Origin of the sequence: Maribacter spongiicola (assembly GCF_052119685.1) — a bacterium.
In the GTDB taxonomy this organism is placed as follows: Bacteria; Bacteroidota; Bacteroidia; order Flavobacteriales; family Flavobacteriaceae; genus Maribacter; species Maribacter spongiicola_A.
Map to the genome: position 1 here is coordinate 1 of NZ_JBGQOO010000001.1, position 230,686 is coordinate 230,686.

174 protein-coding genes and 3 pseudogenes (1 of these 177 cut by a window edge) are annotated in these 230,686 nt (G+C 33.9%); 88 read left to right on the forward strand and 89 right to left on the reverse strand.

From position 1 onward, the window contains the following. Positions 1-234: 234 nt before the first annotated feature. The 5 genes from ACEN2N_RS00005 to ACEN2N_RS00025 form a co-directional block, all read right to left on the reverse strand. Positions 235-1,521 carry a DUF3987 domain-containing protein gene (locus ACEN2N_RS00005; protein WP_441822403.1) on the reverse strand — a complete coding sequence of 429 codons (1,287 nt, stop codon included), beginning with the start codon at positions 1,519-1,521 and terminating at the stop codon, positions 235-237. Beyond that, positions 1,503-2,024 carry a hypothetical protein gene (locus tag ACEN2N_RS00010; protein ID WP_441822404.1) on the reverse strand — a complete coding sequence of 174 codons (522 nt, stop codon included), beginning with the start codon at positions 2,022-2,024 and terminating at the stop codon, positions 1,503-1,505. Before ACEN2N_RS00010 ends, ACEN2N_RS00005 begins: the two co-directional genes overlap by 19 nt. Before the next feature lie 20 nt (positions 2,025-2,044). Then, complete coding sequence (locus ACEN2N_RS00015) at positions 2,045-2,380, reverse strand: helix-turn-helix transcriptional regulator (protein ID WP_441822405.1); 336 nt, start codon at positions 2,378-2,380, stop codon at positions 2,045-2,047. Between the two features lie 112 nt (positions 2,381-2,492). Continuing rightward, the gene (locus ACEN2N_RS00020) at positions 2,493-3,527 is read right to left on the reverse strand and encodes a hypothetical protein (protein ID WP_441822406.1); all 1,035 of its coding nucleotides are present in this window, start codon (positions 3,525-3,527) and stop codon (positions 2,493-2,495) included. Beyond that, the gene (locus ACEN2N_RS00025) at positions 3,527-4,771 is read right to left on the reverse strand and encodes a tyrosine-type recombinase/integrase (protein ID WP_441822407.1); all 1,245 of its coding nucleotides are present in this window, start codon (positions 4,769-4,771) and stop codon (positions 3,527-3,529) included. Before ACEN2N_RS00025 ends, ACEN2N_RS00020 begins: the two co-directional genes overlap by 1 nt. A gap of 725 nt (positions 4,772-5,496) precedes the next feature. Here ACEN2N_RS00025 and ACEN2N_RS00030 point away from each other — a divergent pair. Then, complete coding sequence (locus ACEN2N_RS00030) at positions 5,497-6,561, forward strand: beta-agarase (protein WP_441822408.1); 1,065 nt, start codon at positions 5,497-5,499, stop codon at positions 6,559-6,561. A 245-nt stretch (positions 6,562-6,806) separates the two neighbouring features. On the opposite strand, the gene ACEN2N_RS00035 is transcribed toward ACEN2N_RS00030, so the two are convergent. The 5 genes from ACEN2N_RS00035 to ACEN2N_RS00055 all read right to left on the reverse strand — a co-directional run bounded on the left by ACEN2N_RS00035 (position 6,807) and on the right by ACEN2N_RS00055 (position 18,241). Continuing rightward, on the reverse strand, positions 6,807-10,142 hold the full coding sequence (locus tag ACEN2N_RS00035) for a VCBS repeat-containing protein (RefSeq protein WP_441822409.1): 3,336 nt from the start codon (positions 10,140-10,142) through the stop codon (positions 6,807-6,809). Between the two features lie 155 nt (positions 10,143-10,297). Then, complete coding sequence (locus tag ACEN2N_RS00040; RefSeq protein ID WP_441822410.1) at positions 10,298-11,815, reverse strand: RagB/SusD family nutrient uptake outer membrane protein; 1,518 nt, start codon at positions 11,813-11,815, stop codon at positions 10,298-10,300. 11 nt (positions 11,816-11,826) lie between these two features. Then, complete coding sequence (locus ACEN2N_RS00045) at positions 11,827-14,835, reverse strand: SusC/RagA family TonB-linked outer membrane protein (protein ID WP_441822411.1); 3,009 nt, start codon at positions 14,833-14,835, stop codon at positions 11,827-11,829. A 763-nt stretch (positions 14,836-15,598) separates the two neighbouring features. Next, the gene (locus ACEN2N_RS00050; RefSeq protein ID WP_441822412.1) at positions 15,599-17,233 is read right to left on the reverse strand and encodes a hypothetical protein; all 1,635 of its coding nucleotides are present in this window, start codon (positions 17,231-17,233) and stop codon (positions 15,599-15,601) included. Between the two features lie 150 nt (positions 17,234-17,383). Beyond that, positions 17,384-18,241 carry an AraC family transcriptional regulator gene (locus ACEN2N_RS00055; RefSeq protein WP_441822413.1) on the reverse strand — a complete coding sequence of 286 codons (858 nt, stop codon included), beginning with the start codon at positions 18,239-18,241 and terminating at the stop codon, positions 17,384-17,386. A gap of 157 nt (positions 18,242-18,398) precedes the next feature. Here ACEN2N_RS00055 and ACEN2N_RS00060 point away from each other — a divergent pair, with 157 nt between their 5' ends. From ACEN2N_RS00060 to ACEN2N_RS00130, 15 genes are all read left to right on the forward strand, one after another. Then, the gene (locus ACEN2N_RS00060; protein ID WP_441822414.1) at positions 18,399-19,553 is read left to right on the forward strand and encodes a cytochrome P450; all 1,155 of its coding nucleotides are present in this window, start codon (positions 18,399-18,401) and stop codon (positions 19,551-19,553) included. A gap of 22 nt (positions 19,554-19,575) precedes the next feature. Then, a complete protein-coding gene (locus ACEN2N_RS00065) occupies positions 19,576-19,884 on the forward strand; it encodes a 2Fe-2S iron-sulfur cluster-binding protein (RefSeq protein ID WP_441822415.1) in 309 nt (102 codons plus the stop codon). Then, positions 19,884-21,128: an NAD(P)/FAD-dependent oxidoreductase gene (locus tag ACEN2N_RS00070; RefSeq protein WP_441822416.1), complete on the forward strand. Its 1,245-nt coding sequence runs from the start codon at positions 19,884-19,886 to the stop codon at positions 21,126-21,128. Before ACEN2N_RS00065 ends, ACEN2N_RS00070 begins: the two co-directional genes overlap by 1 nt. A 22-nt stretch (positions 21,129-21,150) precedes the next feature. After that, positions 21,151-22,266, forward strand: a complete 1,116-nt coding sequence (locus ACEN2N_RS00075) for a Zn-dependent alcohol dehydrogenase (RefSeq protein WP_441822417.1) — start codon at positions 21,151-21,153, stop codon at positions 22,264-22,266. 6 nt (positions 22,267-22,272) lie between these two features. Next, positions 22,273-23,070: an alpha/beta hydrolase gene (locus ACEN2N_RS00080; RefSeq protein WP_441822418.1), complete on the forward strand. Its 798-nt coding sequence runs from the start codon at positions 22,273-22,275 to the stop codon at positions 23,068-23,070. 82 nt (positions 23,071-23,152) lie between these two features. Further along, positions 23,153-24,439, forward strand: coding sequence for a galactokinase (gene galK, locus ACEN2N_RS00085; RefSeq protein ID WP_441822419.1), 1,287 nt, complete (start codon positions 23,153-23,155; stop codon positions 24,437-24,439). Positions 24,440-24,538: 99 nt separating this feature from the next. Next, complete coding sequence (locus ACEN2N_RS00090) at positions 24,539-25,765, forward strand: glycoside hydrolase family 117 protein (protein ID WP_441822420.1); 1,227 nt, start codon at positions 24,539-24,541, stop codon at positions 25,763-25,765. Between the two features lie 107 nt (positions 25,766-25,872). Next, positions 25,873-26,664 carry an IclR family transcriptional regulator gene (locus ACEN2N_RS00095; protein ID WP_441822421.1) on the forward strand — a complete coding sequence of 264 codons (792 nt, stop codon included), beginning with the start codon at positions 25,873-25,875 and terminating at the stop codon, positions 26,662-26,664. A 196-nt stretch (positions 26,665-26,860) separates the two neighbouring features. Then, positions 26,861-27,877: a zinc-dependent alcohol dehydrogenase gene (locus tag ACEN2N_RS00100; RefSeq protein ID WP_441822422.1), complete on the forward strand. Its 1,017-nt coding sequence runs from the start codon at positions 26,861-26,863 to the stop codon at positions 27,875-27,877. An 18-nt stretch (positions 27,878-27,895) separates the two neighbouring features. Further along, positions 27,896-28,660, forward strand: a complete 765-nt coding sequence (locus tag ACEN2N_RS00105; protein ID WP_441823116.1) for an SDR family NAD(P)-dependent oxidoreductase — start codon at positions 27,896-27,898, stop codon at positions 28,658-28,660. A 39-nt stretch (positions 28,661-28,699) separates the two neighbouring features. Continuing rightward, positions 28,700-30,088, forward strand: coding sequence for a sulfatase (locus ACEN2N_RS00110; RefSeq protein WP_441822423.1), 1,389 nt, complete (start codon positions 28,700-28,702; stop codon positions 30,086-30,088). Positions 30,089-30,099: 11 nt separating this feature from the next. Next, positions 30,100-31,554, forward strand: coding sequence for an aldehyde dehydrogenase (aldA, locus tag ACEN2N_RS00115; protein ID WP_441822424.1), 1,455 nt, complete (start codon positions 30,100-30,102; stop codon positions 31,552-31,554). Between the two features lie 42 nt (positions 31,555-31,596). Further along, positions 31,597-32,688 (forward strand): mandelate racemase/muconate lactonizing enzyme family protein, encoded by a 1,092-nt coding sequence (locus ACEN2N_RS00120; protein ID WP_441822425.1) that lies wholly within the window; start codon positions 31,597-31,599, stop codon positions 32,686-32,688. A gap of 9 nt (positions 32,689-32,697) precedes the next feature. Beyond that, complete coding sequence (locus ACEN2N_RS00125; protein ID WP_441822426.1) at positions 32,698-33,741, forward strand: aldose epimerase family protein; 1,044 nt, start codon at positions 32,698-32,700, stop codon at positions 33,739-33,741. 32 nt (positions 33,742-33,773) lie between these two features. Then, a complete protein-coding gene (locus tag ACEN2N_RS00130) occupies positions 33,774-34,787 on the forward strand; it encodes an L-rhamnose/proton symporter RhaT (protein ID WP_441822427.1) in 1,014 nt (337 codons plus the stop codon). Positions 34,788-34,959: 172 nt separating this feature from the next. On the opposite strand, the gene ACEN2N_RS00135 is transcribed toward ACEN2N_RS00130, so the two are convergent. Continuing rightward, positions 34,960-35,217 (reverse strand): family 16 glycosylhydrolase, encoded by a 258-nt coding sequence (locus tag ACEN2N_RS00135; RefSeq protein ID WP_441823117.1) that lies wholly within the window; start codon positions 35,215-35,217, stop codon positions 34,960-34,962. Between ACEN2N_RS00135 and ACEN2N_RS00140 the strand changes: the two genes are divergently transcribed. Then, entirely contained in the window at positions 35,216-35,584 is a 369-nt protein-coding gene (locus ACEN2N_RS00140) for a hypothetical protein (RefSeq protein ID WP_441823118.1), read from the forward strand. The genes ACEN2N_RS00135 and ACEN2N_RS00140 overlap by 2 nt on opposite strands. Before the next feature lie 318 nt (positions 35,585-35,902). On the opposite strand, the gene ACEN2N_RS00145 is transcribed toward ACEN2N_RS00140, so the two are convergent. The 7 genes from ACEN2N_RS00145 to ACEN2N_RS00175 all read right to left on the reverse strand — a co-directional run bounded on the left by ACEN2N_RS00145 (position 35,903) and on the right by ACEN2N_RS00175 (position 43,479). Continuing rightward, on the reverse strand, positions 35,903-36,244 hold the full coding sequence (locus tag ACEN2N_RS00145) for an L-rhamnose mutarotase (protein WP_441822428.1): 342 nt from the start codon (positions 36,242-36,244) through the stop codon (positions 35,903-35,905). Between the two features lie 6 nt (positions 36,245-36,250). Then, the gene (gene fucP / locus ACEN2N_RS00150; RefSeq protein WP_441822429.1) at positions 36,251-37,585 is read right to left on the reverse strand and encodes an L-fucose:H+ symporter permease; all 1,335 of its coding nucleotides are present in this window, start codon (positions 37,583-37,585) and stop codon (positions 36,251-36,253) included. A gap of 86 nt (positions 37,586-37,671) precedes the next feature. Continuing rightward, a complete protein-coding gene (locus ACEN2N_RS00155; RefSeq protein WP_441822430.1) occupies positions 37,672-38,463 on the reverse strand; it encodes an SDR family oxidoreductase in 792 nt (263 codons plus the stop codon). Between the two features lie 10 nt (positions 38,464-38,473). Then, the gene (locus ACEN2N_RS00160; protein WP_441822431.1) at positions 38,474-39,301 is read right to left on the reverse strand and encodes an amidohydrolase family protein; all 828 of its coding nucleotides are present in this window, start codon (positions 39,299-39,301) and stop codon (positions 38,474-38,476) included. Between the two features lie 7 nt (positions 39,302-39,308). After that, positions 39,309-40,787 carry a tagaturonate reductase gene (locus tag ACEN2N_RS00165; protein ID WP_441822432.1) on the reverse strand — a complete coding sequence of 493 codons (1,479 nt, stop codon included), beginning with the start codon at positions 40,785-40,787 and terminating at the stop codon, positions 39,309-39,311. A gap of 30 nt (positions 40,788-40,817) precedes the next feature. Further along, complete coding sequence (locus ACEN2N_RS00170; RefSeq protein WP_441822433.1) at positions 40,818-42,464, reverse strand: UxaA family hydrolase; 1,647 nt, start codon at positions 42,462-42,464, stop codon at positions 40,818-40,820. A gap of 4 nt (positions 42,465-42,468) precedes the next feature. Further along, entirely contained in the window at positions 42,469-43,479 is a 1,011-nt protein-coding gene (locus ACEN2N_RS00175) for a zinc-binding alcohol dehydrogenase family protein (RefSeq protein WP_441822434.1), read from the reverse strand. 328 nt (positions 43,480-43,807) lie between these two features. Here ACEN2N_RS00175 and ACEN2N_RS00180 point away from each other — a divergent pair, with 328 nt between their 5' ends. From ACEN2N_RS00180 to ACEN2N_RS00260, 17 genes are all read left to right on the forward strand, one after another. After that, complete coding sequence (locus ACEN2N_RS00180; RefSeq protein WP_441822435.1) at positions 43,808-48,040, forward strand: hybrid sensor histidine kinase/response regulator transcription factor; 4,233 nt, start codon at positions 43,808-43,810, stop codon at positions 48,038-48,040. A 155-nt stretch (positions 48,041-48,195) separates the two neighbouring features. Beyond that, positions 48,196-49,716 (forward strand): sulfatase-like hydrolase/transferase, encoded by a 1,521-nt coding sequence (locus tag ACEN2N_RS00185; RefSeq protein ID WP_441822436.1) that lies wholly within the window; start codon positions 48,196-48,198, stop codon positions 49,714-49,716. A gap of 17 nt (positions 49,717-49,733) precedes the next feature. Then, a complete protein-coding gene (locus ACEN2N_RS00190; RefSeq protein WP_441822437.1) occupies positions 49,734-52,232 on the forward strand; it encodes a glycoside hydrolase family 2 TIM barrel-domain containing protein in 2,499 nt (832 codons plus the stop codon). Then, positions 52,232-53,620 (forward strand): sulfatase-like hydrolase/transferase, encoded by a 1,389-nt coding sequence (locus ACEN2N_RS00195; protein WP_441822438.1) that lies wholly within the window; start codon positions 52,232-52,234, stop codon positions 53,618-53,620. Before ACEN2N_RS00190 ends, ACEN2N_RS00195 begins: the two co-directional genes overlap by 1 nt. 12 nt (positions 53,621-53,632) lie before the next feature. After that, on the forward strand, positions 53,633-55,222 hold the full coding sequence (locus ACEN2N_RS00200; RefSeq protein WP_441822439.1) for a sulfatase family protein: 1,590 nt from the start codon (positions 53,633-53,635) through the stop codon (positions 55,220-55,222). A 228-nt stretch (positions 55,223-55,450) separates the two neighbouring features. Next, complete coding sequence (locus ACEN2N_RS00205) at positions 55,451-58,327, forward strand: glycoside hydrolase family 2 protein (protein ID WP_441822440.1); 2,877 nt, start codon at positions 55,451-55,453, stop codon at positions 58,325-58,327. Between the two features lie 18 nt (positions 58,328-58,345). Continuing rightward, entirely contained in the window at positions 58,346-60,178 is a 1,833-nt protein-coding gene (locus ACEN2N_RS00210; RefSeq protein ID WP_441822441.1) for an arylsulfatase, read from the forward strand. A 108-nt stretch (positions 60,179-60,286) separates the two neighbouring features. Continuing rightward, a complete protein-coding gene (locus tag ACEN2N_RS00215; protein WP_441822442.1) occupies positions 60,287-60,868 on the forward strand; it encodes a Crp/Fnr family transcriptional regulator in 582 nt (193 codons plus the stop codon). A gap of 79 nt (positions 60,869-60,947) precedes the next feature. Beyond that, entirely contained in the window at positions 60,948-61,436 is a 489-nt protein-coding gene (locus tag ACEN2N_RS00220; protein ID WP_441822443.1) for a GlcG/HbpS family heme-binding protein, read from the forward strand. 22 nt (positions 61,437-61,458) lie between these two features. After that, a complete protein-coding gene (locus ACEN2N_RS00225) occupies positions 61,459-62,985 on the forward strand; it encodes a Dabb family protein (RefSeq protein WP_441822444.1) in 1,527 nt (508 codons plus the stop codon). Positions 62,986-62,996: 11 nt separating this feature from the next. Next, complete coding sequence (locus tag ACEN2N_RS00230) at positions 62,997-63,716, forward strand: 3-ketoacyl-ACP reductase (RefSeq protein ID WP_441822445.1); 720 nt, start codon at positions 62,997-62,999, stop codon at positions 63,714-63,716. A 282-nt stretch (positions 63,717-63,998) separates the two neighbouring features. Then, positions 63,999-65,057, forward strand: a complete 1,059-nt coding sequence (locus ACEN2N_RS00235) for a family 16 glycosylhydrolase (protein ID WP_441822446.1) — start codon at positions 63,999-64,001, stop codon at positions 65,055-65,057. A 224-nt stretch (positions 65,058-65,281) separates the two neighbouring features. Continuing rightward, positions 65,282-66,586, forward strand: coding sequence for a sulfatase-like hydrolase/transferase (locus tag ACEN2N_RS00240; protein WP_441822447.1), 1,305 nt, complete (start codon positions 65,282-65,284; stop codon positions 66,584-66,586). A gap of 88 nt (positions 66,587-66,674) precedes the next feature. After that, positions 66,675-68,513 carry a sulfatase family protein gene (locus ACEN2N_RS00245; RefSeq protein ID WP_441822448.1) on the forward strand — a complete coding sequence of 613 codons (1,839 nt, stop codon included), beginning with the start codon at positions 66,675-66,677 and terminating at the stop codon, positions 68,511-68,513. A 32-nt stretch (positions 68,514-68,545) separates the two neighbouring features. After that, a complete protein-coding gene (locus ACEN2N_RS00250; RefSeq protein ID WP_441822449.1) occupies positions 68,546-69,436 on the forward strand; it encodes a family 16 glycosylhydrolase in 891 nt (296 codons plus the stop codon). 187 nt (positions 69,437-69,623) lie between these two features. After that, a complete protein-coding gene (locus ACEN2N_RS00255; protein ID WP_441822450.1) occupies positions 69,624-70,874 on the forward strand; it encodes a glycoside hydrolase family 117 protein in 1,251 nt (416 codons plus the stop codon). Continuing rightward, positions 70,874-71,263, forward strand: a complete 390-nt coding sequence (locus tag ACEN2N_RS00260; RefSeq protein ID WP_441822451.1) for a hypothetical protein — start codon at positions 70,874-70,876, stop codon at positions 71,261-71,263. The genes ACEN2N_RS00255 and ACEN2N_RS00260 overlap by 1 nt, the downstream gene beginning before the upstream one ends. A 70-nt stretch (positions 71,264-71,333) precedes the next feature. On the opposite strand, the gene ACEN2N_RS00265 is transcribed toward ACEN2N_RS00260, so the two are convergent. The 6 genes from ACEN2N_RS00265 to ACEN2N_RS00290 all read right to left on the reverse strand — a co-directional run bounded on the left by ACEN2N_RS00265 (position 71,334) and on the right by ACEN2N_RS00290 (position 80,598). Beyond that, positions 71,334-72,902 carry an alpha-L-fucosidase gene (locus ACEN2N_RS00265; protein ID WP_441822452.1) on the reverse strand — a complete coding sequence of 523 codons (1,569 nt, stop codon included), beginning with the start codon at positions 72,900-72,902 and terminating at the stop codon, positions 71,334-71,336. Between the two features lie 83 nt (positions 72,903-72,985). Continuing rightward, positions 72,986-74,494, reverse strand: a complete 1,509-nt coding sequence (locus tag ACEN2N_RS00270) for a sulfatase family protein (RefSeq protein ID WP_441822453.1) — start codon at positions 74,492-74,494, stop codon at positions 72,986-72,988. A gap of 112 nt (positions 74,495-74,606) precedes the next feature. Next, positions 74,607-75,530 carry a 3-keto-disaccharide hydrolase gene (locus ACEN2N_RS00275; protein ID WP_441822454.1) on the reverse strand — a complete coding sequence of 308 codons (924 nt, stop codon included), beginning with the start codon at positions 75,528-75,530 and terminating at the stop codon, positions 74,607-74,609. 78 nt (positions 75,531-75,608) lie between these two features. Beyond that, a complete protein-coding gene (locus tag ACEN2N_RS00280; RefSeq protein WP_441822455.1) occupies positions 75,609-77,156 on the reverse strand; it encodes an alpha-L-fucosidase in 1,548 nt (515 codons plus the stop codon). Positions 77,157-77,273: 117 nt separating this feature from the next. Further along, positions 77,274-78,896: an apiosidase-like domain-containing protein gene (locus ACEN2N_RS00285; protein WP_441822456.1), complete on the reverse strand. Its 1,623-nt coding sequence runs from the start codon at positions 78,894-78,896 to the stop codon at positions 77,274-77,276. Positions 78,897-78,936: 40 nt separating this feature from the next. Next, complete coding sequence (locus ACEN2N_RS00290; RefSeq protein ID WP_441822457.1) at positions 78,937-80,598, reverse strand: sulfatase family protein; 1,662 nt, start codon at positions 80,596-80,598, stop codon at positions 78,937-78,939. A 575-nt stretch (positions 80,599-81,173) separates the two neighbouring features. Here ACEN2N_RS00290 and ACEN2N_RS00295 point away from each other — a divergent pair. From ACEN2N_RS00295 to ACEN2N_RS00310, 4 genes are all read left to right on the forward strand, one after another. After that, a complete protein-coding gene (locus tag ACEN2N_RS00295; protein WP_441822458.1) occupies positions 81,174-84,467 on the forward strand; it encodes a SusC/RagA family TonB-linked outer membrane protein in 3,294 nt (1,097 codons plus the stop codon). 11 nt (positions 84,468-84,478) lie between these two features. Beyond that, positions 84,479-86,026: a RagB/SusD family nutrient uptake outer membrane protein gene (locus ACEN2N_RS00300; protein ID WP_441822459.1), complete on the forward strand. Its 1,548-nt coding sequence runs from the start codon at positions 84,479-84,481 to the stop codon at positions 86,024-86,026. A 17-nt stretch (positions 86,027-86,043) separates the two neighbouring features. Then, positions 86,044-87,528, forward strand: a complete 1,485-nt coding sequence (locus tag ACEN2N_RS00305) for a PKD domain-containing protein (protein ID WP_441822460.1) — start codon at positions 86,044-86,046, stop codon at positions 87,526-87,528. A 102-nt stretch (positions 87,529-87,630) separates the two neighbouring features. After that, positions 87,631-90,945: a VCBS repeat-containing protein gene (locus ACEN2N_RS00310; RefSeq protein ID WP_441822461.1), complete on the forward strand. Its 3,315-nt coding sequence runs from the start codon at positions 87,631-87,633 to the stop codon at positions 90,943-90,945. A gap of 123 nt (positions 90,946-91,068) precedes the next feature. Here the strand turns inward: ACEN2N_RS00310 and ACEN2N_RS00315 are convergent, their stop codons facing one another. The 6 genes from ACEN2N_RS00315 to ACEN2N_RS00340 form a co-directional block, all read right to left on the reverse strand. Next, entirely contained in the window at positions 91,069-92,259 is a 1,191-nt protein-coding gene (locus ACEN2N_RS00315; protein ID WP_441822462.1) for an HYR domain-containing protein, read from the reverse strand. 163 nt (positions 92,260-92,422) lie between these two features. Then, entirely contained in the window at positions 92,423-93,916 is a 1,494-nt protein-coding gene (locus ACEN2N_RS00320) for an alpha-L-fucosidase (RefSeq protein WP_441822463.1), read from the reverse strand. 25 nt (positions 93,917-93,941) lie between these two features. Continuing rightward, a complete protein-coding gene (locus ACEN2N_RS00325; RefSeq protein ID WP_441822464.1) occupies positions 93,942-95,333 on the reverse strand; it encodes a DUF2231 domain-containing protein in 1,392 nt (463 codons plus the stop codon). 21 nt (positions 95,334-95,354) lie between these two features. Then, entirely contained in the window at positions 95,355-96,461 is a 1,107-nt protein-coding gene (locus tag ACEN2N_RS00330; RefSeq protein ID WP_441822465.1) for a twin-arginine translocation signal domain-containing protein, read from the reverse strand. Positions 96,462-96,480: 19 nt separating this feature from the next. Then, positions 96,481-97,995 carry a DUF1501 domain-containing protein gene (locus tag ACEN2N_RS00335; RefSeq protein ID WP_441822466.1) on the reverse strand — a complete coding sequence of 505 codons (1,515 nt, stop codon included), beginning with the start codon at positions 97,993-97,995 and terminating at the stop codon, positions 96,481-96,483. A 26-nt stretch (positions 97,996-98,021) separates the two neighbouring features. Continuing rightward, the gene (locus ACEN2N_RS00340) at positions 98,022-101,276 is read right to left on the reverse strand and encodes a PSD1 and planctomycete cytochrome C domain-containing protein (RefSeq protein ID WP_441822467.1); all 3,255 of its coding nucleotides are present in this window, start codon (positions 101,274-101,276) and stop codon (positions 98,022-98,024) included. Positions 101,277-101,511: 235 nt separating this feature from the next. Between ACEN2N_RS00340 and ACEN2N_RS00345 the strand changes: the two genes are divergently transcribed. Then, positions 101,512-102,381: a helix-turn-helix domain-containing protein gene (locus ACEN2N_RS00345; RefSeq protein WP_441822468.1), complete on the forward strand. Its 870-nt coding sequence runs from the start codon at positions 101,512-101,514 to the stop codon at positions 102,379-102,381. Positions 102,382-102,391: 10 nt separating this feature from the next. Here the strand turns inward: ACEN2N_RS00345 and ACEN2N_RS00350 are convergent, their stop codons facing one another. Further along, positions 102,392-103,711 (reverse strand): Gfo/Idh/MocA family protein, encoded by a 1,320-nt coding sequence (locus ACEN2N_RS00350; protein ID WP_441822469.1) that lies wholly within the window; start codon positions 103,709-103,711, stop codon positions 102,392-102,394. Between the two features lie 606 nt (positions 103,712-104,317). Here ACEN2N_RS00350 and ACEN2N_RS00355 point away from each other — a divergent pair. The 6 genes and pseudogenes from ACEN2N_RS00355 to ACEN2N_RS00380 form a co-directional block, all read left to right on the forward strand. Continuing rightward, positions 104,318-104,473, forward strand: a pseudogene (locus ACEN2N_RS00355) (mannonate dehydratase); the annotation flags it as partial. Positions 104,474-105,030: 557 nt separating this feature from the next. After that, positions 105,031-105,834 (forward strand): MlaE family ABC transporter permease, encoded by an 804-nt coding sequence (locus tag ACEN2N_RS00360; RefSeq protein ID WP_441822470.1) that lies wholly within the window; start codon positions 105,031-105,033, stop codon positions 105,832-105,834. 1 nt (position 105,835) lies between these two features. After that, a complete protein-coding gene (locus ACEN2N_RS00365) occupies positions 105,836-106,633 on the forward strand; it encodes an ABC transporter ATP-binding protein (protein ID WP_441822471.1) in 798 nt (265 codons plus the stop codon). A gap of 4 nt (positions 106,634-106,637) precedes the next feature. Continuing rightward, entirely contained in the window at positions 106,638-107,618 is a 981-nt protein-coding gene (locus ACEN2N_RS00370; protein WP_441822472.1) for an MlaD family protein, read from the forward strand. Positions 107,619-107,917: 299 nt separating this feature from the next. Next, complete coding sequence (locus ACEN2N_RS00375) at positions 107,918-108,565, forward strand: dienelactone hydrolase family protein (RefSeq protein ID WP_441822473.1); 648 nt, start codon at positions 107,918-107,920, stop codon at positions 108,563-108,565. A gap of 11 nt (positions 108,566-108,576) precedes the next feature. Beyond that, positions 108,577-109,218 (forward strand): phosphoribosyltransferase, encoded by a 642-nt coding sequence (locus ACEN2N_RS00380; RefSeq protein WP_441822474.1) that lies wholly within the window; start codon positions 108,577-108,579, stop codon positions 109,216-109,218. 51 nt (positions 109,219-109,269) lie between these two features. On the opposite strand, the gene ACEN2N_RS00385 is transcribed toward ACEN2N_RS00380, so the two are convergent. The 4 genes from ACEN2N_RS00385 to ACEN2N_RS00400 form a co-directional block, all read right to left on the reverse strand. Next, positions 109,270-109,908, reverse strand: coding sequence for a class I SAM-dependent methyltransferase (locus ACEN2N_RS00385; protein ID WP_441822475.1), 639 nt, complete (start codon positions 109,906-109,908; stop codon positions 109,270-109,272). A 180-nt stretch (positions 109,909-110,088) separates the two neighbouring features. Continuing rightward, a complete protein-coding gene (locus tag ACEN2N_RS00390; RefSeq protein WP_441822476.1) occupies positions 110,089-110,781 on the reverse strand; it encodes a LytR/AlgR family response regulator transcription factor in 693 nt (230 codons plus the stop codon). A 119-nt stretch (positions 110,782-110,900) separates the two neighbouring features. Then, positions 110,901-112,073, reverse strand: a complete 1,173-nt coding sequence (locus ACEN2N_RS00395) for a baeRF7 domain-containing protein (RefSeq protein ID WP_441822477.1) — start codon at positions 112,071-112,073, stop codon at positions 110,901-110,903. 114 nt (positions 112,074-112,187) lie between these two features. Then, positions 112,188-112,574, reverse strand: a complete 387-nt coding sequence (locus ACEN2N_RS00400; protein ID WP_441822478.1) for a response regulator — start codon at positions 112,572-112,574, stop codon at positions 112,188-112,190. Positions 112,575-112,895: 321 nt separating this feature from the next. On the opposite strand from ACEN2N_RS00400, the gene ACEN2N_RS00405 reads away from it, so the two are divergent. Together ACEN2N_RS00405 and ACEN2N_RS00410 are read left to right on the forward strand one after the other, a co-directional pair. Further along, positions 112,896-113,942, forward strand: a complete 1,047-nt coding sequence (locus ACEN2N_RS00405) for a S1C family serine protease (RefSeq protein ID WP_441822479.1) — start codon at positions 112,896-112,898, stop codon at positions 113,940-113,942. Between the two features lie 867 nt (positions 113,943-114,809). Beyond that, positions 114,810-115,475 (forward strand): hypothetical protein, encoded by a 666-nt coding sequence (locus ACEN2N_RS00410; protein WP_441822480.1) that lies wholly within the window; start codon positions 114,810-114,812, stop codon positions 115,473-115,475. Between the two features lie 10 nt (positions 115,476-115,485). Here the strand turns inward: ACEN2N_RS00410 and ACEN2N_RS00415 are convergent. From ACEN2N_RS00415 to ACEN2N_RS00425, 3 genes and pseudogenes are all read right to left on the reverse strand, one after another. Next, positions 115,486-116,502 (reverse strand): annotated as a pseudogene (locus ACEN2N_RS00415) (AI-2E family transporter); the annotation flags it as partial. A 145-nt stretch (positions 116,503-116,647) separates the two neighbouring features. After that, positions 116,648-117,343 (reverse strand): hypothetical protein, encoded by a 696-nt coding sequence (locus ACEN2N_RS00420; protein WP_441822481.1) that lies wholly within the window; start codon positions 117,341-117,343, stop codon positions 116,648-116,650. Between the two features lie 173 nt (positions 117,344-117,516). Further along, complete coding sequence (locus tag ACEN2N_RS00425) at positions 117,517-117,882, reverse strand: VOC family protein (RefSeq protein ID WP_441822482.1); 366 nt, start codon at positions 117,880-117,882, stop codon at positions 117,517-117,519. Between the two features lie 189 nt (positions 117,883-118,071). Here ACEN2N_RS00425 and ACEN2N_RS00430 point away from each other — a divergent pair, with 189 nt between their 5' ends. Next, positions 118,072-118,878, forward strand: a complete 807-nt coding sequence (locus ACEN2N_RS00430; protein WP_441822483.1) for a universal stress protein — start codon at positions 118,072-118,074, stop codon at positions 118,876-118,878. A gap of 39 nt (positions 118,879-118,917) precedes the next feature. Here the strand turns inward: ACEN2N_RS00430 and ACEN2N_RS00435 are convergent, their stop codons facing one another. Together ACEN2N_RS00435 and ACEN2N_RS00440 are read right to left on the reverse strand one after the other, a co-directional pair. Next, on the reverse strand, positions 118,918-119,400 hold the full coding sequence (locus ACEN2N_RS00435) for a hypothetical protein (protein ID WP_441822484.1): 483 nt from the start codon (positions 119,398-119,400) through the stop codon (positions 118,918-118,920). Between the two features lie 18 nt (positions 119,401-119,418). After that, complete coding sequence (locus ACEN2N_RS00440) at positions 119,419-119,823, reverse strand: hypothetical protein (protein ID WP_441822485.1); 405 nt, start codon at positions 119,821-119,823, stop codon at positions 119,419-119,421. A gap of 130 nt (positions 119,824-119,953) precedes the next feature. On the opposite strand from ACEN2N_RS00440, the gene ftsH reads away from it, so the two are divergent. The 4 genes from ftsH to ACEN2N_RS00460 all read left to right on the forward strand — a co-directional run bounded on the left by ftsH (position 119,954) and on the right by ACEN2N_RS00460 (position 126,903). Beyond that, positions 119,954-121,912, forward strand: a complete 1,959-nt coding sequence (gene ftsH, locus ACEN2N_RS00445; RefSeq protein ID WP_441822486.1) for an ATP-dependent zinc metalloprotease FtsH — start codon at positions 119,954-119,956, stop codon at positions 121,910-121,912. A gap of 66 nt (positions 121,913-121,978) precedes the next feature. Continuing rightward, positions 121,979-122,371 (forward strand): hypothetical protein, encoded by a 393-nt coding sequence (locus ACEN2N_RS00450; protein ID WP_441822487.1) that lies wholly within the window; start codon positions 121,979-121,981, stop codon positions 122,369-122,371. A gap of 139 nt (positions 122,372-122,510) precedes the next feature. After that, complete coding sequence (locus ACEN2N_RS00455) at positions 122,511-125,555, forward strand: CheR family methyltransferase (RefSeq protein ID WP_441822488.1); 3,045 nt, start codon at positions 122,511-122,513, stop codon at positions 125,553-125,555. Between the two features lie 67 nt (positions 125,556-125,622). Further along, positions 125,623-126,903 (forward strand): PAS domain-containing sensor histidine kinase, encoded by a 1,281-nt coding sequence (locus ACEN2N_RS00460; RefSeq protein ID WP_441822489.1) that lies wholly within the window; start codon positions 125,623-125,625, stop codon positions 126,901-126,903. 76 nt (positions 126,904-126,979) lie between these two features. On the opposite strand, the gene ACEN2N_RS00465 is transcribed toward ACEN2N_RS00460, so the two are convergent. The 3 genes from ACEN2N_RS00465 to ACEN2N_RS00475 form a co-directional block, all read right to left on the reverse strand. Next, complete coding sequence (locus ACEN2N_RS00465) at positions 126,980-127,675, reverse strand: hypothetical protein (RefSeq protein WP_441822490.1); 696 nt, start codon at positions 127,673-127,675, stop codon at positions 126,980-126,982. Positions 127,676-127,945: 270 nt separating this feature from the next. Continuing rightward, a complete protein-coding gene (locus ACEN2N_RS00470) occupies positions 127,946-128,452 on the reverse strand; it encodes a hypothetical protein (protein WP_441822491.1) in 507 nt (168 codons plus the stop codon). A gap of 194 nt (positions 128,453-128,646) precedes the next feature. Next, a complete protein-coding gene (locus ACEN2N_RS00475; protein ID WP_441822492.1) occupies positions 128,647-129,096 on the reverse strand; it encodes a hypothetical protein in 450 nt (149 codons plus the stop codon). 156 nt (positions 129,097-129,252) lie between these two features. Between ACEN2N_RS00475 and ACEN2N_RS00480 the strand changes: the two genes are divergently transcribed. Beyond that, positions 129,253-130,098 (forward strand): universal stress protein, encoded by an 846-nt coding sequence (locus tag ACEN2N_RS00480; protein WP_441822493.1) that lies wholly within the window; start codon positions 129,253-129,255, stop codon positions 130,096-130,098. Here ACEN2N_RS00480 and ACEN2N_RS00485 read toward each other — a convergent pair. Beyond that, positions 130,069-131,007: an SDR family NAD(P)-dependent oxidoreductase gene (locus ACEN2N_RS00485; RefSeq protein ID WP_441822494.1), complete on the reverse strand. Its 939-nt coding sequence runs from the start codon at positions 131,005-131,007 to the stop codon at positions 130,069-130,071. The genes ACEN2N_RS00480 and ACEN2N_RS00485 overlap by 30 nt on opposite strands. Positions 131,008-131,011: 4 nt before the next feature. Beyond that, a complete protein-coding gene (locus ACEN2N_RS00490; RefSeq protein ID WP_441822495.1) occupies positions 131,012-132,031 on the reverse strand; it encodes a quinone oxidoreductase family protein in 1,020 nt (339 codons plus the stop codon). Between the two features lie 118 nt (positions 132,032-132,149). Between ACEN2N_RS00490 and ACEN2N_RS00495 the strand changes: the two genes are divergently transcribed. After that, entirely contained in the window at positions 132,150-132,959 is an 810-nt protein-coding gene (locus tag ACEN2N_RS00495; RefSeq protein WP_441822496.1) for a GIN domain-containing protein, read from the forward strand. 23 nt (positions 132,960-132,982) lie between these two features. Here the strand turns inward: ACEN2N_RS00495 and ACEN2N_RS00500 are convergent, their stop codons facing one another. The 3 genes from ACEN2N_RS00500 to ACEN2N_RS00510 all read right to left on the reverse strand — a co-directional run bounded on the left by ACEN2N_RS00500 (position 132,983) and on the right by ACEN2N_RS00510 (position 135,084). Beyond that, positions 132,983-133,738, reverse strand: coding sequence for a BRO-N domain-containing protein (locus ACEN2N_RS00500; RefSeq protein WP_441822497.1), 756 nt, complete (start codon positions 133,736-133,738; stop codon positions 132,983-132,985). A 165-nt stretch (positions 133,739-133,903) separates the two neighbouring features. After that, positions 133,904-134,197 (reverse strand): hypothetical protein, encoded by a 294-nt coding sequence (locus ACEN2N_RS00505; protein WP_441822498.1) that lies wholly within the window; start codon positions 134,195-134,197, stop codon positions 133,904-133,906. A gap of 23 nt (positions 134,198-134,220) precedes the next feature. Next, on the reverse strand, positions 134,221-135,084 hold the full coding sequence (locus ACEN2N_RS00510) for a universal stress protein (protein ID WP_441822499.1): 864 nt from the start codon (positions 135,082-135,084) through the stop codon (positions 134,221-134,223). Between the two features lie 124 nt (positions 135,085-135,208). Here ACEN2N_RS00510 and ACEN2N_RS00515 point away from each other — a divergent pair, with 124 nt between their 5' ends. The 4 genes and pseudogenes from ACEN2N_RS00515 to ACEN2N_RS00530 all read left to right on the forward strand — a co-directional run bounded on the left by ACEN2N_RS00515 (position 135,209) and on the right by ACEN2N_RS00530 (position 140,189). Next, on the forward strand, positions 135,209-135,424 hold the full coding sequence (locus ACEN2N_RS00515; protein WP_441822500.1) for a hypothetical protein: 216 nt from the start codon (positions 135,209-135,211) through the stop codon (positions 135,422-135,424). A 156-nt stretch (positions 135,425-135,580) separates the two neighbouring features. Then, positions 135,581-136,657 (forward strand): metal-dependent transcriptional regulator, encoded by a 1,077-nt coding sequence (locus ACEN2N_RS00520; RefSeq protein ID WP_441822501.1) that lies wholly within the window; start codon positions 135,581-135,583, stop codon positions 136,655-136,657. Continuing rightward, positions 136,614-138,851, forward strand: a pseudogene (feoB, locus tag ACEN2N_RS00525) (ferrous iron transport protein B). The gene ACEN2N_RS00520 and the pseudogene feoB overlap by 44 nt, the downstream one beginning before the upstream one ends. Before the next feature lie 156 nt (positions 138,852-139,007). Further along, positions 139,008-140,189, forward strand: a complete 1,182-nt coding sequence (locus ACEN2N_RS00530) for a bactofilin family protein (RefSeq protein ID WP_441822502.1) — start codon at positions 139,008-139,010, stop codon at positions 140,187-140,189. A 279-nt stretch (positions 140,190-140,468) separates the two neighbouring features. On the opposite strand, the gene ACEN2N_RS00535 is transcribed toward ACEN2N_RS00530, so the two are convergent. From ACEN2N_RS00535 to ACEN2N_RS00545, 3 genes are all read right to left on the reverse strand, one after another. Beyond that, positions 140,469-140,948 (reverse strand): archease, encoded by a 480-nt coding sequence (locus ACEN2N_RS00535; RefSeq protein ID WP_441822503.1) that lies wholly within the window; start codon positions 140,946-140,948, stop codon positions 140,469-140,471. A gap of 92 nt (positions 140,949-141,040) precedes the next feature. Next, entirely contained in the window at positions 141,041-141,256 is a 216-nt protein-coding gene (locus ACEN2N_RS00540; RefSeq protein ID WP_441822504.1) for a dodecin family protein, read from the reverse strand. 34 nt (positions 141,257-141,290) lie between these two features. Then, on the reverse strand, positions 141,291-141,800 hold the full coding sequence (locus tag ACEN2N_RS00545; protein ID WP_441822505.1) for a nicotinate-nucleotide adenylyltransferase: 510 nt from the start codon (positions 141,798-141,800) through the stop codon (positions 141,291-141,293). A 422-nt stretch (positions 141,801-142,222) separates the two neighbouring features. Between ACEN2N_RS00545 and ppsA the strand changes: the two genes are divergently transcribed. From ppsA to ACEN2N_RS00560, 3 genes are all read left to right on the forward strand, one after another. After that, the gene (ppsA, locus tag ACEN2N_RS00550) at positions 142,223-144,619 is read left to right on the forward strand and encodes a phosphoenolpyruvate synthase (protein ID WP_441822506.1); all 2,397 of its coding nucleotides are present in this window, start codon (positions 142,223-142,225) and stop codon (positions 144,617-144,619) included. Positions 144,620-144,641: 22 nt separating this feature from the next. Further along, positions 144,642-145,583, forward strand: a complete 942-nt coding sequence (locus tag ACEN2N_RS00555) for a 1-phosphofructokinase family hexose kinase (protein WP_441822507.1) — start codon at positions 144,642-144,644, stop codon at positions 145,581-145,583. A gap of 512 nt (positions 145,584-146,095) precedes the next feature. Further along, the gene (locus ACEN2N_RS00560) at positions 146,096-146,764 is read left to right on the forward strand and encodes a BON domain-containing protein (protein WP_441822508.1); all 669 of its coding nucleotides are present in this window, start codon (positions 146,096-146,098) and stop codon (positions 146,762-146,764) included. Positions 146,765-147,197: 433 nt separating this feature from the next. Here ACEN2N_RS00560 and ACEN2N_RS00565 read toward each other — a convergent pair whose 3' ends face one another. Both ACEN2N_RS00565 and ACEN2N_RS00570 read right to left on the reverse strand, forming a co-directional pair. Then, positions 147,198-147,554, reverse strand: a complete 357-nt coding sequence (locus tag ACEN2N_RS00565) for a hypothetical protein (RefSeq protein WP_441822509.1) — start codon at positions 147,552-147,554, stop codon at positions 147,198-147,200. Positions 147,555-147,572: 18 nt separating this feature from the next. Next, on the reverse strand, positions 147,573-147,974 hold the full coding sequence (locus ACEN2N_RS00570) for a hypothetical protein (RefSeq protein WP_133672339.1): 402 nt from the start codon (positions 147,972-147,974) through the stop codon (positions 147,573-147,575). 175 nt (positions 147,975-148,149) lie between these two features. Here ACEN2N_RS00570 and ACEN2N_RS00575 point away from each other — a divergent pair, with 175 nt between their 5' ends. Next, complete coding sequence (locus ACEN2N_RS00575) at positions 148,150-148,818, forward strand: BON domain-containing protein (RefSeq protein WP_073243128.1); 669 nt, start codon at positions 148,150-148,152, stop codon at positions 148,816-148,818. A 518-nt stretch (positions 148,819-149,336) separates the two neighbouring features. Here ACEN2N_RS00575 and ACEN2N_RS00580 read toward each other — a convergent pair. The 5 genes from ACEN2N_RS00580 to ACEN2N_RS00600 all read right to left on the reverse strand — a co-directional run bounded on the left by ACEN2N_RS00580 (position 149,337) and on the right by ACEN2N_RS00600 (position 157,938). Continuing rightward, the gene (locus ACEN2N_RS00580) at positions 149,337-149,825 is read right to left on the reverse strand and encodes a hypothetical protein (RefSeq protein ID WP_441822510.1); all 489 of its coding nucleotides are present in this window, start codon (positions 149,823-149,825) and stop codon (positions 149,337-149,339) included. Positions 149,826-149,947: 122 nt separating this feature from the next. Further along, positions 149,948-151,015 carry a response regulator gene (locus ACEN2N_RS00585; RefSeq protein WP_441822511.1) on the reverse strand — a complete coding sequence of 356 codons (1,068 nt, stop codon included), beginning with the start codon at positions 151,013-151,015 and terminating at the stop codon, positions 149,948-149,950. Then, positions 150,987-154,139 (reverse strand): PAS domain S-box protein, encoded by a 3,153-nt coding sequence (locus ACEN2N_RS00590; RefSeq protein WP_441822512.1) that lies wholly within the window; start codon positions 154,137-154,139, stop codon positions 150,987-150,989. The genes ACEN2N_RS00585 and ACEN2N_RS00590 overlap by 29 nt, the downstream gene beginning before the upstream one ends. Before the next feature lie 554 nt (positions 154,140-154,693). Beyond that, the gene (locus tag ACEN2N_RS00595) at positions 154,694-157,336 is read right to left on the reverse strand and encodes a cation-translocating P-type ATPase (RefSeq protein WP_441822513.1); all 2,643 of its coding nucleotides are present in this window, start codon (positions 157,334-157,336) and stop codon (positions 154,694-154,696) included. Between the two features lie 137 nt (positions 157,337-157,473). Further along, a complete protein-coding gene (locus ACEN2N_RS00600; protein ID WP_073243118.1) occupies positions 157,474-157,938 on the reverse strand; it encodes an Hsp20/alpha crystallin family protein in 465 nt (154 codons plus the stop codon). Positions 157,939-158,269: 331 nt separating this feature from the next. Here ACEN2N_RS00600 and ACEN2N_RS00605 point away from each other — a divergent pair, with 331 nt between their 5' ends. After that, on the forward strand, positions 158,270-158,869 hold the full coding sequence (locus tag ACEN2N_RS00605) for a CDP-alcohol phosphatidyltransferase family protein (RefSeq protein ID WP_441822514.1): 600 nt from the start codon (positions 158,270-158,272) through the stop codon (positions 158,867-158,869). Between the two features lies 1 nt (position 158,870). Next, complete coding sequence (locus tag ACEN2N_RS00610; RefSeq protein WP_441822515.1) at positions 158,871-160,088, forward strand: metallophosphoesterase; 1,218 nt, start codon at positions 158,871-158,873, stop codon at positions 160,086-160,088. Between the two features lie 160 nt (positions 160,089-160,248). Here the strand turns inward: ACEN2N_RS00610 and ACEN2N_RS00615 are convergent, their stop codons facing one another. From ACEN2N_RS00615 to ACEN2N_RS00635, 5 genes are all read right to left on the reverse strand, one after another. Next, positions 160,249-161,151: a hypothetical protein gene (locus tag ACEN2N_RS00615; RefSeq protein ID WP_441822516.1), complete on the reverse strand. Its 903-nt coding sequence runs from the start codon at positions 161,149-161,151 to the stop codon at positions 160,249-160,251. 31 nt (positions 161,152-161,182) lie between these two features. Next, positions 161,183-161,851, reverse strand: coding sequence for a DUF6799 domain-containing protein (locus tag ACEN2N_RS00620; RefSeq protein ID WP_441822517.1), 669 nt, complete (start codon positions 161,849-161,851; stop codon positions 161,183-161,185). Between the two features lie 181 nt (positions 161,852-162,032). Then, positions 162,033-163,280 (reverse strand): FAD-dependent oxidoreductase, encoded by a 1,248-nt coding sequence (locus ACEN2N_RS00625; RefSeq protein WP_441822518.1) that lies wholly within the window; start codon positions 163,278-163,280, stop codon positions 162,033-162,035. Positions 163,281-163,296: 16 nt separating this feature from the next. Next, complete coding sequence (locus ACEN2N_RS00630) at positions 163,297-164,718, reverse strand: MBL fold metallo-hydrolase (RefSeq protein WP_441822519.1); 1,422 nt, start codon at positions 164,716-164,718, stop codon at positions 163,297-163,299. A 313-nt stretch (positions 164,719-165,031) separates the two neighbouring features. Beyond that, on the reverse strand, positions 165,032-166,111 hold the full coding sequence (locus tag ACEN2N_RS00635; RefSeq protein WP_441822520.1) for a site-2 protease family protein: 1,080 nt from the start codon (positions 166,109-166,111) through the stop codon (positions 165,032-165,034). A gap of 118 nt (positions 166,112-166,229) precedes the next feature. On the opposite strand from ACEN2N_RS00635, the gene ACEN2N_RS00640 reads away from it, so the two are divergent. From ACEN2N_RS00640 to ACEN2N_RS00660, 5 genes are all read left to right on the forward strand, one after another. After that, the gene (locus ACEN2N_RS00640; RefSeq protein WP_441822521.1) at positions 166,230-167,195 is read left to right on the forward strand and encodes a 1-phosphofructokinase family hexose kinase; all 966 of its coding nucleotides are present in this window, start codon (positions 166,230-166,232) and stop codon (positions 167,193-167,195) included. 28 nt (positions 167,196-167,223) lie between these two features. Continuing rightward, positions 167,224-167,619 (forward strand): DUF302 domain-containing protein, encoded by a 396-nt coding sequence (locus ACEN2N_RS00645; protein ID WP_441822522.1) that lies wholly within the window; start codon positions 167,224-167,226, stop codon positions 167,617-167,619. Next, positions 167,616-169,328, forward strand: a complete 1,713-nt coding sequence (locus tag ACEN2N_RS00650; protein ID WP_441822523.1) for an adenosylcobalamin-dependent ribonucleoside-diphosphate reductase — start codon at positions 167,616-167,618, stop codon at positions 169,326-169,328. Before ACEN2N_RS00645 ends, ACEN2N_RS00650 begins: the two co-directional genes overlap by 4 nt. After that, on the forward strand, positions 169,319-169,963 hold the full coding sequence (locus ACEN2N_RS00655) for an acyloxyacyl hydrolase (protein WP_441822524.1): 645 nt from the start codon (positions 169,319-169,321) through the stop codon (positions 169,961-169,963). The genes ACEN2N_RS00650 and ACEN2N_RS00655 overlap by 10 nt, the downstream gene beginning before the upstream one ends. Positions 169,964-170,045: 82 nt before the next feature. Next, the gene (locus ACEN2N_RS00660) at positions 170,046-170,327 is read left to right on the forward strand and encodes a zinc ribbon domain-containing protein (protein WP_441822525.1); all 282 of its coding nucleotides are present in this window, start codon (positions 170,046-170,048) and stop codon (positions 170,325-170,327) included. A 107-nt stretch (positions 170,328-170,434) separates the two neighbouring features. Here the strand turns inward: ACEN2N_RS00660 and ACEN2N_RS00665 are convergent, their stop codons facing one another. Beyond that, positions 170,435-171,106: an FMN-binding protein gene (locus tag ACEN2N_RS00665; protein ID WP_441822526.1), complete on the reverse strand. Its 672-nt coding sequence runs from the start codon at positions 171,104-171,106 to the stop codon at positions 170,435-170,437. A gap of 109 nt (positions 171,107-171,215) precedes the next feature. Continuing rightward, positions 171,216-171,854 (reverse strand): WG repeat-containing protein, encoded by a 639-nt coding sequence (locus ACEN2N_RS00670; RefSeq protein ID WP_441822527.1) that lies wholly within the window; start codon positions 171,852-171,854, stop codon positions 171,216-171,218. 179 nt (positions 171,855-172,033) lie between these two features. Between ACEN2N_RS00670 and ACEN2N_RS00675 the strand changes: the two genes are divergently transcribed. Further along, entirely contained in the window at positions 172,034-172,663 is a 630-nt protein-coding gene (locus ACEN2N_RS00675) for a hypothetical protein (protein ID WP_441822528.1), read from the forward strand. A 182-nt stretch (positions 172,664-172,845) separates the two neighbouring features. On the opposite strand, the gene ACEN2N_RS00680 is transcribed toward ACEN2N_RS00675, so the two are convergent. Continuing rightward, positions 172,846-173,298: a DUF2267 domain-containing protein gene (locus ACEN2N_RS00680; RefSeq protein WP_441822529.1), complete on the reverse strand. Its 453-nt coding sequence runs from the start codon at positions 173,296-173,298 to the stop codon at positions 172,846-172,848. A gap of 122 nt (positions 173,299-173,420) precedes the next feature. On the opposite strand from ACEN2N_RS00680, the gene ACEN2N_RS00685 reads away from it, so the two are divergent. Beyond that, positions 173,421-173,732: an HPF/RaiA family ribosome-associated protein gene (locus ACEN2N_RS00685; RefSeq protein ID WP_441822530.1), complete on the forward strand. Its 312-nt coding sequence runs from the start codon at positions 173,421-173,423 to the stop codon at positions 173,730-173,732. Position 173,733: 1 nt separating this feature from the next. Continuing rightward, positions 173,734-174,567: a universal stress protein gene (locus ACEN2N_RS00690; RefSeq protein ID WP_441822531.1), complete on the forward strand. Its 834-nt coding sequence runs from the start codon at positions 173,734-173,736 to the stop codon at positions 174,565-174,567. A 42-nt stretch (positions 174,568-174,609) separates the two neighbouring features. Here ACEN2N_RS00690 and ACEN2N_RS00695 read toward each other — a convergent pair whose 3' ends face one another. Next, positions 174,610-175,011: a hypothetical protein gene (locus ACEN2N_RS00695; protein WP_282074326.1), complete on the reverse strand. Its 402-nt coding sequence runs from the start codon at positions 175,009-175,011 to the stop codon at positions 174,610-174,612. 127 nt (positions 175,012-175,138) lie between these two features. Here ACEN2N_RS00695 and ACEN2N_RS00700 point away from each other — a divergent pair, with 127 nt between their 5' ends. The 11 genes from ACEN2N_RS00700 to ACEN2N_RS00750 all read left to right on the forward strand — a co-directional run bounded on the left by ACEN2N_RS00700 (position 175,139) and on the right by ACEN2N_RS00750 (position 185,176). Next, the gene (locus ACEN2N_RS00700; protein WP_441822532.1) at positions 175,139-175,990 is read left to right on the forward strand and encodes a universal stress protein; all 852 of its coding nucleotides are present in this window, start codon (positions 175,139-175,141) and stop codon (positions 175,988-175,990) included. Between the two features lie 91 nt (positions 175,991-176,081). Then, positions 176,082-176,927: a universal stress protein gene (locus ACEN2N_RS00705; RefSeq protein WP_441822533.1), complete on the forward strand. Its 846-nt coding sequence runs from the start codon at positions 176,082-176,084 to the stop codon at positions 176,925-176,927. A 17-nt stretch (positions 176,928-176,944) separates the two neighbouring features. After that, positions 176,945-177,835, forward strand: coding sequence for a universal stress protein (locus ACEN2N_RS00710; protein ID WP_441822534.1), 891 nt, complete (start codon positions 176,945-176,947; stop codon positions 177,833-177,835). Between the two features lie 83 nt (positions 177,836-177,918). Then, a complete protein-coding gene (locus tag ACEN2N_RS00715) occupies positions 177,919-178,890 on the forward strand; it encodes an ROK family protein (RefSeq protein ID WP_441822535.1) in 972 nt (323 codons plus the stop codon). A gap of 57 nt (positions 178,891-178,947) precedes the next feature. After that, a complete protein-coding gene (locus ACEN2N_RS00720) occupies positions 178,948-179,787 on the forward strand; it encodes a universal stress protein (protein ID WP_441822536.1) in 840 nt (279 codons plus the stop codon). Positions 179,788-180,052: 265 nt separating this feature from the next. Beyond that, positions 180,053-180,889 carry a universal stress protein gene (locus tag ACEN2N_RS00725; RefSeq protein ID WP_441822537.1) on the forward strand — a complete coding sequence of 279 codons (837 nt, stop codon included), beginning with the start codon at positions 180,053-180,055 and terminating at the stop codon, positions 180,887-180,889. A 4-nt stretch (positions 180,890-180,893) separates the two neighbouring features. Beyond that, positions 180,894-181,742 carry a universal stress protein gene (locus tag ACEN2N_RS00730; RefSeq protein ID WP_441822538.1) on the forward strand — a complete coding sequence of 283 codons (849 nt, stop codon included), beginning with the start codon at positions 180,894-180,896 and terminating at the stop codon, positions 181,740-181,742. A 63-nt stretch (positions 181,743-181,805) separates the two neighbouring features. Beyond that, complete coding sequence (locus ACEN2N_RS00735) at positions 181,806-182,645, forward strand: universal stress protein (RefSeq protein WP_441822539.1); 840 nt, start codon at positions 181,806-181,808, stop codon at positions 182,643-182,645. 432 nt (positions 182,646-183,077) lie between these two features. Then, positions 183,078-183,488 carry a hypothetical protein gene (locus tag ACEN2N_RS00740; protein ID WP_441822540.1) on the forward strand — a complete coding sequence of 137 codons (411 nt, stop codon included), beginning with the start codon at positions 183,078-183,080 and terminating at the stop codon, positions 183,486-183,488. A gap of 98 nt (positions 183,489-183,586) precedes the next feature. Further along, entirely contained in the window at positions 183,587-184,030 is a 444-nt protein-coding gene (locus ACEN2N_RS00745) for a hypothetical protein (protein ID WP_441822541.1), read from the forward strand. Between the two features lie 138 nt (positions 184,031-184,168). Next, positions 184,169-185,176 (forward strand): 2-hydroxyacid dehydrogenase, encoded by a 1,008-nt coding sequence (locus ACEN2N_RS00750; protein ID WP_441822542.1) that lies wholly within the window; start codon positions 184,169-184,171, stop codon positions 185,174-185,176. 1,017 nt (positions 185,177-186,193) lie between these two features. Here ACEN2N_RS00750 and ACEN2N_RS00755 read toward each other — a convergent pair. From ACEN2N_RS00755 to ACEN2N_RS00805, 11 genes are all read right to left on the reverse strand, one after another. Beyond that, positions 186,194-187,771 carry a solute:sodium symporter family transporter gene (locus ACEN2N_RS00755; protein ID WP_441822543.1) on the reverse strand — a complete coding sequence of 526 codons (1,578 nt, stop codon included), beginning with the start codon at positions 187,769-187,771 and terminating at the stop codon, positions 186,194-186,196. An 89-nt stretch (positions 187,772-187,860) separates the two neighbouring features. After that, complete coding sequence (locus tag ACEN2N_RS00760) at positions 187,861-188,739, reverse strand: inositol oxygenase family protein (protein ID WP_441822544.1); 879 nt, start codon at positions 188,737-188,739, stop codon at positions 187,861-187,863. A 153-nt stretch (positions 188,740-188,892) separates the two neighbouring features. Beyond that, positions 188,893-192,927, reverse strand: coding sequence for a hybrid sensor histidine kinase/response regulator transcription factor (locus tag ACEN2N_RS00765; RefSeq protein WP_441822545.1), 4,035 nt, complete (start codon positions 192,925-192,927; stop codon positions 188,893-188,895). A gap of 76 nt (positions 192,928-193,003) precedes the next feature. Then, positions 193,004-194,944 (reverse strand): metallophosphoesterase, encoded by a 1,941-nt coding sequence (locus ACEN2N_RS00770; protein WP_441822546.1) that lies wholly within the window; start codon positions 194,942-194,944, stop codon positions 193,004-193,006. Further along, entirely contained in the window at positions 194,845-197,835 is a 2,991-nt protein-coding gene (locus tag ACEN2N_RS00775; RefSeq protein WP_441822547.1) for a glycosyl hydrolase 115 family protein, read from the reverse strand. The genes ACEN2N_RS00770 and ACEN2N_RS00775 overlap by 100 nt, the downstream gene beginning before the upstream one ends. Next, positions 197,813-198,175, reverse strand: a complete 363-nt coding sequence (locus ACEN2N_RS00780) for a Ca2+-dependent phosphoinositide-specific phospholipase C (protein WP_441822548.1) — start codon at positions 198,173-198,175, stop codon at positions 197,813-197,815. The genes ACEN2N_RS00775 and ACEN2N_RS00780 overlap by 23 nt, the downstream gene beginning before the upstream one ends. Before the next feature lie 61 nt (positions 198,176-198,236). After that, positions 198,237-198,599, reverse strand: a complete 363-nt coding sequence (locus ACEN2N_RS00785) for a hypothetical protein (protein WP_441822549.1) — start codon at positions 198,597-198,599, stop codon at positions 198,237-198,239. A gap of 56 nt (positions 198,600-198,655) precedes the next feature. Beyond that, positions 198,656-200,983 carry a GH92 family glycosyl hydrolase gene (locus ACEN2N_RS00790; RefSeq protein WP_441822550.1) on the reverse strand — a complete coding sequence of 776 codons (2,328 nt, stop codon included), beginning with the start codon at positions 200,981-200,983 and terminating at the stop codon, positions 198,656-198,658. 10 nt (positions 200,984-200,993) lie between these two features. After that, entirely contained in the window at positions 200,994-203,051 is a 2,058-nt protein-coding gene (locus ACEN2N_RS00795; RefSeq protein ID WP_441822551.1) for a glycosyl hydrolase 115 family protein, read from the reverse strand. 371 nt (positions 203,052-203,422) lie between these two features. Continuing rightward, positions 203,423-205,072, reverse strand: coding sequence for a RagB/SusD family nutrient uptake outer membrane protein (locus ACEN2N_RS00800; protein WP_441822552.1), 1,650 nt, complete (start codon positions 205,070-205,072; stop codon positions 203,423-203,425). An 18-nt stretch (positions 205,073-205,090) separates the two neighbouring features. Continuing rightward, positions 205,091-208,168, reverse strand: coding sequence for a SusC/RagA family TonB-linked outer membrane protein (locus tag ACEN2N_RS00805; protein WP_441822553.1), 3,078 nt, complete (start codon positions 208,166-208,168; stop codon positions 205,091-205,093). Between the two features lie 312 nt (positions 208,169-208,480). On the opposite strand from ACEN2N_RS00805, the gene ACEN2N_RS00810 reads away from it, so the two are divergent. From ACEN2N_RS00810 to uxuA (ACEN2N_RS00830), 5 genes are all read left to right on the forward strand, one after another. Beyond that, the gene (locus ACEN2N_RS00810) at positions 208,481-209,869 is read left to right on the forward strand and encodes a 3-keto-disaccharide hydrolase (protein ID WP_441822554.1); all 1,389 of its coding nucleotides are present in this window, start codon (positions 208,481-208,483) and stop codon (positions 209,867-209,869) included. Positions 209,870-209,874: 5 nt separating this feature from the next. Further along, positions 209,875-211,230, forward strand: coding sequence for a Gfo/Idh/MocA family protein (locus ACEN2N_RS00815; protein ID WP_441822555.1), 1,356 nt, complete (start codon positions 209,875-209,877; stop codon positions 211,228-211,230). Positions 211,231-211,405: 175 nt separating this feature from the next. After that, positions 211,406-213,241 (forward strand): alpha-L-rhamnosidase-related protein, encoded by a 1,836-nt coding sequence (locus ACEN2N_RS00820; RefSeq protein ID WP_441822556.1) that lies wholly within the window; start codon positions 211,406-211,408, stop codon positions 213,239-213,241. 10 nt (positions 213,242-213,251) lie between these two features. Further along, the gene (locus tag ACEN2N_RS00825) at positions 213,252-214,067 is read left to right on the forward strand and encodes an SDR family oxidoreductase (protein ID WP_441822557.1); all 816 of its coding nucleotides are present in this window, start codon (positions 213,252-213,254) and stop codon (positions 214,065-214,067) included. A gap of 19 nt (positions 214,068-214,086) precedes the next feature. After that, complete coding sequence (uxuA, locus tag ACEN2N_RS00830) at positions 214,087-215,265, forward strand: mannonate dehydratase (RefSeq protein ID WP_441822558.1); 1,179 nt, start codon at positions 214,087-214,089, stop codon at positions 215,263-215,265. Positions 215,266-215,273: 8 nt separating this feature from the next. Here uxuA (ACEN2N_RS00830) and ACEN2N_RS00835 read toward each other — a convergent pair whose 3' ends face one another. From ACEN2N_RS00835 to ACEN2N_RS00885, 11 genes are all read right to left on the reverse strand, one after another. Continuing rightward, a complete protein-coding gene (locus ACEN2N_RS00835) occupies positions 215,274-217,508 on the reverse strand; it encodes a DUF7133 domain-containing protein (protein ID WP_441822559.1) in 2,235 nt (744 codons plus the stop codon). Between the two features lie 41 nt (positions 217,509-217,549). Beyond that, positions 217,550-218,860 carry a TRAP transporter large permease gene (locus ACEN2N_RS00840; RefSeq protein ID WP_441822560.1) on the reverse strand — a complete coding sequence of 437 codons (1,311 nt, stop codon included), beginning with the start codon at positions 218,858-218,860 and terminating at the stop codon, positions 217,550-217,552. Next, entirely contained in the window at positions 218,861-219,334 is a 474-nt protein-coding gene (locus ACEN2N_RS00845) for a TRAP transporter small permease (protein ID WP_441822561.1), read from the reverse strand. After that, entirely contained in the window at positions 219,334-220,344 is a 1,011-nt protein-coding gene (locus ACEN2N_RS00850; protein ID WP_441822562.1) for a TRAP transporter substrate-binding protein, read from the reverse strand. The genes ACEN2N_RS00845 and ACEN2N_RS00850 overlap by 1 nt, the downstream gene beginning before the upstream one ends. Positions 220,345-220,353: 9 nt before the next feature. Next, positions 220,354-221,550 carry a mannonate dehydratase gene (gene uxuA, locus ACEN2N_RS00855; RefSeq protein WP_441822563.1) on the reverse strand — a complete coding sequence of 399 codons (1,197 nt, stop codon included), beginning with the start codon at positions 221,548-221,550 and terminating at the stop codon, positions 220,354-220,356. 88 nt (positions 221,551-221,638) lie between these two features. Continuing rightward, positions 221,639-222,457 carry an SDR family oxidoreductase gene (locus ACEN2N_RS00860; protein WP_441822564.1) on the reverse strand — a complete coding sequence of 273 codons (819 nt, stop codon included), beginning with the start codon at positions 222,455-222,457 and terminating at the stop codon, positions 221,639-221,641. Beyond that, positions 222,450-223,847: a putative oxidoreductase C-terminal domain-containing protein gene (locus tag ACEN2N_RS00865; protein WP_441822565.1), complete on the reverse strand. Its 1,398-nt coding sequence runs from the start codon at positions 223,845-223,847 to the stop codon at positions 222,450-222,452. Before ACEN2N_RS00865 ends, ACEN2N_RS00860 begins: the two co-directional genes overlap by 8 nt. 131 nt (positions 223,848-223,978) lie before the next feature. Next, positions 223,979-225,355 carry a Gfo/Idh/MocA family protein gene (locus ACEN2N_RS00870; protein ID WP_441822566.1) on the reverse strand — a complete coding sequence of 459 codons (1,377 nt, stop codon included), beginning with the start codon at positions 225,353-225,355 and terminating at the stop codon, positions 223,979-223,981. 13 nt (positions 225,356-225,368) lie between these two features. Beyond that, entirely contained in the window at positions 225,369-226,586 is a 1,218-nt protein-coding gene (locus ACEN2N_RS00875; RefSeq protein WP_441822567.1) for a PmoA family protein, read from the reverse strand. Positions 226,587-226,761: 175 nt separating this feature from the next. Further along, entirely contained in the window at positions 226,762-228,435 is a 1,674-nt protein-coding gene (locus ACEN2N_RS00880; RefSeq protein ID WP_441822568.1) for a RagB/SusD family nutrient uptake outer membrane protein, read from the reverse strand. Positions 228,436-228,446: 11 nt separating this feature from the next. After that, positions 228,447-230,686, reverse strand: partial view of a SusC/RagA family TonB-linked outer membrane protein gene (locus ACEN2N_RS00885; protein ID WP_441822569.1) — the 3' portion only. It continues 832 nt past the right edge of the window; 2,240 of the gene's 3,072 nt are visible here — the last part of the coding sequence; the start codon falls outside the window, past its right edge; it ends in the stop codon at positions 228,447-228,449.

The window sequence follows — 230,686 nt, forward strand, 5'->3', positions numbered from 1 at the left end:
AACCACATAGCACCTACCCTGTTATCATTAAAGCCTACCCGATTGCCTACCCTAGATAACCACATAGCACCTACCCTAAATTTCGGTAGAGCTAACCTAATGGTACACAATCAAGATCTTTATAAATCCTATAATTAATGGATAAGAAACATAACGAAGGAAACTGGAAACTAGAAACTTTAATGGAGTTTGGCATAGAGAGTAGTAAAATAAGGGCGTACGGAGTTTTTAAAATTAGTTTCCAGTTTCCAGTTTCATCTCCATTTCATTAAAGTATTTGTGCCAAAGCTTTGAAACATAACCTTTCGACTTTCCAGTTACACCTATAATATGTGATTGAGTTCCACCATTACGTATTGCTTTCTTAATTAAAACTTCATTAAAAATTTTATCATCAATACCATTTGCGCTAGATGATGTTATCATCTTAAAATTGGTAAAAAAGAATTCATTAACGCACATAGCTAAGTCAACTGTTTCAACCGTTATGGGATTTTGAAATTCGCTATCAGCAGAGTTCACCATTAGATGTATAACTATAATTAACTTATAAATATTTATCTGCATTTTAGAATTGTACTCCCTATGAATACTTGGTAAGTGCTGCTGTTTAATTATTAAATTCTGTACATAATCATGAAGCATTTCCTCTGCATCTAGACACAAATTTAGAGATAGTGATGTACCTTCTCCTTCTATAGCTTGACGATAGTATAAAAGATTTTTTAAGCTATCCTCATAATTATTTTTAGTCTCATCTGGCAATCTAGATTTAGACAGTTTATTATTAGTGGTCAATCTAGGGGTAAATAAAAATCTATCAATTAAACCACTCTCCAAATTACCATGCGCAAAAAGCTTGGGAAGTAACTGTGTTTGAATAGAACCGAGTATAGTTGGATAAGATGCTTTCATTCTATAACTGTCAGTAGTCTTTCTAGATATATCAATGTGCTGATTCGTATAACCCTGCAGTAGAAAAGTATTCCATTGCGAACCTTCGCTGTTATTTTTATTCGATATTTTATTAAACAAGGAGACTATCTCATCAACGAATACCCCTAAAGAATATGGGTTTTTAAAATGAGCATACATTGCAGCTTCAATAGTAGAATTTTGAACTAATAACTGTTTTCTATCAACAGTCTCTTCCTCTGTAGCTTCAGAAAACTGCATTTCTTTCTTTTTACTTTCAAATTCTTCATAAGCCTTATGGTCATTTGAATTTAACACCCCTGTAGCTAAACTCATTGCCGGTGATTTGCTATCGCCTCGACTGCCTATCAATGCTAAATATAAATTTCCATAGTTTGTGTATCCACCTGCCTTTAAGTTAAACGCAAGTCCAGCAGCGTTACTAAAGGCAAATAGCATAGAACTAAACAGATATTCTTTTGGTATCCTCTTATGTATGAATGCTTGCTCTATAAATTCTCTGTGCTCTTTGGGTAACTTATTTATAACCCTATTCAGTTGTTTAAGAGCAGTCTCCTTTTCTGTGTTTAATTTGCTCTGTTCCATCTCAATATTTTTATGATTGATGATCTTACTCCACGTTCCACCTCTTCATAACTCCATGATTTACCCATGAAAGCATCATGATTACAAGTAAGCTCTAAACTCTTTATTAAATTTGAGAATATTTCATCATTTTCTTGAATTGTTAATGTTCTAAAAAACTTACTCATAGGATAAATTGGATCAAGTAGCTTATTCTTCATCCTATCATTCATATTTGTAGTCAGTCGCTCCAAACCAATATGAAAAGGTTGATCTATAATCTGATGAAGCTCTCTTCGTAGTAATGGATCATCAATATTCACATCATACCTGTTTGCAAGTTGAATAGCGCTGTAAATGTATAAATTAGCGAAGGGTCTATTATTATCTAACAATAAATCCTCTGAAGGATATAATGAATCTCTTAATACTTTGTAAGCTATTCTATGATCTTCTGTTATAAGAACTGGTCTAGTATCAGAAACTAATGAGCATATAAAATGTAATGCACTTTCCACATTCATTGCTGTATCTTTATTCTCCATTATCTCTTAGATTTTCTCTTATTAGACAATAGTGAATCGGTATCAGCCTCGATTTCAAGATTGGTTTTTTGCCTACCCTGTTTAATCCATTCTCTAATTTCCGATTTAAAGAAAAATAAACGACCGTTTACCTTATGAAAGGGCATGGAATTTTTACGTACGTATCCGTATAAAGTAGGTTTAGCGAAACCCGTCATAATTTCTATCTCATCTATAGATTTTGGGTCATCATCTTCTTCTTTTTTTTCTACCTTTTTAAGGTATAAAGCTTTTAATTCTTTGAGGTCTTTTTTTACCTCCGCAACATCCTGTTGTGTTTGTTCAAATGGTATCATTTAATATTATTTAATAATTAATAATACTCAATGATAGCGGTATGTTTAGCTACAAATTAAAGTTCTGTAGTTATCGTAATAACAAATGTAGTTAGAGTAATGACTTTAGTAATTAAATCGTTTTTTTAGGACTTTTAGAAAAATTATTTCTAACATTCTTATAATCCCAATCGGTAAAATTTTCAGTTAAAAGTTTTATGAATTTATCCTGAACCTGCCCTGTTCCAAAATAATCCCAATTAGCATCATAGAATTCTCTAAATACATGTTGAATAATAGACTTTTCCCCTTTAGGAGCTTGATTAAATTTTTGTTTAGGTAAATCTTGTACACCACAAAATGCTTTCCTTATAAAAACATCCAATTGTTCTTTAGTTAAAAAAGGTCTTCCATTTTTACTGTTGTTCTCTGTAAGTTTTTTAAAATGAGATACCGCTACGTCAATAGGCATAGATTTTTGAAAAATGTTGGTATAATCTTTATAAGTATAACAATTATCGGGCTCCTCTGTAAAAGACCTTTTCTGCTTCTTATTTATAAAATGTGTATCCCTGTAAAACTCTTTTTTACTTTTAGAAAACTTTTTTAAATTTTCAAATGATTTTGAACTTGGGATATCCAAACTCATTTTAAGAGCACCAGTTCGATTAAGAAAATCTATTATTTCATTCGTTGCTTCCAGTTTTTTTAGATTATCAGGAATTTTATCAAAAATCTCGTTATAATAAAAAGCCCTGTAGTTAGAAAAAAGTTCTTGTACTTTATTATAATTACTTGATAGTTCTTCTCTACAATCATTGATATTTAAAATGTCAAGACATTTAATAACTAACTGTTTCTTTTCTAAGACACTTAATAAATCAAAGAAATAATAAAGTTCTAAAGACAATAGCATCAATACAATATCTAATTCGTCAAAATCTCCATAGATATCAAACTCTTTAAATTTAGGTTTTAAAAATTTTTCGATTCTATCTTGATATATTTTATCGTCATTTATATACAATGCGATAATTTGCAAATGAAGCTTTTCCTTTACAAAAATATGGTGTTGAGCAATTTCATTTATTTTATCGTAAAAATTGAATGGTGTAATTTCTGTGAGTAAATTAACCACCTCTGAAAATTTGGTAAAACTTGGCATCATTAAAAATCCATTATTGAGTTTGCAAATTCTTTTTTAGCTTCATCTTCAAAGCCTGCAAAGTAATTTTTAGTTACGCTAAGATCACTATGGTTTAGAGCTTCGCTTATAAATTCCATACTCGCTCCTTTACGTAAAGAATTGGTAGCGAAACTATGTCTAGCATAATAGAAACTTATATCCTTTGGCAAATCGTTTGCAATTGCTATTCTTTTTATGTAATCATTTACATAGCGTGTAAAGTTTTTTATTTTCTTGTGCTGCTCATTTATATCATCATATTTACTAATAATATTAAAGACATAACCTTCTTTATCTATACTTCCGTATTTTTTAATAATACCTTTCGTGAAATCTGTTAGGTATATAATAATTTTTCTTTTTTCAGCAGTTTTATCGAATGTCTTAGCTCTATAGTATGTAAACTTATCGTCTTTAATATCGGAGTATTTTAAAAGTGCTATATCTTTCGGATTAATACCATTACACGCAAAACTAAAGAACCAGAAGTCTTTACATTTTTCTTCATTATAGCTCATTGGTCTAGCTTCAAACAAAAGTTTCAATTGTGCAGCGGTTAATGCCTTTTTGACCTTTTTAGTTCTTGGTATTTGATATTTATTTTTACCAAAGGGATAATGCTCACTATTTAGGTCATTGACATCAATAGCGTTATTAAAAATAACTCGTAGTGTTCTCGTGTAAATTGATACAGTTGTATAACTTTTACCATTAGCAAGCATAAATTGTTCATACTCTTTTAACCAATCTATTGAGATATCTTGAAATCTTAATTTTTCAACCGGGCAATTCTTAATGGTTTCACTAAAATTGATAAGAGAATTTAAAGTGTACTTAAAACTTTCTGCCGTATTGATTTTCTTATTTCTAATACATTTTTCAATAGCAAGATCAAAATGATATTGAATATTATTTTTATCTGAAGTTTTTCGAAAAAGTTTAAATTCAAATTTCGAAAAGTCAAAAACTTCTATTGATTTAGCTATATCATTAGCTCTATTTTCAATGGATTGAAGTTTTAAACGTAATTCGTTATTAGAACCTCTAAGATTTTTATTCTTTGGATTAAGCCAAATCGATGTGTAATCTTTCTCCAGTAAGTCAATATCGAGACCGTACCATTTTTCTTTTCTACTTGCCTTACTATATACCCGAAGCTTTACTGGGTACATGCCCGTTTCTTTTTTTCTTCGTGTATCTAAACGTATAGAAATGTTATAACTCATAACTTACTAGTTTCTGCAAATATAGACCACTTGCAGAATATTTGCAGAAAAATATTGATATTAAACTAATAACAGCTATTAACTAACAACAGAATATACAAGCTAAATATCTATATTACAGAGTATTTATATAAAAGAGAGGCAGTAGAAACACCGAAGTATTATTGATTACGGCTCAAGAGGTTACTGGTTTGAATCCAGTCGAGGTCACAAGAATCCAAACCCTGCAAATTTAAAAATTTGCAGGGTTTTTTGGTTTTAGATGTTATATAAAATGAATTGTTGTAATCTGCATCAGCAACAAATCATAAGAATTTGGGGTCGACTCAATAAAACTGATGTAATGATAAAATATAATTAACTAGACTTTTTTCTCTAAAAATTGTTTAATTAAAAGAAGCCATCCATATGCACTTTTACACATTCTCAATCTTATTTTAGAATACTCTTTCAAGTGTAAAAAGCTTTATAACGATAGTTTAGAACATCACTATAGAAAATGAAAGCGCCGCTATACATTTAAATTTAAATCAGGTATTTCTGTTTGAGACCATGAACAGAAACAAGCAAAGAGCAATAGTGAAGCAATTACTATCCATATTAAAATGGATACATTTCGAAGATTTAATTGTTAATTCAATCGGTTGTTCAGTTTTAGTACAGTTGGATATTTTAAAAAAAACTACTTGTTTTTTATCTTTCATAAAAATGTAAAATTTCTTGAAATGAAAAAAATAGTTTTGTTACTAATGCTTACAAGTTCTGTTCTAATCAGTTGCTCAAAATCTACTTCAGATAAACCTACCGCAGAACAAAATGACGTAGATGAAGAAGTTATAGAAGAAGAAGAAGAAGAAGAAGAAGTTATCGAAGAAACATGGATTACAATACCCGTACCCGCAGATGCAGGATCTGGCATGACTTGGGAGTTTCAAGAAAGCGTTTCAGATGATTTTGAATATGAAGCACAGGCCTCGAACAAAGGTGTTATATTTTTAGATAAATGGGACGATTGGTATCATAATGCTTGGTCGGGACCAGGTTCTACAACTTGGTCAAGGGATCATTCATCTGTAGAAAATGGCAAGTTGAAATTAACTGCATCACGTTTTGAAACAGACAGGGTCAATGCAGGGATTATACATTCTAACCAAACTGTTCAATACCCAGTATATATAGAAGCTAATATTAAAATAATGAATTCGGTATTGGCAAATGGTGCTTGGCTATTAAGCCCAGACGATACTCAAGAAATAGATTTTATGGAAGGCTATGGTGCTGTTTTTTCAGAGAGTGCCAATGATGATCTTTCATGGTACGCAGAGAGAATGCATGTTAGTCATCATGTTTTTATTAGAGACCCTTTTCAAGATTGGCAACCAAGTGAGCTAGTTAATAGTAATGGTAATCCTTCACCGAACCCCACCTGGATAACGCGAAATGACGGTGCCGGTAATATACTTTGGAAAGACTCTTTTCATAGATATGGTGTTTACTGGAAAGACCCATTCAATTTATACTATTATATTGATGGCGTACTAGTAACTAAAAGAGAAGGGAAAGATGAAATCGACCCTTTATACCTGACTAATTCGACTAACCCAGGCGATACTAGTAATGACACCAGAACTGGGCTATCTAAAGAAATGGATATTATATTCAGCGTTGAAGAACAAGGGTGGCGAACTATAAATGGAAAGGCTGTAATACCTACCGATGCCGAATTATCAATTCCTGATAATGACTTTACTATTGATTGGATCAGAATTTTTAAACCCGTTCAAAACTAATTGATATTGATTTTGAAATGAGATTTCATCTAATGAATTCATCAGATGAAATCTCATTTTTTTTTAAAATTCTGACAAGACTATTTCTCAGTTAGCAAGCTAATATTTCTTCCGGCTTAATTGAACCTAGCTATCGCTTTTGAAAGTATAGAATTAGCCTGTATTATTGTTTAAATACAATCTCAGCATACAAAGATCTTCAGTTAGCGTTTAGTATCAAATAATTTGAATGGATATAAAAATCTCTAGTTACTTTTAGGTAGTAGCATAAAAAAATCATGCTCACCATTATTATTAGCTACTACTACGGTAGCTTTTTTCTTCGACTTCAAAAACCCCATATTTCTAACGTCTTTATCAGCGAAAAAGCCTGATTCTAAGTGTGACATCAGTCTAAACACACCTTTTTCACCACCTTTTAAAAAGGAACCAATACCAGCATCACCACGGGTAGTTTCAACTTCTGTTTGGTAATTGTTTCCTGCAAGAAGTATATCTTGTATACCATCACCATCAAAATCTTGATAGAGAATACTATTTACAGGAGCCTGTTGTACTTTATTTTCAAAAGGTTGAAATGTAAATTTATTATTTGCCTCATTAATAAATATTCCAGACCTAAATTCTGTTGCTGCATATAAAGGCTCACCTACTTCTCCTCCAAGAATAGCATCTAAATCTAATTTTGCAAATTGCTCATGTGTATCTATACGGTTTACCAAATAGGGCATTTGTTTGGCTAAATCCACTTTTCCTCTAACCGGCACATTTTTGCCTTCAATTTCTTTCGCAAGTACAATATCAACAGAACCATTGCGATCATAGTCATTAGCAAAAATCGATAATGGGTCTTCATAACTTGCCTTTAGTTTATGATTTAAACCTAAGTTACCAGCTATGATATCTAAATCTCCATCATTATCAATATCTTGAACTTCAATTTTGTTCCACCACCCTATAGATTTAGATAAGGTTTTATATGCATCGCTCTTTTTAAACGTACCCGATTCATTAATGAATATCTCAATACCCATCCACTCTCCGGTAACGACCAGATCCAACAACTGGTCATTATTTATATCTACCCAATGTGCATCGGTTACCATACCTACTTTTTCTAATTCAGGAGCTAATTTATTTTCTACACGAGAAAATTTGCCTTCATTGTTTTGTAAAATATAACTTGATGGAGTAAAGGGGTACTGCCCTGGTATTACCCTGCCACCTATGAATAAATCTAAATCTCCGTCTAAATCAATATCACAAGAAACAACCACAGAACCAGTCGACGTAATTTCTGGTAATGATGTAAGTGACCTTGTAAAATCACCTTTGCCATTATTTAAGTATAATCGATCTTGTGCGTACCTAGTGTTTCTATAATTTTCATAACTACCGCTAACTACGTATAAGTCTAAATCACCATCACCATCGGCATCAAAAAAGCAAGCACCTTGATCTTCATAATTCTTATCTGACTCAAAAGTTTTAATTGATAAGAGGCTTTCTTTAGATTCACCAATAGCAATTAACTGACCTGCTTGGTTTTTTCCTCCTCCAATATATACTTCTTCATTTCCATCTCCATTAATATCACCTACAGCCAAACCTGGCCCTGACTGTGATTTTTTATGTGGTAGTAAAAGCTGTAAATCAAAATCATTGAAATACTCTTCTTTATGCTCAAAAACATAAGGTTGCTTTTTAAATATGGTTTTTTTTAATTCTTTGCTTGTTTTAGCAGCGACGCCTTCTATATAATCTATTTTATTTGTTTGATCAACTTTAAATGTTGTGTACTCTTTAGTACTATTATCTGACCATTGAACTATTATTTTGTTCGGTTTTTTATTTTTTGGCAGTCCAAAATGTAGTGTATTCGAAACTGAAGATAAAAAACCTCTAGTATTTGTTAATTCTTTGGTTTGTATAGATTTATCATCAAAAATTAAAGTGACTTTCGCGCCCACACCATATTTATTTTTATCGACACCCTGTAAATCTATTTTTATGAAACTACCTTGATTTTGTTCCATCGTGTTATTTTTTAAAATTGTAGCTTCTTGATTGATATTATTTACAATAATTTCGAGATCACCGTCGTTGTCCAAATCGGCATAAGTCGCTCCATTAGAAAGTGATGGCGTCATAGTTGCCCATTTATCAGAAGTATTCAAAAATGTATTGTACCCATTATTTTGAAACAGATAGTTCTTTAATTTTTGTTGTGGTAACATTTTAGTGAATTCTAAAAAATCTTCGTCGGTAGGTTTTCTTCCTCTTGAACGAAGTATGTCCATGGTAGACTCTATTATATCACGATTCATTACATCTCTGTAAATACCATTAGTTATAAAAATATCATTAAGACCATCTAAATTAAAATCGGCTGCCAAAACTGCCCAAGACCAGTCGGTATCGGCAACACCTGCCATTTTAGATATTTCACTAAAAGAACCGTTACCATTATTCATTTGCAGCATATTATGAACATACTGATGATGGTACCCTTGATCTACCATCATTTCAAATTGACTAATTGGCATCATACCCATGTTTAATTTAGCCCTTTTATAATCTTCGGGGCTCATGTCAAGAGTCATTAAATCAAGTTGACCATCGTTATTCATATCAGCCAAATCACTGCCCATACTATTGAATGACATGTGTTTGAACATGCTTTTACTTAATTCTTGAAATGTACCATCTCCATTATTGACATATGCTAAATCAGGGTAATTAAAATCGTTACAAACATAGATATCTAACCAACCATCATTGTTTAGATCACCTACTTGTGGGTTTAGGCCAAAACCGATATCATAATATAATCCTGCTTTTAAAGAAATATCTGTAAAATGACCAGTACCATCATTTTCGTAAAGCCGATCACTACCTTTAAGCTCCATAGTTTTTGGATTGCTATGCACTTTGCCTAAATCTACTATTTTGCTTCTACTTGTTATATCTGGTGTATTCGAGACATATACATCTAGATCATTATCCCTATCAAAATCAAAGAATGTTGCCTGTATTGTTCTATTACCATCTGCCAGACCAATTTCTTTAGCTTTTTCTTCAAATGTTAAATCTCCTTTATTTAGGTATACCAAATTATCGAATTGACCATTTTGATCTAACCAGCCCCCACGAGATACATGAATATCTAATAAACCATCGCCATTAATATCTGCCATGGTTACACCTGTATTAAAACCTTGAATATTTAATATACCGGCTTCTTCTGTAATATCTTTAAATTTTAAATTTCCTAAATTAAGATACAGCTTGTCTGGTGCTGAATTTGCCGTAAAGTAAAGATCAACTAAACCGTCATTGTTTATATCACCGGCAGCTACCCCTGCCCCGATATAAGTATACATATATTGATAATAATTAGAATCTACAGTTTCTGTAAGTGTATTATTAAAATAAATACCAGAACTGGAAGAAGTAATTTCTGTAAATAATTTAGGTGAAGAAGTGGTAACTGTTCCCTTTTTATCTTCTGAAACCGAGTTACATGAAAAAGAAAAAAACGCTAACACATAAAAACAAGGTTTTATAAATGAATTATTCATCTTTAAGTATTTGACTTGCATAGCTTTTAATAAAGTCTTTAAAATACGTGTATATAATAACTATTCCTATTTTGGAAAAAATGCAATGGGTATTAAAAAATAACGGTGAACTTTAATTCGTTCACCGTTATTAAACAAAAACTAACTCAACAATCTTAATTACCCAAGTTTGGGTTTAAGTCTATTATTGCTTGGGGTACAGGTGAGAAATAATTATTTGTACCTAAGTCACCTTGAATTTCATTATGCTCTTGAATTGCACCTGGCGAATCTCTTGCAATTAATGCTTCTTCTACTTTTTCCATTCGAACAAGATCAAACCATCTAAGGTATTCACCAGCGAACTCCCATTTTCTTTCGGTAAAAGCCAATTCTGCTAAATCTCCACTAGTTACATCTATGGTTGCATCTGAAGTTGCATATGGTAAACCTTCAGCTCTTCTTCTAATCATATTCAATGCCTCCCAAGCATCTGCACTTGAAGCACCTGATCTACCAGAAGCCTCAGCATATATTAATAAAACCTCAGCATAACGCATATAAAAATCATTTCTATCTGTAATGAATGCAGCTGCAGGTAAATCATTTACAGGTCCGGCTATTTTTTTGAAAATTGGACTTTTTTGATCACTAAAAGTGGTGTAATCCAAATCAGTTCTATAGGTAGCTTCTTTACGTGCTCCTTCAGGGAAATCTTCGAAATATTTGATTTCAGCGAAAGTCTCTTGCCAACCTCCAAAGTCACTAGGTAAACCTAATATTCCATCTTTTAAATTTGCCGTATTAAAACCACATGAACCACAATATGAAATCGTAAATACACTTTCGTTATTAAATCGGTTAGCTACCTTCCATAAATCTTCTAAATTATCTGAAAGCTCAAATTGATAAAGTGCAGCATTATCAATAACCTCTTTAGCTTTTGTTGCCGCACTGGTATATTTACTAGCATCTTTTACAGGAAAACCTGCCCAATCTAAATACAGTCTTGCCAATAATGATTTTGCAGAACCCTTATTAGGTCTAGGAGCACCAGCTTCCTGCCCTGGGTAAATATCTGGAAGTCTCAATTCAGCTTCCATAAAATCAGATTCGATCTGAAGATAAACATCTGCCTGCTCAGATAAACCAATATTAGGATCTGGTATAGCTGTCAACGGAATAGGAATTTTACCATGTACACGTGTTGCATGTAAAAGAGCCATACCTCTTAAAAAGTAAACTTCACCGATTAAAATATTTAAACGATCTTGATCAACATCTAAATTCTCCATTCCCTGTGATCTTTCTAACAGAGAATTCGCAGTATTAACTATGTTATAAATCGCATTCCAATTATTTAATAAACGTCCGTTTGTAGACTGTACCACACGTTGATCGAACTGTCTAAAATCTGCTTTATTACTGGCAAAGTGGGTAGTAATATCATCACCTGCCCAAGAAGCAGCATAAAAAGTTGTCCATTGTGCTGCACTTAACAACGTACTGTAAATACCCGTAATACCTTTATCGAAATCGGTTAAACTTGCAAAAGATTCTGGTGGAAGATTAAACTCTACCGGGTCTGGATCTAAATTTGCACAACCTTGTAATACGGTTGCAGAAATAGCTATGATCAAACCAGCATAACCCAGCTTTTTCACTATATTTTTTTTGCTTTTATAATTTTTCATATTCTTTTTTTTTAAAACTGAAGTTTAAGACCTAATGTAAATGTTCTTGGATTTGGATAAGCACCTATGTCAATACCAGCCCCAGCATCTGTATTATTCAAATCTTGATTAACCGGTGTAGATGAAACCTCTGGGTCATAACCACTATAATCGGTAAGTAGCAGTAAGTTTTGCCCACTGACATAAACTTGAAGACTTTCAACATTTTTAATGATATCTTCAAATGTGTAACCTAATTTTAGATTACTTAATCGAATAAAACTACCATCTTCAACATATCGAGAAGAATTCAAAACATTTAGTGAACCTCTACGTGGTAAATCTGTTTCATTTTGCGGAGTCCATTTATTTACACTTAACGGAGAAAGGTCATCTCTAAAATCACCGGCACCACCATTAATAGCCGCTGCAACTTGATTATAAACATCAAAATTATGCGCAGCGTTTACGAAGACGTTCAGGCTCAAATTTTTATAGTTAAATGTGTTATTAAAACCCCATGTTAAGGTTGGCAACCCATTACCAATGGTAGAGAAAACAGAATTACCCTCGTCATCAGTCAAATATTTTGCATCACCTGCTTGTATACCTTCTGGTAAATCATCGGTTGATTTCCAAGTACCTAAAAATGTAAGACCGTAAAATTGACCTAGCGGTTGACCAAGCTCTATTACATTTATAGAATTTTCAGTACCATCTACCGGTCTAATATTTCCTAATATTTGATCAACATCGTTTACCAATTCAGTTACTTCGTTCGTTACGTGAGAAAGGTTAAAAGATGAATCCCAAGTGAAATTATCATTTTGAACAATTGTGCCGGACAATGTCAAATCTATACCTTGATTTTCAACTACCCCTGCATTTTCAAATTTTGCAAAAGATGTACCCGGAATTATTGTTCTTAATAATAGGTCTTCAGTTGTCTTACTAAAATAATCTACCGAAGCATTAAGTCTACCACTAAAGAACCCCATATCAACACCAATATTTGTTTGTGAAGTTGTTTCCCATGTTAAATTTGGATTCCCAACTTGTGTAAGTGTTGAACCAGATACCAAGGTAGAACCGTCAAAAGGATAATTACCGGCATCGTTAGTCAATGAAAAACGTGCTGTAGAGTTTATATTCTGATTACCTACCTGACCCCAGCCAGCTCTTAACTTTAAACTACTTAGTGTTTTACCATTTTCAATAAATGGCATGTTATTAAAACTATAAGCAATTGCCCCAGAAGGAAAATACCCAGTTCTATTACCTTTTGCAAACCTTGACGATTCATCGATACGCATAGATCCAGTTAAATAAAGTGAGTTGCTATAATTGTACTGAACACGACCTAAATAAGATTGTATCGCATTTTGGTTACCATCGTTAGTGAAATTCTCTCTTGATTGATCCTCATTATCCGCTAAATAAATACTACCGGTTGCTATAGCAAATGTGTCGTAACCATTGAACGTATTACGGTCTCCTTGAAATTCATATACCCCTGTAATATCAAGATTATGTTTATTAAAACTATTGTTATAATTAAGAATATTACTTACCTGGTGACTTGTGTTTCTAAAATTGGTATATGCAACACGTGTATGATTAGGATTAGCATCGGAAGGGTTATCGTCTCGTATAAAAGATTCAACATTTTGATTAATTGTTGACGCACCGACAACAAGACTATATTTAAAATGATCCGTGAATTTATAGCCAACATTAATATTCGTATTTAAACGATCTGCAGCACGATCTCTGTTACTTCTTAAAAGTGTACCAATGGGGTTAAAACCATTGTTTGCAAAATTTGAACTTGTAATAAAATTACCATCACTGTCTTGTACAGGTAATGTTGGATCCCATGTAAGCGTCTTTAATATGCTACTACCTTTAAAACGGTTAAAATCATCTGGGTTATTTACCTCTGATTCTCTACTACCATATAAATTTACACCTACCGATAATTTATCGGTTACGTTTAGATTAATATTAGAACGTAAAGAGAATCGCTCATATTCATTACTAATAACCGTACCAGTTTGGTTTACGTAGTTACCAGAAACAAAGTATCTCAAATTATCTTTGCCGCCGCTTACTGCCAACTGGGTATTTGTACCAATACCTGTTTGAAACAATTGATCTTCGTAATTGATCGGGTTAGCATCAAGAGCAGATATTTGTTGCTCTGTATATGCTGGATCTGCACCGTTTGCAATTAACCCTGCATTTTTTTGTCTAGCAAAATCACCAGAACCTAAAGTTTCAATACTTCGTGCTTGGGTACTTATAGATACGAAATGATCAAAGCTTATTTTAGCTTTTCCTGCTCCTTTCTTAGTGGTTACCAAAATTACCCCATTCGAAGCCCTAGAACCGTAAATTGCTAGTGAAGAAGCATCTTTTAGTACCTCTATAGAGGCAATATCATTTGGGTTGATCGTTCTTAAATCACCACCAAAAACACCATCTACTACTACAAGAGGGTCATTATTACCTGTTATAGAATTTACCCCTCTAACCCTTACTTTAATACCTGCGCCTGGTGCTCCAGATCCAGAAACCGACACCCCTGCCGCTCTACCTTGCAATGCATCTTCTACACGAGTTAATGGTTGGTTTTCAAATGATTTAGCTGTTACTTGAGAAACGGCACCGGTAAGATCGCTCTTTTTAGAAGTACCATAACCTATTACTACTACCTCGTCTAACAAACTTGCATCTTCAGCTAATACAACATTTATTGTTTTTTGATTTCCGACCTTAATAGACTGAGAGGCATACCCTATATATGATATTACCAAAACATCTTCAGGTGATGCTTGAATAGAAAAATTACCATCGAAATCGGTCTGTGAACCATTCGTAGATCCCTTTACCAAAACATTAGCCCCAACTACAGGTCCTAAATTATCGGTTACTGTTCCTAAAATGGTCTCTTGACCAATTGCGCTGTTCATGCTTAGTAGGGCAAAGAACAGTCCCGACAGAAAGCATTTCTTTAAAAATTCAAAAAATTGTTTTTTCATAATCATTGGTTTAAATAAAATTTGCTTGAGTTATTATACTTAGAGTTGAATTAAGATTATTGTTAATATTTTATTGTATCCGTAATTTTTAAGCTCGTGATTGAACAAAACTAACTATAACTCTTTTTTTTTTGCCATTTTAAAACTGCACAAGAACTTGACTCAACCACTAAAATGTCGGTTTTACAACGCTTTCAAATATTTTTTGTCTTGAAATTGAAATATTTATCAAAAAAAAGACTGTCTCTACAGACAATCTTTTTTCACTTATAAATCCAGATTATTATACTTAAATCTACTCTGCATTATTAATTATAATACCTTCATCTAAATCATAATCTAGAACTGAATTTGGGTATTTTCTAAAACAACTTTATCAACTGTACTTTTCTTCATTTATCAGCTGAAATTTATTCTTATGCTCAAAGAATTAAATTTTTCTAATTAATAATTATTCCGGTAAAGGGATAATTAGGTGCTACTAGGTTAAAATATTTATCAAAAGAAAAATTTTGTAGCGCACTCATTTATGATTGAACAATGAACCAACAATATGGTGCGGTAACTCAAAGCAGCTCTAAAAGTGCCGATAATTTTAAATGTGTATTTGATTTGTATTTGCAAAGTGTGAATGCAGTTACATTCCAATAATCTTAAAAAATCATTAAGAAAATAGCCTAATAATAAAGAATCATTAAGTTTATCGACTTGATATAAGTTTACCAGTCGACAAATTTGTATATAATTATAAGTTGCAAACGCCTTAAATGGAATTTATATAATCTTCTAAATTTACATTTCTAGGTAGGTCCATTTTTTTACGAATACGATGTCTTGAAGTATGTACAGACTCTACAGATATACCTAATAACCTCGCCATATCTTTACTAGACATGTTCAATTTTATCAATGCACAAATCTTTTGATCACTTTGACTTAAGTTTGGAAATTTCTCAAAAATTTTATTATAAAACTCCTTATTTACAGAAATAAATCGATGTTTAAACTCATCCCAATTATTATTATTATTCGACGAGATTGACCTTAGTACTTTATTTATTTCATGAATTTTAATCTTATCGGTACCTACGCGCACCTTAGATTTTATCTCTTTCAAAAATTCATCTTTTTCAATTAGCTGTAGTGCCGAAGATGCTAATTCTTTATTCTTTATATCAATAAGAACCTGTTGCTTTTGTATCTCTAGCTCCTTATTTCTTTTTATAAATGCTTTTTCATTTTTATGTTTTGTTCTTAGATAATTAAAATACCCGTAACCTATAATTAGCAAAAAGAAAATAGAGCCTAGTAGAATAATCATTTGAAGTTTACTTATCTCTTCTTCTTGCTCTAGTTGCTTTAAATATTGCTCTTGTATTTGTTTTTCTTGTCTATCCTTTTCTAATCGATAGTTATCTTTTATTTCTAATAACGATTGGTTTATAGAACTTCTACCATCAAAAAATTTAGCATCTAACTCTTTAGCCTTCTTTAAACTTTGAAAGGCATTCTTATAATCGTTTTTTCTAAGGTATAATTCAGTGAGATTTTCATAGACCAATGGTGTAAAGTCTAGATGACTTTTGTAATTTTCTGAAATATCTAAAGATTTTCTATATAGTTCTTCACTCTTTTTTAAATTAGAAATATTAAGATACATGTCGCCTAAATACTTATAAATTAATACGAGATAAGTTGGCTCATTTTTTTGAAAATAGGGTATTACACCTTCCATTATTGCTATTGCCTCTTGATTATTATCTTCTCTTTCCAACAAAACAGCCTTCTCAAAGTCAAGATATTCTTTACCCCTATACTCCAAATGAGCTAATGGCTGAAAATCAACCTCATCAGAAAAATATAAATAACAACTGTCCAAATAAATACGAGCAACTTTATTTTCTTGCAACTCTCTACTCGTCTTTGCCAAAGAGTAATAATAAGGTACTAATACAGACTTTTTAAGGTTTAATTTTTCAACTCTTCTTTTCTGTAGTTCTAAAGAAGATTTTAAATACTTATAAGACTCTTCAACCCTTTTATTATAACTGTATATTCTGCCAAGTCTAACGAAAATGATAGATTTCAATTTATCATCGTCTCTTTTATCATTTAAAATTAATGCTGTCCATAAAGCATCATATGAGTTTGCATATCGTGCAGTATTTTCGAACACATAGGCTTTCTCCAACAAACTATATGTTGCATTTACCGTATCATTTAATTGTAAATAATTTTCACTGCTATAATTTAATAAGGCAACAGCACTATCAGGATTTTGAAATCTCAGTTCTAATGCTCTTTCAAAGGCTTGTTTAGCACTAATATCTTTTAAGTTATTTTGAGCATAACCTATGGTAATGATAAGCAAGCATAATACAGACAGTATTCTTTTCATAAGTATATTCTCAAAGAAAAAATTTAATTAATAATTCAATTACACTTTAGCTAAAATATATTTTTCTCTATAAAAAAATTGAAGAAATATTCTGCCAATACTAATTTTAATCTTGAAACCTAATAGAATTAAAAGTACAAATCAAATAAATTATGAATTCATTTTCAAATAATGATTTTTGAAAACCTTCGGTGAACAATTCATATATTTTTGAAATTGTCTGTAAAAAAAAGGCAGACTTTCATACCCACAATCGTAAGCAATTTGGCTTACTTGTTTGTTGGTTTCGATGAGCATTTTACTGGCAAGATTAATACGATATTCATTTATGAAGGTAAAAAACGACTTGTTAAGTGACTTTTTAAAAAATCGACAAAACGCTTCGTTACTCATTGAAACTAAATCTGAAACATCATCTAGTTTTATTTTAGAATTATAGTTCTTCTCTACAAAATCGTATACAACATCAATTCTATTATTCGCCTTTATATTTAGATTAGGTGCAAAACCAGAAGTAGTTAATAATTCGAATGTTTTTACCGATGCCAATTCTTCCAATAATTGTAAAAAACTCATTAATCTATCTAGTGGTTTTTTTTCTATAATCGCCATTAATCTCTTTGCTGTCTTTTTTGATGAATATGAATGAAACAAAATTCCTTTAGAAGCCCTTTTTAATAATAAATGAATTTGGTAAAACTCTTCTTTTTGAAACCAGTTCTCTCCTAAAAACAAATCGTTCCATTGAAAAACAACCGACTTCACATTACCAATATGTAAATCTGTGTTTTTCCAGCAATGCGGTAAATTAGATCCTAAGAGAACAAAATCACCCTCTTCGAATTTTTGAATATTATTACCTACGTACCTCATCCCCTTACCTTTTACTATATAGGTTAACTCGTATTCGGGGTGAAAATGCCAAGGCGCATCAAATTCAATATCCTCATAAACAAACGCATATATCGCACGTTGCTTAGAATTTATTTTTTCAAATTGTGCTTTCATAACCTAGCAATTATAATCTATTATGATATAATAATATCAATATAACCATTAAAAAGTCAAAATAAGCACTATATATGCTAATAAAGATTAATTAACGCTCCAATAGTTTAATCATATTTGTGGAAATACATATTAAGAATAAATAATAGTCAACACCATGGATAAGAGTAAGTTTCTAGACCCTTTTGAAAAGGAAAGAATTGAAAAAGGATTTGGCAAAATGGATGATCAAGGCGAAGAAGTCACTATGGTCTTTGGTCATAAAGATGTTCGAAGATGTGCACATAATGCAAAAACCTATCAATCTGGAGCTGCACCTGGGCGAATTGTTATTCCATCCGAAGAAAATATTAGAGATATTCGTCAGATTCCGTTTGAGGTTGACCCGCCTTTACATGCTGATTATAGAGCCGTATTAGACCCTTGGTTCAAAAGACCTTTGGAGGAAGAATATACAGCAAAGCTTAAAAATCAAATTCAATCTTTGGTAAAAGAGGTTTTAAAAAAAGACTCTTTAGACATTGTCAGTGAATTTGCATTACCATTACAATCTCGTGCGTTAACCCTATTATTAAATACACCATTCTCGCAAGCTGAAACATGGATCTCATGGGGCACACATGTATTTAGAAGTGAAGGCTCTGCTTTAGATGCCGACAAGGCAAATATTTTATATGATTATATTGACAAAGAAATTGAAAGAGCAAGCGCAGCACCAACAGATGATTTATATTCTGTGTTATTGGCATCTGAGGCTAATGGTAAAAAATTGACCAAAGAAGAAGTTAAGGGTGTAATTATTCTAACTTTTGCCGGTGGTAGAGATACCGTTATAAATGCCGTTACAAATTCAATTTCTTATTTTTCTGAACATCCAGAATCACTAGAAAGGTTACGTAATGAACCTGAAATATTGAATAATACTATTGAAGAATTAATTCGATATTTCTCGCCGCTAACACAAATGGGTAGAATTACAACCGAGGCTACTTCTATTTGCGAACACGCGTTAAAAACAGATAGTAAAATATCGTTATGCTGGGCTTCTGCAAATCGAGATGCCAATGTATTCGAGAATGCAAATGAAATTGTTATCGACAGAAAAATAAATCCGCATGTAGCTTTTGGCTTTGGTACACATAACTGCTTAGGAGCAACACATGCTAGACAAATACTAAAGATTTTAATTTCAACTTTATTAGAAGAAGTAAAATCCATAGATATTCTAGATTACAAAGAAAATATTGAAGATTTAGGTCACTTTAAACGTAAAGTAGGCTTCGACAGTTTACACGTTAAATTCAACTCTTAATAAAAACATTAATATAGTTAATATGGCAAAAATAACATTTGTAACAAGCGATAACGAAACCATTATAACGGAGGCTACTACGGGTAGTGTAATGGAACTTGCGATACAGAATAAGGTTAAAGGAATTGATGGTGATTGTGGAGGTGTTTGCTCTTGTGCAACTTGCCATGTTCATGTTGAACCTGCGTTTTGGGACAAAGTTGGAGCACCTAGTCAATTAGAAAGTGACATGCTAGAATTTGATGATAATGTTAGCGAATACAGTCGCCTTTGTTGCCAAATAGATGTATCAGATGCTATTGATGGGGTGGTTTTAAATGTTGCCAAATAATGTCTACCGAAACATCAAATAAAATTTGTGCCGTAATCGGTGCAAGTCACGCTGGAGTAAATTTTGCTTTCGCCTTACGAAAAGAAGGTTGGGAAGGTGCTATTATTTTATTTGATCGCGACCCAGAATTTCCATACCACAGACCGCCTTTATCTAAAGCATACTTAACAAGTGAAGAAGGTACTCAGCAAGATTTATTGTTTCCGAAACAAAATTATGAGACGGATAAGATTACCCTTAAATTAGGTAAAACTATCAGCTCAATTAACCGTAAAGAAAAAAGCATCACTGTTTCTGATGGTTCGGTTCAGAAGTATGACAAATTAGTTCTCACTACAGGTGCACGCCCCTTTATTCCACCAATAAAAGGGCTAAATACCGCGAAAAATGTTTTTGCGATGCGAACTGCAGAAGATGCTATCAATATTAGAACATCTCTTAAAAAAGACCACAACAAAGTTGTTATTATAGGTGGTGGATACATTGGGCTAGAAACTGCTGCATCATTGAGTAAACTAGGTGCATCAGTAACTGTTTTAGAACGCGAAGAACGTGTACTATCTCGTGTTACCGCTCCTGAAATGTCAACGTATTTTGAAGAGCTACATAGTAAACATGGTGTTTCAGTTTTATCAAATAAAAATGTGACATCGATTAATTTTGATAATAATATCAATGAAGTACATTGCGCTGATAATTCTTGCTATAAGGCAGATATAATTATCGTTGGCGTAGGTATTAGAGTAAATACTGAATTAGCTGAAGAAGCTGGTTTAGAAATTGAAAACGGAATTAAAGTTGATGCCAACTGCAAAACCAATAACGATAATATATATGCTTTAGGCGATTGTACTTTTCATTTTAATCCGCATTACAAAAAATATATTCGATTAGAATCTGTACAAAATGCCGTAGATCAAGCAAAAGTCGCAGCGAAATCTATTTGTGGCGAAGCTGTAGCATATGACTCCATACCTTGGTTTTGGTCTGACCAATATGATGTAAAACTACAAATGGTGGGTTTATCGCAAGGTTATAATCAAACCATTAAGCGAATAGAAACAGATAGAGATAACTGCCAATCGGTATGGTATTTTAAAGATGATGAATTACTCGCAGTTGATGCCATCAACAATGCAAAAGCCTATATGCTAGGTACCCGTTTTATTCAAAAAAATCAAAAGATTGACAAGAACAAGCTTTCAGATATTTCAATTGCCATAACACCAACCAGTTTTATTTAAAATCAGTACTAAAAAGAAAAACATGTCAATACAGTCAAAATGCGCAATAGCAACAGGTGATGGTAAATTTATCATAGATACAGTTACTATAGCAGAACCTAAAGCAGATGAAATAATTGTTAAAATAAAAGCTGCCGGACTTTGCCATACCGATCACGACTCTCTAACATGGGGCAAACCAATTGTTATAGGTCATGAAGGCGCAGGTATTATAGAACAAATTGGCAGCGCTATTACAGATTTTAAGGTCGGCGATAAGGTGATTTTAAATTGGGCTACCCCTTGTATGAAATGTTTTCAGTGTCAAGAAGGCAATCAGCATATTTGTGAAAATAATTCGCCTGTAACCGCTGGCGGAAACGGCTTTACTCCTGGTCACGCTCATTTAGAAGGCACAAAATGGAATGATAAACCTATTGAGCGTTCTTTTAATATTGGTACTATTTCTGAGTATGCTTTAGTGAAAGAATCTGCATGCGTCAAATTTAATGGCAATCTACCTATGCCCTCTGCAAGTATTATTAGTTGTGGAGTTATGACGGGTTATGGTTCTGCTGTGAATACGGCAAAAATAACCGCCGGAAGTTCTGCCGTAATTATTGGTACTGGAGGAGTTGGCTTAAATGTTATACAAGGTGCTAGAATTTCTGGAGCATCAAAAATTATAGCTATTGACATTAATGAAGAGCGTCTTGAAATGGCAAAACAGTTTGGGGCAACCCATACTATTCTAGCAGATAAAAATGATGAAGGTTTATTACAGGCATCAGAAAAAGTAAAAACACTAACCGAAGGTAGAGGTGCTGATTATGCCTTTGAGTGTACAGCCGTTCCGGCATTAGGTGCAGCACCCTTAGCAATGATTAGAAATGCAGGTACAGCTGTACAAGTTAGTGGTATTGAAGAAACCATTTCTATAGATATGAACTTATTTGAATGGGATAAAATTTACATTAATCCCCTTTACGGTAAATGTCGCCCACAGATAGATTTTCCAAAATTAGTAAGCTTGTATGATAAAGGAGATTTGATGTTAGATGAAATGATTACCAGAACATACCCTATAGAAAATCTACAACAAGCTTTTGATGATATGCTGGCAGGTAAAAATGCTAAAGGTGTAATCGTTTTTGAATAAACAAATATGTCAAAATTTAGAACAACGGAAATATCAAATCCTGAATTTGAAAGTAATCATCTTAGATTTATTACTGTAAAGACTCCTAATCTTAAAGGTCGTGGAGACATTTGTGTATTTGTGCCCCCAGATGAAAATCTAAAAGACTTACCTATAGTTACGCTTTTGCACGGCGTGTACGGTAGTGCTTGGATTTGGGCACACAAGGCAGGCCTGCACTTTACCGTTTTACGTATGATGACTGAAGGGCTTATCAAGCCTATGGTTGTTGCAATGCCTTCTGACGGATTATGGGGAGATGGCTCTGCATATCTACCTCATAATAATCTTGATTTTGAAAAATGGATTGTTGAAGATGTAATCAATGCAGTCATTGAAAATATTAACGCTACAAGTTCATTATCAAATTTATTTATCTCTGGTCTATCAATGGGTGGTTATGGTGCTTTGCGTCTTGCTGCTAAATATCCTAAAAAATATAAAGGATTTTCAGGGCATTCTTCTATAACGAACATTAATCAGATGCATTTATTCGTAGAAGAAAAGGAAACTAATTATAGTCAAACCGAAGCGTTAAACGAAGATGTTTTCAAGTTGATGGAACAAAATAAAAAACAGCTACCTCCATTTCGTTTTGATTGTGGTAAAGATGATTTATTGATTGAATATAATAGAGCGCTGCACACAAAACTGGACAACTCAGATATTAATCATACCTACCAAGAATTTGAGGGCAAACACGAGTGGTCTTATTGGCAAAAACATATTGAGAAGACATTGATTTTCTTTAACCGTATAAAGTAAGCTCGTTTATTACCGATTTAGAATTTATTCTACCATAAATGTCTATTGTTCAGTTTTTGTCAAGTTAGATTTACTTGAGAACATGTACAGTATCTGTACATTGTTAGACCGTAAAATTAAACAGTCAATTATAGGTCATGTAATATTTGAAACGGCTAAAAGAAATAGTGCAATCAAATTTGAAAAAGAAAAACTACAGTTCCCGAATATGAAAGAAATAGAATTTAATTCGAAAAAATGGGATTTAATTATCGACTCTCCGGGTAGAATAAATATTATCGGTGAGCATACCGACTACAATAACGGCTTTGTACTTCCTACAGCCATTGATAAAAAAATTCAACTCAAATTCAACAAAAATAAAAGTGCCACGACCTGTAATATTCATAGTTGCAATTTTAACGCAAGTCTAACTTTTGAACTTGATAATATTAGTACGAGCGATAACCAGTGGGAAAACTATGTTTTGGGAGTTATATATGAATTACAGCAACTGACCGATAAGCTAAAAGGGTTCGATTGTATTTTAGATAGCGACATACCTGTAGGATCAGGTATTAGCTCTTCGGCCGCTTTAGAATGCGGAATTGCATACGGACTGAACGAACTCTTCGAATTAGGACTCTCGAAACAAGAAATCGTAGCATTATCTCAACGTGCAGAACATAATTATGTGGGTACAAAATGTGGTATCATGGATCAATTTAGCTCTGTAATGAGTAAAGCAGGGCATGTAATCTTGTTAGATTGTAAATCTCTTGATCATGAGTACGTTCCCATAGCAATTGCTCCATATAAAATTCTTTTATTGAATACCAATGTTTCGCATAATTTAGCTTCTGGCGAGTACAATGTTCGTCGAAGTCAATGCGAAGAAGGGGTTGCAATTATTCATGAAAAATATAATGAGGTAAGTTCTTTACGCGATGTTTCGATGACCATGTTGGCTGAATTTAAAAATGAACTTTCTGAAGATGTTTTTAATCGCTGTACTTATATCATTGAAGAAAAAGAACGTGTGTTGAAATCGGTAGAAGCCTTAAAAGAATCATCTCTACACCAATTAGGAAAATACATGTACGAGACACATGAAGGTTTACAACACCTTTATGACGTAAGCTGTACAGAGCTCGATTATTTAGTAGATTTCTCTAAATGTTTCGATACCGTAATCGGATCAAGAATGATGGGTGGTGGTTTTGGTGGCTGTACTATAAATCTAATACATGAAGATGCGGTAGAAAATTTCATCGAAAAAGCAACCAACGCATATTATAACAAATTCAATATTAAACTGACTGCTTTCGAAGCAATGCCTGGTGAAGGTACTAGTGTCAAAACCAACAATTTATATCATCATATGGTCTGATTATTCAATAAAAAGGAAATTTAGCTCAGTATGATATATTTTCCAGACACTAAACTTTAATTTGTAAACCAATAATATTAATACCAAACAACAAGAAAAATGAAAAAAAACAACATAAAATTATTTTCCCTAGCATGTTTATTCCTCTTTACGGCATGTACCGAAACTAAAAAAACCGAAAAAGAAACAGAGAAGGTGGAAGAAAAAATAGCTGTTACCGACGAGCTGATAGATGAATTAGGTATTACCAACCGAGACTCATTAAGTGCAGCTTCAAAAAGAGCGTTACAATGGCCACAAGATTTAGGAAATGAATGGTTTATTCAATTTTCTAATCTTAAACCTTTAAAGGGTGACTTGGCGTATGAAGAAGGTGTCGTGAGAAGAGACCCTAGTGCCGTCATTAAAGAAAATGGAAAATATTACGTTTGGTATAGTAAAAGTGTAGGACCGTCTCAAGGTTTTGGCGGCGACATTGAAAATGACAAAGTTTTCCCGTGGGATCGCTGCGATATTTGGTATGCAACATCTGAAGATGGTGAAACTTGGAAAGAAGAAGGTTTAGCAGTAGCAAGAGGCGAAAAAGGAACTTATGATGACCGCTCAGTGTTTACTGTAGAAATCATGAAATTTGAGGATAAGTATTATTTATGCTACCAAACGGTAAAATCACCTTATAATGTTCGAGTCAAAAATCAAGTAGGATTGGCATGGTCAGATTCTCCAAACGGACCATGGACAAAAAGCGAAGAGCCTATTCTAAGTCCTGCAGACAATGGTGTTTGGAAAGGAGAAGAACAAAACAGATTTTTAGTAGAGAAAAAAGGAGACTTTGACAGTCATAAAGTACATGACCCATGCATTATTCCTTACAAGGGGAAATTCTATTTGTATTATAAAGGAGAACAAATGGGAGAAAAAATCACTTTTGGAGGTAGACAAATTCGTCATGGAGTTGCCATTGCAGATAACCCATTGGGTCCATATGTAAAATCACCTTACAACCCAATCAGTAATAGCGGACACGAAATTTGCGTATGGCCTTATAATGATGGCATTGCTGCCTTAATTACTACAGATGGTCCTGAAAAAAACACAATTCAATGGGCTCCAGATGGTATTAATTTTGAGATAATGTCAGTAATTCCGGGGGTTTCTGCACACGCAATTGGTTTAGACAGATCAGCTGACAATGAAAAAGAACCCACTGAAATTTTACGTTGGGGTCTTTCACATATCTACAATAATAACGACTACCAAAGTATAATGAGCTTTACATCTGAAAGAAAAACTACCCATGCCGCAAAAGGAGAAAAAGCAAAATAAATAGACTACATATTAATAAAAAGAGGAGCATCAGAAAGTGCTCCTCTTTTTTTATTCGCATTGTGGTAAGTTAAATAATAGTAATTTTACGGTACAATGTTTTTTTAATGAACAAGACTAAGCCAAATTTAAAATCAGAGTATAATGTACCAAATCTTGAAAGAGGTCTACTGGTCATTGAGTTATTGGCTACTAAAAAAAGCGGACTCACTTTAGCTGAAATTACCGAAACGTTATCCTTAACTAAAACTTCCGCTTTCAGGGTAGTTAGCACGTTAATTTTCAAGAACTACTTACAAAAAAACGAAACTACCAAAAAGATAACATTGTCTAGAAAAATGCTTTCATTAGGCATATCTTCTATGACCGAACAAAGCATCGTAGAAATGTCTATTGATGTAATGCGCGCCTTAAGAGATGAGTTAAAAGAATCTGTGATGTTGGGTATTTTATTAGGAGAAAAAGGCACTATTTTAGAACAAGTATCTTCATCTTATCCGGTAAAATTATTTGTAGAACAGGGTACCCAATTCAGTTTACATAGCTCTGTAGGTGGTAAATCTATTTTATCATATTTACCAAAAGAAGAGTCTGATGAAATTTTAAAAAAAATTACACTTACCAAATTCACCAAAAACACCATTACTTCTAAAAAAGATTTTAGAGAAACACTTAAAGTAGTAAAGAAAAATGGATTTGCAATTGATAACGGCGAAGACATACAAGGTATTCATTGTATAGGGGCACCAATTTTCAATGAATCAGGATATCCGGTTGCCGCTCTTTGGATAACAGCACCCCATGGTAGACTACCTCATGAAGAATTTGAAACTAAAGGAAAAATTATAGCACGATATGCGCTTGATATTTCAATTAAGTTAGGCTATATCTCACAATAGATTTTTCAGTAATCACTTCGACTTCATAAATACTTTAAGCTCTTTTTTAAGGGCTTTTTTTATACCTAAATATGTCTTTGTCTATAATTTAACAATTAAACTTTAGGATATGATTATTTATTAGTTGTCAGTTTTATAAATAATTGTATATTTATTTCAAATATGAAACTAGTTTACTATTTGAAACTAATATAAAATGAAAGCAACCATATACGAAGGCAATAAAACCTTCACTGTCATAGACAAAGAAATTGATCAGCCAAAAACAGGTGAAGTCCGAATTAAAGTAGCGTATTCAGGTGTTTGTGGCACCGATGTTCACATCTATCATGGTATGATGGATAAACGTGTGGCTATGCCACAAACCATTGGACATGAAATGTCTGGTACCATTGATGCCGTTGGAGAAGGTGTTGAAGGGTATGTTGTTGGAGAAAAAGTAGTTGTTAGACCATTAGACGACAGAAAAGTGAAAGCTTCTGACAAAGGCTTTAACCACATTTGTGAGGAGTTGAAATTTATAGGAATTGACAGTCCGGGTTCTATGCAACAATATTGGAACGTACCAGCATTTGTACTTCACAAATTAAAACCAGAAACAGATTTAAAATTGGCTGCCTTAATAGAACCATTATCTGTTGCAACCCATGATGTACGTAGAAGTGGTTTGGTAAAAGGTGAAACCGCGGTTGTTTTAGGAGGCGGACCAATTGGCTTATTAGTTGCAATGGTAGCTAAAGAAGTAGGTGCTCGTGTAATTATCTCAGAAGTAAACCCAAAACGAATAACAAAGGCAAAGGAATTAGGTTTTGACGCAGTTAACCCTATCGAATTAGACTTAGTAGAATACGTAAAAAGCAAAACCGAGAATCGTCGTGCAGACGTTGTTTTTGAAGTAGCTGGCGTACAACCTGCACTAGATATAATGTGCGAAGTGGCAGGTATTAGAGGGAGAATATTAATGGTAGCAATTCACGGTGAGAAAAAACCGGTTGATTTGTTCAAATTTTTCTGGAAAGAGTTAAGCCTAATTGGCGCACGAGTATATGAAAAAGAAGATTACGAAAAAGCAATTGAACTGATCACTCGTAATGAATTACCTTTTTCACAAATGATTACAGATGTTCAACCTTTAACGAATATTCAACAAGTATTTGAAAACATAGATAATAACCCTGACGGACTAAAAGTCTTGATGGATTGTCAATTATAATATAAAACAAGCATGAGCATATTAGATAGTTTTAACCTTAACGGCAAAGTAGCACTTGTAACGGGTTGCAAAAGAGGAATTGGAAAAGGAATGGCTTTAGCATTAGCAGAAGCCGGTGCAGATATTATAGGAGTTTCGGCATCTTTAGAAGCAACAGGTAGTGCTGTAGAAAAAGAAGTCACTGCACTGGGAAAAAAATTCATTGCATACCAATGTGATTTTTCAGATAGAAAAGCGCTTTACAAATTTATTAAAGAGGTAAAAGCCAATCACCCAACTATAGATATTTTGGTAAACAATGCAGGTACAATTTTAAGAACACCGGCAGCAGAGCACCCAGATGAAATGTGGGATAAAGTAATAGAAGTAAACCAGAATGCCCAATTTATTCTAACCCGTGAAATTGGTAAAGATATGATTGCTCGTGGTTCTGGGAAAATAGTATTTACAGCATCATTATTAACCTACCAAGGCGGTATTACAGTACCGGGTTATGCAGCAAGTAAAGGTGCCATTGGTCAAATGATAATGGCTTTCGCTAACGAATGGGCAGGAAAAGGAGTAAATGTCAATGGTATTGCTCCAGGGTATATTGCTACCGATAATACTGAAGCATTACGTAATGATCCAGATAGAGCTACCTCTATTTTATCTCGAATACCGGCAGGTAGATGGGGAGAACCTAAAGATTTTGCTGGTCCAATTGTATTCTTATGCTCAAAAGCATCAGACTATATGCATGGATCAATTACCCTTGTTGACGGCGGATGGATGGGTAGATAATAATAATTCAAAAAAAGGTATACAATGCATCATCGGTACATGAAAATAATATTAATTCTGTTAGGCTTTTTTAAGGTGAGTTTTTTAATTGCTCAACAGCAACCAAATATTGTTTTTATTTTATCCGATGATGCAGGCTATGCCGATTTTGGGTTTCAAGGAAGTAAAGAATTTAAAACCCCAGAGTTAGATAAGCTTGCGAATAAAAGTATAAAATTTACGCAAGCCTATGTAAGTGCTGCAGTATGCGGACCATCAAGAGCAGGGATGTTAACCGGAAAATACCAGCAAAAGTTTGGCTTTGAAGAAAATAATGTACCTGGGTATATGAGTATATCTTGTTTGGCGGATGATGAAATGGGTTTGCCATTAGATCAAAAAACAATAGCTGATCATTTAAAAAAACAAGGATACAAAACTGCACTTTTTGGAAAATGGCACCAAGGCAATGCCGACCGCTTTCACCCAACCAAACGTGGATTTGATGAATTCTATGGTTTTAGAGGTGGCGCCCGTAGTTATTTACCTTATGACAAAAACAATCAACTCACTAGAAACGAGGACAAATTAGAACAAGGCTTTGGTAATTTCTCAGAACACAAAGGCTATCTCACCGATGAACTAGCCAACGAAGTAATTTCTTTTATTGACAGAAATAAAGAAAATCCGTTTTTCATCTACTTGTCTTTCAATGCAGTACATACTCCAATGGAAGCCACATCTGAAGATTTAGCTAAATTTCCAAATCTCAAAGGAAAAAGAAAAACATTAGCAGCGATGACCTTAGCCATGGATAGAGCAATCGGAAAGGTATTAAAAGAACTTAAAAAAAGAGGGTTAACAGATAATACTTTAATTGTTTTTACCAATGATAACGGTGGACCATCAGACGCTAATGAATCTGAAAATAGTCCGTTAAGCGGTACAAAAGCAAATCATTTAGAAGGTGGTATTAGAGTACCCTTTCTAATGTCTTGGGCTAACCAAATTAATGATAACAAGACCTACAGTTACCCAATTAGCACCTTAGACTTATTCCCAACTTTTTTATCGGCGGCAGGCGGAAATAGTTCTGAAATTGAAGGATTAGACGGCGTAAACCTTCTACCCTATTTAAAAGGTGAAAAAACAGAAGCACCTCATGAGTTTCTATACTGGAAAAAAGAAAACAGAGCCGCCATTAGAAATCAAGATTGGAAACTAATACGTTTTCCTGATCGCCCGGCCGAATTATACAATATTAAGGAAGATGAATCTGAAACCAATGATTTAGCTGCACAACATCCTGAAAAAGTAAAAGATCTCTACAAGAAATTATTCAAATGGGAACTTACATTAGAAAGACCTCTTTGGCAATTAAGACGAGAATTTGAAGGTAAAGCAGCCGATAGAATGGATGCTTATAGAAAAACGAATACGAAACAATAATACAATATACTATGTCATCAATTAAGGAATACAAGCTTTTTATTAACGGAGAATGGAGAACATCAACATCAGGCGAAACAATTGATATCATTAGTCCTTCTAATGGAGAAGTTGTAGCACGTGTACAAAACGGTACTGCTGAAGAAGCCATAGAAACTCTTGAGTTTGCCGATAAAGCGCAAAAAGAATGGAAAAAACTACCTGCTAGAACAAGAGCAGATCTATTGTATAAGTTGGCAGATGAGATTGATGCCAATACAGAATATTTAGCTGAATTATTGACCAAAGAACAAGGTAAACTTTTAAAGGTTGCTCGTTTTGAGGTTGCTGTTACTGCATCATTCATTAGATATGCTTGCGAAGGTGCACGAAGAATAGAGGGTGATATTATTCCTTCAGACAATCCAAACGAACAAATTTGGATTCAAAAAGTACCTCGTGGCGTCGTTGTTGCCATTACAGCATGGAATTTCCCGTTGGCATTAACGGGTCGTAAATTAGGACCGGCTCTAGTTGCAGGTAATTCTATTGTAATTAAGCCTACTTCTGAAACACCTTTGGCAACTTTAGAACTTGGTAATTTAGCAAACAAAGTAGGTATTCCTGCAGGGGTAATCAATATTTTAACCGGCCCGGGTAGAGCAATGGGTAATGCACTAGTTGAAAGTCCTATTTGCAAAATGGTGACTATGACAGGTTCTACGCCTGTTGGTCAGCAAATAGCAAGAAATGCAGCTCAAAACCTAACACACGTTCAATTAGAATTAGGTGGTAAAGCCCCATTTATTGTATTTGAAGATGCAGATATTGATGCTGCAGTAGATGCCGCTTTACATTCTCGTTTTGATAATTGTGGTCAGGTATGTACCTGTAACGAAAGAATGTATTTACACGAAGGTATTTATGATACGTTTATGGAAAAATTCATTGCTAAAACCAAGGCAATAAAAGTTGGGGATCCTATGCTAGAAGATACGGATATGGGCCCTAAAGTAAATGCATCAGAATTAAAGCATATGGAGCATTTAGTAGCTGTCAGTATTGAAGAAGGAGCAACTGTTGCTACCGGAGGAAAAAGACCTACAGGTGCCGAATTTGAAAAAGGGTTTTGGTTTGAACCTACTGTTTTAACCAATGTAACGCAAGATATGACTATTGTTCATGAAGAATCGTTCGGTCCAATTTTACCCGTTTTAAAATTTAAAACTTTTGATGAAGTAATTGGCTATGCAAATGACTGTGAATATGGATTAGCTGCTATGGTTTTTACCAATGATATGAACACTATCATGAAATGTAATGATGAATTGGAATACGGCGAAATATATGTAAACCGTGGTCATGGTGAACAACACCAAGGTTTCCATAATGGTTACAAATTATCTGGTTCTGGTGGTGAAGATGGCAAGTATGGTTTTGAACAATACATGGAAAAGAAAACCTTTTATATTAGACATAAAGCATAAGTAGTAATAAGTGTAATTAATAGCCCCTTTTATTTAATTAAGATGAGTACAAAAATTAAAAGCGTAATCGCCAAACTTTTTAAAGTTCCTTTACCTGAAGTAATGAACGATGCAAAACATGGAGATCACACACATTTCGAATTAGTAACCACTACCATAACTTTAGAAGACGGTAGTGAAGGTACCGGGTATACATATACAGGCGGAAAAGGAGGTTTTTCAATAAAAGCCATGATTGATCATGATTTTGCCAACGTTCTCGTGGGTAAAGACGGTACAGATATAGATGGTATTTACGATTTTATGGAATGGCATATACATTATGTAGGTCGTGGTGGTATAGCATCATTTGCGATTTCGACCATCGATATTGCCCTATGGGATATAAAATGTAAAAAAGCCGGTCAACCTTTATGGAAAATGGCAGGTGGTGAGGGCAATACCTGTAAAGCATATTGTGGCGGTATAGATTTACAGTTCCCTATAGAAAAGCTTTTAAACAATATGAAAACCTATTTAGATAACGGATTCAATGCCGTGAAAATCAAAATAGGAAGAGAAAACTTAGAAGAAGATTTAGAACGAATTAAAGCTGTCAGAGAATTTATTGGTCCAGATGTAACCTTTATGGTAGATGCCAATTATTCTATGTCCATAGAAAAAGCAATTAAAGCAATTGAAGGGTTTAAACAGTATGACATCACTTGGTTTGAAGAACCCATAATACCAGATGATTATAAAGGCTTTGCTGAAATTGTAGAAAAAACAGGATTCCCTTTAGCTATGGGAGAAAATTTACATACCATTCATGAATTTGAATATGCTTTTGACCAAGCTAAACTATCCTTTATACAACCAGATGCCTCTAACTGTGGTGGAGTAACCGGTTGGCTTAAAGCTGCCCGTTTAGCAGACAAGCACGGTATACCTGCTTGCTCTCACGGTATGCAAGAATTACATGTTAGTTTAGTTTCTGCCCAACCTAATTCCGGATGGTTAGAAGTACACAGTTTCCCCATTGACCAGTATACTACAAGACCTTTAGTTGTAGAAAATTGCAGAGCTGTAGCTTCTGATGAACCAGGAACAGGTGTCGAATTCGATTGGAAGAAATTAGCCCCTTATCAACAATAAAAAAAACGTATGAAACCCATAAAAAGTGATTTCGGATATTTAGCAGGAGAAAAAGTAGATTTATATACCTTGAAAAACGCCAACGGTATGGTGGTAAAAATTACTAACTACGGTGCTACTATTACATCGATACAGATTCCTGATTCCAATGGAAAATTGAAAGAAATTGCTTGTGGTTTTGATACGATAGAAGGTTATTTTTCTGATAACTATAAAGCAAATTCACCTTATTTTGGTTCAACAGTGGGCAGGTATTGTTCTCAAATTAAAGATGCCAAATTCAGTCTAAATGGTAAAACATATGATTTAGCAGGTAATTGTGAACCAAATAATTTACATGGTGGCGTTGTTGGTTTTGACAAAAGAATATGGGATACCACTTTTGAAGACAATGATCAGTCAACCATTAAAATGTCTTTGTTAAATAAAGATATGGAAGAGGGATTTCCTGGTAATGTACAGGTTGATGTTTCCTTTACTTTGACAGATGATAATGAGTTGAAAATCGACTATAATGCAACGACCGATGCAGATACTCCCCTTTCCATTACCAACCATACTTATTTTAATTTAGAAGGATTTTCTGAAACGGTAGAAAACCACAACGCTCAAGTATGTACCAATAAACGTTTGGAGCTTGATGATACTGGAGCTGCTACTGGAAAAATCGTCAATATTGAAAATCAGGCTGACGATTTAAGAGTTTCAAAACGAATTGGAGATGTTCATGACGCCATAAATGACGGGTTTGAACATTTTTATGTTTTCGATAATGAAAAAGCAGATTTAAATCAAGTTGCTTCTATTTCTAGTGAAAAAGAACAAATACGTTTAGATGTATTTTCTACAGAACCATGTATGCTATTGTATACCGGCAAATACACTTCAGATGATTTAAAGAGGGAAAATGGAATTCAATACGGAAAATATAGAGGGTTTTGCTGTGAAACACATAGATACCCTAACGGTCCAAACATTGAAGGTTCACCCAAATCAATTACAAAAGCAGGTGAAAGTTTTAAAAGCGAGACCGTTTTTAAATTTTCATTTTAACAACAACTAATCAACTCACAAAACAACCAATTATGACAGAAGGAGTTTTACTGGCTATTTTTGCCGGACTAATGTTGGGGCTTTATGCCCTACCCGAAAAATTTACGAAAGATTTTAAGTATGAAAATACTTGGAGTTTGTTCTTTTTATTAACCATGTTCTTTGTACCCATTATAGCATCGGTTACCTTAATCAATGGATTTGGAGATATTTTCGGCAATATGCCAACAGATATTTGGATTAAAATGGGCTTAACCAGTTTTCTATGGGGAGTTGGAGTTATGATGTGGAGTAAGGCGATAAACCATATTGGTCTATCATTAGGTTTTTCTCTATTTATAGGTACAATTATTTTAGTGGGATCGGTATTACCGTTTATTGAAGATGGCTTACCACCTACAAACAAATTAACAACCATTCTATTAGGATTGTTCGTTGTATTAATAGGAATTTTTGCGAACGGTAAAGCTGGTTTTATTCGTGAAAAAGTTGAAAAGGCTAATGATGAGAACAGTGAACAAAAAGGCTCGATGGCCACAGGTATTTTAATCGCTGTTATTGGCGGTTTACTTGCAACCGGCTTTAGTTATGCGAATGCAGCTGGTAGGCCTTATTTACACGAAGCTAGCCAAGCTGCAGGTAACGCAGAGTGGATTACCGCCGTTGCAGTAATGTTTCCAATTTTTATTAGTGGCGGCATAGTAATGACCGCTTATTTTCTTTGGCAGTTAAGTACTAAAAAGGCATGGGGAGATTTTAAAACTCCTGCATTCGGCAAAAACTTTGTATTAATATTAGTCATGGCTTTTTTCCATTATGCAGCGTCTGCCCTATTTGCTTTTGCGGCATACAAATTGGGTGCATCGGGCAATACGGTAGGGTATGCTATATTTAATACAGCTTGTGTGGTAACAGCTATTATAAGTGGCATTATCACTAAAGAATGGGTCAATGCTTCACCAAAAGCCAGAAAGTTCTTGTACATGGGTTTAAGCTGTATGGTAATAGGTATTATCATAGTCGCCTATAGCAATAGTCTTACTTAGGCTACTTAAAAGCATAGTTCAAAAAACAGAAGCCAGATCTTATGACCTGGCTTCTGTTTTTTATTTATTCAGGTTTATACACCCGTATCCAATCCACATGCATAATTGTGTTTTCTTCATTTGTGACAGTTGGGTCATTTAAAAAATCTATGCCCTGAGTTGTTCTCCACGACTAGGCGGCAGCACTAATAATTAGGTGCATTGGTTTTGTTAAACCATTACCGTTAGTATAGTTTTCAGGGTCTATATCGTTGACAGGCGTTGTGCGAACTAAAACACCATCTACATAATACGACAAACTAAAAGGATCTTCCCAAAGAACGCCATAATTATGATATTCATCTGACCATATTGTTCCATTGCCGTCAGCATACCAAGTTTCTTGACCTGTTGGTTGATAATCTTGAATAGGTTCACGAATAAAAACAATAAAAACAAGCGCTCAACCAAAAGCTTTACAATTACTTAGTGATACTAAAAGCGTTGTAGCAAATGGTTATGATACAGCTCATATTGTACTACAAATTGTAGATAACGATGGTAATCCTGTCAAAACAGAAAATCAAAAAGTACTATTTACTGTAACAGGAGATGCAAAAGTCTTAGGTGTTGACAATGGCAGTATCACTAACACGCAAAACTTTAATTCCCACGAATTAATAACAGATAAAGGGCGTGCTTTACTTATTGTTCAATCAATAAAAGATAGCTCAACACCAATTCGTATAAAAGCAATCTCAAATACATTAACGAGTAACGAAATAGAAATCACGATCAAACCAAATAAACAAGAATAGCATTACAATTTTGTACTAGCGTGTTCAATTCTATTAAGAACATGTTTATAAGCCAAAAAAAAACACCCTATAAAATAAAACAGAAGGTGCAGAGGAGCTTGCAGATGCATTAGCTAGTATTAATAGTAACTAATGAAGTAAAGTATCAAAGAATGAATCACAACGGCTACAAGACTTTGAAAATGAAGGTTTTTAAATAATTTTATCATTGTTGACGATAGCCATAGTGTAGCTTAATGAAGTGAGCCTATTAATTATTCAAAACACAGAAGCCAGATTTAAAAATCTGGCTTCTGTGTTTCTATTAGTTTAGTTGTGTTACAACTGAAAAATCTGTTCTAATTCAATCCACTTCTCACCATCTTTGGCCCATGGCAATTCTTGTTGGTAATTCCACATTAAATTCTCCCATTCTTGAACTCTAGCACTATCGGCATCCATTTTTGCTTTTTTCTCAGCATCAAATGTTTCATCAACTTCCATAATCATGAACATACGGTTACCGGTTAGGTAAATTTGCATATCAACAATACCGGCATCTTTAATACTTTTGGTGATTTCTGGCCATGCCTTGCCTTCGGCATGATATGCTTTATATTCTGCAATAAGTTTAGAGTCCTCTTTTAAATCGCAGGCGTAACAATATCTATTCGTTCCCATTCCTTATTATTTTGATGTTTTATATGTTATATAACCATAAGCTGTTACAACCGCCAGACAAATCATGGGTAAAATAAAAGAAAAATTGACTTCAGGAATAAACCCTAAAACTTGTACATCTGAGAAGCCAGATCCACCCCAATCTAAAATTCCACCTTGTAAAACAGGCATCAATGCTCCACCAACAATTGCCATAACCAATCCTGCTGAGCCAATTTTTGCTTCGTCGCCCATATCCTTTAAGGCAATACCATATATGGTAGGAAACATTATTGACATAAATAAAGAAATGGTTACTAGAGAATACAGCCCTATTTCCCCTTGCAGTAGTATTGCACCAGCAGAAAAAATAACTCCCCCAAGTCCAAAGAGCATTAATACTTTAGACGGATTCATGGTTTTCATTAACCCGGTACCGATCCATCTACCTGATAAAAATATAATCATCGCCGCAACATTATACCAAGTAGCCGTTAAAGCTTGGTCTTCAGGTAAACCTTCATTAATATTATCAACATATTGAAAAATATAGGTCCAACACATAATTTGAGCACCTACATAAAACGCTTGCGCCACTACCCCAAACATATAGTTTTTGTTCGCAAATAATTTCTGAAAAGAAGCTGAAAGCGACATTTTATCAGAATCTACCGTTTTAGGAATTTTAGTAAATAAGATTACCATCATTATAGCCAAAACCACCAATCCTAAAATTATATAGGGAACACTGATAACACTTAAATCATTTTCTCTAACGATCGCTTTCGCACTGGTAGACAAACTATCATATACTAACTCTCCTGCTTCATTTTTATCATCTGATCTTAGCGCAGAGATAACAAACTGCTGTGCCACTATCATACCGATCAAAGAACCAATTGGGTTGAATGCTTGTGCCAAATTTAAACGCTGTGTTGCCGTTTCTTTATCTCCTAACGACAAAATCAAAGGATTTGAAGTTGTTTCTAAAAATGCCAGACCACAGGTAATTACCCATAACGAAATTAAAAAGTAATTAAATTCTTGAAAGGCAGCGGCAGGATAAAACAAAAAAGCACCTATAGCATATAAACACAAACCCAAAACAATGCCGGCTTTGTAACTATATTTTCTAATAAATAAAGCTGCCGGTAAAGCCATAAAAAAGTAACCAAAATAGAACGCAAACTGTACTAAAGATGCTTGCATGTTAGACAATTCGGGCATTACCTTTTTAAATGCCGAAACCATAGGATTGGTTAAATCATTGGCAATTCCCCATAATGCGAATAAGGACGTGATAATGATAAATGGAAAAAGTAATTCTTTTTTTACAATGGGTATTTTTTTTGGTTGATTCATATTTAGTTGAATTACTTTCATGATTAAATAAAATTGCTAATTTGGTTGTAATTAGACTTAGATAATTCTGATAGAAAACGTGGTAATTATTCGGTCAATAAAGATCTATCGAGATGCACATACCCGCCGTCTACGGTAATAAACTGACCGGTTGTATGAGATGATTTTTCTGAAATGGTAAATAGACATTGATCTGCTATTTCTGCCGGCATTGTCATTCTATTTTCTAAAGGAATTTTTTTAACGATAGCGTCAAGTTTTTCTTCTCCGTTATCTAATGTTTTAATCCAAGCATCATAGGCAGGGGTCCAACTTTCTGCAATAACAATAGCATTAGAACGGATGCCGAATTGTATTAAATCAACCGCCCATTCTCTTGTTAAACCGAAGACACCACCTTTTGACGCCGCATACCCAGAAGTACCACCTTGACCTGTAAGTGCTACTTTCGAGCCTATATTCAAAATATTTCCTTTTGACTTTTTGAGCATTGGCAAGCAGTATTTAGTCATTGCGAAATAACTTACCATATTTAGTTTTAAGGAATACATAAAATCATCTATTGAAGCATCTAAACCTGCACCATCGTTTACCCCTACATTGTTTATTAATGCATGTATTTCTCCGTATTTATCTTCAATTTTACGAACAGCATTTTCAATTTGAACATGATCAGATAAATCTGTTTTTACGAACAAGGCGTCAATACCTTTTTCTCGTAATTCTTTTTCATAACCTATACCTCTATCATTTCTACAAACGATTACAGGTATTGCGCCTTCGGCTGCCAAATGCTGAACTATGGTTTCACCAATACTCCCTTTTAATCCTGCAGCACCTGTAACGACAACTACTTTATCTTTTAATTTTAAATCCATATTGTTCCTATTATAAATTATAAAATTTCATTGCATTCAAACCCATTATTTTAGCCTGCTCTTCTTCACTTAATTGCGAAATGAAATCTGTAACTATTTTTATTACGGTTTTGTAATTTCCTGCCACTAAACACACTGGCCAATCAGAACCGAACATTATTCTATCTGCGCCAAAAGCATTTAATACCAAGGTCATATAGGGTGTTATTTGCTCAACAGTCCATTTTTTATAATCGGCTTCGGTAATCATTCCCGATAACTTGCAATACACATTTTTTTGCTTACCTATTTCGGTCATTAATACAGCCCAACCCTCATAAAAATTATCTTTTATATAAGGCTTGGCTATGTGATCAATTACTAACTTTTGATTCGGGAATTTTTTCACAAATTCTAGAACTGCTCCCAATTGATGCGGAAACACCAATATATCATAGGTGAAATTATACGGAGCAAGTTTTGAAATACCCGCAAGAAAATCTGGTCGTAATAAAAAATTGTGATCAGCCTCACCTTGTACAACGTGCCTAAAACCTTTTACAACTTTAAACTTGTTGTAATGTTCCAAAACCTCATCAATATCATTGCCCTTTAGATCTACCCATCCTACAACTCCTTTTATAAAATTATTTTCTGAAGACAGTTCAATTAAAAAGTCCGTTTCAGCAGTTGTTTGATCTGCCTGTACCGCAACGCAGCCATCAATATCATTTTCAAGGTAAACTTGCTTTAGATCAGCTGGCATAAAATCTTTTCTGATTACTGCCATTTCATCATCTATCCAGCTATGTTTTAAAGGTTCATATTTCCAAAAATGTTGATGCGAATCTATTTTCATATATTTATTATAGTGCCTTTAAACACTCTTTTACACCTACTTCATCTATACTTTTGATACTCTTGGTAACAAACTGAACCAGACCATTATATGTGGTTAAATTTTCGCCAACTATATCACTATTAGACAGCACGTTTGTAACCAAGTTTTCTATAGTTTGGTCTTGCTCTGTAACTTTTCGCCATTCTTCATTAAAATAAGCCAACACCTTGGCATCATCATTTACGGGAATATGCTCTCCATCGAATTCGCCTTTATAAAAACGAATTAAACATGCTAATGAAAATGCTATTCTCTTTGGAAAATGACCGTTAATTTGAGTGTATTCTTTAAACGCCGGTAATAAGCGAGCCTGAAATTTAGAAGTACTGTTTAATGAAATAGCTATTAAAAAATGTTTAAGAGTCGGATTCTTAAATCGATCAATAACCGCATCTATAAATGCGTCAATCTCCTTTTCTGAAAAATTGGTAAGAGTAGGTTTTATTTCTTTAGAGAGCACTTGCAATACATGGTTTCTAACCAAATTATGGTTCATACTTTCCAATACCGTTCTTAGACCTGCCAAATACCCTACAGGTACCAAAGAAGTATGCGCCCCATTTAGAATACGAACCTTCATTTCCCTATACTCTTTAAGATCATCAACGAACAAAACATTTAAGTCCGTTTTAGAAAAAGTCAATTCGTTTTGAACAATTGGTGCTGCTTTTATAACCCAACTATGGTACACCTCACCAGCAACTAACAAATCATCTTTATAACCCGTTTGCTGTTCAATGGCAAGTTTTCTATCCGTAGGAAAACCAGATACAATGCGATCAACTAGTGTGCTACAGAAATAATTACAGTTCTTGATCCAAGTGATAAATGCTGTTTCTAAACCCCAATGTCCAGCATATTGAATAATGGTTTTCTGTAAAGCATCGCCATTATCTTCAATTAATTCACATGGTAATAAAATGCAACCTTTATCAGCTGCACCTTTAAAATAATTAAAACGGTGATATAACCATAAGGTCAATTTAGCCGGAAATTCATGAGGTGGGTTATTAGTTATACGATCCTTTTCCGAAAATTTAATTCCTGCTTCTGTAGTATTAGAAACAATAAATCTCAGTTCAGGTACCTCTGCCAATGCCAAATAAGCATTCCATTCTTTATACGGTTGAATAATAGTACTAACAGATTCTACCAATGTTACCTCTGAGACTAAATTACCGTCTTTCAATCCATCTAAAACTACATGAAACAAGCCGTCTTGATTTAAGAGTTCCGAATACTCCCCTCTTTCGGTTGGTTTTACGACAGCTACACTGCCATTGAAATCTGTTGTTTTATTTAACACATCGAACATCCAATCGCAAAATGCCCTTAAAAAATTACCTCCACCAAACTGTAGTACGCGAACAGGATATTCTACAGGCTTACCTGTTGTTTTTCTGTTCAAAACTTTTAGTTCTGTTATTTCCTTATGTATCTTCATGCTACTCTTACTTGTATTTAATTGAAAAATCTATAAAGAAACTCCTCTTTTCCACGGAATAAAGTCATTATTACCATGCGCGACCGCTTTTGAAGCAATCGTACCACTGGCTACTTGAATAATATGTTCAAGAATTTTCTCGCCCATTGTTTCTATAGAATCTTCACCACTTATAACCGTACCGGCATTGATATCAATAATATCATTCATACGCTCGTATAACGTTGTATTACTTGACATTTTTAAAACTGGTGCTACCGGGTTACCTGTTGGTGTGCCTAAACCAGTAGTAAAAACAACCACATTGCAGCCCGAACCAACTAGACCGGTCGTAGATTCAACATCATTACCTGGAGTACACAAAAGGTTTAAGCCAGGTTTTGATACCTGTTCTGTATAATCTAGCACTTCTACAATTGGTGAAGTACCTCCTTTTTTTGCTGCTCCGGCAGATTTCATTGCATCGGTAATCAAACCGTCTTTAATATTACCAGGTGATGGATTATTTTCAAAACCAGATCCAACGGCAACAGCTGCCGCAGAATATGCCCGCATTAGGTCATAAAACTTTTTAGAGTCTTCATCGGTAATACATCTATTAATCATTTCTTGCTCTACCCCATTCAACTCTGGAAATTCTGATAATACAGGGCTACCCCCTAAGGCAACCAATAAATCGGATGCATACCCTAAAGCAGGATTGGCCGAAATACCTGAAAAACCATCTGACCCACCACATTCTAAACCTAGAACCAATTTACTAAGTGGTGCCGGTTTTCTAAAGATCTCATTAGCATCGATTAACCCTAAGAAAGTAACTTTCACAGCCTCTTCAATAAAGTGACGTTCACTCAGGCTTTGTTGTTGTTCTAAATAATGTACAGGCTTCTCACTGCCAATCGCTTTCAATGCATTTTGAAGCATTGTAATCTGTGCGTTTTGGCAACCTAAACTCAGTATGGTCGCACCAGCCACATTTGGGTTGGCAATGTAGCCGGCTAGCAGCTTGCATAAGGTTTCAGAATCTTGCCGAATGCCTCCACAACCGCCATCATGCTTTAAAAATTTAATTCCGTCAACATTCGGGAACACCCTATTTTTTGCCATTTCTTCATGGGTAGTAATTATAGGTGTACTTAATATTTTATCTCTTGAACTACCTAATTTATATTGTTGAATTAAAGCATCTGTATCTACAGAAAAGTCTTTCGTGGTTTGGTATCCTAATTTTTCTGATAGTGCAGCTTCAATTACATCTAAGTTTCTGTTTTCGCAAAATGTAAGCGGTATAACCAGCCAATAATTGGCTGTACCTACTTTACCATCTTCTCTATGGTAGCCATTAAAAGTTCTATTCTCAAATTTAGAAACATCTGGCGCCAGCCAATTAAATGCATCTTTAGTTTCATTAAATTCTGCAGAAGCATGTTTTACGTTTTCTATGGTAATAGCACAGCCAGCAACAATATTGGTCATTGCTTTACCAATTAAAACGCCGTACATAAAAATGTCATCACCCAAATTAAAGTCGACCAAAGCAAACTTATGTTTTTGCTTAATATGCTCGATTAAAGTAACCTCTTGATCCGCTACAGTAATTACCGCACCCTTCTCTAAATTAGTGATGGCAACGATAATATTATCTTTCGGATCTATTTGAACGTAACTTTTTTGCATGGGATCAATTAAAATTAACTGTTGCCTTTATTACCCCAGTTTCTGGTTTTAACCAACTATCAAAATGTGCTATCATTTTACTAAATGGTACATTATGGGTAATAAAAGATGAAGTAGGAAACTGGTCTAAGACGCTGATTACATGTTCAAAATCTTCAGTAGTAGCATTTCTACTGCACATTAGCGTCATTTCTTTCGCATGTATTGCTGGGTGTGTATAGGTAAGGTCCCCTTTTGAAAGTCCCACCAAAACAAACCTACCACCGTGAGACATGTATGAAGGGCATGTTTCTAGTGCTCCTTTGTGACCAGAAGCATCGAATACGGCCGTACATAAATCTCCGTTAGTAATTTCAGAAATTTGTTTTACGGGATGTTCGCTTACATTAACAATATAATCTACCCCTATTTTATCTTTTGCATACTGCAAACGTTGCTCGTTCATATCTAAGGCAATAACCTTTGCACCTGCAATCTGTGCTAATTTCATAATTCCTATCCCAATTGGTCCACAACCAACTACAGCAACTGTTTCGCCAGGTACAATATTGGCTCTTCTAACAGCATGAGCACCAATTGCCAGAGGTTCTACAATAGCCATTTCATCATCGGTCAAATTATTGGCTAACAATAGAATATTGGTGGGTACGGTAATGAACTCTTGCATTCCACCATCGGTATGCACGCCCAAAACTCTAATATTAGTACAACAATTTGTTTTTCCGTTTATACATGCGATACATTCTCCGCAGCTTATGTACGGCATTACTACCACCTTATCTCCTGCTTTAATTCCACGCTCATTTACTCCAATCTCAACTACCTCAGAAGCTAATTCATGACCTAATATTCTAGGGTATGTAAAAAAGGCCTGATTACCACCATAGGCATGTAGATCCGTACCACAAATACCTACTTTTTTAATTCTCAACAAGGCTTCATCTTTCTTTCTTACAGGTGCTTCTTTTTCTTTTAAAATAAATTCACCTGGCTTTTCACAAACTATATATTTCATTAATGCGGTATTAGTAACGTTTGAAATTGTATTGAATATAGAATTCAACCTTCACTTAATAGGCCGTAAAGTTCGTGTATAAAGTAATTTTGAATTATAGCAAATGATTTAAAAGCTAGAACATATGATGTTTAATAAACAATTCTTAATTTATAAATTAATTAATACCTTCTGACAATCAAATACTTACAATAAAACACTATATATCTTATGTCTGCCGTCAAAAATATCAATCATAAAAATTCATAGCTTAATTGATATATTTGTTAGTATGACCAATCTCCCCTACAAATTGAACTCGACTAGGAGTTCGCTATATGTAATCTTTATGCTGCTCTTCGGATTAGCAAATACCTCTTACGCTCAAAATTCTTTAAAATTTGAACATTTAAATACAGAGAACGGATTATCGCAGAGCGATGTAAATACAATTATTCAAGATGATAACGGTTTTATGTGGTTTGGAACACATGATGGGTTAAACAGATATGATGGTTATAATTTTACTGTTTTTAAACCAAACCCTGAAAATCCGCACAGCATTAGCAGCAACTTAATTTGGAAAATAATTGATGACAGATCAGGTAATTTGTGGATTGGAACAACTGGCGGAGGGTTAAATTATTTTGATAAAAAAACCGAAAGATTTAAACAATATAAAAGTGACCTTAACAATGAATTTTCGATATCAAGCGATTATATCACCTTAGTATTTAATGATAGTGATAACAGACTTTGGGTAGGCACCACGAAAGGGATTGATATGGCCGATCTATCAAAGCCAACAGATTCATTAAAATTTGAACATTTCAACTTATATCAAAACAGCAATTCACCTACCAGAAACAGCAATAATGTAAATACTTTTTTCGAAGACAGTATGCACCAAATCTGGATTGGGGGCATAAATGGTCTTTCCAAATTATCTAGAGATAATAATGGAGACATGTATTTTCAAGAAGTAAACGAAAAAATCAACTTACCAAATACGCAAGTAAAATCTATAATTGAAGACACTTATGGTCATTTAATTTTAGGGACTGGCAACGGTCTATATCGATTTTCTCCTAATAAAAAAGAGAATCAGTTACAGTTTTTCTATAATGGCAATTTTAACACTATTTCAATAAATAACAATCATATTTGGGCAGGTACCGATGAGGGTCTATTAGAGTTTTCTAACCTATCTGAAACAAAATTACCCGAGTTGGTAGGCGAATACAAGTACGACCCAGAAAACCCTACTACTAGCTTAAGTAAAAATTCTGTAAAAGCGTTACATATTGACCATACAGGAATTATCTGGATAGGTGTTAATGGAGGCGGAATCAACAAACTAGACCCCCAAAGAAAACAATTTTCACATATTAAAAAGAACCTGGAGGTAGGCAGTTTAAGTAATGATAAAATTAGAGCCATACGTGAAGACAATAATGGAAATCTATGGATAGGTACCGAAGGTGGTGGTTTAAACCTGTTGGGAAAAACAGATAAAGAAAGTGATTTTAATCAATTTCAACACTTTACCAAAATCAACAAGGTATTTGCCATTGAAGAAATACAATTAAAATCTGGAAACAAATTATTTGTAGGCGGAGAAAATGCACCAGGGTTATTCGAAATAGATCTTGTAACTAGTAAAAAAATTGGTACAGATGATTTAAAACCAATAACCCAGGTACCCAGTAGTGTATTTTCAATTTTACAAGATAAAGATCGTAATGTTTGGATAGGCTTCTACAATGGCGGAATACAACGTTGGCTTATAAATGAGGATGGTGACACATTTACCAAAGCTAATTTTAAATATACACCCAATAATGAAACCGGTATACCTAATAATATTATTAGGTATATTTTTCAAGATTCAAAGGGTAACATTTGGTTTGCTACCGGTAATGGTTTAGCAAAATTACCTTACAATCAAATTGATTCTAAGAATCCAAAATTCGTTAATTATAAGAATACACCTAACGATGAAACTACTATTAGTCATAACTACATTTTATCGGTTTTCGAAAGTAAGTCTAAAGACATATGGGTAGGTACTTTTGGTGGTGGTTTAAATAAGCTTATACCTGCAAAAGATGGTAAAACAGAACATTTTAAAACCTATTCCGAAAAAGAGGGTTTACCTAATAATGTTATTAAAGGAATTTTAGATGATAATCAGGGTAATCTATGGCTATCAACCAATAAAGGCATATCAAAATTTAATATTGACAAAGAAAAATTTCAAAATTACGATGTAAATGATGGCTTACAAAGCAACGAATTTAGCGAGCTAGCCGCCTTTAAAACCGAAGAAGGATTAATGCTTTTTGGGGGTGTTAACGGTCTTACCGCTTTCTACCCAGAAGATATTATAAGTAATAAAATAAAACCAGAAACGGTTTTAACCAACTTTTCTATCTTTAATAAACCTGTGGGTATTGACACCAAAACAAATGGTCGCGTTATTCTTGATCAATCTATAAATTCTATAGACGAAATTGAATTAAAACATAATGAAAACAGCTTCTCTTTCGAGTTTGCGGCCTTGCATTATGCCGCTTCTAGTAAAAATAAATATGCCTATAAGTTAGATGGGTTTGATAAAGATTGGATCTACACCTCTGCTGATAATAGGTTTGCCACATATACCAATCTTGAACCAGGTTCTTATATGTTACGTGTAAAGGCTTCTAACAACGATAACATTTGGGACGAAACTCCTGTTGAAATCAAAATAAAAGTAACGCCGCCATGGTGGCAAACCAACCTTGCCAAATTTGCGTATTTACTATTGACCATAGCATTGCTATATGCTTTTAGAAGGTTTACCATGATCAGATCTGCAGAGAAGCACCAGTTAGAACTTCGAAATTTAGAAAAAGATAAAAACGAAGAAATTCACCGATTAAAACTAGAGTTTTTCACCAATATATCTCATGAGTTTAGAACTCCGCTAACACTTATAAAAGGTCCGTTGGACTATTTAATTAAAAAAGGAGAGAAAATTAGTCCCAAAGAAACTAAAGACCAATATGGGTTAATGCGAAAAAACACCGATTACCTACTACGTCTGGTAAATCAGCTATTAGATTTTAGAAAAATGGATCATGGTAAAATGAACCTAAATCTAAGTAAGAGTAATATTACCGAGTTTTTAAAAGAAGTAGGTGAACCTTTTCAGTTTCTTAGTAGAAAAAAGAATATTGAATTCGAAATAAAATCTTCTAAAGATTCAATACTATCATGGTTCGATCCAGATGCCGTTGAGAAAATTTGCAATAATCTACTTTCGAACGCCTTTAAATTTACACCTGAAGACGGTAGCATTCTTCTTGAAATTTTTGATGGTAATGATTTTAATAAACCAAAAGACATTGAGCTTACAGTAGACCAGTCTAAGTACATTGTTATTCAAGTAAAAGATTCTGGTCCCGGTATTCCTGCCCATAGACTACAACATATATTTGAACGCTTTTACACCGAAATAGGACTTACAACCCATGTAGATACCAAAGGAACGGGTATCGGACTCTCCTTTACCAAAAATCTTGTCGAATTACATCAAGGCATTATAAAAGTTAAGAGTGATTCTGAAAGCGGCACAACGTTTTATGTTTGGTTACCTAAAGAAAAAGAAACCTTTGAAAAAACAAAAGAACTCAACTTTCATGAAGTTTTTGAGACCAATACTTTTATCAGTAAAGATGACGCCGACTCGCATGCTATAAGTTTTATGGATGATATCATTGACCAAAACATGACACGCTCTAGATCTAAACTTCCCTTACTACTAATCGTAGACGATAACTCAGATATAAGATCTTTTATTAAAAAGGGATTAGGAGAAAGCTATTATATCTACGAAGCTGAAAACGGAGAAAAAGGGTTAGAGCTAGCAAACAAGTTTATGCCAAATATTGTAATTACCGATCTGGTGATGCCAGTAATGGATGGTATTGAACTTTGTAATAAATTAAAAACCACACAAGAAACAAGTCACATTCCGGTGGTGATGCTAACCGCAAAAACATCTCAAGAAAAAGAAATCGAAGGTCTAAAAACTGGTGCAGACGCCTATATTCGAAAACCTTTTGATTTGGAACTTTTAGAATTGAAACTTGCTAATATTTTAAAGGATCGTGAAGAACTACGTAAAAGATTCAATAGAGAAATAACATTACAGCCTAATGAAGTTACGGTAACCTCATCCGATGAAATATTTTTACAGAATGCAATTGAAATGGTAGAAAAACACATGATGAATTCTGAATTTAGTGTTGAAATGTTGGTGAAAGAAATGAATATGAGTAGAAGTAACTTGTATTTAAAAATAAAAGAATTGACCGGTCTATCATCAAGTGAATTTATTAGAAATATTCGATTAAAACGTGCTGTTCAGCTATTCGAAAAAAGTGATTTATCAGTAAAAGAAATTATGTATATGACCGGTTTTAATACCGCTTCGTACTTCTCAAAATGTTTCAAGAAACAGTTTGGCGTAATACCTAGCAAATACATTAGACTTAAAAACACCGATGACATATCAAACGAAGAAATTGAAGGATAAAACATATGTTATTCTATAAAAACCATCTGTGACTGCTAAACAAAACTATAAAAGCCACATTTGTAGTGAGTGTTAGCTAAAAATTATTTGAGTTATTTATAATGCTCACTTCTACCGAAGTGGGCATTATTTGTTTTAAAACCATCCATTAAGCAATGAAAATTACACTATACATTTTACTATTCTCAGTATTCATCTCTTGTGAAAGCGAGTCTAAAACAGCTAGCCAAAATTCAAAGCCTAACATTGTTTTTATTTTCACTGACGACCAAACCTATTGGTCAATACATGCATTAGGTAATTCAGAAATCATTACACCGAATATGGACGCTATGGTTCATGAGGGTACCACGTTTACAAATGCTTACAATATGGGTTCATGGAGCGGCGCTGTCTGTGCGGCATCTAGAGCAATGATAATTTCTGGGCGCTCTGTATGGAGGGCAAATTCATTTCGTCAAAATTGGATTGCTAATGACTCCATCGATAAGACTTGGGGCAAGCTTTTGGAAAGTTATGGTTATGAAACCTATATGACCGGAAAATGGCATGTAGATGCTCCTGCTCAGAAAGTTTTTATGCATACATCACATATTCGTCCTGGAATGCCAAACGATGCATGGGACCACGAAACCATGGTTAACAAATTCGATTCACTTTCAAAACTCAATAATGCAAAATCCGAAAGTATTATGCCAAATGGGTATAATCGTCCACTTTCTATAAACGATACTACATGGTCACCAACAGATATATCAAAAGGAGGGTTTTGGCAAGATGGAAAACACTGGAGTGAAGTTTTAAAAGATGATGCTATTGGGTTTATAAACATGGCTAGTGAGAGTGAGAAACCTTTTTTCATGTACTTAGCGTTTAATGCCCCACATGACCCTAGACAGGCACCACAAGAATACCAAGATATGTATGCTATAGATGATATATCATTACCTAAAAGCTACATGCCCGAATATACGTTCAGACATGATATTGCCAACGGAGATAACCTAAGAGATGAAGCTCTAGCACCATTCCCTAGAACAGAACTTGCCATTAAAACCCATACAAAAGAATATTACGCAAGCATTACCCATGTAGATGCTCAAATCGGTAAAATTATATCAGCTCTTAAAGATTCTGGCAAAATGAACAATACGTACATCATCTTTACGGCAGACCATGGCTTGGCTATGGGTAGACATGGCTTACTGGGCAAGCAAAGTTTATTTGACCATAGCATTAGGCCACCAATAATCATTTTAGGTCCAGATATACCAAAAGATAAAAAAAGTAATGTAGATGTGTATTTACAAGATGCCATGGCTACTTCATTAGATATCGCAGGGATAGAAAAACCGTCATATATTGAATATCATAGTTTTCTGGATATTGCAAAAGGGAAAGAAACAAAAAGTAAATATGATGCTATATACGGTGCCTATTTAGACGTTCAAAGAATGATACGTAAAGATGGTTACAAATTAATGGTGTTTCCTAAAATCAAAAAAATACTCCTTTTCGATTTAAATGCTGATCCTGAAGAAATGAACGATATTTCTAATCTACCTGAACAACAAGAAAGGGTTACATCGCTATTTCAAGACTTACAAAAACTACAGAAAGAAATGGATGACCCACTTGACGTCACCGATTGCTTTTCAGAAAACCAAACCGATTAACCATAGAAACCAAAGAAATGAAGCTATTTAAAACTGTAGTATTTCAAATCATCATATTAGCACTTGTAGTAACCTCTTGCCAGCCAAAAGAAGAAAAAGTTATTGAAGACATAGATTTTAATAAAGATTGGCTATTTGTTAAAGACACTATTGAAAATGGAGAAAGTATAACTTTAGAAGATAGCAATTGGAGAAAAGTAAATGTACCGCATGATTGGGCTATAGAAATGCCTTTTGACAGTTCTAACAATGCTCGAAATGGCGGATTAACAATAGACGGAATTGCCTGGTACAGAAAACATTTCACGATAGAAAAAGAAAACGCGGACAAACAAATTTCAATTGAATTTGACGGAGTAATGGATAATTCCAAAGTATATTTCAACGGTAATTTTGTTGGTAAAAGACACTACGGGTATAGCGGTTTCGAATACTATCTAACACCTTATATTAAGTTTGGTGAAGACAATGTTATTGCTGTAGAATTAGCACCAGAAGTATTATCTGAACGCTGGTATCCTGGCGCAGGAATTTATAGGAATGTACGCTTAAAAATAAATAATGCCATACATATTCCGCAATGGGGAACTTACATCACTACCCCAATTGCCACTTCAGAGAAAGCATTGGTCAAAGTTGAGACCAAAATAAAAAATGCTTCAGAAAATGCTAAAGAAGTAACTTTAGAAACTACCATTCTAGACACTGAAAATAATAGTGTTGCCTTAAGTACAACGACTGTCTCTCTTTTAAAAAAATCTGAAAGCAAACAAATTCAAGAGATTGAGGTCAGTAACCCAAAACTATGGAATATCGGTGTTCCAAATTTGTACAAAGCGGTAAGCCGGGTCAAAATAGACGGTCAACTTGTAGATGAATATGAAACCGAGTTTGGTATACGACAAATTGAATTTAAAAAAGAAGGTTTTTATTTAAACGGTAATGCTGTCGAGCTCAATGGGGTTTGCATGCATCACGATTTAGGACCGTTAGGTGCGGCAGTAAATTATAGGGCAACCGAACGCCAAATGCAAATTATGCAAGAAATGGGTGCTAATGCATTACGAACAAGTCATAACCCGCCATCGCCAGAAATACTTCAAGTATGCGATAGATTAGGAATTGTGGTGATAGATGAGGCTTTTGATGAATGGAAAATACCTAAAGTACCGAACGGGTATAGTAATTATTTTGATGAATGGGCAGAGACAGATTTAAGGGATATGATAAAAAGAGATCGCAATCATCCGTCTGTAATTATGTGGAGTATTGGTAATGAAATTTTAGAGCAAGCAAAACCAGATGGCTGGAAAACAGCCAAAATGCTAAATGATATTTGCCATGATGAAGATAATACAAGACCAACAACAGCTGGTTTTAATTACTATCCTGCCTCGTTCACCAACAAATTAGCCTACCAAATTGATATAGTCGGGGTAAATTACAAGCCCGCTTATTATGGCGAAATAAGAGAACAAAATCCTGAAATGATATTTTATGGATCAGAAACCTCTTCACAAACCAGTACAAGAGGGTTTTATGAAATTCCGCAAGCTTACAAAGTAAACAAAGAAACCAACCAGGTTTCTAGTTATGATGTTACTGTTGGTCCTAATTGGGCCTATGCACCAGATATTGAATTTGCGGCACAAGAGGCAAACCCACATTCTTTAGGCGAGTTTATTTGGACAGGTTTTGATTATTTAGGTGAACCAACACCTTATGGTGGTAGAGATAATTCTACCAACGGTTATTGGAACGACGATTGGCCATCTCACGCTTCTTATTTTGCACCGGTAGATTTATGCGGATTTCCAAAAGATAGATTCTATTTATATCAAAGTCAATGGACAACAGAACCTATGGTACATGTTTTACCACATTGGAATTGGGAAGGAAGAGAAGGACAGACCATACCGGTTTACGCCTACACCAATGCAGATGAAGTGGAGTTATTCGTAAACGGAAAGTCATTTGGTAAAAAAGTAAAAGGCAAAGATTTAACCGATGTCTTTACCGAATACAGAGGTTTCTTAGATTCGGGTTATGGATTTAAACGCGGAATTTACAAATCTAAATACCGACTGTCTTGGAACGTACCTTACCAACCGGGCAGTATAAAAGTAGTTGCTTATCAAAACAATAAAGAAGTGGCTACCAAAGAAATAAAAACGGCAGGTAAAGCTGCTAAAATAGCATTGGTAGCTGATAGAAGCAGTATTAATGCTGATGGAAAAGACCTGTCTTTTATAACGGTAAGGGTTGAAGATAAAGATGGTAATCTATGCCCCAACGCAGATAACTTAGTAAATTTTGAAGTAACAGGTAATGGTGTTCTAGAAGCAGTTGGCAATGGAAATTCTGCCTCTTTAGAATCATTTAATGAAGACCATATTAAATCTTTTTATGGCAAAAGCTTGGCTATATTAAAATCTACCGAAGCATCTGGCGAAATTAATATTACGGCAAGTTCACAAAATTTAAGTTCATCTACCATTACCATTAAATCGAAATAATGAACAAGAATTTCACTGAACTCTTAATTCTACTCTTAGCTATAATAAGTGTTAATACAGCAATTAGCCAAGAAAGACCAAATGTTATCGTAATTCTTACAGATGATCAAGGTTGGGCCGATGTGGGTTTTAATGGTGCTACCGATATACCCACCCCAAATTTAGATAGGCTTGCTAGAGAAGGAGTTATTTTTTCAAATGGTTATGTTTCTCATCCTTACTGTAGTCCGTCTAGAGCTGGTTTATTAACAGGTCGTTACCAAGCCCGTTTCGGTCATGATTGCAATATGCCCTATGACGGAGAAAACGATGCGAGTATTGGTACACCTTTATCTGAAAAAATGATTTCTGAAGCTTTAAAGAATCAAGGCTATAGAACTAGTGCAGTAGGAAAATGGCATATAGGCGATCATCCAGATTTGTACCCGCCAGCACAAGGTTTTGACCATTGGTTCGGATTTCCTGGTGGGGGAATGAACTATTGGGGGGAATCTAAAAATGAAATTCAGACTATTTATAGAAATAGAAAAGCAGTACCCGAAAATGAATTATCTTACTTAACAGATGACTTCACCGACGAAACAATTGCTTTTATTAATAAAAAAGATGACAAACCCTTCTTTATTTATCTGGCATACAACGCACCACACGCTCCTGATCATGCCACAAAAGAATATTTAGAAAAAACCAAACATATAGAATATGCCGGCAGAAGTGTTTATGCCGCTATGGTAAATGCGGTAGATACCAACGTAGGTAGAATAGATTCAACCCTCGTTGCCAACAATATGAAAGAAAATACAATTTTGGTATTTTTAAGCGATAATGGCGGTAGAATTCAACATGCCGACAATAGACCTTATAGAGGTCATAAAGGCATGCTGTTCGAGGGCGGAATAAAAGTGCCTTTCTTTATCACCTGGCCCAAAAAAATAAAAGGAAAGCAAACTTATGACAACCCTGTTTCTTCTTTGGATCTTTTTCCTACCATTTTAACCGCTGCCGGTGGTAATTCAAAAAAAGAAACACAATTAGATGGTGTAGATTTACTACCCTACATTCTTAAAGAGAATAAAGAAAAACCTCATGAAACCTTATTTTGGCGATCATCAGGCAATTTTGAATATGCGGTTAGAAAAGGAAAATACAAGTTGTACAAAAGTGCTTATAAAAACAGTACATTACTTTTCGATCTAGAAAATGACCAACAAGAGCGATATGACATAGCATCGACAAATTTAGAAATTTGTATAAATTTAGAACAGGAATATAAAAATTGGGATGCAAAGAATATGGCACCAGGTTGGCTCGACCCTCATGTCAAAAACGTCATCAAAGAGGAAAAAAAATGGGAGCAAGACAGAAATAAATCACTGAAAAAAAATTAAAACAACAGACCAATGAATAAGATTTTTAAACCAAAAAATAGTCTCTACAAACTTTGTATTTCACTTTTAGTATTAGTTGCTTTTAGTTGCAAAGAGTCAAATAAAAAAGAAGCTGAAGATGTTTCAAAAGAAGCGGAAACTTCTTCTCAACCAAATATTGTGGTTATTTACCTCGATGATTTAGGGTATGGTGATATCAGTGCCAATGGCGCTACTGAAATAAACACCCCAAACATTGATAATTTAGCCAATGGTGGTGTACGCTTTACAAATGGCTATGCAACATCTGCCACGTGTACGCCAAGCCGTTATGGACTTTTAACAGGAGTATACCCTTGGAGAAATAAAGATGCGCAAATATTACCCGGTACGGCACCATTAATTATTAGCACCGAACAGCAAACCGTACCAAAGATGTTAAAGAAACAGGGCTATACTACCGGTATCGTAGGTAAATGGCACTTAGGTTTAGGTACGGGTAATGTAAACTGGAACGAAAGAGTATCTCCGGGTCCAAATGAAGTTGGTTTTGACTATTCTTATATCATGGCAGCTACGCAAGATCGCGTACCTACAGTCTATATAAAAGATGGTCATGTAGCTGGTTTAGACCCTAATGACCCAATAGAGGTAGATTATGCGAACAATTATGGCAACCAACCAACAGGTAAGGACAATCCAGAATTAACAAGTATGAAGTGGCATCATGGCCATAATAATAGCATTGTAAACGGTATACCAAGAATTGGCTTCATGAAAGGTGGAGAAGATGCAAAATGGAGCGATGTAGATATGGCTGATCACTTTTTAGAAAAAGCACAAGCCTATGTAAAGAATCATAAAAAAGAACCTTTCTTTTTATACTATGCACTGCAACAACCGCATGTACCAAGAACACCTCATCCTCGTTTTGAAGGTAAATCTGGTATGGGACCACGTGGCGATGTCATTCTTGAAGCTGATTGGGTTATAGGTGAATTCATGAAAACATTGGAAGATGAGGGAATTTTAGAAAACACCTTAATTATTTTTACAAGTGATAACGGTCCTGTTTTAAATGATGGCTATTATGATGACGCTGTTGAAAAATTAGGCAAACATACCCCTGCAGGTGGTCTAAGAGGCGGAAAATATAGTTTATTTGATGCCGGAACCCATGTGCCATTCATTACGTATTGGAAAGGTACTATTGAGCCTTCCGTCTCAGATGCGCTAGTTTGTCAAGTAGATTTTCTTAGTTCACTAGCGAGTTTAACGGGTAGTACCGAAAAAACAGATGATAGTGCTCAAATAATTGATGCGCTATTAGGAAAGACGAAAACAGGTAGAACCGATTTAATTTTAGAAGCGAGTCAAAAAACAGCATTAAGAAGTGGCGATTGGATTATGATTCCGCCTTATAAAGGCAGCGCTTTTAATAATCAAGTTAAAATTGAATTGGGTGTTTCAGAATCATATCAACTTTACAATATAAAAGGAGATAGCGCACAAGAACATAACGTTGCAGAATCTAATCCTGAGAAATTGAAGGAAATGATGGCAACCTATCAAAAATTAAGAGGTACCGATAAAGTAGAAATTAAAGAATTAGAATTGAAGTAACCTTTTTACTTTACCACTTAACAGACAAAAGACTTTGAATATAAATTCAAAGTCTTTTTTTTTTATAAATAACTACCATAAATCTAAAACACCATAAACTAACATTTCTGCCTCCTTAATTGGCATAAAGCGAACAATAAACCATATGTGGTATCATTACAAACATCTCTATTGAGATACCAGGGCAAGAATAAATAATTTTATTTCAAGAAAAATCACACACCTGAAATGAAACTAAACTATTTATTCTTTTGTCTTTTAATTGGCAAATTAACACTTGCTCAAACTACTCAATTACCACAAGGTTTTGAAACTGGCGACAGAACAAAAACCAATTTAAATATCGGATGGAAATTCCATTTAGGCGACGTAACGAACTCGCCTACAGCAATAGATTTTGATGATAGTAGCTGGGAAAATGTTTCTGTACCACATACACCACAGCTGGTTTCTTATGAATTGGATAGTATTAAAGAAACTTGGGTACAAGAGAAATACCTTCGAGATATCAGCTGGTACCGCAAAAAGATAACTATCAAAGCGAAAAGTACTGCTAAGGTATTTTTAGAATTTGAAGCAGTTCATAATGCCACAGAATTATGGGTAAACGGCATAAAAGTTGGCGAATACGCAGTCAATGGTTATGTACCTTTTCACTTTGATATTACTGAATATGTGAAATTTGGAAAAGAAAATACCATTGCCGTTAAAGCAGACAATTCATATAGCCAGGTTATTGCACCTGATCCAGATAGAACCGATTATGTAAAATTCGGTGGTCTGTACCGAGATGTATATTTAGTAACCACCAATAATTTGCATGTAAACTATAATTGGGAAGATTTTGATGCCGGTGTACATATAACAACACCTACAGTAAACAAGCATAATGGTACGGTAACAATTAAAACGACGGTAAAAAATGAAAATTCTGCCATCAAGAAAACTAAAATAATAACCAACGTAATTGATAAAGATGGCTATGTTATAAAGAAATTAATTACTGAAATCGATATTGCCGCTAATGCAACACACACGTTTAGGCAATCTGCAACCATTGAAGATGATTACCATTTATGGTCGCCAGACTCCCCTTACCTATACCGGGTAAATTCAATAATTTATGATGGCGTAAACCCTGTTGATTTTGTTGAGAATACATTCGGATTTAGAAAGTTTTCATTAGAAAAGGGAAAAGGATTTGTTTTAAATGGAGAGCCATTATTTTTGGTTGGTGCCAACCGTCACCAAAGCTATCCTAATATCGGTGATGCCATACCAAACTCGTTTCATTATAACGAGGCACTACAGTACAAAAAGGCTGGTATGAATATCATAAGACTTTCTCACTATACCCAAGATGATGGTTTTATACAGGCCTGCGACGAATTAGGCATCCTCATTTATGAAGAACCCTCAACCTGGATCGAATGGGGAGGCGATACTTGGTTCGATAATTTAGAAAAGGCAACCAGAACTATGATCCGTAATCATAGAAATCACCCGTCTATCATTGTTTGGGGTGCCGGTATAAACCATAGAGGTCCCGTACCAAAAATGCAGACCGTAGCTAAAGAAGAAGATCCGTTTAGATTAACCGCCTCTGCCTCTGCCCCATGGGACGGACCTAAAAATGAAGGCATTACAGATGTATATGCTACTATGGATTATAGAAGAACCGAATTCCCAGAAAGTGCTTTTACCATGGTAATGGAGCACGGTAGTTCTCCGAATTCAGAAGTAAATCAATTTCATATATCAAGATACAAAGGCAATAAGAATAATTTTGCGGCAATTACATGGTTAGGCGCAGATTACAATCACTTACAGCCCGATATTGTAGATGCGCAATGGTCGCGAGATTTTGTAACAACTTACGGCGTATTATCAGCTTATAGAGTACCTAAACCTGTTTACTATTGGTATCAATCTGAGTTAGTGGCAAAACCTATTGTCCATATTGCCGATGAAACAGCCTCTAGAGATGGAAAAGTTCGTGTTTTCAGTAATTGTCAAGAAGTTGCATTATACCACAATGGAGAATTAATCGGGAAACAAGTACCTGATAATGATGTTACCAAAATTAACCTTAATCATCCATCATTTACATTTAAATACAATTGGAAAGAAGGTAGCCTAAAAGCCGTTGGCTATACAAATGGTGAAAAAGTAATGGAATACACCAGACATAAAGAAAGTAAACCACATCATATTAAAGTAGCATATAATATTACCGATAAGCCATTTTATGCAGAAGGTTCAGATATTCGTTTGGTTTACGCTTCTATATTAGATGAAAATGACAATGTGGTAACTACTGCTGATTATGACGTTCAATTTTCGATTTCTGGAGCTGGAGAACTTATAGATAACGGAAAAATTTATGCCAATCCGGCGCCAACATACAATGGCGTTGCGGCTATCTATGTAAAAGGAACCCAAGATTTGGGATCCATTACAGTTACGGCAAAAGCATCAGGTCTCAAACCTGGTAAAGCTATGATAACTACCGTAAAATTTAACACCAACGAAATTGCCAATAATGCCAAACCGATATATGATTACCCCATTAGCAGAGTCGATATTGGTGGAGAAAAACAATTGGTACAATTTGAATGGAATGAATGGACAGGAAATACTGATAATGATTTAAACTACACCATTAAAGAAACAAATACTCAAGTAGCAATAAGCGCTGACGAAAAAATTAATTGGTTAGGTAATGGCACTAGTATGTTGGGTGATTTGAGTTTTGTCGGTACAGACGGTCTATATGTAGAGAAAGGAGAAATGCAATTAAAACTGACCAATTTAAAAGTTGGTACATATGCTTTAGAAACATTTCATCATGCGAGAAAAACAGATATCAATATAACAAATGAAATAGAAGTTACTGTTGATGATGTAGATGGTAGTTTCACTAGAACTTCAGATGACCACACTGTAAATTATTTTGATAATAGCAATACTGGTGAACGTCAACCAATTTCAATTAATTCAATCTTAGAATCAGATGGCTCTAAGCCTGTTATTCTAAAATTTAAAAGTGAAAATGAAAAAGGAAGCCTTTGGTTGAATGGTTTTGTTTTAAAACAAATTAAATAAATCAACCTAACTTTATAGATGATGTATACTAAAATAAAACTCTTTTTAATAGTTATCTTCATCATAGTAACAGGCTGTACTACCAAGAAACAGAAAAAAGGAAATTCAAAAGAAATCTCAAAGCCTAATGTCATCTTAGTTATTACAGATGATCAAGGTTATGGAGATTTAGGCGTTCACGGTAACAAGATTATTAAAACGCCTAATATAGATTCCTTTTATACAGAAAGTACCCATTTAACCAATTTTCATGTGGGTCCCACCTGTGCTCCTACCCGTTCAGGATTAATGACAGGCAGATATGCAAATAGTACAGGCGTTTGGCATACCGTTGGCGGTTGGTCGTTATTGCGTGAAAATGAAAAAACCTTAGCCGATATGTTTATCGAAGCAGGTTATAAAACTGGTGGTTTCGGTAAATGGCATTTAGGAGATAATTATCCTTTTAGACCAGAAGACCGTGGATTTCAAGAAACGGTAATGAATGGTGGCGGTGGCGTACAACAAACACCCGACTACTGGAATAATACGTATTTCAACGACACCTATTTTCATAACGGAATACCTGAGAAATACGAGGGGTATTGTACTGATGTATTTTTTGAAGAAGCTATAAAATTCATAAAGACTAATAAAGACAAGCCATTTTTTTGCTATTTAGCGCCCAATGCGCCTCATGGTCCATACAATGTACCTACAGCGTATTATGATTTATATAAAGATTTAGATGATAGTATTTTGGCAGATACCCAAAAACGCTTTTATGGAATGATCACGAATATCGATGACAATTTTGGTAAACTTAGAGCTAAACTTAAGGAACTGAAAATAGCAGATAATACTATTTTAATATTTATGACCGATAATGGTACTTCTGCTGGTTACAAAAATAAAAATGGAAAAGTAACAGGGTTTAATAGTGGTATGCGTGGCACCAAAGGAAGCGAATATGATGGTGGCCATAGAGTACCGTTCTTCATCTATTGGAAAGACGGAGAAATAAGTACGTCGAAAGACATAAATACCCTTACCGCACAAATAGACATTTTACCCACATTGGCAGAACTTTGTGGTATCGCATTACCGAAAGATCACTTGGCATTGAACGGAAAAAGCATAGTGCCAGTTTTAATGGGAAAAGACACGCTACAAAATAGAATGTTAGTAACCGATTCTCAAAGGATTCAAAATCCTGAGAAATGGAAAAAATCGGCAGTCATGCACGAAAATTGGCGTTTAATAAATGGGAAAGAGCTTTACAATATTGAAAATGATCATGGACAAAAAAACGATATTGCATCTGAAAACCCACAAAAGGTCGAGGCTATGAAATCTTTCTATGAAGAATGGTGGACAGAAGTTTCTAAAGACTTTAACGACGAAATCTATTTTCAGATTGGATCTAAAAAGGAAAATCCTATTACCCTTACAGCCCATGACGTACACGGACCTGAAACTATGCAACCTTGGAACCAGATCCAAATTAGAGAAGGTAAATCTGGTGCCGGTTATTGGAGTGTAAATATCGTTGAAGATGGAAATTACAACGTATCTCTTAAAAGATATCCTATAGAATCTAATTTAGCGATAAACACCACTACCCAAAAAATTTCAATTACTGATGTACCTGGTTTGGAAAAAGAAATTCCTGCGGGAAAAAATTTAGAATATACTAAAGCTAACATCACTTTTGAAAATCAGATTACAACTGAAACTTCAATCGAAGAAGGCGACACCTCAGCTGTGTTCAACGTATCATTGAAAGCAGGGAAAACAAAATTATCAGCAAACTTTATTGATGTTCATAACCAACCGAATGTTGCCTATTATGTATATATTAAAAAAATATAAAGTGAGAATAATAGATGCTATTGCACCAAATATTTGACACCTACAATACTTATAATAGTACTATCACATTAGATAATTATTGTACGACATGTGTTATTTGAATAAAATATGATTTACGATTTATTAATAGAAAATATTACTAAAAATAGAGAAGTTTCGATTTCTGAAGCTGAAAAGTTTTGTAGTTTTTTTAGTGCAAAAACTATTTCAAAAAAAGAATTTTTACTCAAGCAAGGCGAGTTTTGCAAATTTGAAGCGTTTGTAACCGAAGGGTGTTTTAGAGTTTTTTCATTAGATAAAAAAGGGAATGAAAACACATTATACTTTGCTGCTAAAGACTGGTGGCTGATGGATATAGATAGTTTTATGAACCACAAACCATCAGAATTAAATATTCAAGCTTTAGAAGACAGTAAGATTTTGATCATCTCTCAAGAAGACAAAACTACACTTTATAATGAATTACCTATGGCTGAGAAATTTTTTCGAATCATGTTCCAAAAATCAATTGTGGCTTGGCAGCGAAGAGTGGTTAGAAACAACAGTTTAACAGCAAAAGAGCGGTACAATTATTTTACGACACATTATCCTGAAATTGTTTTGAAACTGACAGATAGACAAATGGCGAGTTATTTAGGTATTACACATGAGTTCTTAAGTAAAATAAAAAAACAAGATAAAATACAATAATTATACTCCTGTTGAACTTGTTCAACAATTTTTTAGAAGTGATTTCCAATATTTGTAAGCTTAACTAATAAACGTAATTATGAACTTATTTAAGCAAATTAAAGTGTGGGTTGTCGCACTGGCATTAACAACTATTTCAACTACAACTTATGCTCAAATTACAAATGACATTTCGCACGATGAAGCCTTTGAAATTCTTTTAGCCGCAAAGAAAAATGCTGAAGATTCAAATGTACTGGTAAACATTGCAGTGGTCGATGCAGGTGCAAATTTAAAAGCATTCATTCGAATGGATGATTCATTTTTAGGCAGTATAGACGTAGCTATAAAAAAAGCAAAGACGGCAAGATATTTTGATACTGACACAGGTGAATTGGGCGAATTAACCCAACCAGGTGGTATTATTTACAATATTGAGCATTCTAATGGTGGTCTAATGACTTTTCCTGGCGGCTTACCTATCCAAAATAAAGACGGTAAAATTATTGGAGCCATCGGTGTAAGCGGCGGAACAATAGAACAAGATAGAGCAATAGCTACAGCAGGAGCAAAATCAATAGTAGACTAATTATTTACAAAGAAATATAGTTATGAAAATTATAAAACATTTTGCACTAATCATCATCGTCGCATTATCGCAATTAAGCCTTGCTCAAAATTTAGATGATTCGATGCTTTACAGAAAAGACTTCAAAAGCATTACTGGAAAAAACACAGTTTCGGTAACTAGCTACGAAAAAAACGGAATTCATCTTGTTTATGCTGGTGGCGTAGGTAATGTAGACGTATACAGTTTAGATAAAGAAGGTATACTTAACCCCATTAGCAATCACGAATTACATATGCAAACAGGACCAGCACGAGGTATGGTTGCCGATAACATTAATGGAACCGACTTCCTTTTTGTGGCAAACAAACATGGTAATGTTATAGAAACCTTTAAGATTTTAGACAACGGATCTTTAGAACGTGTTTCTCTCGTTGAAGATACTGATGAAACCTATTTGGGAACGGCAATTACCTTACAAGTAATACATATGAAAAATGCATCATATCTGTTCATTGGTGGCTTAGAAGAAACACCAGGCTTAAGTAGTTTTAAAATACAACACGACGGAAATCTAACGCACGTGCAATCTATGAAAGATGATGAAACCATACACACTGATGGAATTATCGGCATGTTCATACACAAAATAAAGGGTAAAACTTTTTTATACACAGGAGGTTTTCAAGACAATGGCGTAAGTAGTTTTAGAGTCTATGATGACGGAACTTTCAAGAACATAAACAATATTAGTGATAATAATACCGATAGATATTTAACAGGAGCTTACCCAGTAACAGGAGTAACTTTAGGCGAAAATAAGTACGTAATAGTAGGTCATAGACATCACAAATACTACGAACGAAATGGTTTTATTAAAAAAACAGATTTTGAATATCATGGTGATGGTGTTAGTGTATTTAAAGTGAATAAAAAAGGGGCTTTAGTACCACATTTTGTTCTTAAAGATGATGAAACCACCAAATTACAAGGACAAACACGAATTGAAATTGTTTCAACCGATAATAACGAAGCTGTTTTAGCAGTTGGCACAAGAGATGATGCGAGTATTCAATTATTAAAATTAAACGAAGCTGGCGTTCTTAGTCCTATCAATTATTTAGAAACAGGATTCTCAATCTATTACGGTTTAAAATCTCATAAAATTGGAGAAGACAACTTCTTAATTGCTGGTTCTTTTCGTTTTGATTTAGGAAAGATAGCAACCTATAAAATTGCACCGAAAATTAATAGAGAAGGTAAAGTTTTAAGACACATCGTAAATCTTAAATATAAAGAAGAAGCTACCCAAGCTCAAGTTGACGAAGCGGTTGAAACCTTTTTACAGTTACAGAATGAAATTCCAGAAATCGCCAACATCGAATGGGGAGAGAACGATAGTACCGAAGGTGCCAGTCAAGGTTTTACGCATACCTTCACAATAACATTTAATGACGAGCATGCCAGAGAAATTTATCTTTTTCATAAAGCACATTTAGATTTGGTAAGTAAAGTTGGTCCAATAATAGGAGGTGCTTTTATAATGGATTATTGGACAGAAGTTAACTAATACGAAAAAACATGAGCAATCTAAAAAATAAAAAAGCCATCATCACAGGTGGTGGTAGAGGTCTTGGGAAAGCGACGGCAATCGCCTTTGCCAAAGAAGGTATTGATGTAGCCATAACCGGTAGAACCGAAAGTACATTAAAAGAAACCGTTGCAGAAATAGAAGCTCTGGGCGTTAGCGCTACTTATGCGGTATTCGATGTAAGCAATTATGAGGATGTCAAAACAAGTATTAAAAACGTTATAAATACATTAGGCGGTGTCGATATTTTGGTCAATAACGCAGGTATAGGGGGCTTTGGATCATTTAATGACATGCCGGTTGAACAATGGACTCAGATTATACAAACCAATCTTATGGGCATGTATTATGTGACTAAAGAAGTTTTGCCTTATTTAATTGCTAAAAATGAAGGCGATATTATTAATGTGTCTTCTACAGCAGGATTAAATGGTAATGCAACCACATCAGCCTATTCAGCGTCAAAATTTGCAGTTATTGGTATGTCTGAATCTTTGATGAAGGAAGTACGTAAAAATAATATTAGGGTTGTTACATTGACCCCAAGCACCATAGAATCAGATATGTCGATTGAAGCAGGTATTGCAAAAAAGGGTTCGGAAGATAGCGTATTACAACCCGAAGATTTTGCTGAATTGATTCTTGCCGGTTTAAAACTTCCTAGAAGAGCTATGCTTAAAGGGGCTTCTTTGTGGTCAACGAATCCTTAAAATTATTGCAATTGGTTGAGTAATCATGAAAATTACTTAACCAATTTCTTATGGAAGAATCATCAAATAAAAAAAACGCTTCTATTCCTTTTCCTATTAGCCAGCATAGTTAAGGCGCAAGACCGATCCAATATTGTTTTCATTTTAACCGATGACCAGTCGTATGACTTGTTAGGTTTCACAGGTAACCCCATTGTTCAGACCCCAAAACCTCTTTAAAACCATATGTGCTAGTCTTCTGAACATTTAAAGAATTGACTAAAGATAACAGGCATTAGCTTTATGAAAAAATTAAAAGCAATGACCAAAACACTTAACGTTATATCCCTTTTTGTAATGATTGGCATTTTTGCCTGTAGTAATTCTAGCAATGATGAGATCGAAATAGTACCTAAAGAAAATCAAATTGAAACTCCAGTCAATGAGAACGAAACAGACACTTCCCCTAGCCCTACTTTTTTAGCCAATCAAGATCCTAAACCTGATAATAAAAAATGGACACAAGTAGATGCTCTTTCTGATGAATTTGATAGTGCCGAATTAGATGCAAGCAAATGGAACCCAACTCCAGAATTTATTTGGAACGGGCAAGATAGGGGCTGGTATGGCTCAAGTAGATTACTTTTTGCAGCAGATAATGTTAGTACAGGAGACGGTTATTTAAGAATAGAAGGCGAAAAATTTGAAAGTCCTAAATACTCACCTAAAGACGACACCAGCAAACCTGCTGAGCGTAGATATGGTGGAGCTTATGTTTACGGTAAAACTTTAGCAGAACCTGGGTATTACATTGAAGCACGTATGAAAGCTAGTAAAACGGCCATGTCTGCAGCATTTTGGTTAAAATCTGAAACCAAACCATGTACAAACAACTTTAATGATGGTGAGAATCTTGAGATAGATATACAAGAATGTGTAGGTGTTTTTACTGGAGAATTAGGTGATGATTGGACAAATGATGATTGGGCAGTAACTTCTGATTGGGATAAAATTTTCCATTACAATACCCATAGACATAATAGCCCATGTAATAATATTGGAGCAAGACAAACAAAAGGAGGTAAAACTAATTTTGAAAAAAATAACTCTGAAGAATTTCATGTTTACGCTGCCTATTGGTACGCAGACGGCAGTAAAGTTGATTTTTATATTGATGGAGCCTTAGAAGAATCTGTTACGCCTGTTATTCCTTTTAATGGAGCACTACGGTTAATTATGTCAAGTAATTTCTATGATTGGATCGAAGAAACTACAGCACAAGAAATGGGTTTTGAACAACCTTTAGAAGATCGTTACACAAAATTTGATTGGGTTAGGGTTTGGAGGCTTGAGAATGATTAAGAATTATAAACTATGGAGTTAGCTTTTTGAATGTATATATTGATTTCCAATTATCTGCATTCTAACCGAATTCCCTTAATTTTCAAAATAAATCATATATGGTAGTATTCTACTAATCCATTACCCTCCCCCCATTTATCAATTGATATTTTTATTTTTTAAAGAATAGCCAATTACATATTTCTAGAACTATATGTTTTTAGTCGATTATAAGAATACGATAAATGAAAAAAATCTTTCTTCTTATTATACTTTTTTTGGGTTTTATAATAAGCTCTTATGCGCAAATGAATATTCTGTTCATAGAATCTGATGACCAGAGCAATCAAGCAGTTGGTGCTTACGGTAATGAAGGTATGATTACGCCCAATATTGATGCTCTTGCCAAAGATGGTACTTCTTTTACAGCAGCGTATAATATGGGCTGTTGGTCTCCCGCTGTTTGTATCCCCAGCAGAACTATGCTTATTTATGGAAAATACATTTGGGAATCCCAAAAAATAAACAAGCAAAACGCTCCAAAGTCGCTACCAGAAAAATTACATGATAGTGGCTACAATACTTTTATGACTGGTAAGTGGCATGCCATGGGAAAAAATGTAAAAGAAATTTTCGACGAAACCGGAAGCATACAACCTGGTCAATTAAAAACCTATAATTCCAATGCTGGACACATTACAGATATTACCGCTAACGAAGCCGTTGCCTTTTTAAACACATATGATAATGTAAAACCATTTTTTGCCTACGTAGCATTCAATGCTCCACATGTACCTAGACAGACCGAGCAAAAATATTACGATATGTATCCTACAGACGAAATGGTCTTGCCACCAAGTGTGGTAGACAACACAGCGTTAAACATAAATGTAAAATACCAATATGCGCCAGACCCTTTAAGAATTAAAACGATGAAGCAACGTATACAGCAAAACAATGCAATGGTAACACATATGGATGCACGCATTGGCGAAATTATACAGGCCCTAAAAGATAAAAACATTTATGACAACACGATTATAGTTTTTACTTCTGATCATGGAATCAATTTTGGTGAAAATGGCGTTGCCGGCAAGGTTTGCCTCTATGAACCCAGTGTTACCGCTCCATTAATTATTAAAGCTCCCTCGGCGAAGCCAAACACCAAAATAACATCTCGTGTGTATTTACAAGATGTGGTACCTACCCTATTTGATTTAATTGATTTAGAAACAACCGACACTATAGATTTTAAAAGTTTAGCTCCTTTACTTACTGAAGATAGAGAAACAAGACCATCTATCTATTTGGCTATGTTCGATGATCAACGAGGCATCATTTCAAAAAATAAAAAACTAATTGTTTATCCTAAAACAGGAAACCTAGAATTATATGATTTGACCAATGACCCTTGGGAAACAAAAAATCTAATCACTAAAAAAAAATCAGAATCTACTATTATTGGTCTTTTGAGCCAACTGAAAGATTGGCAATTACAAACTGAAGATGAAACAAATTTAGCCGACATCTATTCAAAATATAACCTATAACATGAAATAAAAATGGCTACGGTTTCTTTTAAACTCAACCATAATTTTAAAAACTATAAATACACATTAAATAAAAACAGGATTACCAATGAATTTTAAGTCTATTATATTCAGCGTTATTATTGGACTTTCAACTTTTCTCAGAGCTCAAGAAAAACCCAATGTAGTTTGGATTGTATCAGAAGATAATTCAAAGCACTACATGAAACTTTTTGATAAAAACGGTGTAGCAACACCCAACATTGAAAAGCTAGCAAAAAAAGGAGTTCAATTCAACAGGGCTTTTTCAAATGCTGCTGTATGCAGTGCTGCAAGGTCTAGCATTATTACAGGTGTATTTGGACCGAAACTAGCAACACATTATCATAGATCAGAACAAAAAGTAACACTACCTGAAAACATAAAGATGTTTCCTGAATATCTGCGAGATGCCGGGTATTATACGAGCAATAATGCAAAGGAAGATTATAACATTCACAAAAGCAATGAAGTCTGGGATGACTCTTCCAACAAAGCTAGCTGGAGAAACAGAAAAAAAGGACAGCCCTTTTTTCATGTGTATAACATAGGCACCACTCATGAAGGAAGTTTACATTTCTCTCAGAAAGAAATGGAGACATTAAAAACGAAGACTGCCCCAGAATCTGTATTTGTACAACCCAATCATCCACAAATTAAAACCTTTTCATATACAAATGCATTTTACCGCGACAGAATTATTAAGATGGATGCTGAAGTAGGCGAAGTAATCCGGGAATTAGACCGTGACAACCTATTAGAAAGCACTATCATCTTTTACTATGGAGATCATGGCGGAGTTTTACCCAATAGCAAAGGCTATTTAAAAGAAACTGGTTTACATGTTCCTTTAGTAGTCTCCGTTCCTGAAAAATACCAAAACCTATCCCCTTTTTCAAGTGGCACGGCAACAAATACCTTCGTTAGCTTCATAGATTTTAGTGCTACGGTATTAAACTTAGCTGGTATTACAATACCTGAAACCATAGACGGAACACCTTTTTTAGGTACGAACATCTCAAAAAACACCCTACAAAATAATGAAACGTATGGCTATGCTGATCGGTTTGATGAGAAATATGACATGGTCAGAAGCTTGCGAAAAGGCAACTTAAAATATATAAGAAACTTTCAACCTTTCATGGTCGATGGACTTATGAATAACTATAGGTACAAGCAATTGGCTTACACAGAATGGAAAGCACTTTTCGATACTGGAAAACTTAACGACATACAATCACAATTTTTCGAACCTAAGGTTGCCGAAGAATTATATGATGTTGAAAATGACCCTTACGAAACCATCAATCTTGCAAACAATCCTGCATATCGAAAAAGCTTAAAACAGCTTAGAAAAAACCTAAGTGGTTGGATGAAATCAATGCCAGACCTGTCATTATATCCTGAAAATTATATTATTGACGAGGCTTTTAATGACCCTATTACATTTGGGCAAGAACACAAAAAAGAAATATCTAGTTATTTAAAAATTGCCAATCTACAAGTAATTTCCTTTAAAGAAGCTCATCCAAAATTGAAAAAATATCTTGAATCTAGCGATGATCTAGAACGCTATTGGGCATTGATTTCGTGTTCTAGTTTTGGCACACAAGCAGTTGAATTTTCTGATCAAATTCAGCAAATGATGAAGTCTGACTCTTTGTTGATCAATAGAATGCGCGCTGCTGAATTTTTAGGTATTACCGGAATATTGGATAGCTCTAAGTATTTAACAGAAATATTATATGAATCTACCAATGAAAAAGAAGCGCTTTTAATACTCAACATTATCGCTTTACAACAAGACTATTATCAGAAATACCAATTTAATATTGACATCAAAAAATTAGACAAGGCTGTTTTCAAAAAAAAACTTATTCAAGAAAGAGTTACCTATTTAAATAATTAAAATCTTATAAAAACCTTTTAAAACCTATACAAATGAAATCAAACTATATCACATTAAAGCAACTACTTTTTACGGGATTGTTTTTAACTGTCGGCACCATGTTTGCTCAAAAATCACCACACTTTAATGATGGTGAAGATCCAAAACCAACTACTCAAAAATGGAAACTGGTCAAAAACATGTCCGATGAATTTGAGGGCAAAAAAGTAGACGAGAAAAAATGGCAAATTTCAGAACAAGGTTGGATAGGTAGAGCCCCAGGCTTATTTCAATCAGAGAATATAAAAGTGGAAGATGGCGGCTTAAAAATCACTACGAAACTACTACCGCAACCAGTAACAAAACAAGGTAAAGAATACACCCATGGTGGCGGTTATGTTGGCTCTATTAATGGTATGACATATGGGTACTATGAATGCGAAATGAAAGCAAATAAAACATTCATGTCCTCGACCTTTTGGCTCATAAACGAGTCTAATGAATTAGAAGACTGTGATAAAAGAACTACAGAGTTAGATATTCAAGAGAGTGTTGGTCAAATTACCAATGATGCCGAATGGATGAAGAATTTTGATGAATCTATGAATTCCAACACACACAGCAGAAATATTCCTGAAGGGTGCGATTACGAAAAAGGCTCGAATAAATCTGGTGCTTTAATTGGCGGCAAAGTATATGATGATTACCATGTGTATGGTGTATGGTGGAAATCAAAAGATGAAGTACAGTTTTTTCTAGACGGTAAATTTCTTGCAAAAGTAACGCCTCCCGCAGATTATAACATTGAAATGTATTTAAGAATGGTCGTAGAAACGTACAACTGGAATCCTGTTCCAGAAGATGGCGGAATGAACGGAACTGAAGCCGAAAGAACGACCACTTACAATTGGGTGCGGTCTTGGGAATTAGTTGATGGTAAGTAAACTACACCCCCCTTGTACTAACTAAATTATTATAATTCTAATTTTAATAAAGAATCATTGCTTTGTATTCACAGAAAATATAGGGTACATCATACAGCGTAACATTAGGATAATAAATAATAAGAAATGTCTTTAAAAGAAAACTTTAGTCCTACGAGCAAAAAACACTAATTATAGATTAAATAAAATGAAAATACACACACCCTTTATACCCGTTATCGCTTTATTTTTTTTGGTTGCATTTAGCGTAAACGCACAATCTTTCCCCTATAAGCTGCCAAAAGAAAAACCATCAATACCGTTAAGTATTTCCTTAGAGCGTAATTATGATAGTTATCTGGCACCTGAACCAAAAGATAATGAGCTTTATTCTCAATTTAAATATACTGAGTTAAAAGGCTTAGATTATAGTAATCATGATGGTACCATAAGTAGAAGAGATCCTTCTAAAGTAATTTTTGAGAACGGTAAATATTATGTTTGGTATACCTATCGACATACCGCTACCCCTCCTAAAGGTGCCGCATCTGCAACAGAAACAATCCCTTCGGCTGATTGGGATTTGGCTGAAATCTGGTATGCAACGAGCAAAGACGGCTTTACTTGGGTAGAGCAAGGTGTTGCTATTCCTCGACCTCCAAAACCCAATTTGGGCCACCGTTCCGTATCAACAGCCGATATTCTTAAATGGAAAGGAAAGTACTATATGTATTACCAAGGTTTTAGTGAGCCTAGTGGAACAAGAGGTGATGATTGCCCTGTTTTAATGTCTTCGGCAACTTCGCCAGATGGACCTTGGACCGCCACGAACAAAATTGTTATACCTAATGGGGCAAAAGATTCTTGGGATCAATACTCCATCCATGACCCCTATCCACTCGTTTATAAAGGCAAGATATACCTGTACTATAAATCTGATTTTAATGGAGAACCAAACTTGGTAAGAATGCAAGGACTAGCTACTGCTGAGGATCCATTTGGACCATTTACTAAAAACCCCTTAAACCCAGTATTGAATTCTGGTCACGAGACTACCCTTTTTCCTTTTAAAACGGGTATAGCTGCCCTAAGTATTAGAGATGGAAATGAACACAACACCATACAATATTCAGAAGACGGAATCAATTTTAATATTGTAGCTATTACAGAATTAATGCCAGATGCGGCAGGTCCTTTTATTCCCGATGCCTTTACCAATACAAAAAATGGAAGAGGTATTACCTGGGGGATATCACATTTTACTAGCGTAAATGGTTGGGACACAAATCACGCTGTATTAGCTCGATTTGATTGTGATTTGAGCTTAGATATAGATGATCAAGGCATGAAAAAAGCACATATCTACCACAGGCCCGAATTTTACTATACGCAGGGATTAAATAAAGAGCAGCAAGAGCGTATTCATTTGCAAAATGAAGCATTAAAAGAAAAAGAGTAATGACCAAATTTAAGTATCTAATTGCTGGCTTCTTTGTTCTCATACACCTTTTAGTTGTTGGGCAAACCTCAAGTGTCAAATCAGAAATACAATACCTATCGGGTACCGGAAAAGATACTACTGTAGATTGGCAATTCTATTGCTCTGAAGGAATGAACAGTGGTGTCTGGACCACCATTGGGGTACCCTCTTGTTGGGAACAACAAAGTTTTGGCGGTTATAATTATGGGCAAGATGATCTTGCTACACGCCATAAAGAATTTGGTCTTTATAAACATCAATTTCTGGCTACTGAAGAATGGGAACTTACCTCAGAGAGTTTTTATTTAACCATGACCAACGTTGAAAAGAACGACTTAGCCATGGTTTTTAAGTTTGAATTAGAATAACAATTAAAAAACACAAACACGAATCAAATTATAGTGTTTGTGTTTTTTTAATCGATTAACAGTATTGAGTTTAATCTACATGAGCATCAATATTACCCCCAATATTATTTTCTTTATACCCTTCTAACACAACTTTAAAAGCATGTGCATAATTAGAAGGTAACTTAACTGGGGCTTGTAGTACCAGACCACGTTCATCTCTTGTCCACTTAATTTCCTCATCACTTCCTAAAAGAGAGATATGTTCGATTTTAGAATTTAAGACGCCAATATCGGTAGATAATGATTTCACTACAATTTCAGTATCAGGGGTGTCCATTACGATAATGTAAAATTCTTTATCCGATTTTTTAGTAAATCTTATATCCGTATTCTTATATTCTATTTTGAATTTCTCTACTTTATGTCCGCCTTCCGGTAAACGCGTAGGTCCTTCTCCGAATATCGTCCAAGGTCTAGTACCGTAGATAGCATCGCCATTAATAGCCAACCAACATCCCATATCAATTAATAGGTCTTGCATCTCTTGAGGAATAGAACCATCGGGATTAGGAGGTACATTTAAAAGCATCAATCCATTTTTTGAAACAATGTCCACTAGAATATCAACCAGCTCATTTGGAGTTTTGAATTTTGCATTTGGTCTATAAAACCAGGCACCAGGGGAAGTATCTGTTAACCACGAAGGAGACTTTGGCTGATTTGGTCTGCCACGTTCATAATCTTTAACAGCAACCGTTTCAGGAAAAGTAGTTTCTTTATAAGATACCACAACCTCTTTATTCCATTCTATACCTTTGTTATAATAATAAGCTAAGAACTCTAGTCGAGACTCTTCGGTCATATTTTCTAGCCACCAATCAAACCAAATTAATTCTGGCTGATATACATCTATGTACTCCTTCATTTTTGCCCACCAATCTTTATAAAATTGTTCATCTGGAGTATCAGATTCTAACGAGTGTGGGTTGGTATACAAGTCATAATCTTCAGCGTTCACACCACCGTACTTATGGGCTGGAGCAAAATATTTCCATGTAAATGCATGATGAAAAGAAGCCATAAATTTTAAGCCTTTAGCTTCAATTTCTTTCTTTAACTCTGCCGAAGGGTCTATTCCCCCATAATTCATAGAATTCCATCTTGTAGTTTTGCTATCCCACATGGCAAAATTATCATGGTGCATAGCCACAGGTCCTGCAAATTTAGCTCCCGATTTTACAAACAGCTCTGCCCATTGTTTCGCATCAAATGCTGATGGATCAAATTGTTCTATGATATGTTTATATCCATATTTTTTAGGATTTCCATATTTTTTAGAATGATGTTCAAAATTAGAGGTAGGGTTGCCGTTTTTAGTTGGTACTCTTTTACCATCTTCATACATTTTCATGCCGTGCCAACCTGAGTAGAATTTATCGGGTTCTGTACCTTCAAAAGCTGAAGAAACGGGTCCCCAATGAGCATAGATACCAAATTTTGCATCTTGAAACCAATCAGGGCTAGCATTCACTTTTTCTAGGGATTCCCAATTTTCTTCAAATTTAGGGCTCTTGCTTTTATCTACCGTATTACTATCTTGACCATAAGCAAGAGAAAAAAACACGGACAGGCATAGCGTAAATTTTATTTTTTTCATTTTAAATTGAATTATGTTTAGCCCATTATCTTAACTGATTATTCTATCAGAAAAAGCGACGTAGCCTAAAGTGTATCTATTAATTATATTTTTGTTCCTTCACCACTAGATCGAAGTGTATTGTAGGCATTAAAAAGTTCTTCTATCTTTTCTTTGTATTTAGGCTTATTTACCAAATTGAATTTTTCATTCTCTTCGCTATTATTTTTTAAATTGAATAATGCCAACGGCTTTCTTGTATTGTCGGTTTTATCTTTTTTATCGAAAGCAATTATCAATTTATAACCGTCTTTAACAATCATAGCTTCTCGACTAGTACCCGATTGATTTATTAAGTATGGATGTACCTCTCTAGAAGTTTGCCCTAAAAGCGTTGGTAATAAATTAGCCGAATCGTTGGCTTGGTTTTCTTCAATTTCTTGGTTTGTAATTGCAGCAAGCGTGCCTAATACATCGAGACCTAAAACAGGCGTGTTAGAAATAGAACCCGGTTCAATTTTACCCGCCCAAGAGGCAATAAATGGAACTCGTTGACCACCTTCATAAGGTTGGTTTTTACCGCCACGATAAATATCATTAGATCGGTGACCAGAGGCCATAGTTTCCTTTCTTTGCAGACCACCATTATCAGAAGTAAAAATGATTAATGTATTCTCGTATATACCTTTCTTTTTAAGCGTTTCTATTAGCATCGCCATTTGTATATCTAATTCTTTCACCAAATCTAAATGGTGCGATGGTGTCGTTTCCGCTATTTTTATATCATTAAGCTCTTTGGTAGGTGTATGTGGCAAATGCACCGCAAGAGAACAGTAATACATAAAGAAGGGTTTATCTTTATTGGTAGTTTCAATAAAATCTATGGCTTTATTTACTAATAGAGGCCCCATATTATGAGGATCCCAAGCGGTGTCACCTAAACCTTCATCTTTATCTAGCTTAACACCAAGTTTGGTCATGTTCTCTTGAGAAATATAACCTATTTCAGAATTCTCACTCAAAGGCATCCATTTTTGGTTCTCATAGACTACGTAAGGTACATTCTGGATTCCGGCAGGGAAAGTTAGGCTATAATCAAATCCGTTTTGTATTGGTCCTTTACCTGCTATTTGCCGAACATCAACATCAAGTTCTACATGTTTGCGTGGGCCTTCATGTATTTGAGTAGAATCTCCTTTTTTATAGAAGTCCATTCCAAAACCCCATTTACCTAAAAAAGCAGTTTGGTAGCCTGCATTTTTCATCAACTTACCCAAGGTCAATTGATCTGGTTCAATTGGTGAAGGTTGGTAGGCACCCCAAACACCCCACGGCGCATAACTGCGGTAACAATTATTACCTGTCATAATTGCATATCTTGAAGGAGCACAAAGGGCAGCAGGTGAATGTGCATCTGTAAAAACCATACCTTCTTTAGCAAGTTGATCTAAAGCAGGTGTTTCTACCACAATATTTTCAGAGTGCATTTTTCTATAATAAGAAACATCGCCTACACCTATATCATCAGCTAAAACCACAATAACATTTGGCTTTTCTTGAGCCGATAAAAGTGCTGTTATTACAAAAAGGCAAGTAGTAGCAAAATTTTTCATTCAATTATTTTAAAAAGGGATTACTAGAATAGTAATACACTCAAAAATAATTTAATAGCACACTATAGCTAATAACGTATGATTCTGAAACTAGAACGGATGATTAAACAGATTAAAAATCAGTGTATTTTGAAGGAAAGCTACTTATCGGAGTAAGTGTAAGGTTCTTATAGTAAACCTCAGCAGCTTCTGATTGTAATTGAATCTTACCTTTAACAACTTGTATAGTTGAACCATCTATGTTATACCTAGCATTTTTTACCCTGTTTACCACAATACCATTTACAAGATGAATACTCTCACTGCCTATACAATAGATTTCTAATGTATTCCATTGACCATGTGGCTTTTCATGAAGCTCAGATTTACTTGCCTGACTGGCGACAAATTCAGGACCGTATTTTAAAGGGGTAACAACACCTTTAGAATTATAAATATAATATGGTTTTCCATTATCTTTTACTAGTCTTTCGACTGGCACATCTCCATATACATTGCCTAAAGCAATGAAATCGCCACAATCACCTTCTTGAACTTGAAATTCTAAGCTAGCCATCCATACATTCCAAAATGCACCGTGCGGACCTTGAGCATGGTAAAGTATTCCACTGTCTCTTTTTGTATTCAGCCTTGGTTCCCATTTCTTATCTCCCCATTTAAATTGTACCGAAAGGTGATAATTACCATATTCATTTTTGGTGGTTAAACCTCCATAAATTTCTCCTGTGATTTTTAATATAGTTTCTCCATTTTCTTTTTGTACCGAAAATACATTCTTAGGGTCATTATGCAAGCCTAAGGGTTTTCCTGTTTGTACATTATCAAACTTCTCTACATCTAAATCTACCGATGTATGAACGGCGCCCATCCAAATTTCCCATTCCGACAAATTAGCATCTAGCATATGTATAGCTTCATTATCTAGGCTGTTTTTTACATCTAAATCTATTGTCGATTTGCATCCGAAAAGCAAAGTGAAAAATAAGATTGAGCTAATTAATACTTGGTAAGACCAACACTGCTTTAGTAATTTCATGATAATGGATTTTAATAAAAAAAAGCCAAGACCTCTAACAACAAAAGTCTTGGCGAACAATTAAATTAAACTAACAAACTATCGTAAATCGAACTGAATAACATACGCGAAGTCACCTGGTTTTTCTTTAGGCATAGTAACCTTTAAACCGTCAGTCTCTTGACTCCACTTAATTTTATCTGTACTACCTAATACTTTTGCATTGGCAATTTCTAAATCTTTTACATATTCAGAATCTTTAGCTAAAGACTCAATATTTACCATACCGTCTTTGGGCCAATCCAAAACAATGGCAAAAAGCTTATTATCTTTTATAGTAAACCTGATGTCTTTTGATGATAAACCTTCATTATTACCCTCAGAATGATGTCCCTTTTTTACCTCTGTCGGGCCTTCTCCAAAAGTTTTCCAGTATGTAGTATCATAAATGGCATCGCCATTAATCTTTAGCCAATCTCCAATTTTAAACAATATAGCCTGCTGATCTTCTGGGATAGTACCGTCAGATTTTGGACCCACATTTAATAATAGGTTTCCGTTTTTACTTACAATATCTACTAAATCATCTACAATTTCATTAGCTGTTTTAGACTCCCAATTAGTAACATGACTCCAAGAGTTTTTACCTATTGATGTATCTGTTTGCCATGGCAATTTTCGAATACCAGGCAACTTCCCTCTTTCTAAATCGTATACTACCGTACCTTCTGGAAATGCTTCATGAGAGAAGTTTTTATCTTGTAATACCACCTCTTTATTCCATTCTATACCTTTATTATAATAGTATGCCGCTAACTTTGGTCTTTGATCGGCAAAATCAGGAATGTCTAGATAAAAATCGAACCACAAGATATCTGGTTGGTAATTATTGATAATATCTTTAGTTCTTGCCCACCACAATTCTTTGAACTCTTCAGAAACAGGTTCTTTCAAGTCTTTACCTTTTGTTGAATATAAGTCTGCATTTTCAGGATCTGTAGTATCGAATTTATCTTTCTTGTTATAGAACGACCAGTTAAAGGCGAAATGCGAAGAAGCCCCCATAATCATACCTTTTTCACGACCAGCTTTAAATAATTCTCCTAAAATATCTTTTTTAGGTCCCATGTCTACAGAATTCCAACGTGTTACGTTAGACTTGTACATTGCAAAACCATCATGATGTTCTGCTACAGGTATTACATACTTTGCCCCTGCTTTCTCGAAAATATCGATCCATTGATTCGCATCAAAATTTTCTCCTTTAAACATTGGTATGAAATCTTTATAACCGAAATCTTTCTGATCCCCCCATTTTTCTTTGTGATGTAAATACACATCTGATGGTCCTTTTTTCCCAAGTTCTAATTGTGCAGAGAAAGTAGCAGAATCCATATACATATTTCTAGGATACCACTCTGAACTATATGCTGGTACACTATAAGCACCCCAGTGAATAAAAATTCCGAATTTTTGTTTATTAAACCATGCTGGATCTTTATAATTAGCTTTTATAGATTCCCAGTTTGCTTCGTAAACTGGTTTCGCTTGTACTACTGTTTCTTTCTTTTCTTTTTTATCAGCACAAGAAAAGAATGTTGCTGTACAGACCATAAAAGCGAATAACTTATATCTTTTTAAATTCATGGTAAATATCTCTTATTAGTTTTTCTTAATTCCCTTGAAGCGAAATTCGAATTATCTTGGCGAAAGCATTAAAACGTATGTCTTTTATAATAGACCAAATGATTTATATGCTGCTTTTTAAAGTGAATTAAGCCTAGAAATCAATACTGCATCGGCTTTTCCTTGCCATGGCGATATTAGTTTTCCGGTTTTTGGCAACCCTACTTCCTGGCTAAATTCCCCCGTTAAGGTATTGAACCATTGCAATGATCTTTTAGCACTTTCTTTTTTAAGAAAAGCTGCATCTATACCATAGTTTTCTTTATGCATGTAAAGCAACACCGTTTCATTATCATCTGTCAGGTTATAAGCACTACCGTTTTTCCAAGGTGTTGGCTTTAGTTTAGTAAAATCGAATGCTACAAACAGTTTCTGCATATGTTCAAAATACTCGAACTTCGGTTTCACAAAATCATCTGGCTGCTCAAAAGGATTATAGATGATAACATTCCATGAAGCCCCTTGCCAGTAATACGTAGTATAAACACCAGCGAATAAACACATATAGTTTCTACGCAAGCAAGTTTCTGCATTTACATAATCTCCTGTAAAGACAGTATACGGGGACTCTTCATAGCCACCATGTTCAATATTAAAAATCGGTTTGTCTTTAAATTTAGTCTTGGCATCTAGCATTTTGTCATAGATATTATGCGACCAATTTTGAGTGGAAATAAAATCTACTTTTTCAGGAAAATTTGAGCAGTATTTAAAATCGTGAACAGAAACCAATCGATTAAAGTGGTCATTTTCTCGTATTCTTTCAATTCTTCCATGAATATAATCTTCATCTGCCCTACCATAATAAAGCGCCTCTTTAGAAATGTCCCAAATCATATTCGGGAAAGCCTGATACCGTTTTACCACATAATCGAAATACATATTATCCGCATCACTATTCATATCTGGCCAAGCGACCAATTTATTCCATACATAAATCATTAGGTGAGAAGCAATACGCTTGTCATGCATCATACTTATAGTACGATCTAATCTTTGAAAGAAAATAGGGTTCAAAGCAGAGTAGTCTGGATTCTCGTTGTTACCTAAAAAAGGAAAAATATCATCTGGCCCACCAAATTCATGCTCAGGGTGTTGTTTGAGCTTTTCATCCTTTTGCCAACTTACATCATACGAAAACACATTCATTACTATTTGATTAAATCCGTTTTCTTCAATAAGGTTTAATAAATGTTCGGTTTTTGGCAAGTCTTTTTCATTATGATAATCGAGCGCATACAACCAATCGCATTCAAAAGCCAATAGAAAATATGGCGTACCATCTTCATAATAAAAGTGCTGAGGGTCATTATCGCTAACTACTATACCACCATGATTATCACTTTTAGCTTCGGTTACCTTAACCTTGCCTTTCTTGTTGTTAAGCGATGCAATTTCTGATGTGGTTACATAGGTATAATTACCTTCTAAAGTACTTGAGAACCTAATTACCCAATTCTTATTTCCGTTGAAAAAACCAGGCACAATTTGCTGCTCACCATTTTCATGCGTAAAAACTGCTGAAAAATTAGTGGTAAAGGGTGAGTCGCCTATCGTATTACTTTTAAAGTCAATATCAAGAACTTCCCATTTTTGAACAGAAAGTGTTTTCGCAGCATATTTCTCTTTTCTTAGTTGAGAAAAACTACTTGTTGAGCATATAATACATAAAACTGCTGTTAATTTGAATATGGCTCTCATATGAATTTGAATAAAAATTTAAATCAAAAAAAGCTGCTATTTAATCGTTCCAATGCGCATCGATTACCTTCTGAATATGCGGGTACTTATCCCCATCCTCTTCATTCAAGCTCTTTCTTTTTTCTAATAATTGATTTTTTAGATCGGCAATAACATCTCTATATTCAGGGTTATTATAAGCATTATTCATCTCTTTTGGATCTTTGCTTAGGTCATAAAACTCCCAAGCTACAGGGGTATCCATTTCAAAGCGATTGCCCCAGCTCTTCTTGTTCCAAGTTGCAGCTGGATTTTTGGTATCGACCCAATATTTACCATAGAAAAATATTAATTTATATTGTTTTGTACGTATACCAAAATGCGCTGGGTTGGCGTGTGCGTGCGCCATATGCATCCAATATCTATAATAGGTAGACTGTTGCCAATCATCTGGCTCTTCACCAGTTTCTAAAATAGTTTTAAAACTATGCCCTTGCATTTGTTCTGGGGCAGTACCACCTGCTATATCTATTAAGGTAGGTGCAAAATCGGCATTATTGATAATGGCATCAGTTCTAGTACCTGCCTTTATTTTTTCAGGATAACGTACAAAGAATGGCATACGCATAGATTCTTCATACATCCATCTTTTATCGATATAATCATGTTCCCCTAGCATAAACCCTTGATCACCCGTATATACTATTATGGTGTTATCATAAAGTCCCTCATCTTTTAAAAATTTAATTAATCGCGCCACATTATCGTCCACCCCTTTTACGCAACGCAAATATCTTTTTAAATATTCTTGATAAGTGGCATGCGTATATGCCCTATCGCTTAAGTCTAGTTTGTTTTTAAAATCCGCATTAAAATCAGGATTTGAGATTTTCGTAAACTCATCGCTCCATAATCGCATACCCATACTTCTAATAGTATTTCGCTTAGAAACAGACGAGCCTATAACAGTTAATAACGAATCCTTATTTCCTCTAGTGGCAACAGAACCATTATTACCATTTACATACAAACTGGCAGGCTCTGGAATATATGCATCTTCTAAATAATCTTTATATCTAGGTGCATACTCAAAATCATCATGCGGCGCTTTGTAGTGGTGCATTAAAAAAAATGGCTTGTCTTTATTTCTTTTATCCTTTAACCATTCAATAGTTAAATCGGTGATATTATCACTGGAATGCCCCGTAGTTTCAATTCTATTTTTAGGCCATTCTTCCTCACCTTGTACGATAAACTCGGGGTCATGGTATTTACCTTGCCCTGGTAAAACCACATAATAATCAAATGATGCAGGTTCTTCTTCTAAGTGCCATTTACCAACAATAGCAGACTCATATCCTAACTTCTTCATTTCTTGAGGCAAATATTGCCTGTCTGGCGGTATATGCCCCTCCAAGTCTAAAACCCCATTGGCCTGACTATATTGACCTGTAATTATCGTTGCCCTACTTGGGGTACAAATCGCGTTTGTAACAAAACAATTATCAAAGATCATTCCCTCATTCGCTAACTGATCTAAAGCCGGTGTCGGGTTTAGGCTAGCCAATCTACTACCATAAATACCAAAAGCCTGAGTCGTATGGTCATCGGCCATTATATAAATGATGTTTGGTTTTTTAGCCTCAAAAGTTGCTTTAGGAGCTTCTTCACAAGCAGAAAAAAATACACCTATCAGAAAAATAAAAAAGAGTTTTTCGAACATTTTCAAGAGAGTTTTTAAGGTCAAAATTTGCAATACTAAATGCGCTTTACAAAAGTTACCTATTTTTTAGGATTATGGAATAACAAATGATTTTATGAACAAAACATATGAGTAATATGCAATAAGATAGACTATTTATAAAGACATAATTCTATATTTAAACATGATGTTTTCTTCATTCTATTATCGAAGTATACTTATTAAAGGCAGGTTTTTATTTATATAGATTACCTAATAGATGTAGCATCAAAATTTCGAAAATAAACATACATGTAACCTCTTTACCTAAAAATGCTCCTAGCATTTTAAGGTTGTTTATACAACTACCAATAACGAATTACACGCTAAATTACGTAATGCTTCAGATGCTATCAAAAACAGATTTCACAATAGTTAAGTTCGATTATTAAGACAATGGAATTAAAAAGTCCTGAAAATGAAAAATAGTCGCCGCTTTAACATTTTTTTTAGACAAACACATTTGTTACCCTTTAAAAATCATTTGTTATCCTGAGCCCGGTGTAATAATTAAATATTTGCAGAACTAAACTTAATTACATTCACAACTTATGAAAATGAAATTCTTATTTAAACGGAAATCCGGAACCCTACTGATAGCAATTCTAGTGCTATTAGGTATGGGTACCATGAACGCTCAAACGAGCAGCATTCGAGGAACGGTAACATCAGATGACGGTCCATTACCTGGGGTAAGTGTAGTTGTAAAGGGAACTACGAATGGTACTGTTACTGATTTTGACGGGCTGTATACCATTAATGTAAACAGTGATGATGTTTTGGTCTTTACCTATATTGGTTTTACTAAAAAGGAAATCGCCGTTAATGGAAAAACAACAATCAACACAAATTTAGCTGAAGACGTTTCTGCTCTTGACGAGGTAGTTGTTATAGGGTATGGTTCTGCAAGGCGAAAAGATCTTACAGGATCCATAGTATCTATTAAAGCCGAAGAATTAAACAGGGTAAAGCCTGTTTCTTTTGAAGGTGGTATCGCCGGTAAAGCTGCAGGTGTGCAGATCGTGGCCTCTGAAGGTGGACCAGATGCAGGATTCAAAGTACGTGTACGTGGTGGAACATCGATCAACGCCAGTAGTGATCCATTATATGTTATCGATGGCTTTGCTTTACAGGGTGATAACCAAAGTACAGGTGTAGGTTTAGGTAACTCTACTACGAGTCCTTTATCCTCGATTGATCCAAGTACAATAGAATCTATTGAGGTGTTAAAAGATGCTTCTGCTACTGCAATTTATGGTTCTAGAGGTGCAAATGGTGTTATTATAATTACTACTAAAGGTGGTAAAAAAGGAAGATCGACCTTAAACTTTGAAACCTATACATCTGTTGCGACACTAGCAAGAAAAATTGATCTGTTAAAAGGGCAAGAATATGTAGATTGGTGGAACGAATATTTTCCATGGGACCCCAATAGTACACAACCACAACCTTCAGCTTATAGAGATGAATTCGGTAACAATATAAATTTAAATGACCCTAGGGTGATTCTTACCGATTGGCAAGACGAAATTGCTAGAACTGCAATAACAAGTAACTATAACCTCTCTATGACCGGTGGATCTGACACCAATTCTTACGCTGCATCATTTTCATACTTAAATAGTGAAGGTATTATCAAAACCACAGATTTTGAAAGATATAATGCTAGTTTAAGATTGAATCAGAATATTTCGAAAAAATTAAAGGCAGGTGTAAATCTAAATATGGGTTTCACACAATCTAAAGGTGTTGTAACCTCAGCGAGTTCAAATGCTAACGGGCAATCTGGTATTGTTACTAGTGCTGTACTTTTTAGCCCAGTACAAGGTTTAACACGTTATGATGATGCTGAATATGATGAAGATGGTAGAATTCTATCATTACGTTCGGGCGATGTTGTTAACCCAAATAGAATATTAGAAGGTAACACCAACCGTTCATTACGTTTCAATTCTTTTGGTAATGTGTATCTAGAATATCAGTTAGCTGATGGATTAAAATTTACAACTTCACTTAGAGGTAATTTTGGATCTAGTAAAGGCCAAGCATATTTCTCTGAGAAATTTGGATACGGCCAATCTGTAGGTGGTAGAGCTTTTACCAATAACAGTAATAATGTCGGTCTTACCACAGAGCAAAACTTATCGTTCAACAAAACCTATGGTAAGCATAGGCTAAATGCAACTGCAGTATACGAACAACAAGAGTCTTCTTTTGAATTTACCAATGCTAGATCTACCGGTTTTGATTTACCAGGCGTTAACTTGAATAACTTGGCTACGGCACAAGAAACCCTTGCTACATTATCAACGTTTAATAAAAACTCTTTAAGGTCTGTTTTAGGTCGTGTACAATATGATTTTGACGATCGCTATGTTTTAAACCTAAGTGCACGTTATGATGGCTCATCTAGATTTGCCGAAGGTTACAAATGGGGTTTCTTTCCTTCTGCTGGTGTAGCATGGAAAGTATCCAACGAAAATTTCTTAAAAGATAACCAAACAATAAGCAACTTAAAATTAAAAGCAAGTTATGGTGAAACTGGTAATACAGCTATAGGATCTTATAGATCATTACCACAAACAGCTACATCTTCAGCCATTTTCAATGGTAATCAATTAGCCATTGGTGTTGCAATAGGCAATTTAGTTGTCGATGGTTTAACCTGGGAAACTACCTCTCAGCTTGATGCTGGTGTATCTTTAGGTCTATTTAAGAACAGAATTTCTATAGATGCCGAATATTATAAAAAAGAAACAACAAACTTATTATTGGACAGGCCTATACCAGGTACCACAGGTTTTGAAACCGTATTTACAAATGTTGGAAGTTTAGTAAACGAAGGATTGGAATTCGCTGTAAATACAGTGAATATAGATACCGAAAATTTCTCATGGAATTCTAGCTTTAATATTAGTTTTAACGATAATGAGGTTACAGATTTAGGAGGTGCTAATGAATTCTTTACTAGAGCAATTGGTGACAATCAAATTCCTATCGATTATGTTACCCGTGTCGGTGAACCTGTTGGTTCTATTTACGGTATCCAAAATGATGGTTTATACCAATATTCCGATTTTGTTGATTTTGAAGGATTAACAGATGCAGAAGCTGCTCAAAAAATGATACAAGATGCTGCCGATACTGGATTACCGCTTTACGCGCTTAATTACCAACTAAAAGATGGTGTAGTCGTATCTTCCGGTAGAACAGATACATCCACATACAGACCAGGCTTACCGAAGTTAAAAGATCAAATAACTGTAGATACTGATGGTGATGGAATACCTGATAGCGCCGATGGTATAATAAACTCAGATGACAGAACAATCATAGGGCGTACGGTACCAAAGCATTTTGGTGGATTTACAAATAATTTCACATATAAAAACGTAGATCTTTCTATATTAACGTCATGGTCATATGGTAATGATGTTTACAATAAAAACCTTGTAAGAGGAACTGGTCAAAACATTCCGTTCTTTAATAAATATGGTTCTATAAGAGATAGGTGGACACCAGTAAACACTGACACCAATGTGCCTATTATAAATGGTTTTGGTGATGCCGGGGTAAGCGGTAATGCATACTCAGATTATGTAGAAGATGGCTCTTTCTTGAGACTAAGTAACATTACAGTTGGGTATAAATTACCAAATAAAGTTACACAAAGCTTAGGTGTAAAATCTTTTAGACTTTATGCTGCCGCTGATAATTTATATGTGTGGACTAATTATAGTGGTTATGACCCAGAAGTTAGTGTTGGTAACAACCAACTAACACCTGGTTTAGATTCAGACTCTTATCCAAGAGCCAGAACTTTTAGAGTTGGACTTAATATTGGATTTTAAAAAAAATGACTATGAAAAATTATAAAAAAAATTACCTAAAACCATTTATTTTACTCGGAGCAATTATTACCCTTAGCTCATGTAGTGATACATTTTTATCAGAAGACCCAGATACCTTTGTATCTCCACCTTTACTTTTGGTAAATAAAGAAGGAGCAGAAACATATCTTAACGGTGCCTATGATGCCGTACAACAATCTATTGCACCTACTGGTGGCAGCAACCCTGCACCTTGGTCTATTTTTTGGGGTACAGCCGCTGCTGACGAAGTAGTTTTTCCTAACTGGGGCGGTGAGAATAAATTAATATACTTACATCAAGTAACCCCAACAACTGGTAAAATTAACCAAGCATGGGTAAAATATTATGAGTCTTTAAATAGAATAAACAGTGTTGTAGACAGAATTGATGCGATGTCACCAGATCAAATAGAAAGTGATCTAAAAAACAAATACGTGGCTGAAGCAAAATTTCTTAGAACAACTTTAAATTTCGCTTTGGTAAGTTCATGGGAAAATGTTCCTCTACTTAAAAATGAAGTTATTTCATTAGATGACATCAATGTAACGCAAGCTACACCATCAGAAGTATATGACTTTATGGTATCAGATTTAATTTCTGCTTTACCGTATTTACCTACAGAACAAGGTGGCGGTCGTGTAACGGCAGGTGCTGCAAATGCATTATTAGGGAAAATTTACCTACAAATGACTGGTTTTCCATTAAACCAGACCGATAAATTTCCTTTAGCTGAACAAGCATTGAAAAATGTTATGGACAGTGGGGTTTATGAGCTTTTACCAGTATATCGAGATGTTTTTACATTAGATAATGAACAAAGTACAGAGATGGTATTTGCTGTAGGAATTGATGGTCCTGCTTTAGGTGAAGGCGGTCTATTAAGCACATTTTACGGACCACAAGGTAGTGTACAAAACGGGGGAGGCTGGGGAACCTGTCACATTAACCACAGTTTTGCAGATAGCTACGATATTGACAATGATGTGCGTATGATCAACAACATAGCGCGGCATAATGCCAATAACACAGACCCAGAGACTGCTGTAACAGATGAAACTTCATGGACTGTTGGAAAAGATACATGGAGAGGATGGAAATGGCATGCGGAAAGTCCAAATGGGTATGCTAACGATTCTCCTTTTGACTACCCATATATTAGATATGCAGATGTTTTATTATTGTATGCAGAGGCTTTGAACGGTCAAAACAAATTAACTCAGGGCGTAATTGACAATACGGTAAATCGTTTAAGAACAAGAGCTGGTCTTCCAGCAGCAGATATGATGACTTTAGGTTCTCAAGAAGATAATGCTACAGAATTATTATCTGAAAGAAGAAAAGAATTGTGTTTTGAAGGTTGGAGACGTAATGATTTGATCAGGTTTGGAAAATATGCAGAGTCTATCTCAGGAATTACTCAAGGTGGACCAAATGCAGGTGACCCTATCACCCAATACGAAGATTTTGAAATCAGATGGCCTATACCAGATGCTCAAATTCAATTAAACCCTAACCTAGTTCAAAACCCAGGTTACTAAACAAAAACATTATAAAAATGAAAAATAAAAAATATTATAGCCTGTGGGTTTTAACACTAGCACTTTTAGCAACATTTATAAGTTGTGAAGAAGATGGTGATGTTAGAGACGGCATTAGAGATGTGAACTTTAAAGCAACAGCAAAAAACAGAAATATAACTGAAGGGGGTACCATTACTTTTATTGATTCGTCAACAAATGTTACCAGTAGATTATGGACATTTACCGAGGGTAGTATACCTACTTCTGACCAAGCAACGGTAGATGTTGATTACCTAACTGGGCAATCTTTAAATGCAGAGGGTGTATTACCAGGTTATCTTACATCATTATCAGTAACACATGATGACGGTACGGTTGAAGAAGGTGAATTTTTAGTTCGTGTATATAATAAAGTAAATGTTGATTTTGAAGCTGAAGATACTGAAGTTATTATCGGTGCTAGTACCACATTTACACCTGTAGTTGAGAATTTACGATCGTTATTTGAAGAAGCTAGAGCCGAAGATGGTCTCGAATGGACATTTGAAGGTGGTACGCCCGCTACTTCTAACGCTGAAAACCCTACTGTAACCTACAACACATTAGGTACGTACAGGGTAACATTAACTGCACACAGAGAGTCTCCGCTAAGCGAAGCTACTAAAACTGTTGAAGGATTTATTACTGTTACAGAGCCTGTACCTTTAGTACCAGATGCTGCTGTAGAATTAGAAGACGAAACAATAAGCATTTCTTTTAATGGAGATTTTGAACCTGTTACCGGTCAAGAAGCTTTCATTGAGGTTAAAGTGAATGGTGTTAATTTTGCCGTAGAAAGTTTATCTGTTGATGCAACTGATCAAGGCTTTTTAAACATTAAGTTACAAGATGCAATTTATCAAGATGATGATATTACTGTATCATTATTGCCTGGAAGTAATATTGTGGCGATGGATACAAGGACCCCAGAAACTTTTACAGACTTACCTGTAGAGTCGTTTAAAGAACAGTTCTTAATTTCTGAAGGTCAATTTGAAGAAGCATTAGATTTTGATTGGATTAAATTACCTCAAAATGCTACAATTGATGGAATTACAGAGGTTCTATTAGTAGATCCTCCAACAGGTGAACCAACAGGTGTAGTCCCTTCAGGTAAGGTAATCAACTTAGCTTTAAATAGAAATGGTGGTGCCACACAGGGTAATGCTAATGCTCAAACGGCTACTGCTGAAGTTAATCTAGTGGCAGGTCAAAATTATGTTATAAAATTTAAACGTTATATGACAGCTAATTCTCCTAATATTTTATTCCGCTTTAATAATCAAGGTGGTGCCAATCAGCTTTCTTTTAACGCTATGGCAGGAGATCCAAACTTAGTTGACAGATGGCTAGAATCTGAATTTAAATTTACTGCACTAGCTACTCACGCTGGGAAATTTAATATAGTATCAGCTTGGGCTGCCTATGCTGATTTCTATATTGACGATATAGTAATTGAATCTGATGAAGCAAGACCATAATAAAATTTTTATATTAGAATAGATAAAAAACTGTCTGAAAAATTAATCTTTCAGGCAGTTTTTTTTATTTTCCTTACCTATTAATAAAACACCAATTAAATTATGAAATACAAGTTTGTAGCTTTAATATTTGCTTGTCTCTCATTCTTTACATGCAAAAAAGATATTACCAAAGAAGATGTACTAAAAGAAGAAAATGACTCACCATTGTTTGAGTTAGTAGCTTCACAAACAAGCGGAATAACTTTTAGTAATGACATTGAAGAGAATTTCGAGCATTTTTATGAATTTTTCAACTATGTATATAACGGTGCAGGGGTCGCCGTTGGCGATATTAACAATGATGGCTTAGCAGATATTTATTTTGTGGGCAACGAAGTTGAAAACAAACTTTACCTGAACAAAGGCAATTTTGAATTTGAAGATATCACTGCAAAAGCGAATATTGACAAAAACGAAGGATGGCATAACGGTGTTGTCATGGTCGACATAAATGGAGATAATCTACTTGATATTTATGTTTGCCGAGGTGGGTTTAGAAATAAAAAGGAAGACAGAGAAAATTTACTTTTTATTAATCAAGGCGATTTGACCTTCAAAGAAGATGCGGCATCATTTGGTTTAAATGATAATGGCTACTCGATTATGGCTTCTTTCTTTGATGCCGATAATGATAACGATTTAGACATGTACCTTACTAACAGACCTGAAAAATTCTTTCAAAATTACACTCAAGTACTAGAAGGTAAAGCTAACGAAGATGATTTCTATAGAGATAAATTATACATTAACAATAATGGAAAATATGAAGAAATTGGGCTAAAGTCCGGAATAAATAATAATTACGGCTACGGTTTAGGTTTGGCTACTTCAGATTTAAATAGTGACGGAAAAATAGATATCTATGTTTCTAACGATTATTTAGAAAGAGATTATGCGTATATAAATCAAGGCAATAACTCGTTTAACGATGAACTTACTAAGCGCTTTAACCACGTTCCTTTTTACGCTATGGGCGTAGATATTGTAGACTTTAACAATGATGGGTTTGAAGATATCATTCAATTAGAAATGTTACCTGAAGATTACGAACGTTCTAAAACTACCATGGCGTCGATGAATACAAAATTGTTCAGTGATATGACCACGAACGGTTTTCATTACCAATACATGCACAACATGCTACACTTAAACCGGGGTAACGGTATGTATAGTGAAATCAGCGCATATTCAGGTGTAGGAAAAACCGATTGGAGTTGGTCTTGTTTAGGTAGTGATTTTGATAATGACGGCTTTAATGATCTCTTTATCACTAACGGATTTAAAAGAGATATTTGGGACAAAGACACGAATGCTAATATAGGGCAATACATGCAGAGTATGGAAGCTCGTAAAAAGACTACTCAAGAAAATGTAGCTTACATTGTAAATCAATTCAAAGAAAACAAAAGACCAAATTATATTTTTCAAAATAATGGCGACCTAACATTTACCAAAAAAACAAAAGAATGGGGTCTAGATAAAGAAAGCTTATCCAATGGTGCATCTTTAGGTGATTTGGACAACGACGGTGATCTCGATATTATTGTAAACAATATAGATGGCACTGCTTTTATCTATAAAAACACTTCTGAAGAATTAGATAACAATTACTTAAAAATAAAATTGAACGGCCCTAAGAACAACCCAACGGGTTTAGGTGCTAAAATAACTTTAAAGTATAATAACGAAATACAATTTCATGAGTTCAAAACTGTAAGAGGCTATTTATCATCTATTGAACCAATCAATCATTTCGGATTGGGAAAAACAGATTCTATAGATGAATTAGATATTGTTTGGCCAGACGGTAAAGAATATACTTTGCAGCGTGTACAGGCTAACCAAATGCTAGAGATTAATTATGAAGCCGCAAAAATTAAAACAGTCCCTGAAGCCTCTGCTAAAACTATTTTTACAGAAGTCACCGATTCAAAGTTCAGTTCACCCTTTGTTCATCATGAAAACGAATATGATGATTTTAAAAAACAGATACTACTTCCTCATAAATTATCTCAAAATGGACCATGTATAACCGTCGGAGATGTCAACAATGATGGCTTAGATGATTTTTATGTAGGTGGCGCGGCAAATCAGCAAGCAGCACTTTATCTACAGAATTCTAAAGGTCAGTTCTCGTTAATTAAACAACCAGCTTTCGAATCGACCTCAAAATACGAAGATGTTGGTGCAGTATTTTTTGATGCTGACGGTGATTTAGATGTAGACCTATACGTGGTAAGTGGCGGCAATGAATTTGAACAAAACTCCCCCACCCTACAAGATCGACTCTACCTTAATAATGGCAAAGGTAATTTTGAACTTACGAATAGTTTACCGAATGTAACAGAGAGCGGTTCGTGTGTTGTACCGTTAGATTTTGATAAGGATGGTGATTTAGATCTCTTCGTTGGCGGTAGGCTGATTCCTAATTCTTACCCTAACGTACCAAACAGCTTTTTACTTGAAAATGATAAGGGTATTTTTACAGATGTGACGCAAAAGATAGCTCCTGAACTATCAAAGATCGGCATGGTTACTTCGGCTACTTGGAACGATATTGATGGTGATTCTTTAGAAGAGCTTATCGTCGTTGGTGAATGGATGCCCATTACCATTTTCAAAAAACAAGGTCAAGAATTTATCAATGCAACTGCATCTTTTAATTTAGCAAAAACAAGCGGTTGGTGGAACAAAATTGTTGCCACCGATATCGATAAAGACGGAGACACTGATTTTATAATCGGAAATCTTGGCCTTAATTACAAATTTACCGCTAGCGTTGAAAAACCATTTACCATCTATGCAAATGATTTTGATCGTAATGGTACTAATGATATTTTTCTGACCAAACACTACAAAGATAGGCTTGTACCTGTGCGTGGTAAAGAATGTTCTTCTCAACAACTGCCACAAATAAGTCAAAAATTTAGAACCTATCAACAATTTGCAAAAGCAGATATTGACGATATTTTACCAAATATTGAAAATGCGTTAAAATATGAAGTTCAACTTTTTGAAAGTATTATATTAGAAAACAATAATGGCGAACTAAAGATCAAACCACTCCCAAAAGAGGCGCAGTTTTCTGTTATAAATGGCATTGTTGTAGATGATTTTAATAATGACAACATTCTCGATATTTTAATAGCAGGAAATAAGTTTGAGGTTGAAGTTGAAACCACAAGAGCAGATGCATCAATAGGTCAACTATTTTTAGGTACCGAAAATGGTAATTATAAAGCTATAAATTACCTTGAAAGTGGAATTTTACTTCCTTATAATGTAAAAGGAATTGAGAAAATAATTATTGATAACAAGACCGGAATTTTAAGTGCCGTTAACGATGATAAGTTACGCCTATTTGAACTACAATAAATAACACCTAAATAGTTCTAAGGAATATTAACATATTTACAAATAAAAAAAGCCGGAGTTGGTAAAACAACTCCGGCTTTTCACCTAATTCACTTTATGTTCTCGATGTATTAAGCGCGTCAACTATTCATCTTCAAGTTTCCAAGATCTGATCCAATCATATTTTGTTGTTAGATCATCAAAAGAAGCAGTTTTAAATATTGTTTCAGAATCAATCGGGTTCCAATCATAAGTTTCTATAGCCATGGTCAAATGCCCCTCTAAATCAAAATCGGCAGGCGGATTTGTAATGGTATGCGTTAATTGTCCATCCAAGTAAAATAATATCTCAGTTGGCGATTTCCACCAGCATCCGTATACAAAATACCTAGAATTATTTTTCTCCTCTAAAACTGTTTTGGCGGGACTTTGTTTTGAACCGGTAACTTCAGTATCACATTCCCTTTCATGTCGCCAAGTATTAGAGGCATATATATGATCAAAATCTGCCGCCCAAGCAGCTGTCGTTGTAAGTCTGCCCACACATTCCTGTATATCTAATTCGAGTTTTCTTAGTGGACCAGTATTGCAGTTCTGTTGAAAAGCTATCCAAAAAGTAGAGGACATAATTGTTTTATTCGCTTGCATTCTACATTCATAATAATGCCCTTGTGTTGCATTTAACTTAGAACGTACTATTGCTCCACCATGGGTAAACTCTATGCCATTAACTGTTTTTGGAGTTTCAAATTCTTCGGTAGTAACATTCATGTTACCGTCACTAACGGAAACATTATCAGATTCAAATAAGCCCGGCGGGCGACCGATCCAGTTGAAGCCATCGGTCGACGGACTTCTATGCCATTTATCATCATCAAAAGTGGTCCCATTAAATTCATCTGACATATTCTCGACCTTTGTCCATTTTTTGCCTTCAGGTGTAGGATTTGCATTGATAAAATAAGGCAGATTTGCAGATGCATCATTCTGTACAACGGTAACTTCAAAACTGCATATTGTTTTATTTCCTGCTGTATCTCTAGCCTCAAAAGTATTGATTGTTGTACCTATCGGAAATTTTGCTCCTGTTGCCAAACCCTTAATTTGAGATGTAATTGCGCTTATATTATCGCTTCCTTTAGGAGTTTCATAAGTAACCACAGCACCATCTTCGAAAGACTCAACGTTTACGATTATAGATTCTTGACAATTTATTGTGGGGGCTATAGTATCTAGTTCAACCTTATCAGCTGAGTCATCGCCACTACTGCAAGAGGTCAATATACATACAGCTAGTGCATAAAATATCGTGTAATTCAACATATAAAACTTCATTCTTATGGTTTTATATAAAGTTAATCGACCACTAAAGAAATATCTTTTCAAATGTTTTTTACACTATAACATATGATCTTTCATCATAAAACTTAAAAAGTATTATTCCCACTTAACCAATTGCTATCTATGAAAATAGCTTTTTAGTGTTTTATGAAAAATATTATTTCACAAACTCAATCTTATAGGCAAATGCGTAATCACCAATTTTGTTTTCAGAAGGTTGAATAATTAGTTCCGCATCATTTTGATCCCAAGATATTTTCTCAGGATTACCTAAAAGTTGAACACTTTTTATTTTTCTTTCGTGTTTACCAAGTGCTTTTATACGTATTTCTACTTCTGGTCGGTCTAGAACAAAAGCATATAATAAATTGTCTTTAGTAGTAAATCTAATATCCGCTGCTGTATTATCTGCATTCTTATGCTCACTTAAATGACCTTCAATAACCTCTGCAGGTCCTTCTCCATAAATTTTCCAAGGTCTGGTTCCATAGATAGCTTCGCCATTGGTAGTTAACCACTCTCCCATCTGCAATAAGCGTTCTTCAACTTCAATGGGTATTTTACCTTGAGCTGTAGGTGTTATATTAAGTAATACTGCTCCATTTTTACTGACCACATCGACCAAAAAATCAATAAGCCTATTGGTAGATTTATATTCAGGATTTTCAATATTACTCCATGCTTTCCAATCTATAGAATCGTCAGTTAACCAAGTAAACTCTTTTTTCTCACTCATTCTAGAGCGCTCTAAATCTAAAACTGCAGAGCCCACCGCTAAATCGGTAAACTTATAGGTAACGACTACATCTTTCCCTTTTTCAAGTCCACTATTATAAAAATCTGCTAAAAATTGTTTTCTATAATCTTCACCTATGATATCCATTTTGTTATCGAACCAAACAATATCAGGGTCATACTTAGTGGTTAATTCCGTAAGCCTGTCTAACCAATCTTGGTTAAATTTTTCATCAGGTAAGGGATCTGTAGGTTTATTTGCCATAACAAATGTACCCTCTGGAACTTTCGGACCATAAAGCCCTTCAAATAATGGATTTGAAGCATCTGAATTTTCATCCCAAGTTGGGTACCATGCATATAGCCAATGACGATGATAGGTAGTGATAAATTTAAGTCCGCGAGATTTTATGGCTTTTTCCATAGCGCCGACTACATCTATTTTGGGTCCCATATCTTTTGCATCCCATTTGGTAAGTTGACTATCCCACATGGCAAAACCATCGGCATGTTCGGCAATGGGTCCTGCAAACTGAGCCCCAGCTTTTACGAATAAATCTGCCCAAACATCGGCATCAAACGCTTCTGCCTTAAACATGGGTATAAAATCTTTGTAGCCAAATTTATCTAAAGGCCCATACGTTTCTTTATGATGTTTATTAATTTGGTGCCCATCTACATACATCCACCGAGAATACCATTCATTTTCATAAGCAGGAACAGCGTACGGTCCCCAATGAAAATAGATTCCGAATTTTAAATCTTTATACCATTCCGGCACTTCATATTGCTGCAAAGATTCCCAATCTGGAGTATATTTTTGCGTATTAATTTCTGAATCGACAATTGTTTTTTGCGAAGAACAACCGAGCGAAATTAAAATTATGATACTACTAAAAAATATACCTTTCTTCATGTGATTTAGTGCTCCTATTTAATTTTTAATCGATTATAATTTTAGGATAATCATTGATCGATACTTTTACTATATCCTCTTTTTTAATATTCGTTTTCCAAACATAGGCATATTTAAGCTGCTTCATTTCAGAAAAAGAAGGGATACTTTTAGAGGTTATTTCAGTCCCTAACAGATTTACACTTGTCAAATTTTCTAATTTAATCAATTGCTCAACTGCATTATCTGATAACGGATTATCGTTCAATTTCAATTTCTGAATATTCGGGAATTGGGAAATCAATTTTACATGATCATCTTTTATTTGATTATTCTCTAATGACAACCAAAGAATATTTTCTTTTATAGAAAGTAATTTTTCGAGTTTTTTGGACATCGCATCGGGTGTAGCATTTTCATTTGAATTTGGCGCTAATACAGCTTCATACAACCCAGATTCAAATGCAAGTTCACGTAACCTAAAACCTTCTGCCTGTAGTTCAATTATTTTATTATCTGAAACTAGACTCACACTCGGTATAGGTATTTCTGAACCACTAGAAGAACCCGTTGACAACCCTAACATAGTACTGGCGATACCCGTTACAATTTCATCTGTTTCTACAGAAGCAACTTTAGTTTTAAAGTTCGCTTGCGCATTATCTATCCAATACGTTAATATAGCTATCTCTTCTTCGGTCAATGGTGTTTTACCTTCTGGAGGCATAAAATCATCATCGTGCGGGTCTAACAATACTCTTTTTAGCATTTCAGAATTCAGGGCATCCCCAGCAATTATTACTTCTCCGTTTTTTCCGCCATCAAGGATAGATACACTATCAGCAATAGAAAGTCCGCCTTTCTTTTTACTTGAATTATGGCAGCTTGCACATTTATTCTGTAAAATAGGATTAACCAAATGACCAAAAACCTCAGCATCTTCTACTTTAGTTACCGCAACAAGCTCCTCTTTTTCTGCACCGCCAAAAGGCATATATTTCACCAAATAATCACTTCCATGGGTAAGGTTACCACCATAATGACCGGTAACACTTAACAGTATTACCAATAGCGTAAGAAATGAAATATTTGGCTGTAGCTTTTTTAAACTAGAAATTTTTATTTTTTCGATACGTATGAGCCATGCTAGAAAAGCAATTGCGGTAGTTGCAATACCGAACCAAAAGTGAGTATCTAAAGCAGCTTCTTCATAATCACCACTTAAGGACAACATATACCCTAATATACAAGCAACGACACCACTAAGTCCACCTAAAAATAAGGCTAAAGGAATACCTGATGTTAAAACAGGATTTTTTTTCCATCTGCTAAAAACTTCTAGAACAAATGCGAAAAATAAAAAACCAATTGGCAAATGCACAACAAGCGGATGAAACCTACCTAAAAACAATACAAAATCTGGAACACTATTATCCATAATTACTTTTTCAAAATTACCTTAAACACGTTCTAATTTAATAGGTGCTGTTTTATTCGCGTTCCATTGACAGATGTATAAATTTTTGTCTTCATCTACACATACATCATGACCATGAAGAATAGGTTTATTCTCTAATTGATATGATTTTTGCAATTCACCGTTTTTATATTCTGGAGTTGTACCACCTGGGTTAGAAACTACTTTGTCATTCTCTAAAATGGTAACAAAACCAGTATGATCTTTCCAATTTGTTTTCCCTACTATAGGTTGAGACCAGCATACCCCTGCGTATAAATTAACATCATCAAAAACAGGTCTACATACCTGCATATTCGGTAGTTTAAGTGTCTTAACATATTTACCTTCTAAAGTAAACCACTTAAACGATTGTTCATTTCTGGAAGTACAAACTACCATTGGATTATTTTTTTCTCTGTAATCTATTGCGACACCATGTGCATTTTGAAGATTATAATTCGGATCTTCATTATCATGTCCGCCCCATTTACGAATAAACTCACCTTTATGATTGTACTGTAAAATAAAATCTTGCCCATAACCGTCTGCCACATAGATATCGCCCTTAGGACCAACGGCAACTTCAGTGGGACAAAAATTTAATCCTGGTTCATAAACACCAATAGTTTGTGGGTGCCCAATATCAAATAGAACCTTCCCGTCCATCGTAGTTTTTGAAATTCTACCATTATGCTTGGTCCATTTCCCTGTTTTATTTAGGTACCACCCAGAATCAGCCAAAAATAGAAAATCTTCGCCTCCTTCTTTTGAAATTGTTAATCCATGACCACCTGGGTAGGCAGTTCCCCAATAGTCCAATAACTTACCAGATTTATCAAATATCAACACATTGTTCTGTGGGTGATCACCGATCATAATTAAACGACCTTTACTATCCATTTCCATTTCATGGCAGTTCAACAAGGGTGTTCTAACCGAACTTATTTGTGCCCAATCGTTATGCACCTTATATTGATATTCGCCATGGCCTAATATGGTATCAGCCGGTTTATTCTTTTTTAGAGTATTGAATCCGAATGTTGGTACAGCCGTTAAAGCTGCACCCGCAATAGTGGTTTTTTTTATAAAATTTCTTCTGGTTGGCATAAATGTTATTTGTTGACTACTAGGTTAATAAATCTTTGACTACGTTACCATGAACATCGGTTAAACGGTATCGCCTACCTTGATGTTTAAAGGTTAATCGTTCATGATCAACACCGAATAGATGTAAAAGCGTTGCATGAAAATCGTGCACATGCACTGGATCTTTAACCACGTTATAGCTATAGTCATCTGTTTCGCCATAGCTAAAACCTGGCTTTACACCTGCACCTGCCATCCACATAGTAAATGCTTTTGGGTGATGATCTCGACCATAGTTCTCTTTTGTAAGTTGACCTTGAGAATAGACCGTTCTACCAAATTCACCACCCCAAACTACCAAGGTATCATCTAGCATACCACGTTGTTTTAAATCTTTGACCAATGCAGCAGTAGCTTGGTCTGTTTTCTTTGATTGACTTTTAACCCCACCCGGACAATAGTTATGCTGATCCCAACCTTGGTGATACAGCTGCACAAATTTTACGCCCTTTTCTAATAGTTTTCTTGCCATTAGGCAATTTGCTGCATAAGTGCCTGGATCCCTACTATCTTTACCATACATCTCAAAAGTACTGTCTGACTCGTCTGAAAGATCTGAAACCTCGGGTACAGAAGTTTGCATTTTAAAAGCCATTTCGTACTGCGACATTCTAGCCTGAATTTCTGGATCACCATAAGCATCGTGTTGAAGGTTATTAAGATCACCCAAATAATCTAACATATGTCTACGATCATTACCGTCGTAATTTTCTGGATCACTTAGGTACAACACTGGGTCTTTACCCGAGCGAAATTGTACGCCCTGGTGTTCGGTAGGTAAAAATCCGTTGCCCCATAAGCTGGCCTTTAACGGTTGTCCTTTTCCATTTTTAGAAACCAGGGTAATAAACGTAGGTAGGTTTTCATTGTCAGAACCAAGACCATAGCTTAACCACGAACCAATAGAAGGTCTACCCGGTAACTGATTACCCGTTTGCATAAACGTTATTGCCGGAGTGTGATTAATTTGATCCGTCTGCATTCCTTTTATAAAACACAAATCGTCAACTACCTCAGATAAATAAGGCATTGCGTCACTGACCCAAGCTCTTGACTCTCCATATTGTTTAAAATTAAAAGTTGATGGTGCAATGGGAAGTGTGCTTTGGTTACCACTCATACCTGTTAATCGCTGACCACTCATTACAGAATCAGGAAGTTCTTTACCGAACATATCTGATAGTTTTGGCTTGTAATCGAAGAGATCCATTTGTGATGGTCCGCCACTTTGAAAAAGGTAGATGATTCTTTTCGCCTTTGGCAGATGATGTGGCAGTCCTAATCTATTCTTATTATATGCTTTTAGAATATCTTCGGGCGCACTATTCTTATCAATACCTGCGAATAATTTTTCGGTTCCCAAAAGACTACCCAATGCCAAGGCTCCAATACCCAAAGACGTTTTCTTTAAAAAATGTCTTCTGTCTAGCTGACTTTCTAATTTATGTAAATCTTTATTATTAGACCTTAATTTATGTTGATGATCGTTACACATAGTTTTATATGTTTAAGGTTAGCCAATTACCTTTTTGTGATGGTGGCATCTGCATTCATAATAGTACTTGCCACTACTGCATTTGCAGCAATAAGGGCTCTGTCATCAGCTTCGCTTAATTTGAAAGCACCTGTATTTATCCAGCCCTTTGTTTTATCAATGTTCTTCTGAAATTTCGAATACTCTTCTTTCTGCAGGTTTAACAATAATGATAATTCTTGTTGATTAGGTTCTCTACCCGTCAGTTTTATAAATGCGGAACGAATACCCGTCTCAATAGAAGTAGCTTCAGAAATGTGTTTGCCCAGTACTCTCGATGCCTCTATATACGTTGGGTCATTCAAAATTATCAGCGCCTGTAGCGGTGTGTTGGTTTTCTGTCGTCGAGAAGAACATAAATCTCTTGTAGGTGCATCAAATGTTGCTATAGTTGGGTTTGGAACCGTTCTTTTCCAAATAGTATACATACTTCTTCTATAAAGCCCTTCTTCACTATCTTGAACATAGGTGTCGCCGTTCACTTCCCATAATCCCTCGAGTTGATAAGGTTTTACGCTCTCCCCTCCAATTTTTTCATTTAATAACCCTGATGCATATAGCGCGTTATCTCGAAGCATCTCACCTGATAGTCGTGTGGAAGGTCCGCGAGACAACCACTTATTTTCCCCATCGACTGCAAGAAGTTCTTCGCTTATAACCGAACTCTGTTGGTATGTTCTTGACATCATTATGGTTTTTAATAATAGCTTGACATCCCAACCGGAATCTACAAAACGAATAGCCAACCAATCTAATAGCTTAGGGTGAGTAGGTAAATCGCCTTGATTACCAAAATCTTCTGAACTTAATACCAACCCTCTACCAAATAAATTTTGCCAGTACCTGTTCACCGTCACTCTAGCCGTCAACGGATTTTTCTCATCTGTTATCCATTTAGCCAACCCTAGCCTGTTTTTTGGCCATTCTTTTTTCCATGGTAAAATATCTTCAGGCAAATTAGGAAAAACCGAATCGGTAGGTGAATCGTAATTTCCTCTATCTAAAATATAAGCTTGACGAGGCGTTTTACGCTCTTTCATTACCATTATTTGTTTGACTTTTTCTATGCTATCTACTAAAGCTCTTCTTTTAAGCTCTACCTCTTTGAGAACAGTTGCATATGCCTTAGATTTTGTATTTAAAAAGTATGCTGATAATTGTTGTTTTTCAGATGCGCTTAAGTTTGAAAATTGCTTTTGTTGCAGCTCTTTTAACTTATCAGAATTCTTTATTTGTAGCACCTCAATAGCTGAAATTTCTCTATCAAACACCAATAAATTATCTACTACAGCCCCTCTAATACCCTTATCTCGCCAAATAGCCCCTACTCTCAAGCCTGGTTCTAATTTTGGACTCTCTGCACCATATAATTGTAAGCCATTGAATACAATATCTTTATAAAGATTATCGAACGTTGTTTTGGTTTTCAGTTTTTCGCCGTCTTGATAAATTGAAATTCCTTCCGCTTTACTAGAACCATCGTAAGTCATCGTCAACTGAACGCATTTCTCTTTAGGCACATCATTTAAAGACTCAATAACTATCGCATTGTCTGGATACACATGCGCTAACAATGCTTCTATTTTATTCTCTTTTATTTTTAGATGATACCCTCTAAACGAGTGTAGTTCAGAGCTATTCATTTTATGGAATATTACCCCGTCGTCTAAGTCGGTCGGTATAAATACTTCAATAGAAATACTGAACGGTTCATTTCTTTTATAAATTCCAATTTTATCCAAATCTAGCCACGTATCACCATCCATCGCCAAGCCCATACCCGAAGCACCTTGCTTATAGGTTGCTTTTTCGTTCTGCACAAACTCTTGACGCATTTGAATTTTATTGCGACCATTACCACCTACGGTATTAATAAGTTTTTGTTCATCAAAATTGAATGCAGCGATCAGTCCTTTGGGTTTAGCATTCACCGGAATATTTTTATGGTCGTTACTAGCCAACCATGCCTCTGCTTTCTGAACTTCGGTTGTTTCTGTTTCCGCTAGTCTTTTCTCAGTGGTTTTTACAATTTCATCTAAATATGCCAAAACACCTTCTTGCTCTTTAGTTGGTAATAGCATCGCCGGTACGGGTGTAGCCAAATCCCAAGGAATCAATCCTGTTTCGTCTATATTATTGAAAAAGCTATACATCTCGTAATAGTTTTTCTGAGAGATAGGGTCGTATTTATGATCATGGCATTTTGCGCAGGCATAAGATAAGCCTAAGATACCTTGACTTACGGTTGCTGTTCTATCGGCAACATATTCTGATCTAAATTCTTCATCTATAATACCACCCTCTAAATTCTGAGGATGTAAGCGATTAAATGTTGTTGCTAATTTTTGCTCTCTAGTTGGATTTTCAAATAAATCGCCAGCCAATTGCCAAGTCAAAAATTCATCATAGGGCATATTTTCATTAAAAGATTTTATGACCCAATCTCTCCACGGCGATGTATCTCTGTACTTATCATTACTATAACCATGCGTATCGGCATAACGAGAAACATCCATCCAATCTAAAGTCATCTGCTCCCCAAAGTGCGATGAGGCCAAGAGCCTATCTATCTGTTTCTCGAAGGCGTTGGGTGAAGTATCTTTTAAAAATGTATTAATTTCTTCAGGTGTAGGCGGCAAACCAATTAAATCAAAAGAAGCCCTACGTAATAATACCTCTTTGTCAGCTTTTTTAGAAGCCGATAGATTCACCTTTTTTAGTTTTTCTAAAACGAAATTATCAATTTCATTTCCGATCAAATCATGATTATCTACTTTTGGAATTTTATTTTCTTCAGGTTTCAAAAAGGCCCAATGATCTTTATATTCCGCGCCATCTTCTATCCATTTAATTAAAACTGCTTTTTCATATTCTGTAAGCGTTAAATGCGAACTTGGTGCCGGCATGATTAAATCTGGATCATCTGTCATAATACGCTTAAAGAATTCACTTTTCTTCAAATTTCCGGGAGTTATTGCAAATTTGCCAGGGCTTTCGCTTAACTCACCATAAGCAAATGATGCTTCATGAAGTTGTAGACCTCCTTTTATATTTCCTTTATCCGGTCCGTGACATAAATAACACTTATCCGATAAAATAGGCTTAACATGTTGATTAAAATCAACATTATCAGGTAGTTTTTCATACGCTATCTCTACTAATTCAGGTAATTCTGGCCCACCACAGGCTGATAATACTATGTTTAAAATGCCGAAAATTATATGTTTGCTGATTTTTGTCATAAAAAATTGTAAAATAAATTTCCTCTCAAAAATATGTTTTCAATAACCTAAAGCTTATCACAAATCAGTTTGTAAAATGTACATTTCCGATATGTTCAGGTTATGTCAAGTTAATTTTTGAGGTAAAATCTCTATTTTTAATGTCTGAAACCCAGCTTTTGTAAAAAGTGAAAATTTAAATAATACGATAATCAGCCATAAAGAGTCTAATTAGTAAATAAATTACCAGCCAATTATGATAGAGATTCTGCAGTCTTTACGTTTAACATTATTAAATATTGGCTATGCCAAACTAAATAGTTCGTGGGATTTTGATAATGTAGTTAGCCCTTTTACACGTATGTATTACATTACAACTGGAAGTGCTAAACTATACCATAACAAACGAATGTTTACTTTAAAACCTGGATATATGTACATAGTACCTAGCTATTGCTATGCCAGGTATTCTTGTGATCATTATCACGAACAATTTTACATTAGTTTTTTAGAAGAGGTTAGTAATGGAATATCTATTTATAGCTTAAAAGAATTTATATATGAAATTGAGGCCGATGAGAGAGATAGAGGTTATTTTGAACAGTTGCTTGCCATAAACACAAATAGGGGTATTAAAAATAGTGACCCCAAGACTTATGATAACAAACCTACTTTGCAAGATTTTATTAAGCAGAACGAAACGTTGACCACAAAAAGCTTTCTAGAAACACAAGGCTTGCTTACGATCCTATTTTCAAAATTTATTACAAATTATAAATTGAAAAGCGATATCAATGCAGCCGATTATAAGATGCAAAAGATTATAAACTATATCAATAATAATTTACATCAATCGATAACAGTGGTCGAATTGGCTACAATGTGCAATTATAGTCCTGATCATTTTTCAAAACTATTCAACCAATTATATGGATCCGGACCTAATAAATTTATTCAAGAAAAGCGAATAGAACGGTCTCAATTGCTTCTTCTTACTACCAATGATCCATTACAAGAAATTGCCGAAAAAGTGGGCTTAGACAATATTTCTTACTTCTCTAGACTATTTAAAAAACTTACAGGTAAAACACCTGCCTATTTTAGAAAAGAGCAGGTGAATATCTAAAGAAATCGTTTTAAAACTTGCGTGCTTTTCTACCACGCATTTTATTGGCTTCAGCATCTTTTAAGAACTTCTCTTTTGTTGGATTCCATTCTAACGGTCTACCTAAATTATAGGCGATATTGGCAATGTTACATACAGTGGCAGATCTATGCCCAGTTTCAACATCACATATAGGTTGTGTTCTAGTCTTCATAGCATCTAACCAATCTTTTAGATGATTACCCTCAGTATTGTATAGTTTTACTTTGGCATTTGATAAATCTGTAGTTAAAATATTTTCTGGAGTAGTTTCTAAATACGACCTACTAACATCCATAGTACCTTCAGAACCAATAAAACGCACACCCCATCCTCTACCAAAATCTTCATGTATCATTTCTATTCCGTTTTCATAGTACATTTTCAATCCGCGTACTGCATTTTTATCAGTTGGCGGAACGTATTTTACAGGTCCTGATCGATCCATATCTAAAGCCCATTGAACAATATCGAACATATGCGCACCCCAATCACAAAGAATACCACCGCCAACTTCTTCAAAAAGTCGCCAATCTGGCCAAAAATCAACATCGTTACGTGAAGGTGCCAAACGATGATTATAAGCCAATAAAGGAGCCGGACCGCACCAATTGTTCCAGTTAACTTCAGAAGGCAATGTTTCTGCCTTTAAATAATATGGAATTGCTGGGTCACCAACATTTACAAGTACCTGTTTGATATCGCCCAAATAACCATTACGAATTAGTTCACATGCTTTTCTAAAAGAACTCCATGATCTTTGCATACTGCCCGTCTGCAAAATTTGACCTGTCTTTTTGGTGGTCTTAACAAGTGCAATACCTTCTTCAATATTATGCGTTAGAGGCTTTTCACAATACACATCTTTACCTGCTTTCATAGCATCGATTGCCTGTATGGCATGCCAATGATCAGGCGTTGCGATGACCACGCCATCAATATCACTGCGCTCTAAAAGCTCTTTATAATTTAAATATGTTTTTACAGAGTTATAGTTTTTTTGATTTCGTTTTTCAGCGTAAGTACTTTCTACATGACCTTTAAACCAGTCATTTTTAGTAGACCAAACATCGCTGGCAGCAATAATTTGAGCACTGGTATTGCCTATAAAATTCTTAGCCAACCCATTACATTGTTTACCTAAGCCAATAAAACCTAAATTAATTCGATCGCTAGGTGCAGTAAAGCCTCTGCCGAAAACATGCCTTGGCAGAATGGTAATTGCCCCAGCAGCCAGGGTTGTTTTAGTCAAAAAACCTCTTCGAGATAGGGACTGTTTCGAAATTTTATTAGATTTTTTAGCGTTCTTCATTTTATATAAGTTTAGTAAATTATGTTTGAATTAAGCTCTATTGAAAAGCGTAAAATTTGTTGTAATTAAAACTAGATATTTCATAACCGTACAGGTAATAGATATGAGTAAAAAGATGCCATGTATGTTTTTTCTTTTAGAAAATGCAGAACCTTTTTGAATAAAATGTTGATATCGGACGATTTATAACTTTGAAAATTTTATTCATAAATTATACAACTAGATAAATATCGTGAGCTCATATCGTAGAAATTTTATACCGAGATTAAACGTTTTGCTTATATTTTGATGCTATAAAGTAAAAGCTTCCCTAATTGAAAAATTACTATTCACCTAGTGTGAACAAATTATGATATTATTGTTTTTCGAACAGATGATTCTTTATAATTTATAAAACTATTAGTCATATATATTTATAAATAGACATAAAATTGTGACCCAAATTTTATGAATTTGGTTGAGGAGTTATATAGTTCAATTCAATATTTCAGAAAATTACATACTGAAACAAACATGGTGTTGATACAGTACGAATTGCCCCGTAACATTTGAGATATTGGATGAGCAAGCGCAACTTGGCTTGGCAAGCACTTTACACCAAATGACAATATATGGCCTGTAGAAGAAATTATTGAGCGTAAAGATTTAATTGAACCCAATCGCTTAATTTGGCCGATTGTAAAAAATGTTCTCATTCAAGAGTCAATTAAAATCTTAAAAAGCAATTATAAACTTTATTGTTATAACTACAAACAAGAATAGAATTAGATAATACGTTTGCGCTAGTCGCTTTTTTATTATCACTGGAATCCTTATAATTTTGGAACTAACCTTCTATCTTATATAAAAAATAAGCAAAAAAATGTTTTGAGTATGTACCTTAAATTTTTAATAAATTTATAGTGATGATTGGGTTAGCTATAGTTTCTTAATTATATAGGGTAAAGTAGATAAACCAAGGATATTGCAATCTAAGCTTTAACCTACTTTTATTCTGTATATTTGAAAAAAGAGATGATTATATCAGCTATTTTTAAAATGTTGTAAGTAACAAATCGACAACAGAAAAAATAAAATTTCGCAGAACCCTCTGTATTAAGGTATTTTCAACAATAGGTTTGAATACAGTCGAGGTCACAAAAATCCAAACCCTGCAAATTTTAAAATTTGCAGGGTTTTTTGATTTTAAATTCGTCTTAAGAATTAAAAAGTTTTGTCATAACTACACTTTAGGTCTAATTTCTTTAACATAACAATTCTTAAATATCTGCCATGATATTAGTCATTTTAAGAACTACAGTTTTCTTTTACTTTTGGGTATGGCAGAGAGTATACCCTCAGTATTTGAAATATCTAAAATACTTGAGCGAATAAAACAGTTTTTTATACAAATTGGAGAACTGTCTTTTTTCGCACGTCGTTTTTTTAAAGAACTTTTCTCTGTGCCTTTCGAATTTAAAGAGTTATTGCGCCAATGTTATCAAATGGGTAACCGATCTTTAATGCTAGTAGGTATGACCGGTTTCATTATAGGTTTGGTACTTACATTACAGTCTAGACCTACAATGATTCAGTTTGGCGCAGTATCAATGATGCCGAATATGGTAGGTATTTCTATAGTAAGGGAAATAGGTCCTGTTATAACCGCTCTAATTTGCGCTGGTAGAATTGCATCGGGTATAGGTGCCGAATTAGGTTCCATGAGGGTTACAGAACAGATAGATGCAATGGAAGTATCAGGCACCAACCCTTTTAAGTATTTAGTAGTAACACGTATTCTAGCTACAACATTAATGATTCCGATATTAGTAATATTTGGAGATCTAATCGCATTATTAGGTTCGGCGCTTGTAGAGAATCTTAAAGGTCAAGTTTCTTTTCAACTCTATTTTAATACCGTTTTTGATGCACTCAGCTTTGGAGATTTAATACCTGCGACCGTTAAATCATTCTTTTTTGGTTTTGTCATTGGTCTGGTTGGTTGTTTTAAGGGCTATCATTGTAAAAAAGGAACAGTAGGCGTCGGTATAGCTGCAAACACGGCCGTAGTCATGGCATCTTTATTATTATTTATAGTTGATTTTATTGCAGTATTTGTTTCAGATATTTTCTATGAATTATGATATGAATAAGGATACACAAAAAATAAAAGAAAATGAACTCCATAAATTGATAGACCATTTCGAAAGAAACGCAGTCATTCGCATAAATAACGTTACCAAAAGTTTTGGTGACAACCATGTTTTAAATGGATTCAACTTAGTGCTTTACGAAGGTGAAAATCTAGTTGTTATGGGGAAATCGGGTTCTGGAAAATCGGTTATGATTAAATGTCTAGTAGGATTAATGGCTCCCGACAGCGGCTATATAGAAGTAATGGGCAAAGAAATATCGACATTAGATCGACAAACCTTAGATGAATTACGCTCAGATATTGGTTTTCTTTTTCAGGGCAGTGCCTTGTATGATTCTATGACCGTTCGTGAGAATTTAGAATTCCCAATGCGACGGCACAGAGACAAATTGGGTAATGTAAAAGATACCACTCCCCTAGTGTTAGAAGCCTTGGAAAATGTTGGTTTAGCACATACCATGAATTTAATGCCAGATGAACTTTCTGGTGGTATGAAAAGACGTGTAGCACTAGCACGAACACTAATACTGAAACCAAAGATTATTCTTTATGACGAGCCTACCAGCGGTTTAGATCCAATAACGGCAAAAGAAATAATTGAGCTAATGAGAAGTATTCAAAAAAAGTACGGTACAAGTTCCTTAATTATTACTCATGATGTGGACTGTGCAAGAGTAATTTCTGAACGAATGGTTCTTTTAGTAGATGGAATTAACTATGCCGAAGGTACCTATTCAGAATTATCGGCATCGACAGACCCAAAAGTAGAAGCATTCTTTAAAAAATAAAATTATGGCAAAAACAAAATTAGAAAATTTGAGGTTGGGTATTTTTGTTGTTTTAGGTACTATACTTCTTCTATTTGCAGCATACCTTATTGGAAATCGACAGAATATGTTCAGTAAAACATTTGAAATTACAGCTGTATTTAAAAATGCTACCGGACTACAAAATGGAAATAACGTTCGATTTTCAGGTATTAATGTTGGCACTGTAAATGGCATAAATATGATCAACGATACTACCATACAAGTTCGTATGGTAATACAAGATAATATGCGTCAACATATCAAAAAAAATGCCATTGCAAGTATTGGTACAAATGGATTGGTTGGCAGCATGTTAATCAATATTATTCCTGGTTTAGGTACTTCTTCCTTAATAAGTCCAGGAGATGAACTATTATCTTCAAACAAAATAGGCACACAAGATATGATGAGTACTTTGAGTATTACCAATGAAAATGCCGCTTTACTGACTGCCGATTTATTGAAAATCTCAAAAACCTTAACAAATGGGCAAGGAACTTTAGGCAGGTTACTCAATGATACTTTAATGGCCAACGACTTGCATAAAACACTGGTCAATTTAAAAAATACAAGCCATAAAGCAAATTCAACTATTACTCATTTAAACGACATAGTTGGGCAACTAAATTTTAAGGAAAGTGTTGCTGACATATTATTCAACGATACCATTTCTGGCGAAAAAATAAAAAACGTAATTCAAAACCTAGAGACAACCTCTTCTGAAATTGATGAAATGTCTAAGAACTTAAACCTCATCATTTCTGAAATCAATCATGGACAAGGCGCTATTTCTTATCTGGCAAAAGATTCTTTGTTTGTAAACCAGCTTGAAAAAAGCATGGAAAATATAGAACAGGGTACAGAAAGATTTAACGAAAACATGGAAGCACTAAAGCATAATTTTTTAACCAGAGGATACTTTAGAAAATTAGAGAAACAAGAAAAAAAATTAAACAATCTATAAACAGAAGGCTTGTATTAAACGTGCATTAATTTTTAAGATATTTAAATGTCAACAAAAAGTAATGAAAATTTAAGTCCCGCTTTCAATGCACAGTATGCTTTGCTTATCTCAACTCATTGCTTTTGAGATAAACTGAATATAAATTATTCGATATAATTTCTAGGTACTTAAAAATTAAAATTATCGAATAACCTATTTGACCCTGTAAATTAACCTACCAAAAACTGTATAAATGACTTGGGTCATTTATATAATTCAGTCCTTCCATTACATTTAAATCTTTGTGAAAAATTTACAAAATGAATAATGATTATAAACGTAAAGTCATCAATATACAGATAGACGGAGTTATACTAAAAGGAAACTTAGTTATACCTAAAAATTCTATTGGCTTGGTCATTTTTTCTCATGGTAGCGGAAGTAGCCGTCTAAGTCCACGCAACAACTTTGTTGCTGAAGTTTTACAAAAAAATGACTTGGCCACCTTACTTTTTGATCTATTGACAGAAGATGAAGATAGTGTTTACAAAAATAGATTTGATATAGATTTACTGACCCTACGCCTTATTGACGTAACGCAATGGGTTCAACAACAAAAAGAAACAAAAAATTTATCACTTGGATATTTTGGTGCAAGTACAGGTGCTGCCTCGGCATTAAGGGCCGCTGCATTTTACGAAAAAACAATTAAAGCGGTAGTTTCAAGAGGGGGGCGACCAGACCTTGCTTTAAACGACATTAATAAGATAACAGCTGCCACATTATTAATAGTTGGCGGCAATGATGAAGTTGTTATTGAGCTTAATGAAAAAGCTTATCAGAAATTACAATGTCAAAGAAAACTAGAAATAATACCCAATGCAAGTCACTTATTCGAAGAACCAGGCAAATTAAATGAAGTGGCACAAATATCGGCTAATTGGTTTGCTACATATCTAAAAAGTTAAAAATCAAAACAATGTTTGAAGATAGAAATGATGCAGGCAGTCAACTAGCTATACTATTAGCAAAATACAAAGACGAAGAAGTAATAGTCTTGGCAATACCAAGAGGCGGACTACCAATTGGAGCATCTGTAGCAAAGTTTCTAAATGCGCCATTAGATGTAGTATTAACAAAAAAAATAGGGCATCCAAATAATAAGGAATACGCGATCGGAGCAGTTAGCCTTGAAAATATAATACTATCAAACTCAATGGTTTTTGATAAAAATTATATTGATAGAGAGACAGAGCGTATTCGTAAATCACTAAAAGAACGGTACAAACAATATTATAAAAATCGCGCTCCTTTAAATTTACAAAAAAAGACAGTAATAATTGTTGATGATGGTATTGCCACTGGTAATACCCTATTGGCAACAATAGCTTTGGTACACAAACAAAAACCTTCTAAAATTATAATAGCAATACCCGTTGCACCACCATCTGCAATCTACAAAATAAGTAATTTAGAACATGTAGAAGAAGTCATTTGTATTTTACAACCAGACAATTTTAGGGCCGTAGGGCAATTTTATAAAAACTTTGAAGAGGTAACCGACCAAAAAGCCATTCAGATATTAGATTATTTCAATTCTAAAAATGTTTCAGAGATGTAATTAAATATTTCCAATCAAATAATTTAATCTTCTCAATTGTTATACTATTTGCTATTTTTTAGTGGCTTTTACAACTATAAAAGATCCTTCTCCAAAACCTTCTTTAGACATTTGAACCTCTTTTATGTCATCTAAGTTACCAAATAGTGTTTGGTTGAATTCCAAACTTTTAAAGCCTGCTTCTTTCAAAAGAACCTCTATTCTACTAACAGTATAAAAATTTGCATTTGCAAAAAAAGTACTTCTATGACGTCTTTCTAGATATTGTTGAGCTACACTTCTTTCTCTATCCAAAAAACCGATTACTATTGCTCCTGCAGGTTTAAGAACCCTATATGCTTCGGCAAATGCGTGTTTTATGTTATCTAAATGACAAACTGTAACAAAGAGAACAAAATCGAATTTTAAATCTCCAAAAGGTAACTGTTCGGCATAACCGTGTAAAACCGAAACCCCTCTTTTAATAGCCAATGCAGCCATTTCTTTTGATGGCTCTACTCCTTCTTTTATACCTAAAAGTTCTGAAAATCTACCTGTTCCCAAACCCACTTCAATACCTTTAAGGTTCTCTGGTAGTTTCTGTAACTGTTCTTTTATCGCCAAAAGTTCTGATTCAAATACCTGAGGGTAATCTTTGTACCATTGCTCATATGCTTCAACATTCTGATTAAAGATTTCTGTATTCATCATAACTTATTTTTAGTGATTACTTAAAAGTCGAAAGAATTAAAGAGCCGTAAAATGACCTGAATCACAATAAATATTTTTCATCAAAAATTCGAACCAATAGATAAACCAATTCAAAACAAATTTTATCAAACCTGCTTCTTTTAATTATCTAATACGATATCATAAAAGATAAATTTGTTTTCAGCTGAACATTAATTTATTTTCAAGCAACTCCTTTTTACTCCTGCTCAAAGGCAACGAGTTTCCATTTATTTCAACATTACGACCATTAAACTGATCAACATTTCTAAGATTTACTATATATGATTTATGAATTCTTAAAAATTTGTCGTCAGGTAGCATTTTTTCAAATCGCTTCATAGTAAATTGAACAACAAAATTTTGCTTATCGGTTACAATTTTTACATAATCACCTATTGCCTTCACCCATATAATATCACGTAATAAAACTTTTACTTTTTTGAAATTACTTTTCAATAATACAAACTCGCCTTCGCTATTTTTCGGATATATCAAGTTATGTTGTTTTAAGACCTTTCTGACCGCAATATTAAAACTGATTGATGTTATAGGTTTCAGCAAATAATAAGAAATATTATATTCAAATGCTTTAACCGCATAATCAGCATTATTTGACGTCATAATTGTTGCCGGAGGATCTTCTATTGATTCCAAAAAATCAAATCCAGAAATCAATGGCATATCTACATTTAAAAACATTAAATCAATATTAGAATTCTTTATATGTCGGTTAGCTTCTAACGCGTTGTTATACACACCAGATAATTCTAAATTAGGATGGCAGTTAACCATTTTTTCCATTATCTTTTGCTGTATAATCGAATTCTCCAATATAATACACTTTAGTTTCATGTCTTTTTTTTAGTTTCTTAAAAGATTCGATCAATCAAAAAAAAATTTCACTGATCTAAATAATCTCAATGTCACCAAATATTCTCTTAGTAAATATTTGACAGTTCTAAGTTGAAAGGTCAATACCTAAATATTGCATTTAGATTACTATTTTTCATTGGCATATGTTCAGCATGTAAAAGAAATACCTTACCACCACGCTTATAACATTCTAAAGCAGCTAAATTGGTTAAAGAAGTATTACTTATATCTTTTGATTTCTCAACAGTTACTCTATTCGTTTTTAAATTGAACGTACCAAAAACATCAGATTCATTTTCAACGAATAGAACCTCTACAGTACCTTGAAAAGTTGCTCTAAGTATTTCTCCTATTTCATATGAGGTTTTTTGCGAATAACTTAAATCTTTGAATTTTTGTATCATTTCAGATTCTAAAATTTTAAAATAGGGTTCAATTAACTCCCAAGAATCTTGATGTAATGAAGTCTTTACTTTAAATTCTGGATCACCACCCAAATGCCCATCATAAACATTTTTATAGGTACTTGTCTCTTTATAAATACTATACAAATAGTCTGTACAGGCTAATAATAAAGGTGCATTTTGGTTTTCAATGGCCTTCTTAAGCCCCTTATCTAAAGCCCTAAAAAATTTCACCATCTCATTTTTATCATCATCCTTTCCTTCTCCATGACCATGAAACACCCCTGCGCTACTCAAATTATTTGCATTTCTAAATTGTAAAACTTTTGGTCTATAATCAAACCCAACAGCTTCTTCTAAACGCTTTGGCGCAAAATCTTCAACAAATAGATCCTTAAATTGATATCGTGATGCTTTGTAGAGTTTAACATAGTCTCTACTAATTTCAAGTAGGTAATACGTACCATCATTAGTATAAATTGGAAATAGCGGTTTTAGATAAAAATGATTTGCTACATATGTTTGCGTTTCAAATGAAATTGGTACTTTAAAATACTGCAATCCTGTTTCAGGATCTAAGAAAATTGCTAGTCCGTCAGATGGATTTCTCCATAAATCTACTCTATCTAATAATTGAGTAATTGGTTCAAGATAATCTTCTACCCCTTTTTGATTTAACTGATACTTCAACAGTACCGTGCCAACTTCTTTTAAACAGTTTTTCAATTTAGCTTGGGCCAAATGAAGATTTTGTTGCATCCCCTTTTTATCCATTGAAAGATATATGGAAACACAATGAAGGGCCTTTTTTGCCATTAAAGATTCAAATGTAGATTTTGGCAATGGTAGTTTTTCAGCAGTATACATGTTCTATCTATTTTCTACCAAATTACCTAATACGATAAAGCAGCTAAATGATTTGAATCAGGTATAAAGAAATTCTGATTAAATCTAAAAAATAGGATAGATAAAAAATCTTATTTATTGTAATGAAGAACGCTTTCCTTTATTAATACACTTCTCAATAATGGTCAACAAATCTTCCAACTCAAAAGGCTTTACCAAATAGCCGTCTGCTCCGGCATCTATACCAGTTTTAATTTCTAATTTTTCAGATTTAGCACTAAAAAAAACAAATGGAATTCTTTTTAAATGTGGATAATGACCAAGATGACTTAATACAGTAAATCCATCCATTTCGGGCATACGAAGGTCACATAAGATTAAATCTGGAACATTAGATATAATCTTTTCTAAACCAATTTTTCCGTTGGATGCTGTTAACGTAACATACCCTTCGAGTTCCAAAAGTTCAGAAGTATTTTCCCGTATATCATTATCATCTTCAATTATAAGAATACTGATCATAGCACAACCTATTAAGTTCAAGCTTATGGGGATATAAAAAGATACAAAAAAACTACATATTAGGTAGGAATAATACCATTAATTAATTGAAACCTGTTAAATACTATTTATTTCATTGAATAGTAGTCGATTATAAATTGCGAAAAAGGATATCGCCAGCAACTGAGTGACTTAAATCATTTCTTACTAAAATCGCTAATCTTAGATTACTGCTAATTTCCTTTAAACTTCAACTTGAGTATCATGAACATCTAAAATTAGAGCTGTTCTTTAAGTTCTTAAGACTAAGGATATCAAATTTTTTAATTACAACATCTAGCAATGAAAATAATTCTAATTATACTTTTCATACTCTGTACCGAACAAATAACTTCTCAAAACATAAGCAAATTGTATGAAGAAGCCAATGCATCTGTTGTTCTCATTAAAACATGGCAACCAGAAATATATAGCCAAGGTAATTTTAAAACATTGCTGACCTTAGAAGGTCTTGGATCAGGCTTTGTCATCTCAAATGACGGTGATATAATGACTGCTGCACATATTGTACAAAATGCTGCTATTATTAAAGTGGTTTTTTCAGATGGTGAAGAAGTACCTGCCAAAGTTCTATATTCATATCCTACTGCCGATGTTGCATTAATTAGATTGACAGAATTAAAAAAAACTCCACTATCAGTTGTTACTTTGGCAGATTCGGATAAAGTTAAAATAGGGGACCAAGTCTTCGTTATTGGTGCACCATTTGGTCTAGGGCATTCTTTATCAGTGGGTTATGTAAGTGGTAAGTATTCTCCCGAAAAAGTATCTAGCGGGTTCATTAAAACCGATTTCTTACAAACCGACGCCGCGGTAAACGAGGGTAGTTCTGGCGGACCATTATTTAATATGAACGGAGAGGTAATCGGTATTGCCAGCTTTATTATAAGTCATTCTAAAGGTTTTCAGGGCATATCTTTTGCCGCAACTTCCAACATAGCAAAAGAACTACTATGTGATGAAAGACCTCTTTGGACAGGAATTGAGGCTTATTTCATTACCGGGTCATTAGCAGAAATATTTAATTTACCGCAAATTGCCGGTGTTATGGTACAAAAAGTAGCTCCGCAATCATTAGGAGCCAACCTAGGCTTACAAGAATCGTATTATTACCTACAGATTGATGGTGATAATTTAGCTGTCGGTGGCGATGTTTTACTATCTTTTAATGACGTACCATTAACAAATGAGAAAAATATGACCAAAGCCTGGTCTATTATACATAACCTACAATATGGTGACACCCTGAAAGCTAAAATCTTAAGAAAAGGAAAAATCATGAATTTAGCATTTATAATTCCGAAAACTGAAAAATTTTCACCAAACTGATCTAGGTCATTTTAAAAAGGTAATTGTCGTATTATTTTAGCACTATAATTATTCAATCAATTATAATAAGTTCTTTGAAATTAATAATCATTTGAATCTTTCTCGGGGGAACCAAGGTTCAATTTATAAAGAAGAAGGTACTACAAATTCAAAAGACCATTTGATCTTTAAATGTGTTTAGAAATAATCATAAAAAAGGATCAGTGTAAGTGTAATTTGAAAAAAATACCGACTTCTTAGAAACCAAGTCATTGCGATGACTTGGTTTCTTATAAAATTATAAGGCATTGATTTGAATTATCGTAAGATAGTACAGATCATAGTAGAGAAAAAGATGCTGTCGTAATCTACATTAATTTTTGAATCAATTTAGCAATAGGTTAATTTAAAGATTGATAAAAGGCTATAACAAATTCTATTCTTTATGAAGAACAGGAAGTTTAGGCTTCCTGTTTTTTCTTTAAAATTTAATAAAAGAAAGACTTCTAAGCAGTAATGCCTTAGCAGTCATATAATGGTATTGTAAATAATTCTTTTACTAGAATAAACAAGCTAATATGTAGTTGATACATTATTACTTGATCTGCGTTCAAAATTTATAGAATTGCAATATCTAATAAAGGACCGGATATTATGGCATTCCGGTCCTTTTTAAAAAACATATTAAGAAAAGGTATTATTATCGAAAGGTAATAAATACCGGAAAGTGTTCGAATTGTTAATTGTCGAAATCGCCCCTATATTATTTTAGCAATAAGATAACTTAAGGATAGATGTAACACAAAGAATAAAACGAACACTTCAAAGGAAACAGGAGACCTAAGGTCTCCTGTTTCTATTTTAGAATCAAATATAAATACCTGCTCAATGAAGACTAAGCCAGTATTGGAAACGTATGGGCTTCTTCTATTATTTTTATCATTATTAGGTATTGTATTCTTTATTATTTTCTATGTTATCGCTGCCAAACAATACCCTGGAGGATCTTGGTTAGAACCAGATATAAATGGTTTTAGTTTTTGGCACAATTATCTTTGCGATCTTTTAGATTTCAATGCCATTAACGGCAAGCCTAACAAAGCTAGGTTAGATGCAATTGCAGCATTATGCTTACTATGTACAAGTATATTATTTATTTGGTCTTTACTACCTAAATTATTCAAAACAAAAAATAACATCCAAAAATTGATGGGTGGATCTGGATATCTATCTTTATTTTCAATTTTATTTTTAGTGCTTGACTACCATGATATAGTTGTTCGCATAGCAGGTATATTTGGACTTGTTGCTTTTATCACTTGTTGTATAGAATTGTATAAAACAAGCTATATAAAACTATGTATACTAGGTATAGTTTGCATTTTTATCTTTCTTGCCAATTATTATATTTATGAAACTGGTATAATTATATATATACTACCTGTTGTACAAAAAATCACCTTTTCGCTATTTATTATATGGTTCATTGCCCTAGATTTAGCTTTGTACAGGGTGCTAAGGCAAACCGATGATATACAAAGTAAAAAAATATAAAATTAATTTGTCAGAAATTTTTCTTCTCTTTTCCTTCTTTAAAAAAAAGGTTAAAAAACCTATATTTTTCATCATCAAATCGTTCTAAAAAAATATCCTTTTTACGCAACAAACCATCTTCCATAAGATAACTCAAGGGCTTGAACATATCATAAGTTCTAAATATTTCTTTTGACATTGCTAATATGGGCAAGGCCAAAATCATACCGGCAATACCCCATAAAACACCCCCTATAAAAAGCCCTAAAATCACGAATAATGGGTTAATTCTAACGCTGGCTCCCATAACATTTGGTGAAATTAGATTCCCTTCTAATTGTTGCACTATAAGATATAGGGTAATGACTGCAATTGGCTGCCAAAAATTATCAGAAATCATAAACATATAAACTACGGGTAAAACACCACCTATAGATGTGCCTATATAGGGTATAATTTCAAGAAAACCAGCTAAAAATCCCCAAAAAAATGGATAAGGAACTCCTATCAACCAAAGTCCGCCACCTATTAATAACCCTAAAATTAGAACGATCAAACCTTGCCCTAGCATATATCGTTTTGCTAAATATTGGACATTTTTGAATAGTTGATCAAGCCTATTTCTATTCTCTTTATTAGATTGTGCCAACAGAAAATTTTTGAATGCGGTACTGTAAAGTAGCATAAAATAAGTTATAACTACAATGAGTACCAAGTGCGCTAATACCGTTGAAGTAGACTGCAGGCTTCCTCTAATAATATCAATTGAAAAATCAGAAACGGCCAAAATATTTTCTGAAATCCAACTAGCTGTTGTATCTGCCTCTAGATTGAATTTTTGGTCGAACGATTCTGAAAACACGATCATCATTTCAGAAAGTCTGTCCTGAACCGATGGTAGTTTACCAAATAGAATTCTAGTTTGATTGAAGAAGAAAAAAATTAGAACAAACAGAGGTGCAACAGCTAAAACATAAGACGTAAATATTGCTAAAATCCTATTACTGAATTTGCTCTCAAAATAAGTTACTATGGGCTTTAACATTAGGGCAAAAAAAAACTAAAAACTAAGGGTATAATAATCACCTTGGCGGCAATTAACATCCAAACGCATAGGGTTATGGAAAATAAAAAATAAAAAGTATTAGCTAAATTGAGAGTGTATTTTTGCATAGGTTAAAATGATTTAGAATTTATACTAACCTAAATCTTTCCTTGACCTTGAATATAATTCTATCAACAAATTCTAATGGCACATCTAATATTTCAGCAATAGTTTTTAAGTCTTGATTACCAAAAACTAGTAACTCTACTACGGTTTTACTTCTTTCTGGTATGGTTGAATACAATACCCATAATAACTTTCTTTTCTCAACAGATAACAATGCGGCTTCATCTAGCCCCAATTTATGTACCAACTGTCTTTCTAATGGTTCATATAAGAAAATGTTGTCTAACCAACCTTTATTTTGAACGTATGAAATGTCATCTAATTCTTCGAACATTATGCGGTCTCCATCACCGTCTGTAGTGAATTTTTCATTTAAAGATTTTAATTCAGCCTTCAATAGAGAATGATAGGTAATATCATCTGGCACTTCTTGAGATTTTATCGCTTCTAGTTTATTGATTCCCGCTCTAAAAAGTAATCGTTGAAATTCAGATATATCAGTAATTAAAGAATAATTTTCGTAAATCTCTATATAGATTTCATCAAGAATTTCATCGGCTTTATAATAGCCTTTATCAAGATTACCTTGGTTTTCTGCAGCCTTTAAACTACCGTGAATAAATTCTTTTAATTCATAATTAAAATCTTCCAATTTTTTATAAAATTGTTGAAAGTCATATTCTAGATTGTCGGTAAATATATCTTTGGTCTTTGCCATATAAGTCAAGTCTTATAATTTCATTATATTAATTCTTTAAGTTGTCGGATATAGTAACAACCTATTATTTTAAAACTACATCTAATAAAAGAGGTTGAAAATGACTTAGGTCAGTGAAGTGTAACTGTATCAAATTTCCTTGATAAACTTATATTATGCGGCGAATCTGATTATTAATTCACCATTTCCATTAACCCAAAAATATTTCCCTCGGTATCCTTACACCTTGCTATAAATCCTTTATTGTCAATTATTGATTTTGAATCAACGATTTCACCCCCTAATTCCTTAACTTTTGCAATAGCTTCATCAATTGAATCAACCTCGATAAAATTGGTAATTTGTTGTTCACTTTCTTGTCTTTTAGCAATACCGCCTCCTACTCCTTTTTCTCCGGTATTAGCTAGGGTTTCAATTAAATAATATTCCGTTGGTCCTTTAGGGAATTTTTCTATTTTCCAACCAAATAAATTTTCATAAAAACTTTTGGCCCTTAGCACGTCTTCTGCAGAAATATTAAAATGAATTATTGAAGCCATCTTATTAATTTTAGGTGTAATGCTATTTTTTTACTGATGATAAAATTGACGAATACCTTCTTGTCTTAAAATGATGAAGATCATTTCACTTCGGTTTTAATGTAATAAGTAAGATGTTATACAGAACCAGCTGATCAAAATCATGGTTTTACATAACTGACCTAGTTACTTTTAAAAAAATTGAAGACCATGCACAGTATACTACTACCTACAGATTTTTCAAAAAACTCGCATAATGCCATTGATTATGCCATTTATCTTTTTGAACGTGAACAATGCACATTTTATCTATTACATGCATATTACCTAGTACCATCTGAAACAGGTACCAAATTTGATGCAAGTATAGAATTAGATTCAATGTATAAAAAACTAGAAGCTACAAAAAGTGATAAACATACTTTTGAAACTATTCTGGTATCTGATACAGCTCTAGGCGCTATAGATAGAGCAATTTTTGAAAAAGATATTCAATTCGTTTTTATGGGTACCACCGGTTTTTCTGCCGTACAAGATGTATTTATGGGCAGCGTTACCACAAGTGTGTTAAAGAATATAAACAGCAGCACAATTATAGCTGTACCCGGTGAATATGATTATGATATACCCGATGATATTCTTTTTGCAAATGATTATAAACATACGTTCAAACCTGCAGAATTGTCCCCAATTATAAAAATAGCTTCACTATGGGGTTCGATAATAAACATTGTATACGTTAATTCTAAAAAGAAGCTTGAAAACGAACAAGAATCGAACAAAGAACTACTTGATCTATATTTAAAGAAAACCAAGCATCGTTTTATAAAGGTCAAGAAAAAGAGTTCTGTTACGGCAACCTTAAAAGATTTGGAAAAAGACTATAAAAATATTGGTATGGTCGTTTTTCTCAAAACTGAACACAGTTTTTTCAAAAAATTGATACGCGAACCAATTATTCGAAATATGAACTTTAAGACTGAAGTACCTATAATGATAATGCCTGTCTTAAAATAATTTTTAATGATTGCCGTAGATTATAAAAACTAAGATTAATCAATCTTTTTCTTTAGATTCTATAAGTCCAGGATGAAATCTTTTTAAGAACACATTTCTTGTAGAATCCATTCTTCGCATCATTTCTTCTATTTCTATAGGTTTTCTTTCCCAGCGATCAAAGAAATAATCGTCCCTGAAAAAATCTCGCATAAAAAGAGAATCGTTCTTTGGAAAAAATGAGAAATCATTTTCCCATTCAAAAGGTGTATTTTCTTTAAAATAAGATCTAAAAGAGCCCATTATACTATCTAAATTTACTTTAATAGAATCACCTTTAATATTAGTATATGAATAAGAGTATACAGAATCATATCTAATTAAATTGCCCTGTTCATCATATTCCCTATTAACATTCCACGAACGTTTAGGTTTAGGTGCATCAACCGAATCTTTTTCTATTTCATTGGTTATTGGTTCTTTTTCTTGACCCTTACACGCAGTAAACAGTAATACTAGTATTAAAATTAATTGAGTTTTCATTTTTTACATATTTATAGATTAATTTCTTCTTGAATTTGAGCGAGTAGCAGTTCTATTGCTTCTACCTCTCTTTGCATTATTTTCTTCATGATATCGACGAATATTTTCTTCATTATAATTACGAATACGCTCATACCGCGCTCTGTTTAAATCGACATGCCGGTATTTAGTGGGCAATACATTGCGCCTAACCCATACACCACCATCTAGGTAAATATATGTTCTGGCAGAGAGGTCATAATAAAAACTGTATTCAGGAAAATATACATACCTAACAACCTCCAAACGATTTGGATAGAACCATGATGGTGGTGGCTCTCCTATTCTACTTGATAATACTACGGGGCCACAACTGGCCAAGAATAATAAAATCAACAAGATTATAAATATCATCAATGATTTGTTCTCTTGGTTGCTATCCATCACTTTGAATTTTATACAACAAAAGAAGCCTAATATGCAGAGGTTGTAAATGACCTGAATCATTTTATGACCAATTCTATTGAAATAGTTTTGAGTCTATAATGAGTTAGAGAGCAATATTCTATAAGGAATGAAAAATTCGAATAATACAGAAGATAAGAATCAACACTACATAAATAGAAATACGAAACCACCGTATGGTGACTATGGCTATAGCTGGTTCTACATCATATTGTTTATACTAATGATTGTTTTTTATATAACGGTCTCAAGCACCAATAAAACTAGAGAGATAGGTTGGTCAACTTTTGAGCAAGAAATTTTGGCAGAACACGATGTAGCTAAGATTGTGGTCGTCAATAAAGAGGTTGCAGATATTTACATTAAACCCGAGCTTTTTGAAAAAGAAAAGTATAAATGGATTACCGATGGATTCTTTAATAACAAAATCGGTCCGCACTTTAGAATGAACATAGGGTCTGTAGAAACTTTTGAAAATAAATTACAACAGGCCCAACAAGATTTTTCTAAAGAAGAATTAATTGATGTACAATATAATAGCCAAACTTCCTGGACAAATATACTAGCTTGGTTATTGCCACTTGTCTTCATTATTTTTTTCTGGATTTATCTACTAAGAAGATTAGGAAGTGGAAATTCTGCAAGTGGTACATTATTTAATTTTGGAAAATCTACAGCTACCTTAACAGAGAAAGACACCAAAAGTAGTTTTACCTTTAATGACATAGCCGGTCTTAAAGAAGCCAAAGCCGAAGTAATGGAGGTGGTCGATTTTCTAAAGAACCCAGAAAGGTATACCAAGCTGGGCGCTAAAATTCCAAAAGGGGTAATGCTAGTTGGCCCTCCCGGAACAGGAAAAACGTTAATGGCCAAAGCAGTGGCAGGTGAAGCCCAGGTGCCTTTTTTCTCCATTTCTGGTTCTGAGTTTGTAGAAATGTTCGTTGGTGTCGGTGCTTCACGTGTTCGCGACCTGTTTAAAAAGGCGAAGGAAAAAGCCCCAAGCATTGTTTTTATCGACGAAATTGATGCCGTTGGTCGTTCTCGTGGAAAAATAAATGCCTTTCAAGCAAATGACGAAAGAGAAAGTACCTTAAATCAATTACTTACAGAACTTGATGGTTTTGGAAAAAACACCGGAGTTATCGTATTGGCGGCAACTAATCGCCCAGATGTTTTGGACAAGGCACTTTTACGACCCGGCCGCTTTGATCGCCATATTTACTTAGAACTACCAACAAAAGAAGAACGAGAAGAAATTTTCGGTGTACATCTACGCCCTTTAAAACTATCAAAGAATGTTGATAGCTCATTACTTGCCAAACTGAGCCCTGGTTTTTCTGGAGCAGATATTGCCAATATCTGCAATGAAGCAGCCTTAATTGCAGCCAGAAAGAACAAAAAAGAAGTAGAACCTGCAGATTTTATGGAAGCAAGAGATCGTGTAATTGGAGGATTAGAGCGAAAAAGCAAGATTATTTCGGCCAAAGAAAAAGAAATAGTAGCCTATCACGAAGCTGGTCATGCCGTTGCTAGTTGGTATTTAAAGCATGTAGATTCATTGTTTAAGGTTTCTATAATACCACGAGGAAAATCTTTAGGCGCTGCATGGTATTTACCCGAAGAGCGCCAAATAGTAACCAAAGCACAATTCATGGATCAAATTTGTGCATCATTGGGCGGTCGAGTAGCAGAAGAAATCATTTTTGACGAAATATCTACAGGTGCTTTAGACGATTTAGAAAAAGTTACTAAGCAAGCCTATGCAATGGTTGCCTATTATGGTTTGGATAAAGAAATAGGACCCATTAGTTTTTACGATTCTACTGGGCAAAACGAACATATACTAAGCAAACCATATAGTGAAGAAATGGCAAAACTTATAGATAAAGAAGTACAAGCATTAATTACTACTGCCTACGAGAGAACAAAAAATTTATTAGTAAAGCATAGAGTTAAACTTGAAAAACTAGCCAAACTCTTATTAAAACAAGAAGTGGTAGAAAAAGATAGTTTAGAACATTTGCTTGGCAAACGAGAATTAAAAGAATTAGTGGAAAAGCAACAATAACAAATGAAATTATAAAAGAATTAAAATCAATATTAGAACTAGAGAACTAATTTAAATACTAATGATATGAAAACAATAAACGAAGTACTAAGCAACGAAGATTTACATTTTGAACACAAACAATGGCATAGTGAACTTGCTTTCTGGGAAGATGAGTTAAAATCTTTCAAGAATCGATTAAGCGAATTAATTAATCGTTGGACAAACAAAGAAGTTTTAGCCCAGTTAGAACATTACCAAAATGAATTTATACTTCATGAAGGGATAATCGATAAACTTCAAGAAACTATAGAAAAACATGAAACTCGTATTGCAGGTCAGTCAAAAACAGGTCAAGAATCAATGGACACTGTGCTAACAAAAAAACATTTAGAATTTAGAAATCAGATGGAAACCCAACGACAAATCTATGCTGACCTAAAAAAAGAATTTTTTAAATTTCTTTCAAAATATATGTAATACAAGACTGTTAACAGTGTTATAAATAGGTTAATCATAAAATTAAAATTGACCTATTTATACTTTTGATAAATGATTTTTATCATTAAACATTTCGCTTTTTAAATATACCTTGTAAATAACCAAAATTAAATCAAGTATGTGCTTTTGCTTATATTTGGTAACCATCAATAAAGGTATAGTTAAAGAGATTATGGCCAAGAAAAATGCACCCATTCCAAAGAGTAGTAAAACAAATGCTCCTTTAAAAAAGAGTACCAATGAAAATTCGGAAAACAATTTTTTAATTGTTGGTATGGGTGCATCTGCCGGTGGCCTGGAGTCTTTCAATGAATTTTTTGAAATTATGCCAGAAAATTCAGGTATGGCCTTTGTTCTGGTACAACACTTAGATCCCACCCACAAAAGTCTAATGGTAGACTTGATAAAAAAGCATACCCAGATGATAATATCTGAGGTGGTGGATCACACAGAAGTACAACCCAACAATATCTATGTTATTCCGCCCAATAAAGACATGGCAATTTTTAATGGTATTTTACACCTTATGGATCCCACCCAAGCACGTGGATTTCGAAAGCCTATCGATTATTTCTTTCGTTCATTGGCAGAAGATCAAATGGATAAAGCCATTGGCATTGTACTATCTGGCACTGGTACCGAAGGTACATTAGGTTTAAAAAACATCAAAAATCAAGGTGGCCTCGCCATTGTGCAAGAACCAAAAAGCGCAAAATATGATGGTATGCCACGAAGTGTAATCGCAGCTAATGCCCACGACTTTATACTACCTGTAAAAGATATACCTCAAAAATTATTACAATACGCAAAGAATCGAAAATTCGGTACGAATAAAAAAAATTCCAATTTTGATTCAGCAAAAGAACATTTAGAAAAAGTTTTCATTTTATTACGAAACGAGACAGGATGTAATTTTGGGGATTATAAAAGCAGTACTGTTATTCGTAGAATTGATAAACGAATGGCTCTAAATCAAATAGATAAGCTAGAAAATTATGTTAAGTATCTACAAAAAGAACGTGATGAAGTATTAAAACTTTTTAATGAACTACTTATAGGGGTTACTGGTTTTTTTCGTGATCCAGAAGCATTTGAGGCTTTACGAAAAGCTATAATTACTGAGATATTAGATAAAAAGAAAGATGGCGAAACTATTCGTATTTGGGTAGCAGGCTGTTCAACCGGCGAAGAAGCTTATTCACTAGCTATACTTTTTGATGAAGAAATACGAAAAGGAACCAAAAAACTTAAAGTTCAAATATTCGCATCAGATTTAGACGTTAATGCAATAGGTTTGGCCAGACAAGGTGTTTATCCTGAAACTATTGCTGTAGATGTAGGTGCAGAACGTCTTTCACGTTATTTTCAAGGAGAAAAATCTACCTATAGAATTAAAAAAGAAATTCGCGATCAAATTATTTTTGCGGAACATAATCTAATAAAAGACCCTCCATTTTCTAAACAAGACTTGGTAAGTTGTAGAAACCTCTTGATCTATCTGAATCTAGAGGCCCAAAAAAGGGTATATACTATTTTTCATTATGCATTGAACACAGGTGCTTTGCTATTTTTAGGAAATTCAGAATCTTTAGGGGAGTTTGCCAACCTGTATTCTGTTATAGACCGAAAAAATAAAATTTTCAAACACAAAGATGTCATTAATAAAAAAATACCCGATATAACTCAACTATTTCATGAGCCTATACAAATTAACACAGAAAATTCAATCCCTATAAAAATACAACCACGTGAAAATTTATCAGGTATAACCGAACGACTTCTTTTGGCTACCTATGCACCCGCTTGCACTATTATTAATAATGAAGGTGATGCTGTATATTTCTCTGGTAATACGGGTAAATACCTACAACCGTCACCAGGCGAGGCTAGATTAAATATTGTTGAAATGGCGCGTGAAGGGCTCAAAACCGATCTGCGTGCACTGATTGTAAAGGCAAGAAAAAGTAAAAAAACAGAAGTTCGTAAAGGGGTAAATGTAAAAACGAACGGAAAATTCGAAACTATCACCCTAAAAATCAAACCATTTGAATCGCCAAAAAACTATGAAGGTTATTATATGATAACTTTTGAAGAAATGGCACAAGTAGAAGCAACAAGTATAGAACTGAAACCTATTCAAACACATGAAGTGTCTGAAATGTTTGCATTAGAACAAGAACTGACCGCTACTAAAGAATATTTACGTTCTACCATTGAAGAATTAGAAGTCTCGAACGAGGAGTTAAAATCAAGTAATGAAGAATTACAATCAAGTAATGAAGAACTACAAAGTACAAATGAAGAACTTGAAACCTCAAAAGAAGAATTACAAAGCGTAAATGAAGAAATTGTTACTATGAATACAGAGCTTTCATCAAAAATTGATGAACTGGCCCAGGCATATGATGACATGAACAATTTATTGGCAAGTACTGAAATAGGTACTATTTTTCTTGATGCTCAATTGAAAATTAAACGGTTTACCCCGCCGATGACTAAAATCATTAATCTGATACAAACAGATATAGGGCGCCCAATAAGTCATTTATCATCGAACCTATTCTATGATGGTCTTAGTAATGATGTAGAAAAGGTGTTGAATAAACTTATACCTATAACTACATCGGTTCAAAGTAGTGATGGCATTTGGTACAAAATGCAAATTTTACCCTACCGCACCTCTGAGAATATGATCGAAGGGGTGGTAATCACTTTTGTTGATATTACTAATGAAAAACAATTGACCGATGAGCTAAAAACTGCCAAAGAAAATTATGAGCATTTGTTAGAGATGTCAAGAACCATTGTCTATACCCAAGACAAAAATTTAATCTACACTACCATTGGTAATATTCAACCTAATTTTCAATTTGTAAAAATGATTGGAAAGAAAGACATTGATTTTTATTCGAAAGAAGATACAGCTAGGTTAGAAGAATTGAAACTGGAGGTTATAAAAAATAAAAAGGCTATTCGTAAAAATGTATCTCTAAATATTGGCAATACCGCTTATGTATATGATGTAATGATTAGACCGATTTTAAAGAATAATACGTTAGAAGGAATTGCTTGTACCCTAATTGACATAACAGAATTGCATGAAGCTGAAAAAAATATAGCAAAACTTAAAAAAAATTCAAATAATGGCCCTAAATCCAGTTAATAAAGCGTTACGAAAAAAGGCGGAAGCAGAGGTTAAAAGTACACCCCTATCTCCTTTAGACTTAACTATGGATAAGGTTAAAAGTTTAGTGCATGAACTTGAAGTACATCAAGTTGAACTTGAAATGCAGAATCAAGAATTACGCGAAACCCAACAACTGCTAGAAAAATCAAGAGACGAATATTCTGATCTCTTTGACCTTGCCCCAGTAGGCTATCTGATTATAAATGAGAAAGGGACTATTGTAAACATAAATCTAACTGCCTGTCATATGCTAGGTGTAGATCGTTTACAACTAAAAGGCAAACCATTTTCAGCATATTTAACGATTGGTGATGCAAACTCATTTTTTCTTAATCTAAGGCGGGCTTTTAGCACAGGCATTTTAGAAAATATTGAATTTATAATACACAGAAAAAACAAAACTAACTTTAACGCTCTATTAAGCGGTACAGTTGATCCCAACCCTAATGATAATAATCGTTTTTGTCGTATTGCCATGCAAGATATTACTGAAATTAGAAAAATGAAAATTTTGCAAGAACGGCATGAAGACCTAGAGAAAGAAAACATAAAAATTGAAAAATACAATCAAGAACTAGAGAAAGTAGTTTTGGAGAGAACCAAAGAATTGAGCGACGCACTTGAATCTGAAAAAGATATTAATGAAATGAAAAGCGCCTTTATCTCTATTGCTTCGCACGAACTACGCACTCCTGTAACAATTATTATGTCATCAGTAATTCTAATGGAGAAATTTAAAAATATTGGAGATTACAATAAACTAGACAAGCATATTCAGCGTATTAAATTAGCCACTACAAACTTCACTTCAATATTGGATGATTTTCTTTCTTTGGAAAAATTGGAAAAAGGTATTGTAAGAGTAAAAAAAGAGAGTTTTGACATATTAGATTTTACACGTATGCTGACATATGAAATGGAAAGCATTCTAAAACCAAAACAACAAATTTTATATTCGCACGAAGGAAACCCTTCTATCTTTCAGAATCAAAAAATTCTTCATAATATATTGGTCAACCTCTTGACCAATGCTATAAAATACTCAGAAACAGATGTAGTTTTAAATACAATAAATAGGAATGGAGAATTGACCATTTTAGTACAAGATAAAGGAATTGGAATACCTGTGGAAGAACAAAAAAACCTATTCAAACGATTTTTTAGAGCGGAGAACGTTAAAGATTTTCAAGGAACAGGATTGGGCTTAAGTATTGTAAAAAGATATGTAGAACTACTAAGTGGAAAGATAGAATATGTTAGTTCTCTAAGTAAAGGCAGTTTATTTAAAATACAATTACCAGAAAGAAACCCTCCAGTATTTTAAAACATTTCTTTTTTTAAAGAATCTACTAACGTAAAAAAAATATTCATTTATTGATTTAGAATAGATTAGTATATTTTTAATCAATAATCTCTTTTAAAGGAAAAATTCTTTCGTGATATGTACATGACTTAGAGAAAAGTAAGCCATCATCATAAATTCTTGCAAACTCTTTGGCTGTAGGTTTCAAGTAAATTTGAGTTTGAGTTCTTTCTGAGTCTTTTAGAAAATTAATAGTAGTAATAGAATCTAATTTTGCTAAATCTTCTGGCATTGTCGCTTTTGAAATTGTCAATAACCCATCACTACTTTGAGAAACAACTAAAACTTCCCAACTATCATTATTCAATTTAAAATTTAAAACAAGGTGACCTCTAAAGGTTTTTACAAGCTGTTTATCACTTATTGCAAAAATAGTATCGCGTAGTATTATTTGAGAAGTTATGGTATCGCCTTTTTCAGTAACTGGAAAGAAACCTTCCCAATCATTTACATATAGTTGGTCATTCACTAAATCCAAATCAGGGTCTGTCTCTATTTCTTGCAGCGTTGTTTTTATCAAAAACTCTTTACGCCTTACAAAAGCTTTATCATCTATGAATAAAGAAGCACTATCTACATTGCACCAGTATATTCCCCTATAAATATCAGGGATATTTGTCAGCGGATCGACAGTAACCGGTTGTGGATCGCCAAAAACAACAGAAGGCTGACAAGAACCTAAAATCATAATTAAAAAAATGACACCTAGACAATAATTTAGCCCCTTTTTCATTTGTCGATTTTTAAGTTAAAAAATTGATGCGTATAATTTAAAACTAAGGGTCATGATAATTTTTAAAAAAATAAAAAATAGACTTTTGCCTGTATAAAACCCTACAAGTATTATATAATTAAACCAAACATGACAAAAACTCCAATGATAAAATCTATGACTAATAAAACTATTAGAATAACCAACAATAACTTCTCAAATGTGACAGTATCTGATTTAATTCTTTTTGGTTTCATCATCTCATAATTTTCACGGTTCTTTCTTTCAAATTCACATTAGCAATTTGTTCAAGCGGTCAATTATATTATTTATATATAGAGGTACCTCACTTAATTTAGATTCGCCAGCAATAGCATCTACTCCATCCATAGTATAATCGCCATCTCCAGATGTGGTCAAAACAATAATTTTATTACTTTCATTACCATACTTTTCAATAAAAGATTGCACACTTAATGGTGGTTTCCAATTCTCCCAGGTATGTATTATAACCAACGCATTAAAATCATTTGGATCTATAACGTTCAAAGACTCAACGTCGACGACCTCAATATAGACCGAGTCAGATTTAAAATGATCAACAATACCACTAGTCACTTTATCTTTAAAATCACTTCCTTGGGTAGCAATCAATAACTTTTTTTCTAAAGTAGGTGCGTTAATGGTATAAGGGTTCACATCATCCATAGAATATTTGTATTGGTACCAAACAAGAAACAAAAAGAAGGCGACCATTACAGCTAAAATTCGATATAGTATTTTTTTAAAACGCTTCATTTTTTGTTTTTTAGATGGGTATTATTTTAAAATAATCTTCACTACACTACATACTTCTATATTTTTGATTTGCTGAATTAAAATGAAAATCTACCATGAGTTTTCAACACAATAAACACCTTTAATTTAATCGTATGATTATGATGTTTCTCTTGCTATGTAAAGACATTACTTCCTATTTATGTAAAAAAGAACTATCCTTTAATAATATCTGAAAGTTCTTCACTTTCCATTACATATTCAGTAAGCTTAAAAGTCTCTTTTCTATTTAATCTAAAAGATTTAACAAAGCGTACTATCTCCTCTTCTAAGTGTTCATGCTCTGTAATAATTATACTTGCATCTTTTTTATTGGGATCTTCCACTAAAAGGCCCAACCTATTTCTATGCCTATCTACTTTCTCAAGTAAATCATGAACCTTAGTATTAGTTTCTTGTAAGCCTATTTTTAACTCTTTAATCATTTGTAAGTTTTCTGGCTTTGTCAGCCAAATGATATATTTGTCTATTAGATGATTCAAGAACATAAGGTCATCCCTATAAAATTCAAGATCAGATACCCAGTGTTTGGTCAAAACATAAAGCTCGTCCCAAGGGCCATTTTCTAAAAATTTCAAATCGGTATTATAGTCTAAATCACTCATCATTTACAATTTAATCGCTATCATGTAAATCTATAAGAGAAATATCCTGCAAGAAATGATCTAAATCATTAGCATAAAAAACCAGTTATGACCTTCATCATTTCTTTTAATAAGTGGCAACCTTAGATTCATACCTACAAACTAAAATCTATTGTCATGAAGACTATTCTATATGCTACCGATTATTCAGAAAATTCCGTTTCGGCGTTACGGGTTGCATATATTTTAGCTAAAAAATTCAATGCCAAATTGATCATTGTTCATGTTTTTGAAATGCCCATATCAATTGCCAGCACAGTAACGCTAACCTACTTGAAAAAAGAAAAAAAACATTATGTTAAAAATCGCAATATGTTGAAAAACTTTTTTGCACAACATATAGACGAACCGATCAAGGATCTAAATATAAGTTTTGTCGTTGATGAAGAAAATTCGGTGTCGAACAGTCTTTTAGAAAAAGCCGTTAAATTTAGCGCAGACCTGATATGTGTTGGAGCCAAGGGAACAAACGCGGTTAAAGAGTTTCTATTGGGAAATACAGCAATTTCGCTTCTAAAAAAATCTCCTTGTACATTAATCGTGGTACCTAAAGGCAGTGAAAAAATACAATTCAATAAAATGATCTACGCTACAGATTTTGAGTCTGCAGATATTTTTGCTATCAATAAATTGGCGAAGATTGCTAATAAATTCGATGCGCAAATTCGAGTGGTACATATAACTACAGGAAAGGATAACGAAGTAGAGGCTCAAATGGAATGGTTTAAAGAAGACGTAAGAGCAAAAGTAGACTATGCCAAAATAGAATTTGACCTGGTCTTTTCAGAAAAATTTTTAGAAGACCTGTTATGGTACCTTGAAAATACCAAAGCTGATGTATTGGCCATGTTAGAACGAAAAGAAAATACTTTTTACAATAAATATTTTCATTCAGACCTGGTAAAAACAATGGTAAAAAAAAGTACCGTTCCTTTAATAAGTTTTAATGTTGGGGGACTTTAAAACCGTCTTTACCTTACCTTCTACCCCAGTAATAATTTCTTGATATTGGTTATTTACCTGAGCAATTTCATTTACTTTTTCACCACCAATCAAGGTATACTGGCTTTTTATTTTTTCACGATTAAGCCAGATCAACCAATTACTGAATATGGGAAAATAACGAAATATAAAATTGGCTAAATTACCCAATCCTGTTAACGTTATTCTTTTTTTCCTTTTTTCAATCATTATACGAATACTCTTCGCCACAGATTCTGCAGTGGCCAATCGCAAATTGTTACGTTTAGGTAAATACACAAGTGAACCATCAACGTCTAAAATTTTTTTATCCGGATCGTTTTGAGTGAATCCCACAAAGGCAATTCCAACATGAATACCAAAATCATATAACTCTATTCTTAATGCTTCTGACAGGGCTGCTTGAGCCATTTTAGAAGCACTGTAAGCGGAATTGAAAGGCATTCCTCTAAAACCGGCCACGCTATTTATAAAAATAACATGACCTTTTGTTTCTTTTAGAAAGGGTATTGCATATTTACTTAAGTGGGCGGCACCGGTAAAATTAGTTTCAGAAAGAATAGTAAAATTTTTATCTGCAGAATGCTCAATAGAACCCCTACTACTCATGCCGGCGTTATTCACCAAAATATCTAGTTGACCATAAATACTTATGGTCTGCTCAACCAAAAACTTGCATTTATCTTGATCCCGAATGTCTGCAATTACTGACTTCACCTTAAAACCGTTAGTAGAAAAGTCATTTTTTGTACGTAATAACTTTTCATGATCACGCCCATTTAAAATTACTTTTGCACCTTGCTGAACCAACTCCCAAGCAATTGCCTTACCTATACCCATACTAGAGCCGCTTACCAAAGCCACTTTATTTTTTAAGTAATTGTTCTTCATAGCATTACCATTTTATAACAATTTTACCCATTGATTTTCGAGATTCTAAAAATACGTGAGCCTCTGCAAGTTGTTCAACTTGATATTCTCCACCAATATGTGGCTTAAGAATTTTTGCTTCTGTCAAGCGAATGACCTCTTGCATAACCTTTGCAATTTTATTTGGATTTTCTTCTGCAACTTTCAACATATTAATTCCTATCATTCCCTTAGAACCACTCAAAAATTGAATTGGATGATATAACCCGAATTGCCAAAGCACACGTAATTTTCCGAATATGGTTTTAGTCTTATTCATACTAGAAACACCAAAAGAAAATACCCTGCCACCAGCCCCAAGCAACCGATAATCTTTTTTAACCGACAACCCGCCAACTGGATCAAAAACCGCATCTAACCCTTTATTCTTCATTACATTACCAACCACTTTTTCAAAATCATTTATTCGGTAATTTATTGGGTATTGCACACCATTACTCTTTAGATAAGCTACTTTTTCTTGAGAACCGCAAGTGCCAAAAACGACACACTTTTTAAGCAATGCCATTTGTACAAGTGCCGTTCCTACCCCACCGGCTGCTGCATGTATAAGTACACTGTCTTTTTCTTGTAAATTGGCCATATTATGACTTAAAAAATATGCTGTACTATACTGGGTAGCCAGAGCAACAGCAACACCTGCAGAGAAAGAATCAGGTATTTTATGTACAACATCTATGTCTGCCAATGCAAATTCTGCGTATCCACCAAACTTGGTCAATGCAACAACCCTGTCGCCAAGCTTTACATGGTCTACCATTGCACCAATTTCTTCAATTTTACCTACCACATCATATCCTAAAATAGCAGGTAATGTAGGTGCAGCTTTATAGAGACCTAAACGCGCCATAACATCTGCAAAATTTAAACCGAAGGCCTCAACTTTTATTAATACTTGATTTGGTTTAGGGCGGGGTTTAACGGCCATCCTTATTTCAAAAGCCTTTTCGGCATTTCCATATTTAATAAGATACGCTGCCTTCATACATATTTAAATTTTTAAAAGATTAATTTATAGCCTTTTACAATCGTTTGTTATGACTAGGGTCATTTTTAAATAATGTAATACAACATAGATTATAGGTTCATATAATCTATTAACCATGAAAAGAACAATATGCTTTGTTACGATGTTATGTTTCTTTAGGGTAGTTGCACAAGACAGTAAAACCTTTAGTACCTATATGACCTTAGATGACTTAAAAACAATAGAGATACATGATAATCTTTGTGTAACACTATACCCTACTTACTTCAATGGTTTACAGGTGAAAGGAAACCGAAGTTTGAAGGATATTATTAAATGGAATTACCAAAATAGCACTCTAAAAGTATTTACCGTACAAGAAAATATGTTTGCCAGCTCTATAGAAATTATATTATACGTTAGTGAACCTAAAAATATAATACTATCAGAAAAGGCTTCTATAGAAGCTAATGACAAAGTAATTTCAAATAATTTAACGCTATATTCTTTGGGCGATTCAACCTATGACCTTATTGTAGATTGTTCAGATTTTCAATTGATATCAGACATAGCCGGTACGGGCAATTTATCTATAAATGCTCAAAATGTAAAAATTGATGCAAAAGGTACTTCTGCAGCTTCAATGAAAATTATTGCAGATAAAGTGATTGTAAATCAAGCAGACAAAAGTATGATTAGCATAAAAGGAAAAGCTAAATCATTAAGTGCGACCATTGAGAATAAAGCAAAATTATCTGCGTGGGCACTATTGGCTAAAGACGTGTACCTACACACATTAAATTCTGAAGATACCGAGGTATTTGCAGCTGATCGTTTTAAAATAAATGGTCAAGGCAGTGGTAAAATATACGTTACCGGCAACCCAAAACAAATTGATACTATACTTCTGAACAAAAGAACCAAGATTATCTATGGTTCGAAATGATATTTTTTAAAGAAAATAAAAAGCTATTTCAATATTAATTTAGGCAAATATGCCAAAGCCTTCATATCTCTACTCTTAAAATAGTTGTAGGCATAATTAGGAAGCCATACAGCATCAATAAAATCAATAAAAACAGGAAGCAAGTAATTTGGATATTGTCTCGCTTCTATTTCCCTACCATTGGGCAGTCGATGTTTATAAATTTTATAATTGTTTCTTTTTTCGGGATGCTTTTCTTTTAAATATTCGTCAAAATAATTGGCTACACTAATATCTGGTCGCATTTCTTTACCATTAAACGCCCTACTTGGCAGGGTATAACCTTCGTGTTCAAATCGACCATATAAACGAATAAACAATTCGCTCAACACAGAAAAATACCCCTTATCTACCCTATTCCAATTATCGTTAAAACGAATAACAAAGTTTGGTATTTCTAGACGTTTTGTGGTATAATATCCCTGAACTCTAAGTAAGGGTAATATATGGTTGGTTATCCATTTTCGAAATTTATGGGCATTATCGGTATCGCTTCTTAAAATCAACGCGTACAACCCACTTTCTGAAATTAAGTTCATTGATTTCAAGCTACCATCCCTATAAATTTCGGTGAAATTTCGTTCATCTTCATCTAAAATTTCTAATACCTTAACTGGATCGTTAAGGGCCAACATTTGAGTAACATCATCGGCTATAAACCAAATTTGATTATCAATCTCCACAGAGGCCAGTTGTTGAAAGTAATTTAGTTCTTCTTGCTGTAAACTAGTATCTAGCATAATATACTTTTTATGTTAAACACTAAGTTACGTTCAACAATACAGCGCTACCATGATGTAAATCAGTAGAAACTATACTAATTTCAACATCTTCGATTTTCAAAAAAATCCTGAAATATGTGATAGAATTCATATCATACGGTATGAAATAGAGATGTATAAAACCTATAGATCCAATAAAAAATCTGGACAATACACAGGTATTATAAAAAATACAAAAAGTAAAAAGAGAATAGCCCAAAGCGACCACATTAATATAGGGTAAACGATAATATTACCTTTAGTATCTGGTCGTAGAGAGTGTGCTATAAGTCCGTGAATTCCTAAACTAAATATTAAAAAAGTGATACTTGATGCTACAATTAAAAAGACTTTAGAGTGGTCGTCTTTCAAGGCTATTAAATAAATTGCCAGTAGTATTGAAAATGCGATAATTATTCTAAATATTCGTCTAGACATGTATAATTATTTAAACGGTTCTATTAATAGTAGAGAGTTTGATGATTGTGTTCATTAAAACTCAACAAGGGAATTTTACCATAAGATTCCATTTTTTTCACCAAGTCCTTATGAAACATTTTTTTTACAAAACCTTTCTTTTCCCTTTCAAGCATGACCACCAAATCTGCACCGACATCACCTAAATAAATGCGAAGCGCATAAAAAATATCATCTGACAATACCAGTTTAAAAATCATATTCTTGTAACTGACTTTTTCTTTAAGTGCATCTTTGAACCACTCCATCTGCATATCACCTTTGTATTCATCTTGAGTAGAAATATGTGTAATGTGAATCTTTGCTTGCAACGGCTCTGCTATTTCAACAAGTTGCTTTATCGTACGAATATCTTCTTCTTCAAAATCTGTAGCATAAACAATTGTTTTAATTTGTCTATAACCAACCTTAGTAGGTATAGCCAAAACGGGACAAGGTGCTTTTTCAATAAGTTGCTTGGTAGTGCTTCCTACTATTATTTCACGAATACCGCTACCACCTTTCATACCAACTAAAATTAAATCTGCATGCCATTCGGCAGCACTTGAGAAAATACCTTTTATTACAGATTTGTTTTCTTTTATCTCTAACTGAACATTAGATGCATTCCAATCATTGCCTAAATGTTCCGTACAAAATTTCTCCAATTTTTCATGGTGCATTTTAAAATTGTCCTTTTCTAAATTCGGAAAAGGTTCTGAAAGTGCCTTAGTACCTAAGACCGTAGGATAATCGAACACATGTAATATCACTAAACGAGTACCTAATTTTGTATTTAAGTAATGAGCATATTTCAATGCTTCAACAGAATTCTTTGAATAATCGGTGGCATATACTATTGTTTTCAATTTGCGTGTCTTTATGGTCTGAAAACAAAAATATCAGTATTCAATATGCTTTCAAATGACCTCTGTCATATGCTTAAATTAAATCACAGAATATATTTATATCAAAAACTCAAAAATTCTTAAAATGAACGACTTAAGCACTGTACTCGAAGAAATCACTCAGCTTACCAACACTATAGAAACTAATTACCCCGAGCTTTATCGTTTTCTAGATGAAAACCCGATAACGATACCTACAAATGACCACCCACATGTTAATCAAATAATTATGCAAGATTATTTAGAGAGTTTAAAGCAATTATTGAATCATCATTTAGAAACCCATAAAAATTGCATTTAAACTTTTATTGAATAACATTTTCTAGTTACCAAATCTTTAATTGCACTGACTTTGATCATTTCTTCCTTTTCTAGTTCTTTCTAAATTTAATAAACAGTTTTTATGCCCTGTCGTCAATAAGCCTGAATTATAGCGATCAAAACCAAAACGAAACTCATGGTACTTGTGTTAAAACCTATTACTGCACTATTAATCGGAACTATATTTCTGATGCTATTGGCATGGGTACTTTGGCCTAGAAAAGGGCTTATTTCATTACGAACAAAGAGTTCACAGAACATGAAACGTAAGCTACAAGAAGATGCGCTTAAATTTATTTTTGATTGTGAGTACAAACATAAAAGTTGTGGTTTACATTCAATTTCGGGCAATATGAATATATCTACAAATAAAGCTGCCAAGGTTTTAGGGCAGTTACAATCTGTAGGTTTAATTGTAATGAAAGAAGATCCAATTAGGCTAACCGACGCCGGTAGATCAGATGCGCTGAAAATAATAAGAATACACCGTATTTGGGAAAGGTACCTTGCTGATGAAACTGCAATTGATAATTTAGAATGGCACCAAGGGGCAGACTCTCAAGAACACCTTATGTCATTAAAAGAAGTTGATGTTTTGGCAGCAACAATGGGCAACCCCGTTTTTGATCCACATGGCGACCCTATACCAACTACTAACGGAGAGTTACCTACATACCAAGGGCAATCATTAAGTTCACTGAAAGAGGGAGATATTGCCAGAATTACACATATAGAAGATGAACCGTCTACCATATATGCCCAACTAGTCGCTTTAGACCTTTACCCAGGTATGGAAGTTTATATTATGGATGTTACAGATGAAAAGATTCAATTTGCGGCAAACGGAAAAGAGTGTATTCTTAATCTTCTTTTTGCATCAAGTATTACCGTAAAAAAGCTATCTCAAATAAAACCTTTACAAAAAGAGCATCACATACTTTCTTCCTTAAATGTGGGAGACAAAGCCAGCGTCATTGGAATTTCACCTAAATGTCGTGGTCAAGAGCGTATACGTTTAATGGATCTTGGCATTGTACCAGGCACAGAAATTTCTGCAGTATTAAAGAGTGCTTTTGGCGATCCTACGGCATACAAAATAATGGGCGCTACCATTGCTATCAGAAAAAAGCAAGCAGATAACATTTATATAAAATCAATGCAAAATAAAAATGAGCAAACAGCGAAGTTGCGAGAATTGTCAAGCGTATCGTAAAGAACAATTAATCAGACTTGGCATTGAAATAGATCAATACGACTATGTCATTGCCCTTGCGGGTAACCCAAATACCGGTAAGAGTACGGTATTCAATAATCTGACAGGGCTACGCCAACATACCGGCAATTGGCCGGGAAAAACCGTTACCAGAGCCGAAGGTGGATATTCATATGCAGGCAAGCAGTATAAACTGGTAGATTTACCTGGTACATATTCTTTACTCTCAACAAGTAAAGAGGAAGAAGTTGCGCGCGATTTTATTTTATTTGGCCAACCTGATGTCACTGTAATAGTAGCCGATGCGACACGTTTAGAACGCAATCTAAACTTAGTACTTCAAATACTTGAGATTACCGATAAAGCCGTACTATGTCTTAATTTAATGGACGAGGCCGAACGCAACCATATTAAAATAAACGACAGGGCATTATCAAAAGCATTGGGTATACCTGTTGTTACAGCGGTGGCCCGTCAAAAAAAAGGAATGGATGTACTCATAAATACTATTGAGAACATCGCCACAGGAAAATATGTTTGCAAGCCACATCGTATTAAGAGCTTTTCTCCCAAACTAGATCATGCAGTTGCTCTTTTAGCAGAGAAACTTTCAAGAAAGTTTAAAAATATACCCAACCTAAATTGGGTCGCATTAAGGCTTTTAGAAGGAGATCAACGCATTATTGAAGCAGTTAGGTCGGAAGAATTAGGACAATTAAGTGAAAATCTAAAATCGGTATAATAACTTTTGTTTTAAATAATGTTCAATAATCAAGAAATAAAAAGCGATGATATTATCTCATTGACCAACACATTACGTTGGGAGTTGGGAATAGATTTTCATGATAAAATTATAGAGTCAATTTACGCAGATGCCTCTAAAATTGCCAAGCAAAGTATACAAATAGAAGATGCAAAGAACAGTACTATTTTAGATCAAAAAATAGATAACATAATAACCAGTAAATGGTTTGGTTTTCCTATAATGTTTTTGCTATTGGCAATCGTTTTTTGGATAACTGTAGCTGGCGCAAATATTCCATCTTCATGGTTAGCTGCCATATTATTGGATACTATTCATCCGTTTTTAAAGAATATTGCATCGCAAATAGGAATGCCTTGGTGGTTAGATGGTGTTTTAATCGACGGGGCTTATATGGCATTTGCCTGGGTTGTTTCGGTAATGCTACCACCAATGGCTATCTTTTTTCCTTTATTCACATTATTGGAAGATCTAGGATACCTGCCCAGAGTAGCCTTTAATATGGATAGCCTTTTTAGAAAAGCTGGCTCACATGGCAAACAAGCCTTGACAATGAGCATGGGATTTGGCTGTAATGCTTCCGGTGTGGTCGCAACTAGGGTTATTGATAGTCCTAGAGAAAGATTAATAGCCATTATTACCAATAACTTTTCCTTATGTAATGGTAGGTGGCCAACGCAAATATTAATAGCAACTATATTTATCGGTGGTTTGGTTCCATCTCATTGGGCAGGATTGGTATCTGCAGGAGCGGTAGTTAGTATTGCTATATTAGGTATTATTTTCAGTCTTTTAGTATCATGGGGTTTAAGCAAATCTGTTTTAAGGGGCCAGGCATCTACTTTTAGCTTAGAATTACCACCATATAGACCTCCTCGAATTTTACAAACATTATATACGTCATTAATAGATAGAACAATTCTTGTTCTTTGGCGTGCTATTGTTTTTACCATTCCGGCAGGCATTATTATTTGGCTGGTAGCTAACATATATATCGGTGAATTAAGCTTAGCTGAATATTTTATTGATTGGGCAAATCCTTTTGCTTTTTACTTTGGTCTTAACGGGGTAATATTACTTGCTTACATAATTGCCATACCTGCAAATGAAATTGTAATTCCTACCATACTTATGCTAACCGTAGTAAATTCAGGTTTAACTGGTATTGGCGAAGGTGCCGGTGTTATGTTTGAGCTTGATTCTGTAGTAGATACCAAAAAAATATTAACCGCTGGCGGCTGGACACTTTTAACAGCCGTTAATTTAATGCTGTTCAGCCTTCTTCACAACCCCTGTTCAACTACACTCTACACAATTTACAAAGAAACCAAAAGCATGAAATGGACCACTATTTCTGCATTGTTACCGCTGACCCTAGGTTTTATCGTTTGCTTTTTTGTAACTCAACTTTGGTTACTTTTTAGCAGTTAGATCAATACATTCAACTCTAACTTTTTTTAAAAGAGGTCAAAAAGTAGAAAAATCTACCATTTAAAATTTGAAATAAAGATGGCTGATACAGATCATTTCATGCTAAGTTAGAATTTATGTCCTTTAGGTTCGACCAAACAGTTTAAAGCAATCATTATGAAAACATTACTACTTTTTTTAACGCTCCTCATTTCAATTACGGCAATTGGTCAGAAAGAAAAAGATAAGGACATAAATATAACCGAACATCAAACCGACGACTTCTACTTGGCCGGTGAAAATATAGAAATCAATGCAATTATAGATGGAGACCTGGTATTGGCCGGTAGTAATATTACCGTAAAAGATACCGTTCACCAAGATCTTATCGTAGCCGGAGGGGAAATCATAGTTACGGGTTTTATTAAAGATGATATTAGAGCTGCGGGTGGAAAATTGACCATTGATACCGAGGTAGGCGATGACATTATAATAGCTGGTGGTGAAGTTCTAATTACCGAAAACGCAATCATTCATGGTAATCTGATTAATTTTTCGGGTGATATTGTAATGAACGGTCAAATTTTAGGAAATATAAAATCGTACTCCGGAGAAATAAAAATAAACGGAACTGTTGAAAAAGAAGCCGAGATAAATGCTGAAAAAATTTATATAGACGGAATAATAAATGGAACTTCTAAACTTGCAGCAGAGTCAATAACCATTGGTAAAAACGCCATCTTCAACAACAATGTTAATTATTGGTCTGAAGAAGGTAGTTTAGATTTTAAAAATTCACTGGTCGGTGTAAACGCCAGTTTTGATGAATCGCTTAAAGGTGACCGAAAAGATTTTACCATGAAAAGTTTTGGCATTGCCGCCATTGGGTTTTGGATATTCTATCTCTTATCTGCATTTTTAGTTATTCTTATTTTAAATTGGGCATTCGGTAATTTTCTCCGTACTATCTCTGCCAATTTAGATACTAATTTCTTACGAAATTTAGGGTACGGTTCCATCTACATATTTGGCATACCTCTTCTTATTTTAGTTTCATTTATAATAATTATCGGTATTCCTATTGGTATATTCTTGGGTGGCTTTTATTTGTTTAGTTTATTATTTGGCCATTTGGTAACTGCATTGTTATTCACCTACTTCTTAGAAACTAAAGAAAATAAAAATTGGGGTATGTGGACCAGGGCATTTATAACCTTAGGTATAGCTGCAGCAATACGTTTATTGACCTTCATACCTTTCTTAGGGTCTTTGTTCACATTCATCGTCATAGCAATTGGATATGGACTGATCGTATATACCCTATTTCATAGAGAGAAAACTCTAAATTTTGAAAAATAAAAATTGAACTAATTATACTTTTTTGTTTCAATAATATTTGTGCTAAGTAAAATTAATTTACAATACTCAATTTAGTAATTATTGAAAGTCAAGCTACATTAACTATATATAAAAAAAAGCAACTAACTAATACATGTATTTTAGGTAAGAAAAAGTTTGAGAAAATTATAAGGCTGCAATAATATGGTAATCAATTTGCATTGCAACACATAATTACATTACATTGGTTTAATTATTCAAACTATAAACTTAAGACGAACTCACCTATTATTAAAAAGGCTATTGTTCATTCTCATAGTTAAAAATGATTGAGCTATTAAAAGGGCGTAATGATTCTTTATCATTGATTAAAATAATACCGTTTTCTGGAATAGATTTTAATTTATTATCAAATACATCAAACCAATTACCAAACAATTGTGCATTGATTTTATTCTCTGTAAGCTCTTCTATATACATTGTACAAAAAATAGTATGATGCTCATGGGTCAATTCTAAAACTTGATTTAAAAATTTCTTAAGTAAGTTTTTACTGTTTAATGCTTCAACCTCAATTTTCATCATACAATCTGTATGTCTGGTAGGATCGTAAATTTTGCTTTTTAAGGTGTTCGCCATATTTTTTAAACTTTTTTTAAATAGTTCCTGTAAACTACTAGCTTCTACCGTAATCCCTATTTTGGGTTTCACGTGTTCCAAACTACTTATTTTCTTTCTAAAATGACGACGGGGCGTCTTTGATACGACTTGAGGTTCCATAACATATTTTTTTTGTGCTCTTTTTTTTTATTGATAAATAAATGAGAGGTTGATATAAACCTATAGTTCATAACAACCCTCTCAATTAATAATTAAAATGCTTTTTGCATTGAAATTTCGAATGTAACTTTTGTAGTTACTCTATATTGAACAATTTGATTGTCTTCAACCGTTACCTGCATATCTTGAATGTAGACCGATTTAATATTATTAACCGTTTTTGAGGCTTGCGAGATAACATTTTCAACTGCTTTCTCAAAGCTTTCGGTAGAGTTCCCCATAAGTTCAATGACCTTTAATACTGACATAATTTCTATTTTTTAAATTAATACTTTATATATTTTAAAGGAAATTTCCCATTTCATCTACCTTTACCCTTACAACTTTTTCACCGTTTTCTAATTTCAATTTGTACTTCTTATTTGCTCCTTTGGCTTCTTGATAATTAACCAAATAAATATCTTTTGTAATTGTCCACCCAGGAAAACGCTCATATACAGATTCTTTCACCGCTTTTGGCAAATTGACATTTTTAAATCTTTCTGCAGTTCGTATTAGTTTTCCATCTGCATCATATGCTGCCAAAATAGCTCCTTCGGGTATAAAAAAATTGATTTGGTATGTATCATAATCATCTTGGTAAAACTCTGACTCTTTTACATCGAATGCCGCTACCTTACGTTGTAATAACTCAACAGGTATAGATACCTCTTCTTTGGTATTCATATCGCTTAAATACTTATAATTTGTGGCAAAAACAGTAACTTCAGAAAGCTGTTCTGTTTTAATAATTTGGGAAAAAACCTGACCGGTAAACCCAATTGCTAATAATCCTAATAATACTTTTTTCATGATTTTTAATTTTTAGTTAATACTTAAAATTTTGTGTTTACTTAATATTTCTCTTGGCATTATTGGCTAATTTATTTAGGTATGCCAATGATTACAATGACGTGGGTCAGTTAAGAATATTGAAATAAACAAACTTGCCGACAACGGTAGAACTATCATGAAAACCATGAGATGAAAGCCACACAAAAAATAGATTTAAGACTAGCAATTGAATTTTAGTGTTGAAAGAAAATTAAATAAAAGAAAATCTACCTTCTTATTCTCAAGTACATTATACATGTATAGTATAACTGTACCATTACTGAAATTTTCCAATACAATTTTCTAAAAAAAAAGTAAATCAAACATATGGTAATGACCTACATCATACCAAATTAAACCTCCTTAAGATAATTTTGGTTTCACATTAAAACCATTACCGTATGCTTATTAAAAAATTTTCACATATCGGTATCACCGATATTTCTTTAGTAGGGGGAAAAAATGCTTCGCTTGGAGAAATGTATAATCAATTATCTTCAAAAGGTGTTGGTATACCCAATGGTTTTGCAACCACATCTTCTGCTTATTGGAAATTTTTAAAAGAAAATAATATTCAAGAGGCTTTAGAAAATATCATATCCGGTTTAGATCGATTAGAATATTCCAATTTAGCACTGATAGGGGACCGAGCAAGAAATCTAATTCTTAAAAGTGAATTATCAAAAGCATTAACAGAATCTATCATAAATGCCTACATCGATTTATGTGGTGATACTGACATGGCCGTAGCCGTTAGAAGTAGCGCTACCGCAGAAGACTTGCCAGATGCCAGTTTTGCAGGCCAACATGATACTTTTTTGAATATAAAGGGGACGAATCAATTGTTACAAGCAGTAAAAAAATGCTTTGCTTCTTTGTATACAGATAGAGCTATTAAATATCGTGAAGACAAAGACTTTCTGCACAAAGACATAGCCCTTTCTGTTGGGGTACAGTTAATGGTCCGTTCAGATAAAGGTTGTTCTGGAGTGGGGTTTACTATTGAACCAGAATCAGGTTTCGAGAATATCATCTTGCTTTCCGGTGTTTGGGGCTTAGGCGAGAACATTGTTCAAGGAACAATAAACCCAGATGAGTTTTATGTATTCAAGCCAAGTTTGTCGAAAAAAAAGTATCCAATCGTACAAAAAAAATTAGGGGATAAAAAACTAACCATGGTTTATGCCGACGAGGCCGAAAAGGCGACCACCCTAAATATACCTACACAAAAAGAAAAACAGGAAACCTATGTATTATCAGATGATGAGATTATCACTTTGGGCAATTGGGCGTTGTTGATTGAACAACATTACAAAAAACCTATGGACATTGAATGGGCAAAAGACGGAATTTCAAATAAACTTTTTATTACCCAAGCAAGACCAGAAACCGTTCATCAAAACAAAGACAAACAAATTCATGTTGAATATCAATTACTGGAAAAAGGCGAAATTTATACCCAGGGCAATGCTATTGGGTCAAAAATTAAAGTGGGCAAAGCTATTATTTTAAAGTCCCCGAACGAAGCGCCAAGTTTAGCTAAGGATACGATTATAATAACCGACACTATTACTCCAGATTGGGATCCATTGCTTAAAAAAGTAGGCGGAATTATCACCAATAAAGGTGGTAGAACAAGCCATGCGGCAATAGTAGCTCGTGAATTGGGGGTACCGGCAATAGTAGGGTGTGGCAATGCAACCGAACGAATTCTAAATAACGAAACAATAACGTTGTCTTGTGCACAAGGAAGAACAGGATATGTTTATAAAGGAAACTTATCTTTTAAAGAGAGAGAAATAGATTTTTCTGGAATACAGATGCCACTTACCGAGGCTAAATTAATTCTTGCAGACCCAGAAAATGCCTTCAACCTTTCTCGCTATCCAAATGACGGTGTGGGGCTACTTAGAATGGAGTTCATAATTACTCATAAAGTCAAAGTACACCCAATGGCATTGGTGAAATTCAACCAGATCAAAAATGCGGGCACTCGAAAAGAAATTGAAAAATTGACTAAAAACTATGCAGACAAACCTGCATATTTCATTGACCAGCTCTCTCAAGGTATTGCTACCATTGCTGCAGCTTTTTACCCAAAAGAGGTCATTGTACGTTTAAGCGATTTTAAGACCAATGAATATGCAAACCTAATAGGAGGTGCCGATTTTGAACCCCACGAAGAAAATCCGATGTTAGGTTTTAGAGGGGCGGCCAGATATTATAATGAGCTATATAAAGAAGGATTTGCACTAGAATGTGCCGCAATTAAAAAGGTACGTGAAGACATAGGCTTAACCAATTTAAAGGTTATGATACCATTTTGCAGAACTATAGAAGAAGGAAAAAAAGTGGTTACTGTAATGGCTGAAAATGGACTGAAAAGAAAGGATAATAATTTAAAAATCTATACCATGATAGAAATACCGAGCAATGTTATTCTCGCAAAAGAATTTGCTGAAATTTTCGATGGGTTTTCAATTGGTTCTAATGACCTTACCCAACTAACCTTAGGTATAGATAGAGACTCTGAAATAATGGGAAAGCTATTTGATGAAAATGATGTAGCTACCAAAAAAATGATTTCAATGGCGATACAAAGCGCAAAATCAACCCATACAAAAATTGGGTTATGCGGACAGGCGCCAAGTGATTTTCCTGAATTTGCACAATTCTTGGTCGATGAAGGCATAGATAGTATTTCCTTTAATCCAGATGCTTTACTTCAAGGTATTGAAAACATTAACAAGGCAGAACAAAAACATACCACTAAGAAGGTTACTGAGATTAGCGACTAAACATTCATTTAAAATCACTCTTTTGAGCCGTATACTAACTCTTACCGTAAACCCTGTCGTTGATAAAAGCACCACAATACCGAGCTTAATTCCCAATCAAAAATTAAATTGTACCGAACCTATATTTTATTCTGGCGGCGGTGGTATTAACGTTTCTCGTGCTATTAAAAATTTGGGAGGCAAATCAACTGCACTATACCTGTCAGGAGGTAGAACGGGGAATCATCTTCAAGAATTATTATCAAAGGATTCTATTGACCAATGTATAATTAATTTGAAGGATAATACCCGAGAAAATCTTTCTGTATATGATACAAATTCTAATTTACAATATCGATTTGGCCTACCTGGTCCTTTTGTACAAAAACATGAATGGCAAAATAGTTTAGAAAAGATCCAAGGCTTATTAAATGAAAATGATTTTTTAGTTGCTAGCGGAAAGTTGACAGCGGGTATCCCCGATAATTATTATAAACTAGTTGGTGACATCGTAAAGCAAAAAAAGGCAAAGTTTGTAGTAGATACAAAGGGTAGAGCTTTAACACATGCCATAACATCTGAAATGTATTTATTTAAACCCAACCTAAATGAACTTGCGAGCCTCTACAATGAACAGACTTTATCTACAAAATCTTTAGAAGAAGCAACAAAAAAATTTATGGCTACTCATGCTTGCGAAATTATGGTGGTATCATTAGGAAAGCGTGGTGCCTTATTGGTCACATCAAATCTATTTCAATACATAGCTGCACCTATTGTCGATGAAAAAAATACTATCGGTGCTGGCGACAGCATGTTAGCTGGTATGCTCATAAAAGCACAAGCAGGTAAAAATGCCAAAGTTATGACCGAATATGGTATTGCATGTGGCGCCGCAGCCACACTCAAAAGAGGAACTAAACTTTGTCAACTAAAAGATGTTGAGCTCATTTTTAAATGGCTACGACGAAATGTAAAAATTTAGAATTTGAATTTTATAATTAATGTACTTAAAATAGAAAGTAACGATCTTTAAAATAGTTCATAAATGCTCGACCATCATTCTACGGTAATAAACCATATTTCGATATATAAATGATATGGCATCTCAAATATTTTTATTTCTTTTCAACAAACTACAACTAAAAGCTGAGAGGTAGTTTGTATTGATTCTCGTCTACAAACACAAAATTGACCATAAAAAAACATAGGCATCAGTTAAAACAGATGTTAGACCAATGCCTTTTTAGAAAAATTGAAAAGGCAATAAAATATAATCTTGAACATGATTTAAATCATTCTTCTTAAAGACAACATAACCATTTGTTAAAATATAAGATACTGATAAACATCATTTTAACCAGTTCATTATCAATATACATTTGCTTGTATAAGTATAACATAAATCTAATAAAAATGAATAAAAACAAGTAAATCTTCAATTAGTTTAAACTATAAATAGTAAAAAAAGAATAGTAACTTATAAATTATATAAAGATGAAAACAGACGCAAAAATTAAACTAGATGTACAAGACGAATTATCTTGGGAACCTAGTATAGATGAAACAAAAATTGGTGTTGCAGTAGACGAAGGTATTGTTACCTTAAGCGGTGAGGTGGATAGCTTCTCTAAAAAACTCGCAGCAGAAAAAGCGGCCAAACGTGTTAGCGGCGTAAAAGGGGTAGCAGAAGACATTGTAGTTAAATATCCATCAAGTATAGATAAATCAGATACCGATATCGCTAAGGCAGCGGTAGAAGCTTTAGAATGGCATTCATCAGTACCAGACAATGCTGTTATTGTTAAAGTTGAAAATGGTTGGGTATACCTAACGGGAGAAGTGAAATGGTCTTACCAAAAATATTCTGCTTCAAATGCAATTAAAAATTTAGTAGGTGTAAAAGGTGTTTCCAATAATATAAAATTAAAACAAACAGTTAAACCAGTTTTAGTAAAAGATACTATTGAGGAAGCTTTTGAGAGATCTGCTCGTATAGATGCCAAAAGCATTGTGGTAACAGCAGATGGCAGCACCGTTACCCTAAGTGGTAAAGTACATTCTATAAAAGAGAAAGAAGAAGCTGAAAAAGCCGCTTATAGAGCTCCTGGGGTATTAGATGTTGTTAACAAACTTAAAATACAATATTACCCTTCTTACGTATAATATTGTTTTAAGCGTAAAGTACATTACGCAAACCATTTAAAGCCTTCGTTTACTAGTTAAGCGAGGGCTTTTTAAGATTTTATAAAAAGAATTAAATTATAAAAAGTCACAGAAAAACATTGGCACAAAAAAAGTCAAACCTTAAAGACATTGTAGCCGTAAGAATGTTTTAATTAAATGAGATTTAAAAAATAGATTTTAAAATAGTGTTCCATAGAGTTACCACCCCTTAAATAATCAATGCTGCCATTCAAATAAAAGAATTGTGAGCTTTAATGAAAAATACAATGTGCTGTATTTAGATATTACCCTATAATCTATAAATGTGTGTAGCTGATTTCAACAAAAATTAGGGCAGTTAGTCGTTAGAAAGTGAGTTTATATAGTGCCTAATTCTAACCATCATTGTAATCTCCTATAGATTTTATATGCACTAAGACCTATTTATATGAGACCTCAAAACACTTATCTGAAAATTGCCCACTACAGTGAGTTTTACATCGGCATTTAACAATACAAGACCATATGCCAAGTGAGATAGTTTACAATCGTTGATTATTTGATTGTTAAAACCACTAAAAACAGGTTTAAAATGCTCTTTCATCATCAACCCTGAGACCTTGCCAACGTTAATTGCTTTGATTACAGCATCTGTAATCTGTTGTGGTGATAAACCTTGTTCTAATAAATCACTTGCCAAATAGTTCATTTGTAAGCTATGGTAAAAGTCCATGAATCGGGCAATACTATCTAACTGTCGAAATTCTTTAATGAAGATGGTCGTTTCCATAGCTTTTGTTTTTAATTATTAAAGCTTCTTTACATAGCCGAAAACCATTTTTTTAAATTCCCTAAAGTCGGTGGTAAACAAATCCATTCGCTCCCCTAAACTTCGATGCTTTTCACGATAATCCCAATCAGACAATCCTTTTTCACCTTTATGTAAACGAGATAATAACTTTTCATGAAGTAAAATATCTTCTTCTAAATAATCAAATAGATTTTCATGAATTTTATCTAAGTTTTCTAGCATTTTTGCATACTCAGAACCCGTAGTCTTTTTATTTTTCAAAAGATTGGCGAAGAATTTTGTTTCATCTTTCCAGAAGGCAACAGTGTCTAACCATTCCATACTTTCTTGGTGAAGCAATTCTAGGCTTGCTCCTAGCAGCAATAATGCAGCTTTTGTATTAGTTTTTGTTGTTTCCATTTTCATATTATTTAGAAATTATTACCCCAAAAATTGAAATTTGTTCACAACCACAAAATGATCTAGATCAGTGTCAATTATCGACTTATAAACTGAAAGAGAACAATATGCATTACTGATTCACATCATTTTACAAATAAATAGTAGACCGTATTTTTATTCAAAATAGAACTTTATGAAAACAGATGCACAAATAAAACAAGACATCTTAGACGAACTTGTTTTTGAACCTAATATTGACGAAACTCAAATTGGAGTTACTGTAGAAAATGGTATTGTTACTTTAAGTGGAGTAGTCAACGAATATTTTAAAAAAGCTTTAGCCAATAAGGTTGCTAAACGCGTTAAAGGTGTAAAAGCTGTTGCCGAAGATATTGAAGTAAAATATGGTGATGAATATGCTAAAACAGATAAAGAAATTGCAAAAGCAGCAGTAAATGCCCTTGAATGGAATGCTACTATACCTAGCGAAAAAGTGAAAATTTTTGTTGAAGACGGATATATCTATTTATCAGGAGAAGTAACCTGGTCTCACCAACGTGAAGCTGCTAAAAATATACTTCAAAATCTTTTGGGTGTAAAAGGTGTCGTCAATAACATAGAAATAACACCTTTGTTAAAAGCCGATAATATTGAAGATCAAATTACCAAAGCCTTAGAACGTTATACCAGTATAATGGCAAAAGGCATACGAGTTCAAGTTGATGGTGACACAGTACAATTAAAGGGAAGGGTGCATTCTATAAAAGAAAGAGAATTAATTGAAAAAACAGCATATAAAGCCGCCGGAGTAAGAAATGTACAAAATGAAATAGTAGTACAATCATATCCTGAATTTGTTTAAAAAAATAGAGAAACTGACCTAGGTCATTTTAAACAACGACACAACATTGTATTTTAGCTGTATAATTAAACGTTCATTGAAAATCAAACAGATCTAGCTTTTTATTAAGAGCCTAGAATCTAAGAAAAGAAGAGGTTACGAACACTCTTTCAATACTAATTGTATCTCGAACGGTTATAGCAATATATTTAAGTAGGATTATGAAGTGGCGATTGGGTTGAAGAACATCTTCTAGGAAACCGAGGTACTTCGGCACCTCGGTTTCTTTTAAATAATTGATATTGGTTTTCATTTCTGTAAGGAAAAGATGACCATAGCGATGCCAGAAAATTTGTGATTGTTTAAATCGATTTATAAATCATTTTAGAAATAAGATGGCGTACAAGTTTGGTTGAAAGCATACATAAATTCAAAAGTATTGCGGGAAAACAGGAGACTTTGGTTTCCTGTTTTTTTTTGTCCTTATTTAAAATTCGAAGAATCTATAACAACAGTTAGCATATAAAATTGATTTATTTTTATTGAAGCAATTCATTTACAAACTTCAATTCATGTTTTTGACATCTTATGATGAGTAGAAAATAGTTATTATTCAAGTCTTGCAGACAGTTGTATGTGTTTTTCTCGGAAATACCAAGACCTCTAAGTATGCCGTAAGGTCCAGAAGGGAATTCGCCCAATTGTTTGCTGCCATACATATCTTGCAAAAAGTGGGATACTACAGTACCGGTGATAAAAAGCGTACCTATTTCTGGATTGTTGAAAGTTGCAAAATCCGTTTTAACTCCGAAAATTGTTTTTAAGTTTTGATTTAACTCTGTATTCGCCTGTTCATTCTGGCTACTTTTCAATACTGCATTTTGGTTTAGTTTACCTAAAACAGAAAGTTGTAAGTTATTTGCATTAAGTATATTCAATTGATGTATTGCCGTCTTCAATTGCCAAAGTTTTTGGTAACTCTTAATTGAAAAAAATTGCTGCTCCTGTTTTAAACGTATTGCTTTCATAACTTAGAAAGTTTTGTTCCAATAGTATTAAAACACTTTCCGAGATATCTAATTTAAACAATAGCAGCACCTTACAGAATGACCAAAATCAGTTACAAGTTTCACCACATTTTATTTTAAAATTAAAAATCTGCAATACTTAACAATTCTTCTTTATTCAGAATTATAATTCTTCTACCGCTATCAGTTGTTATTAAACCCTCATCTTTAAAATCTGAAAGTGTACGAATGGCTGTTTCTGTCGCTGTACCGATCATACCTGCAAAATCTTCACGAGGTATTGACATGCCCCCATTGGGTTTGTCTTTTATTAGCCCTTTCTCATACAACTCTAACAATGCTTTTGCCGCACGCTGCCTTACCGATGCAAAGGCCATATCTACCAAATGAGATTGTACATTGATTAAATTATTGGACACCATAGCGATGAACTTTTGTGAGACCGAAGGGTTACCGTATAATAATTTTATAAAATCTGCCTTTGGTATGGCACAAACTTGAGCATCTTCTAAAATAACGGCATTCTCTACATAAGTACCTGCCACATGCAAAAGGGACAATTGACCTATGAAGTCACCAGGCCCGTATAATCCCGTTACCAGTTCTTTACCGGCCTCAGTACCCTTATACGTTTTTACATTACCACTTTCAATAAAAAATAATGAATGGGCGTTATCTCCTTCCCAAAATATAATTTCCTTTTTTTCATAAGATTTAAGCATATGGTTTTTAGATAAACCCTCCATATCTTCAAACTCAGAAACCTCTTCGATAAAAGTATTGATACCTTTCAGATTTCTTACAATTTCCTTTTTTAGATTATCATGTTTATTTAACCGGCATTCAATTACCCCTAGCAATTCATTTTCCTGAAAAGGTTTCGTTAAATAATCATCGGCACCAAGGTTCATACCTGTACGTATATCTTCTCTTTCTGTTTTAGCTGTAAGAAAAATAAAGGGAATACTTGCCATTGAAATATCTTTCTCAAAATTTTGTAAGACCTGAAAACCATCCATTTGTGGCATCATTATATCGCATATTACCAAATCGGGCAAAAATTCTTTAGCTTTTTGAATACCTATTTTACCATTTTCGGCAGTAATGACTTCGTAGTTGGCAAGTTCTAAAATGTCTGCAGTGTTTTCACGTACATCATCATTATCTTCTATTAATAAAATCTTTTTCATATTTATCTAGGTTATAGTTAAGGTTAAGTTGCACAGTAAACGTACTACCTATGCCAATTTCACTATTAAAACTTACCGTACCTCCCATTAACTCAGTATATTGTTTTACAATATAAAGTCCAAGACCGGTACCTTGAATATAAGTAGCGTTGTCTGCACGAAAGAAACGTTCGAATAATCTCTTTTGCTCTTTTTCTTCAATACCAATTCCATTATCAATAATATTGAATTCTATTATTTTATTATCTCTTTTTATTTCTATAATAACTTCTTTGCCTTCGTCTGAATATTTTAATGAATTTGATAGTAGATTAGTTAAAAGATGACTTAATAATTTTGGATCCAAAAAAGCCGTTATTTCTGCATCAGTATGAATAAAACGTATGTTTTGTTCGTCCTTTTTCGCAGATTCCATATCATCAATTAGCGTTTTACAAAATTTTATCAATTCAAAAAACTTAGGTTTTGCTTCCACCTTGCCTTCTTCTAGCCTGCTTAACGATAAAAAGTCGTTCAATATGACAACCAAACGTTTTACATGGGTTCGAATTCGTGTAACATGTTTTTGGCGTTTATCTTCTAAACCTGGTTCGTTTTGCTTTCCAATTAAAATTGCAGAAGATAAAATTGCACTTAAAGGCGTTCTAAACTCGTGTGAGGCAATTGAAATAAAACGTGATTTCAACTCATTAAGTTCTTGTTCAATTTTTAAAGCTTTAGTTAATTTTTCCTGAACTTTCTTTTGTTGGGTTATGTTATTATAAACGAAAAGAGCCCATACCACTTGTCCGTTATCAGACTTTAAAGGAGTCGTGTTTACTGCATAAATATATTCCCCGAACGAAACTTCAAAAGAAAGACTCGTACCAGAAAAGGTAGTTGAAATTTTACGTTTTATATGCTGTAATTGTATTTTAGAAAAAACGGAAATATGATCAACGTGTTTACCTTCATACTTACCTCTATTTAGGTTCATGCGTTTTAATTCTTCACCTTCGATAAATACGAGTTCAAAATCAGAATTGAAAACAGAAATAAACCCATTAGGAAAATTTTTAGCTATTGCAATTAGTTGAGCTTGACTTCTTTGTGCTTTTTTTTCTGCTAGTTTGGTTTCGTAAATTTGATCTTCAAGAATAAGATTGTTCTCTACTAATTTTTGCACCGTAGATTCTATTTCCTTTGTACGGTCTGCAACTTTTTCTTCAAGTATATTTGCGTATTGTTCTAATTGATTTTTATCTCTTTGAATTTCTGTAACGTCATTTTGAACTCCTATAAAATGAGTTAAATTTTTCTTGTCATTAAAAAGAGGTGTTATGCTCAAATCATTCCAAAACAAAACACCATTTTTTCGATAATTTCTTAAAAGCACCCTACTTGCTTCCCCTTTTTCAATAGCATTTATCATAGTTGAAATTGCATCTTGATCTCTATCATCGTTCTGGAGAAAATTACAATTAATGCCAATTACCTCTTCTCTGTTATAACCGGTAATTTCAGTAAAGGCATCATTACAATAGATTATAGGTAAGTTAGATTTCTGGGCATCTACAATTACAATTCCGTTTCCGGCAGCATTCAAAGCCTTATTTCTTAAACGTAAGGTTTTTTGAATTTCTTTGGTTTTAGAAATATTTCGAGATATGGTCAGAACTTGATTATTATTTAACGGTACAAGCCTACACTCAAAATCAAATATCCTATTTCTTATAGGCGCTTGTATTTCTAATATTTGCATTGTTTGATTTTGTAATACATTAGCTATAGCTTTTTTAAGCATATTCGCAACTCTTAATGGAAGAAGTTCATTTAAACTACTACCTTCAATATCTTCTTTTGAGAGAATTGTATTTGAATCTGCAGGTATATGTATTTCTAAAACATTTCCCTTTTTATCATGTACTGTCATTACATCAGGAACCACTTTTAAAATAGCCTTATTCTTTTCTATACTGATATGTAACCTTTGTTCTGCCAATACTTTCTCAGTAACATCAATGCCAGAACAAATCATACCTGTCACCACTCCATTTTCGTCTTTAGACAATGCATTTTGCCAACGAATGAACTTTTTTCTATTTCCTTTAGTTAATACCCAGGTCTCTTTAATTTCGGGTACTTCTTGATCTCCATTAATTAAATCATCAAAAAAATGAGTTAGTTTATTTCTCTTTTCTTTTGGAATACATATGTCAAACCAATTCTTACCTTCTAATTCTTTGGCGCTATAGCCCAGAACCTCACAACCTTTTCTATTGACCATTTCAATAGTATGATCTTTATTTATGACTAAAAACACAGAAGCTGCAGTGTCTAAATATTTCCAAAGCAGTTGTTTTTCTTTGGTCAATAATATTTTCGCTTCGGTACGTTCGGTAACATCTTGAATAAAACCCTCTAAAAAAGCTACTTTGCCTGATCGGTCTTGAACACAAGAGACTATTTCTGACACCCATTTAATTTTATTGGTTGATGTTAAAATTCGGTAAGATATCTGGTACGTTTTTTCCTCTGATATGGCTTTTGTTCTTTGCTCCTTTACCATAACCTGATCTTCAAAATGAACTAGTGATAACCATTTTAAATTTCCAGAGTCATAAAATTGCGATGGTAAATAACCAGTAATAGTTTCACATGCATTGCTTATAAACTCTATAGAATAATTTTCATCAGTTGTACACCTAAAAACAATTCCTGGCACATTAGCAATAAGGTAACGAAGCTTTCTATCACTTTCAAAAACCGAAATATCGCCGTGTTTGCAGAAAATGACGAAAACCGTTTGTCCTTCTGCAATGGTTTTTACTAATCTAAGATCTATTTCATATTTTTTTCCACTTGTATGCAAACCCATGAGCTGAACATGCTCAAAGGTTGAATTTTTCATTAATAATTCAATGGTTTTATAATTATCGTTCAAAAAGATAATATCTAATTTTTCTGAAATTAAAGCACTCTTTGAGTAACCGAACATTTGTACTGCTTGATCATTAACCTTCAAAATAGAACCACTACTATCAATAACGAACAAACCTGCCATTGAAGAGTCAAATACAGCTTGAAATAAGGCAGCTTCGCTAACCTCTAGCTTTTTATTTACTATCTTTTTTAGTTCTGTCATTTTAGTTCAAATAATTCAAATCATGATCATTGTTTGGCTTCACTATTTACAATTTTACAAATGGCACCTGTTAATTAAAACAGTAGCTTTAAGTATAAAAACATGTGAAATTTAATTAATGTAAAAGCTTAGGTTATTATAGTCTTCTTTATTCCCTTTCTCTTAAACCGGGACATTTGTAACCATCTTCACCCTTGGGTTTGCAGAGTTTTATTTATACCAATATATTCTGCGGTCAAATACTTGACATTTTTTGTTAAACGAAATACATATCGTCTATTCTTGACAATTACTTTTTCTTTCGCTATAAAGAAACCCGAGATCCTACCAAGTTATGTTATAAATGTATTATTCACCCTTAATTATAAAAATGACATTGGTCATTGCTATAATTCAATATGATAATAATCATGTATTTGAATAGTAAAAAACCAATGATGTTTCGGAAAGAAGATTTGGTTTTTTTGGGCAAGGCATTTGTCTAATATTAATAATTAAAAATGTAATGAATGAGCAACTCTACTACATCAAATTTCATTTTTTACAACTAATATTTAAAATAGCTTTATAGACCGCTTTATAATCTGCGCCAATACTAATGACCCCATAGCAAATATAATTACTAAAAATAAATGATAAATTGAAATAGATCCTAATGAAAGAACATTAGAAATTGGGGCAATAAGAGTTACTCCAAATGTTAACAATAGAGATATGACAATTGCAGCCCATACCCAGATATTGGTAGTGACTTCATTGACCCAAAAAGATTCGGTCTGGCGTGGTAAATTAAAAACATTGAATAATTGCGCCATTACTAAGGTATAAAAAGCCATATTATTTATAATTTTTTCTGATAAATTCAACACAAAATGGGTATACATAACTATACCTATAACTGCTACACTTACGCACATTCCAAATAACACAATTGAATTCCAGTCCATTTTACTGATGATAGGTGCCTTGGGGTCTTTTGGAGCTCTTTCCATTATGTCATTTTCTCCTTTTCCAAGACCTAGCGCCAATGCGGGAAAAACATCGGTTATTAAATTGAGAAACAAAATTTGCATTGGTAGCAAAGGTGATGGTAAATTGGAAAATGCCGCTATACCAACAGAAAGAATCTCTGCCAGATTACAAGAAAGAAGATAAACCACAAACTGTCTAATATTTTCAAGAATTACCCTACCTTGTTTTATGGCCATTTCTATGGCTGTAAACTTATCGTTTTTTAAAATTACATCTGCTGCCTCTCTAGCTGCTTCTGTACCTCGAATGCCCATTGCTATGCCAATATCAGCTTTTTTTAACGCCGGTACATCGTTGATTCCATCACCGATCATACCTACAATATGGTTGTTTTTTTGGTAGAATTCAACAAGATCTAATTTCTGCTTTGGCGAAACACGGGCAAAGACCGAAGCTTTAGAAATTTTTTCAAATAATGTTGGATCTATATTCTCTATGAATTTAAGATTTTGGGCTATTAATACCTCATCTGGATCAGCATCCCTTTTCAACAAACCAATTTCCTCTGCAATTTTTTTTGAGGTACCAGGATGGTCACCAGTAGCCATAACCACTTTTATTCCAGCTTTTTTATAAACATCGATAGTCGCCATAACGTCGCTACGTGCCGGATCAAGAAAACCGATTACTCCTAAAAAAACTAATCGGTCAACTATAGTTTCTGAGGTCGGTAGCTCATTCATTTCTTTAAAGGCAAAGGCCAAAGTACGTAGACCATGGTCGGCAAGAGTATTCACTTTAGTATGCCATTCACTTTTCGTTTTAAAAGGTGTAATTTCTTTTTCATCCATTATATAATCGCAATGAGGTATAAGAGCTTCAAATGCTCCTTTTGCGTATACTCTAATAATCTTACCATTTTTATGTGCTGTCGCCATAAATTTTCTGGTCGCATCAAAAGGTAATTCCAATTCTTCTGGATTAGCATTTTTTATAACTACAGAGTCATAGCCTAAGTACATAACAAATTCTAGTAATGCCTGTTCAATTGAGTCTCCTTGACCCTCAATTGCAGTACCCAGATTTTCATTATTACACAGAACACTAGCCAAAATTATATTTTTAAAAATAGGCTGTTCTCTGATTGCCATCGAAACATCGGTCATAAAAACATCATCCAAAAATTTGTCGCCAAAAAGAATGGTATGTACTTTCATACGATCTTCTGTTAGGGTACCAGTTTTATCTGTACAGATAATATCTGTAGCTCCAAGGGTTTGTACAGCTTCCATTTTTTTAATAATAACCTGCCTTTTAGATAATCTCAACATACCTTGTGCCAAGGCAATGGTAGCAACAATGGGTAAACCTTCTGGTATTGCCGCTACCCCTAACGCCACACCGGTTTCAATCATTAATAAAATATCTTTTCCCCTAAAATAACCTGCAACAATAACCACGAGTGCAAAAAATAAAGTGAGCCAAATGAGCCATTTGCTTAAATCATTTAGCTTTTTATCTAATGGAGTATGTTCTTGCGATGCATCAATACCTAGTTGTTGTATATGACCTAATTGGGTAAATTTTGCCGTAGAGGTAACAATTGCCTTTCCAAACCCAGAAGTTACCATGGTACCTCTAAAGACCATATTGTATTGATCTGTAATTGGCGAATCTCCCTTTAATACCTTAACAACTTTACGTATTGGTACGCTCTCGCCAGTTAATGCAGATTCTTTGACCAATAGATTATCAATTGTAATTAAACGGGCATCGGCAGGAACAATGTCACCTGTTCGCAATAAAATAATATCACCGGGCACTATCTCCATCCCTTTAATATGAACCCTTTTTCCTGATCTTATAGCATGTATTTTAGATTGACCCATTTTACGAAGTGCTTCTAAAGATCGTATTGCTCTTAGTTCCATAAAAAAACCAATACCTGCTGAAATTATAATAACAACAAGAATAGCAAAACCTTCTATAACATCACTAAAAATGAAGGCTAGAATTGCTGCAGCTATAAGGATATACAGAATAGGATTTAAAAACTGATCAACTAGTATACGCCATCTTTTTTTAGGAGCATCTTTTGGAATTTGGTTTGGGCCATATTTGTTCAAAAGATTTTGAATCTGTTGTTCTTCAAGTCCAGATTGAGCATTGCTTTCTAAAATAGTTACAACCTTTTCAATAGACAGAGCAAACGGTTTTTGGACCATTAGTTTATTTTTATAAATGAAATCAGTTGATTATAAATTATAATACCCTCTAAACCTTATCTACTAACTTAAAAGTTAAATAGGTTAAGGTTTGAAGGGTATTAAATGTGGGGTTAAAATTGTCTTTAAGACAATTTCTAAGCAATAAGTACCTTTTTAGGCGGTAGTTTTTTCGCTTCTTCTTTTTTTGCTAGGTTGAAGCTTAAAATACCATCATTATACTTTGCTTTAATAGCTTCTTGTTTAATACTATCGGGTAGTTGCAATGACCGCTCAAAAGCATTATAACTAAACTCTCTACGCGTGTAATTATCATCTGTTTCTTCTTCTGAAGTAGACTTTTCAGCCTTAATGTTCAAACACCCGTCTTCAATGGTTACCTCAAAATCTTTTTTGCTAAAGCCCGGAGCAGCAAGTTCAATTTCAAAATTATCATCGGTTTCTTTAATGTTTAAAGCAGGCTCTGATCTCTTGCCGTTCCAAAAATTTTCTGGCATCATATTTCTTACCCATTGGCGATTATCAAAAAAATCGTCCATGTCAAAAAAATCTTGTGTAATCAAGTTCCCGAAAGGTCTTCTTTTAAATTTTACTAGTGACATATTAATTTGTTTTAAGGTTATACATTAAATTATATACCAAAAATACACTCAACTTTAAGCGTTCAAAATGATGTAGGTCAGTCAGTATATTTTTTTACAGTTACTTTTTAAACCTATCTCATAATTAGTAGAAGATAATTTATAGCACACATGTTCTTAACATTAAACCTTACTATAAAAGAAAAGTAAATTTTAAAGTTCATTATAGCTTACAACAATTACCTCTATGATAAATATCATTTACACAACCCTATAATTTCTATAGTTTAGGCTAACAAATACCTGTTTAAAATATCACAAATAGCAAGAAATTAATAGTTTAGAAACACCTATGTGGAAATTTAAAAATTTTAATATCGCAGACTGGTTTTCATTTTATAGGGTAGCTGCAATACCTTTTTTAATAGTCCTTTTATGGTACAGTGAAAGAAAACTATTTACATGGTTTCTTCTAATAAGTTATAGTACCGATGCTATTGATGGGTATTTAGCCAGAAAACTAAAAATTACGAGCGAGAGAGGTTCGCAATTAGATTCGATAGGAGATCAATTAACCTTTATTATGGGTCTAATTGGCCTTTTAGTCTTTGAAGTTAACTTCATTAAAGAGAATGTGGTTTTGATATCAATAGCTCTTATACCTTATGTACTTCAAATGGCTATTGCATTCGTAAAATATGGTAAGGCAACTGCGTTTCATACTTATTTAGCAAAAATATCTGCTGTTATACAAGCTGTATTTATTATTTGGTTTTTATTTTTTGGTCCCGTTTACTGGCTATTCTATTGTATGATCGTTATCGGACTTTTAGAAACCATTGAAGAAATTACTCTCATTTTTATGTACGATACTTGGGTGGCAGATGTAAAAAGTTTTCTTTTTGCTTTAAATGACAAAAGAAGATTAAAAGACCTAAACAATAAACTATAGCATGCGATCTTATTCTTTATTTTCTATTGTTCTTTTATGTTTGGTCATATTAGGCATTGATATTTTAGCATTCTATTGGTTGCTTTCAATAACAAGACCAATTGAATCGGTAAGTTTGAAAACCCTTATATATATTCTTTTCTGGATTTTTACCATTGGTTTAATTACCGCTATTCTACTTCTAAAAATAAAACTAGACCTAGTTTCTCCAGAACGTCAACAATTAATAATATCAAAATTATATGGTTTAACGGTTTCTTCATTCATACCCAAACTAATTTTCGTAATCGTTATTAGTCTACTCTACTTTTCTAATTTTATGTTTTCTCAAGAAACCTCATTAATTGTTATACCTGTTATAGGTCTTTTTTCAGGATTTCTACCTTTTTTCATTATCCTTTATGCCATTTTTAGTGCGGTATACCGTTTTAAGGTCCATCATATCAATTTAAAATTAGAAACCTTACCTCAGCAGTTTAATGGTGTACGCATAGTTCACATATCTGATCTTCATTTAGGTAGTTTTAATTACAAGTATCATATTTTAGAACGTGCCATTAAAAAAATAAATGACCTTCATCCAGATTTAATTTTCTTTACAGGAGATTTAGTAAATAATTTTTCTTGGGAACTTAGAGGGTGGGACACGGTACTAAAAAAACTAAAGGCTAAAGATGGAAAATTTGCTGTGTTAGGAAATCACGATTATGGCGATTATAGTCAATGGGCATCGCCAAAAGAGAAGCAAGCAAATTTTAATGAGATACAGCAATTTTATAAAAAAACAGACTTTACACTTTTACGAAACGAAGCAAAATTCATAGAAAAAACTAATACCTCTTTATCTATTATTGGTGTTGAAAATTGGGGCAATCCAGAATTTAAAAAATATGGAGATCTGGAAAAGGCATTGGAAAACGTAGAAGTTTCCAACTTCAAAATACTACTTTCTCATGACCCTACCCATTGGTCAGAAGAAGTTGCCCACCACACCAATATTGCCTTAACATTATCAGGACATACTCATGGTATGCAAGCAGGAATCAACTTTAGAACAAAAAAGTGGAGCCCTATTAAGTATAAGTACAAACATTGGGCAGGTTTGTACAAAGAAAATAATCAATATCTATATGTAACTCGTGGATTGGGATGGATGGGTTTTCCTGGTAGGTTGGGTATGAGACCCGAAATAACCCTTATCGAATTATATCAAAAGTGATAGTTCGTGCCATCTTTTTTTATCAACGAGAATGATTATACAGAAAAGAATTCTTTTACTAGTTTGAAACTTAAAAAAGTTAATTTCAAAAATAATATTTCACAGTCTTATCTAAATCAAGCCATACTCAATTTCATGCCGATAAATTTCTATAAAAAAATTAAGGTGTTCTTTTAGCCATATCAAGCCAATAACTAATACCCGCAGTAAAATAGAATGTGCTTTCTAAATCTTCAGAAATAACTGAATCTTCGGTTGTAATAGTAGCACTACTTTGAGGTATTGCTAGAATTGGATTCAATGAAAAAATGAATTGCTTATGATAATATTGTAGTGGAAGGCTAAGTTCTAAATTTAAAATATTGAATTTAGTCGCTTCTGAGATTTCAACCGTAGTTGCTGAATTTAAATTTGTTGCTCCCATACCTTGACCAGAGCCTCTACGATTACCCAACCTGCTTGTATTATAATACACCTCATAAAAGTTTTGAGATCCTGCATAAAGGCTTATTGTAGGATTTATTAAAAAATTACGATCATCGGCGTAAAAAATACGGTTAACCATTAGCCCAGTAAAAAAGTCAGTCGTATCGCCATCATTAAAAAAGATATTGGTCATAACAGTTGCTTCAAGTAATTTCAGATTATAACTTAAAAATCCAGAAATATCGCCCAGCACCGCTGATTTTACATTATAACTTTCTTTATTAAAAAAATATGCGGTAGCAGAAATTCTTCCACTTAATTGAAGGTCACTAAAAGTATATCCTAAACTGGGCATAAATAGGTCAACTCTATTATCTTCTGACCCAACTAAATAAGATGCTGAAATATCAACAAAGAAGCCAGATGCATCATAATAACCTATAGAAGGATATATATACGGTGCCGCTATTGAATCTCTCCTTCCCATAAATACAGCATCGTTGATATAGCTAATATCCATCAAAAAAAATGATTCAATATCGTTAGAGATTTCCTCAGCCAATTCTCTATTATTCTGAGCTATTAAAATTATGGGCAAACCATAGAACAACAAAAAAGAGAGAATTTTAACGTTCATGATAAATTAGTGTTAGTGTATTAAAATGTCTTTATTGACCTGAATTTTTACCCTTCTTTATGGTCTTAGGTTTCTTTACGCCAGATTTAATCGTATTTCTATTGATCATCTTATTTTTTTGAACCATCATTTTACGATGTTGATAAAGATTTTTGAACATGGCACCGTTCATATTCAAACATTCCCCTTCTTTAAGGCGCAGTTGTTCTCGCTTTTCATTTTGATAAGATCCATCTGGGTTTACTATGATACCGTCACCAAGATTTATTTGATTTTGAATTCGATTTTGTTCCCTGTTTCTTATTTGATAGGTTTCACCATCAATATTCATTATTTGATATCTATTTTGGTTACGCTCGTTAATCTGATCTTGATTTAACCCCGTATTTTCTCGCTTAACCTTATATCTATATTGGTATTCATTTCTATACTTGATACCATCATTATCTAGGCATTCACCATTTTTTAAAACTAATCTCTCGCGGTCTTTAGTTAAATACGAACCGTCTGGGTTGACCACTGTACCATCATTTAAAATGATAGGTTCTTGCAAACGAATTTGATCACGATCTCGAATTTGAAGTACATCGCCATCTACCATCATGAGCCGGTCTTGATCACGATCTTGTACTTGATCCTGGGCAATGATAATACTTGTTCCCAACATTGTAAATAATAGTAATAAGGATAAATTTTTCATAGTTATAGCTTTATTAAATTCTTAACAAATGTATTTTATCAAACAAAACATCGAAATGATTTAGGTCATTATAGTTCAATTAAATATAAAAATACAACTGTGTTTTACAGCCTATAATTTGCTTGATAAAACTGTATAGCTGTCCCTTAAAAATTTATATTTAAGTTTAGAAACAACATAACTATACCTCTTTTCCTCTAAGCATTTTGTGCCAATATAGATATGGAAGTATATATTTTTTAAGAATCCAAAGTCGCCAATGTTCTTTTGAAGAATCTCTAATGAGCATTCGCTTTAACTTAGGATCTGGAGTAAATTTTTTCGTATAATCAAATTCAGCCAATACCATTTTGCCATAACCTGTAACAAAAGGGCATGAAGAATACCCATCATATTTTTTAGAGCTTAATTTGCCATTACCTATCAACGACAACATATTTTGTACCACGACCGGGGCCTGTTTGCGTATTGCTGCACCGGTTTTAGATGTAGGCACATTGGTTACATCGCCTAAACCGAAAATATTCTTATACTTAGTATGCTGTAAGGAATATTGATTAACATCCATCCATCCAAAAGAATCTGCAAGTGGTGAATTTATTATAAAATCTGGAGCCGTATTTGGTGGTACAAGGTGTAACATGTTGTATTTTATACCTACTAAACCATTCTCTTTTAAAATATCTAGCGTTATCGGATTATGCTCTTTAGATTGCGGACTTACCAAAAACCAAGCTATTTGTTTCTTACTTTCTATTTTTTTTAATTCGTAAGAAAATTTAATATTAATACCTTTTTCATCTATTACTTTCATTAAAGTTTTGGCTATTTCAGGGACCGAAAATATAGCATCGCCCGAGGTTGCAAAAACAACTTTAGTCTTTTTCTTAACACCCATTTTTTTAAAATGGTCATCGGCCAAGTACATAATCTTTTGTGGTGCGCCACCACATTTGTAGGGCTTAGGTGGTTGTGTAAACAATGCTGTACCACCTTTAAAGTTTTTTATAACTTGCCAGGTATGGTTCGGGTTGGTATAGTTACTACATACTACCCCTTTATCAATAGCCTCTGATAAACCTTCTACTAAACTGGTATCTAGTTTAAGACCGGGTGCAACAATTAAATATTCATAAACCAATTTTCGGTTAGATTTTAAACCAAGACTATTGTTCTCTGGATCAATATAGTTGACATTGTCTTTAATCCAATCTGCATTGGTCGGAATAACTTTTGCCATTGGTCTTTTAGTATTATTATAATCATAAGTGCCTGCACCAACCAAAGTCCAGGCGGGTTGGTACCAATGATCTTCAGATGGTTCTATAATACCTACCTGTAACTTGGGGTTTTTACGTAATAAGCTACTAGCTGTCATTAAACCGGCCGTGCCACCCCCGATAATCAATATTTGGTACCTTGTTTTCATTTTGCTTGATTTTAAATTAAAGCATTGTAGTAGGTTCACGATAGTCGGATAATTTAAATTTACCCAGCTCTTTGATTGCTTTTAGACCGCCTTTAACATCTATTAAATTAGTATACCCCAATGATTTTAGAATTGACACAAAAACCATTGAACGATATCCGCTTCGACAATGAACATAGTATGTTTTGTTCTTATTTATTTTGGTCATACTATCATTTAAATAGTCAAGTGGAGCATTAATGGCTCCCTCAATATGTTCACTATTGTATTCACTTGCTCTACGTACATCTAATATATTTAAATCGGCATCTATCATTTTATGTGCAAGTGCTTTCACCTCTATAGTTGGTATGGTCTCTATTTTTTTACCGGCATTTTTCCAAGCATTAATACCGCCTTTTAAATATCCTAAGGTGTTATCAAAACCTATTCTAGCCAAGCGAGTAACCACCTCTTCTTCCCTACCCTTTTCGGCAACTATCAATATTGGCTTTTTAACATCTACAATAGTTGTTCCTACCCAATTGGCAAAACTTCCGTCAATACCGATATTGTAAGAATCTGGAATATATTCTTTGGCAAAAACCTGAGCTTCTCTAGTATCTATAACAATTGCTGATTCTTCTTTTAATAATGATTCAAATTCATCGACTTTTAATGATTTAGTCCCTTTTTTGACAACTTCATCAATACTTTCGTACCCCTGTATATTCAACATCACATTCTGAGGAAAATAACCTGGGGGCGGTGTTAAACCAGTGAGAATGGCATCAATAAAATCTTCTTTGCTCATATCTTCTCTTAACGCATAATTGGTCTTTTTTTGATGACCTAAAGTATCGGTAGTTTCATTGCTCATCATTTTACCACAAGCACTACCGGCACCATGACCCGGATATACGATTATATCATCTGGTAAGGGCATAATTTTAGTACGTAACGAATCGTACAAGTGCCCTGCCAATTTTTCTTGGGTCAGCTCAGCTATGACCTTTTGCGCTAAATCTGGTCTACCAACATCACCAATGAACAATGTGTCTCCGGTAAAAAGAGATGTTTCTTTGCCGTTTTCATCAATTAACAAATAACAACTACTCTCCATAGTATGACCAGGAGTATGTATTAATCTAATTTTTGAATTACCCAATTTAAATTCTTCCCCATCTTTACCAACAATAATATTATAGGTCGTTTTCATACTTGTTGGACCATAAACGATATCTGCACCTGTTTTCTTTGCCAAATCAATATGACCTGAAACGAAATCTGCGTGAAAGTGAGTTTCAAAAACATATTTAATTTTTGCGTTGCGCTCTTTTGCCAATTTTATATAAGGTTCAACTTCACGTAATGGGTCTATAATTGCAGCTTCGCCGTTACTTTCTATATAATATGCACCTTGCGCCAAACAGCCTGTATAAATTTGTTCTACTTTCATGATTTATAGTAGTTTTAGTTAACATTAAATAGAGTTTAAAAAACTTGTAAACCCTAAAATATTCTAGAATACAAAGCTGAAAAACCGTATTTTAAAACGAAATGACCTACGTCAGTAATACTAAAATCAAAAAAATAGTGTGGTTGAAAATTCTAGTATTGCGTTGTAAAAATTATCATAGAGATGCTTTTAGAAGAGGTTTCTTAACACGATTAATAGATGCAATAAGTATTGGAATTTTCGAATTACACTAACCCAAAATCTAAATAATAAAAAGAAGAAGAAAACTATAATCAGAAGTAATCTATTAATTTTAAATACTTTTTAAAAGAATAAACTCGCTAATATTAGACCTGTCTATAGCACCAATGATTTCACCATTTTCGGTAACCGGAAAGAAATTTTTCTTTTCTTTTTGCATACGTTCCAAAACCTCTGTAATTGGAGTGTTTGCGTCAATAAAACCAACTGACTTATCTAGAATATCACCCACTAAAAGAGATCTTGATTGTGCATTTTCAATAATTTTTTTCTGATATAGCACACCTTCTATTCGTTGATTATCGAAAACCACAAAATCCTTTTCAGAACTAGTTAAAACCAGTTCTATGACCTCTTCGAGTGTTGTAGTCAAATTCAATAAAGTAATATTGGTAAGCGTAGCTTCTTTTGCAATATGCCCCTCTAAAATAGAATACTGCTTTACCATTTGATTTTCACCGTAGGCCCCGAAAAAAATAAAAAAAGCAATCAATACTAAAAACGGATTAAATAATAAGCCAACAATAAAAAATAAAATGGCCAACCCCTGTGCAATACCCGAAGCTATATTAGTAGCTTCTAAACGACTTAATCTAAAAGATAAAAGCGCTCTGAGTACGCGACCGCCATCCATTGGAAAAGCAGGTATTAAATTAAAGATTACCAACATTAGGTTTGCAATGAATAGGTAAAACAATAAATTTTGAAACGTAGGTTCATAAAGCTGTTCATCAATTAGAACAGTATCAAAGTTAAAGTAGCTTCGTAAAGGAATTACCAGAGCCAATATGAGAGTAATGATTATGTTGACAGTTGGTCCTGCTAAGGCAATTAACAATTCTTGTTTAGGTTTTTTTGGTATTTCATCTAAGGTTGCCACACCACCTATAGGTAATAAAATAATAGAATTTGTTTTTATATTAAATTTTCTGGCCATAAGGGCATGGCCTAGTTCATGGAGCACTACACAAGCCATAAGGACCAAAATTAAACCTTGACTTATAATAACTTTTTCAAGGTTGCCGCTATTTTCAAACTCTACCAATCCAATCCATATGAGCAACAAGGCGAACGTCCAATGTATCTCAATTTTTATACCTAAAATCTTACCTAATTCCAAGAACCCCTTCATACAAAAAATTTAAATGAATTTATTTCGTAAGCATTTGTTTAACAATGACTTTAGTCATTTGCAAAATTTTATCTAACTATTACATTTGGTTCTATCATAGCAATAAAAAAGACTAAAGATGAAAAAGATAATTACCCTTACCGTCAATCCCGCCATTGATAAAAGTACTACAGTGGCAGGTATAAAGCCGAATAGTAAACTGCGCTGTGCCGCACCGATTTTTGAAGCTGGTGGTGGTGGCATTAACATTTCTCGTGTTATCAACGAACTAGGAGGTACATCGTTCTGTATGTATATGGCAGGTGGACCAACAGGAACCCAAATGCATGAATTACTAGTTGATTTAGAAATTGAACAACAGGTAATACCAATTGCAGGTTGGTTGCGTGAAAATCTATCAGTAACAGATACAACGAACAACCAACAGTTTAGATTTGGCATGCCCGGTCCTTTTGTGAACGAGTACGAATGGAAAAATTCATTAAGGCAAGTAGAGTCAATAATTGCACCTGGTGATTTTTTGATAGCCAGCGGTAGTCTTTGTCCAGGTATGCCAAAAGATTATTTTGCCAAAGTCTCAAAAATAGCCCAAAATGAAAAAGCAAAATTTATTCTTGACACCTCAGGTGAAGCGCTTATAAATGGTGCGCAAGCAGGCACTTATTTATTAAAACCAAATTTAGGGGAACTGGCAACGCTTTGCGGCGTAAAGAGTATTTCTTTTTTAGATGTAGAAGAAGTCGCCAAAGAATTTATTAGAAATAATACTTGTGAGATATTGGTAATCTCATTAGGCTCGCAAGGTGCTATTATGGTCACCAATGAAGAAGTCGAATATATTGCGGCCCCTATAGTGCATCAAAAAAGTACCATTGGTGCAGGAGATAGTATGGTTGCAGGTATGGTCTATGCCCTGGCACAAGGCAAACCTTTTACCGAAGTGGTAAAATTCGGTGTAGCCTGTGGCACAGCCGCTACAATGACAGAAGGTACACAGCTGTGCAAAAAAAATGATGTGCAAGAATTGAATTCATGGATCATGGCGAATACAAGCACAAAGAAAGATTTAAGCGTAAATGCTTAAGACTACAAAACCTTTGAAATATCATATTATGGATTATTATTTTTTAACGCAATTAAAGAATTCAACATTTGCCAATGCACTACTAAAAACTAAAGAGGCTCTGCAAAAAGAAGGTTTCGGTGTGCTTACTGAAATAGATATGAAAGCCACACTTAAAAATAAATTAGATGTAGACTTTCATAATTATAAAATATTAGGCGCATGTAACCCTTCTTTGGCTTATGAGGCATTAAATGCAGAAGACAAAATTGGAACCATGCTACCTTGTAATGTTATTTTACAAGAAAAAGAGCAGAACTTTATAGAGATTGCCGCAGTAGACCCAGCGGCGTCTATGAAAGCCGTAAATAACGAAGCATTAATAAAAATAGCCGAAACCGTACGCGAAAAACTCAAGAAAGTAATAGAGAATATTTCTGTATGATAAATCTAAGTTCAAATGCTCGACAGATACTAAAAGCTCGTTATTTACGCAACACAGATGTAACCGAAACACCTAATGATCTTTTCAAAAGAGTTGCTAGACATATAGCGAGTGTTGAAAATGAGAACAAAGATTTATGGTTTGATAGATTCTATAAGGTAATGCGTAATCTTGAATTTCTACCTAATAGTCCTACACTTATGAACGCAGGTTTACCAAATGGTCAGCTAAGCGCTTGTTTTGTACTCCCAGTTGAAGATAATCTTAATGCCATATTCACCACTCTTAAAAATGCTGCTTTAATTCATCATAATGGTGGTGGTACAGGCTATAATTTTTCAAAAATTAGACCTAAAGATGATTTAATATCTTCATCGGAAGGTTCTTCCGCCGGTCCTGTTTCTTTTATGAAAATATATGATACTGCAACCGAATATGTTATACAAGCAGGTAAACGACGTGGCGCAAATATGGGCATCTTAAATATAAATCATTCTGATATTGAAGAATTTATTTCCTCCAAATCTGATTTACATAGTTTACAGAACTTCAATATTTCAGTAGGTATAACCAATGATTTTATGTACGCCCTTGAAAAAGACAAAGATTGGCAATTGGTCAACCCACGCACAAATAAGGTTTCAAAAACCTTGAGTGCCAAAAAACTCTGGGACTCAATTATAGAACAAGCTTTAAAGACAGGCGATCCAGGACTTATTTTTTTAGATACTATTAATCAAAACAATCCACTAAATAAACTAGGTAAAATACAAAGTACCAACCCCTGCGGAGAAGTACCGTTATTCAATTACGAGAGTTGCAATCTTGGCTCTATCAACTTAAAAAAAATGGTAGTACAGAATTCAACCAATATTGAAATAGATTGGAAAAAGCTTGAAAGAACCATTACCACTGCTATTCGGTTTTTAGATAACGTCATAAGTTGTAATTACTTTGTATTATCACAGATTCAAGAAATAACGCTCGCTAATAGAAAAATAGGGTTGGGCGTTATGGGGTGGGCAGAACTTTTGATTATGCTCGAGATACCTTATGCTTCTAATAAAGCAGTAGAACTTGCCGAAACTGTTATGAAGTTTATTCATGAAAAAAGTTATAATGCCTCACAATTATTAGCAAAGAAAAAAGGCTGTTTTCCTTCATGGAAACAAAGTAGTTTTTCCCCTCATATGCTTTTGCGCAATGCCACGTGCAATAGTATAGCCCCAACAGGTAGTATCTCGATAATTGCCGATACCTCTTACGCTATTGAACCGCTTTATGCACTTGCGTTCAAGAGAACTGGTATATTAGAGAATAATACTCAAATGGAGATAAATGCAACATTCGTTGACAAAATGAAATCTTTGGGGTTATGGTCAGAACAACTGCGTTCTGAAATTATAGAAAAGGGTAGTATTCAACATGTAAAAGAAATACCAACATACCTAAAAAACCTTTTTAAAATAAGTCTAGAAATTTCATGGAAGCATCATTTATTACATCAAAGAGCTTTTCAAAGATATACCGATAATGCTGTATCAAAAACGATAAACTTACCGAATACTACCACGTTTGAAGAAGTATCTGAAATCTACAAAACTGCTTGGAAGTATAAATTGAAAGGAATTACTATTTACCGTAACGGTAGCAAAGACAATCAAATTTTACAATTATGCGGATTCAATAAGGAAGATGTATGCAGTTAAATAAAGTAATACCCAAGAACGAGTGTGATACTATTCAAAAAATACCGAAACAATTTCTTTTGGTAATCACTTTTCTAATATCCTTTCATGTAATAAATGCTCAACATAATTTCAGCAGTGAATTTTATAAAAAAGGCGGAAAAATTTTCTCATTAGGGTTTGAGCACGTATCTGGTTTTAATACTTCTTTAGAATGTTATTCTCTACGGGCCGGTTACGGTTCAATGCTATTAAAAAATTTGACAGTTTTTAGTTTTTTAGACCTCTCAACAACCAATGGTTTTCAAGTAATAGGATCAGATGAAAATTTACTAAAAACTAGACAAAAAAGTTTTGGGCTTGGCACTTCTTTTCTTCTGAGGTGGTATCTTTTACATTCAGGAAAAATAAAGATGTTTATTGATGTGGGCGGTGGTATACTCTATACGTTTGAAAGATTTCCTTACCAGGGTACCAAACTTAATTTTACAGCAAGACCAGGTGTTGGTATAGCAATGCATTTTGACGATAATAAACAAATAGTTTTCGGAATAAACAGATTTCATTTGTCTAATGGTCTCGGTTATAATCACCCAAGTAACCCAGCTTTTGATGGCTTAGGCTTATTCGCCTCGATAGTTATAAGAAAAAAATAACCTGCCTGACCAAAATCATTTAATAAACTATTTAATGAAACTAACTTATTGGTTGTTAAAGTAATAACGTAAAAATAAAGAAATGAAACCATCAATTAATATTTGTCAAAGTTGTGGAATGCCTATGTATCATTTAATTGATTTCGGCACGAATAAAGATAGCACTGTTAACACGGACTACTGCCGATTTTGTTTTGTAAAAGGTAAATTTGTAGATCATGGTATTACACTTGATCAAAAAATAGAACAGAATATCGCATTTGAAGAAAAAAGAGGAATGCGAAGAGAAGATGCCACTATTTTGGCACACAGCAAACTACCAAATCTGAGAAGATGGAAAGGTCTTAAACCTGTTGAAGAGTGAGAATATAACGGCACTATTTTTTATCTTTTACATCTTTATAGGTGATCAATAAATCGATAACCTATAATTTATAGTTTCAATTACGATTCTATTCTATTTTACAACTGTTAGGGTCTTAGGTATTCTTTATACCGTTTCAACCCTTCGTCGACCATTTGAATTGCTGCAGAACTAGTCATGGTAGCTCCAGATATTCCGTCAATAATTACACCGTCATCAATTCTACTATCCAAGTTTTTTTGCATCATAAACGTATCATCTTCTAAATTTATAACTGTACCAATAAATTCATCTTCAAAAGTAGAATGAGTCATTGCTGCCCCATACCCATCGCTTTCAGCAAAATGGTCAAATGCTATATTTTTAATTTCCAATGTATTTATATCTAACAAAACTATGGCCCAAATAGGACCACCAAAACCTAGACCTTGTACGGGCAAAATTACATTGTTAGTATTCTTAACTTCAAAAATTGGAAAAGAGGTTGCCTTTTCCCGCTTAGTCATTTTCTTATAAAGTAGTACCGATTGTGTCATGTCAATACTGGTAACAACATTATTTAAATCTATCTTTTTAAAATTAAAAACATCATCAACTGTTAAGGAGTCTGAAAAAGCAATACTAATAAATTCGCCCAAATCATTTATTTCGGAAGGAACAGGCGTAATTTCTTTTTCTTGTGTGACACTAGTATTGTCTATTTGTTTTATAGCCGGTGTTCGATCTTTACAATTAAGTAAGAGAAAGCCAAGCAACAGCATAATTATTTTAGTTTTCATATGTCTCAACTTATCATTGTTATCTTCTATCGGTCGGAAGTTATTCACATACATTCAAATAATTACTGATGATATAATTTGAAATGTATAGTGGTCAATATATTCTTGTTTACTTGTATTCTATTTTACGAATTTCCCAGCCATCACCTTCAATATGTAAAGCTACCAAGTCACCTACTAAACGCTTTGCCATAATTGGTGGTAATTTATATCTTCTTTTGGTCATTTGAATATTGTGTCGTCTTTCAAAATATTCTTCAATATGACCAGAGGTATCCACCAATACATCAAAGAATTTTAAATCATAAATCTTTAGTTTAAATTCATTCTCACCCTTATATGCCTTATCAAATAAGACACCTGTGCTGTAACCATCTTTAAATGGATAAATATTTAAAAATTGTGGTTCTATAATAACTTTTCCATCTGTATCAATGAAACCAACAACGGTAATACCGTCCTCTACAGTTTTACTTATTAAGCATCTACCTTCTTTAAACATAGGATATCGTACACCAGACAAATCTAGTTTAGATGTATCCGCATTTTTATCCCAATAAATATCATCCCTAAAAGGTATTACCAAATCTCCCTTATCATTTATAAAGCCCCACTGTTCTCCTCTTCTTATAGCTGCAAAACCTTCACTAAAAGGGGCAATTTCATCAATATCCTTTAAATCTTGTGCGCATATCGTAACCGGTAAGAAAAAAATTACTAGAAAAAATGTTATTATAAAATATTTCATGATAATTGGGTTTTATGATATTACAAAAATATTCCGCTACAGTGTATTTAAAAATGATGCTGGTCATGTGAACATCGTTTTTGTCTTCAATTGTACCAATGTAATTGAGTATAGGATGACTTACATCATTTTAATATGCTAATTAACATTCTAGTTTTATGTACAAATTTTAAACTAAAATGATGAAAACAACAGGCTATATAATACTGGTTGTTCTATTGACCTCTTGCTCTTCAACAAGGTTTATAGATAGTTGGAAAAACAAGGAAATTACGGTCTTCAAACCCGAAAAAATGTTGGTTATTGGTATAACGAATAACTTAACGGCTCGTAAAATTTTTGAGGAGAAAATGAAAAATGCCCTTTATCTTAGAGGTATAAATGCGATTGAAAGTAGAAAAGAAATCAGCATTACATTTACCGATTCACAAAAAAATCTTTCAGAAATAGACTCCCTTAAAAAAGAACTGTTAAACAAGGGCTATGACGCTATTGCAATTACCGCAGTAGTTGGTATAGATGACAAACAGGATTATAGTTCTGGCTATTATACAATTGGTAATAATTGGTATCGATTTGGTCGTTACTATTATCGCTTTCAAAATGTATACTACACACCTGAATACTACTCAAATTATAAAATTTTTCATATCGAAACTTCCATTTACAATTTAAAGACCAGTGATGACGAATCATTAGTTTGGGTGGGTACATTTAATATTGTTGATCCAAATAACATAACTTCTACTATTGAAGACTACGTTAAAAGAATAATATTACAATTGGAAAAAGAAGGTGTTATAAAATAATTAATTACCCTATTCTATTTCCAATAAAAAGAATTCATTGATTATTAAAATATCTTATGCTTCATTTGGCAGTAAATGATAAATTAGAGACCTATCTAAATAGGTAGTAAACTAAAAAAATAAGATATTAGCATACTATTAATGTGTACTAATTTACTACTACTGCCAATTTGATATTACTTTTAAAACATCATATTTAAGTAAATCATACTTTTTAAATCTTTAGGCAAATTGTCTCTCAAATCTTCCATTTCACCCAAAGAAATATATTTTCTAAGATAAATAAAGGTTGTGTCTACATAGCGTTCAGCTACATCGTTGTTGTATTCAAAATCATTAGTTGCTGCCGGATAATCATGAGAACGAACCAAATCTAAGAAATCTTCCATCTTTTTTATTTTGGGTTTATTCTTCTTAACCGCCCACCCATTCACATAGACCGCTTTTACAAACATTGGTAATTGAGATATAAACTGTAATGACTCTTCCGTTGGTATTATATCTCTAAGTGCATGCATAATTGCCGTAAAAATTCTACCTGCTTTATCTGTATCATCAGCCATATTCATTTCTTTGGCGTAGTCCTTTATAAAAGTATTACCCTCTGCTGCATATTTATTAAAATTAAGTGCCATAGTAGTTTGTTTTTATGATGAGGCATAAATTTTAAAATTTTAGTCAGGTACTGAAATGACACAAGTCATTTTAAGAAAAGAACGACATTAATATTTTTGAACATAACCAAAAATAAAATTTTATGACCGTCAATTTCCAATACCTTCATATGCCAGAAAGCAACTCGTTAAGTGAAATAGTAACCCGTAATCTTCAAAAACTTCAACACAAATATCAGTTTATGATTCATGCCGAGGTTTTTTTCAAATTGGGAAACAGTACAGATGGCAATGATAAAATCTGTGAAATACAACTTAGTGCACCAGGACCTAGAATATTTGCAAAATCTAACGAAAACAACTTTGAAAAATCTGCCGCCAATACTTTAAGGGATCTTGACCGTCAATTGAGAAAGCGTAAAGAAAAATTTCAACAGCGTAAAAAAGCTATATAACATGAAAAAAATATTAGTCCCAGTAGATTTTTCCAAGCATTCTGAATATGCTTTACATATTGCAGCGAAAATCGCCAAACAAGTACAGGCAGAAATTATTGTATTGCATATGATGGGTATTTCTGAAGCAATTCTTGCAAAAGATGAAGCCCAAGAATATGAAGAAGCAAAATATTACATGGACCTAGCCAGAAAACGTTTTAAGCCCTTTTTGAACCAAACCTATCTAAAACATTTAAAAGTCAGAGAAATTATTCAAAATTATAAAGATTTTAAAGAGTTGAATACCGTGGCCCAAGAACAGCATATTAATCTTATTGTAATGGGCTCGCATGGTACCAGTGGTCTAGGCGATGTTTTTGTTGGATCCAACACTGAAAAAGTAGTTAGATCATCAGAAGTACCTGTTCTTGTCGTTAAAACACCAAATTCTGATTTTAAAGTTGAAAACATATTATTCGCATGCGATTTTACAGATAGTTCAATTTTAGCCTATAAAAATGTAAGGGAGTTTGCAGCGAGTTTTTCTGCCAAACTAAATCTAATCTACATTAATACGCCATATTACGATTTTAACAGTAATACCGAGATAGAAGAGCGAATATCAAAATTCTTTTATAAATCAAACACTATTGAGCAAGAGGTTACTATTTACAACGATTATAGCGTAGAGCACGGACTAATGAACTATTCTAAAAAGGGCAATTTCGATATTCTGGCCATACCAACAAGAGGCAGAAAACCTTTTACCCATTTTCTTTTAGGTAGTAGAAGCATTGGAGAAGATATAGCCAACCATGCAAATTTACCTGTATTGACCTTGAAATCTAAATAGCTGAAGAACAATATCAAGTAACATATTCGCTAAAACAACGTACTATTTTAATAACAAATCGATTCTTTTTAAAATCTTTTTTTCAGATTTATTTTTCTTCAACAACGAATTGGCAATTGCTCTAGTGGTTTTCTTAATCAATGATTTGATTTTTTTAGTGAAGACCTGTGGATTTTTTTCATAGAATTCTTCAAATTCTTCAAAACACTCATCGCTAGTCTTTTCATATTCTAAAAGCCAATCGAAAACAATTTCAATTTCATCTGCTAAATCAGCACCGCTACTATCTTTAATATCATCAACCTTACGCCAATATTTTTTTACCATTTCTTCAACTTTATCCCATTCTTTTAAATAAACACTGCCATCACATATGGCAACCGCGTAAAATAATTTGCCTAGGCTTTTATAAAGCTCACTCTTAATTTGATATGTATTTTCCATTTTCAGTAGATCACCGTTAAAAATTTTAAAAATAGAATGTACTTGCTAAAACATCAATGATTAAAATCATTGTTATTACCTATTATCAAAAGTATTTTTCATGGAATGAAATGAAAAAGTAAGACCTATGAAAAAAATTTTGATTCCAACAGATTTTTCAAAAAACTCAAAAAATGCCATACGTTATGCACTTGATTTTTTTAAAGAAACTCCTTGCCAGTTTTATTTACTATACGTCAACATTGAGGGTTCTAAATTTACAGAAAAGCCTATTTATGAGTTTGGCACAAATATTCTAGTTGAATTAGAGCCGAAAGCCATAAATAAAAAATTAAAAGACTTAGAAAAGTTTATAATGGCGGTTTCCTCAAAAAAAGAACATCATCATTTTACATCAATTTGCGAACAAGGGTATTTTTTATCTTCGGTTCAACGACATATTGAAGAAAAGAAAATAGAGCTCATAATAATGGGTACTAAAGGCGCTTCTGAAATTAAAGAGTTTTTCATTGGTAGCCGTTCTGGCGATGTAATTACAAATGTAGAATGTGATACACTAGTAGTTCCAGAAAATACAAAGTTCAAAGACTTTGAACAAGTAGTATTACCAATTGATTTTGAAATTACCTATGACGATACCACCTTATTTAAAATTTCAAACTATATAACTTCTAAGAGTACACATATCAATTTATTATATGTTACCAAATCGAAAATTCCACTTTTAGAGGAAATTGAAGTACTTCAAAAACAATTTGCAAAGCGTCTCTCTTTAAAAATACCAAATAATGTCAGCTTTCACAGGGTAGTGTCTAAAAAAATCGAACATGGAATTCAATCATTCTCAGAAAGCCTGAATGCCGATCTTATAATAATGATTTCAAAAGATTATAATCTATTGCAAACATTATTTCTAGATACTACGGTAGAAGAAGTTAGTTTTAAAACAAGCATTCCGCTACTATCGCTTCAAGAATAAACATTCTATATGTTCTTACATGTTTGTAATGACCTATGTCATTGCAATCAAGTAATGAGAGAAATAATTTTAAGTACTCATTAAAAATAGTATGACTACAGTTTTAATTCCGACCGATTTTTCTGTTAATGCAATGCATGCCATAAAATATGCACTTGAACTGTACAAATGTGAGCGTACCAACTTCTATTTTTTACATGCATATGCAGACGAGGTCTACGGTCCATTTAAAAACAACGGAGGTAATTCAATAGAAGAGCAAAAAAAAATAACCCGTACTTATGTAAATAAGACATTGAAAAAATTAGTAACGGATCTCACCAATACTTACCACAACCCAAAACACCATTTCGAATTTATATCATCTTTTGAAGCATTAGTAGATGCCATAAATAATGCTGTCAACGAAATTAATGTTGATATAACTATTATGGGTACCCAGGGTAAAACCGCAAATAAAAAAATAACCTTTGGGAGCCATACCGTACAAGTATTTAAGTATGTTTCAAGTCCTGTTCTGGCTATTCCAGAAAACTATGAATATCAACAACCTAAAAAAATTCTATTTCCTACAGATTATATGCTTCCATATAAACGTAGAGAGCTTAAACTCTTAAATACGTTGGCTGCTGAATTTAAATCGAAAATACATTGTCTTTATATTTCAGATTTTGAAGATTTGAGTCATAGACAAACTGACAACAAGCTGTTTTTACAAGAATCATTACCAGATGCCTTTATATTTCATGAACGTTCACCGATTAAAAATAAGGGTGAGGCCATTATGGAATTCATTCTAAAAAATGACATTAATTTATTGGTAATGGTCAATGCACGACACTCATTTCTTGAAGATATGCTCTATAAATCAACAATAGAAGATATTGGATTAAACCCAAAAATTCCATTTTTGGTCATGCAGAACCTACCAAGATAATATTTAAATACGCAGCTATGAAAAAGATTCTCTTGCCTACCGATTTCTCCAATAACGCGTGGAACGCAATATGCTTTGCCTTAGATTTTTTTAAAAATGAGGAATGTGAATTTCAAATTCTCCATACCTATACCCCTATTTTCTACCGAATAGATTATATAATTGGCGGACCAACTTTTAGCGCTGTTCCTGACAAGGGCGTCGATATTGCTCAAGCAGGTCTAGATAAGATACTTGTAGATATAAAACTAAAATATGATAACACCAAACATACCTTTAAAACCATATCAGCCTTTAATACTCTCACAAACGAAATAAAAGAACTTACCGAAACTAAAAAATTTGATTTTATAGTTATGGGTACACAAGGTGCAACCGGTGCAAAAGAAATTTTTCTGGGAACAAATACGATACATATTATTAGAAAATCTACAATTCCTGTGTTGGCAGTTCCTTCTGGATATGAGTTTAAAGAAATAAAATCTATTGTTTTCCCAACAAATTATAGACAATCATATTCAAAGAAAAATTTGAAGATCCTGCTTGCACTTGCAAATACTCTTAAAGCTCAATTAACCATATTACATATTAAAGAAGAGTATGATTTGAACGATGAACAGAAGATGAATATAAAAGTTCTTGCAGATCATTTTAAAAAGCTTGAGCCAAGTTTTGTTGAGGAAAGAGGAAAATTAATGCCACATGCAATTCATGAATATATTGAAGAAAACAAACCTGATCTATTGGTAATGATGAATAGAAAACATTCTTTTTTGGAAAGGCTTAGAGAAAAATCAAATGTCGACTCTATTGGGTGCCATATTGCAATTCCTTTTATGACAATACCCAATAATCAGCAAGTGCCGGATAAAAATAGAGATGAAAAAAGAGATTCTGTAACGGCATAACTGTTAGAATGTAAATTCGGAAAAAAATACATTTCACCTAAAATAACGATAGAAAAGAATCATAAACTTTTAATCATAATAAAATGTCGCAAGAGGTAGTATTAAGCATTGATATAGGTGGAACCTTTACCAAAGTAGGTCTTGTAAATAGAGAAGGTAAGGTTTTAGATAAAATTGTATTTAAGACCAATGCCCAAAATCCATTCTCAAATTTTATGGAAAAATTAAAGTTAGAGGCAGAAGCATTGATATTTAAATGGAATGACGAAATACAAATACTTTCTATAGGTGTTGGGGCCCCAAATGCCAATTCGTACACGGGGCAAATCGAAAATCCACCAAACTTAAAATGGGGAGGTATTACACCTATAAAAAAAATTATTCAGCAAACATTCGATCTACCAGTTTCGTTAGATAATGATGCAAATGCAGCGGCTCTTGGAGAAATGCTTTATGGAACTGCAAAAGGAATGAAAAATTTTGTAGCGCTAACATTAGGTACGGGTCTTGGAAGCGGAATTATTGTAAACGGTAAACTATTGATTGGAGAACATGGTACTGCAGGTGAAATAGGCCACGTAAATGTTGACCCTGCCGGAAGGATGTGTAATTGTGGATTACAAGGTTGTTTAGAAACGTATGCATCGGTAACCGGTATTAAAAGAACCGTATTTGAATTAATGGCAGATAGGTGTGAAGATTCACCTTTAAGAAAAATAAATTTTGAGGAAATGACGGGAACCGATATTTCTGATGCTGCACTAAAGGGAGATATAATTGCATTAACAGCTTTTGAAAAAACGGGTGAAATTCTAGGAAGCAAAATGGCCGATACCGTTGCCCATTTAGACCCAGAGGCTTTTATACTGTCTGGAGGGTTGAGCAAAGCTGGCGATATTCTTCTAAAGCCGATAAAAAGACATATGCAGAAACGTTTGTTTAATGCATATAAAGGTAAAATCGAGGTACTATTATCGAATGCAACCAGTGCCGAAGCAGTTTTAGGACCAGCAGCTTTAGCATGGTTAGAATTAGACCATTTGACTCATGCATAATAATAATGACAGAACAAATAAGGTTCAATTTCAAATAGATATAAATAACTGCACTCTATGAAAAACATACTGATACCAACAGATTTCTCTGAAAATGCATGGAATGCCCTTATTTATGGAGTATCGTTATTTAATAAAGTTAAGTGTACATTTTACTTGATTCATGTAAATGCTATTAAACCCTATTCAGGTAATGAACCCACCATGTTCATACCTCCAGAAATACTTGAAGAGAGTATTTTAACCGAAAGTAGAAAAAAGCTAAAATCATTACTTGAAAAAATTCAAAAACTACCCTCAAATACTAAGCATGCGTTTCATACAGTAGCCGTCTATGGCTTTTTTACCGATTCTATAAAGCAAGAAGTATTAAATAAAAAAATTGAATTAATCATAATGGGTACTAAAGGAGCTTCTGGTACTAAAGCAGTTTCTATTGGTAGCAATACAGGTAATGTAATTACAAAAGTGCCTTGTGCCGTGCTGGCAATACCAGAAAAAACACAATATCACTACCCAAAGGAGATAGGCTTTCCTACAGATTTTCTAATAGGGTATGATGCTGAAATTATGAAAAAGATTAAAGATATTATCTTACTACATCATTCTGCCATTCGGTTTTTATACGTCGCATCTAAAGGTAACGGGCTAAGTTTAGACCAATTAAAAAATCGCGAATTTTTAAAAGAATATTTTAAAAATATTGCCTTTTCATTTCATATTCTAAAAGAAAAAAAATTAGACATTGCCGTTCAACATTTTGTTGAAAGTTGCAATTTAGATATGATTGTAATGGTCGCAAAAAACTTGAATTTTATACAACGAATTCTGTTTAGACCAAAAGTTGAAAAAATTAGCTATCACACTTCTGTTCCTTTTCTGGTAATACATGAGTAAAGTAAAAATTTACATATTATTATTTTCATTTAACTTAAAAAACCTGTTAAATCATTTAAATGTGTTCATATGCTTTATTCATGATAAACAAACATTACACTGCCAATTAAGCAACAGATTGTTCCTTTTAATTAATTTATTACAAAATCATTAGAAAATTTATATACTCTATCTCAAATAGGTAATTCACTAATAAACTGACCCAGATCATGGTCAAAGAAATACCTCTACTCTAATTTTATGTCTAATCATAAATTGTATAGACATGTCACGAATTCTTTTACCAACTGATTTCTCACAAAATTCAATTGAAGCAATTCGTTACGCGTTAAATATCTATAAAAATATTAAAGCAACCTTCTATTTACTCCATACCTACACTCCCCCTATTTATCAAACAGAATACATTATTGGTAGTCCTGGTGAAATTGGTTTAGGCGATGTTTTTCAAGAAAATAGCATGACACAATTAGAGAAATTAAAAGATTTGCTAGAACATCAATATCAAAACCCTAACCATACATTTATTGTTCATTCTGCTTTTAACACACTAATAAGTGAAGTTATAGAAACCGTGACCGCAGAAAATATTGATGTAATAATAATGGGAACAAAAGGCGTTACCGGTGCCAATGATATTTTATTTGGTACACATACGGTTCACGTCATTAAAAAAGCAAATTGCCCCGTAATTGCCGTTCCCCCAAATTTTGAATATGAAGCTCCTTTAGAAATATTGTTTCCTACCGATTATGAAATTGAATATAAAAAAGAAAATATGAAAAGTTTGTTGGCAATAGCCACCCAACACAAATCAAGAATAAATGTCATGAATGTACGAACAGGGTATGACCTCACTGAAATTCAGCAAAAGAACAAAGTAGTGCTTGAAAAAATATTAGGACAATATGCATTGTCACATGAATTACCCAACAATGGTATTATAGAGGCAATTAATGAATTTCTTGTAAAGTATAAAATCAACCTTCTTGTAATGGTCAAGAACAAACACACATTTTTAGAGCGATTATTTATTGAACCGATAATAAAAAAAATAGGATTACATATTAATGTTCCCTTTATGGTACTCCCTCAAAATTAAAATTATGAAGAATATACTGGTTGCCACAGATTTTTCAAACAACTCATATTGTGCACTTTTCTATGCTACCAAACTATTGGCTTCAGAACCATGTACTTTCTATCTACTAAATGTGTTTAACGAAATGACACCTTTACAACGAAAAAAAACAAAATTACTGGTTGGCAAAAAGCTTTTAAAAAAATTACAAATAGAATCTGAAGAAAATTTAACCAGCACAATGCATAAAATTGTTTTGGACAATGAGAATCCACAACATCAATTCAATACCATATCAAAAAATGGAATTCTAACAAAAATCATTTTAAAAACCCTTGATACAAACCATATTGATCTGGTTGTAATGGGCAATAAAGGTCTTAATGAATCTGCTGATATTTTCTTTGGCAGCAATACTATTCAGGTTGCCAACAAAATAAAGAAATGCCCGATACTAGCTATACCGGGAGAAATGGAATTTAGACAACCAAAAGAAATTGCCTTTATTACAGATTTTAAAACAGGTTGTACAAAAAATTCGATAGAACCATTGTTATCTATAGCCTCAATTACAAGTGCACAGATTAGAATATTGCATATTACAGAAGAAGAAATTTTAAATGCTCAACAAGAGTCTAACAGAAAATTATTAGATATCTGTTTGAAAGATATTGACCATACTTTTTATTGGAGGCAATTATTCGACGATAAGGCAAAAGTCATTCATGAATTTATCGAAAAATTAAACATAGACCTATACGCAATGGTTAACCGCCCTCATAATATTTTCGGAAAACTAACTCATGAACCAGTTATAAAAGATGTTAGTATGTATGCTAAAACTCCTTTTTTAATTCTACCATCGCAAGACTGATTAGAATCATAATAAAACCATTTATAAAAAATATATTTATTAAAAATCCTTAAAAAATAAGCAATGGACAAGAGAATTTTAATACCTACCGATTTTTCTAAAAATGCGCTAAATGCAATTAGGTATGCGCTAAATCTTTATAAAGAAATTAAATGTGAGTTTTACTTTTTAAACGTTTTCAGGTTATATAGTTACAACACCGATAGTCTATTTATTCCTGAACCTGGCAGTGGTGAATACGAAGTTGCAAAGAAAAATTCAGAGGAAGAATTTATTAAACTATTAGATATTTTAGAATTACACCATGACAATACTAAACATTCGTATCATACTATTTCTACATATAATTTTTTATCAGAAGCCATAAAACAAACCATTGCAGAAAAAGATATTGATCTGGTGGTCATGGGTACACAAGGTACTACTGGTGCAAAAAATGTCATTTTCGGAACCAATACTGTACAGGCTATGGAGAAAATAAGGGAATGCCCCGTTTTGGCTATTCCTGAAAATATTCGTTTTTACTCACTAAAAGAAATCGTATTTCCAACAGATTATACGTCTGCATTTAAACGCAAAGAATTAAAATACTTAATTGAAATCTCTAAAATACACAACGTAAACATTAGAATTTTATATATCGCTAAAAATTCTGAATTAAATGAAAAACAGGTAAATAATCAGAAATTACTTGAAGCAATTTTAAGTGAAGTTAGTTATAGTTTTCATACGCTATCCAAAAAAAATGTAGCAGATGGTATTACAACATTTGTAGAAAGTAGAAATAGCGATATGATCGCCTTTATAAATAAAAAACACATTTTCTTTAATAATATATTTTCTAAACCATTAGTCAAAGAAATTGGATATAAGGCTACCATACCTATTTTGGCATTGCACTAAACCACTTCTTATTTCTATAAAACCTCAGCCCAAATATTAGATGTCCGTATAAGAAAAAAAGCATGACCTAAAACCAAGTTTATTAAGCTGGGATTATCCTTTTAAAGATGGTCTAAAAGACAGAATAGACCAATTTGTGCTATACTCCATAACCGTTTCTACTCTTATGACTAATAGAGAGAAACAATTTTTATTAAGTAGAGATATCCTTTTTTACCGACAGCTTTATAAAGACAAGCTCTTTTTAGACCATCTTGGTATTTCCACCTCCAGAAAAGAAAGAATATTGAGTGAAGTAAATCAGCTTTGTTCTCTTAAGCAATAAAATGTATTTATAGATGCAGTTCATGATTATATGCATTTCTTACATATGATATAAATCATTGACTGAGAATTTAATGGGTTGTAGTTTTATTAATATAGCATTATGTAATGGCAAGACAACAAATCATATCAACGCAAAATGAAAAATTAAAAGAAATGCATTGGAAAATTCAACAATGGAAAACTCAATTTCAGGTTATAGATAATGAAATTCTTTTTTTAGAACGTTTATTAAATAGTTCTGCCTTCAAAACTAATACTCCAAATCTTTTTGAACGTTTAGAAGGCTATAAAGTAAAAATAGAAGAGCTAAAAAATAATCTAAAATTGCTTCGAAATTCAATATCTGTTCACGAAAATTCTTTAGGTAAAATATTAGATGTCACCGAAAATAAAAATAATCAACAATACTATCAAGTTCATGACCAACTTAACACGGATATAAGCAATTGTTACAAAAATTTTCAAACACTGAAATCTGAAATTTTCAATTATACCGGTACCATTCTTATCACCTAAAAATAGTATAAACAAAATACGTTTGTTACCTGATTTAAATCATTTACATCAAATATTGGTTATCATAACTTAGATATTATATCAATAAAAGATTAAGGATGAAAACCGAGAAAATAAAATATAGTTATACAGAATGGTATAGTGCAGATGAACTAAACGAACACTCTAAAAAATGGTTGTCCGAACTTTTATTCATTAAAGATGAGCAACAGTTTCTGCTCAACCTAATTCAATCTTTTTCAACAAAAAGAATCAGTAAAAATCAATTAGCACAATTAGAAGATTTTAAAAATTCAATTCATGAAAACGAGATTATGTTGCATGGCAAAATCTCACAGGTAAAAAAACATATGAACCAATTAAAAATTCTGGTTGACGGTGTAAATCAGTTAGAAATGGAACATGGCTATAAGAAGACCCATAAAGAATTATTTATGAGTATGAACAAATATCTGTTGGATTATAGAACAGTAAAAGAAAGAGGTTTGGCAAAATTAACATCGATAATGAAAACAACAAAACCGTCAAACAGTAATGAATAGCTCAAACTTTTTTTAAGTGAATTATAGTTTTGAAAATACTAGTACTTCATTAAGCAATCAATTTATAAATGAGGTCTTTAATACAAACTATTTCTACTATCACAAAGAAATCAGCTCATAATTAAATTTAAAAGAAATATGAAACTACTGGTATATAGTGCAAAAGAATTTGAAATTCCTTTTCTAAAAAAAGCTAATAACAATCGTTTTGAGGTTACCTATACAAAAAATGCATTAGACAGTAAAACAGCATTAAATGCCATTGGCTATAAAGCAATTTCCATTTTTTCAGGAGACGATGCATCAGCCATAGTACTTGAAAAATTATGGGGTATTGGTGTACGCTATATTACTTTACGCTCAAGTGGACACAACAACCTCAATCTAAAAACTGCAAAGCGTTTCGGATTTCATGTTGCCAATGCCGCAGACTATTCTCCACATGCTATTGCCGAACATGCTATCGCCATTTTATTGGCACTAAATAGAAAAATAGTTTTGGCAGACAATCAGGTTCATAATTATAACTTCTCTCAAAATGATTTAATGGGATATAATTTACACGGTAAAACTGTAGGTATAATTGGTACTGGAAGAATTGGCAGTATTATGGCAAAGATCATGAACGGATTTGGATGTAAAATTCTTGCATACGACCTAGCACCTGACCATGACCTTATAGAGCTTTGTAATGTAACGTATACCCCTTTAGATATTCTATGTAATGATTCTGATATTATTAGTCTTCACATACCAATGAATTATGAAAACTATCATTTCATTAATAAAGAAAGACTTGCACAAATGAAGAATGATGTAATACTAGTAAATACCGCCAGAGGAGCACTTGTGGACACCAATGCACTAATAGAAGCTTTAGAAGCAAAACTTATTGCAGGATATGCAACTGATGTTTATGAAAAAGAACAAGGTGTTTTCTTTAATGACCATTCTAAAAATGGTATTAAGGATAAACGTTTATGGAAATTGTTAACCTACCCCAATGTGTTGCTAACACCCCACCAAGCTTTTATTACTAAAGAAGCTTTAAAAAATATTGCCGACATAACATTTGAAAATTTATACAATTGGTCTCAAGGCAATATTAGCAAACATGAATTAGGCATGGAATTAATTAATTCATGACAATCTTTACTACAACTCATTTTTTAGCTGTGATGTTAGAAACTTAGGAATCATAAAATGTAATGTGAGAATTAAAAATGAAAATTAATACAGTTAAAAACTACAAATTTCTATTTTAGATTCTTTATATTGAATATAAGACATTAGTCAATTAACTTTTTAATAATAATTGTCGCTAACAAATCGACAACAGAAAAAATAAAATTTCGCAGAAACCATTGTATTCAGGCATTTCTAGTAATAGGTTTGAATCCAGTCGAGGTCACTAATTAAACCAGCAATTTCAAAGCTTTTTGGAATTGCTGGTTTTTTATTTGCAGAAAATTTGATGAAATCATCGTTTTTAGAATAGGATAGTATCGTGTTTAGATTTGCTTCACCTTTTATATCTAGAACGTTTCAATTAAGAAAAAACAAAAAGATGAACAAATTCAAAAATATTCATCAAGAAATTTTTTTTAAAAATTCAAGCAATACTTCAAAGGGAGATTATTACAATTGAAAATACCTTAAGAAGCTTACTGAATTAGAAATATACTACCAAAACATAGATATAATATTACGTCAACATCTAGATAACCACGTGTATTGTTGTTAAATGGATTTTATAGTTGTAACCAAAAGGATGATCTATGTCATTTTTATACTAATGTGATTATCATATTATTGTGAAATTGTTTTTGAATCTGCCTTAATAATTATGTTTGGAGTGTATCAACCAGAAAAAAACAAAATTTCTCATAAATTTATGTATACAGGCATATTTGAAGATTTCAGTATTAATTCTACCAGTCCATTCATAAGGTAAGAATTAAAATTTATTCTTAGCGTTTATCTATATCTTCCAGGTAATTATGAAGAAGTTATTATACAATAGAAATATTTTTAATGACAAATCTTCTAACTTAGGTCTAATAAAAAATCCCGAAGTTTTATCAAATCATCTTTATTAAGTTAGAAGATTGAGTTGTAATAAAAGTAGAGTTACTTATTCCTTATCTATTTATAAGCACGACGTTAATTAGTCCCTAAAATCACATAGATAACAACAGTAACCACACATAACATAATAGCCATTGGCTTTGTGTATTTCCATTGTTTCATTTCAACATAATCTTCACCCTCTTCAATGGTAGCTTTATGGTTTGGATAGAAGTAAGAAACCAAAAACATTACCACTACGTTCAATACAAATTCTATTCCCCAAATGTGAACGAAATGAATATCGACCTTAAAAATAAAGGTTGTTAGTATGTAAAACATTAAACCAACAAGTAACGCAACTTTAGCAGCTATTGCAGAAATTTTCTTAAGAAAAAACCCTGCCAACATTATTGAAGCTATTGGTATAAAGAAAATACCGTTTAATTGCTGTAGCAATTGATACAACCCATCTGGTGCATTTGCCACCATTGGTGCTACCAATATGGCAAATATTGCTAGTACAGTAGAGGTAATCTTACCAATTCTAACCAACTTTTTATCGCTAGCGTTCTTACCAAAATGTCTTTTAAATACATCTATACTAAAAATTGTAGCCGCACTATTTAAGACACTATTAAAAGTACTTAAAACGGCACCCATGATAATTGCTGCAAATACACCAACAAAACCAATTGGTAGCACCTTTTTAACCAACTCGGGGTAAATCATATCTTGATTCTCATATAAAGAATCACCGAAGTAATAAAATGCAATAACGCCTGGTAAAATAATTATAATCGGTACCAAAATCTTTAAAACACCGGTAAACAATAAACCTTTTTGAGCTTCTACCAAATTCTTGGCACCTAACGCACGCTGAATAATAGTTTGGTTCATACTCCAGAAATACAACTGATTAATAATCAAACCCGTAAAAAGTACTTCAAACGGTAATACAGAATCCTTTGCCCCTATTACGTTAAATTTTTCTGGACTATGATTATATACTTTAGACAAACCATCAAACAAATTACCATCACCAATACTGATTAGTGCAATAATTGGAATTGCAAGTCCACCAATCAACAACCCATATCCATTTATTGTATCTGAAATGGCAACAGCTTTTAATCCGCCGAAAATGGCATAAATAGAACCTAATACACCTATACAAATTACGGTAATCCAAAGCCCTTGTTCTTTTGAAACCTCTAGAACCTCTGATATATTGAAAATACTCTCAATATTTATGGCACCAGTATATAGTACAATTGGCAATAATGTTACAATAAATGACACCATTAAAAACAATGCAACTAGCGTTCTTGTTGTACTATCAAACCTTTTTTCCAAATATTCTGGTATGGTCGTCAAACCCATTTTCAAATACTTTGGAACAAAATATATTGCCGCTACTACCAAAGCCAATGCAGAAGTTACTTCCCAAGCAATTATAATAAATCCGTTCTTGTAAGATGACCCATTCATACCGATTAAATGCTCTGTAGAAATATTCGTCAACAACATGGAGCCGGCAATGACAACGCCTGTTAAACTTCTTCCTCCTAGAAAATAACCGTCTTTTGAGTCTAGTTTTTCTTTTCTAAGTTTAAACCATGAGTAAAATGCAACAAAAGCAGTAAATGCAATGAAAGTAATAGCTGTATACATGTGTAGATTGGTCGGTTTGGTACTATGGTGTAAAAAAAATGCTCTAGTTGGAAGGGCTAGAGCATTGCTAAACTCAAATAATTAGAATTCTAAAAATTCAATTTTTCGGGTAAATACTTCGATACTAATTCTTTGTAATAAGGAAGTAATGCTTTTGCATCTGGTGGTACAGGTGCCTTGGAATATAAATCGTATGGATTGAACTTCTTCACCCACTCAAACATCTCAATATCTTTTGCTGTCATTAAATGCGTGTAATCATTTTCTCTATGCTGAGAGTAAAATGAGTGGTAGCGGATCATGTAAAGTGCAGGTTCCGGTAAATAATCTTTCATTATCTGGTACAAGTATTCATCATGTCCCCAGCTCATTTTTACATTATCCAAACCACAGTTTGGCTCATATACGCCGTACTTTGTATTGTACTTACTATTTGTAGCATCTGGATTTGAACTAAAGAACTCTGGATAGACAATTTTGTCTGAATAAGCGCATCCTACGGGGAAAGTATCTCCTACAACAGCCCACTGTGGCTCACCGAACAAACAAAGTATTTTACCTAAATCATGGATAAAACCAGTAAGTACAAACCAATCTGGGTGACCATCTGCTCTAATTGCCTCTGAAGTCTGTAATAGATGTTGTAACTGATCTAAATCTATATCTGGATCACTATCATCTACCAATGTATTTAGAAAATCTACAGCTTCCCAAATTGACATTTCCTTTTTATTGAACTGTAGAAACTCTTTCTCCTTTTCAACTACAAAATCATATGTTTGAAATTCATGATTTATTTTATAAAACTCTTTAACGGTGTCCATCCTATCAGAATCGACATAGTTTCTAAACTCTTCTTTTTCTTTTGTAGTTTCTTCCGGATCAGGGTATCTCTCTAGTAAGTTATCTTCCCAATCATCAATATTATCCATGGGATGGTTCTGATTGTTGTTCAACGCTTTTTCCATAAAAGTTGTTATTAATGTTTTTGAGTAAGTTGATTTGTTGTTTTGATATATACCGTATATCTACTTGCAATTTATAGTATTTAAGTCATAATTTGATGGATAATACCGTCATAAATATGGATTACTTAACAAACCATAGAAACCTAAAAATCTCTACTTCAATAATTTACTGGGTGGGAAACCAAATTGCTTCTTAAAACACCTACTAAAATATAGGGGATCATTGAAGCCAATTAAATCGGTGACTTCAGACACATTATACTTTTTTGTTTTTAATAACTGTGCAGATTTTTTTAATCTAATAGTACGTATGAATTCGTTTGGTGCTAAATCTGTAAGCTCTTTTATTTTGCGGTATAGTTTAGAAGAACTCATCCCCAATTCTTGACATAGATAATTAGTAGTCAAATCAACATCATCAATATTCTCTTCAATAATTTTAGTGATTTGCTCCATTAATTCTTTATCAATGGGTGAGTGAGTGAGCAACCCTATTTCGCTCTCTACCTCATCGGAGAATTTAGCTTTTAGCTCTAAACGAGTTTTAATGGTATTTACAATTACCGATTTCAATAATGAGGGATCAAAAGGTTTTACTAGGTAAGAATCTGCCCCCACATCATAACCTTTAACCTTATCTTCATTTTCAGATAATGCGGTTAAAAGAATCACTGGAATATGACTAATAAATTCGTCGTTTTTTAATTCGTTACAAAATTCTAGTCCGTCCATTACCGGCATCATAACATCAGCAACGCACAACATTGGTTTAATTTTTCTACAAAGCTGCAATCCTTCTTTACCGTTTTCAGCTTCATAAACCTTGTAGTACGCAGATAAATAGTCAATAAGATATTTTCTTAATTCAATATTATCTTCAATCACTAAAATCTTATCCTTGATTTCTGTATTTGTTGTTTTTCTTTTAATAGGAATAAATGTTTCTGGCTCTTCTACCTCAGTATTAGAAATAAATTCAAAGACCTCTTTTTTAGTATAACTATCTCGACTAATAGGTATTTCTACCGTAAACTTACTCCCTTCATTAGGTTTACTTTCTACAACTATAGTTCCTTTATGTAATTCTACAAGAGATTTTACAAGTGACAGACCAATACCTGAACCTGTATTGTTCTCTTTACTATTGGTGGCTTGGTAAAATCTAGTAAAAATCTTTTCTTGACTTTTTAAGGGTATACCAATACCATCATCACTTACTTCAATTACCAATATTTCAGTATTGTTTTCCTTTAGCTTTAAAAACAAATCTACATGACCGTATTTATTGGTAAACTTAATGGCATTAGACAAAAGGTTATATAAGATTTTATCGAACTTATCTCTATCTATCCAACCAAATAATGTCTCTACTTCGCTGTTAATATTCAGTTCTATTTGCTTATTGTAAGCAAACTCCTTAAAAGATTCAAACGTGTTGGTGGTAAATAATAGCACATCTGTTTTAGAAACCTTAAGTTTTAATTCACCCGTTTGTGCCTTTCTAAAATCTAGCACCTGATTCACTAAATTTAAAAGTCTACTTGCATTTTGATGAATTAGATTAAATCTGCTTTTTTGATACTCGCTACTGTTTTCGTTGCTTTCTTCTAACAACTGTTTTGCAGGACCTAATATTAAAGTCAAAGGAGTTCTTAGCTCGTGAGATATATTTGTAAAAAAGCGAAGCTTTTCATTATTCAACTTAATATCGCGTTCCCTATTTACTTTTTCGGTAACAAGTTCTTGCTTTAAACGCAACCTGTTTTTCATTTCTTTCCTTATGAAATATATGATTAAAGCGAATAAGGCTAGAAATAATATCAATGCTTGATAGGTTAACCAAAAAGGAGGAGTTACTGTAATATTATATGAATTTACATCGCTCCAAAAACCATCACTATTACTAGATTTAATCTTAAAAGTATAGTCACCAGGAAACAAGTTGGTGTATTGTACGGTTCGCGAATTACTGGTTGTAGAAATCCAGTTTTCATCAAAACCTTCTAGCATATATTCAAACTTGTTAAGCTTTTCATTTACGTATGAAGGTGCAGAGAATTGAAGTGAAAAATTTCTATTCTTATAATCTAAGGTTACGCTTTTAGTTTCGTTTAAATTTTTCTTTAATGGAATTTCGCCATTAATTTCAGTACCTGGATGTATCACCTCATTCTGAATCTTAAACTCAGTAATCATTGGCTTTTTGGCAATTTTGTTCTCACTTATGGCATATGGTGAGAAATAGATAATTCCATTCTTTCCTCCTAAATATATGTTGGAATTTTCAAAATTATAAAATCCACTTGAGCTAAAAACATCTAACCTATTACCACTTTTAACATCATAAATATTGTAATTTTTCAAATTTGATTTTAACCTGGCTACACTGTTACTGTTCATGTTAAACCATATATCACCATTGGTATAGGTAAGCATATCGGTTATCCACTTATCCTTTAACTCTACAGGTTCCTCTAAAGGATTAAATTCTTTGGTCTCAAAATCAAAAAGACTAATACCTTTTCTAGTTGCCGCCCACAGTCGCCCTTCATTATCAAACATAATATCACTTACATTATCATGTAGCAATCCTACGTTTGGTGTATCAGAAGATTTATAATATTCAAAAGTGTTTTTATCCCTTAAAAAATGAACAACCCCAGTCTCTGTTGCAAACCAAATATTGGAATCATCTTGCTTAACGATTTCATTTATTTGATATCCTTTTAAAATTATAGTTGTACTATCTGCTTTCTTAAGGCTTTTGGTATTCAATAACACAGCTCCCTCCCCAAAAGAGCCCAATAGTAAATGATTTTCATCTAGTGCCTCAAAAGCAAATATTGGTGATTGCTCAAAACCAACCGAAATTTCTTTAGCCGAGTTTGCTTTATAATCATATACCAATAAATTCCCATTCCATAAACCACAGTAAAATATAGTGCCATCTATAGAATAAATACTTGCAATATCTTTTTGGTTATTATAAAGCGGTAAAAAATCTTCTTCATTTGATATAAAAAGTCCGTTGTGCCTTGTTGCAACTACCACTTTATTATCAAAGGTTTTGCTAAATCCTCTAATTCTTGGAACCTGATTATTTATATGTAAGGAAATGTCCTTATTGCTATTAAACTGATTTTCAAATGGATCATATTTATCCAAACCATCTTCAGTACCAATCCATAACACTCCAGAATCATCAAAAAATAGCGCTGACACCAAATTATCTACTAAAGAGGTATCATCAGGCAATACGGAATAATGCCATTTAAATTCACCTTTACCTATATCTTCTAACTGATCGCAAACTAGTAAACCTCCTAATGTACCTACCCAATATTTACCATCTGGTGCTTGAGTTACTGAAAGAAAATAAGGTCCTAAACCATCTTTAATCTCGGGATCTTCAATTTCAAGGTTTACAAACTCGTTAGTGGTTTTATTTAGTTTATAGAGTCCTACTCTAGTACCTATGAAAATATCAGATTTTGCATCTTCATATATAAAGTTTAGGTACGGATTTTTTTCAACCGAATTTGGTATCGAAAGGTTGTATATATTTTTTTGAATAATTTCTCCTTCTGCGCCTAAAGTCAATTTAGCTACACCACCAGATTCATAACTACCTATCCAAATATCACCTTTCTTATCTTCAATAATTGCCTTTATATAGTTGAAATTTTTAATTTCTACTTTCTTGAATGTATCCGTTTTACTGTTTAAAATATAGAGTCCACTGTTCTTTGTACCAACCCAAATCCTTTTAAATTTATCTACATAAACAGATCTTATCTCTCCTTCTGGAAGACTGTTTTCATTATTCTTTTCTGGCAAATAGGTGCTAAATGTGTGGGTGTCGGTTTTAAAAAGGGACAGACCATTTCTAGTACCGATCCATAAGCTGTTAGAATCCTCATCTAACTCTAAAGCTGTTATATCATCATTATGTAGTTTGGTCTTATCTGTTGAAGAGCTTAAGTAAGATTTAAACTCATAGCCATCAAATCTATTTAAACCAGCGAATGTACCTAACCATAAAAACCCATGCTTATCTTGTACAATATGCCTAACAGCATTATGAGATAACCCACTGTCATCATTGTAATGTTCAAATTTTATATCCTGAGCCGTTAGGCTTACAGCAAATAAAATAATACTTATAAATATGCAGAAAACATTTCGCATGTACTGTTTTAAATGTTTGAGTTAGGTTTATTATAAATGTACAAAAGCTTCAGGCAATAGTTTTTTTATTACCTAATTAAGGTGTTATACTTTCAATAGTCCCTTGTTTAAAATCTATTTTAAAATGATCGGAAGGTTTGCCATTTCTACTCTTCTCGAAAATATTTGCCCATAACCTATAAGCGCTATTTTCAGATTCTTTTAACTGCTTACAAACTATTTCATATTGTTTTAAACGAGCTTCACCAATATCGGTAAAAGCCAATTCATCTGCACTTCTTAAGCGATAAAAATCATATATCATATCAAAACCCGTCCAGGTTTTAAATTCGTTAGTTGATAAATTTGCGCTTTTTAATAAACTATCAAAATCTTCAGATTGTGCTATTAAAAGTTCCTCTCCTGTTTTATTTATAAAATCGGTTACAAATTCTTGAGACCAATCATCTGGCAAAAAACGGAGTCGTACTAATTCTTTTAAATGCCATTGTGTAAAATCCCTATAATTATCAGAAGCTAAAATGTCTTTATTCCAAATTTCAGGTGCTTGCGTTTCTTTCAAATAATCATGTTCTTGCTCATATAAAGAAAACAAACCTTTGAAGTTTTTGGCTTTTTCAATCACCACAGTCTCTACCTCAAAATCGGTCGTAGAATGTATAGTTAAAATTTTATAACCAGGTGCATAAGCGGCAAGTGATGGAGTTTGAATATTAAATAACGTATTACCTTTTGTACTTGTTCTTACACCTGTATCATTAATATGCATATGACCACCAAAGTGAATCTTAATACCTGCATCTGCAAATAGCTCTGCTACCTCTTCTTTTGGTACTCGGTGTAATTGCATATTATTTCCCCCAAAAAAATGCATCATTTCTTCTGATGCATCGTCATTAAAATCTACCATAGGGTAATGACTAAAAGCAATTAAGACCTTATTCATTTTTTCAGCCTGTTTAGCTACTTTTTTTACCCAATCAATTAAATGTCTTTTTTGTAAAAGCACATTATTGTACCCTGTACTTGCACTTTCAAAATCATTGACATTTTCTGATACACCAGATAATTTATTTTTTGGAACATAAACATTGGCATCTAATGCTAATAGCCAAAGGCCTTCAGTTGGCTCTGCTAGATAACTTGCATCTGGGTGCTTATTAAATTCATCAATAGCATAGGTTCTTTTGCCCAGTGCAGACGCTTTTATCGCTGTATCAAAACTATACTCTTCGTAAGCATATTCAGTGAAAGGAGTTTCCCAGTACAGGTATTCTTTCTGTGGATAAAAACCAAAGGCAGACATTTCATTTAATATATCTTGGTATCCCCATTTCTTTATTTCTGAAGTAATAATCGGTGTAAGCCGATCAGCTACAGTATCCGTAATATTTTTAATAGTACTAGTAATTATTTGCTCTTTACCTCCTACACCTAAAAAATCTGTTTTACCCGCTTCTTGTGTAAAAGGTTTTACAGGATCATGATTTCCCGTAGTTGAAAAAAAGAGTATTCCATGGTCTTTAGAATACTTGTCCAAAATCTTTCGTAAACCCTTAACGTGAATAGGTTGCCCATCATCACTAAAATCTCCTGGCAATGCTACTAATTTAATTCCCTTGGTTACAATATCATCTAGTGCTTCAATAAATGCAAAATAATTTTCATTGAATATTCTGGTAGACTGTAATTGCGCATTCATGGTCCGAATGTTTACAAAACGGCCCGTTTGCGGGTTTTCTATTCCTTTGTAATCGGCATCAGCGAAATGTGCATAGATATCTTGAAAATGTGCATCTGCAATGAATGCAATTTTCGTTTCTTTAAATTCCTCTTCTCTTTTATTATCACAAGAAAATATTAAAAATAGCACAGCAACACATAAAAATCTATAGTGTCGTCTTATGCTATATTGATTTATTTTTTGACCGTTTCTTTCGGAAACGCATAGCTCTTTTTCCATCCACCTAAGTCTATCAACACTTGATCTATTAGTACTCCAGGATCTACCATCCATATTTTCAATGTATGTTTTCCTGCCTTATTTACAATTTGTTTTGCCGTTTGTACCGATGCATTTTTAAGTACATTTTCTTTCCATTCCTCACTACGACCTGTAGTTTCAAAATCTACAAATACCGGTGTAGCATCATCAATAGAAATTGCACAGCGAACACCTATTCCAGCATATGGGGCATGAGTGGGCACCGCTTGTATATTCACGTCCACCTCACCAAAATTAAAAGTATAAAAATCATATACCAAAACCGGACTATTCGCTTTTATTTCCTCTAAATCTACCAAAGGCTTTGCAGTTCTAGGCAGTGCAGTTATGACCTTATTGGTATAGCCCATACCTTCAAATAACTTCCAACTTGCCTCTTTACCTTCTTTCTTTCTTGTAAAGTTTTCGGCATGTATAGATACATAACCCTTATCCTCAACAAAACCGTTGTAGTTTTTTAATGCCTCGAATTTAGGATTGTAAGCAGATACACCAATGGTAGTAGTTTTCCCTTCTGATATAAATTCAATAGCACTATTCACCTTATAACTCGGCGGAATCAACTGAAAATCGTGCCCTAGTGGAGCTTCTTTTTTATTCTCGCCTTGGGGAACTTTACTCCAATCGATGCTCACCCAAATACGTTTTTCTAAATTATCGGAAGTTAAGGTTCCTTTACTTTCTGATAAACGAATCCAATCTGCCTTGGGTTTTGCTTCCCAATTAACCGTACCCTTACCATTTGCAAAAACATCAATATAATAAGTACTCTTAGTATAGCTATTAAAAACAGGAAGTACATCTGCATAGCTATTAATTACCTTATCATTAACCTCCATCTGATACCCTTCCAATGCTAAACCCAAACTAGTTTTCTCGCTGCTAGTAATAGTTGATGTTGCTGGCTGTGCAAAAACAGGAAGCAAACGTGGAGCCATCGTCATAATATGATTCCATTTACCATTTTTAAGCACTGTATTGTAGTAATCGGTTTCTTTACTGATTCTTTTATAAGCTTCTTCAGCTAATGTCCCAAGAGCATTAGCACTTTGTCTGCCTTGCTTTGCGGTAAACTTGTTCTTAAAACTATACAACCACTTCTGATTTAATTTTGAAGCGCCAATAACCGGATAATACACCAATTGATAAAAAGCATCTTTTCTATAGGCTGGTATTTCAGTATATAAACTTTCAGTAATATCAATTAAACCTTGATAGCTTTCTATGCGTGCTGAAACCTCATCACCATAATGAAACTGTGTTAATTCTGTTTCGCCTTCTTTAGTTACGGGCTCTACCTGGCTCCACGCCATAAACTCCGGTCTTCTTATATATGCCAATCGGTTATTTTCAAATAATACATCTGTTATTTTAGCTGCAGATGCTTCACCAAATTCACGCGAAGACCAATTTTTGGTATGCTCTTTTACAGACGAACTTTCTTTAAAGTCCTCCATATTCCAAGCCATATCTAAAAACAGTTCAATGTTATACTCATGTGGTTTTACATCACCGCAGTTTAGAATCCAAATATCACGAGATTGAAGCTCAAATGCTTTCGACATTTCTTCCCACATTAAAACCGGATTGCTAGAATTCAACCACAAATAATCATGCGGCCTACCCCAATATGAGGTATGATAATATACCCCAGCACCACCAGCTCTTTTTTGCTCTTGCGGATTACTTAATTGACGTATGTACCCGTAATTGTCATCGGTCCAAACCAAAGTGATATCCTCAGGTAATTTTAGTCCGCTTTGGTAATAATTCAACACCTCTTTATAGGGCACAAAAGCTTGTGGAATACTTGATGGTTCTTTACTGGTCTCCTTTTCTAAAATGGCTCGTTGGTCGGTAATTACACGTTCCAATAAGTTAACCTGCGCATCAGTATCATCCTCACCAACGATCATGGGCGAATCATGCTCACCACGCATACCCGTAGTGTAAATACCTTCTAATTTGGCTGTTTCTTTTACTCTTTTCGTGAATAAACTTTTTATGGTTTCTGAATTGGTATCATATCTATACTCCCCCATTTCGTCATGTTTCCATTCGGTATTTATATTACTAAGCATGGGTTCCGCATGCGATGTGCCAATAACAATGGCATAATCATCTGCCACAAACTTATTTTCTGGATACGAATAAAAAGGTTTAGTACTAGAATGCATGGCAGGCCAAATAGTATTTGCCCTTAATCGTAATAACAATTCAAATACTTTGGTATAAGTTTTTGGACCTATATCACCAGTTTCTGGCTCATAATTTAAAGCTGCCCAACGTTGTAATCCCCAATCTTCATCATTAAGAAAAACGCCTCTGTACTTTACGGAAGGAGATTTTGAAACTTCTTTTTCTATAGTAAGAGAAAGTGACTCTTTTTTAGTCGGAGTAACATCTGCCCACCATTCCCACGGAGAAACACCTATTTTTCTAGAAAGTTCTAAAATACCATAGGCTGTTCCCCTTCTATCACTACCTACAACAACTAAAGCTTTCTTAATGGTGGATGTTGGGTTTTCAACTATTTGAATACTATATCGTTCCCATTGATTTTCAATTTCAGAAACATCAATTTTACCAGCAGCGATCATGCTATCAATCCATTTATTCTTATCTATTGTACCAGTAATTATTGTAGTTTCAAACCCACTATCTTTAGTAGAGACAACGGGCTTTTTTCCTGTGATTTTATAAACGTCAGTTGCAAATATGTTTGATGCTATAGTTACAACCTTTGCATCTTTCTTATCCATTAAAATAGAGGTAATCGCATTGTCCCCTACAAGTGTAAAATCAGAAGTAGCTTCCTCTTGTGCCGCTAACACCGACACCTGAAAGCAAATGAGCATTACAACTATCTTTTTAATTAGGTTACTTTTTCTTAATTTTCTCATACGTTCCATCTTCAAAAATCACTTTATAATCAGAATCAAATAATGTGGAAGGCACATAATAATCAGTAGAGATTACTTGCGCTCCCGATGCCTTTGCCTTCTCAAACTTTTCATAATCATTAGTTCTTGCTTCTTTAGTACCAGCATCTGCCCTAGTGCGAACTATATATCCTTTTGAAACCAGTTCTTTTATATACGCCAACTCTTTAACTGGGTTATTTACTATTCTAAAACCAGCTTCTGCATTGCCCTCTTTACTATTAACAAATAAGACTCTCCCTTTTAAGGATTCATGACCTAATAGATATTCATTAATTCGTTCCTCCTTTTCGTCTAACACAAATAAGAACTTCCCTTTTACCCCTATTCAAGCTTGGCCACCCCTTTGTTAAAATAGCTTTTTAAAGGGATTCAAAATCACCCCTAACATCATCTGAAATTGCCGTTGAAACTTGATAAATTAAATTTGAATTCCATGTTGACGCCAATGCCACAGCTTGCGGAAAAACAGTAAATCGACCACTTTTTACTACTCCATGTAAAGCTTCGTTACCATGATAATAATTTTCTATTTTTAATCTTGGAATAGCCTCTGCAGTAGATATCAACAAAGAAACCTTTTCTTCAATAGATAGTCTATCCATTAAATCATCTACCCTTGTTTCTAACGGTAAATCTAGATTTTGAAATTCCCATTGATATTGACCTAAACTTAAAATCGGCAATAAACAAACCGTAATTAAATACAAAAAACTCCTCTTCATTTATCTAGTTTTATGTTTCACATCCATTATCTCAATTTCAACATAACCAACTTAATCTAGTCTAAAGGCTTTGCAACCATATTCAAATTCAGCTCGCCCCCTTTTACAATATCTTCATGTCTTAAGCTATTGGCTTTTATTGATGTTCCATTAAACTCAGCTTCTGACACATAAAAATTAGCATCACTATTGTTGTTCGCTTTTATAGTAAATAGGTCGCCACTATAAAAATCTTTATTCAATTTAATAGTAACCTCATCGAAAATAGGGCTACCTATTTGGTATTCAGGATTAGCTTCTATACCACCGTTCATTTGAAATATTCCAATTTTAATAAGTACAGCCAAACTGCCCATTAATCCTTGGTCTTCATCTCCATTATATCCGGTGAATGGTGATAAGCCGCCAAAAACAGTTTTCGCCACTTTTCTTGACCAAAGTTGGGTTAAATCTGGTCTATTTAATTGACTGAAAATAAAAGCTGTTTGTATTGAGGGCTGATTACCAAAATTGATTGGAATTCTACTATATTCCGGATGCATTTCTAAAGAATGTGATGTACCTGCCGTAAAACCTAAATCTTCTGCAATTTCAAACTGTTCATTTAGCTTTTTAACAGCAGCATCTTCACCTCCCATTAAGGTTGCCAATCCTTTAATATCATGAGGAACAAACCATGTAGATTGCGCTCCATTAGATTCTATAAAACCATTTTCTGCTTGGTACGGATCATAATCTGCTTTCCATCGTCCATCAACATTTTTGGGACGCATCCATCCTATTTCGGAATCAAAAACATTTTTATAATTAGAAGATCTCGCCAAGAAATAATCATAATCTTCTTTGTGACTCATCTTTTTAGCTAATTGCGCCAACGTCCAGTCTTGGTACGCATATTCCATGGTTAAACTAGCACCGTCTTGATGGCTACCAAATTTACCTTCTGGAAGAGGGTAAGGCACATAACCTTGATCCATATAATATTTTAAACCACCACCAACATTAGTAGTGTGCTCATAGCCGGCTTTATCCATAATTCCGCCAGCTAAATGATTTTTCTTTAAAGCTTGGTAAACGTCTTCCAATTCATCTACAATAATTCCTTTTTGTATTGCAGTAACCATAAAAGGTGTAGCACTTGCTCCTGTCATCACGTAGGTATAATTACCACCCGAAGGACCACGTGGTACGAGTCCGCCATCTTTATAATACTGCATTAAAGAATTTGAAAAGTCATACATTATTTCTGGATACACCAAGCCCCACAACGTGTTTAAAGTCCATTGTGCTCCCCAAAAAGAATCTGAATTAAAATGATTGAATTTAGGTACACCATTAGCGTCTAAAGGCAATTGTCCTATTCTAAAAATTTCGCCAGTATTATCAGGATAAGCACCATTGACGTCATTTATAATTCTTCGTCCCTGTAATGCATGCCATAAATCTGTATAAAATCTTCTTTGATCTTGGTCAGAACCACCTTTAACATCAATTCTGCCTAATAAACTATTCCATTCTTGTTTTGCTTCACTTCTTACGTTTCCAAATTGCCAGTTAGGTAATTCTGTAGTTATATTAAGTTCAGCATTGGCAACCGAGGTATAAGAAATACCCACTTTCATTAAAACATCATTCTTATTTTCATTTAATATGATGAGATAATTTCCTGTACTTTCATCTTTTTCAATAGAAGATATTTGAGTATTCAGCTGTATTTTAAAAAAAACGGTCATAGGTTTTGGACGCCTATGTGTAGGCATCATCGTAACTTTTCCTGAAAGTTCATTTTCAGAATTTTGATTCAAAACTCCATCTATGTTACTGCTTGGTCCTAATAACGTATTTAAATTAAAAAGTATGGCCTTTTCCTCTTCGTTATCCGCATAAGTGTATTGATGAAAACCAACTCTTTTTGTACTGGTTAGTTGTGCTTCTATTGCATATCTATCTAATTCAACTTTATGATAACCTGGTGTAACGACCTCATTATCATGATTGAATTTTGAATAAAAATCTTTAAAAATATCATCTTTGGTTTTCTTATTAGTAGTTACGGGCATTACTGAAATACCAGACATTTGCCATGCATGAATATGGCTAAAACCTTTTATGGTATCTGTCTTATATTGGTAACCACTTCCCCAAGCGCCGCCAATTTGGGTGTCTGGACTCAGGTTGACCATACCAAAAGGTCTACTTGCCGATGAGAAGTAAAACCACCTTGAATTTTCTGTATCTAAAAGCGGATATACCTTTGCCGTATAGTCAATTTCTGGAGCACTGACCAGTTTGGTTTCATTGACCTGTTCTTTACAAGAGCTTAAAAACAAGATTGAAATACTTAGTAAGACAACGCTATTTTTTAATGTGTGAGCAAATGTCATAAGTTTCAATTTAAAGTGTCAATTTATTAAGATTAGCCTCAATCGCATCTAGCATTTCATAGGTAGGAAAACCATTGTTTTGTCTTCTAATCGCTATAGAATACCAATTCTTCCATTTTTCATCGATATCGCCAGAACTTCTATGATCAAAAACGATTTTAAGTTTCTTCTTTGCCGTTGGCAGCAAAGAAATTGCTTCGTTTAAATACTTTATATCCTGAGTAGTTTCAAAATGCTTTTTAAGCAATGCCATGTTATGTAATTCAGTTTCAAAAGCTATTAAATCAGAATAAAGTTGAGCAGGTAGAAGAATATAAGAATGGTAAAAATTATCGTTTCTCTTCAATAGTTCATATCCTAATTCTGCCTCTGAAAGTGATTTCTCTAAAACTTCCTTCACTCGTTTTACATTCTCCACATCTCCAATTACACGATCATAATCAAATGGTACAGGTGATTTACCTGGTCTTACGATGGGTGCATTAGAAAGGTATGAAACAGCTTCTCTAATTTCCCATAAATGTTCTACATACCCTTTTCTACCTTCTTGAGCTTCACTTAACCATTTCATTGATTTTACGGCGTGTTCAGCTGCTTTAGGTATAAAATATTGTTCTGTCCATTCTTTGTAAAAAGCATCTGCATTAAACGTATCTGGATTGTTACATACTTCACTGTAAGCGACCAAGTTCAACAAAAATGGCCTGAAATTTTGACCGTTAACCAAGCAATACTTGTCAGCTTCATATTTCTGAAACATTTCTTTCATTACCAATTCCACCTTCTCTGGATAAGGATTGTGAACGGTATGGTTCAACCAATAACCGGCATGCATATAGGTACCAAAATCATAACCATCTGTAGTATTTGGTAAATGTTCAAATTCACCAAATCCGTGATCAGACCAAAGTACTGTCCAATCTGTAGGAGGTCTAAAACCTTCGTTCCACATTTCCATACCATCGGAATAGCACACCAATACTTTTTGAGAATCTGGTTTATATTCATCCACTAATTCTCCAAAAGCAGCATAAACCTCATTGAACACTTCAATTTCACTTTCTCCACAAGTACTTTCATATTCCCAATCCCAAACTTGATGCCGTGGTCGTAAAATAAAAATATCTGTTTTTGCCAATGGTGTATGTTCAAAATAATAGCGCCAAGCCTGTAACCAATCTGCTTTATATGTTTTCCAGCAATCTGCTTTCTCGGCATCCATTGGATGAATTTGATAACCTAAAGCAAAATCTACCGCTATCTTCATTCCTTTCTCATGGGCATAATCTATCATTTTCTCCACATAATCAATATCTATTTGATAATCTGGTTTTAAGGCTTTATACTCGGGTCTAATAAAAAACTCGGGTCTACCCAACATATCAAAAAGTTGAATTGAATTGTATCGAAGGCGTACCAGAGAATTGATCATTTCGGTATAACTCTCCCAATCGTATTTTAATAACTCACCTCTATAGTTTGCCAATTCATCTACATCATTCTCAAAATATGTTAAGTTGGGAACTCTAGGTGGTGCAATTGTTTTTGTTTCAAAATTGTAAATATCATTAGCTTTTAATGCTACCGGTGTTTTACCTGTCCAATATTCTAATGGATCCACGCCTAAGACCTCTTTTGAGTAATCATAAATTGCATATTGTAATCCCTGTACATCTGATCCCGCTATTACAATGACATCAGAATTGGCGTATGTATTTTTAGACCAAATACCACCACGTGGACCTGGTTGAACATCTGTTAAAACCAATTCCCCACTTGTCACCATATCCGTGATAATGGAATTGGAATTTGCTGTACCTACTATAAAAACCAAAGATTTATTCGAAATTTCTACACCTTCTTTTACAATGTGCACCTCCTCTTTTAAAACTTTTTCTAAGTCGTTCTTTAAATCATTTATGGTAGAAATTTCTACAGCATTAGAATTTTTACCTGTCATTAAATAAACAGTTGATGGTTGTTCAACACCAGTATTACATGCCAGGCAAAATACCATACACATGGCAGCCAGTAATAAGAATTGTGTTAATCTATATTTTTTAATCATTCGTTTAGGTCTTTCTATTTACTTAGGTTTTGGGACAATGAATCTTTTAAATCACATACATATTAACCCATATTAGGTATGAGATAAAATACAGTTGCAACTACTACTTTAGATTATAAAATTGCGATAGAATAAATATGATAAGTTATTTAATGAAATCGAATTTCTAAATTTCAGATTAACTGATAAAGAAACGCGAATCTCTAAATTCCGTTTAAATTGAATATTAATTAATAAAAATTATTTGGTTAAGATGGAAGAATCTAGTTTTTAAAGGATATAGTGTAAAATACAGGCAGGTTTTACACCTGCCCATATTAACTCACTCAATTAAAACTAACTTCTTATTTATTATAAACAACTACTAAATATTAATAACCAGGGTTTTGCACCAAAGAACCATCTGACAACTGCAATTCATTTGCAGGTATAGGTCTTAATAAATGAATACTAGCATCAAAAGCACCATGGTCAATAACATGAGGGTTGTAAAGATCTATTCGCTCTTCTAACTTACCTGTTCTTTTAAGAACGGCCCATCTATTATCTTCGCCTGCAAGTTCTAATGCTCTTTCATTTAAGATATTGTCAATAGTAACCGAGGTATATTCATTTGCCACACCAGTAGCGCGCTCACGAACTATGTTTAAATGATTTAATGCAGCTGCAGTATTACCTGCTCCTAAATAAGCCTCTGCCGCAATTAAATGTGTACCTGCTACTCTGTATACAAATGTATCTCTAGCACCGTCGGTATCTTCATTAAAATCTTGATCATCAAATTTCTTGAATATTGGGAAATTTGTACGTTCAATATTCAAAGAGTATAAATAATTAACTCCCGGTACATCTTCAGGCAATCCAAAAAGATATTGATCTGGCTGGTATACCCAATAACGATCTAAACGCTCTGCCAATTCTTCCGCATCTAAAGTATTCTTAGGATAATACACGATAGTATCACCAGCAACAATATTATCTGGACCATCTGGCTCATCGCTATCTGCAATAATTGCACGATGAATTGTAGCATCCTCTCTTGTATCATTATCAGCAAATAAAGAATAAAAGAAAGGAGTAGGCATTGCTCCAAAACCACTTACACCATATGGAGTTGTAGTTCTATTTACACCAGGATAATTAAAAACCTGATTCATAAAAAGCGAATGCTTGTTGTTACTTTTATCTGCTGCCAAACCACTATTTCCATATTGTACGGCAAATAATATTTCATCATTTTCTTGATTATCATAATCAAAAACCTCAGCATATGATTGACTACGAATATCATAATTACCAATTGCTTGCTCAGCCAATGCTGCAGCAGTATCAAAATCGGCAGAACTACCTGCAGATGTGTACGCTCTTGTAAGATATACCTCTGCCAATAAATGTTGTGCCGCTCTTTTAGATATTCTACCTGTACTAGGGTTATCTATCAATGTAGGAATAGCCTCTTCTAAATCTAAAATTATTTGAGCATATGTTTCAGCCTCAGAAGACCTAGCATAATCTGTACGAATAGTTTGAGCTTCTTCCAGTTCAATAACTACACCACCATATTGCTGCACTAAATTAAAATATGCCAAACCTCTAAGCGCTTTTGCTTGTGCAATACCATAATCTCTATCGCCTAAATTAGCATCGCTCCAGCTTATTTGATTTTCAAACCTATTAATAACGGTATTCGCTTTACCAATTACACTATAGTTATTGGACCAAACCGCTAAGCCTGTGCCAGAATTTAAATTGAAATAATCATTAGTTGCGCTAAAAGAGAATATTTCACTTTTACTTGTAAAAATATCTGTGCCCAAAAATTGGTACGTATACTCATTGTATACATTTCGCAGACTACTATATACACCGATCACTAATTGATCTGCATTGTCTTGAGTAATAAAATTCTCAGAAGTAATATCTGAGTATATTTCTTCTTCTAAATAATCCTCGCATGCATATGACAGCGACAGCATAACCAAGAAGACCGTTATAATCTTTATATATTTAAATAGTTTCATCTTTTTATAGTTTAAAAATTAGTACGATAATTTTAATCCGAATAAAACTGTTTTAACCGAATACCCCATGTTATAGGAATTCTGTAAACCTGTTTCTGGATCTGGACCAGTAAAATCGGTAAAAGTGAATGGATTTTGTACATCAAGTGATAAACGTAACGTGGACATTTTCAACTTGTCTAAAAGGTCTTGAGGAAATGAATAGGCAAGACCAATATTACCAATTCTTACAAAGGACATATCTTCATAAAACCAAGGATAAGAAGACTCTCCATATTCTGGTGAAGGATATTTAGCATCAGGATTATTAGGTGTCCAATAATCTTGTTTTAAGCTGTTGAATACAGCACCGTCACCGTTGAAGCTCGCAAAATTTTGATGAAATTCTGAATGACCGAATACCCCTTGTCTTGTATTCACTTGCACGTTCATTTCAAGATTCTTGTAATTGAACGTGTTTGTCATACCTGCAATCCAATCTGGGGATTGAGAACCAATAACCCTTTTATCTTCTTGATTAATTACACCATCACCATTTTGATCAACATATTTATATTGCCCAGGTAATAATCCATAAGATTCTGCTTCTGCAGCTTCGTCTATTTGCCAAATACCGTCAACCTCATAATCAAATGTAGCATCAATTGGTGCGCCTACTTGTAAAACACCGTTTAATCTAGAATCTGACCCAACCAAAATCTGGTCTATATCATCATAAAGGGCAAGTATTTCATTATCATTCTTAGTGTAGTTGATATTCGTACGCCATGTAAAATTATCTGTACGTACGTTAACAGTGTTTAAAGTAAGTTCTACACCTCTGTTTCTTACAGAACCAAAATTACCTATGGTACCAGAGTCGCCGAAGCCGGTTACAAAAGATAATTGACGGGCAAGAATACTGCCTTCAGTTTCTTTACTATAGTATTCAAAACCAAAATTAACTCTACTATTTAGGATCGATAAGTCTAACCCAAAGTTATATTCTTTAGAAATTTCCCAAGTTAAATCTGCATTAGAAAGACCTGCAACAGATTTACCAATGTTGAAATCATCACCAAACAAATAACTGTCTTGAGATAAGAAGGCAAGTGAACTATATGGATTAACTGTTTTATCGTTACCAGACTCACCATAGCTTAAACGTAGTTTTAAATTACTAAGCCAATCTACATCCTTTAAAAATGGTTCTTCGCTTGCTCTCCATGCAAAAGCTGCAGATGGAAAGAATGCCCATTTATTTCCTACTGCCAATTTAGATGAACCATCGTATCTACCTGTAAAAGTAAATAGGTATCTATCTTTTATATTATAGTTTAAACGACCTGCAAAAGAAGCTAATGTCTCCTTTTCATAAAAACTACCATAGTCTCTAGGTACATCAGAGCCACCTTGTGTATTAAAGAACAAGTAAGCATCAGTATCAAAATTACGTACTTGAATATCACTCCCTTCAGGGTTAGAATAATATATAGAATTGATTAAAGTTGTTTTAAGATTATGACCTTCAGCAATATCAAAATCGAAATCAAGAATATTATCCCAAGTATAAGATGTTTTAAAATCTGATTGATAATGAGACTGAATTCTTGAAGGATCATTTCTAGAAGACTTCGTCAACAAACCACGATATTCTCCAAAACGTTGTGCAGAAATATTTGGTGAAAATTGTGTTTTAAAGTTGATCCAATCGTTTGGTTTATAGTTGAAAAACACATTTGCAATAACGTCTAAAGATCTATTGTTTAACCTCCATGCACCTTGCGCATCATATATAGGGTTAACAAATCTTAAATCTTGATCATCTGGAAATAGAATAGGCTCTCCGTTTTCATCATAAGGATTAACCGTTGGCGCTAAACGTAACGTACTTCTAAACAATTCTCTACTACCCTGCTCTCTTTCAGAAAGGGCTAAATATGATTTAATACCTACAGTTACCTTATCAGATACCTTTTTAGATAGCGAAGCACTTAAGTTATACCTTTCGTACTCTTCTATTCCCATAACACCTTCGTCATGTAAATAACCTATAGATCCATTGTAAACCAAACCATTACTACCACCAGACATACCAACGGTATGGCTTGTTTGTAAGCCAGATTTTCTAAATGTATCCATCCAATCGGTATATCTACCATTTGCAACATTTGATGCTTCTTCGTTAGAAGATTGAATTTCTGTAGACCTATCTACTACTACACTATTATAAGATGCAACAGTTCTATCTGTACCTTGCCATGCTCTTGCTCTTAAAACATCATCAACAAACTGAACATATTCAGGACCCGAGTAAAGTTCTGGTATGTTAGTTGCCGAACGCAAACCAAAAGAAGAATCATAAGTAAAAACAGTTTTGCCTTCAATTCCGCTTTTAGTAGTAATAATTACAACACCGTTAGCACCTCTAGAACCATAAATAGCGGTTGCTGAAGCATCTTTTAAAATATCCATCTGCTCAATATCAGAAGGATTTAAAACACTGATGTCATCAAAAAATATTCCATCAACCACAAATAGCGGTTTAGAAGGATCATCTGCTAAATCATCACTTACACCATCACGTTCACCACCTTGATTTGCAGTAATAACCGTATTACCACGTATTTTAATAGATAATGGCGCACCAGGCTTAGAGTTTAATGTTCTAACATCAACACCCGCAATACGACCTTGAATTGCTTGACCAATATCGGTCTTTCTCTGTTCTGTTAGTGTTTCACTGTCAACTGAAGCAACAGCACCGGTCAAGTCACTTTTCTTTACAGACCCATATCCTATTACTACAACCTCATCTAACTGTGCGGTATCTTCTGTCATAGTTACCGATATGTTAGATTGACCGGAATAAGCTACCTCTACTGGTTTATAACCTAAATAGGATACACTTAAGACATTTCCTTCCTCTACTGAAATGCTAAAATTTCCATCAAAATCCGTTACCGTACCATTTGATGTTCCTTTTACTACAATAGATGCTCCTGGAATAGGCATACCCTGGTCATCTGCCACCGTACCCGTTACGCTACTCTGCGCCCATAGTACTGATGACACGCCCAATAAAAGGAATACCATTAATAGTTTTAGTTTTTTCATTTTTGTTATTGTTAAGTTAATTGACTACTAATGTATTGTTAAGACCATGTTAACGAATGGACATATTCATCGGAAATATGGACAGCCATAAAAAAATGGATTATTTTTAACTTGCTAAATCATCAAATAATCTCCTTAATTTTTAAATATTTCATATAGCTATTAGACAAAAAATTACATATTTTCATTTTTCAATACATAACACCATTTAACGTTTAGAATGCTAAATCCATGCTTTGTATTAAAATGTCCATCCCTTAAAACCACAATCGCTGTACTTTGTAGAGCCATTTCAAAACCAATACATTAATAATGAAAAATTACCTTTCAACCAGTAAATTACTGATGGTAACAGCACTAGCATTAATAGTTAGCTGTACCGAAAACACTAAAGATGAAACCCCTTGGGTAGATTTATTTGACGGCACAACTTTAAACGGTTGGAATAAACTAGGTGGCGATGCTACCTATAATGTAAAAGACGGTGCAATTGTAGGCACTACCACCCATAATACACCGAATACATTTTTGACCACAGATAAAATGTATGATGATTTCATTTTAGAATTAGACTATAAAGTGGATTCGACTATGAATTCTGGTATACAGATTAGAAGTAATAGCATACCTACCTATAGAGATGGTAGAGTACATGGATACCAAGTTGAAATTGATCCATCTGAAAGAGCATGGAGCGGTGGTATATATGACGAGTCTAGACGTGGATGGTTAAACCCAATGACAGACAACCCGGCTGCACAAAAAGCGTTTAAGCAAAACGACTGGAACCATTATCGTATAGAAGCAATTGGCGACACTATTAAAACCTGGGTAAACGATGTTCCTGCAGCTTACTTAATTGATGATAAAACTGCGAAAGGATTTATCTGTTTGCAAGTACACAGTATACATGATGATCAAAAAGCTGGAACGGATATTATTTGGAAAAATGTAAAAATAGTTACTGATAGCGTTTCCAAATATTCTAGAAAATCGCCACTTACTCCTATCATCACCAAAAATCAATTAACTATTGATGAGAAAAAAGATGGATGGAAATTACTTTGGGATGGAGAAACTACCAACGGGTGGAGAGGTGCCAGGCTAGAAGAGTTCCCAGAACAGGGTTGGAAAATTGAAGATGGAATTTTAAGTGTTCTTTCTTCAGGAGGCGCAGAATCTTCTGCCGGTGGTGATATTGTTACCAAAGAACTTTATGGAGATTTTGAATTAAAAGTAGATTTTAAACTGACACCTGGTGCTAACAGTGGTATCAAGTATTATGTAGATACTAATATTAACAAAGGTGAAGGTTCTTCTATAGGACTAGAATATCAAATATTAGATGACAACCTTCATCCAGATGCTAAACTAGGAAATCATGAAGGTAGTAGAACGGTAAGTTCATTATACGATTTAATTCAGGCTGATGTAAATAAACCAATTAACCCAATTGGTGAATGGAATACAGCTTACATTATATCAAAAGATAACCACGTAGAACATTGGTTAAATGGTACAAAGGTTTTAGAATACGAACGAAAGAGCGATGCATACAGAAAGTTAGTTTCTGAAAGCAAATATGTTAAGTGGCCCAATTTTGGGGAATTGGATAAAGGTCAAATTTTACTTCAAGACCACGGTGATTTGGTTTCTTTCAAAAATGTAAAAATTCGTTCAATTAGTAATACTAAAGAATAAACAACATGAGTTCAAATAGAAGAGATTTTATAAAGAAAACTGCAATTGGAGCCGTTGGGGCTACTTTAGTTGGCTCTAGTGCAAATGCTATGACAGCTAAGAGTTATTCTAAAATAATAGGTGCAAACGATAGAATTAATGTTGCAATTCAAGGTTTGGGAAGAAGATATGGTGCATATATACCAGCAATAGCCCATAAAAAAAATAACGTAGAGCTTAAATATTTATGTGATGTCATGAAAAGTCAGCGAGATAAAGCTGCTACCGAATTGGCTTCTAAAATTAATTATAAGCCACAATTAGAAAATGACATTCGTAAAATTTTAGATGATAAAGACGTTGACGCTATATTTATGTCAACTCCTGATCACTGGCATGCGCCTGGTGCATGTATGGCAATGCAAGCCGGTAAACATGTTTTTTTAGAAAAGCCGTGTAGCCATAATCCTCGTGAGGGAGAATTGGTCGTTGCTTATCAAAAGAAATTCAATAAAGTGGTGCAAATGGGTAACCAACAACGTTCAGCACCAGAGTCTCAAGAAATAATAAAAGAAATTCACAATGGTGTTATTGGTGATGTATATAAAGCAACTGCTTTTTATGTTAGTGCCAGAGGTCGTGTACCACACCAAACAAAAGCAAATCCGCCAGAAGGTTTAGATTGGGATTTATTTCAAGGTCCTGCTCCAAGAAGAGCATATACAGATAACACTTGGGATTATAACTGGCACTGGTATGGTTGGGATTATGGTACCGCAGAGATGGGTAACAATGCTACTCATGAATTAGATATTGCACGATGGGCATTAGGTGTAAAATATCCTGAAAAAGTATCTGTTGATGCAGGTAAATATCACTACAAAGATGATGGCTGGGAAATGTATGATACTATGGAAGCTACATTTAAGTTTGCTGGCAATAAAACCATAAAATGGGACGGTAACAGTAGAACCGGATATCATAAATACGGCAACAAATATGGAAGAGGTACAATAGTAGCTGGTTCTGAAGGTACAGCTTACATTGATCGTGGTGGATATAAATTATTCGACCAAAAAGGAGGTCTTATCAAAGAAAATATTTCAGCGAACGAAGAAGCAGGTACAGCACTTGGTGGTGGTGGCGATATGTCAACATTGCACACGGTTAACTTTTTTGATGCATTAAGAGGTAAAGCTGAATTAACTTCACCAATAGATGAAGGTGCTATTAGCCAAATGCTTACGCATTACGCAAATATAGCTTCAAGAATAGATGACTCTTTTGAAATAGATGAAACAACTGGTCGTATATTTAATAGAGAGGCTATGAAATTATGGTCTAGATCCTATGAGCCAGGTTGGGAAATTAAACCTGTATAATCTCTTCATATTAATAAGATTAAAAACACTACTGCATCTACTTTTCTATAAAGTTTGGAAAGTATCTAGAATGATAAAGGTGTAGTACAATCTAAAAGTAAATAAACTAGATACTATGTTTTAAACAACATAGTATCTAGTACTACTTATCATAAATCAACTTACCGTAAAACCTATGAAAAAGCATATTTGCATATGTCTTATCACCCTTTCTATTTTCTATTGTCAAGCTCAAGATAGTACTAGTAATATAGATTTGAGAACTACTTTCAACAGTCCTGCTGAAATAAGTGAAGTATCAACAGACACGTATTTATTAGATTTTGGTAAAGCATATTTTGGTACAGTTGAATTGAGGAGTACGACAACTCAAAACGATTCGTTAGTCATTCACCTTGGTGAAAAATTAGATGCACAAAATAGAATAGACAGAAATCCAGGTGGGTCTATTAGATATCAAAGAATTGTATTGCGTAATCTACAAGCAAATACGATTACCAATATTGAACTGATCCCTAACAAAAGAAATACATCTGGTGCAGCTATACTGTTACCTAATAGTATAGGCGTAGTTATGCCTTTTAGGTATTGTGAAATTGAGAATTTAAAAATACCTATTGAAAATATAGAAGTCTTTCAAAAAGCGACACATAATAATTTTAATGAAGAAGCAAGTAGCTTCTCCTCTTCAAATGCAATATTAGATTCTATTTGGAAACTTTGTAAGCATACTATTAAAGCTACCAGTTTTACGGGTTATTATGTAGATGGTGACCGTGAAAGAATACCGTATGAAGCAGATGCCTATATAAATCAATTAAGTCATTATAGCGTAGATAGTCTTTATGCTATGGGAAGAAGAACCAATACCTACTTTATAAAAAACCCAACTTGGCCAACAGAATGGTTGCTACATACCGTACCCATGTTTTATGCAGATTATATGTATACGGGCGATTTAGAACCACTAAAGGAGCATTATGAGAATCTAAAGTTAAAGACTTTAATGGATTTGGAACGTGAAGACGGACTCATCAGCTCTTCTTCTCCGCAAATGAACGAAGAGTTAATTTCAAAATTAGGTTTTAAGAAACCTGATACAAAAATCAAAGATATTATAGATTGGCCACCAGCACAAAAAGATACTGGTTGGGAATTGGCTACTGCAGAAGGCGAAAGAGATGGTTATGAAATAGTTCCAGTGAATACAGTCGTCAATTCTTTTTACTACTACAACCTTGTCCTAATGGCAGAGGTTGCTGAATTTCTTGAAAAAGACGATGATGTTGTATTTTTTCAAAATAAGGCTGCAACCATCAAGAGCGTTATTAACACTAAATTATTTGATACTAAAAAAGGGTATTACTTAGATGGAGAAAATTCTAATCATTCTTCTTTACATGGCAATATGATGCCACTCGCTTTTGGTCTAGTACCCAAAGAACATATTAAAACCGTAACAGATTTTATAAAAACCAGAGGAATGGCTTGTAGTGTTTATGGGTCTCAATACTTATTAGAAGGATTATATAAAAGTGGCGAGGCACGGTACGCATTAGACCTAATCACAGAAACAGAAAGCGATAGAAGTTGGTGGAATATGATTGAAATAGGTGCAACCATGACTTTAGAAGCTTGGGATGTAAAGTACAAACCGAATTCTGATTGGAATCATGCTTGGGGTACAGCGCCTTTGAACATTACTACTCGTTACATGTGGGGTATAAAACCAAAAACAGCCGGTTTTAAAGTAGCTGAAATTAAACCTCAACTGGCAGACTTAACTTTTTCTAATATTAAAGTACCTACCAAAAACGGCATCATAACCGCTAGCTTTAAAAAAGACAAAAATACAGACCGTTATACCATTGAAATTCCTAAGGAAATGATCGCAGAATTTACAGTTCCCCCAATTTTTTCAAAAATTAAACATAATGGTAAAAAGGTAAAAATAACCCATAATCCGGTACATCTAAAAAGTGGTGTTCATACCATTGAATTGAAACAATAAATAGTACAATATGAACTTATTTAGTATAGAAAACAAAGTAATATTAATTACCGGAGGTGGCGGAGTACTTGGCGGTGAAATGGCTAATTATTTACTTTCAAATGGCGCTACAATCGTTATTTTAGATTACAAAGATGATATTGTAAACGCAGCCGTTGAAAAACTTAAAACCATTGGCGATAATGTATCTGGTTTTGTGTGTAATGCCTTAGAAGAAGAAAGTCTAATTAAAGTTTCAGATGAAATTATAGCGCAACATGGTAAAATAGATATTCTAATAAATGCTGCAGGCGGTAATATGCCTGGTGCAACTATAGGTGTTGACCAAACTATTTTTGATGTAAACATTGATCACTTTAAAAAAGTGGTAGACCTTAATTTATTTGGCAGCATTCTACCCGCAATGGTTTTCGGCAAAGAAATGGTGAAGAATAAACAAGGTGTTATCATTAATATATCATCAATGACTGCACAAAGTGCAATCTCTCGAGTGGTAGGCTATTCTGCATCAAAAGCAGCTATAGATAATTTCACGAAATGGTTGTCTGTAGAATTAGCTACAAAATTTGGAGAAGGTTTACGTGTTAATGCTATTGCTCCTGGTTTTTTTATCGGAAATCAAAATAGAAATCTTTTAATTGACCAAGAAACCGGTAATTTTACTGACAGAGGTGATACCATTATTAGAAATACACCCATGAAAAGATTTGGTGAGACGGACGAATTAAATGGTACTATTTATTACCTATGCGCAGAGGCATCAAAATTTGTAACAGGCGTAATAGTCCCAATTGACGGAGGTTTTAGTGCTTTTAGTGGAGTTTAATAAAATATAATTTAGAAAAATGGAACAAACATGGCGTTGGTACGGTCCAAATGACCCCGTATCATTATCAGATATTAGACAAGCAGGTGCAACAGGTGTAGTTAGTGCTTTGCATCATATCCCTAATGGCGTGGTATGGCCGGTAGAGGAAATTATTGAGCGTAAGAATATAATAGAAGCCGCTGGCTTAACATGGTCTGTTATAGAAAGCGTTCCCATTCATGAGCAAATAAAAACCCAAAAAGGGGATTATAAAATTTATTATGAGAACTATAAACAAACCATTGCTAACTTGGGTCAATGTGGTATAGATACGGTCTGTTACAACTTCATGCCTGTATTAGATTGGACAAGAACCAATTTAGATTATGAAGTGGAAGATGGCTCTACCGCACTTCGTTTTGAAGCTGCTGCTTTCGCTGCGTTTGAATTGTATTTATTAAAAAGACCAGGTTCTGAAGACACCTATTCTGAAGCTCAAAAAACTGCCGCCAAAGAATATTTAAAAACACTTTCTGAAGACGATAAAACCAAATTAATCAGCAATATTATAGCTGGTCTACCTGGTGCAGAAGAAGGATATTCTCTAGAAGAGTTCAATACAATTTTAGCTACCTATGACGCTATTGGACCAAAAGAACTTAAGGATAATTTATTCGAATTTTTATCTAATATTATTCCGGTAGCTGAAAAGGCGGGTGTGCGTATGTGTATACATCCTGATGATCCTCCATTTCCAATTTTGGGACTTCCAAGAGTTGTAAGTACAGAGCAAGATATCATTGACCTTTACAATGCTGTTGATAGCCCAAACAACGGACTTACATTTTGCACAGGTTCATTTGGTGTTAGACCAGATAATGACTTACCAGGAATGATAAAGTGCTTAGGTGATCGTATTCATTTTATTCATTTACGTAGTACACAACGTGATGCCGATGGTAATTTTCATGAAGCAAATCATTTAGAAGGAGATGTAGATATGTTTTCGGTAATGCAGGCATTGGTAAAAGAACAAGAAAAGAGAAAAGCCTCTGGCAGAACAGATACCAGAATGCCATTACGCCCAGATCATGGTCATAAAATGTTAGATGATTTAAGAAAGAAAACAAACCCAGGTTACTCTGGCATAGGTAGACTAAGAGGTTTAGCTGAGCTACGAGGTCTAGAAATGGGCATTAGAAAAAGTATGAAATAGCTTGGTAATTATTTATCAAGTGCTTGAAGTTCTTTCTCTGTAAATTCCATACCAGAGGAGGACTTTATACCTCTTAATTCTTGAATACGCTTTGCGCTTAACCCTTTTGGATCATCAGAAAAAGCATTTGTTACATATGATATAATATCGGCTATATCTTTATCCGTAATTGTTTCGTTTCGAATAAGTCCGGGCATAGCCAGATTGATGTTATATTCAACCCCATTTACATGAACGGGACCTTCTAAACCGTGTAAAATAATTAGCGCTAAACGTTCCGTATTTTTAACGTGCTCTGAGCCCATTAACGGTGGTGCAAGTCCGTCGATACCTTGACCGTTAGCACCGTGACAAGAAGCGCATATTTGATAAAACATTTTAGCCCCACTAGTTCGATTATCTTCATTGATGGATTTTCTTGTGAAAATAGAATTTACCTTTTCATTTTTCTTATCCGATAAACTTCTAGCCAGTTTATTGACGAATTCCGTATGCTTGAACTTATCCATGAAAACTGAATTCTGAAAAATTAAAGAATCTGCATTCGATAGACTACTCATCAATGATTCAGTGACAGTGCTATTTTTGAGCCTTCTCTCTAGTATTTTCTCAAGTATAGGTGTAAATTTCACTTCATTTAAAGCTAGCCATTGACCTAAACCATTTGCTAAATAAATATCTAATTCAATATTATTTCTATCTATAACCGTGTTAAAAACTTTAGCGGCTTTTTCAATATTTTCTTTGGTTACAAACCGTTTTAATAGCACAAGAGCATGTGCCACTACTTCTGAATGTTCGCTTTTCATCACCTCAGTCAAAAAATCAAACGACAAAGCGTCCCAACCTTCTAAAACATATAATGCGTGTATTTGAGTCAATTTATTTTCAGAATTAAGCACTACATCTTTAATTTCATCTGTAGCTTTTGTCAACCTTTTAAAAATTAAATAATGTTGTGCACGGTCTCTAATCCAACCATTTGTATTAGATAAAAGGGAAACTAACTCTGTTGCACCTAAAGCATCAAAATCAGGAATTATTGTAGCAACTTCATTTTTGCGCTTCACCTTTAATATGCGTCCGAAATTAATTATAGTATCTATTCGAGTAGTTTTTGTTTTTTCCTTCAAATAAGGGCTCAAATATGCATGATGGCCAATCATGCCGCGGTGCATATCTACTATATACATACTACCATCTGGACCGTTCTTTAAACTTACAGGTCGAAAACCTTCATCGGTAGATGCCAAAAACTCCTTTCCTTGCCATGCATGTTTTGCAATTACTGAATCGCCCGTAAAAGTCAGTAATGCTCGTTTAATCAAATTACCTTCTGGTATACAGATAAAAACGTTTTGGTCATATTCTTCGGTAAATGCCCCACCCCTATATACTAGCGGACCACAAGCTGCTGTAGCATCAACTAAAAGGCTATCTGCATTTAAAACACCTTTAGCATACCCTCTATTTACAGATGTGGCATGTAAAGGATAAACGCGTTGATCGGTTGTCAACAGTTTGTCTACACTAGCTTTTGGAGTAAAATATTTGTTACTAATTAATGTATTTGGCAACACATAATCACCCAACAAAACCCGTGAATTGTCATTGTAATATAATCGTCCGAAATTATCATGGGTCATACCCCATTGCCCTCTAAAGGTTGTGGGTTCTTTAAGCCAAACTCCGTTATCTCTTCTATATCTAAAATTTGACTTTGCGTTATATATCCAATTATCAATATTTAATTCTAAAGCGTTAGGTTGATGCTCAGGATTACCTTCTACAGCGTAGATTGAATCTACCAATACTCTATTTACAGGCAGATCGTTTTCTATTTCAACAAACCATAAATTTGGTGGGATCGCATATAATAATCCTCCATATACATGAGATAACGCTCTCGGCATCACAATACTATCCATAAATACTTTTGAATGGTCGGCAACACCATTACCATTTAAATCTTCAAGAATAAGAATACTACCTGTTGGATCATCTTCCTCCGAACCTTGCATGTCACTCATGTAACCTGGCATTTGAGCTACCCAAACCCTACCTTTTGAATCAAAATCGATAGCTACCGGAGCTTTTAATAAAGGTTCGGCTGCGACAACTTCCAATTCAAAGCCATTTTCAATTTTATAAGATTCTAACGAAACTTCAGTTTCGGTAAAAGATTCTTGACATGAGAATAATAAACAAGTAAAAATAAATAGGGGAATAAACGTAATGCGCATAAAATAATTCAATTTTAGGTAAAGATAACAAGTAGGAATAATTAATCAATAAGTCCAAAAAACCTTGGTAACCAAAGAGAAATTGACGGAAAAAATGTAATCAACATTAAAACAATAGTCATCGCTGCCAATAAGGGCAATAAAGGTTTAATCACTTTTGATACTGGCACTTTCGCCACACCACTACCTACAAACAATAAAGTGCCTACAGGTGGGGTACAAACCCCAATACAAAGATTTAATACGATGACCATACCAAACTGCACAGGATGCATGCCAAGCGCCATTGCTACCGGTAGAAATATGGGTGTAAAAATAAGTACGGCAGGCGTCATATCCATAAACGTACCGACTAGTAATAAAATAAGATTTATCAATAAGAATACTGCAATGGGGTTACTCACCGAATCGACTAATAGACTGGTTAACATTTGTGGTATACCTTCAAAAGAGAACAACCATGACATTGCCATCGATGTCGCAATCAGAAACATAACAATTGCTGTGGTTTTCGCGCTTTTTAATAATATCGACTTGAAATCTGCAAAATGTAATTCTTTGTTCAGAAACCCAAGTAATGCTGCGTATACCACTGCAATTGCTGCAGCTTCGGTTGCCGTAAAAATACCAGCAACAATACCTCCAACCACTATTATCAATAATGTTAAACTTAAAAAGGCATTTTTAAAATCGACGAATAACTGTTTAAACCCTACCCTATCTGCTTTCGGTAATCCTTTACGTTTTGCATAAATATATACCATGAGCATAATCGCCAAACCGACCAAAATACCTGGAATATAACCTGCAATGAACAGTGCCGCAACAGAAGCAGTACCGCCACTGGCAAGGGCAAAAATTATTAGCACGTTACTTGGCGGAATCAATAATCCTGTGGTAGATGAACTAATATTTACCGCAGCACTAAACTCTCTTGGATATCCTTCTTTTTCCATTTTATCGGTAAGGGTACTACCAATAGCTGAAGCAGCAGCAATAGCAGACCCAGAAATTGCACCAAATAACATGGCCGATATAATATTCACATATGCTAGTCCACCAGGCAAACTACCAATCAATGATTTGGCAAAATCGATGAGCCGTTTTGCCACACCTCCCCTATTCATAAGTTCGCCTGCCAATATGAAAAATGGAATCGCAAGTAGCGCAAAATTATCAATACCTGTGGTCATTCGCTGACTGGCCGTAGTAACAGATGGTAAAAATGAAATATTTATAATTAACACCAACATGGTTGAAATACCTATAGAATAGGCAACAGGAACACCATAGGCAAGTAAACCTGCAAAGCTGATAAATAGCACTAGTACACTTATAAGTTCTATGCTCATCTATAAAAAATTTTGTTTTTTAATATTGTAGATAGAAAAGAAAATAATAATGACACCACATATGGGTACAATGGCGTAAACATAGCCCAGTGGTACATGTAATGCAGAAGATGTTTGCCCTAAACTCAAGGTCGTGTATACTAAATTACCCCCACCAATTACCATAATTATCAAGGCAAAAAGCGCCATAAATACCTGTATAACCTTCTGTCTATTTTTTCTTTTTTTCTCTGATAATTTTGACAATAGAAAATCCATCGATAAATGACCTTCGGTTTGCCCGTTGATGTAGGCAGCTCCTAAAACAGTAAGCCATATTAAAGAAAACCGAGCGAATTCTTCAGTAAAGGAACTTGATTGACCAACCACATAACGTGATACCACCTGCCACACAACATCGATTACCAAAAGCCCGAAGATGGTTACCAAAAAATATTCAATTAAAGAATTAAGTGCCGTGTAGATTCTCTGCATTATTGTGCCAATATTTTTTCGATTACCTTTTTCATTTTCTCATCTTGCATCATCTTTTCCATTACTGGTGTTGATTTTGTTGAAAACTCAGTTTTATCAGGATACAAGAATTCTACATTTGCTTTTTTCAGCACTACCATATTCTCGGCTACGGTTTCTTTCCAATACTGTTTTTGTTTTTCTACACTTTCATCAGCTGCCTCTTGAAGCCAACCCTGTTCTTGTTCATTTAAGGTATCCCAAAATTTGGTTCCAATGACCACAACATCGGGTACCATGGTATGTTCATCAAACGTGTAATATTTACAAACTTCGTAATGATTTGATGTAACGAATGATGGAATATTGTTTTCAGCGCCATCAACTACATTCTGTTGTAATGCTGTATAAAGTTCACCGTAGGCCATAGGCGTAGCAGAACCACCTAAAGTATTCACCATATCCACCGACATTTGATCGTTCATGGTTCTAATCTTCATTCCGTCTAAATCTTGCGGAGTTTTAACCGGTTTCTTTTTTGCATAAAAACTGCGTGCACCGGCATCGTAAAAACAAAGACCACGAAGTAAATACGCCGAACTACTTTCCAATAGTTCTTTACCAACATCACCTTCAAGAACATTAAAAAGATGGTCTCTATCTCTAAATAAATATGGAATGCTTGTTACTTGATACGCTGGTGCAAAATTTGACATTGAGGCTGCACTCACTTTCGTCATTGCCACACTACCAATTTGAAGTAATTCTAGTACCTCTCGTTCAGTACCCAATTGACCATCTGGAAAAATTTTGACTTCTAATTTACCATTAGATTTTTTCTCCAAGCCTTCTTTCATCGCAACTATACCTTTATGTACAGGATGCGTAGTAGGTAATGAATGTGCAAAATAGAGTACTTTCTTATCGGTATCTATAGCACATGAATTTAAAAAGAAGAAAAAACACAAAAGGGAAATAGTCCAGTATATGTTCTGTATAAAACGCTTTTGTACCCCTACTACCAATTTCATACACAATGGTTAAATATTTAAACCTAATCTAATTCCTTTTTCTAATCCTGATAATTGCGCCAAGCCCATTGCTCTTCCAATTAAAGAATATCCTGAGTAAAATTCATTTTGACGTTTTTTATCGTCTAGCAACACATGACCGTGATCTGGTCTCATCGGAATACTAACCACACCGTTACCGTTAGAATATCTTTTTTGTTGTTGCTCAACAATAGCTTTCATTACTTTATCAATCTCAACTGAGCCACCTAGATGTTCAGCCTCATAAAAGCTGCCATCATCTGAACGGGCAACATTTCTTAAATGAATGAAGTGAATTTTATCACCGAAATCTTCAACAATTTTCACTAAATCATTTGAAGCTGAGGCACCTAATGAACCAGAACAAAAGGTTAAACCGTTACTTGGTGATGGACAACATTCCAATAAAAATTTAATTTCCTCGTAGTTAGAAACAATTCTAGGAACGCCAAAAACTGAAAATGGTGGATCATCTGGGTGTACTGCCATACGAACACCTATTTTTTCTGCTTCGGGTATTATTGCATTCAAGAAATAGGATAAATTATCTTGTAGTTGTTTTTTATCAATCTTTAAAACTGTAGCATGATTGGTTTTAAAATCTTCTAATGCAATCAATTTTCTAGAACCTGGCATACCTGCCAATATTGATTCTTCCAGTTTCTTTTTACCGGCATCTGTAAGTCCGTCAAAATAGGCTTTCGCTTCATTATACGCTTCTACAGGATAGGATTCTTTAGCATTTTCACGCTTTAATATAAATAAATCGAACGCAGCTGCAGAAATCGGACTATATCGTAATGCCGAAGCACCTGTAGGCAATATGAAATCTAAATCCGTACGTGTCCAATCTATCAATTGCATGAAGTTATAACACACATCGTAAATGCCGTTTTCAGCAAGATTTTTAAGTGTTTGAATATAATTAGCAATATAAAAGTCTCTCTCTGGAAGGCCATATTTAATAGCCGTATGAATATTCACACTTTCTACAACAGACCATTCCATGCCATGTTCTTCTATCTCAGATTTAAGTGCCGCAATAGTTTCTACAGGCCAAACTTCCCCAAGGGGCACTTGTTGACATGCAGCTACAATTCCTTCTACACCCAACTGACGTATGTCTGCTAAGGATACTCCAAATTCAGGTCCGAACCAACGAAACGTTCTCTTTAAATAATCCATAATCTATACTCGCAAATAATTAATTCTATACTTATTTATAAATTCAAATGCTTTTTTACAAAAGGGGAATTATTGTAGATGTAATGGATTACACTCCAGAAAAAGAGCTAAAGCCACCATCTACATCAAATATGCTACCTGTAACAAAACTAGAAGCGTCACTTAATAAATAATGTACCATTCCATTTAATTCAGAAGCATCACCAAAACGACCCATAGGTGTATTTTTTATAATACTATTACCACGCTCTGTAAAAGAACCATCTTCATTGGTCAATAATCTTCTATTCTGGTTTCCGATAAAAAAGCCTGGAGCAATTGCATTCACACGTATTTTATCACCGTGTTTAGATGCTAGCTCGTTCGCCATCCATTTAGTGAAAATGTCTACTGCACCTTTAGCCATTGAATACCCTAATACTCTAGATATACTTTGCTTTGCTGCCATAGACGATATATTAATAATCGACCCATACCCCTGCTCAACCATCAATTCACTTAAAATTACAGTTGGCGTTACGGTACCGAATAAATTTATATCTACAACTTTCTGCGTATCACCCATTGCAATGTCGCGTATAGTTTGGTCTGGCTTTAATGTTGCACCAGGTATGTTACCTCCTGCAAGATTAACAAGTCCGTCTAAATGTTTAAACTCCTTTTTAATATCATCTTTCAAGGCTTTTAATTCCTCTTCGTTCATGACATCAACCTTAAAAATAAAGGTACTGTCTGCAACGATGGCATTTAATTCACTTTGCTTAGACTTTAATTTATCTACAGATCTACCTAATAGCAATACTCTTGCTCCGTTTCTTACTAAATATTCAGCAATTGACCCTCCAAGGGTACCTGTACCGCCAGATAAGGCGTAATTTTTATTTTTTAAAGACAGTAACTCATTCATTTAATTCCCTTTTTGCTTTTTTATATGCGGTTATAGTGGTGTAATATTTAGTAATCATATTAGGAACTTCCCATGTAGGTAATTCGCCAGATGCCAAATATTTTAAATAATTCTCTGTGACTTGACCAAAATGTGACTCATGTCCTATTTTAAACTTTTCTGGAATAACAATTTTCCATTTACCCTCTGCTACTTTTTCAACCGTAGTACCAGGAAATTGTTCTGCTATCTCATTTTGAATTGCCAAGTTAAGGGATTTCTCAAAATCAGCATCTAATTTTGATTCTACATATAATACAGGTTTATAATTTTCTTTTTTGCCCTGCTTTATAATTAGGTTAGATTTTGAACCACGCATAACACTATAATGCGTATCACCTGTTCCTTCTGGAGCCTTATAATTCCATACAACTGAAACCTTCGCAAACTTACCATTGATTTTATAGGTCATTTCGCCATTACAATACACATTTAATCCATCATCAGCTATATCCTTTTTTAAATAATCGGGATATGCTTCGGTACCCGTCACGTTCTGAAACTCTTCTAAAGAAAGAACGGTGGGCCATCTACGAGCCGACACCATTTCTACTTGCGACGAATCAATGATTTGATCCGGGAAAGCTTCCCATTGAACCAAATCTACCAAGTGAGTAGTAACATCTACGATACCTTCACCTTCCTCGTTTACATCAAAAAACCAAGATGGGCGTACCAATGGTTTTCCTGAAACAAATTTAAAAAAGTGATGCACGCTTTCTTTACTAATTGCCGGTTCTTCTGCAGTACCCTCAATTAATTCACCAAATACGTTTGGCAATAAAGAGAATTGTTTTTGCATCATCGTAGTCGACTCAAAACGTTCTGTCATGATATCATAAATGATTACTCCGTTTTCTTCGGCAATTTTAAAAGCTTCCTTTAATTTTTCAAATCCTTCGGGATTAATAACCAACGGCTTATCTGCATACACATTTAAGCCAGCTTTTACCGCTGCTAATACATAATCTATCTTCTTAGAATTTTTCCCTGCAACGACCATTACATTACCAGGCTTTTCAGTAATCATCTTGTTTAAATAATCATCGCCTAAATAAGTGTTAACCGCCCATGAGGTTGCATTTTCATCTCTAGAATTATATTGTTTTATTTTACTAAGAAAATCATCTACTTCAGGACCCTTGGGCGCAAAAACGTGAATAGTAGAATCCACTTGTGGGTACATTGTTTTTTGCACTAAAGCTGCATGAAAATGACCTGGATCTAAAGTCATTAATTTAACCTTGTCCATTGTATCCACTTTAATTTCCTCTTTTTTTTCTTCTGCACAAGAAAGGCAGAGTAATACTACTGGTAGCACAATTACCAAATATCTTTTTAATGTTTTCATTTTCTAGATTTTACTAAAAAATATGACCACTACTGGTGGTCATATTCTTATTAATTGTCTAAATCTTAAACAAACTAGTCTTTAAAAATAGCACCTTCTTAAATAAAAAAAGTAGGTGCTATAAGTTAATTCTAAGATTTCACATAATTTGTGCCATAAGGCTTACGCTGAGCACGTTCAAGCATTACATTTGCTTCTGGGTCATTTATAAACCATTCATTCTCTGGATCCCAATTTAATTTTCGGGAGAACTGCATAGCAATATCACTTATTAAACAAACCGTACATGCTTTATGCCCCTTTTCAATTGGTGAAATTGGCGCTTTTCTACTCTTTACACATTCTAACCAGTTACCATGTTGGTCGTCTATTTTTTCTAGATGGATTTCATTTTCTCCAATTACAGATTCTAATATTTTGGGATCTGACGCATTTAATGCTTTAGAACTTTTTTCTTTACTTACAGGATCAGATGCAGATGCGGTATAAGAGCCACGTGAAACAAAGATCCAACCATCGTCACCTATATATTGAATACCGTTAGTATATCCACCACTAGTATACACCGTAATATCGTTAGCATATTCATGCTTTACAAAAAAGTCTCCGTGTACATTCCATAATCCTGATTTTGGAAATTCTGCCAATGCCTCAACAGAAATCGGACCGCTTAACTCGGTATTCATACCCCATGCAGCAGAATCGTAATGATGTTGACCCCAACCTGTAATCATACCTGCTCCGTAATTACGTTGACGTAACCATCCCGGACGACTATAATCATTTTGAGGGTGTACTCCTATTTCAGTATAAGGCACTTCTGGAGTTGAACCTAACCACATATCAAAATTCAAGTTACTAGGCACTGGCATTTCTGGAGCCACAGGTCCTGCAGGATCACCAGGTAATCCTATTTTTACCGTGTGTATTTTACCAATTCTACCGTTACGTACCAATTCGGCAGCAACTCTAAATTGTGGCATTGCGCGCTGTTGTGTACCAACTTGTAATATCACATTATTATCTTGAACAGCCTTTCTTAACTGCTGTCCTTCTCTTACCGTAAGTGATGTCGGTTTCTGAACATAAATATCTTTACCGGCAATGGCAGCCTCTATGGCCGGTTGTGAATGCCAATGATCAGGTGTACTGATAACAACGGCATCAATATCTTTATTTAATAACATTTCTCGGTAATCGCCATACATTCTAGTATCCATATAATTGGCCTTACCTGTTTTCTCTTTGTAATACCCATCAACTAAAACTTTGGCGTCGTTCATTCGTTTAGAGTCCAAATCACAAACTGATATATAACGCGCATTATCGAAGCGTATCGTATCATGTATATCGTGATCACGAGCAATACGACCACACCCAATCTGACCAATATTAATTTTATTACTAGGTGCATTTTTACCAAATACACTTGAAGGTACTATTGTTGGAAAAGCGACTGCCGCTGCCGTACCCAACGATGATTTTTTTATAAAATTTCTTCTCTGCATCTGTATCTATTATTTAGTTCGCAATTAATTCTACTTGTGATGGATTGGCGAAGACCTGCCAATAAGCTTCCGCTTCTTCTTTAGTCAATTCACCTTCAAATACCACCATTCTATATTTTAACTCATATTCTTTATTAGGCTCAATTTGCCATTCTTCATGACGGATAGGGCAAAATTCAAAAAACATATCACCTCGACCACCGTTACCATCAATAGGCCAAACACGCATAGGTTCTGGATGCATTCTGTTCTTAGGATTACTTAGAAATAGAATTCCGTTAGTCCCTTTTCCATCACTTGAGGCACCACTTACTATTGCCCATTTGGCATTTGTACCATCGGCAGTTAAACGATCTTCACCTTCTGAAGTTAATACCTCACAATTATCTTTATGCCATCTTTCTGTAAAACGCATTCCTAATCCGCCACCATAACGGTAAGCTTCAAAAAGAATTCCATTTTCCAAAGGAGTCGAAAACGACGATGTGTAATCTAACATATACCTATCTTCTCTGTTTAAATCCCACATTTTTACTTGAAGATTTTCATTTAATGCAACCTGTGGCTCTGGTTGTGTTTTATAATCAATATGTTCTTGCGCTGCATTAAACCCAGCAGAAACAGCTCCATTAGAAACTGAATTAAATTCTTTGAACAGCACAGTGCCTTGACCGTCACCTAAATTCCAAAAATCGACGCGCATAGTATCGATACGGGTATGTGTCCATGGTCCCCAAACACCATAATGGTGCCAATGGTCTGGTGCATTCGTTCTTGTTAAAGTATCTCCTTTTGGGGTGATAATAGGATGAATATATCCAGATTTTTTAAAAATAGAGTCTACTCCCTTTGGCGGATAGTGCATACCATATCGGTAGCCCACCAACGAAGTATTACCTCTTTCCAGCATTAAATCGCCATCTTTCTTTACCGCAGAAAAAGTATCGGATACTGAAGAAGATTCAGCGTTTACTTTTATACTATAGTCACCTTTTCGGTCGGTATTATGTATAAACCATATTTTATTTGAAGCGGCATCAACATCAAATGGAATAACTTCATCGCCATTTAATAATGTAATTTTACTACTATCTAATTCTCCTAAATCTAACGATAAAGGTCCGTTGATTAATAAACCGCTACCCTCCTGTATTTGATATATAAACTCTTTCTGTTTCTCATTACAAGAAATCAGCACTATAAAAAGTACTACTAAAAATATATTTTTCATAAACACAGGTTTGGGCAACGGAAATTCAAACTAACTCAACATTTTAATTTCTATAGAAGTATTGCAATCAAAATTAAGATTACAATACTTCTTTTTATTTTAATTTATAATTTTAAGATAATTTATATCCTACCACTAATAATGGCACACTAATAAATCTTGAAATTGTTTTATATTAATTATATCCTGGGTTTTGAACTAATTCAGCACCACGGTTACCTTCAATCTCATCTGCTGGTATTGGCCATAGATTAAAGTGAGGTTGCATTCCGTTTTCAACATAGAACGGATTATTATCAATTACACGCTCATAAATCGTATTAGTTCGCATAAGCGTAAGTCTTCGTTTTTCTTCTAAACCTAATTCACGCACACGTTCATCTAAAATATAATCCAAATTAACATCACTAGCACTTACTTCAGAAGCATTAGATCTATTACGAACTACATTAATATCATCAGCAGCTAAGCCTGGTTGATTATTGGCCAAATAAGCCTCAGCACGTAGCAAATAAGTTTCTGCCAATCTCAACATATACTGATCTGTGTAGGTACCACCTGCAGAAGATGTTAGTGCAAATGGCACATCACTTGACCTGTACAAACCATCAGGATGATTATATGGCGTAGTAACCTTTGTAGGAAATGCATAAAATTCTCTAATACGTGGTTGAGTTTCTGTAGACCAAACCGTATCACGACCAATTTCATCGGCAATGATTGCCAAAGCAGATGAGTTATCACGATTAAAAACCCGAACAAAGTTATGATTGGCGTTTCTAATATCATTTACAAAATCTGGATTACTATCATCACCGCCCCAAACAGTATTGGTATAAAACTCTGTTGTTATTCCCCAACCAATACCACGACCACCGGTATAATCACCAACAGGCCATGAGTTAAATGGAGCAAACCTTAATAACGGACCAAAATGTCTCTCAAAAGCATAAGAACCTCCTCTACTACTAGACTGTAATCCACCACCTTGAACATCAATTTCAAATTGTATTACCCAAAGTGCTTCTTTATTACCACTAGCTCTATTCTGATTACCTCTTCTAAATAAATCCCAGTACACATCACCAGGTTCTTCACCTGATCGGGTACCAAAACGCTCTGTCATTAAACCAGTATTTCCATCATTAATCACAGTCGATAATGCTGCAATTGCTTCCGTATTGTTTCCTAAAGCTAAATAAGCTTCTCCCAAATAATGTTGGGCTATTAAATTATGAATACGCCCATCTTCGGCTTCGCCAATACTTGGCAAATTAGCCGCTGCAAAGCTTAAATCTTCTATTACTTGATTTAAAACTTCTTCTCTAGTGTTGCGCACAAAATCAATCTTTGGCTCAATAATAGCATCAGTTACAATAGGTACACCACCATATAAGGTTACCAAAATATTGTAAGCGAACCCTCTAAAAAATCGTGCTTGAGAAATAATATCATTCTTTTCTTCATCAGTCATGTCAGCCAATGGAGCACGTTCTAAAACGGTATTCGCTTCTGCGATATTCTTATAAAGTAAATTCCAATGTGTAGTAGCAATATCTCCTGCTGGATCATAAGCCTGTACCATATTGCCATGTCTTTGAGTTCCACCTGGCTCACCATCAAAAACTAGATCAGTACCATATAGGAAGTCGAATGGTCTATTCTCATCTCTGTTATAAAACTGCCTTCTAACCAAGAAGTACATGTTATTTACCGAAGCCGTAAAATCCGTATAATTATTAAATGCATTTACAGAACTAAGAAAGTCTTCTGGTGTTTCCTCTAAAAAATCCTCGTCGCAAGACCAGAAAAATGTAATTAATGCTAAAAATATAATTGATTTTTTCATGTCTATTTTATTTAAAATGATAAATTAATACCCATTGAATACCCTCTTAATACCGGTCTACCGCCTGTGGTTAAACCGACTCCATAAATACCTCTATCGGAATCCTGAAATTCTGGGTCAAATCCATTCCAATCTGTCCAAGTTGCTAAATTTTTACCACTTACAAATATGCTTAATTCTGATAATGAAAGCTTTTCCAAGATTTTATTATCAAAACTATATTTCAAATTAACATCTTGTAATCTTACAAAACTCCTATTCTCATAACGCGTACCTGCAATACCAGGTCTATTAGGCGCCATTGCGTTTAACCCACCTGGGTTTTGTGGAGACCAATAGTCTATACCAGAAACTACATTTTGATATAGTGTATTTGCATTTCTATATAAAGCATTGTCATTTTGTGAAATGTAATGCTCATCATCCCCTTGAATTGAATTTAAAAAGAAGCTGAATGATAGATTTTTATACCTAAATGTATTTAATAACGATACAGCATAAGATGGATCTCTCGTACCAATAATTTTTCTATCCTCTGCCTGCGTAATCATACCATCACCATTCTGATCAACTATTTTATAGTTACCAATTCCATAACCATCAGGTATATCGTCACCTACTTGATAAATACCATCTGTCTCGTAATCATATAATGCATTTATAGACTCACCAATAAAAAGTCCGCTCTGAATTAAATCATCTTCAACACCGTCACCATCTGCATCTTCGCCAGTAAGTTCTAAAATCTCATTTTTATTTCTCGAATAGTTTGCGGTAGCCGTCCAAGAGAAGTTATCGTTTCGAACAATATCACCTGTTAAGGTAACTTCTAAACCGGTATTCTGAAGTTTACCAACATTGGTCTGAATATTACTAAAACCTGTTAAGTAAGGAATTCTAACAGAAAATAATAAATCATCGGTAACATTCCTATAGGTATCTATGCTACCATTTAGTCTACTGTCGAAGAAATTAAAATCTACCCCTACATTTAAACCAGAAGTTTTTTCCCAACGTAAATTAGGGTTTGCCAATGATGTTAATTCTTGGCCAAAAGCAGGACTACCACCATCTCCGAATACATATGCAGGTATTGTTCGTAATCTTGCCAAAGAAGTATATCTAGGTGTCTGATTACCTGCAATACCATAGCTAGCTCTTAATTTTAGGTTATTTACCCAAGGCGTATCCTTTAAAAAGGCTTCATTTGAAGCTATCCAACCCAATGCCCCAGAAGGGAAGTAAGCCGTTTTTTCATTAGCGGCAAAACCAGAGAAACCATCTCTTCTTATTGTACCGGTTAAAATATACCGATTATCATACTTATAATTCGCTCTTAGCATTTGGTAATTTAATGTCTCGGTATACGCGCTTGAACCAATGGAAGGGATACCACCACTGCTTAAATCACTATAACCCAATGACAACCTATCAAAACCAGAAGCATAAGCATTAGTAGTTTCTTGTTGCCTTTCGATAGCTCCATAAAGTAGAGTCGCACCAATTTCGTGCTTACCAAATGTTCTATCATATTTTAGCAGATTATCCAAAGTATAATCTCTATAAAAAAGCAAACTCTTACCTGCGTCACCAGTTAATCCAGCACCATATATGCTAGAACCGTAAAACTTTTCAATTCTATAATTGTTTCCGAAATTAATACGATACGAGAGTCCTTTTATAAACGGCAATTCTATTTCTGAATAAAGGTTTGCAAAAAAGTAATCTTTACGTTGATAATCTTCAGTGATTTGCCCTTGATATGGATTAGGCTCTATAGTGCCAGCCGGGTTAGGTATTAAATTACCTTCATCATCATAAGGCACTAAAAGTGGCGAAAAGTTTCTTAATTGAGACAAAAACGGTTCATCTCCATCTTCATTCACAAAAGACCCAAATGCTTGTATTCCTACTTTCCAAAAATCATTTACATCTGTATCTAAATTAATTCGTAAACTTCTTCTAGAAAATTTATCATTTTGAATTATACCTTCAGCCTCGGTTAAACCGACCGAAAGTAAGTAACTGGTTTTTTCGGAAGCACCTGTAACATTGATTTCGTTTTGATGCACATAACCAGTTTGTGTACCATTCCCCCACCAATCAAAGTCATTATCACTAAACTCCCCTGGATTTGTGTCTGATTGCAATTCAAAATTCGCGTTAAACCCCTGTCCGCCTTCAAAATAACCAACGTAATCAGAATTTGGTGTTGTAAATTCTGGAGCTAAAAAACGTTTATCATACAATT

Excerpts from the sequence above, each read along its gene's own strand:
- ACEN2N_RS00320 (WP_441822463.1), bottom strand. The coding sequence starts at position 93,916 with ATGAAGAAAGGTATATTTTTTAGTAGTATCATAATTTTAATTTCGCTC.
- ACEN2N_RS00435 (WP_441822484.1), bottom strand. The coding sequence starts at position 119,400 with ATGAAAACTCAATTAATTTTAATACTAGTATTACTGTTTACTGCGTGT.
- ACEN2N_RS00740 (WP_441822540.1), top strand. The coding sequence starts at position 183,078 with ATGGCAAGACAACAAATCATATCAACGCAAAATGAAAAATTAAAAGAA.
- ACEN2N_RS00350 (WP_441822469.1), bottom strand. The coding sequence starts at position 103,711 with ATGAAGAACGCTAAAAAATCTAATAAAATTTCGAAACAGTCCCTATCT.
- ACEN2N_RS00225 (WP_441822444.1), top strand. The coding sequence starts at position 61,459 with ATGAAAATTATAAAACATTTTGCACTAATCATCATCGTCGCATTATCG.
- ACEN2N_RS00045 (WP_441822411.1), bottom strand. The coding sequence starts at position 14,835 with ATGAAAAAACAATTTTTTGAATTTTTAAAGAAATGCTTTCTGTCGGGA.
- ACEN2N_RS00515 (WP_441822500.1), top strand. The coding sequence starts at position 135,209 with ATGAACGACTTAAGCACTGTACTCGAAGAAATCACTCAGCTTACCAAC.
- ACEN2N_RS00455 (WP_441822488.1), top strand. The coding sequence starts at position 122,511 with ATGTGCTTTTGCTTATATTTGGTAACCATCAATAAAGGTATAGTTAAA.
- ACEN2N_RS00290 (WP_441822457.1), bottom strand. The coding sequence starts at position 80,598 with ATGTTCGAAAAACTCTTTTTTATTTTTCTGATAGGTGTATTTTTTTCT.
- ACEN2N_RS00600 (WP_073243118.1), bottom strand. The coding sequence starts at position 157,938 with ATGTCACTAGTAAAATTTAAAAGAAGACCTTTCGGGAACTTGATTACA.
- ACEN2N_RS00520 (WP_441822501.1), top strand. The coding sequence starts at position 135,581 with ATGGTACTTGTGTTAAAACCTATTACTGCACTATTAATCGGAACTATA.
- ACEN2N_RS00365 (WP_441822471.1), top strand. The coding sequence starts at position 105,836 with ATGAATAAGGATACACAAAAAATAAAAGAAAATGAACTCCATAAATTG.
- ACEN2N_RS00875 (WP_441822567.1), bottom strand. The coding sequence starts at position 226,586 with ATGAAAAATATATTTTTAGTAGTACTTTTTATAGTGCTGATTTCTTGT.
- ACEN2N_RS00465 (WP_441822490.1), bottom strand. The coding sequence starts at position 127,675 with ATGAAAAAGGGGCTAAATTATTGTCTAGGTGTCATTTTTTTAATTATG.
- ACEN2N_RS00720 (WP_441822536.1), top strand. The coding sequence starts at position 178,948 with ATGAAAAACATACTGATACCAACAGATTTCTCTGAAAATGCATGGAAT.
- ACEN2N_RS00665 (WP_441822526.1), bottom strand. The coding sequence starts at position 171,106 with ATGAAAACTAAAATAATTATGCTGTTGCTTGGCTTTCTCTTACTTAAT.
- ACEN2N_RS00440 (WP_441822485.1), bottom strand. The coding sequence starts at position 119,823 with ATGGATAGCAACCAAGAGAACAAATCATTGATGATATTTATAATCTTG.
- ACEN2N_RS00800 (WP_441822552.1), bottom strand. The coding sequence starts at position 205,072 with ATGAAACTATTTAAATATATAAAGATTATAACGGTCTTCTTGGTTATG.
- ACEN2N_RS00745 (WP_441822541.1), top strand. The coding sequence starts at position 183,587 with ATGAAAACCGAGAAAATAAAATATAGTTATACAGAATGGTATAGTGCA.
- ACEN2N_RS00335 (WP_441822466.1), bottom strand. The coding sequence starts at position 97,995 with ATGTGTAACGATCATCAACATAAATTAAGGTCTAATAATAAAGATTTA.
- ACEN2N_RS00020 (WP_441822406.1), bottom strand. The coding sequence starts at position 3,527 with ATGATGCCAAGTTTTACCAAATTTTCAGAGGTGGTTAATTTACTCACA.
- ACEN2N_RS00070 (WP_441822416.1), top strand. The coding sequence starts at position 19,884 with ATGTCTACCGAAACATCAAATAAAATTTGTGCCGTAATCGGTGCAAGT.
- ACEN2N_RS00680 (WP_441822529.1), bottom strand. The coding sequence starts at position 173,298 with ATGGCACTTAATTTTAATAAATATGCAGCAGAGGGTAATACTTTTATA.
- ACEN2N_RS00270 (WP_441822453.1), bottom strand. The coding sequence starts at position 74,494 with ATGAAAAATTTTGCTACTACTTGCCTTTTTGTAATAACAGCACTTTTA.
- ACEN2N_RS00195 (WP_441822438.1), top strand. The coding sequence starts at position 52,232 with ATGAACAAGAATTTCACTGAACTCTTAATTCTACTCTTAGCTATAATA.
- ACEN2N_RS00630 (WP_441822519.1), bottom strand. The coding sequence starts at position 164,718 with ATGAAAGTAGAACAAATTTATACAGGCTGTTTGGCGCAAGGTGCATAT.
- ACEN2N_RS00725 (WP_441822537.1), top strand. The coding sequence starts at position 180,053 with ATGTCACGAATTCTTTTACCAACTGATTTCTCACAAAATTCAATTGAA.
- ACEN2N_RS00015 (WP_441822405.1), bottom strand. The coding sequence starts at position 2,380 with ATGATACCATTTGAACAAACACAACAGGATGTTGCGGAGGTAAAAAAA.
- ACEN2N_RS00230 (WP_441822445.1), top strand. The coding sequence starts at position 62,997 with ATGAGCAATCTAAAAAATAAAAAAGCCATCATCACAGGTGGTGGTAGA.
- ACEN2N_RS00160 (WP_441822431.1), bottom strand. The coding sequence starts at position 39,301 with ATGAAAATAGATTCGCATCAACATTTTTGGAAATATGAACCTTTAAAA.
- ACEN2N_RS00495 (WP_441822496.1), top strand. The coding sequence starts at position 132,150 with ATGAAAAGAACAATATGCTTTGTTACGATGTTATGTTTCTTTAGGGTA.
- ACEN2N_RS00175 (WP_441822434.1), bottom strand. The coding sequence starts at position 43,479 with ATGAAATATATAGTTTGTGAAAAGCCAGGTGAATTTATTTTAAAAGAA.
- ACEN2N_RS00530 (WP_441822502.1), top strand. The coding sequence starts at position 139,008 with ATGAAAACATTACTACTTTTTTTAACGCTCCTCATTTCAATTACGGCA.
- ACEN2N_RS00805 (WP_441822553.1), bottom strand. The coding sequence starts at position 208,168 with ATGAAAAAACTAAAACTATTAATGGTATTCCTTTTATTGGGCGTGTCA.
- ACEN2N_RS00655 (WP_441822524.1), top strand. The coding sequence starts at position 169,319 with ATGCAGTTAAATAAAGTAATACCCAAGAACGAGTGTGATACTATTCAA.
- ACEN2N_RS00260 (WP_441822451.1), top strand. The coding sequence starts at position 70,874 with ATGACCAAATTTAAGTATCTAATTGCTGGCTTCTTTGTTCTCATACAC.
- ACEN2N_RS00690 (WP_441822531.1), top strand. The coding sequence starts at position 173,734 with ATGAAAAAAATATTAGTCCCAGTAGATTTTTCCAAGCATTCTGAATAT.
- ACEN2N_RS00695 (WP_282074326.1), bottom strand. The coding sequence starts at position 175,011 with ATGGAAAATACATATCAAATTAAGAGTGAGCTTTATAAAAGCCTAGGC.
- ACEN2N_RS00295 (WP_441822458.1), top strand. The coding sequence starts at position 81,174 with ATGAAATTCTTATTTAAACGGAAATCCGGAACCCTACTGATAGCAATT.
- ACEN2N_RS00870 (WP_441822566.1), bottom strand. The coding sequence starts at position 225,355 with ATGCAGAGAAGAAATTTTATAAAAAAATCATCGTTGGGTACGGCAGCG.
- ACEN2N_RS00395 (WP_441822477.1), bottom strand. The coding sequence starts at position 112,073 with ATGTATACTGCTGAAAAACTACCATTGCCAAAATCTACATTTGAATCT.
- ACEN2N_RS00480 (WP_441822493.1), top strand. The coding sequence starts at position 129,253 with ATGAAGACTATTCTATATGCTACCGATTATTCAGAAAATTCCGTTTCG.
- ACEN2N_RS00075 (WP_441822417.1), top strand. The coding sequence starts at position 21,151 with ATGTCAATACAGTCAAAATGCGCAATAGCAACAGGTGATGGTAAATTT.
- ACEN2N_RS00710 (WP_441822534.1), top strand. The coding sequence starts at position 176,945 with ATGAAAAAGATTCTCTTGCCTACCGATTTCTCCAATAACGCGTGGAAC.
- ACEN2N_RS00580 (WP_441822510.1), bottom strand. The coding sequence starts at position 149,825 with ATGAAAGCAATACGTTTAAAACAGGAGCAGCAATTTTTTTCAATTAAG.
- ACEN2N_RS00235 (WP_441822446.1), top strand. The coding sequence starts at position 63,999 with ATGAAAAAATTAAAAGCAATGACCAAAACACTTAACGTTATATCCCTT.
- ACEN2N_RS00620 (WP_441822517.1), bottom strand. The coding sequence starts at position 161,851 with ATGAAAAATTTATCCTTATTACTATTATTTACAATGTTGGGAACAAGT.
- ACEN2N_RS00425 (WP_441822482.1), bottom strand. The coding sequence starts at position 117,882 with ATGGCTTCAATAATTCATTTTAATATTTCTGCAGAAGACGTGCTAAGG.
- ACEN2N_RS00380 (WP_441822474.1), top strand. The coding sequence starts at position 108,577 with ATGTTTGAAGATAGAAATGATGCAGGCAGTCAACTAGCTATACTATTA.
- ACEN2N_RS00025 (WP_441822407.1), bottom strand. The coding sequence starts at position 4,771 with ATGAGTTATAACATTTCTATACGTTTAGATACACGAAGAAAAAAAGAA.
- ACEN2N_RS00450 (WP_441822487.1), top strand. The coding sequence starts at position 121,979 with ATGAAAACAATAAACGAAGTACTAAGCAACGAAGATTTACATTTTGAA.
- ACEN2N_RS00815 (WP_441822555.1), top strand. The coding sequence starts at position 209,875 with ATGAGTTCAAATAGAAGAGATTTTATAAAGAAAACTGCAATTGGAGCC.
- ACEN2N_RS00190 (WP_441822437.1), top strand. The coding sequence starts at position 49,734 with ATGAAGCTATTTAAAACTGTAGTATTTCAAATCATCATATTAGCACTT.
- ACEN2N_RS00700 (WP_441822532.1), top strand. The coding sequence starts at position 175,139 with ATGAAAAAAATTTTGATTCCAACAGATTTTTCAAAAAACTCAAAAAAT.
- ACEN2N_RS00675 (WP_441822528.1), top strand. The coding sequence starts at position 172,034 with ATGATGAAAACAACAGGCTATATAATACTGGTTGTTCTATTGACCTCT.
- ACEN2N_RS00240 (WP_441822447.1), top strand. The coding sequence starts at position 65,282 with ATGAAAAAAATCTTTCTTCTTATTATACTTTTTTTGGGTTTTATAATA.
- ACEN2N_RS00385 (WP_441822475.1), bottom strand. The coding sequence starts at position 109,908 with ATGATGAATACAGAAATCTTTAATCAGAATGTTGAAGCATATGAGCAA.
- ACEN2N_RS00640 (WP_441822521.1), top strand. The coding sequence starts at position 166,230 with ATGAAAAAGATAATTACCCTTACCGTCAATCCCGCCATTGATAAAAGT.
- ACEN2N_RS00400 (WP_441822478.1), bottom strand. The coding sequence starts at position 112,574 with ATGATCAGTATTCTTATAATTGAAGATGATAATGATATACGGGAAAAT.
- ACEN2N_RS00060 (WP_441822414.1), top strand. The coding sequence starts at position 18,399 with ATGGATAAGAGTAAGTTTCTAGACCCTTTTGAAAAGGAAAGAATTGAA.
- ACEN2N_RS00205 (WP_441822440.1), top strand. The coding sequence starts at position 55,451 with ATGAAACTAAACTATTTATTCTTTTGTCTTTTAATTGGCAAATTAACA.
- ACEN2N_RS00285 (WP_441822456.1), bottom strand. The coding sequence starts at position 78,896 with ATGAGAGCCATATTCAAATTAACAGCAGTTTTATGTATTATATGCTCA.
- ACEN2N_RS00055 (WP_441822413.1), bottom strand. The coding sequence starts at position 18,241 with ATGAAAGCACAATTTGAAAAAATAAATTCTAAGCAACGTGCGATATAT.
- ACEN2N_RS00155 (WP_441822430.1), bottom strand. The coding sequence starts at position 38,463 with ATGGATTTAAAATTAAAAGATAAAGTAGTTGTCGTTACAGGTGCTGCA.
- ACEN2N_RS00545 (WP_441822505.1), bottom strand. The coding sequence starts at position 141,800 with ATGAAAAAAGTATTATTAGGATTATTAGCAATTGGGTTTACCGGTCAG.
- ACEN2N_RS00390 (WP_441822476.1), bottom strand. The coding sequence starts at position 110,781 with ATGAAACTAAAGTGTATTATATTGGAGAATTCGATTATACAGCAAAAG.
- ACEN2N_RS00375 (WP_441822473.1), top strand. The coding sequence starts at position 107,918 with ATGAATAATGATTATAAACGTAAAGTCATCAATATACAGATAGACGGA.
- ACEN2N_RS00460 (WP_441822489.1), top strand. The coding sequence starts at position 125,623 with ATGGATAAGGTTAAAAGTTTAGTGCATGAACTTGAAGTACATCAAGTT.
- ACEN2N_RS00005 (WP_441822403.1), bottom strand. The coding sequence starts at position 1,521 with ATGGAACAGAGCAAATTAAACACAGAAAAGGAGACTGCTCTTAAACAA.
- ACEN2N_RS00785 (WP_441822549.1), bottom strand. The coding sequence starts at position 198,599 with ATGAAGAGGAGTTTTTTGTATTTAATTACGGTTTGTTTATTGCCGATT.
- aldA (WP_441822424.1), top strand. The coding sequence starts at position 30,100 with ATGTCATCAATTAAGGAATACAAGCTTTTTATTAACGGAGAATGGAGA.
- ACEN2N_RS00595 (WP_441822513.1), bottom strand. The coding sequence starts at position 157,336 with ATGGTCCAAAAACCGTTTGCTCTGTCTATTGAAAAGGTTGTAACTATT.
- ACEN2N_RS00750 (WP_441822542.1), top strand. The coding sequence starts at position 184,169 with ATGAAACTACTGGTATATAGTGCAAAAGAATTTGAAATTCCTTTTCTA.
- ACEN2N_RS00490 (WP_441822495.1), bottom strand. The coding sequence starts at position 132,031 with ATGAAGGCAGCGTATCTTATTAAATATGGAAATGCCGAAAAGGCTTTT.
- ACEN2N_RS00575 (WP_073243128.1), top strand. The coding sequence starts at position 148,150 with ATGAAAACAGATGCACAAATAAAACAAGACATCTTAGACGAACTTGTT.
- ACEN2N_RS00095 (WP_441822421.1), top strand. The coding sequence starts at position 25,873 with ATGAACAAGACTAAGCCAAATTTAAAATCAGAGTATAATGTACCAAAT.
- ACEN2N_RS00535 (WP_441822503.1), bottom strand. The coding sequence starts at position 140,948 with ATGGAACCTCAAGTCGTATCAAAGACGCCCCGTCGTCATTTTAGAAAG.
- ACEN2N_RS00145 (WP_441822428.1), bottom strand. The coding sequence starts at position 36,244 with ATGGGAACGAATAGATATTGTTACGCCTGCGATTTAAAAGAGGACTCT.
- ACEN2N_RS00845 (WP_441822561.1), bottom strand. The coding sequence starts at position 219,334 with ATGCAGAGAATCTACACGGCACTTAATTCTTTAATTGAATATTTTTTG.
- ACEN2N_RS00040 (WP_441822410.1), bottom strand. The coding sequence starts at position 11,815 with ATGAAAAATTATAAAAGCAAAAAAAATATAGTGAAAAAGCTGGGTTAT.
- ACEN2N_RS00210 (WP_441822441.1), top strand. The coding sequence starts at position 58,346 with ATGATGTATACTAAAATAAAACTCTTTTTAATAGTTATCTTCATCATA.
- ACEN2N_RS00765 (WP_441822545.1), bottom strand. The coding sequence starts at position 192,927 with ATGCGAAATGTTTTCTGCATATTTATAAGTATTATTTTATTTGCTGTA.
- ACEN2N_RS00345 (WP_441822468.1), top strand. The coding sequence starts at position 101,512 with ATGATAGAGATTCTGCAGTCTTTACGTTTAACATTATTAAATATTGGC.
- ACEN2N_RS00485 (WP_441822494.1), bottom strand. The coding sequence starts at position 131,007 with ATGAAGAACAATTACTTAAAAAATAAAGTGGCTTTGGTAAGCGGCTCT.
- ACEN2N_RS00080 (WP_441822418.1), top strand. The coding sequence starts at position 22,273 with ATGTCAAAATTTAGAACAACGGAAATATCAAATCCTGAATTTGAAAGT.
- ACEN2N_RS00880 (WP_441822568.1), bottom strand. The coding sequence starts at position 228,435 with ATGAAAAAATCAATTATATTTTTAGCATTAATTACATTTTTCTGGTCT.
- ACEN2N_RS00590 (WP_441822512.1), bottom strand. The coding sequence starts at position 154,139 with ATGACAGAACTAAAAAAGATAGTAAATAAAAAGCTAGAGGTTAGCGAA.
- ACEN2N_RS00820 (WP_441822556.1), top strand. The coding sequence starts at position 211,406 with ATGAAAAAGCATATTTGCATATGTCTTATCACCCTTTCTATTTTCTAT.
- ACEN2N_RS00585 (WP_441822511.1), bottom strand. The coding sequence starts at position 151,015 with ATGAAAAAGATTTTATTAATAGAAGATAATGATGATGTACGTGAAAAC.
- ACEN2N_RS00120 (WP_441822425.1), top strand. The coding sequence starts at position 31,597 with ATGAGTACAAAAATTAAAAGCGTAATCGCCAAACTTTTTAAAGTTCCT.
- ACEN2N_RS00470 (WP_441822491.1), bottom strand. The coding sequence starts at position 128,452 with ATGAAGCGTTTTAAAAAAATACTATATCGAATTTTAGCTGTAATGGTC.
- ACEN2N_RS00475 (WP_441822492.1), bottom strand. The coding sequence starts at position 129,096 with ATGAGTGATTTAGACTATAATACCGATTTGAAATTTTTAGAAAATGGC.
- ACEN2N_RS00850 (WP_441822562.1), bottom strand. The coding sequence starts at position 220,344 with ATGAAATTGGTAGTAGGGGTACAAAAGCGTTTTATACAGAACATATAC.
- ACEN2N_RS00250 (WP_441822449.1), top strand. The coding sequence starts at position 68,546 with ATGAAATCAAACTATATCACATTAAAGCAACTACTTTTTACGGGATTG.
- ACEN2N_RS00635 (WP_441822520.1), bottom strand. The coding sequence starts at position 166,111 with ATGAAGGGGTTCTTGGAATTAGGTAAGATTTTAGGTATAAAAATTGAG.
- ACEN2N_RS00010 (WP_441822404.1), bottom strand. The coding sequence starts at position 2,024 with ATGAATGTGGAAAGTGCATTACATTTTATATGCTCATTAGTTTCTGAT.
- ACEN2N_RS00245 (WP_441822448.1), top strand. The coding sequence starts at position 66,675 with ATGAATTTTAAGTCTATTATATTCAGCGTTATTATTGGACTTTCAACT.
- ACEN2N_RS00405 (WP_441822479.1), top strand. The coding sequence starts at position 112,896 with ATGAAAATAATTCTAATTATACTTTTCATACTCTGTACCGAACAAATA.
- ACEN2N_RS00300 (WP_441822459.1), top strand. The coding sequence starts at position 84,479 with ATGAAAAATTATAAAAAAAATTACCTAAAACCATTTATTTTACTCGGA.
- ACEN2N_RS00200 (WP_441822439.1), top strand. The coding sequence starts at position 53,633 with ATGAATAAGATTTTTAAACCAAAAAATAGTCTCTACAAACTTTGTATT.
- ACEN2N_RS00185 (WP_441822436.1), top strand. The coding sequence starts at position 48,196 with ATGAAAATTACACTATACATTTTACTATTCTCAGTATTCATCTCTTGT.
- ACEN2N_RS00170 (WP_441822433.1), bottom strand. The coding sequence starts at position 42,464 with ATGCAAAAAAGTTACGTTCAAATAGATCCGAAAGATAATATTATCGTT.
- ACEN2N_RS00685 (WP_441822530.1), top strand. The coding sequence starts at position 173,421 with ATGACCGTCAATTTCCAATACCTTCATATGCCAGAAAGCAACTCGTTA.
- ACEN2N_RS00645 (WP_441822522.1), top strand. The coding sequence starts at position 167,224 with ATGGATTATTATTTTTTAACGCAATTAAAGAATTCAACATTTGCCAAT.
- ftsH (WP_441822486.1), top strand. The coding sequence starts at position 119,954 with ATGAAAAATTCGAATAATACAGAAGATAAGAATCAACACTACATAAAT.
- ACEN2N_RS00705 (WP_441822533.1), top strand. The coding sequence starts at position 176,082 with ATGACTACAGTTTTAATTCCGACCGATTTTTCTGTTAATGCAATGCAT.
- ACEN2N_RS00860 (WP_441822564.1), bottom strand. The coding sequence starts at position 222,457 with ATGAATGAGTTACTGTCTTTAAAAAATAAAAATTACGCCTTATCTGGC.
- ACEN2N_RS00755 (WP_441822543.1), bottom strand. The coding sequence starts at position 187,771 with ATGTATACAGCTATTACTTTCATTGCATTTACTGCTTTTGTTGCATTT.
- ACEN2N_RS00770 (WP_441822546.1), bottom strand. The coding sequence starts at position 194,944 with ATGGATGGTAGATCCTGGAGTACTAATAGATCAAGTGTTGATAGACTT.
- ACEN2N_RS00315 (WP_441822462.1), bottom strand. The coding sequence starts at position 92,259 with ATGAAGTTTTATATGTTGAATTACACGATATTTTATGCACTAGCTGTA.
- ACEN2N_RS00760 (WP_441822544.1), bottom strand. The coding sequence starts at position 188,739 with ATGGAAAAAGCGTTGAACAACAATCAGAACCATCCCATGGATAATATT.
- galK (WP_441822419.1), top strand. The coding sequence starts at position 23,153 with ATGTACAGTATCTGTACATTGTTAGACCGTAAAATTAAACAGTCAATT.
- ACEN2N_RS00130 (WP_441822427.1), top strand. The coding sequence starts at position 33,774 with ATGACAGAAGGAGTTTTACTGGCTATTTTTGCCGGACTAATGTTGGGG.
- ACEN2N_RS00670 (WP_441822527.1), bottom strand. The coding sequence starts at position 171,854 with ATGAAATATTTTATAATAACATTTTTTCTAGTAATTTTTTTCTTACCG.
- ACEN2N_RS00810 (WP_441822554.1), top strand. The coding sequence starts at position 208,481 with ATGAAAAATTACCTTTCAACCAGTAAATTACTGATGGTAACAGCACTA.
- ACEN2N_RS00565 (WP_441822509.1), bottom strand. The coding sequence starts at position 147,554 with ATGGAAACGACCATCTTCATTAAAGAATTTCGACAGTTAGATAGTATT.
- ACEN2N_RS00420 (WP_441822481.1), bottom strand. The coding sequence starts at position 117,343 with ATGGCAAAGACCAAAGATATATTTACCGACAATCTAGAATATGACTTT.
- ACEN2N_RS00100 (WP_441822422.1), top strand. The coding sequence starts at position 26,861 with ATGAAAGCAACCATATACGAAGGCAATAAAACCTTCACTGTCATAGAC.
- ACEN2N_RS00220 (WP_441822443.1), top strand. The coding sequence starts at position 60,948 with ATGAACTTATTTAAGCAAATTAAAGTGTGGGTTGTCGCACTGGCATTA.
- ACEN2N_RS00125 (WP_441822426.1), top strand. The coding sequence starts at position 32,698 with ATGAAACCCATAAAAAGTGATTTCGGATATTTAGCAGGAGAAAAAGTA.
- ACEN2N_RS00050 (WP_441822412.1), bottom strand. The coding sequence starts at position 17,233 with ATGAAAAGAATACTGTCTGTATTATGCTTGCTTATCATTACCATAGGT.
- ACEN2N_RS00360 (WP_441822470.1), top strand. The coding sequence starts at position 105,031 with ATGGCAGAGAGTATACCCTCAGTATTTGAAATATCTAAAATACTTGAG.
- ACEN2N_RS00325 (WP_441822464.1), bottom strand. The coding sequence starts at position 95,333 with ATGGATAATAGTGTTCCAGATTTTGTATTGTTTTTAGGTAGGTTTCAT.
- ACEN2N_RS00255 (WP_441822450.1), top strand. The coding sequence starts at position 69,624 with ATGAAAATACACACACCCTTTATACCCGTTATCGCTTTATTTTTTTTG.
- ACEN2N_RS00840 (WP_441822560.1), bottom strand. The coding sequence starts at position 218,860 with ATGAGCATAGAACTTATAAGTGTACTAGTGCTATTTATCAGCTTTGCA.
- ACEN2N_RS00030 (WP_441822408.1), top strand. The coding sequence starts at position 5,497 with ATGAAAAAAATAGTTTTGTTACTAATGCTTACAAGTTCTGTTCTAATC.
- ACEN2N_RS00110 (WP_441822423.1), top strand. The coding sequence starts at position 28,700 with ATGAAAATAATATTAATTCTGTTAGGCTTTTTTAAGGTGAGTTTTTTA.
- ACEN2N_RS00370 (WP_441822472.1), top strand. The coding sequence starts at position 106,638 with ATGGCAAAAACAAAATTAGAAAATTTGAGGTTGGGTATTTTTGTTGTT.
- ACEN2N_RS00500 (WP_441822497.1), bottom strand. The coding sequence starts at position 133,738 with ATGCTAGATACTAGTTTACAGCAAGAAGAACTAAATTACTTTCAACAA.
- ACEN2N_RS00715 (WP_441822535.1), top strand. The coding sequence starts at position 177,919 with ATGTCGCAAGAGGTAGTATTAAGCATTGATATAGGTGGAACCTTTACC.
- ACEN2N_RS00180 (WP_441822435.1), top strand. The coding sequence starts at position 43,808 with ATGCTGCTCTTCGGATTAGCAAATACCTCTTACGCTCAAAATTCTTTA.
- ACEN2N_RS00660 (WP_441822525.1), top strand. The coding sequence starts at position 170,046 with ATGAAACCATCAATTAATATTTGTCAAAGTTGTGGAATGCCTATGTAT.
- ACEN2N_RS00305 (WP_441822460.1), top strand. The coding sequence starts at position 86,044 with ATGAAAAATAAAAAATATTATAGCCTGTGGGTTTTAACACTAGCACTT.
- ACEN2N_RS00625 (WP_441822518.1), bottom strand. The coding sequence starts at position 163,280 with ATGAAAACAAGGTACCAAATATTGATTATCGGGGGTGGCACGGCCGGT.
- ACEN2N_RS00330 (WP_441822465.1), bottom strand. The coding sequence starts at position 96,461 with ATGCCAACCAGAAGAAATTTTATAAAAAAAACCACTATTGCGGGTGCA.
- ACEN2N_RS00650 (WP_441822523.1), top strand. The coding sequence starts at position 167,616 with ATGATAAATCTAAGTTCAAATGCTCGACAGATACTAAAAGCTCGTTAT.
- ACEN2N_RS00540 (WP_441822504.1), bottom strand. The coding sequence starts at position 141,256 with ATGTCAGTATTAAAGGTCATTGAACTTATGGGGAACTCTACCGAAAGC.
- ACEN2N_RS00280 (WP_441822455.1), bottom strand. The coding sequence starts at position 77,156 with ATGAATTTAAAAAGATATAAGTTATTCGCTTTTATGGTCTGTACAGCA.
- ACEN2N_RS00410 (WP_441822480.1), top strand. The coding sequence starts at position 114,810 with ATGAAGACTAAGCCAGTATTGGAAACGTATGGGCTTCTTCTATTATTT.
- uxuA (WP_441822563.1), bottom strand. The coding sequence starts at position 221,550 with ATGGATTATTTAAAGAGAACGTTTCGTTGGTTCGGACCTGAATTTGGA.
- ACEN2N_RS00215 (WP_441822442.1), top strand. The coding sequence starts at position 60,287 with ATGATTTACGATTTATTAATAGAAAATATTACTAAAAATAGAGAAGTT.
- ACEN2N_RS00795 (WP_441822551.1), bottom strand. The coding sequence starts at position 203,051 with ATGATTAAAAAATATAGATTAACACAATTCTTATTACTGGCTGCCATG.
- ACEN2N_RS00265 (WP_441822452.1), bottom strand. The coding sequence starts at position 72,902 with ATGAAAAAAATAAAATTTACGCTATGCCTGTCCGTGTTTTTTTCTCTT.
- ACEN2N_RS00825 (WP_441822557.1), top strand. The coding sequence starts at position 213,252 with ATGAACTTATTTAGTATAGAAAACAAAGTAATATTAATTACCGGAGGT.
- ACEN2N_RS00775 (WP_441822547.1), bottom strand. The coding sequence starts at position 197,835 with ATGAGAAAATTAAGAAAAAGTAACCTAATTAAAAAGATAGTTGTAATG.
- ACEN2N_RS00615 (WP_441822516.1), bottom strand. The coding sequence starts at position 161,151 with ATGAACGTTAAAATTCTCTCTTTTTTGTTGTTCTATGGTTTGCCCATA.
- ACEN2N_RS00065 (WP_441822415.1), top strand. The coding sequence starts at position 19,576 with ATGGCAAAAATAACATTTGTAACAAGCGATAACGAAACCATTATAACG.
- ACEN2N_RS00165 (WP_441822432.1), bottom strand. The coding sequence starts at position 40,787 with ATGAAGATACATAAGGAAATAACAGAACTAAAAGTTTTGAACAGAAAA.
- ACEN2N_RS00505 (WP_441822498.1), bottom strand. The coding sequence starts at position 134,197 with ATGTCTAGACGAATATTTAGAATAATTATCGCATTTTCAATACTACTG.
- ACEN2N_RS00790 (WP_441822550.1), bottom strand. The coding sequence starts at position 200,983 with ATGACATTTGCTCACACATTAAAAAATAGCGTTGTCTTACTAAGTATT.
- ACEN2N_RS00310 (WP_441822461.1), top strand. The coding sequence starts at position 87,631 with ATGAAATACAAGTTTGTAGCTTTAATATTTGCTTGTCTCTCATTCTTT.
- ACEN2N_RS00340 (WP_441822467.1), bottom strand. The coding sequence starts at position 101,276 with ATGACAAAAATCAGCAAACATATAATTTTCGGCATTTTAAACATAGTA.
- ACEN2N_RS00735 (WP_441822539.1), top strand. The coding sequence starts at position 181,806 with ATGGACAAGAGAATTTTAATACCTACCGATTTTTCTAAAAATGCGCTA.
- ACEN2N_RS00730 (WP_441822538.1), top strand. The coding sequence starts at position 180,894 with ATGAAGAATATACTGGTTGCCACAGATTTTTCAAACAACTCATATTGT.
- ACEN2N_RS00560 (WP_441822508.1), top strand. The coding sequence starts at position 146,096 with ATGAAAACAGACGCAAAAATTAAACTAGATGTACAAGACGAATTATCT.
- ACEN2N_RS00570 (WP_133672339.1), bottom strand. The coding sequence starts at position 147,974 with ATGGAAACAACAAAAACTAATACAAAAGCTGCATTATTGCTGCTAGGA.
- uxuA (WP_441822558.1), top strand. The coding sequence starts at position 214,087 with ATGGAACAAACATGGCGTTGGTACGGTCCAAATGACCCCGTATCATTA.
- ACEN2N_RS00090 (WP_441822420.1), top strand. The coding sequence starts at position 24,539 with ATGAAAAAAAACAACATAAAATTATTTTCCCTAGCATGTTTATTCCTC.
- fucP (WP_441822429.1), bottom strand. The coding sequence starts at position 37,585 with ATGAATCAACCAAAAAAAATACCCATTGTAAAAAAAGAATTACTTTTT.
- ACEN2N_RS00835 (WP_441822559.1), bottom strand. The coding sequence starts at position 217,508 with ATGCGCATTACGTTTATTCCCCTATTTATTTTTACTTGTTTATTATTC.
- ACEN2N_RS00035 (WP_441822409.1), bottom strand. The coding sequence starts at position 10,142 with ATGAATAATTCATTTATAAAACCTTGTTTTTATGTGTTAGCGTTTTTT.
- ppsA (WP_441822506.1), top strand. The coding sequence starts at position 142,223 with ATGCTTATTAAAAAATTTTCACATATCGGTATCACCGATATTTCTTTA.
- ACEN2N_RS00430 (WP_441822483.1), top strand. The coding sequence starts at position 118,072 with ATGCACAGTATACTACTACCTACAGATTTTTCAAAAAACTCGCATAAT.
- ACEN2N_RS00605 (WP_441822514.1), top strand. The coding sequence starts at position 158,270 with ATGTGGAAATTTAAAAATTTTAATATCGCAGACTGGTTTTCATTTTAT.
- ACEN2N_RS00610 (WP_441822515.1), top strand. The coding sequence starts at position 158,871 with ATGCGATCTTATTCTTTATTTTCTATTGTTCTTTTATGTTTGGTCATA.
- ACEN2N_RS00275 (WP_441822454.1), bottom strand. The coding sequence starts at position 75,530 with ATGAAATTACTAAAGCAGTGTTGGTCTTACCAAGTATTAATTAGCTCA.
- ACEN2N_RS00865 (WP_441822565.1), bottom strand. The coding sequence starts at position 223,847 with ATGAAAACATTAAAAAGATATTTGGTAATTGTGCTACCAGTAGTATTA.